Below are 228,998 nucleotides of genomic sequence, written 5' to 3'. Positions count from 1 at the left end.
CGCTGACCCGCATATCGGCATGCAGCGGTGGCAAGCCATTGGCGTCGCCATTGAGCATGTCGAGTTTATGCGCGAGTTCGTGGATCACCAGGTTGTAGCCTTCCCAGCCACCGCTGGCCATCACGCCGGGCCAGGCGAGGATGATCGGGCCTTGCTGCCAGGCTTCGCCGCTGTGTTCGCCATCCCATTCGTGTTCGACGCCGCTGGCATCGCGATGGCGCTGGGGGCTGAGGAAATCGTCGGGGTAGAGGATGATTTCGTGAAAACCCTGATACCAGTTCAGATCGCCCAGGTGCAGCAGCGGCAATTGGGCCTGGGCGGCGAGCAGCAAGCGTTGCTCCTGGTGAAGCTCGACGCCGGGAAGGGCGGTCAGGTGTTTGTCTTGCAGGAACAGCACGCAGGCTTCCCGCAACCACTGGTCTTCGGCTGCGCTGAGGCCATCGAGAAACCTCAAGTGATGGCGCACCCGTTGCCACATGTCGTCGGCAATCGGATGCCTGGCCAGAGTGCGCTGGCGTCGCCAGGCGCTAAGAGACCACATCGTGAGTCAGCGTGGTTCGGCTTTGGACGTGGTATGACCGAGGCGGCTGCGGATCACGCTGATGATCATCGGTAGCAGCGACAGCAAGATGATGCCCACCACCAGCAGCGACAGGTTTTTCTTGATGAACGGTACGTTACCGAAGAAGTACCCGAGGGTGACCAGGCCCCCCACCCAGAGGATGGTGCCAAGGATGCTGAAGGCAAAGAAACGAGGGTAAGGCATTTTGCCTACACCGGCGACGAACGGCGCAAACGTACGGATGATCGGCAGGAAACGCGCCAGGGTCACGGTTTTGCCGCCGTGCTTTTCGTAGAAGTCGTGGGTTTGTTGCAGGTAGTCGCGACGGAATATTTTCGAGTTCGGGTTTCTGAACAGTTTTTCGCCGACGGTGCGACCGATCACGTAGTTGGTGCTGTCACCGAGAATCGCCGCCAGCATCAGCAGGCCGCCCAGCAGCACCGGGTCCATGCTGCCACCGGCCGCCACTGCGCCGGCGATGAATAGCAGGGAGTCGCCCGGCAGGAATGGCATCACCACCAGACCGGTTTCGCAGAAGATCACCAGAAACAGAATGGCGTAAATCCATGCCCCGTAGTTAGTCACCAGCAGGTCGAGGTAAACATCGAGATGCAGGATAAGGTCGATCGGGTTGAAATCCATGGAAAGCACCTGTGGTGATGGCCCGACTCTGCAGGCCTGTGCGGATGGCTTCGCGTAAGACTACAGCTAAGTGTGAATTTTCTTACGAGCCGGAAGAGCGGGCATTATACGGGGAGAGAAGCGAAAAACGCCTTGAGTTTGTAGCGAGGGATGTCGACGGGACGATCATAGGCCTGTTGGCTTTGCACAATCCTTGTGGCGAGGGGGCTTGCTCCCGTTGGGTTGCAAAGCGCCCCCTGAACCAGGCAGTCACGGTTTTTCAGATACACCGCATGCTGAGGTTTTACGACGGCTGCGCCGCCGAACGGGGGCAAGCCCCCTCGCCACGACAAGCCCTCTGGCTACAGCAAGCCCCCCGCGCGCCACAGCTCCTCGCCACAAAGGCCTCAGTGCATTACAGCTCCTCACTGATCGGCAATACGTAGTTCTTGAACTCGGTGTCTTCCCTGAACCCGATGGATTCATAGGTTTTCTGCGCGACTTCGTTGTTGCTGCTGGTGGAAACGCGCATACGCACGGCGTTGGTTTCCTTGGCCATTTTTTTTGCGGTACGGATCAGGTTGTCGGCCACCAACTGGCGGCGGGCGTCTTCGGCGACGTAGATATCGTTGAGGATCCACACGCGTTTAAGCGAAAGGGACGAAAAGCTGGGGTATAGCTGACAGAAACCCATCAGCTTGTTGTTGTCGTCATCGGCCAGGGCCAGGTAGATCACCGATTCCTTGCGCCGCAGGCGTTTCTCAAGGAACGCCCGGGATGAGTCCGGATACGGCAGGGAACCGTAAAACTCACGATATTTGACGAACAACGGGGTCAGCAGGTCGAGGTGTTCGAGGGTCGCTTGAATAATCCGCATGGTAGGTCTCGTCTTCAAGTGGCTGTCTTACGTGGTGACGGCGATGGGAAATCCCTGGCGGCCGTGCATCGATCCTGCCTGAATCCTGAATGGAAACGCAATGCGGAAACGGTTCAGGCATCCGACGGGCTCAGTAGGAAATTACCCTTCATGCCCGCACCATTGTCCGATTCCAGCGTCTGAACCTGGGCTTCGTCCTTCAGACTGACCCCTGATATCTGCCGCCGACAGGCTTCGCGCATCAAATACAGTAGCCGGTGTGCTGCCATGCCGTAACTCAAGCCTTCGAGGCGGACATTCGAGATGCAATTGCGATAGGCATCCGTCAGTCCGACCTTGGGATTATAGGTGAAATACAGTCCCAGGCTGTCTGGCGAGCTCAAGCCGGGGCGCTCGCCGATCAAAATGACCACCATCTTCGCGCCTAACAGCTCGCCAATCTCATCGGCCACTGCAACTCGGCCCTGTTCCACCAGGATCACTGGCGACAGGGACCAGCCCTCATTGGCTGTCTGTTCTTCCATGCGCGCCAGAAACGGTAAGGTGTGGCGATGAACGGCCAATGCCGAGAGCCCATCGGCCACCACGACCGCCAAGTCCACCCCGTCAGGATGATTCCGAGCATGGTCGCGCAGAGTCTGCGCCGACTCATCACTCAACTTGCGCCCCAGATCGGGGCGCTGCAGATAGCTGTTGCGATCCGAGGCGGCGCTGTGCAGCAGCAGATGCTCACGTCCACGCTCGGCCAGTTGCGAACTGAGCCCCTTGTGATCGAACGGCAGGTGCACCGCATCCCGGGCCTGTGCGTGGGCGTATTGAAAATCCAGCTGTGCACGGGTCGGCATGCTGGTGCCTGTACGACCGAGAGCAATACGTGCCGGGGTCAGGCGACGCAGTTCCAGCAACGGGTTTTGCGGATCGACAGGTGGTTTATCCATCTCAATACTCATCCCAGTTGCCCCATGGCCTGACGGAAGGCTGGCGGCAGGTTGTCGCCGAAGTGAATTTTGCCGTCTGCCTGGGTGAAGATGCCCATGTTCGCCAGCCACTGTTCAAACTCCGGCGCCGGTTTCAGGCCCAGGGTTTTCCGGGCGTAGAGGGCGTCGTGGAACGAGGTGGTCTGGTAATTGAGCATGATGTCGTCGGAGCCGGGGATGCCCATGATGAAGTTGATCCCGGCCACGCCCAATAAAGTCAGCAGGGTATCCATGTCGTCTTGATCGGCTTCGGCGTGATTGGTGTAGCAAATGTCGCAACCCATGGGCACGCCCAGCAGCTTGCCGCAGAAGTGGTCCTCGAGGCCGGCACGGATGATCTGTTTGCCGTTGTACAGGTATTCGGGGCCGATGAAGCCTACGACGGTGTTGACCAGAAACGGTTTGAAATGGCGTGCCACGGCGTAGGCGCGGGTTTCGCAGGTCTGTTGATCAATGCCGTGGTGAGCATTGGCCGACAAGGCGCTGCCTTGGCCGGTTTCGAAATACATCAGGTTCTGGCCCAACGTACCGCGATTCAGGCTCAAGCCCGCGTCATAGCCTTCCTGCAAGACGTTTAGGTTGATACCGAAACTGGCGTTGGCCGCTTCAGTGCCGGCGATCGACTGGAACACCAGGTCCAGCGGAACGCCACGGTTCACCGCCTCGATGGAGGTAGTAACGTGGGTCAGTACGCAGGCCTGTGTAGGAATTTCGTAGCGCTGGATGATTGCATCGAGCATTTCCAGCATGGCGCAGATCGAGGCGATGCTGTCGGTAGCCGGGTTGATGCCGATCATTGCATCACCATTGCCGTACAGCAGGCCATCGAGAATGCTCGCGGCGATACCGGCCGGTTCGTCGGTGGGGTGATTGGGTTGCAGGCGAGTCGAGAGCCGGCCACGCAGGCCCAGGGTGCCGCGAAATGTCGTGACCACGCGGATTTTTTGCGCCACCAGCACCAGGTCTTGCACGCGCATGATCTTCGACACGGCGGCAGCCATTTCCGGGATCAGGCCCGGTGCGAGGGCGCGCAGGCTCTGTTCGTCGGCGGCATCGCTGAGCAGCCAATCGCGAAAGCCGCCGACAGTGAGGTGGCTGACCGCTTTAAAAGCCTGTTTGTCGTGGGTGTCGATGATCAGCCGAGTGACTTCATCGGTCTCGTAAGGAATCAGTACTTCTTGCAGGAAATGAGTCAGCGGGATGTCAGCCAGGGCCATCTGCGCGGCTACGCGCTCGCCATCATTGAGGGCGGCGACGCCGGCCAGAAAATCTCCGGAGCGCGCCGGGCTGGCCTTGGCCATGACATCCTTGAGGCTCTCGAAGCGGTAGGTCTGGGCGCCGATGGTATGGGCAAATACGGCCATGGTGTCCTCCTGGTTAATTGATGACCTGTAGGCGCGAGGCTTGCCCGCGAAAAACGATAACGCGGTGTATCAGTCAGACCGCATCATGCCCTTCGCGGGCAAGCCTCGCTCCTACAAGAATGGGGCGCTCCCAAATAGGGCGTGCGCCCGACTCCGGTGCAATTAGATACCTTCGAGCATCGCATCCGCCGGCGCGTCGGAACGCTGCTTGGCCGTCAATTGGAAATACAGGTAACCGGCCGCCATGAACCCGAGGAACACACACCCGATCAAGGGGTTGAACCACGCCATCGCCACCAGGCACACCACCGCCAGAAACAGTGCGATCCCCGGCACGATAGGGTAGCCCGGTGCGCGGAAGGTGCGTTCCAGGTTCGGCTCGGTTTTACGCAGTTTGAACAGGCTCAGCATACTGATGATGTACATCACGATGGCGCCAAATACCGACATGGTGATCATCGCAGCCGTCAGTGTCATGCCCTGCAGATTGACCAGCCCGTCGCTGTAGATTGCCGCGATGCCGATCACGCCGCCCGCCAGAATCGCCCGGTGCGGTGTCTGGAAACGCGAGAGTTTGGCCAGCCCTTTAGGCAGGTAACCGGCGCGAGCCAGGGCGAAGAATTGGCGCGAATAGCCAAGAATGATCCCGTGGAAACTCGCCACCAGGCCGAACAGGCCGATCCAGACCAGCATGTGCATCCAGGTCGAATCATTGCCAACCACCGCTTTCATCGCCTGAGGCAACGGATCGTTGATGTTCGACAGTTGGCGCCAGTCGCCGACACCGCCCGCCATCACCATGACGCCGATAGCCAGGAACACCAACGTCAGAATGCCACTGACGTAAGCCCGGGGAATCGTGCGTTTCGGGTCCTTGGCTTCTTCGGCGGCCATGGCTGCGCCTTCAATGGCGAGAAAGAACCAGATTGCAAAGGGAATTGCCGCAAAAATACCGGGGATTGAGGCCAGGGTGAATTCGTTGGTGCCCGACCAGCCATTGAGCACGAAATTGCTGAAGCTGAAGCCCGGTGCAACCACACCCATGAACACCAGCAGTTCGGCAACCGCCAGCACGGTAACCACCAACTCGAACGTGGCGGCGATGCTTACGCCGAGGATATTCAAGCCCATGAACACTAAATAGGCGCCCACAGCGGCAAGCTTCGGATCCAGTTCCGGGTATTGCACATTGAGGTAGGCGCCGATGGCCATGGCAATCGCCGGTGGCGCAAAAACGAACTCGATCAGGGTCGCAATGCCGGCGATCAGTCCGCCTTTTTCGCCGAAGGCCCGTCGGCTGTAGGCAAACGGCCCGCCAGCGTGGGGAATGGCGGTGGTCAATTCGGTGAAACTGAAGATGAAGCAGGTGTACATCGTCGCCACCATCAGGGCAGTGACGAGAAAGCCCAGGGTTCCTGCGGTGCCCCAGCCGTAACTCCAGCCGAAGTACTCGCCGGAAATCACCAGGCCGACGGCAATGCCCCATAGATGCAGGGTGCCGAGTGTGGGTTTGAGCTGTGTAGTAGAAGTCATAAGTCCTCTCTGTCTTTTTTATTGTTTGATCTGTTGGACTTTCGGGTATGGCGTTTATGTGTGCTACAGGCACGCAAAGCCCGTGCCAGAGCAGCAGGGCGATGTGGGTTGTGTCAGTGGAGGCGCCTTCGCTGGCAAGCCATGCTCCTACAGATCACTGATACCTGTAGGAGCGAGCGGTGCGGTGATCCGACTTGCCCGCGAAAGCCGTTACGCGCTATCGCGACGAGTTAGAAGAAGCCCAACGGATTGATGTCGTAGCTCACCAGCAGGTTTTTGGTCTGCTGATAGTGGTCGAGCATCATCTTGTGGGTTTCACGGCCGACGCCGGACTTTTTGTAGCCCCCGAACGCGGCATGAGCCGGGTACAGGTGATAGCAGTTGGTCCACACACGACCGGCCTTGATGGCGCGGCCCATGCGATAAGCGCGGTTGATGTCGCGGGTCCAGAGGCCGGCACCCAGGCCGAACTCGGTGTCGTTGGCGATGGCCAAGGCTTCGGCTTCGTCCTTGAAGGTGGTGATGCTCACTACCGGGCCAAAGATTTCTTCCTGGAACACGCGCATTTTGTTGGTGCCCTTGAGCAGGGTCGGCTGGATGTAGTATCCGGTCGCCAGGCTGCCCTCGAGTTTTTCCACTTTGCCGCCGGTCAACAACTCGGCGCCTTCGCCCTTGGCGATGTCCAGGTACGAAAGGATTTTGTCGAATTGCTGCTCGGACGCCTGGGCGCCGACCATGGTGTCGGTGTCCAGCGGGTCGCCACGTTTGATTTGCAGGACCTTCTTCATCACCACTTGCATGAATTCGTCGTAGATCGACTCTTGCACCAAGGCGCGGGACGGGCAGGTGCAGACTTCGCCCTGGTTGAAGAACGCCAGCACCAGGCCTTCAGCGGCTTTCTCGATGAAAGTCGGTTCGGCCTGCATGATGTCTTCGAAGAAGATGTTCGGCGACTTGCCACCCAGCTCCACGGTGGACGGAATGATGTTTTCGGCGGCGCATTTCATGATGTGCGAGCCGACCGGGGTCGAGCCGGTGAATGCGATCTTGGCGATGCGCTTGCTGGTGGCCAGGGCTTCCCCGGCTTCTTTGCCGAAGCCTTGCACCACGTTGAGCACGCCAGGTGGCAGCAGGTCGCCGATCAGTTCCATCAGCACGGTGATGCCCAGCGGGGTTTGCTCGGCCGGCTTGAGGACCACGCAGTTGCCGGCGGCGAGGGCAGGGGCGAGTTTCCAGGCGGCCATCAGGATCGGGAAGTTCCACGGAATGATCTGCCCGACCACGCCCAGCGGTTCATGGATGTGATAGGCCACGGTGTTGCCGTCGATCTCGGCGGCGCTACCTTCCTGGGCGCGGATGCAACCGGCGAAGTAGCGGAAATGGTCGGCGGCCAGCGGGATGTCGGCGTTGAGGGTTTCGCGAACGGCCTTGCCGTTGTCCCAGGATTCGGTGATCGCCAGCACTTCCAGGTTCTGTTCGATGCGATCGGCGATTTTCAGCAGCACCAGCGAGCGTGCCTGGGCGGACGTGGCGCCCCAGGCATCGGCGGCGGCATGGGCAGCGTCCAGGGCCTTTTCGATGTCTTCGGCAGTGGAGCGCGGAAATTCGGCAATAGGTTGGCCGTTGACCGGCGATGTATTGGTGAAGTACTGACCTTTGACAGGCGCGACGAACTCGCCGCCGATGTAGTTACCGTATTTGCTCTTGAACGAAACGATAGCGCCTTCAGTACCGGGGTGAGCGTAACGCATGATGGGTTTCTCCTTGGCTTTTGTGCTTATAAGGGAGGACGCGCTAAAGCGCTGCATTAAGCGTAGAGCAAAGCTCGGGCCAGCGCCTTGCAGGTCAGGTAAATCAAGGCTTTGCGTGTTTTTTGTCGGACGGATGGGCAGTGTTTGTGACGTTTACGGTACAGCCTGTGTGACACTTTGTACCGTTTGTGGCGCGGCCTGTGACTTGGCGGTCTTGCAAGCATTGCAATGCTGGCCAGGCTGGAGGATGCTCGAACCTCCCTCCTTGTAGGAGCGAGGCTTGCCCGCGAAAGCCATGATTCGGTTTGCCTGATGCACCGCGTTATCGTTCTTCGCGGGCAAGCCACGCTCCTACACGGGGATGTAAACCGCTCGGGGAGAATAATAAGAAATGCACGACAACCATTTGAGTCGCCATGCCCAGCAAGTGCTGACCGTGACCCAAGGCAAATCCCACTTGCACGGTCCCGGCAGTGATCCGTCCATTGCCCGTTCCTGGTTGCGTTGTCTTGAGGATTATCACCTCGACCCGGCCCTGACCATGGCGCCGACGGTACTCGAGCATGGCCGCGTGCTGGAAAGTCGCGAACGTTTGCAGCAAGTGCTGCAAATCGCCGGCACCGAAATGACCAGCCTCCACCAGCAGCTTTCCGGCGCCGGCCATGCGGTGCTGCTGACCGATGCTCGCGGGGTGATCCTCAATTGCGTCACTGCGCCCACCGAACGGAAGATTTTCGAGCGCGCCGGCCTTTGGCTGGGCGCCGACTGGAGCGAAGCCTGCGAAGGCACCAATGGCATCGGCACCTGTCTGGTGGAGCGCCAATCCCTGACCATCCATCAAGACGAACATTTCCGGGGGCGTCACACCGGCCTGACCTGCTCGGCAAGTCCGGTGTTCGATCCGCACGGTGAGCTGCTGGCGGTGCTCGATGTATCTTCGGCGCGTCACGAAGTTTCGCGTCAGAGCCAGTTCCACACCATGGCCCTGGTCAATCTGTCGGCGAAGATGATCGAGAGCTGCTATTTCCTGCGTTACTTCGACAACCAATGGTTGCTGCGTTTTCACTTGCAGGCCGAGTCTGTCGGGCTGTTCAGCGAAGGGTTGCTGGCGTTCGATGGGGAAGGGCGGATCAGTGCGGTCAACCAGAGTGCGCTGAATTTACTGGGGCATATTCGTGGCGGGCTGTTAGGCAAACCGGTGGAGGCGTTTTTCGACTGTTCGCTGGATGAATTGCTCGGCCGCGCGAGCGCCAACGCCAGTGCCAGTTGGCCATTGCGCACCCGTGACGGACGGCGGTTGTTTGCCGTATTGCGCGGGCAGCCGCGCAGTATTCCGGTACCGGTGGTGCAAAGCCCCAGGGTTGCCGAGCGTCCGCGCTTGTCAGGCATTTGCCTGGACGATGCCGCGTTGCAGGAGGATTTCCGCAAGGCCTTGCGCGTGTTTGAACGAGATGTGCCGTTGCTGATCAACGGCGAAACCGGTTCCGGCAAGGAAGCTTTCGCCAAAGCCGTGCATCAGGCCAGTCAACGGGCCGAAAAATCGTTCGTTGCCCTCAATTGCGCGGCGATTCCCGAAAGCCTGATCGAAAGCGAACTGTTCGGCTATCGCGGCGGCAGTTTCACCGGCGCCCGCAAGGAAGGCATGCGCGGCAAGTTGCAGCAGGCCGATGGCGGGACGTTGTTCCTCGATGAAATCGGAGACATGCCGCTGAGCATGCAGACCCGGCTATTAAGGGTGCTGGAAGACCGTCAAGTGGTGCCGATTGGCGGTGAGCCGGAGCCGGTCAATGTGCGGATCATCAGCGCCACTCACCGTAATCTGCTTGAACGGGTGCAGGCGGGCAGTTTCCGCGAGGATCTGTATTACCGGCTCAATGGGCTGGAAGTCGCATTGCCGGCGTTGCGCGAGCGTTCTGACAAATCGCAGTTGCTCGACTTTTTGCTGGCCGAAGAGGCGGGCGCGGAGACAGTGCTGATTGATGCGCCGGCGCGGCAGGCCTTGCTGGATTTTGCCTGGCCGGGGAACGTGCGGCAGTTGCGCAATGTGCTGCGGACCCTGGCGGCATTGTGTGATGGCGGGCGGATCGGCCTGGAGGATTTGCCGGCGATGATTCGACAGGCTCGGGCGGTAACGGTGTCAGCGGTTGAAGAACCGTCCGAGTATCCGCTGGACGATGCCGAGCGGCTGGCGTTGCTGACGGTGCTGGAGCAGCAGCGCTGGCACATGACGCATACCGCTGAACAGCTGGGCGTCAGCCGCAATACCCTCTACAGAAAGCTGCGCAAACACGGTATCGCCCGCTAGATGCACCGGATCCTGACTTTGTAGGAGCGAGGCTTGCCCGCGAAGCTTTTGGCGTACTCGAGGATGCCTTCGCGGGCGAGCCTCGCTCCAACCGGTTCTGCGCTGATTTCAAACTCTGAGTGCGAATTTCCCCACCCTACGCTAACCTGCGGCCATGTTTTACGAGGTCGACTTATGCACATTCATATTCTTGGTATTTGCGGCACTTTCATGGGTTCGATGGCGGTTCTGGCCAAAGAGCTGGGCCATCACGTGACGGGCTCCGATGCCAACGTCTATCCACCAATGAGTACTCAGCTGCAAGCCCAGGGCATTGAGTTGACCCAAGGTTACGATCCGGCGCAGCTCGATCCGGCCCCGGACCTGGTGGTGATCGGCAATGCCATGTCCCGCGGCAATCCGGCCGTCGAATACGTGCTGAACAAAGGCCTGCCGTACGTCTCCGGCCCGCAATGGCTGGCCGATCACGTGTTGCAAGGCCGCTGGGTGCTGGCGGTTGCCGGCACTCACGGCAAAACCACCACCAGCAGCATGCTCGCCTGGGTTCTGGAGCACGCGGGCATGAGTCCGGGTTTCCTGATCGGCGGTGTGCCGCAGAATTTCTCGGTCTCGGCGCGTTTGGGCGATACGCCGTTCTTCGTGATCGAAGCCGACGAATACGACAGCGCGTTCTTCGACAAGCGCTCGAAATTCGTCCACTACCGCCCGCGTACAGCGATTTTGAACAATCTTGAGTTCGATCACGCGGACATCTTCCCGGATCTGCCGGCCATCGAACGGCAATTTCACCATTTGGTGCGAACCATCCCCAGCGAAGGCCTGGTGATTCACCCGACCACCGAGCCGGCATTACTGCGCGTGATCGAAATGGGCTGCTGGACCCCGGTGCAAACCACCGGTGCCGGTGGCCAATGGCAAGTCAAACTGCTCAGTGAAGACGGCTCGAAATTCGAAGTGATGTTCGAGGACGCCGTTCAAGGCGTGGTCGAGTGGGACATGACCGGTCAGCACAACGTTGCCAACGCCTTGGCCACCTTGGCCGCCGCACGCCATGTTGGCGTCGTGCCGTCGATGGGTATCGCTGCACTGAGCGCGTTCAAAAGCGTCAAACGGCGGATGGAAAAAGTCGCGCAAGTCCGTGGCATCACCATTTACGATGATTTCGCTCATCACCCGACCGCGATCGCCACCACCCTTGACGGCCTGCGCAAACGTATTGGTGATGCGCCGCTGATCGCGATCATCGAGCCGCGCTCCAACTCCATGAAGCTTGGCGCGCACCGTGATGGCTTGCCGGAAAGTGTGGTCGATGCCGATCAGGTGATCTGGTATTCGCCCGCCAACCTCGGTTGGGACCTGGGCGCCACCGCGGCGTTGTGCACCGTGCCGTCAATCGTCAGCGATTCGCTGGAAGGCATCATCGAGCGCGTGAAGAGCCAGGCTCAGCCCGGCACTCACGTGGTGATCATGAGCAACGGCGGCTTCGGCGGCCTGCACGGCAAACTGGCCGAGGCGCTGCAATGAACAACGGTCCGGAACGCATCACTCTGGCGATGACCGGCGCTTCGGGCGCCCAGTACGGCTTGCGCCTGCTCGACTGCCTGGTGCGTGAAGACCGCGAGGTGCACTTCCTGATTTCCAAGGCGGCGCAACTGGTGATGGCCACCGAAACCGATGTCTCGCTGCCGCCCAAGCCGCAGATGATGCAAGCTTTCCTCACTGAATACACCGGCGCCGCCGCCGGGCAGATTCGGGTGTATGGCAAGGAAGACTGGATGTCGCCGGTGGCTTCGGGTTCCGGCTCGCCAGCGGCGATGGTGGTGGTGCCGTGTTCCACCGGAACCTTGTCGGCTATCGCGACCGGCGCCTGCAACAACTTGATCGAACGGGCGGCCGACGTGACCTTGAAGGAGCGCCGCCAGTTGATTCTGGTACCACGCGAGGCGCCGTATTCGAGCATTCATCTGGAGAACATGCTCAAGCTGTCCAACATGGGCGTGACGATTTTGCCGGCGTCGCCGGGCTTCTATCACCAGCCGCAGACTATCGATGACCTGATCGACTTCGTCGTGGCGCGAATTCTCAATTGTTTGAATATTCCGCAAGACATGCTGCCGCGTTGGGGCGAACACCATTTGAGCAGCGATGAATAAGCTGCTGGTCATGCTGCTGGCTTTGCAATTGGCGGGTTGCGCCACCGTGCGCACCCTTGATGCAGCCAAGCCTGGAGCGCCGGTGGTGTATTCGGGGACACGACTGGATTTGTATGCGCTGAACGGCGGCTGCTGTGCCATGGACCGGTTTGGCGCCGAAGCGCCGAGTTATCCGGCTGTTGACCTGCCGGCCAGTGCGTTGCTCGACACGCTGCTGTTGCCGCTGTCGCTATTGACGGTGATTGGCGTGAGTTTTCAAGCGACTGGCGGATTGTAAAAAGCCCTGTGGCGAGGGGCTTGCCCCCGTTGGGTCGCGCAGCGGCCCTCCGTTTCTTCAGCTGCATTGAATCGCCTGGATTTGCGGCTGCTTCGCAGCCGAACGGGGGCAAGCCCCCTCGCCACAGGTCCGCGGTCGGCCTGAAATTACTTGCCTAATTTACGCAACTCATCCGACTCGACAATCCGCACGCCATCCTGCTCTTCCAGCGCTAGGCGCCACATGGCGCGGGCCAGTTGGCAGGCTTCGATGCCGTGGTATTTGCCCGGAATCAATTTCGACAGTGGACCGGCAACCCGTTCGGCCAGTCGCGGCTCGACGCGATCACCCAACAACAGCGAAGGCCGGCAAATGGTCAGCTGCGGCCAATTCTGCGCGCGCAATGCGTGTTCCATTTCGCCTTTGACCCGGTTGTAGAAAATCGGGGATCTGCGATCGGCTCCCAAGGCGCTGATCACGATCAAGTGCCGTGCACCCATTTCCCGCGCACGTTTGGCGAAGGCCACCACCATGTCCAGGTCCACCGCGCGAAACGCTTCCTCGGAGCCGGCCTTTTTGATCGTGGTGCCGAGGCAGCAGTAGGCAATGTCGACGCGCCCGTTCAGTTGCGGCAAAAACACCGCCGGATCGCCAACCGGGTTTTCCAGGTGAGGATGTTCGGCCAGTGGCCGGCGAGAGGGGGCTAATACCCGTGTAATCGTTGGCTCATTGAGTAGACGGTCAAGCAAATGTTCACCGGTTAACCCGGTAGCTCCGGCAAGCAATACATGCTGAGGCGTCAAGTACATAGTCATTCCCCCTTGATACTATTCAGCTTAGTTGCTCTTTTCATCCTTGCTGACTGAGACACTTTGCAGGGCTTTTCGTGCTTGCTGTTTGCGTAACGATTGCCAGTGGGCGAGCACGGTTTTCGGCGCCCAGATTTGCGGCTCCGAGGCTTCGAAATTGTCGGCCAGTTCGCGTTCGGCCACGGTGGCACTGGCCAGTTTGAAGGCATGCTCCAGATCGTCGGTCTGGTTCAGCGCCTGGGCGAACAGCGCGTCGCCAAAGTAGGTGAAGTTGGCTTCTTCCGAACACCCGAAGGACACTCGATCGGCGCGCGAGGCGGTCATGATCAGGGTGCGTTCGTCCTTGAGGGCGGGAATGAAACCGCCGGAATAACAGGATGAAATCACGATGATTTTGTCGCGCTTTTTCAAGGGCGCGAGGACGGCGGCGAGTTCATCGCCCGGCAGGTCGGCCAGTTCCATGCGTGGCTGGTCGAGTACCAGTTCGTGTTCGCTGGTGCCGTGGCTGGTCAGGTAAATGAACAGCAGGTCTTCCGGGCCGCTACGTTCGGCCAGGGTCTGGGCGGCGCGGCGCAGGGTTTCCCGGGTGGCCATCGGTCGGTCGCCCAGGTGGTCGCGATGGTTGACCAGGCGAATCTGGCCGAAGGCGCCGAAACGGCTGGCGAGCATGTTGGCGACATAGTCGGACTCGCGCAGGAACACACTCTGCTTGCCGTCGCCGCCGAGGGTCAAGGTGTACAGTTCGACCGCGGAGGTTGAGGCCGGGACATTGGCCAGTGCATCGTCGAGCAAGCGACCCTGAGCCAGCAAACCGAGCTCCAGAGGGTCGGGTAGCAGCTTGTCGTCGGCATCGCGCACGCGCTGACTATTGACCCAGGCGCCGCTCTGCACCGTGCCATCGGTCAGCACCAAAGTACCTTGGCCCTGATAGTTGTCGCCGTCGAACTGGCCGACATAGAAGCTGCCGTCAGCCAGGTTCAAGCGACCCTGACCGGTGAAACGCCAGTCGCTGAAGTGACCGATGTAGTGACTGCCATCGGCGCCGATCAACTCGCCCTTGCCGCCGAGCACGCCTTCCTTGAACTGACCGAGCCAGACATCGCCATCGGCGTTTTCGTAGCGGCCCTTGCCGTGCAGTTGATTGTTCTTGAAACCGCCGACATAGATATCGCCATCGGCGCTGTTGAAGGTGCCGTTGCCTTCCAGCTGGCCGTTAACGAAATGCCCGGTGAACTGATTCCCGCTGGCATCGCTGCGCTGGCCTTCGCCGTTGGGTTTGCCGTGGGCGAATTGACCCTGGTACTGGCTGCCGTCTGCGAGTTCCAGACGACCGAGCCCTGAATATTGATCGGCCTTGAATTCGCCGCGGTAAGTCATGGCGTTTTCTTTGAGGGTGCCTTCGCCGTCGCGTCTGCCCGCCTTGAAACCGCCGGTGTAGCTGCTGCCAGGAGTGGTCAGCGTGCCTTGGCCGTCGAATAGCCCTTGCTGGAATTGCCCGCGATAGACCTCGCCATTGCTGCCATGCCATTCGCCCTGGCCATGCCATTGGCCTTTATCGAACTGACCGGCGTACCAGCTGCCGTTCGGATAATCGATACGGCCTTCGCCTTGCAGCAAGCCATTGACCAGATCACCGCGATAACGTCCGCCGTCCGGCAGGCGCGCATCGGGGGGCAACAGCGATTCGCCATCGCCGCAAGCGGTAAGCAACAAGGTCAAAGCAAGAAGTGCAAATGAGCGCATAGCGGGATCCGGGCAATTAGGAGACCGAGTATGCCGCAGCTATGTGTCGCATTTATAGAGACGCAGCACAGACACAGCGCGAAGCAGCGTGAGCTGCTTCGCATCCGGGAGGCTTTACACGAAGCAGAGGGACAGCGACTCGGCGATATACGCCGGTTTGTCCGACCCTTCGATTTCAAGCGTGGCGATGACCTTGAGTAACCATTGGCCGGGTTTCTTTTCGGTGACCTCGTTCATGTCAACCTTGAGTCGAACCCTGGAATCGACCTTCACAGGCTGGATGAAACGCACGCTGTCCAGACCATAGTTGACGACCATCTTTGCACCTTCGGGCACGATGAAGATGTCTTCCATCAGTTTGGGGATCAGCGACAACGACAAAAAACCGTGGGCGATGGTGCTGCCAAAAGGTGTTTGCGCGGCTTTGACCGGGTCGACATGGATGAACTGAAAATCGCCTGTGGCTTCTGCGAAGAGGTCGATACGTTTCTGGTCGATGGTGAGCCATTCGGAACGTCCGAGTTCCTTGCCGACATAATCTTTGAGCTCTGCAACTGGAACCTGGGGCATTGAGACTCTCCTTGGGTTTATCGGTTTTATAGTTTTCGAGTGGGGGATGTGACCTCCCTGCGAACCACTTTAGATCAACATGGCAAATTGCTCCGGTCAACTGTCCATGCTTTTGGCGAATGCCGGTTCATAGCGTTGGCGTGCTTATAATGTCGGGCCCCTTCTTTGTGGGAGCGTGCGCGGGAGATGATGGATGTTGTTACGTGGCCTGACCTGGCTGGTGCTTTTTCAATTGCTCGGCACCGCCCTTAACCATTTGTTTTTGCCGGTGCTGCCAGGGCCGATCATTGGTCTGCTGTTGCTGCTGGGATACCTGATTATTCGCGGTCAGGTCGGCGAACCGCTGAACCTGGCGGCCAGCAGCCTGCTGCGTTATCTGCCGTTGCTGCTGGTGCCGCCAGCGGTGGGCGTGATGGTTTACGCTGCCGATATTGCCGCGGATTTCTGGGCGATCACCGGTGCGCTGGTGTTGTCGCTGCTGCTGTCGATGGCCTTCGCCGGCGTATTGATGCAGCGCATGGTCAAGCGTCACGCGCATCATGAGGACGGCCAATGACTTTCGATTGGCAGGGCGCCTGGGCGTCGGTGATCCATCATCCATTGTTCGGTATTGGCATTACCTTGGGCGCGTATCAATTGGTGCTGGCGTGCTACGAGAAAACCCGCTGGATTTTTCTGCAGCCGGTACTGGTCTCCATGTTGCTGGTCATCGCTGTCCTGATCGGTTGCGGCTTAAGCTACGCCGAATATCGCAAGAGCACCGAGATCCTCAGCATCTTGCTCGGGCCGGCCACTGTTGCGCTGGCGGTGCCGCTGTACCTCAATCTGCGGCGGATCCGGCAGTTGTTCTGGCCGATATTTACTACGCTGGTGATAGGTGGCGTGGTCGCCACGGGCATGGGTGTGTTGCTGGGCTGGGGCTTCGGCGCCGAACACATGATCCTGATGACCATGGCACCCAAGTCGGTCACCTCGCCGATTGCCATGCTGGTGGCGGAGCAGATAGGTGGCGTCGCGGCATTGGCCGCGGTGTTCGTATTGATTACCGGAGTGATCGGGGCGATCTTCGGGCCGAGTCTTCTGACTCGCCTCGGTGTCCACAGTCCAGAGGCCCGCGGCATGGCCTTGGGCATGACCGCCCACGCGGTCGGCACTTCGGTGGCCTTGCAGGAAAGTGAAGAGTGCGGTGCCTTTGCGGCGCTGGCGATGAGTCTGATGGGCGTAGCCACGGCGGTATTCCTGCCGTTGGCGGTGTCGATGGTGGTATAAGGAAATGTCTATGAGTCTGCCGCTTTTTCCGCTGAACACGGTGCTGTTTCCGGACTGCATCCTCGACTTGCAGATCTTCGAGGCGCGCTATCTGGACATGATTGGTCTCTGCATGAAACAGGGCGTCGGCTTCGGCGTGGTGTGCATCCTCGACGGCAAGGAAGTGGGCATCGCCCCCGAAGGCTACGCACGGGTAGGGTGCGAGGCACTGATCACCGATTTCCATCAGCAAGACAATGGCCTGCTGGGTATTCGGGTGAAAGGCGGGCGGCGTTTCCGCGTTGTGCGTACCGAGGTGCAGCGCGACCAATTGATCATCGCTGAAGTCGAGTGGCTCAAAGATGAACCCGAACAACCGCTACAGGATGAAGACGCCGACCTGGTCGCGTTGCTCAAGGCCTTGGCGGAACATCCGATGGTCGAAGCGCTGGACATGGGCACCGAGGCGGCGGGGCAACAGTCGCTGGCCAATCAATTGGCATACCTGTTGCCGTTTGCCGACACGGACAAGATCAACCTGCTGCAACTCGATGATCCGCAGCAACGTCTGGATGCGATTCAGGCGTTGCTGGATAAGTTGCAGGGTGACTTGTTTGCCTGACGCGCGCTTTTGATCTTTCAGTACGCGTATCTCAACATCGCATGCGGCATGTGCTTCAACACAAAGAAACCGAACAACGCCACCAATGAAGGCAATACCAGCCACCAGATTTTCGACGGCATGGCGTTGAGTGATATCTGCCGTTGAGTCAGCCAGAGGCTGGCTGCACATACGCATGCCGCCAGCATCGCGCCGGCCAGCACATCGGTCGGCCAGTGTGCCCCCAGGTACACCCGTGAAAAGGAAATCGTCAGCGCTGGCAAGCAGCCCACCAACAACCAGGTCAGGCGCATGCGCGGCGGTTGTCCGCGACCTGCCAGCACCGCGAGGGTCAAGAACAGCGCGAAAGAGCCCGATGCGTGGCCGCTGGGCATGCTGTAGCTGGTCAATGGATCACTCAGCACTTCCGGGCGAATGCGGGCGAAAAAGTGCTTGGTTGCGGTATTGCCCAGTGCGGTGAACAGCAACGTACTACCGGCAAAGATTGCGTGCCGCCATTGCTTCGTCAGCAACAGCAAAATTGTCAGCAGCGCGCTCAACATCAACATGTTGCGGAATTCACCGATCAGTGTGAACACTACGGCTATTTCATCGAGCATCGGGCTGCGATGCTCCTGCACCAGCGTCATCACGCCTTGGTCAAGCGCGCTCAGGTGCGGGTAGCCAATAAACAGCCCCGCCAGAATCAGCAGGCTCATGCCGGTGATGAACATCGTGGCTTTGCGATGTCGGCGCAGGCTGCTGGTGGCACTCAGCCCCACCATCAGTGCAATGCTGCCCGCGACAATCCCGGCCTCGGGCCAGAAACCTTCCGGCAACGGCAAGCGAATCGCTGCTCCCGTGGCCCAGCCGGGCAGCAGATACGCAACGCTCCAGCCTGCGGCGGCCAGCAGGCTGACGACAGCGAAGCGCGGGAATGGCATGTCAAACATTCCGGCGACCATCGGCAACATCGGTCGTAGCGGGCCGATAAAACGTCCGACCAATAGGCTGGCAATGCCATAACGCTGGAAATACGCCTCGGCCCCGGCGATCCATTCCGGATGATGGCGCAACCCCGGCAGACGCCGGATGTTCTGGTGGAAATGGCGCCCCAGAAAGTACGAAACAATGTCACCCAGCACACCACCGAGCAAACCCAGCAGCAGCGTTTCTCCCAAGGACAACGCGCCGCTGCCGGCCAGGACCGCCACGGCAAACAGCAACACGGTGCCGGGCACGATCAACCCGGCAATCGCCAGGCATTCAACGCAAGCCACGATGAACACTGCCGCGGCCAGCCACTGCGGGTTGACTGTCAGCCAACCGGTCACGCTATCGAGCCATGGGCCCATAAAAACAACTCCATCTGATTCAATTGGCCCCTTGGTGGGCGAACGCAATTTAAACAACACCCTAAAACCCTGTGGGAGCGGGCTTGCCCGCGATGGTGTCGGGACAGTCAGCATCGATGTCGGCCGGTATGGCCCTATCGCGGGCAAGCCCGCTCCCATAAGGGTTTCCTTTGCATCAAGATTCAGCGGGTATCAGGACAGCAAAAAATAATCACGCCCTTCGACCTGTCCCCGGCGCAGCGGGTTGCGCGTGCAATAAAGTGCGTAAGCCGCATCAACAAAACGGTACATCAAATGTTCGTCGCGCCCTTGGGGGATGCCCAGGCGTGTGGTCTGGATGATGTGACCGGGCGCCGGCCCGACATCTTCCACCAGCAGTACTTCATGGTCGAAGCGCTTGGCATCCCAGACCGGCACCTTCAACCCCAGTGCCTTGCAAAGCAGCGTCTGCCCGGCACACAGCTTTTGCGAGGGGCGAGGGCGGCCCTGGGCATCGGGGTTGTTCAATAGCATCTGCGCCAGGCTAGCCGGCCCGCTCAGTTCATCGACCCAGGGATAGGCTGACTTGATCAATACCGCATTACCCGGACCGTGAGCGCTGAAGTTCAACGAATCGCCGCCGCGGGCGTAATACATATAGATGTGGCCGCCATCCAGAAACAAAGCCTTACGCTTTTCTGTGTAGCCAAGGGAGGCATGGCTGCCTTTCTCTTCGCAGTAATAGGCTTCGGTTTCGATGATCCGGGCACTGAGCCACAGGTCGCCGACCTTATGGCGGATGATTTTGCCCAGTAAATCCCGGGCCAGCGTTTGGGCATCGCGGTCGAAAAATGCATCCGGCAACCCCTTGGGCTGGCGCGTAGCGGACGCTGAAACAGGCAGGTTAGTCATGATGAACAGCGTTTATCAGGGCTGATTGAGTCGTGATGATAACAATATGCAGCTTAATCCCGGCTGAACGTCGGCAAATTGCCCTCCATTTCGACCATCCGCCTGTCACCGCTGTTAGTCCCGGGACGCGACAGCTATAATCTGCCGCTTTACTCTTTACCAAGACCTTAGCAAAGACCATTGCAGACCATGACTGAGTCCGTTCTTGACTACATGACCCGTTTGGGTCGCGCCGCCCGCGAAGCTTCCCGCGTGATCGGCCGTGCCAGCACCGCGCAGAAAAACCGCGCCTTGCAGGCGGCTGCCAATGCGCTGGACGCTGCACGCGCCGAGCTGACCGCAGCCAATGAACAGGATTTGGCGGCCGGCCGCGCCAATGGTCTGGAGCCTGCTTTGCTGGAACGTCTGGCGCTGACCCCGGAGCGCATCGACGGCATGATCGTCGGTTTGCGTCAGGTCGCGGCACTGCCAGACCCGGTGGGGGCGATCCGCGACCTGAGTTATCGCCCGTCCGGCATTCAGGTCGGCAAGATGCGCGTGCCATTGGGCGTGATCGGGATCATCTACGAATCACGGCCGAACGTGACCATCGATGCCGCCAGCCTGTGCCTGAAGTCTGGCAACGCGACCATCCTGCGTGGCGGCTCCGAGGCGATTCATTCCAACCGTGCCATTGCCGCCTGCATTCAGCGCGGCCTGGCCGAGGCCGATCTGCCGGCCGCCGTGGTGCAAGTGGTCGAAACCACCGACCGTGCCGCCGTTGGCGCGCTGATCACCATGCCCGAATACGTCGACGTCATCGTGCCCCGTGGTGGCCGTGGCCTGATCGAACGGGTCAGTCGCGATGCCCGCGTACCTGTCATCAAGCACCTGGACGGCATTTGTCACGTCTACGTCAGCGCCCACGCCGATCTGCCGAAAGCCCAGCGCATTGCCTTCAACGCCAAGACTTACCGTTATGGCATCTGTGGCGCCATGGAAACCCTGCTGGTGGATCAAGCGGTTGCCAAGGAATTCCTGCCGTCGATGGCGGCACAGTTCCGCGAAAAAGGCGTCGAACTGCGCGGTTGCGAGCGTACACGGGCGATCATCGAGGCCGTCGCGGCCACCACCGAGGACTGGCACACCGAATACCTGGCGCCAATCCTCTCGATCCGCGTGGTCGACGGGCTGGATCAGGCCATCGAACACATTAACCAGTACGGCTCCCATCACACCGATTCGATCGTCAGCGAAAACCTGGCCGACACCCGGCGTTTCGTGGCCGAAGTCGATTCGTCTTCGGTGATGATCAATACGCCGACGTGCTTCGCCGATGGCTTCGAATACGGATTGGGTGCCGAGATTGGCATTTCTACTGATAAGCTGCACGCCCGCGGCCCGGTGGGCCTCGAAGGGCTGACTTGCGAGAAGTACGTCGTGGTCGGTGATGGTCAGTTGCGCGGCCAGGAGTCGGTCTGACTTGGGCGACTTCAACCCGTCGGTCAGCGAGCCCCGGCCTCGACGCATTGGCGTACTGGGCGGGACTTTCGACCCGGTGCACATCGGCCATTTGCGCGGTGCACTGGAAGTTGCCGAGTCGCTGGCGCTCGACGAGTTGCGTCTGACACCCAGTGCCAGGCCGCCTCATCGCGGTACGCCGCAGGTGTCGGCGAAGGACCGTCTGGCGATGGTCAAGTGCGCGGTGGCCGGTGTGCCACCGTTGGTGGTGGATGCCCGCGAATTGCAGCGGGACAAACCGTCCTACACCATCGACACCCTGGAGCTGATGCGCGCCGAACTGGCCGCTGCGGACCAGGTTTTTCTACTTTTGGGCTGGGACGCATTTTGCGGCCTGCCCACTTGGCACCGCTGGGAAGAGTTGCTCCAGCATTGCCACATCCTGGTGCTGCAACGCCCGGATGCCGACAGCGAACCGCCGGATGCCTTGCGCAACCTGCTGGCAGCGCGCTCGGTGAGCGACCCGCTGGCCCTCAAAGGGCCGAGCGGACAGATTGCATTCGTCTGGCAGACGCCGCTCGCGGTATCCGCCACCCAGATCCGTCAACTGCTGGCCAGCGGTAAGTCGGTACGTTTCCTGGTGCCCGACGCGGTCCTGGCCTACATCGATGCGCACGGACTCTACCGTGCGTCGAACTGAAAAAGGGCGCGCTTCAAGGCACGTGAACCCGTGTACCGAAGCGCCCGAACACACGAGCAAAACGAGTTTTATATGACTGACAAAGACGTAAACAAAGTAAAGCGCAAGGGCACGTTCAAGAGCGCTCCACTGCCAGTAGTGGCTGATACCGGCCCGGAACTGCGCGGTGAAGAGCTGGTCAAGGTTGCCGTAGCGGCCCTGGAAGACGTCAAGGCCCAGGATGTTCTGGTGATCGACGTTCGTGAAAAACAGAGCATCACTGATTTCATGATCATCGCTACCGGTACTTCCAACCGTCAGATCGGCGCGATGCTGGATAAGGTCCGCGAGTCGGTCAAGGCCAAGGGCGTCAAGCCATTGGGCGAAGAAGGCAAGGGCGACAGCGACTGGGTGCTGTTGGACATGGACGACGTCATCGTGCACATGATGACTGCCAGCGCTCGCCAGTTCTATGACCTGGAGCGTTTGTGGCAGGGTGCCGAGCAGAGCCGTGCCGGCAGCGCCGCGCACCACAGCCCGGAAAACACCCATGAGCATTTCATCAAGCTCAACAAAGACCAGCAATAAGGGACCGCTGTGCGACTGCGACTGATCGCCGTCGGTTCACGCATGCCCAAATGGGTGGAAGAAGGCTGGCATGAATATGCCAAGCGTCTTCCGTCCGAGCTGGCGCTGGAACTGGTGGAAATTCCGCTCAATACCCGCGGCAAGAACGCCGACGTGGCGCGTTTTATCCGTCAGGAAGGCGAGGCCATGCTGGCCAAGGTCGGGGCGAACGAGCGCATTGTCACCCTCGAAGTCCACGGCAAGCCCTGGAGTACCGAGCAACTGGCGGTCGAACTCGATCGCTGGCGGCTGGACTCGCGCACGGTGAATTTCATGGTCGGCGGCCCCGAAGGGCTGGCGCCGGAAGTCTGTGCCCGGGCAGATCAACGCTGGTCGTTGTCGCCGTTGACGCTGCCGCACCCCTTGGTGCGGATTCTGATCGGCGAACAGCTGTATCGTGCCTGGACAGTCCTGTCCGGCCACCCTTACCACAAGTAGTTCTGCCCTCATGCCCCAGCCGATCCGCATCAAGGACCACGAAAAAGACGCCCGTCTGGTGCGCGGCCGCGTCGTGTTCGGGGCCATTGCGGTGGTGGCGCTGATCGGCGTGCTGATCGCGCGGCTGTATTTCCTCCAGGTGATCCAGTACGAGTACCACTCGACCCTGTCGGAAAACAACCGCGTCCATGTGCAACCGATTCCGCCGACCCGCGGTTTGATCTTCGACCGCAATGGCGTGGTGGTGGCCGATAACCGGCCCAGTTTCAGCCTGAGCATGACCCGCGAACGCTCCGGCAACTGGCAGCAAGTGCTCGATGTGATCGTCGAGGTGCTCGAGCTGACGCCCGAAGACCGGGTGATTTTCGAGAAGCGCATGCGTCAGGGGCGCCGGCCGTTCGAACCGGTGCCCATCCTGTTCGAACTGACCGAAGAGCAGATCGCCCGCATCGCAGTGAACCAGTTCCGCCTGCCCGGGGTGGAAGTGGTCGCGCAACTGGTGCGTCATTACCCGCAGGGCCCGCACTTTGCGCACTCGGTGGGCTACATGGGGCGGATCAACGAGAAGGAGCTGAAGTCGCTCGATCCGGTCAATTACAGCGGCACCCACCACATCGGCAAGACCGGCATCGAGCGCTTCTATGAGGCCGAATTGCATGGCCAGGTGGGTTACGAGGAAGTCGAAACCAACGCACGAGGTCGCGTATTACGCGTACTCAAGCGTACCGATCCGATTCCTGGCAAGGACATTGTCCTGAGCCTGGACATCAAATTGCAGGAAGCCGCCGAAGCCGCGCTGGGTGGTCGCCGCGGCGCGGTCGTGGCGCTGGACCCGAACACCGGCGAAGTGCTGGCAATGGTCAGTCAGCCGAGTTTCGACCCGAACCTGTTCGTTACCGGCATCAGTTTCAAAGCCTATGCCGAGCTGCGCGATTCCATCGATCGGCCATTGTTCAACCGCGTGTTGCGCGGTCTGTACCCGCCGGGCTCGACGATTAAACCGGCGGTGGCGATTGCCGGCCTGGATGCGGGCGTGGTCACGGCGGCGACCCGGGTCTACGACCCCGGTTACTACCAACTGCCCAATTACGATCACAAATACCGTAACTGGAACCGTACCGGCGACGGTTTTGTGGACCTGGACACGGCGATCATGCGGTCCAACGACACCTATTTCTATGACTTGGCGCACAAGCTGGGGATTGATCGATTGTCGGCTTACATGAGCAAATTCGGGATTGGCCAGAAGGTCTCCCTCGACATGTTCGAAGAGTCGCCAGGATTGATGCCGACCCGGGAATGGAAGCGCGCGACCCGTCGGCAGGCCTGGTACCCGGGCGAAACGCTGATTCTGGGGATCGGTCAGGGCTACATGCAGTCCACTCCGTTGCAGTTGGCGCAGGCCACGGCGCTGGTGGCCAACAAGGGTGTGTGGAATCGTCCGCATCTGGCCAAGACTCTCGAAGGTGCGAAGCCGGTGGACGAAAATCCGATGCCGGACATCATCCTGCGCGACCCGTCGGACTGGACCCGGGTCAACCACGGCATGCAGCAGGTGATGCACGGTGCCCGCGGTACCGCGCGCAAGGCCGCGATCGGTTCGCAATACCGGATCGCCGGCAAAAGTGGTACGGCCCAGGTGGTCGCGATCAAGCAGGGCGAGAAGTACGACCGCTCCAAGGTCCAGGAACGCCACCGCGACCACGCTCTGTTCGTTGGCTTCGCACCGGCCGAAAACCCGAAAATCGTCGTGTCGGTGATGGTCGAGAACGGCGAGTCCGGCTCCGGCGTCGCCGCGCCTGTGGTGCGTCAAGTGATGGACGCCTGGCTCCTGGACCAGGATGGCCGACTGAAAGCCGAATACGCCAGCCCTATCAGTGCGGAGGCTACGGCCCGTGAAGAGTAATTTCGATCGCATACTCTCCAGCGAGGATGTGATGCGTCGCCGTGCGACGCTGTTGCAACGCATGCACATCGACGGCCCGTTGCTGATCCTGCTGTTGACTCTCGCGGCCGGCAGCCTGTTCGTGCTGTATTCGGCCAGCGGCAAAAGCTGGGATCTGCTGGCCAAGCAAGCCACTTCCTTCGGCATCGGCCTGGTATCGATGATCGTCATCGCCCAGTTCGAGCCGCGCTTCATGGCCCGCTGGGTGCCGGTCGGTTATGTGATCGGCGTGCTGTTGCTGGTAGTGGTGGATGTCATGGGCCACAACGCCATGGGGGCCACGCGCTGGATCAACATTCCCGGAGTGATCCGTTTCCAGCCTTCGGAATTCATGAAGATCCTGATGCCGGCAACCATCGCCTGGTACCTGGCCAAGCGCTCTTTGCCACCACAACTCAAGCATGTGGGCGTCAGTTTGTTTCTGATCGGGTTGCCATTCATCCTGATCGTGCGTCAACCCGACCTCGGCACTTCGCTGCTGATTCTCGCCGGTGGCGCGTTCGTGCTGTTCATGGGCGGCCTGCGCTGGCGCTGGATTCTCAGCGTGATTGCCGCGGCCGTGCCGGTGGCAATCGGCATGTGGTACTTCGTCATGCACGACTACCAGAAGCAGCGAGTCCTGACCTTTCTCGATCCCGAGAGCGATCCGCTGGGCACAGGCTGGAACATCATCCAGTCGAAAGCGGCCATCGGTTCCGGTGGTGTGTTCGGCAAAGGTTGGTTGCTTGGCACCCAGTCGCACCTGGACTTCCTGCCGGAAAGCCACACCGACTTCATTATTGCGGTGCTGGGCGAAGAATTCGGCCTGGTAGGCATCTGCGCACTGTTGCTGATTTACCTGCTGTTGATCGGTCGCGGGCTGGTGATTACTGCCCAGGCACAGACATTGTTCGGCAAATTGCTCGCGGGCAGCCTGACCATGACGTTTTTTGTTTATGTTTTCGTCAACATCGGTATGGTCAGTGGCCTGTTGCCGGTTGTGGGGGTGCCGTTGCCGTTCATTAGCTACGGAGGAACTTCGCTGGTGACGCTACTGTCAGCGTTTGGGGTTTTGATGTCGATCCATACCCATCGCAAGTGGATCGCGCAGGTTTGAATAAGGTGAAGATTTCAATGCAAGTAATGCGTGGCTGGGCGACTCGATACGCGCCGTGGGTCGGCCTGGTGAGCATCCTTGGTACCGCGCAGCCAGCGTGGGCCGGCGATTACGAAGGCTCGCCGCAGGTGGCCGAGTTCGTCGGTGAAATGACCCGCGACTATGGTTTTGCCGGTGAACAGCTGATGGGCGTGTTCCGCGAAGCCGAGCGCAAACAGTCGATTCTGGACGCGATCTCCAAACCCGCCGAACGGGTTAAACAGTGGAAAGAATATCGCCCGATGTTCATCACCGATGCGCGCATCGCCCGTGGCGTGGACTTCTGGCGTCAGCACGAAGCGATCCTGGCCCGCGCCGAGCAGGAATACGGTGTGCCGGCGCAGGTGATCGTCTCGATCATCGGGGTTGAGACCTTCTTTGGTCGAAATACCGGTAATTTCCGGGTGATCGATGCCTTGTCTACCCTGGGTTTCGACTATCCTCCCCGTGCTGAATTCTTCCGCAAGGAATTGCGTGAATTCCTGCTGCTGGCCCGTGAAGAGCAGGTCGATCCGTTGACCCTCAAAGGCTCCTACGCCGGGGCCATGGGCTTGCCGCAATTCATGCCAAGCAGTTTTCGCGCCTATGCGGTGGATTTCGACGGTGACGGCCACATTAATATCTGGACCAACCCGGATGATGCCATCGGCAGCGTCGCCAGTTATTTCAGGCGTCACGGTTGGGTTGCCGGCGAACCGGTGGTCAGTCGCGCCGATGTGCGTGGCGATCAGGTCGACGAGGGTTTGACCGCAGGCATCGAGCCGACGAAAACTGTCGGGGAGTTGCGGGCGCTGGGCTGGTCGAGTCATGATGCGCTGCGCGATGATATGCCGGTCACGGCGTTCCGCCTGGAAGGTGACAATGGCCCGGAACACTGGATGGGCCTGACGAATTTTTACGCAATCACGCGTTATAACCGCAGCGTGATGTACGCCATGGCCGTACATCAACTGTCTGAACAGCTGGTCCAAGCACGGGGCGTCAAGTAATGCGGGCATTGCCTATGGATAAACCCCTGAAGCTCATGGCATTTGCCGCGTTGACGATTGTGCTCGCCAGTTGTTCGACCAGTCGCGCGCCGGCGCAAAAGTCCTCGACCGCCGTTCGTTCGGCACCTGGCCTGGATATCAACCGGGCCCACAAGGACGGCGCACCCTGGTGGGACGTCGACGTAACGCGCATTCCGGATGCCACGCCGACCCTGCACAGCGGTCCTTATAAAGCCAACCCGTACACGGTGCTGGGCAAGACTTATTTCCCGATACAAGAATCCAAAACCTACGTGGCCTCGGGCACTGCGTCCTGGTACGGCACCAAATTCCATGGCCAGAACACCGCCAACGGCGAAGTGTATGACCTGTACGGCATGAGCGCAGCGCACAAGACCCTGCCGCTGCCCAGTTACGTGCGGGTGACTAACCTGGACAACAACAAAACGGTCATCCTGCGGGTCAACGACCGCGGGCCGTTCTATTCGGACCGGATCATTGACTTGTCCTACGCGGCCGCCAAGAAACTCGGCTATGCCGAAACCGGTACGGCGCGGGTCAAGGTCGAAGGCATCGACCCGCAGCAATGGTGGGCAGCCAAAGGTCGCCCGGCGCCTTTAATGCTTAACGAGCCGAAAATCGCACAAAATAGCGCCCCGGTGATAACGGCATCGGCCGGTACCGTCGAGCAATGGACGCCGCCGCCGCAACAACACGCCGCGGCCGTCGTACCTGTGCAGATCGATGCAAAAAAAAACGCTTCTGTACCAGCCTCTGGCCAGTATCTGCAGGTGGGCGCGTTCGCCAACCCGGACGCTGCAGAACTCCTGAGATCGAAGCTCAGCGCGATGGTGAGCGCTCCGGTGTTCATCAGCTCGATCGTGCGTAACCAACAGACACTGCATCGGGTGCGCCTGGGGCCGATCGGCTCGCCAGGTGAAATCCAGCAAGTGCAAAACAGCGTGCGGCTGGCCAATCTAGGTTCGCCGAGCCTGGTCAGCGCCGAGTAATACCTGGTTCTTGTTTGACGGTTCGCTTGCGGTTTGGGGGGCGAACCGGGTTGTTGGCTCGTTGAAGAACAAAAGCCCGGCAAGGGTTGCAGAGTGAGCAACTGAACACGCGACAACTTTTTCAAGGGTTGTCTGATTAGTTTTGCCCTAGGGCAGTTTCCATTAGCGATTTCGAGAGACGGATGAACATCACCACCTTTGCCAAACGCCTGTGCCTGCTAGTCCCGCTGCTTCTCTCTCCCGCGGCTTTCGCGGCCGAGATGATGCCGTCGCCACCGCAACTGGCCGCCAAAGCCTATGTACTCATGGACGCCAGCAGCGGCAACGTGCTGGTAGAGAACAATGGTGATCAGCGCCTGCCACCGGCCAGCCTGACCAAGCTGATGACCGCTTACATCGCCACCCTGGAAATCCGTCGTGGCCAGATCGGTGAAAACGATCCGGTGACCGTCAGCGAGAACGCCTGGCGTACCGGCGGTTCGCGGATGTTCATCAAGGTGGGTTCGCAAGTCACCGTCAGTGATCTGCTGCACGGCATCATCATTCAGTCGGGTAACGACGCCAGTGTTGCGCTCGCCGAGCACATCGCCGGCAGCGAAGACGCGTTCGCCGACATGATGAACAAAACTGTGGCCGATCTGGGCATGACCAACAGCCACTTCATGAACCCGACCGGTCTGCCGAACCCGGAGCACTACTCGTCGGCTCACGACATGGCTGTGCTGGCCCGCGCGATCATCCACGAAGACCCGGCTCACTACGCGATCTACTCGCAGAAAGAGTTCTTCTGGAACGGCATCAAGCAGCCTAACCGCAACCTGCTGCTGTGGCGCGACAAGACCGTCGATGGTCTGAAAACCGGCCACACCGACGAAGCCGGCTACTGCATGGTGTCTTCGGCCGTACGTGATGGCATGCGCCTGATCGCCGTGGTGTTCGGCACCAACAGCGAAGTGGCCCGTGCTGCTGAAACCCAGAAGCTGCTGACTTACGGTTTCCGCTTCTTCGAAACCCAGACCTTCTATCAGAAAGGCGCCGAGCTGGCTCAGGCTCCTGTCTGGAAAGGCACCACCAATCAAGTCAAGGCCGGCCTGGCACAAGACCTGACCATGACCCTGCCAAAAGGCCAGCTGAAAAAGCTCGCCGCCAGCATGACCATGACCCCGCAATTGATGGCGCCAATCGCCAAGGGCGATGTGATCGGTAAAGTCGAAGTTAAACTGGACGACAAAGTGGTGCACAGCGCCGACCTGATCGCTCTGGACGCGGTCGACGAGGGTGGTATCTTCCGCCGCATGTGGGATAGCATCCGTCTATTCTTCTACGGCTTGTTCAACTGAATTAGTGTGGACCTGCATGGCCCCCTTCCAATCCGGAGCGGGGCCATGTCCGTTGCCACGGCTTACGAGGCCGTTACGCCATGACAGACACCGAAGTAAAGGCGCCAAAAATCGAATTCCCCTGCGCGGATTATCCGATCAAGGTAATCGGCGACACCGGCGTGGGTTTCAGGGACAAAATCATCGCGATTCTTGAGAAACACGCGACCGTTGACCACGACACCTTTGCCGAACGGCTGAGTACCAACGGCAAGTACACGACCATCCAGTTGCACATTATCGCCACCGGCCAGGAACAGCTGTACGACATCAACAGCGAGTTGCGGGCTACCGGTTTCGTGCACATGGTGTTGTGATGTCTGGCACGCTGGGCTTTCGCGAGCTCGGTCAGATGGCTTATGAGCCGGTCTGGCATGCCATGCAGCGCTTCACCAACGAACGCGGCAGCGATGCCGCCGACGAAATCTGGCTGGTGGAGCATCCGCCGGTGTTCACTCAGGGCCAGGCTGGCAAGGCCGAGCATCTGCTGCTGCCGGGGGATATTCCGGTGGTGAAGGTCGACCGCGGTGGCCAGGTGACTTATCACGGTCCCGGCCAACTGGTGGCCTACCTGTTGCTGGACGTGCGCAAGCTGGGGTTTGGTGTGCGTGATCTGGTCAGCCGCATGGAGCAATGCCTGATCGAGCTGCTGGCCAGCTACGGCGTGACCGCGGTGGCCAAGCCGGATGCGCCGGGTGTCTATGTCGACGGCGCGAAAATCGCTTCTCTGGGTCTGCGGATCCGCCACGGTTGCTCCTTTCATGGCCTGGCCTTGAACGTGGATATGAACCTGGAACCGTTTCGACGGATTAATCCCTGCGGCTACGCCGGGCTGGCAATGACCCAGCTGCGCGATCACGCAGGATCGATTGAATTTGCCGAGGTAAGTGCCCGGCTGCGCGCGCAGCTCGTCAAACACCTCGACTATGCTGAGCAGACGACCCTAACGGGCGGAATCGACTGATATGACTACTGATGCAGTGCAAACCATGATCCCGACGCTCGATGTCACCGAGCGTCCGGCCCCGCGTGCCAAGGTTGAAGCCGGCGTCAAGCTGCGCGGCGCCGAGAAGGTTGCACGCATCCCGGTGAAGATCATCCCGACCACTGAGCTGCCGAAGAAACCTGACTGGATTCGTGTGCGTATCCCGGTTTCCCCGGAAGTCGACCGCATCAAGGCCCTGCTGCGCAAACACAAGCTGCACAGCGTATGCGAAGAGGCGTCCTGCCCGAACCTGGGCGAATGCTTCTCCGGCGGCACCGCGACCTTCATGATCATGGGTGACATTTGCACCCGTCGCTGCCCGTTCTGCGACGTCGGCCATGGTCGTCCGAAACCACTGGACGTCAATGAGCCGGAAAGCCTGGCCATTGCCATCGCCGACCTGCGCCTCAAATACGTGGTGATCACCTCGGTAGACCGCGACGACCTGCGTGACGGCGGTGCCCAGCATTTTGCCGACTGCATCCGCGAAATCCGCAAACTGTCGCCTAACGTGCAGCTCGAGACCCTGGTCCCGGACTACCGTGGCCGCATGGACATCGCGCTGGAAATCACCGCCGCCGAGCCGCCGGATGTGTTCAACCACAACCTGGAAACCGTACCGCGCCTGTACAAGGCCGCGCGTCCGGGTTCGGATTACCAGTGGTCGCTGACCCTGCTGCAACGCTTCAAGCAGATGATGCCGCATATTCCGACCAAGTCCGGTTTGATGCTGGGCCTGGGCGAAACCGACGAAGAAGTCATCGAAGTCATGAAGCGCATGCGCGAACACGACATCGACATGCTGACCTTGGGCCAGTATCTGCAACCCTCCCGCAGCCACTTGCCGGTCCAGCGCTTCGTACACCCGGATACCTTCGCCTGGTTCGCCGAGGAAGGTTACAAGATGGGCTTCAAGAACGTAGCCTCCGGGCCGCTGGTGCGTTCCTCGTACCACGCTGACGAGCAAGCGAAACTGGTCAAGGCCGAGCTGATGTCGTCCTGATCCTGCTGTGAGAACAAAAAAGCCCGCAAGGCTCTCAGGCCTTGCGGGCCTTTTTTTGGCAGTACCCGCGGCGATTGCGGTCTTTTCCTGCACGCTGTGGTGCGATTGACCCTCTTCTGTTTATTCCCGTTCCTGACTACTGTGTGCTGAAGCATTCACAGGGAGAATCATGGATGACTGCTCGACCGACCCATACCCTTTGTCCCCATGCCCCCGTGCCGGCCTTGCCGCCTTCCGGGCTGATTGGCGTGATCGCGCCCGCCGGCCCCGCAATGCTGGACACCGATAAAGCCATTACCTGGATGCGCGCTCGTGGCTATTCGCTGCGCGTGTTTCCCGGCGTTTATGAGCAAGAGGGGTATCTGGCTGGCAGCGATGATGTGCGGCTCAATGACTTGCACGGCGCATTCGCCGACAGCGAGGTCGATGCCATCATCTGCTTGCGTGGCGGTTACGGTACGCCGCGTTTGCTCGATCGCATCGATTTCGAATTACTGCGCAACAACGCCAAGCCATTCATCGGCTACAGCGATGTCACTGCGCTGCACATGGCCATCAGTCGTTATGCCGGGTTTGTGACCTTCCATGGCCCGATGCTCAACGCGGACCTGCTGGGTGACAAACAGCAACCCACCGAGTTCTCGTTTTTCAACATGCTGCGCGGGCAGGTGAAGGCGGGCACTGTGCTTTCTCATCCGGTGGCCTGGCCGTTGACCACTATCGAGCCCGGTATCGCTCACGGGCGTTTGCTGGGGGGCAACCTGTCGATGATCGCCGCCACCATGGGCACGCCTTATGAAATCGATGCCGAGGGCGCCATCCTGTTCATCGAGGACATTAACGAGCCGCTGTATCGCATCGACCGGTTGCTGACTCATTTGCGTCTGGCGGGCACGCTGCACAAGCTGCGCGGGGTTCTGGTGGGGGATGTGGCAGGCGTCGATGCGATCGCGCTGAAGAAGTTGCTCAAGCAGACCTTTGCGCCATTGCGCATCCCCGTGCTGGGCGGATGGCGTAGCGGGCATTGTGATCCGAATCTGACGCTGCCGATGGGCGCGCTGGTCAGGCTGGATGCGGGGGACAAGACGTTGGTGCTGGAGCAGGATGTGGTAATCAGGCGGTAGTTCGTTAGCGCCTGATAGTCAGTCTTCGCGGGCAAGCCTCGCTCCTACGGGATTGTGGGGCGCCAACAATCCTGTAGGAGCGAGGCTTGCCCGCGAAGCTTTTAGCGGCTACGCAACCCTTCCAGCAGCTTGTGCGTCGGATAACCATCCGCCGGCCAGCCAAACGACTGCTGCGCACTGCGGATCGCTTTGCGGGTGTTGGCACCGATAATCCCGTCGGCGGTCCCGGCATCGTAGTTCTGGGCGCTCAGCAGGTTTTGCAGTTCGATGCGCTCGGTACGGCTCAGGGGCAAGTCATCTTTTGGCCATAGGCCGCTGATCAAACCGCCGCCATTGAAGCGCTCGGACAGCAGGCTCACGGCCAGGGCGTAGGACGAAGAGTTGTTGTACTTGAGGATCGCGCGGAAGTTATCGAGGACCAGGAACGCCGGGCCGCGATAGCCTGCCGGCAACAACAGGGCGGCCGACAGGTGTTCGGAGCCGGCTGGAACCTGGCCGCCATTGGGCAGGCTCACGCCCAGTTGTCGCCACTCGGCCACGCTCTTGCGAATCGCGCCATCGGCCAGAACGTAATTGAAGCCGCTCGCCAGTTGAACTTCGAAGCCCCAGGGCTGACCTTTCTGCCAGCCTGAGCTTTGCAGGTAATGCGCGGTCGAGGCCAATGCATCAGCGGAGCTGTTCCAGATGTCGCGGCGGCCATCACCATCGAAGTCTACGGCGTGGGTGTTATAGGTGGTCGGAATGAACTGGGTCTGGCCCATGGCGCCGGCCCAGGAGCCGAGCATCTTCTCGGGGGCGATATCGCCCTGTTGCAGGATTTGCAAGGCAGCGATCAGTTGCGCATGGGCAAAGCCCGGACGTCGCCCTTCATAAGCCAGGGTCGCCAGGGAATTGATCACCGACTTGCTGCCCTGGAACTGACCGAAGTTACTTTCCATTCCCCACACCGCGACCAGAGCCTGACGGTCGACTCCGTAGCGCTGCTCGATGCTTTGCAGGATGTCGGCGTGCTCGCTGACAAGCGCCTGACCTTTGCGCACGCGCAGCGGCGACAGCGCGCCATCGAGGTACTCCCACACCGGGCGAGTAAATTCCGGTTGACTGCGATCGGCACGGATCACGCTGTCGTCCACGCTGACATTGGCGAAAGCACGATCGAACAAGTCGGCGCGAATGCCAGCGGCGAGCGCGTCTTTACGGAAACCCGCCTGCCATTCGGCAAAGCTCTGGGTTGGCTGGATGTCGAGGTTTTCACCGGTTGGAACCACCGGCGGAATGATCGCAGGGGCTGTCGCAACGGTGCGGGTCTGAAGCGGTTGGGCGTCGGCGGCAGTGGGTTTTTCCGCGCAGGCGACAAGCAGAACGAGGCTGGAGGCAGCGATCAGTTGGCGAAAGTGCCAACGACGGGAAATACAAAGGGGCATGCACAGGTCCAGAGGATACGAATCAGATGCAGACCTTAACATGTTGAGCGATGGCTTGCCTTTCAGGCCGCCAGAAAGTAAGAAGCCTCCCAGCTATTAGACTGGAAGGCTTCGCGGCGGTAGCTGCCTTTGCCCTTGCCGGCTCGTTCCTGACGGCTGCGGAACAGTGGCTGGGCGATGATGGATTTGGCCTTGTTGGGGCCATGTTTAGATGGCTTTTTGCTCATGATGATCTCTCGCAAGTGAGTGGATTTTGCGGGGAGAATAATCTGCCGAAGTGGGGATTCTGTCTAGTCCCTACATTGTGTAGGACCTTTCGGACGCCTTCGCGGGCAAGCCTCCCTCCTACAGGAATCACACACGATCTCTGTAGGAGCGAGGCTTGCCCGCGAATGGCGGTTATGGGTCAAAAACATTACTCGGCAGGCAAAGACAATCTCTGCCCGGCCATCAACAGCGTCAACCGACTCAGGCTCATCCACGGCGAACCCGCCGCCTGGCCTTTGATCTGTGCGTCGATGCGCTGGGCTTCCAGCAGCAACTGCGCCCAGCGTTGTGCCGAATAACGTTGCAGCGCCTTGCTCATCAACGGTTTGCGTTTGTCCCAGATGGGCGGTCGGGCCTGGCTGAAGGCTTTGTCCAGCGGCACGCCCTGGCTGTATTGCAGCGACAGATTGGCCAGCAGACGCAGCTCTCGGGCCAGCGCCCAGAGAATCACCGGCGGTTCGACACCTTCGCCGCGCAACCCTTCGAGCATGCGCAGGGCGTGAGCAGCCTCGCCATTGAGAATCGCATCGGTCAGGCCGAAAACATCGAAACGCGCACTGTCGGCCACCGCGGCTTGCACCGTTTCGACGGTGATCTGGCCACCTTCGGCCATCAGCTTGAGCTTTTCGATTTCCTGGGCGGCAGCCAGCAGGTTGCCCTCGACCCTGGCGGCGATCAGTTCAACGGCGTCCTGGCTGGCGGAAAGCCCGGCCTGGGAGAGGCGTTGACGGATCCAGCCTGGCAACTGGTGGGTGTCCACGGGCCAGATCTGCACGAACTGGGTCTGCGGGCCTTCGATCAGTGCCTTGCCCCACTTGGTCTTCTGCGCACTCCCATCCAGCTTGGGCAGGCTGATCAGCAACACCGTGTCTTCGGCCGGGCGCGAGCAATACTCAATTAATGCCGCAGCGCCTTTGTCTCCGGGTTTACCGGAGGGCAGGCGCAGTTCCAGAAGACGTTTTTCAGCGAACAGCGACATGCTGGCACCGGCCTGCAGCAGCGTACCCCAGTCGAAACTGGCGTCGGCGGCAAAGACCTGGCGTTCATCGAAACCTTGCTGGCGGGCAGCCGCGCGAACGGCGTCGGCGGCTTCCTGACACAGCAGCGGGTCATCGCCACTGATGACATAGATCGGCGCGAGGGCACCTTGCAGGTGTTTAGCGAGTTGGGCGGGGGCGAGTTTCATAAGAAGAGGCAAACGGGGCGCCTGAGCGCCCCGTAAGGCTTATTGCTGCGGCAGTTCGATAGGCGACTGACGCGGCATCTGCGCTTCAGCTTTCTGCGCAGCTTCCAGTGCGTCGGCTTCAGCCTTGGCCCTGGCGTCAGCGGTCTGTTGCAGCTGTTCCAACTGCGTTGGGGAGAGCTGTTGCAGGCGCAGCATCATGCGTTGAACCAGTTCACGACGCATCTCCTTGCGAGCATCGTTGGCTTCCTGGTCGGAACCCACCAGGTTGTTGCCGTCATGGATGAAGACCTTCTGCACTTCGAGCTTGTCGCTCAGCAATGGCAGGTTGCTCTGACTCCGGATGTCGTAGTTCAGCACCATGCTCATCTGGTACTCGCCAGTACGACCGGCGCCTGCGTAACTGAGGATGCGCTGGCTTTCCTGCTCATCGGTCAGCACCAGTTTGTGCGGTGCGCCGCTGTAGACCTTGACGCCACTGCTTTCCAGCACCTGACGCAATTGCGTCACGGTTTCGCCGTAGGCATTGCGGGCGCTCAGATCGAGTTCCTTGATTGCCAGTTCAGTGGTGCCGGTGCCGCGCAGCTGGAAGCCGCAGGCGCTCAGCAGGACTGCAAGGCCCATCACCAGCAAATTGCGTTTGATCATCTTGTTGCTCCCCTTGAAACCATGTGGGCCGGTCAAGCGGCCCGAAAGGTTTTACCGGCGCCAGGCATGACCTGGCGCCCGATCCAATTTAGCTGGCGACGATATTGACCAGTTTCCCAGGCACTACGATCACTTTGCGAATAGTCAGGCCATCGACGAAGCGCAGGACGTTTTCGTTGGCTCGTGCGGCCGCTTCGACTTCTTCGCGGCTGGCGCTGGCCGGCATTTCGATGTGGCCACGCAGCTTGCCGTTGACTTGAATGACAAGCTGCAGGCTGTCCTGTACCAGGGCGCTTTCATCCAGCACCGGCCAGCCGGCATCGATGACCGGATCGGCGTGACCGAGGCGATGCCACAGTTCGTGACTGATGTGCGGGGTGATCGGAGCCAGCAGCAGGACCACGGTTTCCAGGCCTTCGTGAATCAGTGCGCGATCCTGTTCGGTGCCTTGCGCGGCTTTTTCCAGCACGTTCATCAACGTCATCACTTGGGCGATGGCGGTGTTGAATTTGTGGTTCTGGCCGACGTCGTGGCTGGCCTGCTTGATCGCCTGGTGGATCGAGCGGCGAATGGCTTTCTGTTCGTCGCTCAGGCTGGCGATGTCCAGTTTGCCCGGCAGGCCCTGGATGACGTGTGCTTGAGCCAGACGCCAGACGCGTTTGAGGAAGCGGTGCGAACCCTCTACGCCGGAGTCGGACCATTCCGCGCTCATGTCGGGTGGCGAGGCGAACATCATGAACAGGCGGCAGGTGTCTGCGCCGAACTGGTCAATCATCGACTGGGGGTCAACGCCGTTGTTTTTCGACTTGGCCATCTTCTCGGTGCCACCGATTTCCACCGGCAGGCCATCCGCGATCAGCTTGGCGCTGATGACCTTGGCTTTGCTGTCGCGTTCGAGCTCGACATCCGCCGGGTTGAACCACGTGTAGGCACCGTTGGCTTCGCGACGGTAGTAAGTCTCGGCGATCACCATGCCCTGGGTCAGCAGGTTCTTGAACGGCTCGTTGGAGCTCACCAGGCCTTCATCACGCATCAGCTTGTGGAAGAAGCGCGCATAAAGCAGGTGAAGAATGGCGTGTTCGATGCCACCGATGTACTGATCCACCGGCAACCAATGGTCGGCCGCCGATTTTTCCACCAGACCACCTTCATAGTGGGGCGAGGCATAGCGGGCGTAGTACCACGAGGACTCGACGAAGGTGTCCATGGTGTCGGTTTCACGCTTGGCCGCGGCGCCGCATTTCGGGCAGGTGCATTCGTAGAACTCGGGCATGCGCGCCAGCGGCGAACCGGCACCGTCCGGCACGACATCTTCCGGCAGCACCACGGGCAGTTGATCTTCCGGGACCGGCACATCACCGCAGGTGTCGCAGTGGATGATCGGGATCGGGCAGCCCCAGTAGCGCTGACGGCTGATGCCCCAGTCGCGCAGGCGGAACTGGGTACGCGAGGCACCGAGGTTTTTCTTGATCAGCGCCACTTCAATGGCGTCGAAGGCGCCTGCGAAGTCGAGGCCGTCGAATTCGCCGGAGTTGATCAGCGTGCCGTGCTCGCCGTACGCATCCTGCCAAGGCGCCGGGTTGGTGTCACCGGAGCTTGTGCGCACCACGGATTTGATCGGCAGGTTGTACTTGGTGGCGAACTCGAAATCACGTTCGTCGTGAGCCGGAACAGCCATCACCGCGCCATCGCCGTAATGCATCAGCACGTAGTTGGCGACCCACACCGGGAGTTTCTCACCGGTCAGCGGGTGTTCGACGAACAGCGAGGTTGGCAGGCCTTTTTTCTCTTGGGTGGCGACGTCGGCTTCGGCAACGCTGCCGCCCTTGCATTCAGCGATGAACGCTTGCAGCTCAGGATTGTTCTGCGCGGCCAGGGTGGCCAAATGGTGTTCGGCGGCCACGGCAACGTAGGTTGCGCCCATCAGGGTATCCGGACGGGTAGTGAAAACTTTCAACGCGCCGGTTTCACCGATGGAAGCGACGTCGTACGGGAATTGCACTTCCATGCCGCGGGATTTGCCGATCCAGTTGCGCTGCATGGTCTTGACCTGTTCAGGCCAGCCCGTCAGTTCGTCGAGGCTCTCCAGCAGCTCATCGGCGTAGGCGGTGATCTTGAAGTAGTACATCGGGATTTCGCGCTTTTCGATCAGCGCGCCGGAACGCCAGCCGCGACCGTCGATCACCTGCTCGTTGGCCAGAACGGTCTGGTCGACCGGGTCCCAGTTCACCGTGCCGCTTTTTTTGTAAATCACGCCTTTTTCGAACAGGCGAGTGAACAGCCATTGTTCCCAGCGGTAGTAATCAGGCTTGCAGGTGGTCACTTCGCGCGACCAGTCCACCGCCAGGCCCAGGCTGCGCAGCTGGCTTTTCATGTAGGCGATGTTTTCGTAGGTCCACTTGGCGGGCGCTACGTTGTTCTTCATCGCGGCGTTTTCCGCCGGCATGCCGAAGGCGTCCCAACCCATGGGTTGCAGGACGTTCTTGCCTTGCATGCGCTGGTAGCGGGAGATCACGTCGCCGATGGTGTAGTTGCGCACGTGCCCCATGTGTAGCTTGCCGCTGGGGTAAGGGAACATCGACAGGCAGTAGAACGTCTCCTTGCCTGGCTGTTCACTGACTTCAAAGGACTTTTGCTCATCCCAGAATGACTGGGCGGCGGCTTCGATTTCACGGGGCTGATATTGTTCGTGCATGGCTACTTTTGAACTGAATAGGGGTGGCCTAATCCTCTTCAATGCAACGCTGGACGGTGAGAACGCCAAATCGACGTTTCGGTGCCCAGGCGAGCTGGAAGTGGAGTTACAGGAAGCGCCGTAGCATACATGACCGCACTCTACCGAGGGAAACCCTGATTACACGCAAGGATGCGGCCAATACCCGCCCCGAGGGCCGTTGGTCGCGGCACTCAGCCGGTTTTTTCAGCGAGGCTAAGCTCTAAAAGGGGAGTGAGTCTTATCTTCAATGAGGTGATGGATGGTTGAGTCACAGCAAAAAGCTACAAAACCGGAGCTATACGAAAAACTGATAGACCGTCTCGCAATGGCCCTGGACACGGCCAAAACAGCCGGACGGCTGCGTGATGAGCGTCCCCTGGAGCTGGAGCTGCGTGGTTTGAGCCCCGCAGAGTTTGAACTGGTCAAGGCCTATCTGGATCGTAGTGAACGTGAAACGCACGGATGCTTGTCAGCAGCAGTGAAGCAACTCGAGGCACCGCGTTCGGCCAAGGTCATCTGGCTCAAGGATAAGGCACCCGGCAAAGGCGCGGTAAAGGTCCGGTCTTTGCAATTCAAGTAAGGGCACTTGAAGCCATGGAAAATGGTTTTTTGAAACAAAGTCCTTCAACGCTTATTGTCGCATTGCATCAACCCACCTAGGCTTCGGGCATCTATGGAGATGCTCGATGCCTTTTCGTTATTTCGTTAAACAAATTCTATTGCCACCCGGCATTTTATTGCTATTGCTGATACTTGCCTGGTGGTGGCGCCGCTCCAGGCCCAGGCTGGCGGGGTTGTGTTTCGTCCTGGGCGTGGGCGGCTTCTGGTTGATGAGCCTGCCGGTGGTGGTGGAATGGAGTGCCAAGGCTCTGGAACGAGAGCCGCCGCTGGCGCGCGAAGAATGGGCAACCCTGAGTCGGCGCGCCGATGCAATCGTGGTGCTGGGTTCAGGGCGTGAGCGTGGCGATCCGGCTTGGGGTGTTGACCAGCCGACGGGCGTGGGCCTGGGGCGCGAGCGCTATGCCGCGCGCCTGGCCAAGGCGTCTGGCTTGCCGATTCTGACCAGTGGTGGTCTGCATTACGGCACACCACCGACCGAAGCGAAGCTGATGGCGGACTCGTTGCTCGATGATTTCGGCGTGACCGTGCGTTGGCAGGAAGGGCGCAGCCGCACGACGTGGGAAAACGCGCAATTCAGCGCCCAGGTGTTGTTGCCGGAAGGAATCAAGCGGGTGGTGGTCGTGACTCAGGCCTGGCATATGCCGCGAGCGGTCTGGAGTTTCCGGCAGGCCGGATTTGAAGTGGTGCCAGCGCCCGTAGGGTTTTTAGGCGTGGACAATGCCCGACCGCTGGGCGGCTGGTTGCCGGAATTCAAATCGATCTGGCAGAGCGGGCAATTGATGAATGAGGCGGTGGGGCAGATCGGGTATTCGTTGTTTTATCGTTGAAGATCAAAAGATCGCAGCCTTCGGCAGCTCCTACGCGCCCGTTGGGCGCTGCCGAAGGCTGCGATCTTTTTGCAGGCGGCACGATACTTAAACGGTCTTCGCCATCCGGTTCGCCACCAATGCCCAACCAAACAACAACATGCAACTGATGATCAATGGCCACGAGCGCCATTCCAGATACGGCGTGAGGTTGTGCATCGGCACCACTTCGCCATACAGGATGCCTTGTTCGAACTGCGGAATCTGCGCCGTGATCTGACCGAACGGGTTGATCAGCCCCGTCACGCCGTTGTTGGTGGCACGGATCATCCAGCGGCCGGCTTCAAGTGCACGCATCTGCGCCATCTGCAAGTGTTGCAGCGGGCCGATCGAGGTGCCGAACCAGGTGTCGTTGCTGATGGTCAGCAGCAAATCGCTACGGGCAGCGAGGCTGGCAGCGAATTCCGGGTAGACCACTTCGTAGCAGATGAACGGTGCAATCTGATAACCCTTGGCTTGCAGCAGCGCTTGATCGGCCGGCCCACGGGCAAAGTCGGACATCGGCAGGTCGAAGAAAGCGATCAGGCCACGCAAAACTTCCTGCAGTGGCACGTATTCGCCGAACGGCACCAGTTTTTGCTTCAGGTATGTGCCATCGCCTTCACCGACGACGGTAATGCCGTTGAAATAACGCTTTTGGTGATGGAGTTCCTGGCGAATCGGCACACCGGTGATCAGCGCGGATTTACGCTCGGCGGCGAAACTTCCCATCATGTTCAGGTAGCCCTCGGCGGACTCCTTGAGTACCGGGACCGCCGTTTCCGGCCAGATCAGCAGGTCGACGCGTTTGGAGCTCAAACTCATGTCGCGGTACAGCGCCAATTGCGCATTGAGCTGTGAGGGGTCCCACTTCATGCTTTGTTCGATGTTGCCCTGAATCGCCGCGACGCTCAGGGGGTCGCCTGCCGGGCTGGTCCAGGCATGTTCTTTGAGCGCCATGCCGGCCACCCATGGACCTGCCAGCAGGAGCACGCCGACAGCGATGAAGCCTGCACGACCGGTGCGTACCAGGCGCGCAGCGTTGTAGATCAGCGCAGCCGTCAGGGCCAGCGCGAAGGAAATCAGCCACATCCCGCCGACCGGCGCGAGCCCGGCCAATGGGCCGTCGAGCTGGCTGTAACCGGAATAGAGCCAGGGGAAACCGGTAAGGAACCAGCCGCGAAAGGCTTCCTGGGCCACCCACAACGCCGCAAATGCCAAGGCATCGGCCAGCGGCGCTTCGTTACGGCGCAGCCAGCGTGCCCAAATCCAGGCGGGCAGGGCGAAGAACCAGGCAATCGCCATGGTGAAGGCGAGCATCAACAACCCGGCCAGCAGCACCGATGCGCCACCGAAGTTGTGAATGCTGTAGTAGATCCAGCTGGTGCCCGCGGCAAACAGGCCGAAACCGAAGCACCAGCCACGACCTAGGGCCTGGCGGGGGCTCAGTTCACGCAAACCGGCGTAAAAGAAACCGACCGCCAGCAAGGCCAGCGGCCAGATATCGAACGGCGCCAGGGCCAGGGTAGTGAGTGCACCGGCCGCCATGGCCAGCAGGTTACCGGGCCAGCCGGGGCGGGTCATCCAGTGCATTTCTTTCCTTAATGTTTACCGGGCAATAGGGGTCAGACGCAGCAAGTGAATCCGACGGCTGTCGGCGTTCAGGATGCGGAAGCGATAGGCGCCGATTTCTGTGATTTCGTTGCGTTTTGGCAGGTGCCCGAACGCACTCATCACCAAGCCGCCAACGGTGTCGAATTCATCGTCGGAGAATTCGCTGTCGAAGAACTCGTTGAAGTTATCGATCGGCGTCAGGGCCTTGATCAGGAAATCACCACTGGGCAGCGGCTTGATGTAGCTGTCTTCTTCGACGTCGTGCTCGTCTTCGATGTCGCCGACGATCTGTTCCAGCACGTCTTCGATGGTCACCAGGCCAGCCACGCCGCCGTATTCGTCGATGACGATGGCCATGTGATTATGGTTGGCGCGAAATTCACGCAGCAGCACATTCAGGCGCTTGGACTCGGGCACGAAGGTAGCCGGGCGCAGCAGGTCCTTGATGTTGAAGCTGTCGCCGTTCTCCTTGAGGATCAGCGGCAGCAAGTCCTTGGCCAGCAACACACCCATCACGTCATCGTGGCTTTCGCCGATCACCGGATAGCGGGAGTGGGCCGAGTCGACCACGGCCGGCAGGAACTCGCGAGGTGTCTGGGTCGCCTTGATGCTGATCATCTGCGAGCGCGGGACCATGATGTCCCGTACTTGCAGGTCCGCAACCTGGATGGCGCCTTCGACGATGGCCAGCGCTTCGCTGTCCAGCAACTTGTTTTGATGTGCGTCGCGCAGCAGCTCCAGCAGCTCCTGGCGGTTTTTCGGCTCATGGGCAAAAGCCTGGGTGAGCTTACCCAGCCAGGACTTCTGCCCGTTGCTCGATCGATCTTCGCTCATAGCGATTACTCTGAATCCTTTGTTGTCACGATGGGGGATGTGTCTGTTTCGTCGTCCGCATAAGGGTCCGGATAACCCAGCTCTGCAAGCAACGTTCGTTCCAGTGCTTCCATTTCTTCGGCTTCGTCGTCATCTATGTGGTCGTAACCAAGCAGATGCAAGCAGCCGTGAATGACCAGATGCGCCCAGTGGGCCTTTACTTCCTTGCCTTGTTCCGCCGCTTCGCGTTCGACTACCGCTACGCAGATCACCAGATCACCGAGCAAGGGAATATCGAGAAACTCATCGGGGACATCGGCCGGGAACGACAAAACGTTGGTGGCGTAGTCTTTCTGCCGCCAGGTGAAGTTCAGTTCGCGTGCTTCTTCCTCATCGACCAGACGGATGGTCATTTCGGAGCCGGCGGTGCGCTGGCGCAGGGCCAGTTCGCACCATTGGCGGAATTCGGCTTCGCTTGGGGCAGACGCTTCGCTAGCCAGTTGCAGGTCAAGCTCAAGCATCGGGGCGAGTGTCCTTGGGAGAAGGCTTCGCCGTTTCGTCGGCTGTGCGATTTTCGAAGCGCTCATAGGCTTCGACGATGCGTTGCACCAATGGATGGCGCACCACGTCCTTGGGCATGAAGTGGGTAAAGCTGATACCCGGAACGTCCTTGAGCACCTCGATCACATGATGCAGCCCGGATTTGGTGCCTTTCGGCAGGTCGACCTGGGTAATGTCGCCGGTGATGACCGCCGTGGAGCCGAAGCCGATGCGAGTCAGGAACATTTTCATCTGCTCGACGGTGGTGTTCTGGCTTTCGTCGAGGATGATGAAGCTGTTGTTCAGCGTACGACCGCGCATGTAGGCCAACGGCGCGACTTCGATCACTTGGCGCTCGATCAGCTTGGCTACGTATTCGAAGCCGAGCATTTCGTAGAGAGCGTCATAAAGCGGGCGCAGGTAGGGGTCGATTTTCTGCGACAGGTCGCCGGGCAGGAAGCCGAGCTTTTCGCCCGCTTCAACCGCCGGACGAACCAGCAGAATGCGGCGAATCTGCTCGCGTTCCAGCGCATCGACCGCGCAGGCAACGGCCAGATAGGTCTTGCCGGTACCGGCCGGGCCGATGCCGAAGTTGATGTCGTTACCGAGGATTTCCTTCACATAGCGCACTTGATTCAAGCCGCGAGGGCGAATCATGCCTTTCTTGGTGCGCAAGGCGACGGACGGTTCGGCGGGAGAATGATTGTCCAGTTCCTCGACGGCCGATTCCTGCAGGAACAGGTGAACCATGTCGGGCGACAGCTCGGTACCTTTGGTTTCCCGGTACAAGCGGCGCAGCAGGTTTTCCGCTGAGGTGGTGTGCTTGCGCTCGCCGATCAGTTCGAACTGATTTCCGCGGTTGCGGATCTCGATCGCGAGGCGCTGTTCGATCAAGCGCAGATGCTCGTCGAATTGCCCGCACAGATTGGCGAAGCGGCGAGCTTCAAAAGGCTCGAGGATGAAACGATGTGGTTCTATGGGTGCGTTCAAGGTCGTATTTAGCCGCCCAAGGGCAATTATGATGAATCAAGGATAGCGCCAGTCGCCTGGGTGCGAAAGCTCTTAAACAGACCAATGTTGAGCACCGTCCTTGTAGGAGCGAGGCTTGCCCGCGAAGAACGATAACGCGGTCCGGCAGACAGACTGCGGCGCGGCCTTCGCGGGCAAGCCTCGCTCCTACAGGTTTTGCTGGGTTATGGGAGCAGCGAGCCCCGTAGCGAGTGCGGTTGCGCGGCATCGATGTGCACATCGGCGAACTGCCCGATCAGGGTCGGATTGTCGCAGCGGAAGTTGACGATACGATTATTCTCGGTCCGGCCTTGCAGTTCACCGGGGTCTTTTTTCGAATAATCGGTTACCAGAATCCGCTGAATGGAGCCCACCATTTGTCGGCTGATCTCGAAACCTTGTTGATTCAGGCGATGTTGCAGGGCGTTCAAGCGTTCTTTTTTCAGTTCTTCCGGCGTTTCGTCGGCCAGATCGGCAGCTGGCGTGCCCGGGCGCTGGCTATAAACGAACGAGTAGGAAAAGTCGAAGCCGACGTCTTCGATCAGCTTCATGGTCTGTTCGAAGTCTTTTTCGGTCTCGCCCGGGAAGCCGACGATGAAGTCAGAACTGATGCAGATCCCCGGTACGGCCGCCCGCAATTTACGCAGCTTGGATTTGTACTCCAGCGCAGTGTGATTGCGTTTCATCGCCGCGAGGATCCGGTCGGAACCCGATTGCACTGGCAAATGCAGGTGTTTGACCAGCTCCGGCACCTCGGCGTGGGCCTGGATCAGGCTGTCGGAGAATTCCAGCGGGTGCGAAGTGGTGTAGCGAATCCGTTCGATACCCTCGACAGCGGCCACTACCCGAATCAATTCTGCCAGATCAGCCAGGCGCCCATCGTGGGTGGTGCCGCGATAACCGTTGACGTTCTGCCCCAGCAAGGTCACTTCCCGTACGCCGTTTTCGGCCAGGTGAATGATCTCGGCAATCACGTCGTCGAACGGTCGGCTGACTTCTTCACCACGCGTATAAGGCACCACACAGAACGTGCAGTACTTGCTGCAGCCTTCCATGACCGACACGTAAGCGCTCGGCCCGTCAATGCGCGGCTCGGGCAAATGGTCGAATTTTTCGATTTCCGGGAACGAGACGTCGACTTGCGGCAGTTTGGTGTCGCGTGCGGCGTCAATCATTTCCGGGAGGCGGTGCAGGGTCTGCGGGCCGAATACCACGTCGACATACGGAGCGCGATCACGGATCGCCGCACCTTCCTGACTGGCCACGCAACCGCCAACGGCGATGACCATGTCCGGATTAGCCAGTTTCAGTTCGCGCCAACGCCCCAGCTGGGAATACACCCGGTCCTGGGCACGTTCGCGGATCGAGCAGGTATTAAGCAGGATCACGTCGGCATCTTCAGCGCGAGCGGTGACTTCCAGGGCCTGATGTTCACCCAGCAGATCGACCATGCGCGAGCTGTCGTACTCGTTCATCTGGCAGCCGTGGGTTTCGATGTAAAGCTTCTTGGCCATGGATAGAGTCATCACGTGATTCAAAGAACCGCGCATTATAGGGAACATGCTCCCAGGTTCCTACCGTTGCGCGTCCGGTGGCTATGCTATAGTTCGCGCCCTCATTTTGACCCCCGATGTTATCCGCCCACCATGACCAAACGTGAAGCTCCAATCTACAAGGTGATTTTCCTCAATCAGGGCCAGGTGTACGAGATGTATGCCAAGCAGATCTATCAAAGTGATCTGTGGGGCTTCCTGGAAGTGGAAGAGTTCGTCTTTGGCGAGCGCACGCAAGTGGTCGTCGATCCGAGCGAAGAGAAGCTCAAGGCTCAATTCGAAGGCGTTGTACGCAGTTTCGTGCCAATGCATTCGATTGTGCGCATCGACGAAGTCGAGCGCCTCGGCACCCCAAAAATCAGCGAAGCCCGCGGCGCGGTCGGCAATGTCATGCCGTTTCCGATGCCGATGCCTGAGAAGTAGTCTTCGAGACCGGGTCGCTCCCTTCGCGGGCAAGCCTCGCTTCTACAAGGGCAGCGCTGCCCTTGTAGAAGCGAGGCTTGCCCGCGAAGAGGCCAGAAAGACCAACGCAGAATTCAAGGTAGCGGTGAGAAAGGCGTACGCCCATCGGCGCTCTGCAATTCCATGAGGTATTTACGGAAAATTTGCCCCAGCACCTGGGTAGCGACTTCCAGGTCTTCGCGGGGCATTTTTTCGGCGACTTCATCGGCGGTGTCCAGCGCCTCTTCGGCACCGTTGACCGCGGCCATTTTCAGCACGATATACGCCTGAACGTTATTGGCAGGTACGCCTTCGCCACGGAAGAACATGGTGCCGAGTTTGAATTGCGCCTGGGCGTGGCCTTGCAGCGAGGCCTTTTCGAAGTAGCTCAGGGCTTGATTGAGGTCGCGCGGCGCGTTTTTGCCGTCGTAATAGAATTCACCCAACTCGTATTGCGCTTGCGCATCCCCTTCATCCGACGCTTTCTGACAGGCGGCGAGCGCTTGCGTCAGGTCTTGCGGCTGAGTATTGAGGGTGCAGCGACCCATCGCCGGGATCAACAACGAGTTGCCGCCTGCTTGTGCGAGCGCGAGCAGGGGCTGAAGGAGCAACAGGCAGCCCAATGCAAGGGTGCGGCCGGTGCGGTTCATGGGAATCGACTTACCTCTGAAGGGCGCGTGGACCCATCGAGGGGATCCAATAAGCGCGCATTATGAAATAAGCAGGGCCAACCTTACAAAGTCTTTACTCGTTTTTCTGCTGCGCGGGGAATATATCGCCCATTTTGCGGAGGATTATTGGCAGAAGAGCAGGAAAAGGGCGCGGATGCGGGTGGAAGCTGACGCTGGCAATGGCCAACGTCAGCGTTACAGCTTTATTTCAATGCGGCGAACGCACGCTCGGCGGCGTCCAGCGTCAGTTTCAACTCGGTTTCGCCGTGGGCGATCGAGGTGAAACCGGCTTCGAAGGCGCTTGGCGCCAAGTACACGCCGCCTTCAAGCATCAGGTGGAAGAAACGCCCGAACAGGCCGGCATCACTGGCCATTACATCCTCAAAGGTCACAATGTCGTCAGCGCCGCTGAAGTACAGGCCGAACATGCCGCCGGCCTGAGTGGTCACGAACGGAATGCCAGCGGCGTCGGCGCGCTGTTGCAGGCCATCGAGCAAACGGCTGGTGTAATCGCTCAGCTCGGCGTGGAAACCAGGACGACTGATCAGGCGTAGCGTGGTCAGGCCCGCCGCCATCGCCAGTGGGTTACCCGACAACGTGCCGGCCTGGTAGACCGGCCCCAGCGGTGCGATTCGCTCCATGATCTTGCGTTTGCCGCCGAAGCAACCCACCGGCATACCGCCACCGATGATCTTGCCGAAGGTGCTCAGGTCCGGCGTGACGCCGTAGTGGGCTTGGGCGCCGCCGAGGGCGACACGGAAACCGGTCATCACTTCGTCGAAAATCAGCACCACGCCGTGCTTGTCGCACAGGGTCCGCAGGCCTTCAAGGAAGCCCGGTGCCGGCGGTACGCAGTTCATGTTGCCGGCCACGGGCTCGACGATGATGCAGGCCACGTCCTGGCCGACTTCGGCGAGCAGGGTTGCTACCGCATCGATGTCGTTGAACGGCAGGGTCAGGGTGTGTTTGGCGAACGCCGCCGGTACACCGGCCGAGCTAGGTACACCTTGGGTCAGGGCGCCGGAGCCGGCCTTGACCAGCAGGCTGTCGGAGTGGCCGTGGTAGCAGCCTTCGAATTTGATGATGCTGTCACGGCCGGTAAAGCCACGGGCCAGACGAATGGCGCTCATGGTCGCTTCGGTGCCGGAGCTGACCATGCGCACCATTTCCATCGACGGCACGATCGAGCAGACCAGATCGGCCATTTCGGTTTCCATCGCGGTCGGGGCGCCGTAGGACAGGCCGTGTTCCAGCTGTTTGCGCACCGCGTCCAGCACGTCCGGATGGCTGTGGCCGAGAATCATCGGCCCCCAGGATCCCACGTAATCGACATAACGCTTGTCGTCTTCGTCGGTGACGTAGGCACCTTCAGCGTGTTTGAAGAACAGCGGCGTGCCGCCAACACTCTTGAACGCACGAACAGGCGAGTTCACGCCTCCTGGAATGTGTTTCTGGGCATTGGCAAACAGGGTTTCGGAACGAGACATGATCGGGCTCTCAAAAAATCAGGATTTGAACAATTCGTTAAAGGCGCGGGCGCGGCGTGTCACTTCAGCCGTACTCTCGGCGCCAAACAGGCCGTGCACCACCGCCAGCAAGTCGACCCCGTGGGCCACCAGCGGCGCAGCGTTGTCCAGCGTGATGCCGCCGATCGCGCAGATTGGCAGGTGCAGTTTGCTGCGCGCCTGATCAAGCAGGTCGAGGCTGCAGGCCGGTGCGCCGGGTTTGGTATTGGAATTGAAGAAGCGACCGAAGGCGACGTAACTGGCGCCTTCTTTGGCGGCTTGTTCGGCGAGTTCGAGTTGCGCGTGGCAGGTCGAACCGATGATCGCCTGACGACCGAGCAGTGCGCGAACCGGCATCAGCGGGCCATCGGTCTGGCCCAGGTGCACGCCGACGTTCAGGCGCGCCGCCAGTTCGGCGTCATCGTTGATGATCAGCTGGGTCTTGTAGCGTTCGCACAGATCGCGCAGGGCTTCGGCTTCGCGCAGGCGGCGGGCCTCGTCGCTGCTCTTGTCGCGGTATTGCAGCAGGGTGACGCCGCCTTCGAGCGCCGCCTCCACGTACGAAAGAAATTTACCGGCCAGTAACTGGCTGTCGGTAATGGCGTACAGGCCACGTAGTTTCATCGGACAAGCCTCTGCGCTTTACGCATAGAAAGTTACGAACAGAAATCCAGCGGCAAGCGGCGCGGCACGAACTGGCCTTTGCCCAGCTGCTCCGCATCACGCAAGGTGCGCCAAGTGTAGTCAAGCGCGCTCTTTACGGCACTGGCGAGGTGTTCGCCCTGGGCCAGTCGACCGGCGAGGGCGCTGGCCAGCGTGCAACCGGAACCATGGTAGCTGCCGGGCAGGCGCTGGCAGGTAAAGGTTTCGCGGTGACCGTCGCGGCTGTACAGGCGATTGTGTATTTCGTGTTCATCGCCATGACCGCCGGTGATCAGCAGGTGTTTGACGAACGGCAGAAGTTTGTCGGCGCACTCGTCCGCGGTGCCTTCGGGCAGTTCGGCGAGGATGCGAGCTTCGGGAAGGTTTGGGGTGGCAATGATTGATAGCGGCAACAGGCGTTCGCGCATGGCGTAGCCGACTTCATCCTTGCCCAGTCGCCCGCCACCGCCGGCGCGCAGCACCGGGTCGCAGACCACCGGCAAATGCGGGTGCGCCGAGAGCAGTTCGACCACGGTGTCGACCATTTCCAGGGAACCGAGCATGCCCAGTTTGACGGCGGCGACTTCGGAGTCGTTGAGCACGGCGTTGGCTTGGGCCAACACCCACTCGCGATCGAGCACGCGGAAGTCAGTGACATTGACGGTGTCTTGCACCGTCAGGGCAGTGACGGCCGGAGCCGCATGACAACCTTGAGCGAGCAGGGCTTCGATATCTGCCTGCAAGCCGGCGCCACCACTTGGGTCGTGGCCGGAGAGGCAGAGGACAACGGGGCGAGAGCTGTAGATATTCATGGTGCGCGAGCTTACCACCAAACATGTTTTTTCGGGTGTCGGCCCGTGAATCGTGACGCGGTCCCTGTAGCAGCTGCCGAAGGCTGCGTTCGGCCGCGTAGCGGTCGTCAAGCCTGTGATCACGGTTAGCCTGATGCACTGCGGTGATTGATTTCGCAACGGCTTCGCCGTTGAACGCAGCCTTCGGCAACGGCTACAGAGGGATGTGTGCAGGGGTACCCTTGTCACAACCTGACCAAGCCTACAGCTCTAACTCAATGTATAGAGCTGGAACGCTTGTTCTAGAGCCTTCGCAGGAAAAATTTCAATGGTGTTCAATGGCCATCAACGGCTATGCTAGAGTGGATCCAAACCAATCACAGGTAATACCGGTTTTACGTCTGCTCAAAAGGAATGGGGGGCTTCCTGACACAACCGGACAGGCCACGCTGGGGCTTAAATGCGCTATTTGCTGATGTTGCTGTTGTGCTTGCCTCTCCTGGCGAGCGCCGTCGAGTTCGACGAGTTTACCCAGAGCCTTCCCCTGGGCCGAGCGATGCAGGTTTATGAAGACGCGGGCGGTCAGGCGACCATCGCCGAAGTCCGTGCGCAGGCGGCGGCCGGGCAATTCAAGCTTCATGATAAAAACACCCTCAACGCCGGTTATTCGCGTTCTGCGTTCTGGCTGAAAATTGACCTGCAATACCGCCCGACCAACCCGTCGGCGCAACGGTCCTGGTTGCTGGAAGTGGCTTATCCGCCTCTCGATCACCTGGATCTGTACGTGCCCGACACGGGCGGTGAGTATCAATTGGTCCGGCAGACCGGCGATGCGTTGCCGTTCGCCACTCGCGAGATCCGCCAGAACAACTATCTGTTTGGTCTGAATTTTGCGCCCGAGCAGGCGCAAACCGTGTATTTGCGTCTGCAAAGCCAAGGCTCGGTTCAGGCGCCCGTCACGTTGTGGTCGAGCACCGCTTACCTCGAAGAGCAGCCGGTGCGGCTCTATGTACTGGGCCTGATTTACGGTGTGTTGCTGGGGATGCTGGTCTACAACCTGTTCATCTTCCTCAGCGTGCGCGACACCAGCTACCTCTATTACATCGTTTATATCGCCTCGTTCGGCTTGTATCAGCTGTCGGTGAACGGCGCAGCCGTTGAGTATTTCTGGCCCGACAATCCCTGGTGGGCCAACGCCGCGACGCCGTTCTTCATCGGCTGTTCAGGATTATTCGGCAGCCAGTTCGCCCGCAGCTTTTTGCAGACGGCCACCCACAGTCGCTGGCTCGACCGTTTGCTGCTGGCATTGATTGCGTTCAGTGCGCTGGTGGTCGGGTTGTCCTTGATGACCCATTACGCCCTGGCCCTGCGTCTGGCGACGTTGCTGGCGTTGGTGTTCACCGTGGTGATTTTCGCCGCCGGGATTTTCGCCTGGTGGCGTGGCCTGCGGGTCGCGCGGTATTTCATCATTGCCTGGTCGGCGTTCCTGCTCGGAGGCGTGGTCAATACCCTGATGGTGCTGGGTTATTTGCCTAACGTATTCCTGACCATGTACGCCAGCCAGATCGGCTCGGCGATCGAAGTGGCGCTGCTGTCCCTGGCCCTGGCCGATCGCATCAACGCCATGCGTGAGCAACAGGCGCAAACCCTGTTTGATGCTGGCCAGAAGCTCGAAGTGTTGAACCAGCAACTGGCCCACAGTAACAAGCTCAAGGACGAATTCCTCGCCACTCTGACCCATGAACTGCGCACGCCCATGAACGGTGTGATTGGCTCGCTGGAACTGATGCAGACCGTCGAGATGAATCCCGAGCTGGAGCAATACCAGCAAACGGCCGCCGGTTCGGCGCGGGACATGATGCGCATGGTCAACGGCATCCTGACCCTGACCGAGTTGCAGGCCGGCAAGCTCAAGGTCTATCCGGACACCTTCAGTTTGCGCAGTGTGGTCGAGGCCTTGCGCCTGCAGTTCGATGGCAATGCATCGGGCAAGTCGCTGGACTTCAAGGTGGAGGTTACGCCTGGGTTGCCGGATCGTTTGCACGGCGACAGCGGCAAGCTGACGCAATGCCTGGAATGCCTGCTGGATAACGCGATCAAATTCACCCGGGTCGGCGGATTGGCGCTGCGGGTGACGGGCAAACCGGTGGCGCCCGATCGGCTGGCGCTGTCCTTTGCGGTGATCGATACCGGCATTGGCTTTACCGATCTGGGGGAGGCAACGCTGTATCAGCGCTTCTTCCAGCTCGATGGTTCAATGACCCGTGAATACGGTGGCCTGGGCGTTGGCCTGGCCATTTGTCGGCAACTGGTCGAGTTGCTCGGCGGGCGTCTGAGTCATCGCTCGGAACCGGGACGCGGCAGTCGCTTTCAACTGGACGTGGAGTTCGAGCTGCCGCTGCCGGTGGTGGAACCTGCGCCTGCAATCACCGCGCAAGCCACCGATCTGCGTGTGCCTCAGGATTGCACGGTGTTGCTGGTCGATGACAACAGCATCAATCAGCTGGTGATGCGTGGCATGTTGCTCAAACTTGGGTTCCGCGTGTGCACCGCTGACAGCGGCGCCGCGGCGCTCGATCATTTGCAGCATGAAGCCGTTGACGCGGTGCTGCTCGATGGTCAGCTGCCGCCACTGGACGGCGCCTCGATCTGCTGCCGGATCCGCGCCTTGCCAGGTTGTGCCGAATTACCCGTGTTCATGCTTGGCCTGAGCGCAGACCGGGCCTATCGTCCGAGCGATACCTTCGTCGACTACCTGAACAAACCAGTGAAATTCGAAGATTTGCAGACGGCGCTCTCTCGACGGGTACTCTGCCCGGGGCAAGGCGAAAGCGCCGACAGTTAGGCAGATATGCCACTTTGTTCAGCTTCGGGGCGGTGCTTAACTGAAAGTCCCTTGGCTGACCAAAGGAGCCCTGTCATGAACCTGCATCAGTTCGCCGAAACCCACGAAGTCACCAATCAGCCGCCGTCGCTGGACGGCGCCAACCTCTATCGCATCGACCGGCCGTTGCAGGAATGGTCGCGGCGGTTCGATGCCGGTTGGGCCGAGTCGCGGATCGATGCTTACGGCGCCTTGGCCGGCGGGCCGCTGATGGAGGCGGGGTTTGCCGCCAATCAGAACAAACCGGTGTTCGTCAGTCATGACCGTTACGGTCATCGCATCGACCTGGTGGAATTTCATCCGGCTTATCATGAATTGATGCGCACGGCGGTAGAGCATGGCCTGACGGGCTTGCCCTGGACCGACCCGCAACCGGGCGCCCACGTTGCCCGCGCGTCCATGACCTATTTGCACAGTCAGGCTGAAGCCGGCAGCGGTTGCCCGCTGACCATGACCTTTGCCAGCGTCCCGGCGATGCGCTTGCAACCGGATCTGGCCAAACACTGGCTGCCGAAAATCCTCGCCACCGAGTACGACCCGCGCAACGTCGGCATGGCGCACAAGGCCGGGGTCACCATCGGTATGGCCATGACCGAGAAGCAGGGCGGTACCGACGTGCGCGCCAACACCACCAAGGCGTATCCGGTCGGCGCCAGTGGGCCCGGTCAAGCGTATGAACTGGTGGGTCACAAGTGGTTCTGCTCGGCGCCGATGTGCGACGCTTTCCTGACCCTAGCCCAGACCGACAAAGGCTTGACCTGTTTCCTGCTGCCGCGCCATCGTCCGGACGACACACGCAATCAGTTCTACATCCAGCGGCTGAAGAACAAACTCGGCAACTGGTCCAATGCCTCCAGCGAGGTGGAATTCCGTGGCGCCCTGGCCTGGATGGTTGGCGAAGAGGGCCGGGGTGTTCCAACCATCATCGAAATGGTCGCCATGACCCGTTTCGATTGCATGGTCGGCTCCAGTGCGTTGATGCGCCAGGCCCTGACCCAGGCCAGCCACCACTGCGCCCACCGCAAGGTCGGTGGCAAATTGCTCAGCGAGCAACCCTTGATGCAAAACGTGCTGGCCGACCTGGCTCTGGAAAGCGAAGCGGCGTTGGCCTTGAGCTTGCGCATGGGCCGGGCGCTGGATCATCTGGATGAGGGGCAGGAAGCGAAATTCGCCCGACTGGTGACGGCGGTGGGCAAGTACTGGATCTGCAAGCGCGCGCCCGCGATGATCAATGAAGCGGCCGAATGCATGGGCGGCGCCGGTTATGTCGAAGAAAGCATCCTGCCGCGGCTGTACCGTGAGGCGCCGGTCAATTCGACGTGGGAGGGTTCCGGCAACGTGCAATGCCTCGACGTGCTGAGAGCGCTGTCGAAAGAGCCGGGTGTGCTCGATGTGTTGTTCAGCGAGTTGGGCGACGGTCATGGCGACAAACGCCTGGCGGCGCACATCAGCCAGTTGCAGGCGGCGTTCAAGGACACCGCCGACATTCAATACCGCGCCCGCCAGCTCACTGAAGACATCGCCTTGGGGCTTCAGGCCAAGCTGTTGCTGGAAGCGGGTAATGCGGCGGTCAGTGATGCCTTCATCGTCAGCCGCCTCGGTTCGACGGGTCGGGTGTATGGAACGTTGCCGCGCGGGCTGGAGGTGGAAGCAATCGTCGCCCGATCGACCCCGCAAGGGTTTTGACCACAAACACCACACGACCTGTGGGAGCGGGCAAGCCCGCTCCCACAGGATTTATCTGTACCTCTGAATTGATGTGCAGCCAACACGCCACTGTTCCCGTGAAGCGATGATGCAGGCAAGATGAAGGCCTGCAAGTCAGAACACAGGAAGCTGATCGTGACCGAAGCGTTTATTGTCGTTCAAACCGCCGAGCAAGCCGTGGATCGGCTTGCTGCCTTGCACGAACGTGCAACCACCGCGCTGAATCAGGCGCTCAAGCGTTATCTCAAGGATCGCGTCGAGCCGGACGCTGAACAGCGGGCTCTGTTTCGTTATCCCGAGTTGCGTCTGACTTACCTTTGCCAGGGCGAAGTCCCACAGACCACTCGCGCCTATGCCAAGGTTCAATTGCCGGGAACCTACAGCGTCACCGTCACCCATCCCCGGGCTTTTCGCAAATACCTGCTGGAACAACTCGTCCCGTTGATGCACGACTTCACCGTGACCGTGGAAGTCGGCGTCAGCCAGCAGAACATTCCTTATCCGTACGTGGTCGAGCAGGGCGATGAACTGGCCGGTTCTGGCGTTACGGCGGCGGTGCTGGCGCGAGTGTTCCCGAGTACGGATTTGTCGGCCGCCACTGATGGCATCGCCGATGGCTTGTACGACTGGGAAAATACCGACCCGCTGCCACTGGCCCTGTTCGATGCCGCACGGGTGGATTTCTCCCTGCGTCGACTGGTGCATTACACCGGCAGCGACTGGCGGCATGTGCAGCCGTGGATTCTGCTGACCAACTATCATCGCTACGTCGACCAGTTCATCGTTCATGGTCTGGCGCAACTGCGCAACGACCCGCGTTTTGTGCGCATGGTGTTGCCGGGCAATGTGATCATCGAAAAGGACATGGATCACGGCGAAGCGTCGGCGATCGCCGCCGGCGTGGTCTGGCATCGTTACCAGATGCCGGCCTATCACCTGATCGCCAGCGACGGCCATGGCGTGACCCTGGTGAACATCGGTGTCGGCCCGTCCAACGCCAAGAACATCACCGACCACCTGGCGGTGCTGCGTCCGCATTGCTGGCTGATGATTGGTCACTGCGGCGGCTTGCGTCAGTCGCAGACCATTGGCGACTACGTGCTGGCCCACGCGTACATGCGCCGCGACGGGATTCTCGACCGGGTCGTGCCGCCGAATATTCCGATTCCGGCCCTGGCTGAAGTGCAGATGGCATTGCAGCAAGCGGCGGCCAACATCACCGGTGAGAAGGGCGACGAATTGAAGAAGCGCCTGCGTACCGGCACCGTATTGACCTACGACGACCGTAACTGGGAACTGCGCTGGGCGCAGGAACGTCCGCTGATCAATCTGTCCCGCGCCGTGGCGGTGGACATGGAAAGTGGCACCATCGCCGCCCAGGGTTACCGCTTGCGGGTGCCCTACGGCACGTTGCTCTGCGTGTCGGATAAGCCGTTGCACAGCGAAATCAAACTGCCGGGTTCGGCCAACGCCTTCTATGAACGCGCGGTCAGCCAGCACTTGAAGATCGGCATCGAAGCGGTGGACCTGTTGCGCACCGAGCTCAACTCGCTGCACTCGCGCAAACTGCGCAGCTTCGACGAACCACCGTTCCGCTGATTTGCGATGGTCATTTAACGGTCAGGCTACTAGCATTAGCAGCCCTGACCGTTAGATGTTCCTTTGCTCATGTCTCGTCCTCCACGTCCCGTTTCCCGCCGCCCTGGCGTGAAGCCTGCGCCATCCTCTTCAGCCCCGCGCCGTGTCGCCAAAGCGCCGCCGGCCGAGCCGAAGCTGATTCTGTTCAACAAGCCTTTCGATGTGCTGACGCAATTCAGCGACGGCGAAGGGCGGGCAACGCTCAAGGATTTCATCGAGATTCCGGGGATTTACCCGGCAGGGCGGCTGGACCGCGACAGCGAAGGCTTGCTGTTGCTGACCAACGACGGCCAGCTTCAGGCACGAATTGCCGACCCGAAACACAAACTGGCCAAGACCTATTGGGTTCAAGTCGAAGGCGAACCAAGCGCTGAGCAATTGCAACGATTGCGCGACGGTGTCGAGCTAAACGATGGCATGACGTTACCGGCCGAAGCGCGACAACTGGATGAGCCGCAACTGTGGCCGCGCAACCCGCCAGTGCGCTTTCGTAAAAGCGTGCCCACCCGTTGGCTGGAACTGGTGATTCGCGAAGGCCGCAACCGTCAGGTACGACGCATGACTGCGGCGGTTGGCTTGCCGACGTTGCGTCTGGTGCGGGTCAGAATCGGTGACTGGTCGATCGAAGGGCTCGATCAGGGGCAGTGGAAGGAAGTGCCGGCGCGCTTATAGCGTGCCGGATTCGATCATGCCGATGACCACGCTTTTGATCACGAACGCGGCCACGCCCAGCCCCAGTACGAAGAACAGAATGAACGAGCCGAAGCGCCCGGCCTTGGATTTTTTCGCCAGATCCCAGACGATGAAACCCATGAAAATGATCAGGATGCTGACCAGTCCAGTCATCATCCACTCTTCGAATACTGCAGGATCCATTGAACATCTCCGGCGCAGGTGGGGCTAAAAGGCGCTGGAGTATACGCCATGGGGAATTGGCGGGGCATTGACCTGCGGCAGTGTGCCGCAGCTATTCGTCGCCTGTGCAGGCCTCTTCGCGGGCAAGCCTCGCTCCTACGGGTTTTGTGTCGACTGTAATAACGTGACCGACACAAATCCTGTAGGAGCGAGGCTTGCCCGCGAAGGCATTCTCAGCTGCGCAGATGCGTCAGCGGCAACTCGGTACTGTTGAGCACCTGGTTCAACACAAAGCTCGACCGTACGCTGGTCACCCCTTCAATCCGGGTCAGATGCCCCAGCAGCAGTTTCTGATAGTGATCCATGTCTGGCACTACCACTTTGAGCTGATAGTCCGCATCCATCCCCGTCACCAAACTGCATTCCAGTACTTGCGGCAAGGTGCGAATGGCGGCTTCGAAATTCTCGAAACGCTCGGGTGTATGGCGGTCCATGCCAATCAGCACATACGCTGTCAGGCTCAGGCCGAGCATCTTGCGGTCCAGCAAGGCGACCTGGCGGGTGATGTAACCGTCGTCTTCCAGCTGCTTGACCCGCCGCGAGCAAGGCGAAGGCGACAGGCCGATGCGTTCGGCCAGCTCTTGATTGGAGATGCGTGCATCACGCTGTAATTCCGCCAAAATGCTCAGGTCGTATCGGTCGAGTTTGCTCATCAATCAGGCCTTTGTCATAACTATTGCGGCGGATTATCTATCCTGAGTTAAAAATTGCGCAAGTGATGTTTATTTGAGCAATCTTCGCAATCCTCTGCCGGTGCGCCCGGCCTATTCTTATCACCAGAATCACTGCTCGGACAAACAGTCCAGTGCGGCTCGCCCAATCAGGCCAGCTGCGGTCGCCACCCCCACCGGGGTTGTGTCGGCCCCCGAGCTACACACTGTCCAGAAGACGGCGTGAGGTGAGCCGACGTCATAAGCGTCGAGCACGGACGAAGTTCTCAAAGGGAGGCCGACGGGTCTCCCTTTTTCTTGCCCGGAATTTATGGGCGCCCCCTAAATAAATAAGTTGCGCGACTGATAACCTGTTTCAGAGCCGGCCTGCGTTTTCCCCATCTTGCGTACAGGCCCTGACCCCCAGTGAGGAAAAGCATGAAGTCGCGCATCTGGCGTTTGGCCGGTGTTGGTTTGCTGTGTGTGAGTGTCACTGCGCAATCGCTGGCCGATGAGCCGCAATATCGCGGTCCCGATGGCGGCGAGCGTGGAGCGGATCAGCAGGGTCACAATCTGCCGATCCAGGGCAGGCCCGATACGGTGTACCAGACCCAGGAGCCCCGCCGTGGCTACTATCAGGACGAGCAGCCGCGCAATGATGACAACCCGCACTGGCAGACTGGCGGACAGGGCCCACGTCATGATGATCGTCCCTGGCCAGGTCGCCCGGATGGGCGCGGCAATGGCTGGGGCCCCGGCCCGCAGTATCGTCCGGGGTATGTGATCGACCGCTTCCCGGAGCGCAGCTACCGCGTGCCGTATCGCGGCCAGGAGTATTTCTATTCCGGTGGTTATTGGTATCGCCCCCACGGCCCACGTTACGTGGTTGTGCAGCCGCCGCGCGGGATTCGAGTCAGCTACTTGCCCGATTACGCGCGTGAAGTGTGGATCGGCGGTGCGCTGTTTTTCCTGGCGGCCGGCGCGTATTACGCCTATCAGGACAGCACTCGGGATTACGTCGTGGTCGAGCCACCCATGCAGCCGCAACCGGTGAGCAGTGGTTATGACGTGGTGGCGTATCCGGCCAACGGCCAGTCGCCGGAGGAGGTCAGTCGGGACGGTTACGAATGCTATCGCTGGGCCGTGGAGCAGAGCGGCTTCGATCCGCGCGCCGTCACCTATCAACCGGCCCCGTCGGTGGTGCAAGCCTACCGACAGGCCCAGGGCAACTGCCTGAGCAGTCGCGGTTATCAGGTTCAGTAGCAGCTGCAAGCTATAAGCCTCAAGCCTCAAGCCTGGGGCTTAAAGCTTGTCGCTTGAAGCTGCTTTCATAGGATCGGCATGCACCAGCACTTCGGCTCGCGGATAAGCCGCATGAATCGCATCGGCGGCTTGATCGCTGATGCCGTGGGCGACTGACAGGGTCAGCTCTCCCGGCAACTCCAGATGCAATTGCACAAACCACTGGTTGCCGGAAATGCGTGTGCGCAGATCGTGGGCGCCCAAAACCCCCGGTACGCTGCACGCCAGTTCAAGCATGTGCTGGCTGACACCCGGCGGCAGCTCTTCATCCATCAGCACCGCGAAACTTTCTCGGGCGATATGAATGGCGCTCCAGAGGATGTAGGCGGCGATCCCTAACCCAAACCAGGGGTCGACTTGATGCCAGCCAAAACCGGCTAACACCAGCGCCAACAAAATGCTGCCGTTGAGCAGCAAGTCTGAGCGGTAATGCAAGGAGTCGGCACTCACGACGTTGGAGCCGGTTGCCTTGATCACCCGATGTTGCAACATCAGCAGGGCCACGGTCAGGGCGAGGGAGAACACAATCACCCCAATGCTGAGCCACGCAGCGCCTATCGGCTCCGGATGTTTCAACCGTTCGATCGCCTGCAACGCAATCAGCACCGCACTGCCGCCAATGAACAGTGCCTGAGCCATGCCCGCCAATGATTCAGCCTTGCCATGCCCATAACGGTGATCGTCGTCGGCCGGGCGCAAGGCGTATTGCACGGCCAGCAGATTGAGCAGCGAGCTGACGCCGTCGAGTGCCGAGTCAGTCAGCCCGGCGAGCATGCTCACCGAACCGCTCAACCACCAGGCGATGGCTTTGGCGACGATCAATATGCACGCCACCGCCACCGAGGCGCGCGTCGCCAACCGCAGCAGGCGGGCGTGTTCGGTACTGCTGGTCATAAGTGCGGCTTTTCCTTTTTGGTGCACCGATTACGCGGCCGGTTGCAGGCCGAACATGGCCAGTTGCTGGGCGCTGCCTTTGTGCTGGATCAGACGTGGGTCGTCCAGCGGGAAGCTGCGGCCCAACTCGGTTTCCAGAATAGTCTGCAGCTTGTGGTTATCGACTTTACCGTCGGCACCAATGGCTTCCTTGAGTTTTTCCGGCGCCACTTGGGCGGTTCGGCCGGGCTCGTAGTAAATGGCGCCAGTGGCAAAGTCCACCGCAAAGGCAATCAGCCCCGGAATGATATAAAACAGCAGGCCCACGGCATCCAGCGCGACGATCACCGGGTCGATCTTGCCTTCGATCTGGCCGCGACGATCGGGGTAGAAAATCGTGCCGCAGGCGGTCATTTGGGTCAGCAAGCTCGCGACCAGTACACCGCCGATCAAGCGAAAGGGAGCACGCATGTGAAATCTCCTGGGTTATCTGGAAACGAAGGGGCGTCAATATGAATTAGGACCGCGACGAAGGCCGTTATACTCGCGGCGGCAGGGCGTGCCCACAGTAAATTGCGGTCGCGTCTCACCCCCACTGGAATGGCTGAGGATTGAAGTTGTTTTTTCCAGATCGACAACGCGTAACGACTGATGGATGTTATCGGGGTTCGGCCCTCCGGGCTGAAGCTGTGGGCGCGCCATGCTGCGTTGCGGGACTTGGCAAGGAAACGACCCTTACCGGCGTCCCGCGCCTTGCCTGGCACGCCCACAGCTTCAACGCGACTCGCAATTTACTGTGGGCACGCCCTGTGGAGCCAGCATGATTTCTTTGCCGATCGATGAAGTTTTACCCGCCCTGCGTGAAGCCCTCGCTACACGCCACGAAGCCGTGCTCGAAGCACCGCCCGGGGCCGGTAAAACCACCCGCGTACCCTTGGCCTTGCTCGATGAGCCGTGGTTGGCCGGGCAGACCATTCTGATGCTCGAACCGCGCCGCCTGGCCGCGCGGGCGGCGGCGGAGCGGTTGGCCAGTGAACTGGGTGAGAAGGTCGGCGAAACCGTTGGCTACCGGATTCGTCTCGACAGCAAAGTCGGCCCCAATACCCGCATCGAAGTGGTCACCGAAGGTATCCTCACCCGGCGCTTGCAGGATGACCCGGCGCTGGAAGGTGTGGGCTTGCTGATTTTCGATGAGTTCCACGAACGCAGCCTCGACGCTGACCTGGCGTTGGCCCTGAGCCTGAATGGCCGGGAGCTGTTTCGCGACGATCAACCGCTGAAAATCCTGTTGATGTCGGCAACCCTGGAAGGTGAACGCCTGGCCGGGTTGCTCGATGATGCGCCGATCCTGCGCAGCGAAGGTCGCATGTACCCGGTGGCGATGCGCTGGGGGCGACCTTTTCAGCCCGGTGAGTTTATCGAGCCACGGGTGGTGCAGACCATTCTCGACGCGCTGAACGATGAGACCGGCAGCCTGCTGGTGTTCCTGCCGGGGCAGGCGGAAATCCGTCGGGTGCATCAGCAACTCGCCGATGCGCTGGGCAATAGCACACAGGTTCTGCTCTGCCCGTTGCACGGTGAACTGGATCTGACGGCGCAGCGTGCGGCCATCGATCCGGCGCCCGCCGGCAAACGCAAAGTGGTGCTGGCGACCAACATCGCCGAGACCAGTCTGACCATCAACGGAGTGCGTGTGGTGATTGATGCCGGGCTGGCGCGAGTGCCGCGTTTCGACCCCGGCAGCGGCATGACCCGGCTGGACACTCAGCGCATTTCCAAAGCCAGCGCCACGCAGCGCGCGGGCCGGGCAGGGCGTCTGGAGCCCGGCGTGTGTTATCGCCTATGGTCGCAGGATCAGCACGAGCAACTGGCAGCTTACGCCAGTGCGGAAATTCTCTCGGCGGACCTTGCCGGGCTGGCCTTGCAACTGGGTCGTTGGGGCGTGACGCCGGGGCAATTGGTTTGGCTGGATATCCCGCCCGCAGCAGCTTATGCACAGGCTCAGGATTTGCTTGAACGTTTGGGCGCGCTGGAGGGCGAGGCGCTGACCCGTCACGGTCAGGCCATGGCTGAACTGCCGGCTCATCCACGGATCGCTCATTTGCTGTTACGTGGTCAGGCGCTCGGCTTGGCCCACATGGCCTGCGATGTCGCGGCATTGCTCGGCGAGCGGGATATTTTGCGTGGCGCCGGGGCGGATCTGCATAGCCGACTGGTGCTGTTGTCCGGCGAAGAACGGGCCGCTCGTGGTGCGCAGGGCGGTGTTCAACGGGCTCGGCAACTGGCGCGGCAGTATCGCGGTTATCTGCGAGGAAAAGCGTCGGAGCCGGTTAGCGATCCCGAACATCCGCGCTGGCTTGGCGCATTGCTGGCGTTGGCGTATCCCGACCGAGTTGCGCAACAACGGCGGGCCGGTGGCGCTGAATATCGATTGGCGAATGGTCGCGCAGCGTTGTTCGCCGAAGCGGACAGCCTGATGAAGCAACCGTGGCTGGTGATCGCCGATTTGGGCAGTCGCCAGGGCCAGCGTGAAGAACGGATTTATCTGGCGACGGATTTCGATCCGGCGTTGTTCGACTCAGTGTTGGCCGAACAGGTGCGCTGCGTCGATCAACTGGATTGGGATGAGCGCGAAGGCGTGCTGCGGGCCGAGCGTCAGCGCAAGGTCGGCGAATTGATCCTCAGCCGCGAACCGCTGACCGGGCTCGATGAAACGGCCCGCAGTCAGGCGTTGGTGAACCTGGTTCGGCGCAAAGGCCTGGAGCTGTTGCCCTGGACGCCAGAGCTGCGTCAGTGGCAGGCGCGGGTGGCGTTGTTACGTCAGTTGGACCTTGGCAGCAAGGGTGAGAGTGAATGGCCGGATGTCAGCGACGCAACACTGCTCAAAAATCTCGAACACTGGTTGATGCCGTATCTGGGCAAAGTCTCGCGACTCAGTCACTTCGCCAATCTGGACTTGTCGAGCATCGTTCATAACTTGTTGCCATGGCCGCTGCCGCAACGGCTGGATGAGCTGGCACCGCATCATTTGAGCGTGCCGTCGGGTTCATCGATTCGTCTGGATTACAGCGAACAGCCGCCAATTCTGGCGGTGCGCCTGCAGGAGCTGTTCGGCCTGGCCGAGACCCCGCGCATTGCCGGTGGCCGGCAGGTGGTCAAACTGCATTTGCTGTCCCCGGCGCGGCGGCCGGTACAGGTGACGCAGGACCTGGCGAACTTCTGGCGCAGTACGTATGCCGAGGTGAAGAAGGATTTGAAGGGGCGTTATCCGAAACACTACTGGCCGGATGATCCTCTGGTGGCCGAGGCGACGGCGCGGATCAAACCTCGTAAAAGCTGAAGATCAAAAGATCGCAGCCTTCGGCAGCTCCTACAAGGGATCGCATTCCAATGTAGGAGCTGCCGAAGGCTGCGATCTTTTTCACTAACGCCACAAATCTAAGGGGAAGCTGGCAACAGAAACCGCGCAATCACCGGCAAGTGATCGGAAATGCGCAACGTATCGTCCTGCTTCACCTTTGCCTCGACCCGTTTGATGCGTGGGCTGTAAAACAGGTAGTCGACGGTCCGGTCCGGGCCGTTCAAGCCGGGGTCATTGGGGTAATGGGTCAGCCATTGCGCCCGGTCGATACCGCTGGCTTCGTTGTTGGTGGGAATCATCGGGTATTTGTCCCACAGCACATGCAGCGCGCTGTCTGCGGAGTAGGGCGTGCTTTGCTCGGGTAGCAGGCGTCGATGCTGGCCCAACGGCAACAGGTTGAAATCGCCGCCGATCAACCACGGCGTGCCGCGGCTTTCATACTTGTCGAGGACCTTGGCTATAGCCGTCACCTGGCGCTGCAAGGTTTCGTCGAGCGGGGTGGTGGCATGGTCCAGGTGGGTGTTGAGCACGGCCATTTGGCCGCCGTTGCCCAATGGCAGGTGAGTGACCAGCATGGCGTTTTTCGGCTTGAACTGACGGCTGATGAAATTGGCCGCAGCGACCGGTAATTGCAGGCGTTCGGCCTGTTCGATCCGGTAGCGGCTCAGGGTTGCCAGTTGCCGGCCAACGCTGCCGAAGATGTGCGGTTCAGGCACGAAGTCGGCTTTCCAGTCGAAGGCCTGAGCGCTGCAGGGATACAGGTCAGTGACTCGATCCTGAAGCAATTTGAACTGGTGTTGGTAGTCACTGGCTTTGGCGCCGTCATCGAGTTCCTGCAACAGCACCACATCAGGTTGCTCGTCGCGAATCACCCGCGCCACTTCGTCGAGGCTGAAGGCCATGTCTTCCGATGTGGGTTTTTCATCGGTGCCGTTGGCCAGGTCATTCCAGAACACATAGCGCTTGCCTGCCAGGTACTGGACGTTCCAGGTCATCACCTTCAGCGCCTGGCCGGGCACCAGCGTCGGCGCCTGGGCGTTGCAACTGACGGGCAGCACTTCCTTGGGTTGGGGGCGCCAGGTGAGGCTGTAGATCAGCGATGCAATCAGGCCAATGGCAATCAGCAGGCCCAGCAGGGTGTAGCGCAGTAGACGGGTCATGGCTCGGCTTATAGCGTTACAAAATTGATACCGAGCATAACCGAGCGCAAACGGCATGCCCATCAATTAGCCGCGACACATCCCCGCAGCGTTCTTCAAAGCGCCCCGTCAGCTTTCTCGGGCGCATCGCTAATCAGCATGAACAAACGGAACACCACCACGCTGGTGAACAGTTGCAGGAAGCTGTGGGCGCTGTCGATCAGCAGCGAGATCACCGGGTTCTGCGGCTCAGGGTAAGCCGCCAGCGTCGCCCCCTTGAGTACCCACAGCGGGCCCATCACGCACAGAATGCACACCAGAATGCGCAGGAAATTCCCGCGGGTCAGGCGCAGGCTTTCCTTCATCGCCGCCAGCGGTGCCAGGCCGCGCAGCACCAGCAGGTATTCGCCGAACGCCAGCGTCACCATCAGCCAGATCCCCGGCAGGAAATACAGCGACAGACCGATAAGGATCAGCAGGGTATTGAGAGCGGTCAGCAGGGCGAAACGCGGCCACAGGGTCGCGGAAGTCGCCAGCAAGTCGCGGGTGCGTGGCGTTTCGCCACGGCTGCGGGCATCGAGAAACAGGATCAGCGCGGCGGTGTACAGCGGATACACCAGCAAGCCGACCAATACACTGATGCCGGGGAAACTGTCCGGCTTGGTGGAGTGGTCGACCACCTGTTGCAGCAGCGCCTCGAAAATCACCAGCGGCAGGCACAGCTGCACGATCTGGCGCAGATTGCGCTTGAAGAAATACAGAGAGTCACGCAGTACATCGAACGGATTCATCAGTCGGTATCGCAGGTCGAAAGCAGGTGCCTCACTTTAACCGATGAACCCCTTTGGGGCGCAAACGTAAACGTTCGGTAAAGGTCATTGAAACATCCTGTATCAGCCCCATTACGGGTAAGCACCTTGTCCAACGTGGATGAGGGCGACGATATTCCAGGCAATCTATGAGGTCGCCATGAACAGCGAAGAACAAACCCTGATCGATGGACTGTTTTCCCGGCTGCAACAAGCCGAAACGGATTCAGCCCCCCGCGACGCCCAGGCCGAAGCGCGGATCAAGGAACACCTGACTCGCCAGCCCGCGGCGGGCTATTTCATGACCCAGGCGATTCTGGTGCAAGAGGCTGCCATCAAGAGCCTCGACGAACAGAACAAGCAACTCAGTCAACAAATCCAGCAATTGCAGGCTGAACTGCAATCGGCCAAGGCTCAGGCGACGGCACCGGCGCCGAGCAGCGGTGGCTTTTTGTCGAGCATCTTCGGTGGTGGATCTCGTGATCCACAGCCTGCGCCGACTCAAAGCGCAGCCCCCTCCAATGGCGGCTGGCGTGAACCGGGGCGGCCGTCATTCAACTCGCAGCCGCCACAGCAAAGCTTCGGTGCCGCACAGCAGCAAAATTACGCACCGCCACAGGCCGCCGGCAGCAGTTTCCTCGGTGGTGCATTGAAAACCGCAGCGGGCGTGGCCGGTGGCGTGATGCTGGCGCAGGGCATCAGCAGTCTGTTCCAGCACCCTCAGCAGCCGGAAGTGGTTGAAGTCATCAAGGAAGAACCGGCTCAGGTCAACGATCAGAGCGACAGCGGCAATGGCTGGGGCGACGATCAGCGGGTGGCTGACAATTCCAGCGATCAAGGCGGATACGCTGACGCCGACTATAGCGATGACAATTCATCGTTCTTCGGTGGCGACGACGATTCCTTCGTCTGACTCATCAGTGGTGAGGGAGTCTTGCTCCCTCACCACATGGCCGATTATTCGCGGAACAATCCTTCGGGCTGGCATACTGGGCAACTTTTCGGGCCCGGTGCCTGATCCTGCCCGCGCTTCGGCACGCCAATGAGGATGTACGGTGAAAAAAATCGCAGTGTTCGCCGATGTCCAGAACCTCTATTACACCGTGCGTCAGGCCTATGGTTGCCACTTCAACTACGCCGCGCTGTGGGCTGACGTCAGCAAAGAAGGGCAGATCGTCGAGGCCTATGCCTATGCGATCGATCGTGGCGACAGCAAACAGCAGCAGTTTCAGCAGATCCTGCGCAACCTCGGCTTCATCGTGAAGCTCAAACCCTACATCCAGCGCAGCGACGGTTCGGCCAAAGGCGACTGGGACGTGGGCATCACCCTCGACATCATGGACGCCGCCGACCACGTTGACGAAATCGTGCTGGCCTCCGGTGACGGTGATTTCGACATGCTGCTGGAGCGCATCATCAGCAAGCACGGCGTGCAAGCGGTGGCCTATGGCGTGCCCGGTCTCACCGCCAATTCGCTGATTCGCGCTGCCAGCCGTTACGTGCCGATCGAAGGCGCGTTGCTGCTCAAGAATTGATTTTTACGGAGTTGAAACAGGTTTGGAACGCATAGCAGTCATCGACTTTGAAACCACTGGGCTTTCCCCGAACAGCAACTGCCGGGCCACGGAAATCGCCGTGGTGATTCTCGAGCAGGGGCGCATTGTCGAGCGTTACCAAAGCCTGATGAACGCTGGCGTGCGGGTGCCGGCTTTTATCGAGCAACTCACCGGCATCAGCAACGCCATGCTGCGCACCGCGCCCTCGGCCGAGCAGGTGATGAATGAAGTCAACGAATTCGTTGGCATCACGCCGCTGCTGGCGCACAACGCTGCGTTCGACCAGAAGTTCTGGGACTACGAACTCGGGCGAATCAAACGCACACGCTTGCAGAACTTTGCCTGCTCGCTGTTACTCGCCCGCCGCCTGATGCCCGCCGCGCCGGACCACAAACTCGGCACCCTCACCACGTTCGCCAGCCTGCCCAATACCGGCAAGGCGCACCGGGCCATGGCCGATGCGGAAATGGCGGCCAACCTGACGGCGCATCTTGCTGAAGAATTGCGGCGCAAGCATGGGTTGCGGGAGTTGTCCCATGATCTGCTCGTCAGTTTGCAGAAAGTGCCGGCGGCGAAGATCAACGAGCATCTGAAGCGGTATCGCGGGTTCTGAAGCGTACCTAAACTCTGTGGGAGCGGGCTTGCCCGCGATGAGGCCGTCACATTCAGCATCGTTGTTGACTGACAGTCCGCTATCGCGGGCAAGCCCGCTCCCACAGGGACCGTGCAACATCACGATTTACCATTCCCCTCCAACTGCCCCAACGGCACGCGCTTCTCGATGGCGCTCGATAGCACGATCGAGGTCTTGCTGAACCCGAACGTGGCGATCCGGTTGATCAACTCTTCCAGCTCCGGCATCGAGCCCACCGCCGCTTGCATGATCACGCACGGGTCGCCGGTGACGCGGTGGCATTCGGTGAGCTGTGGGATTTTGATCAGTTCGTCGTAGGTTTTCTGGTTGCCGTGCTGGTTCAGGCGCAGTTCGATGACGCACTGGATCGGCAGGCCGAGTTTGGCCATGTCGACTTTCGCCTGGTAGCCGGTGATCACTCCGCAGGCCTCAAGTTTGGCCACGCGCTCGGCCACCGCCGGAGCGGACAGGTTCACCTTGCGCGCCAGTTCGGCGTAGGACGCACGACCGTTTTCCAACAGGGCGCTGAGGAGCATGCGGTCGTATTTGTCCATCGTGGCATTCCTGAAAAAAGGCTGACTTTCGAAAGCACGGTTTATAGCGCTGAACTCCGTGTTTTGAAAAGTGTACCGGCGCTATAAACAGGTTTTGTAACTTATTTTCTGCCGTTGGCCTTTCTAGAATAGCGGCTCTCTTTGTCTTGTTCTCGAGCTGCCCATGCCTGGCCTACGCCGTTTTTCCTTACCGTTGATCGCTGCTTTTTTCGCGCTGTACGTGATTTGGGGATCGACCTACCTGGTGATTCGCATTGGCGTGCAGTACTGGCCGCCCTTGTTGCTGGCGGGTATCCGCTTCGTGATCGCCGGAACATTGATGTACGCGTTCCTGCGCTGGCGGGGTGCCCCGGCACCGACGTGGGCGCAATGGAAAGCGGCGGGGATCATCGGGATTTTGTTGCTGACCTTCGGTAACGGTGCGGTGAGCGTGGCTGAACACACCGGTGTCGCCTCCGGCGTTGCCGCGTTGGCGGTGGCGACGGTGCCGCTATTCACTTTGTTGTGTGGATATTTCTGGGGCGCGCGTAATACCCGTCTCGAATGGGCCGGGATCATGCTCGGGCTGATCGGTATCGCCATGCTCAACCTGGGTTCCAATCTGCAATCGAGCCCGTTGGGCGCGGCGTTGCTGGTGTTCGCGGCAGCGTCCTGGGCGTTCGGTTCGGTGTGGAGCAAACACTTGCCGTTGCCACAGGGCGCGATGGCCAGTGCGGTGGAAATGCTGGTGGGTGGCGTGGTGTTGTTGATCGGCAGCGCGGTAAGCGGTGAGCATCTGGAGGCTATGCCGCCGATCGAAGGTTGGGCCGCCTTGGCCTATCTGACGCTCTTCGGTTCGATCATTGCCTTCAACGCCTATATGTACCTGCTGAAACACGTGCGTCCGGCGGCGGCCACCAGTTATGCCTACGTCAACCCGGCGGTGGCGGTGTTGCTGGGGATTGTGTTCGTTGGCGAGACCATTGGTATCGAGGAAGCGCTGGCCATGGCAGTGATCATCAGTGCCGTGGTGTTGATCGGGTTGCCGCAGTGGCGCCGTGGTGCCGATCGGCCTGGCGTAGTGGTGCCGACAGAATCCCGCGCGAATTAGGGTAAACTGCGCGCCATTGCATCTTGTTTTGCACACTTGTTTTGAAAAACCCGCGCTGAATTTTCCTACGGTACTCCCATGACTTTCGCCACCCTTGGCCTGATCGAACCCTTGCTGCGCGCTCTCGAGACGCTCGGCTACCAGACCCCTACGCCGGTGCAGACACAAGCGATTCCGGCGGTGCTGGCCGGTCGTGACCTGATGGCCGCCGCCCAGACCGGCACCGGCAAGACCGCCGGTTTCGCTCTGCCGTTGCTGCAATTGCTGGCCATGGAAGGGCCGAAAGTCAGCGCCAACTCCGTGCGCGCACTGATCCTGGTGCCAACCCGCGAACTGGCTGAGCAGGTTCACGAAGCCGTGCGCCAGTATGCCGAGAATCTGCCGTTGAGCACGTACGCGGTGTACGGCGGCGTCAGCATCAACCCGCAAATGATGAAGCTGCGCAAGGGCGTCGACTTGTTGGTGGCGACTCCGGGCCGCTTGCTCGACCTGTTCCGTCAGAACGCGCTCAAGTTCAATCAGTTGCAAACCCTGGTGCTGGACGAAGCCGATCGCATGCTCGATCTGGGCTTTTCCGAGGAGCTGGGGAACATTTACCGCGTATTGCCGAAGAAGCGTCAGACGTTGTTGTTCTCTGCCACGTTCTCCGATGCGATCCGCCTGCTGGCCGGGCAAATGCTCAACGACCCGCTGAGCATCGAAGTCAGCCCGCGCAACGTCGCTGCCAACACCGTCAAGCAATGGGTGGTGACGGTGGACAAGAAGCGCAAGCCGGAGCTGTTCATTCACTTGATGCGCAAGGGCAAGTGGAAGCAGGTGCTGGTGTTCGCCAAGACCCGCAACGGCGTAGACGCGCTGGTGGAAAAACTCCAGGGCCTGGGCATCAATGCCGACGGCATCCACGGCGACAAACCTCAGGCGACCCGTCAGCGGGCACTGGATCGTTTCAAGGCCAGTGAAGTGCAGATCCTTGTCGCCACCGACGTGGCAGCGCGTGGTCTGGATATCGAAGATTTGCCATTGGTGGTCAATTTCGACCTGCCGATCGTGGCCGAGGACTACATCCATCGTATCGGTCGTACCGGCCGTGCGGGCGCAACCGGGCAGGCGATTTCGCTGGTGTGTGCCGATGAGGTGAATCAGCTGTCTGCCATCGAGATGTTGACCCGTCAGACGCTGACTCGTCAGATGGAGCAGGACTTCGAGCCTGAGCACCGCGTGCCGGATACCGACGCCAGCGGCCAGGTGATCAAGAAGCCGAAAAAACCGAAGAAGCCAAAAACCTCCAGTGGCGGTAAACGCAACCTGGGTAAATGGGTCGAGAGCGGTGACGCTTCGGCGCCGGAGCCTTCGATCAAGCCTGTGCGTAAAGTGCCGGTGTTTAACACCGGGCCGCGTAAGCGTAAGCCGTAAAGAAGCAGTTATAAGCTATCAGCTGCAAGCGGCAAGCAGAAATGCGCCCGTCTTGCAGCTTGCAGCTTATAGCTTGCCGCCGGCCTTGAGCCATTCCACCATCCCCAACCCCGCTGCTCGCCCACTGGCGAAACACGCGGTCAGCAGATAGCCGCCGGTCGGCGCTTCCCAATCGAGCATTTCCCCCGCGCAGAACACGCCGGGCAGTTGCTTGAGCATCAAACGTTCATCCATCGACTCGAACATCACGCCCCCCGCGCTGCTGATGGCTTCGTCCAATGGCCGGGTTTTCACCAGCGTCAGCGGCAATGCCTTGATCGCTTTGGCCAGCAGCGCCGGATCGCTGAAACAGTCGGCCGGTGTCAGCTCTCGTAACAGCGCCGCTTTCACGCCATCAAGCCCAAGCTGACTGTGCAGGTGTTTGGCCATGGAACGGGAGCCGCGCGGTTTGCTCAGCGCAGACTGAATTTTATCCACAGGCTTGCCCGGCAACAGGTCGAGGTGAATGGTCGCCGAGCCGTGTTGATTGATCGCTTCACGGATCGGCGCCGACAGGGCATAGATCAGACTGCCTTCAATTCCCGTGGCGGTGATCACACATTCTCCAAGTCGCGGTACATCGTCATTGAGGCCAATGGCGATGTTTTTCAGCGGGGCGCCTGCGAATTTGCTGACCATCAATTCGCTCCAGGCCTGCACCTCGAAGCCGCAATTGCTCGGTTGCAGCGGCGCCAGTCCGACACCGCGCTGTTCCAGTGCCAACATCCAGGCACCGTCCGAACCGAGGCGCGACCAACTGCCGCCGCCGAGGGCCAGCAGGGTGGCATCGGCTTGAACGGTTTTTTCGCCTTCAGGGCTGTGGATGCGCAAGTCACCGTTGTCATCCCAACCGAGCCAGCGATGGCGGGTATGGATAACGACGCCGGCATCGCGCAGGCGTTTGAGCCAGGCGCGCAACAGGGGCGCGGCTTTCATGTCGGTCGGAAACACCCGCCCGGAACTGCCGACAAAGGTTTCGATGCCCAGGTCATGAATCCATTGGCACAGCGCGTCGGCGCCAAAGGATCGCAGCAGCGGCGCAATTTGTGGCGCGCGTTCGGCGTAGCGCGAGAGAAACGCCGGGTAGGCTTCGGAATGGGTGATGTTCATGCCGCCGACTCCGGCGAGGAGGAATTTCCGCCCCACTGAAGGCATGCCGTCGTACAGGTCGACCTTGATTCCGGCCTGGCTCAGCACTTCAGCCGCCATCAAACCGGCGGGGCCGCCGCCGATGACAGCGACGTGAGGGAGGAGGGAAGTGGAGGGCTGGGTCATGGAATGCGCTGCGGTTTGGCGGAATGAAGGCGGGCATTCTAGCAGCGCACGATCACTGTGGGAGCGGGCTTGCCCGCGATAGCGGACTGTCAGGCAACAATGATGTTGAACATACCGGCCACATCGCGGGCAAGCCCGCTCCCACAGGGATCATTGGTGTGTTCAAGAGCTGATCAAAAAACAACCACTCCGTTGCACGCTATAGGCAGCATGGCTTGCAAGCCCTTTCACTCAGGTTATCCACAGGCGGTTCCACAGGCATTGTGGGTAAAGACCCACACATCAATGACAACCTGATGACTGCCACACCCGTTGGGCGCTGTGGTGGAGGATGCCATGACGGCGTGCCAGGGCCTTGCGGTCTTTGCTGTAGCCGCCGCCAATCAGGCCGACCACCGGAATATCCCGGCCCAGGCAATGACGCATCACGCTTTCATCGCGAGCGGCGACGCCTTCGTCTGTCAGCTTCAGATAACCCAGGGCGTCGTCCTTATGCACATCGACGCCGGCGTCGTACAGCACCAGGTCCGGTTGGTAGAGCGGCAGCAAATAATTGAGGGCATCGTCCACCACTTTCAGGTAATCGGCATCGCCCATGCCCATCGGCAATGGAATGTCCCAATCACTTTCGGCTTTGCGTGCAGGAAAATTCTTTTCGCAGTGCAGGGAAACGGTGATCGCCTCAGGGGTGTTGTGCAGGATTCGTGCAGTCCCGTCACCCTGATGCACATCACAGTCGAAGATCAGCACCCGATTCACTCGGCCACTTTCCAGCAGGTAATGGCTGATCACCGCCAGGTCATTGAAGATGCAGAACCCGGCGGGATGGTCGTAATGTGCGTGGTGGGTGCCGCCGGCCAGATGACAGGCCAAACCATGCTCCAGTGCCTGTTCGGCCGCCAGCAGCGAACCGCCGACCGCCCGCACGGTGCGCCGGGCCAGCGCTTCACTCCAGGGCAGGCCGAGGCGTCGTTGATCTTCGCGGGACAATTCGCCGCCCATGTAGCGTTCGATATACGCAGGGTCATGGGCGAGGGCGAGAATCTCTGGCGGGCAGAGGTCCGGGCGCAGCAGGTCGGCGTCGTGGGCCAGGCCACTGTCCACCAAGTGATCGCGCAGCAGGCGAAACTTGTCCATGGGGAAGCGGTGATCCGCCGGGAACTCGGGGCTGTAGTCTTCGTGGTAGATCAGTGGCAGAGGCATGGCAGATTTATACAGGAAGGCAGGTAGGAATGAGTGAACGATCCTACCAGCGATGTAGACTTGCGGCATGGAAACGGGGGAGGAGGCACGATGGAGCCGATACTGGAACTCGAAAGCGCACGACTGTTGTTACGGCAGTGGCGTGATGAGGATTTGCCGGCGTTTGCGGCGATGTGCGCCGATCCACAAGTGATGCGTTATTTTCCGGCACCCTTGAGTCGAGTGGAAAGTGCCTCGTTGATCGGGCGTATTCGCGGGCATTTTGCCGAGCATGGTTTCGGCCTCTGGGCACTGGAGCGCAAGGACACCGGGGCGTTCATCGGGTTTACCGGGTTGGGTGTGGTCGGCTTCGATGCGCCATTCACGCCGGCCACTGAGATCGGCTGGCGCCTGGCGCGCGAGCACTGGGGCCTGGGCTATGCCGGTGAGGCGGCGTGGACCGCTCTGCGCTGCGGGTTTGATCGGTTGGCACTGCAAGAGGTCGTCGCATTCACCACAAAGACCAATTTGCCATCCGTGAAAGTCATGCAAGCGATAGGCATGCACCATGCCCCCGCCGATGACTTCGAGCACCCGCGGCTTGCAGCCGATCATCCGCTGCGTCCCCACGTGCTGTACCGCATCACCCGTGAGCAATGGCTGCAAACCTTGCATGGATAAGCAGGCGCGGACGTTTACAATGGCCCTCATGTTGAAGCGGGCCATAAACTGAATCGACCGCCGCAGCCAAGACTGCGCGGCATTGCGTTGTGTGAGGAGAGTCTGAATGAGCCAAGTGTTGGAAGATCTGGTAGACCTGCTGACCCTGGAACCGATTGAAGAAAACCTGTTCCGTGGCCGCAGCCAGGACCTGGGTTTTCGCCAGTTGTTCGGCGGCCAGGTACTCGGCCAGTCCCTGTCGGCGGCCAGTCAGACCGTCGAGGCGGCGCGCCATGTGCATTCGATGCACGGTTATTTCCTGCGCCCGGGCGATGCCAAATTGCCGGTGGTGTATCAGGTCGATCGGGTGCGCGATGGCGGCAGTTTCAGCACGCGCCGGGTGACGGCGATCCAGAAGGGCCATCCGATTTTCACCTGCAGCGCCTCGTTCCAGTACGATGAAGAAGGCTTCCAGCACCAGACTGAGATGCCGCAAGTAGTCGGCCCGGAAAACCTGCCATCGGAGCTGGAACTCACCCAGCTCCAAGCGCACCTGATCCCCGAGCACATGCGTGAAAAACTGCTGTGCCCGAAACCGATCGAAGTCCGGCCGGTGACCGAGAAAGACCCCTACAACCCTCAACCTTCCGACCCGGTCAAATACGTCTGGTTTCGCGCCGATGGCGCCTTGGCGGACACGCCGGCGCTGCACAAATACCTGCTGGCCTACGCGTCGGACTTCGGTCTGCTGACCACCTCGATGCTGCCCCATGGCAAATCGGTCTGGCAGAAAGACATGCAGGTCGCCAGCCTCGACCACGCCTTGTGGTTCCACGCAGACCTGCGCGCCGATGACTGGTTGCTGTACGCCATGGACAGCCCGTGGGCCGGCAACTCGCGCGGATTCTCCCGCGGCAGCGTGTTCAACCGTGCCGGGCAACTGGTGGCTTCGGTCACTCAGGAAGGCCTGATTCGCCATCGCAAGGATTGGGCATGAGCCTGGCCCAGGTGCGGCACTGGGTGTTCGACATGGACGGCACCCTGACAGTGGCCGTGCACGACTTCGCGGCGATTCGCGTGGCGTTGGCGATTCCAGCCGAACACGACATTCTCACCCACCTCGCTGCGCTGCCGGCCGATGAAGCTGCGGCCAAACACGCGTGGCTGCTGGAGCACGAGCGGGATCTGGCGTTGGGTTCGAAACCGGCGCCGGGCGCGGTGGAACTGGTGCGTGAGTTGGCCGGGCGCGGGTATCGCCTGGGCATCCTCACGCGCAATGCTCGTGAGCTGGCGCATGTCACGCTGGAGGCCATCGGCCTGGCTGATTGCTTTGCGGCAGAGGATGTCCTGGGCCGCGATGAAGCGCCGCCCAAGCCGCATCCTGGTGGATTGCTGAAACTGGCCGAAGCCTGGAAAGTGCCGGCGAGTGAAATGGTGATGGTCGGCGATTACCGCTTTGATCTGGATTGCGGGCGTGCGGCGGGGACACGGACGGTGCTGGTGAATCTGCCGGATAATCCGTGGCCTGAATTGACGGATTGGCATGCAGCCGATTGCGTGGCGTTGCGGCAGATGCTTTCGGCTTGAGGGCCTCTTCGCGGGCAAGCCTCGCTCCTACAGGTGATGTGACGTTCCTTGCTCACACCGCCACCTGTAGGAGCGAGGCTCGCCCGCGAAAGCGTCAGATCAGACACCACAAAAACTCACTGACCAAACAACACCTTCTGCCCCTCAGGCGAGGTCAACATTCCATCCCCATCATGCCCGACCCCGGGCACTTCGATCAGTTGCTGACTCAGCCCTTGTGGATGGCGCCGTTTCAGATAATTGAAATAGTGGCGGCCACGAATCAATCGAGAAGCACCTTGGGCTTTGGCCTCGCAACTTTTATCCAGCTGCGGATGATTCGGGTCGACGTCCTGCTGCCCGAGTAAATAAACGATGTCGCGTTTGACGTAGCTTTCTTCGAGTTGCGCAGGTGTTTGTCCCTCGGTATAGGCGGGCAGATCCGCCAGCCCGTACGTCCAGCGATTGAAATCCGGACATCTCGCGTGACTGAACGCCACCGGCCGTTGCTCATTGAAGTACGCGTACGACGAAGCATTGGCGATCACGTAGCGCACCTTCACGCCCTCCGCCTCGAGGGCTGGCTGAGGGTGGCTCAGCAAGGCATAACGTTGAACCACCTGAGCGCCGTCGGAATGGCCGGCGATGACGATTTGCTTCACGTCCGGAAACTGTCGCCGATCACCCAGGCGCGCGATGATTTCGTCGAGCGCCGCATAGGCGCTCAGCGTAAACGGCGCGGTGGATAAACCGCCGGCCATCCAGTCATTGCCTTGCCAGCGTAAAACGCTGTCCGGTACCGGATGGCTCGCGACGTCGGCTTCGTTGAGAAACTGCGGGGCGAGGACCAGGGTGTTGGCGCTTTGCCCGGCTTGCTCGGCAGCGCGTTCGGCGCTTTGGCGATAGGTTTCAGCATCGCGTAATTGACCATGGACGATGATCAGCACGCGTTCGATTTTTTCCGGTGTCGGGCCCAGGCTGACTGCGATTTCCCCGGCGCTCAACAGCAAACGCCCGGAACTGATCGCCTTGACCCCTTGCTCGGCAGCCTGGGTGCTTGCGCAGGTAATCAGCAGAGCCAGCAGCCACTTGCGCATCACAGATTCTTCGCCGCAAAGGTGTCGCACTGGCCGACCTGGCCCTGTGCGAACCCGGCCTTGAACCAGCGCACTCGCTGGGCCGACGTGCCGTGGGTGAAGGAGTCCGGCACCACGCGGCCCTGACCTTGCTGTTGCAAGCGGTCGTCGCCGATGGCGTTGGCGGCGTTCAAGGCTTCTTCGATGTCTCCGGGTTCCAGCCAGTTCAGACGTTTTTGTGCATTGTGGGCCCAGACGCCGGCCAGGCAATCGGCCTGCAATTCCTGACGCACCAGCAAACCATTGTCGCCTTCCATCTGCCGGCCCTGTTGGCGAGCGGCCTGAATCTTCGCGGAAACGCCGAGCAGGGTCTGCACGTGGTGCCCGACTTCGTGAGCAATCACGTAGGCCTGAGCGAAGTCGCCGGCGGCGGAAAAGCGTTGGGACATCTCTTGAAAGAAACTCATATCGAGGTAGACCTTCTGGTCAGCCGGGCAATAGAAAGGACCGGTCGCCGAAGTCGCCAGGCCGCAGGCTGAGTTGACGCGGTTGCTGAACAGAATCAGGGTCGGGTCTTTATATTGCCGATCGGCTTGCTGGAAAATCTGGCGCCAGGTGTCTTCGGTATCGCCGAGGATCGAGCGCACGAATTCGGCCCCTTCATCATTGGCCGGTGGCGCCTTGCGGGTTTGGGTGGGGGCCGGGGCTGACTGCTCGCTCATTTGCCCGGTCAGTTGACCGAGGATTTGCAGCGGGTCCTGGCCGGTGATCCAGCCGATCCCGACGATCAACAGGATCGCCGTCAGGCTCAGGCCCTTGCCTCCACCAAAACGCATACCACCGCCCCCACCACCGACATCATCGCCACGGGCATCGACCACGTTGTCGCTGCGTCGGCCTTTTTTCCAAAGCATGGGGGATCCTCTTTTTTGCCTGATGAAGGCGCATGGTGATGAGTGTTGCCGGTGAGTAGGTATGGCGCCAGTCCGGTCGTCTGACAGCCCTTGGCGCCAGGGGTTCTCGTCAGTGGCGACATTAGCGATTTCAGGGACGGACGGGTACTGCAGGTTCGGTCAAGCTTGCTGCGGTACAAGTTCCAGATTTTGCTTGCTCTGAGTTGTCTTTTAGAATCAGCCAAATTTCATTTGGAATCTCCCCATGGCAGGCAGTCAGATCGAACGTGTTTTCAGCGTGCTGGAAAGCCTTGCCGGTGAACCTCAAGGTCTACCGATGCAAACTCTCGCCGAGCAATTGGACATTCCCAAGAGCGCGACCCACCGTCTGCTCGCCGAACTGATTCGTCTGGGGTATGTGCGGCAGAATCCGCAAAACCTGCGCTATCACCTATCGACCAAACTGGTCGCGATGGGCTTTCGTTACTTGTCCGGCAGTGGTGCCGACATCGTCCAGCCAGTGCTGGATCGGCTGGCCCGGGAGACCGGCGAACTGGTGCGTCTGGGGGTAATCGAAGGCGAGCGCCAGACCTGGATCGCCAAATCCCAGGGCGCCCGTTCCGGCCTGCGCTACGACCCGGATATGGGGCGCGATGCGCCACTGTTCTATACCGCTTCCGGGCATGCGTGGCTGGCCAGCATGAGCGATGCCGAAGCGTTGTCGCTGGTTGAACGCCAGGCTATCGAGACGCCCGAGGGCCTGGGCCCCAATGCGCCTCGCTCCAACATCGAACTGCTGGAGCGGCTGCGCCTGGCGCGGGAGCAAGGTTATGCCTGGGTCGAGGAAAGTTCGGCGGTAGGCACGTCGGCGATTGCTGCGGTTATCCGTCATCCCTTGCAGGGGCGAGTGATCGGCGTGCTCAGCATTGCCGGACCGAGCGCGCGGCTGCCAGGAGCGCGACTGCATGAACTGGCGCCGACGTTGCTGGCTTTCACCCAAGAGCTGTCGGCAGCGAGTCAGGCGTCGGAACTCTTTAGCTGATGGCGCTTGCCCCCATCGATCTGAAGTCGATTAAAAACCGTGCGCTGTTCGCACACTTTCAATCGGTGCAACTATAAGAATCTGGAACCGGGTTCTAAATTACTGGAACTATCCCGCCAGAAGAGAACCTCGCCTTGACGTCGTCTATCAGCACCCCGCTCTGCGGCGTCAATCATCCTTTCAAAGGCATCCTGCTGGTGGTGGTCGCCACCTTTCTGTTTTCCAGCCATGACGCCTTGTCGAAATACCTCTGCGGGTTTTATCCGGTCGTCATGGTGGTCTGGGCTCGGTACGTGATTCATACCTTGTTGATGGCCGGGATTTTTCTCCCGCAATCCGGGTTGCGCGTCCTGCGCACCAAGCGGCCATTGCTGCAGTTGATGCGGGCGTTGTGCTTGTTGGCAACCAGTCTGCTGTTTACCGCTGCGCTGTTGTTCATCCCGTTGGCCGAAGCCACGGCGGTGAATTTTCTTGCACCGGTATTGGTGACGGCGTTGTCAGTGCCACTGCTCGGTGAGCAGGTGACGCGCGGCCAATGGCTGGCAGTGATTTGCGGGTTCATCGGGGTGTTGATCATCGTCCATCCCGGCGGCGAACTGTTCACGCCTGCGGTGTTGCTGCCGTTCTGCTCAGCGCTGTTTTTCTGTTTCTATCAGCTGCTCACCCGCAAGCTCAGCGAAATCGATAGCCCAACCACCAGCAATTTTTTCGCCGGGCTCTGCAATACGTTGGTGATGAGTGCGCTGGTGCCGTTCTTCTGGCAAGTCCCAAGCGTGGGGCATGGAGTTTTGATGGTGGCGCTGGGGGCGTGCGGAATGACGGCGCATCTGTTGCTGACCCAGGCCTTCCGTCATGCAGCGCCCGCGTTGTTGGCGCCGTTCGGCTATTGCCAGATTGTCTTTGCCGGTTTGCTGGGCTGGTGGCTATTTTCACACACGCCGACCCTGACGACGGTGATCGGGATCGTGGTGATTTGCTGCAGCGGGTTGGCAGCGGCGTGGCAACAACGGCGTCGCCAAGAGGAGGGCGGCAGGCCTGGAATCAGGCCTGCCGGGGGAAGGGCGTTTACGCGGTGACGGTAGGAATCTTGCGCGGTGCCATGAAGTACATCCAGATCAGTGCGATGAAGTACATCGCCGGAATCATGGTGAACAGCACGGTGTAGTTGTTGTGGGTGACCGTCAGAATGTGGCCGACCAATTGGGTCATGAACATCCCGCCGATTGCCGCGCACATCCCGCCGAAGCCGAACACCGTACTCATCATGTGCTTGGGCGTGTAGTCCATTACCAGGCTCCAGATGTTCGCGGTCCAGGCCTGGTGCGCACCGATGGCCAGGGAGATGGCAAACACTGCGAGCCACAGGTTGCTCGAGCCGGCGGCCATGACCACGCCGATGATGCAGCAGGCGAACAGGAACATGGACATCAATCGCGCCTTGATCGGGTTGATCCCGCGGCCGATCAGGAACGAGGACAGAATCCCGCCGCCAACACTGCCGAAGTCAGCCGTGAGGTAGATGATGATCAGCGGAATACCCATCTGGGTCACGTTGATGCCCAGGTTGTATTGCTGATTGAGAAACGGCGGCAACCAGTACAGGTAGAACCAGAACACCGGCGCGGTGATCGAGTAGGCGAGGGCGAAGGCCCAGGTGCCACGCATGCGCAGGATTCGCGAGAACGGTACGCGGGATTGTTCCGGCTCGACTTCTTTCTGGATGTAGTCCAGTTCCGACTGTTTGACGCTCGGGTGATCTTCCGGGTTGAAGTACTTCAAACCCCAGAACAACAACCAGATACCGCCCAGTGCTGCCATGCACAGGAACGCGGCTTGCCAGCCCCAGGCGTGGAGGATCAGCGGCAGCAGCATGGGCGTGAACATCGCGCCGACGTTGGTCCCGGCGTTAAAGATGCCGGTGGCCACGGCGCGCTCGCCAGCAGGGAACCACAACCGGGTGGTTTTCACGCAGGCCGGGTAATTCGCCGCTTCAGTCAAACCGAGAATGAACCGGCAGACCATGAAGCCCACCGCCGAAGTGGCCAGGCCGTGAGCGCCAGTGGCCAGGCTCCAGAGCAGCACCGCGCAGAAGAACACGCGTTTGACGCCGACCCGGTCGATCAACCGGCCCTGCAGCACGAAGCCGATGGCGTAGCCGACCTGAAACCAGAAGTTGATGTTGGCGTAGTCCATCGCCGTCCAGCTCATTTCCTTGGCCAGGATCGGCTGCATCACGCCCAGGGCGGCGCGGTCGATGTAGTTCAGGGTGGTGGCGAAAAACACCAGCGCCAGCATCCCCCAGCGGGTTTTACCGACGGCCATGGCGCCGCGGATTTTGTCACCGATGCCGCCAGTGGCGACGCCGATGGCCGGAGCCACGCGAGAGCTTTGAGAAGGAATCATATGTATGTGCCATCCGTTCAATGACTGACAAGCATGGCTTGTCGGGACTTCAAGGGCGCGTGATCAATCGATGGCGCCAGGCGCGGGTGTGATTGATCGGCTGAGGTGTTTTCGTCGGGCTGACGACAACGGGTTATTCAGCGAGCGGCACGCTTCGGCCCAGAGGGCGCAAGGTTCGGATGGACGCCAGGCACGGCGTGAGGGCGGTGGAGCAAGCAAACAAGGCGTTGAATGAGTGCATGAGCGTGTACCCGTTTTTGAAATTTTTATGTGGTGTTCAGGGTCTTTGGTAACCGAGTCCATGGGTTCGTGGCCGGACTCAATGTGGTGTCGATGTTGCGCAGTGGACGAAAAATCGTCAATTCGCCAACCGCCATTGTGTTCGATAATCGCCCGCAAAACTAACCGGGTAGTACACTTTGAATTGCTGTGTGGATTCGTCAAGCCAATAATTTGCCTAACAAGAATGTCCCCACCACCGGGAGTCGACACATGCAGCGTTCCATAGCCACCGTTTCCTTGAGCGGCACCTTGCCGGAAAAACTCGAAGCCATTGCCGCCGCCGGTTTTGACGGCGTGGAGATTTTCGAGAACGACCTTCTCTACTACGACGGCAGTCCGCGGGAAATCAGGCAGATGTGCGCCGATCTCGGAATCGCCATCACGCTGTTTCAACCCTTTCGGGATTTCGAAGGTTGCCGCCGCGATCGCCTGCCACGCAATCTGGAGCGGGCCGAGCGCAAGTTCGATCTGATGCAGGAACTGGGCACTGACCTGGTGCTGGTGTGCAGCAACGCCTCGGCCGATTCGATCGGTGATGAGCGGATTCTGATTGATGATTTGCACCAGCTCGCCGAACGGGCCGCTAGTCGAGGCCTGCGAATCGGCTATGAAGCGCTGGCCTGGGGCCGGCATGTGAACACCTGGCAACAGGTGTGGAACATCGTTCGCCAGGCGGATCACCCAAGCCTCGGCGTGTTGCTGGACAGTTTTCATACGCTATCGCTCAAGGGCGACCCGAGTGCCATCGCCCAGATCCCCGGCGACAAGATCTTCTTCGTGCAAATGGCCGATGCGCCGATATTGGCCATGGACGTGCTGGAGTGGAGCCGGCATTTCCGCTGCTTCCCGGGCCAGGGCGAATTCGATCTGCCGGGCTTCCTCGCGCCCATCATCAAGAGCGGCTACACCGGGCCGCTGTCGCTGGAGATCTTCAACGACGGCTTCCGCGCCGCACCGCCACGGGCCAACGCCGCCGACGGTTTGCGTTCGCTGTTGTATCTGGAAGAGAAAACCCGCCAACGTCTGGAGCAGGAAGCCACGCCCGCAGCCAATCGCGACATTCTGTTCCAAACCCCAAGTGCCAGCGAATACAACGGCATCGAATTTCTTGAATTCGCTGTGGATGAAAACCTCGGCGCCAAGCTGTCCCATTGGTTGGAGCGGCTGGGTTTCGTCAAGGCCGGGCAGCACCGTTCCAAGAGCGTCAGCCTGTTGCGTCAGGGCGATATCAACCTGATCCTCAACTCCGAGCCTTATTCTTTCGCCCACAGTTTTTTCGAGGCCCACGGCCCATCGCTGTGCGCCACCGCCGTGCGGGTCAAGGACAGCGCCAGCGCGCTGGCCCGTGCCGTGGCTTACAAAGGCCAGCCTTATCGCGGCCTCGTTGGCCCCAACGAGCTGGAACTGGCTGCGGTGCGAGCGCCGGACGGCAGTCTGATTTATCTGGTGGACAAGGACGCTGACGTCTACGGCACCGACTTCAACCTGCAACCGACGGCCGTGGCCAGCGGTGGCCTCAAACGCATCGACCACATGGCGATGGCACTGCCCGCCGACAGCCTCGACAGTTGGGTGCTGTTCTATAAAAGCCTGCTGGATTTCGAAGCCGACGATGAAGTGGTGCTGCCCGACCCGTATGGTTTGGTGAAGAGTCGCGCATTGCGCAGCCGATGCAGTTCGATCCGTCTGCCGCTGAACATTTCCGAGAACCGCAACACAGCTATCTCACACGCGCTGTCGAGTTATCGCGGTTCCGGCGTGCATCACATCGCTTTCGATTGCGACGACATCTTTGCCGAAGTCAGCCGCGCCAAGGAGGCGGGCGTGCCGCTGCTGGATATCCCGCTCAACTACTACGATGATCTCGCCGCGCGCTTCGATTTCGACGATGAATTCCTTAGCGAGCTGGCCTATTTCAACGTGCTCTATGACCGCGATGCTCAGGGTGGCGAGCTGTTTCATGTGTACACCGAGCCGTTCGAAGGGCGGTTCTTCTTTGAAATCATTCAGCGCAAAAACGGCTACGCAGGTTACGGCGCGGCTAATGTGGCCGTGCGACTGGCGGCCATGGCCAAATCGCGAAGTGGTGGCGTACGTCAGGCAAAGTTGTAGGAAAATCGTAAACACGGAGACAAAACTGCTGCCTCGCGCCTTCCTTCACCGGGCGCGGCAGCCCATAATCGCCAGCTTGTGCAGTGATGGCCGTGAGCCCGCAATGACAATAATTACAGAACTCTCCGCAGCGCCCGAAAAGCCGATTGCCGAACCTCGCAAGAGTCGCAAGAACAACCCGGAAAAGACCCGTGAGAACATTCTTCAAGAGGCTATTGTCGAGTTCGTTCAGCAGGGACTTTCCGGTGCGCGCGTCGATGCAATTGCCGAACGCATCCACACTTCAAAACGCATGATCTATTACTACTTCGGCAGTAAGGAACAGCTCTATGTCGAGGTGCTGGAGAAACTCTACGGGGATATCCGCAGCACCGAGAACCGTTTGCACCTGGCCGAACTGGCGCCGGTGGAAGCGATTCGCCGTCTGGTGGAATTCACCTTCGATCACCATGATCGCAACGTCGATTTCGTGCGTATCGTCAGCATCGAGAACATTCACAATGCCGAGTATGTGAAGCGCTCCGATGCGATCAAGGCGATGAATAACACCATCCTCGATTCACTGGGCGAGATTTTGCGTCGCGGCTGCGAAGAAGGTGTATTCCGCACCGACCTCGATCCATTGGATGTGCATCTGCTGATCAGCTCGTTTTGCTTCTATCGTGTGTCGAACCGTCATACCTTCGGTGAGATCTTTCAAATCGACTTGCCGGACGAAAGCATCAAGCAGCGTCATCGGGAGATGATTTGCGAGTCGGTTTTGCGATATCTGCAGGCCTGATTTGTAGGTCCCTTAAAAGATCGCAGCCTCGTTTCACTCGACAGCTCCTACAAGTACCCATATCCCTGTAGGAGCTGTCGAGTGAAACGAGGCTGCGATCTTTTGATCTTCAACCATTCATGCTCTGAAAATGCGCCAGCATCCGCTGGGCATCCGGCACCACGCCGCTGAACAATTCAAACGCTTTCACCGCCTGAAATACCGCCATGTTGCCGCCATCCAGTGTTCGGCAACCCAGCGCGCGAGCGTTGCGCAGCAGTTCGGTTTCCAGTGGGAAGTAGACGATCTCCGCAACCCACAGCTGCGCCCGAAGCAGCTCTACCGGTACGGGCATGCCCGGCAGCTTTTTCATGCCCACTGGCGTGGTATTCACCAGCCCGTCTGCCTGGCCCAACGTGCCTGGCAAATCATGCCCGGCCACGGCGCGACCGAAACCAAAATGCTGGTTGAGGTTGTTCGCCAGCGACTGAGCGCGACTTTGATCCACATCGAAAATGCTCAGCAACTGTACGCCTTCGCTCAATAGCGCGTGGGCCACTGCCGCGCCTGCGCCACCAGCGCCCATTTGTACGACGCGCTCAAGAGCAACATCCTGCAAGCCACGGCGAAAGCCTTCGGCAAAACCCAGGCAATCGGTGTTGTGGCCGATGCGTTTGCCGTCCTTGAGCACCACCGTGTTCACCGCACCAATACCGCGGGCTTCCGGCGACAATTCGTCCAGCAGCGGGATGATCGTCTGCTTGCACGGGAAGGTAATGTTCAGCCCGGTGAAATTCATCCGTTCGGCGGCCATCAACAGGTCGGGCAGGGCACTGCTGTCGAGTTTCAACTGATCCAGATCGATCAACCGATAGAGGTAACGCAAGCCCTGCGCATCACCTTCATGTTCGTGCAGCGCGGGAGTGCGGGAAGCTTGAATGCCGGCACCGATCAGCCCGGCCAATACCACGGTGTTCTGTGTCATGACATTTAACCTTCCAAACGATGGCTGAAATGCTCCAGCGCCAAACGATAGCCGTGGCTGCCGAAACCGCACATGACCGCCGTGGCGATGGACGAAACAAAGGAGTGATGCCGGAAGGGTTCACGGGCATGGACGTTGGACAGGTGTACTTCGATCACCGGCAGCTCGCTGGCGACCAGGGCGTCACGAATGGCGACCGAGGTGTGAGTCCACGCGGCCGGGTTGATGACGATCCCGGCGCAGCGGCCACGGGCGGCGTGAATCCAGTCGAGCAATTCGCCTTCATGGTTGGTCTGGCGAAACTCCACTGTCAGGCCGAATTCTTCGGCCGCGCGACCGCACAGTGCAGAAATATCCGCCAGGGTTTCATGGCCATAAGTCGCCGGTTCACGGGTGCCCAGCAGGTTCAGGTTCGGGCCGTTGAGCACCAGAACGATAGGGGACATCGGGTCTCTCCACATATTATTGTTGGCATTGGCCGAGGGTTTCAGCCTGTGGAGAGAAATTGTACTAACCGGTTAATAAGGTCAATTGAAGAGGGTGCCGGGACTGGATTATTTGTGCGGTGATCGGACATGCGTAAAAAGATCGCAGCCTGCGGCAGCTCCTACAGGTGCGATCGTTTCAGCGTGGCAGATGCTCAACCAGAAAATCGATAAACGCCCTTAGCCGCAACGGCACATGGCGGCTTTGCGGGTACAGCAATGTGAAGGGACGGGAACGTCCGCCATAGGGCTTGAGCACTTCCACCAGCGAACCGTCCGCCAGTTCCTTTTCGACGATGAAACGATAGGTCTGAAAGATCCCGGCGCCGCTTTTTGCCAGCGTCACGCCCCCCAATACATCATCGGAACAGCAGTAATTGCCCTCGGCCAAAATCTCCCGAGGCACGCCGTTATCGTTGAACAGCCAGGCGATCCGCCGCCCACTGCTGGGCAGTTCGTACTGAATACATTCGTGCTGAGCCAAGTCATCCAGGGTCTGCGGGGTGCCAGCGCGCTTCAGGTAATCAGGGCTGGCAATCATCACCAGCGCGGCGTCCTCCAACGGCCGTGCAATCAGCCCGGAGTCGGGAATGGCCCGCACACGAATTGCCATGTCATAGCCTTCGCCGACGAAATCGATGTTGCGATTGCTGATGTGTGCCTCGACTTTCACGGCGGGAAAGCGCGCCCTAAACGCAGGCAGCAAGGGCAGGATTCGATGATGGGCATAGGTCGTGGGAATACTGATGCGCAAAGTGCCAGAGGGTTCTTGCTGTTGCCCCATCACTTCGCGCTGGGCCTCGACCAATTGTGCGAGAGCTTCGTGACACTCCTCGAAATAACGCCGGCCACTGTCGGTCAGCTTGACGCTGCGGGTGGTTCGCGCAAACAGCCGCACACCCAAGCGTTCTTCCATGCGTGACACCGAGCGGCTGACGGCGGCCGGGGTCACACCTGCCACCAGAGCTGCTGCGGTAAAGCTGCCGGCTTCGGCGGCCAGGCAAAACAGTTCGATGCTGCCCAGCTGAAGATCGTCGAAATGTCGCTGCATGATTGATTACACCGGAAATCAAATGAAGTGTCTGAGTCTGTATCTATCAAATAAGAGCGCACAAATACAGGGCCTGGTTACCGGCCAGGTATTGGCGATGAAAGGATTGCTTACTCTTTTTTGCCTTGATTGGCGGAGCCCGATCGACCTGGAACGCTAGGCTCAAACGTGGCCAGTTGATCCTAGCGATCAGCGCCACTTATCGGATTCTTCAAGGAATGGCGAATCTTCGAACTCTATAACCTAACGGATGGGTTAGCATGAATGTATGCCGCTACAAAGGGTTTTCACTGGTGGTCATGTTGCGTGATGAGCATTGCCCGCCACACGTTCACGTCGACGCAGGCATATGGAGCGCGCGCTTCAGGTTCAGCTTCTGGCACAACGGCGTCGAGCTTTGGGATGTCGTCCCTCATTCGCATCGACCTCCTCTGGCTGTGCTGGAGGGATTGCGTCAGGCGCTCAGGCAACCTGCCCATTTACGGCGAGCCCGTGGCATCTGGTGGAGCAAATTGCAGACGGCTTGCCTCGACAATCAGTTATGGGATTGGCAGGGCAATGAAGTGGTCGTGATGAAGTGGATTGGCAGCACGACTTACATAATTGGTTCGGCTCGCTATGAGCCTGAAGGCAACAAGACCCTACTGACCCTGATGGGAGCACCTGAGGGTGTGGAGATCGAATTATGAAAACGATAAGCGCAAAAATGCAGGTCGATCACCCCGTGACCGAAGGCGCTCTGGACGAAGCGATCGAGCGTGGTGGGGCACGCCGTCGTGCCGGATTGAATGCAACGACGGTGATCTTTCTTGATCCATGTCTCGCCGTCGGCTTTGAGGATGGCAGCGGTGTGTTGTTACCAGTGAAAAACTATCCGGAATTCGATGGTTTTGAGACCGAGGATTTCGCCGGGCTGAAAGTCGGTTTCGCCGGAGCCGCACTTTGTCACGAAGACAAGGATCTGCAGGTGTCCATCGCCGGTCTGATTTCGGCGAGCAAACCGCTGATGGATATGGCCGCCTCGGTGATCGCCTCGCGCAATGGTCGTCAGAGCAGCGCCGCCAAGGCTGAGGCCGCACGGGCCAATGGCAAGAAGGGTGGTCGCCCGCGCAAGACCGATGCGGCACTTTGATCACCCACAAAAAAGCCGTCCAGTGGACGGCTGATTTGTATAGGGAGGCTGCGATCAACGACGGGTCAACAACACCCCGGATTCCATGTGATGGGTCCAGGGAAACTGGTCGAACATCGCGCATTGAGTAATGCGGTGAGTGTCGTGCAGTTGGGCGATGTTTTCCGCCAGGGTTTGCGGGTTGCAGGAAATGTAGAGGATGTTGTCGAAGCGTCGGGTCAGTTCGCACGTGTCCGGGTCCATGCCAGCACGGGGCGGGTCGACGAACACGCTACCGAACTCGTAGCTCTTGAGGTCGATGCCGTGCAGGCGGCGGAACGGACGAACTTCGTTCAGTGCTTCGGTCAGTTCTTCGGCAGACAAACGCACCAGCGTGACGTTATTCACTGCGTTTTCGCTCAGGTTGCTGAGCGCTGCGTTGACCGAGGTCTTGCTGATTTCGGTGGCCAGCACTTTGCGCACACGGGTCGCAAGCGGCAGGGTGAAGTTGCCGTTGCCGCAATACAACTCCAGCAAATCGTCGGGGCGATCGCCGAGGGCCTCATACGCCCAGTTGAGCATCTTCTGGTTCACCGTACCGTTGGGTTGGGTGAACGCGCCTTCCGGCTGGCGATAGCTGAAGGTGCGGCCGCCTACTTCGAGTTTCTCGACCACGTAATCGTGACCGATCACTTCGCGTTTGCCCTTCGAGCGACCGATGATGCTGACATTCAGGTCGGCTGCCAGTTTCGACGCCGCTACGTGCCAGTGCTCGTCCAGCGGGCGGTGATAGCACAGCGTGATCATCGCATCGCCAGCCAGCGTGGTGAGGAACTCCACCTGAAACAGCTTGTGGCTCAGCGCTGCACTCGCTTGCCACGCGGCCTTGAGTTGCGGCATCAACTGGTTGATGCGCAGACTGGCGATCGGAAACTCGTCGATCAGGATCGGCGTACGTTTGTCTTCCTGGGAAAACATCGCGTAATGGCGCTCACCGGCTTCGCGCCACAGGCGGAATTCGGCACGCAGGCGGAAGTTTTTCAGTGGCGAATCGAACACTGCAGGTTCAGGGGCATCGAACGGGGCCAGCAGGTCGCGCAGGCGCGTGACCTTTTCTTCGAGTTGAACGGTGTAGGCCTGGGAGTCAAAAGTCATGCGTTGAACCAACCCAATTTGATCACGAACAGAATCGACAGAATCACCAGCGCCGAATTCAATTCACGGCCGCGACCGGACAACAACTTGATGGCCGTCCAGGAGATGAAACCGAAGGCGATGCCGTTGGCGATGGAATAAGTGAAAGGCATGGCCAGGGCAGTGATCACGACTGGTGCGGCGACGGTGATGTCGTCCCAGTCTATTTCCGCCAGGCCGGACGTCATCAGTACGGCGACGAACAGCAAGGCAGGCGCAGTGGCAAAGGCTGGAACACTGGCCGCCAATGGCGAGAAGAACAGCGCGAGCAGGAACAGAATCGCGACCACGATGGCGGTCAGGCCGGTGCGGCCACCGGCACTCACGCCGGCTGCGGATTCGATGTAGCTGGTGGTGGTCGAGGTGCCCAACAAAGAACCGGCCATGGCCGCGGTGCTGTCGGCGATCAGGGCGCGGCCCATTTTCGGCATGTGGCCGTCCTTGCCCATCAGGCCGGCGCGCTTGGCGACGCCGATCAGGGTGCCGGAGTTGTCGAACAGGTCGACGAACAGGAAGGCGAAGATCACGCTGACCAGACCGATGTCCAGTGCGCCCATGATGTCCAGTTGCAGGAAGGTCGGTGCCAGCGACGGCGGCATCGACATCACGCCGCCAAACGGAGTGAAGCCCAACAAGATGGAAACGATGGTCACGGCGAGAATACCGATCAGCACCGCACCGCGCACTTTCAGGGCTTCGAGGGCAACGATCAGGGCAAAACCAAGGGTGGCGAGTATCGGTGCCGGTTGCTTCAAGTCACCGAGACCGACCATGGTCGCCGGGTTGCTGACCACGATGCCGGCGTTGTGCAGGGCGATCAGGGCCAGGAACAGGCCGATACCGGCGGCAATCGCCGAGCGTAGCGCCAGCGGAATGCTGTTGATGATCCATTCGCGGATGCGGAAGATCGACAACAGAAAAAACATCACCGCCGAGAGGAACACCGCGCCCAACGCCACTTGCCAGGTGTGGCCCATGTGCAGGACCACGGTGTAGGTAAAGAAGGCATTCAGGCCCATGCCCGGCGCCAGTGCGATCGGGTAGTTGGCGATCAGGCCCATGGTCGCCGAGCCGATGGCCGCTGCCAGGCAGGTGGCGACAAACACCGCACCTTTGTCCATGCCGGTCTCGCCGAGGATGCTCGGGTTGACGAACAGAATGTAGGCCATGGCCAAAAAGGTCGTGAGGCCCGCCAGAATCTCGGTCCGCACGTTGGTGTTGTGTGCCTTGAGTTGAAACAGCCTTTCCAGCATGTCTGCTCCCCGTGGCGCGCCCGGCGCCGTGAATGTATCGACCTCAACAGCAAAGCACAGGCCGCTGCAGGCGCCTGGGTTATTTTCTGCGGGTCGGAAAAAGCCGCGCATCATACCAGCAGCGTGGGGCTATGGCTGCTTATGGCTGCGATCGTCGTCGATGTTTTGCGCATAAGGGAACTGCGCCATACTGCGCGCTGTTTTTTGGGGGGAGGGAGGGGGTAGATATGTATTGCATTAATAAGCGTGTGATTGCGGCATTTGGATTGCTGCTCAGCTGTCTCATCGGCGCGCCAACAGCCTCGGCGGCAATGGCTCAACCGTTGAGCCAGGTGAAGGTGCTCAAGGTCGAATCACCTGGCTGTGGCTTTGAAAACATCGCGGACGGCCAGGCGCAAACCCGTTGCGATCACAAGGGGCCAGACATCAAGGTGTACGTGCTGGAAATCGGCTACGGCCGTGCAGCCCATGTCGCACTGGACGGTTTCGAGGTGAATGGCACTCGAACCCCTGTCTGTGCTTTTGATACCGGCAACCTGACCGAGTGCTCCGCCGGGAAAAAAACCGTCGGTTATCTGTACATCTTCAACCTGAAAGGCAAGCAGGACGGCACTTTCACGTTCAGCAACACCTCGATCAACGCCCCCGGCAATACGATGTCGACGCAGCTTTACATCAAGTAACGGCTGGGCTGGAACAAGGGCAGGAAAGCTGACTACGCTTTAAAGATTATCCTGTGGACCGCGCCCATGACTTTTAGAGCCCTGATTACCCTCGCCGAGGGCATCGACGATCTGCAAACCGTGACCCTGATCGATGTGCTGCGCCGCGCCAAGGTTGAAGTGGTGGTGGCCAGCATCGAGGCACGACGGATGCTTACCTGTGCTCGCGGCACCCGCTTGACCGCCGATGCGATGTTGGTGGATTTACTGGCCCAACCCTTCGACCTGATCGTACTGCCGGGCGGTGCCGTAGGGTCGCAGCATTTGGCGGCCCACCAACCCCTGCAACAATTGATCAAGGACCAGGCCGCCGCCGGGCGCCTGTTCGCCGGTATTGCCGAATCTCCGGCATTGGCGCTGCAAACCTTTGGTGTTTTGCGCCAACGGCGCATGACTTGCCTGCCCACGGTCAGCAATCAACTGTCGGGCTGCAACTTCGTTGATCAACCGGTGGTGGTCGATGGCAACTGCATCACCGCTCAAGGCTCAGGCGCCGCGTTGGTGTTTGCGCTGACGCTGGTGGAGCAACTTTGCGGCAAAGCTACGCGGTCAACGGTGGCGGGGGAGTTGGTGGTTTAACAAGTGCCCTGAACAGCAACGTCAGGCCCTGACTGCTTCCACTGGCTCATGCATACGATCGCGGTTGGCCAGGGTCGGGAACAGTTTGATCCAGGCGCCGGTTACCATCAGCGTGCCGATACCGCCCATGACCACTGCCGGCACGGTACCGAACCAGTGGGCCGTCACGCCGGATTCGAACTCGCCGAGCTGATTCGAAGCACCGATGAACAAGCCATTCACAGCGCTGACCCGGCCGCGCATTTCGTCGGGGGTTTCCAGTTGCACGAACGAGGCACGGATCACCATGCTGATCATGTCCGCCGCGCCCAACACCACCAGCACCGCGAGAGAGAACCAGAACGAAGTCGACAGGCCGAAAGCGATCGTCGCCACGCCGAATACGCCCACGGCCGTGAACATCACCCGCCCGACGTTGCGCTCCACGGCAAATCGCGCCAGAAACAACGACATCAGCAATGCACCGACTGCCGGGGCCGATCGCAACAGGCCCAAGCCCCAAGGGCCAGTCAGCAGAATGTCTTTGGCAAACACCGGCAGCAGCGCGGTTGCGCCACCCAGCAGGACGGCAAACAGGTCCAGGGAAATCGCCCCGAGAATGTCCGGGCGACTGCGAATGAAGCGAATACCCGCCAGCAGCGAATCCAGGGTGGCCTTGCCCTTGTTCAGCGGTGTTTGCCGGGCCGGGAGGGTGAGCATCAATGCACAGGCGATGAAGTAAAGGATCACCGTCGGGCCATACACCCAGACGCTGCCGAAGGCATAGAGCAAACCGCCCAGCGCCGGGGCGACGATGGTGGCCGATTGTTGTGCAGATTGCGCGGCGGCAACGGCACGGGGAAACAAGGCGCTGGGCACGATGCCCGGCAGCAAGGCCTGGGTCGTCGGCATTTCGAAGGAGCGGGCAGCGCCGAGCAGGAACGCGAGGATGAAGATCATCTCTCGGGTGACCTGGTCGGTCGCGCTGCCGATGACCAGCGACAGGGCGATCAGCGCTTGCAGGGACTGACAGATCGCCGCGACCTTGCGCCGGTCATAGCGGTCCGCGACATGCCCGGTGTGCAGCATGAACAACACGCGGGGGGCAAATTCCGCCAGCCCCACCAGGCCCAGATCGAGCACATTGCCCGTCAGTTGATACAAATTCCAGCCGATGGCCACGGTCAACATCTGAAAACCGCTGGCGGTAAAGACGCGAGCCAGCCAGAACGCGATAAATGGGCGGTGATGACGTAACAGCAGGGGCGCTTGGCTGGGCATCTGAAGGCAGGTCTGGGCGGGAGGAAGGGCGAGATTATCACCAAGCTGTAACCAGAAGTTGCAAGGCCAGGAAATTCAGTTAGCTAGACACCGATCGTATGGAGCATACGAAATCCCTGTGGCAAGGGGGGCTGCCCCCGTGGGGCTGCGAAGCGGCCCCCAGACCTGGGTAACTCACTGCACCACAGTAACCGACTGCTGCGCAGCCGAACGGGGGCAAGCCCCCTCGCCACAGTTAGTCCACCCATCCAAAAATGTATTGCCGCTCATGCCAAAACCCATGAGGCAACCTGTCACGCGGCAAAAGACCACACCGTCCATCGGCAAAAATGCGACTACTCTTTCAACGTTGCTTGACCCAGATCAAGACCCTTCGTGGAATTGATCCGGCGGCCAGATGGCCAGACTCCCTACGTTTGTGATGATGGTCCAAAAAGAACGAATTCGAAATCCGTGGGGGCAGTGGGTGTAGGCCGCAAGCCTTCAGCCGGTATTACCTGACAGAGGAAGACGTATGTTCGGTTTGGAGGCTCTTGATCTCGCCCGGATTCAGTTCGCATTCACCATTTCGTTTCACATCCTGTTCCCGGCCATCACCATTGGCCTGGCGAGTTACCTGGCGGTGCTCGAAGGCCTGTGGCTGAAGACGCACAACGATACTTACCGCGATCTGTATCATTTCTGGTCGAAGATCTTTGCCGTCAACTTCGGCATGGGCGTGGTGTCCGGCTTGGTCATGGCCTATCAGTTCGGTACCAACTGGAGCCGTTTCTCGGACTTCGCCGGTTCAGTGACCGGGCCATTGCTGACCTATGAAGTGCTGACAGCCTTCTTTCTCGAGGCCGGCTTCTTGGGCGTCATGCTGTTCGGCTGGAACAAGGTCGGGCGCAAGCTGCACTTTTTCTCAACGGTCATGGTCGCCATCGGCACCCTTATTTCGACTTTCTGGATTCTGGCTTCCAACAGCTGGATGCAAACCCCGCAAGGCTACGAAATCGTCAATGGCCAGGTCATTCCGGTGGACTGGCTGGCGATTATCTTCAACCCGTCGTTCCCCTACCGCCTGATGCACATGGCCACGGCAGCGTTTGTTGCGACCGCGTTTTTCGTCGGCTCCTCGGCGGCCTGGCACTTGCTGCGCGGCAAGGACAACCCGGCCATCCGCACCATGCTCTCGATGGCGATGTGGATGGCCCTGATCGTGGCGCCTATTCAAGCGGTGATCGGCGACTTCCATGGCGTCAATACGCTCAAGCATCAACCGGCGAAAATCGCTGCAATCGAAGGCCACTGGGAAAACGTCGGCGACGAACCGACCCCGCTGATACTGTTCGGCTGGCCGGACATGGAAGCCGAAAAAACCAGATTTGCCGTGGAAATTCCCTACCTGGGCAGCCTGATCCTGACCCATACCCTGGACAAGCAAATACCGGCACTCAAGGAGTTCGCGCCTGAAGACCGGCCGAATTCGACCATCGTCTTCTGGTCGTTCCGGATCATGGTCGGCCTGGGCGTGCTGATGATCTTCACTGGTTTGTGGAGCCTGTGGTTGCGCAAACGCGACAGGCTTTATACCTCACGTCCCTTCTTGTACCTGGCGCTGTGGATGGGCCCATCCGGCCTGATCGCGATTCTCGCCGGCTGGTTCACCACTGAAATCGGCCGTCAGCCGTGGGTAGTGTACGGTTTGATGCGCACGGCGGATGCCTCCTCCGGGCACAGCTTCATGCAGATGAGCATCACCTTGGTCATGTTCGTCGTGGTGTATTTCGCGCTGTTCGGTGCCGGTCTTGGCTACATGATGCGCCTGGTGCGCAAAGGGCCGAAGATCGACGAGGGCAAGGAAACCAACGAAGGCGGTCCTGGCCAGAAACGCACACCAGCCCGTCCGCTGTCCGCAGCCGATGACAATGGTGACGCTGATCACAACCACAGCCTGAACAAGGAGATTTGAATCATGGGTATTGATCTTCCGCTGATCTGGGCCGTGATAATCATCTTCGGCATCATGATGTACGTGGTCATGGACGGCTTTGATCTGGGGATCGGAATTCTCTTCCCGTTCATCCAGGGCAAGAGCGATCGGGACGTGATGATGAACACCGTCGCCCCGGTCTGGGACGGCAACGAGACCTGGCTGGTATTGGGCGGCGCAGCGCTGTTCGGCGCCTTCCCGCTGGCCTATTCGGTGGTGCTCTCGGCGTTGTACCTGCCGCTGATTTTCATGCTGATCGGGCTGATTTTTCGCGGTGTGGCCTTCGAGTTTCGCTTCAAGGCCAAGGACGACAAGCGCCACCTCTGGGACAAGGCATTCATTGGTGGCTCGATCGCCGCAACCTTCTTCCAGGGCGTGGCATTGGGTGCGTTCATCGATGGGCTACCGGTAGTCAATCGTCAGTTTGCCGGCGGTTCACTCGACTGGCTGACGCCGTTCACGATGTTCTGCGGGGCGGCGCTGGTGGTGGCTTACGCACTGCTTGGCTGCACCTGGCTGATCATGAAAACCGAAGGCAAATTGCAGGAGCAGATGCATGACCTGGCGCGACCATTGGCCTTCGTGTTACTGGCGGTGATCGGCGTCGTCAGCATCTGGACGCCGTTGGCCCACGCTGAGATCGCTGCACGCTGGTTCACCCTGCCGAATCTGTTCTGGTTCTTGCCGGTGCCGATTCTGGTGCTGGTGACGTTGTACGGTCTGCTTCGGGCGGTAGCCCGCAATGCGCATTACACGCCATTCCTGCTGACCCTGGTGCTGATCTTCCTTGGCTACAGCGGTCTGGGTATCAGCCTGTGGCCGAATATCGTGCCGCCGTCGATCTCGATCTGGGACGCCGCCGCACCGCCGCAAAGCCAGGGCTTCATGCTGGTGGGCACGCTGTTTATCATTCCGTTCATCCTGGGCTACACCTTCTGGAGCTACTACGTGTTCCGCGGCAAGGTCACCCACGAAGATGGTTACCACTAGTCACTAGGGCGCGGCATTGAATCCTGCACCGCTGCAGAGGAGAAAACGATGATGGCTGGCAAACCCACTTTGCGGGAAATCGAAGCCGCCGAGAAAAAGCCGCTGTGGCAGCGACTCGGCTGGCTGGCGATGATCTGGGCCGGTAGCGTCGTGGCACTGTTTATTGTGGCCACGCTCATGCGGATGTTCATGAATGCCGCGGGCCTGAGCACCCACTGAAATTCCCATCCCGTTGCCTTGAGGCACGGATTTATAACCCTCCTGGTCATGGAGGGTTTTTTTTGGGCTTTTATTTGCGTGCTTTGAGAATGACGAACTTGGGGGTGGCGGCTACTTGCTCGACGCCACGGAACAACCGCGCCAGCTTGCTGTGATAACCCAGATGACGGTTGCCGACGATGTACAGCGCGCCACCCGTCACCAACGCTTCACGCGCCTGCTGGAACATCCGCCAGGCCAGGAAGTCGCCGACCACTTGCTGCTGGTGGAACGGCGGATTGCACAGCACCACGTCCAGGGATTGAGGTTCCTGATCTGCCAAGCCATCGCCGGCCCGCACAATCACATTGCGATCGCCCAGCGCCATGCGCCAGTTTTCAGCCGCCGATTGCACGGCCATGAACGATTCGTCCACCAGCGTGTAGTGCGCCTCAGGGTTTTGCAGGGCACTGGCAATCGCCAGCACGCCGTTGCCACATCCAAGGTCGGCAACCCGTGCTTTGCCGAGGTTCTTCGGCAAGTGCGGCAAAAAGGCCCGCGTACCGATATCCAGCCCTTCGCGGCAGAACACATTGGCGTGATTGAGCAGTTCGATCGCAGGCTCGTCGAGTCGATAGCGGGTCGGGTAGGGAGAGACAGCCGGGGTTCTGGCTTCGGCTGTGGCGATCAGCAATCGAGCCTTCTTCACCGCCAGCGAGGCTTGCACCGGGCCGATGTAACGCTCCAGCAGATCGCCCGCAGCGCGTGGCAAATGCTTCACCATCGCGGCTGCAATCACTTGAGCGCCGGGAGCCAGTTGCCCTTGTAGCCGGATCAGTTGCTCTTCCAGCAGGGCCAGGGTTTTCGGTACCCGGATCAATACCCGGTCAAACGGCCCGACGAACATTTCACTGGCAGGCACCTTCGGCACTGCATCAAACGTATGGCCGTTGCGTATCAGGTTTTTTTCCAGCCCCTGAAAAGCCAGAAACGAATCGCCGCTGCTGGTCACCCGAACCTTGCCCACCAGGCTGGCGGCCAAAGCCCCGAAGCTGTCATTGAGCACCAGCACGCGGGTATCGGCTGCCGGTTGTTGCCCGGCCAGATGATTGAGCAGGTATTCATCTGCGGCATCAAATGCTTGCAATGGTTCGTTCTGCTGTTCTGGCTGGCGGATCAGATCGAGTTGAGCAAAGGGGGTTTCGAGCAGAGGCATGAGGCGGGGGCTCTGGGTAATCAACGGAGGATAATCAACGAATGGCCCGCCGCTCAGGGGCTTGTCGCGGGCGAACCATCCGAGTGGACTGCGTCATGGAATTTCACACGGCATCACTCGGGATGGATCGCAAATGGTACGTTTTTTTCGCCTGGATTACTCGCAGGGATTACCGGATTCAAACAGATTCAGATGACGCCCACTTTCGCGGCTCTGATCACCGCCGCAATCTTGTTGTTTACGCCGAATTTCCGGATGGCGCCGCGTATATGGAACTGTACCGTGCTAGGACTCAGGTTGAGGATCATCGCGACCTCGTCTGCCGTCTTGCCATCGGCTGAATATTTAAGCACCTCGATTTCCCGGGATGATAAATGCACTGTGCCCGGTTTTGGGGGCGCAGGCAGTTCTTTTGCCACAAGGCCATGCAGATGACGGCTAATGAACAACGCGTAGCCCAGATTCTTGTACAGATCATGCATCGTAATCGGACAGTGGCTTCTGGCCAGGCTCAGTATGCTGCAAAGCCCATTCTCATCATGAACGGATTGGGACCAGCCATAGCGCAATCCTTGCTGTTTTTGTGCTTGCCACAATGTGGGAGTCTTGCAGAAGATTTCTTCCTGCCAAAGAATCGGTAACTCCGAATGATTGCAATGGGCTACTACTGGATCGATTTCACTAAAATGCTCCTGTTCATACTTGCTGTTCCATTCAGTAGGATAATTATTCAGATTGATCGTGGGGTGGCGTATCTCCCTTATTGGGGATGCTATTGAAAAGGCACAGAAATTAAAGCCAAGGTTTTTAACGAGATTGAGAGAAATCTCGTACGCGGTCTCTATTTTCTGAGCGTAAGAAAGCTGCGTTAACTGTGATTCCTTCCACACTTTCATTTGGTAACTCCGTTGTGGACTTACTTGCGTTTGGTGCTTTTGGATCCAATATCCGGCACGCCCACGAGTGTAGGAGAATTCTTACATGCGTGCTGTATTTTTTTGCTCTTAAAAAAAAGTTGCAACTGCATAAACCGATTCTTAGCTTGCTAGCAAAGTAACAGGAGTCAATGGCCTATCATTTTTGTATTTCTACTGTCAGGTGAGGTGAAGCAAAAGCCATTACAAATCACCGGTGTTTATACCTTCTGCTTTGCGGGACACTGGTGTTATCTGTTGAATGGAGCGACCCATGACTGCCAGTGCAGAGAAATTCACACGCCAGACACTGCTCGACGTCCAGCCGTTGACTCCAAACCTGTTCACCCTGCGCACTACCCGGGATTCGGGCTTTCGTTTTCGCGCTGGGCAATTCGCTCGGTTGGGCGTGACCAAGGCCGACGGCAGTGCTGTGTGGCGGGCTTATTCCATGGTCTCGTCCCCCTATGATGAGTTCCTGGAGTTCTTCTCCATTGTCGTGCCGGGAGGGGAGTTCACCAGCGAACTGAGCCGGCTGGAAGTCGGCGATACGCTGCTCGTCGACCGGCAAGCCTTTGGTTATCTGACGCTGGATCGTTTCGTCGATGGCCGTGACCTCTGGTTGTTATCCACAGGTACGGGGCTGGCGCCGTTTCTGTCGATTTTGCAGGATTTCGAGGTTTGGGAAAAATTCGAACGAATTATCCTGGTCTATAGCGTGCGCGAAGCGCGGGAGCTGGCGTATCAGGAGCTGATTGCAGGGCTGGCCCAGCGCGATTATCTGGCGGAGTACGCGCACAAGCTGCAATTCATCGCCACGGTCACCCGCGAGCAGCATCCGGGGGCCCTGAATGGGCGGATCACGACGCTCATCGAAAGTGGCGAACTGGAGCGCACGGCCGGTGTTGCGCTGACTGCCGAGCATTCGCGGGTGATGCTCTGCGGTAACCCGCAGATGATCGATGACACGCGCAAATTGCTCAAACAACGGGGCATGCACTTGAGCCTCAGTCGACGACCCGGACAGGTGGCAGTGGAAAACTACTGGTAAACAAAAACGGCGCCCTGAGGGCGCCGTTACTGTGGGCAATCCATTATCAAGGATGATTGTTTTGGGCTTTCAGCAGATCGCGAATCTCGCCCAACAGCTCTTCTTCCTTGGTCGGAACCGGCGGAAGCGTTGGCGCAACGGCCTCTTCACGTTTCAGGCGGTTGATGGCCTTGACGCCCATGAAGATCGCGAAGGCGACGATGATGAAGTCGATCAGGCTCTGGATGAACTTGCCGTAGGCCAGCACTACCGCTGGCACATCACCATTGGCAGCCTTGAGCGTAATAGCCAGGTCACTGAAGTCCACCCCACCGATCAGCAGGCCAATTGGCGGCATCACCACGTCACCGACAAACGACGAAACGATTTTTCCGAAGGCGGCGCCGATGATGATACCCACGGCCATGTCGACCACATTACCTTTGACCGCGAAGGCCTTGAACTCACTTATCACGCCCATAGGTTATTTCCTTGTTACAGATGAGGTTGGTGAGCGCAGTGTAAATCAGCAAAACGGCTCGCGCTCGAAACACCGCCTTACAATGCCCGCTCTTATCGACACATCTTTCGACAATTAGTTTACAAAGTGCCACCAGTCGCGCGCGACTACCCGCTCTAGACCGGGCATTCCAGAACCTTTTCGCTATCGGCTCGGTGGGGGATTTCTATTTATATTTTGGCCTTTGGGTCACTAGCCTCTGTGGGGCGCACCTGGATGCGCCTTATAAAATCAGAGGAAACTTCCATGACAACTCCCCTTGGCCTCGGGGCTTTTCCCCTTCGTCGTACCCTTGGCGTTCTGACCGCCAGCCTGTTGTCCTTCAGCGTCAATGCCGCGACCTTGACCCGCGATAACGGTGCTGCCGTCGGCGACAACCAGAACTCGCAAACCGCTGGCGCGACCGGGCCGGTGCTGTTGCAAGACATACAATTGATTCAGAAACTCCAGCGTTTTGACCGTGAACGCATTCCCGAACGCGTGGTGCATGCCCGTGGCACTGGCGCCCATGGCACGTTCACCGTCACCGACGACCTCAGCGACCTGACCAAGGCCAAGGTGTTCGCCGGTGGTCAGAGCACACCGGTTTTTGTGCGTTTTTCCGCGGTGGTTCACGGCAACCATTCCCCGGAAACCTTGCGTGATCCGCGGGGGTTCGCCACCAAGTTCTACACCGCAGACGGCAACTGGGACCTGGTCGGCAACAATTTTCCAACCTTCTTCATCCGTGACGCGATCAAGTTTCCAGACATGGTTCATGCCTTCAAGCCGGATCCGCGTACCAACCTTGACGACGATTCCCGTCGTTTCGACTTTTTCTCCCATGTTCCGGAAGCCACTCGTACCCTGACCGAGTTGTATTCCAACTCCGGTACGCCGGCCAGTTATCGGGAGATGGACGGTAACGGTGTACATGCCTACAAGTTAGTGAACGCCAAAGGCGATGTGCACTATGTAAAATTCCACTGGAAAAGTTTGCAGGGGTTAAAGAACCTCGACCCTAAAGAAGTGACAAGTGTTCAAGGTCAAGACTACAGTCATATGACTAACGACTTGGTCGCCAATATCAATAAGGGCAACTTTCCTAAATGGGACTTGTACATCCAGGTTCTCAGCCCGCAAGACTTGTCCAAGTTTGATTTCGATCCATTGGATGCGACCAAGATCTGGCCAGGTGTGCCGGAACGAAAAGTTGGACAAATGGTGTTGAACCGTAACCCGGCGAATGTGTTCCAGGAAACTGAACAAGTGGCCATGGCCCCGGCCAATTTAGTTCCGGGTATCGAACCTTCGGAAGATCGCTTATTGCAAGGGCGAGTTTTCTCGTATGCCGATACTCAACTGTATCGTCTGGGGGCCAACGCTCTGCAGTTGCCGATCAACGCCCCCAAAGTTGCCGTGAATAACGGTAATCAGGATGGCGCAATGAACATCGGCGCCAGCAGCACTGGCGTGAATTACCAGCCAAGTCGCCTGCTGTCCCGTGATGAGCCGCCAACCGCGCGTTACAGCCAGTCGGCCCTGTCGGGCAGCACGCAGCAGACGAAGATTCAGCGCGAGCAGAACTTCAAGCAGGCGGGTGATCTGTATCGCTCGTTCAATCAGAAGGAGCGTCAGGACCTGATCGGCAGCTTCGGTGGCTCACTGGCCACCACTGACGATGAGAGCAAACACATCATCCTGTCGTTCCTGTACAAGGCCGACCCGGAGTACGGCACCGGGGTCGCCAAAGTGGCCAAGGGTGATCTGGCTCGGGTCAAGGCGCTGGCGGCCAAACTGGTCGATTGATCCATCTGCCTGAAGCGGGGCCTCATGCAGGTCCCGTCTGATCAAGGAGCTGTGCCATGCGTTTTTATCTGTCTGTTTTTCTGGCGTGCTGGTCACTCAGTGGGTTCGCCGGGCCTGACGCGCAAACCTCGAACAACCCTCAGGCGCTGCAATCCCAATTACAGGATTACTACTTTGATGCCGCCCGGCGCGGTGATGTGCCCATGCTCGAGACCTTCATCGAGGCCGGCTATTCCCTCGATACCCGCGACAGCAAGGGTTACACCGCATTGATTCTGTCCGCCTATCACGGTCACAGCGCCGCGGTGGCGCGTTTACTCGCTGCCGGGGCAGACGCGTGCGCTCAGGATCAACGCGGCAATACGGCGTTGATGGGCGCGATTTTCAAAGGCGAAGTGCAGATCGCCAGGACTTTGTTGGCCGCTCCTTGCAACCCCGACCAACGCAATGGCGCGGGGCAGACTGCCGCGATGTACGCCGGTTTGTTCAGGCGTGTCGAGTTGCTGGACGTCCTCAAGGCCAAAGGGGCGGACATGCACGCCGAAGATCCGCTGGGCAACAGTGCCGCGCGTCTGGCCAGCGGTGAAATCCGTACGGCGCCGCCGCGCTGATCCGCGTGAGCTGAGCTATCATCGCGGTTTTTGCCGGGAGTTCAGATGGCCAAGGCCAAGCGCATGTACGGCTGCACCGAGTGCGGCTCAACCTTCCCCAAGTGGGCCGGCCAGTGCGGTGAATGCGGGGCCTGGAACACTTTGACCGAAACCATGGTCGAGAGCGGCGGTGCCGCAGCCCCCAGTGGACGTACCGGTTGGACCGGTCAGCAGGCGCAGATCAAGACCCTGGCCGAAGTCAGCGTCGAAGAAATCCCGCGTTTCTCCACGGCGTCCAGCGAGCTGGATCGCGTTCTGGGTGGTGGCCTGGTGGATGGCTCGGTGGTGTTGATCGGTGGGGATCCGGGCATCGGCAAGTCGACCATTTTGTTGCAAACCCTGTGCAACCTCGCCAAGAGCATGCCGGCACTGTATGTCACCGGCGAAGAGTCCCAGCAACAAGTGGCCATGCGCGCCCGGCGCTTGGGCTTGCCTCAGGATCAGCTGAGGGTGATGACCGAAACCTGCATCGAAACCATCATCGCCACGGCCCGGCAGGAAAAGCCCAAGGTGATGGTGATCGATTCGATCCAGACGATTTTCACCGAGCAACTGCAATCGGCACCGGGTGGCGTCTCTCAGGTTCGCGAAAGTGCGGCGTTACTGGTGCGTTACGCCAAACAAAGCGGTACGGCGATTTTCCTCGTCGGCCATGTCACCAAAGAAGGCGCACTGGCCGGCCCGCGAGTGCTGGAACATATGGTCGACACCGTTCTGTATTTCGAAGGCGAATCCGATGGACGCCTGCGTTTGTTGCGGGCGGTAAAAAACCGTTTCGGCGCAGTCAATGAATTGGGCGTGTTCGGCATGACCGACAAGGGCCTGAAAGAAGTCTCTAACCCCTCGGCGATTTTTCTGACCCGTGCCCAGGAGGAAGTCCCGGGTAGCGTGGTCATGGCAACGTGGGAAGGCACCCGGCCAATGCTGGTGGAAGTGCAGGCGTTGGTGGACGACAGCCACATGGCCAATCCACGCAGGGTAACGCTCGGTCTGGATCAGAATCGCTTGGCCATGTTGTTGGCGGTTTTGCATCGACATGGCGGCATCCCGACTCACGATCAGGACGTGTTCCTCAACGTGGTCGGCGGGGTAAAGGTGCTGGAAACCGCTTCGGACCTTGCCTTGATGGCGGCGGTCATGTCCAGTTTGCGTAACCGGCCGCTGCCCCATGATCTGCTGGTGTTTGGCGAAGTCGGCTTGTCGGGTGAAGTGCGCCCGGTGCCGAGCGGCCAGGAGCGTTTGAAGGAAGCGGCCAAGCACGGCTTCAAGCGCGCCATCGTGCCCAAGGGCAACGCGCCGAAAGAAGCGCCGCCGGGGTTGCAGATTATTGCCGTGACGCGGCTGGAGCAAGCGTTGGACGCCTTGTTCGAATAACTTCGGATCGATACAAAAACCTGTGGGAGCGGGCTTGCTCGCGATTGCATTCCTTCATTCAACCTATCTGTTGCGGTTGAATCAGCTATCGCGGGCAAGCCCGCTCCCACAGGTATTGCGTCGTGTCTTCAGGTTTCGATGAGTGCGCCCAATTCGCGCTCAAGTTCCTGGGGATCTCCCAGATTGAGCTCAACCAACCGTCGCAGACGCTCGATGGATTCCAGGCTGATGTGTTTGCAGACAAACCCGAGTTGACCACCTCCATCGTGGGTCAGCAGCACATCCATCTTGATGGCGACATCTTCGTTGAGATGAATATTAACCAGGAAATGCCAGTCTGGATTACCCAGCCAAGGCTCGGGTTTTTCGATCAACAATCCTTTGAGCGACAGGTCGATCAACTTCACCGGCCAGATGAACTCCCCCTGACTCAGCTCGGTGCGGGCATCGAACGCAAAACGTTTGAAGCGGCGACGATCAGCGCGGTGGTCACTCATGGCGTAATCCTCTGAATGTCCGCTGACTATAGACCCGCATTATTAAAACCTGCCAGCCAAGACAAGGCCCTGGATCAATGTCGGGGTATGGCCTTTGCTGTCAGTAGCGCTAAACTCCGGGTGGCTTTCTTTCTTGTCCACTCTGGCTGGAATCATAAAATGAAAAATAATAATAGCCTGCTACGCCACCTACCCTGGCTGCTGCTGGCAATCCTGGGAGCGTGCGCCCTGGGTGTCGTGGCATTGCGCCGAGGCGAGGCAATCAATGCCTTGTGGATTGTGGTTGCCGCCGTGGCCATTTATCTGGTCGCGTACCGCTACTACAGCCTGTTCATCGCCACCAAAGTGATGCAACTCGATCCGCGTCGGGCTACCCCCGCCGTGCTCAACAATGATGGTCTGGACTACGTGCCGACCAACAAACACATTCTGTTCGGACACCACTTCGCCGCCATCGCTGGCGCGGGGCCGCTGGTCGGCCCGGTCCTGGCGGCGCAGATGGGCTACCTGCCCGGTACGCTGTGGCTGATTGCCGGGGTGGTGCTGGCCGGTGCGGTTCAGGACTTCATGGTCCTGTTCATGTCCACCCGTCGCAACGGTCGTTCCCTGGGCGACATGGTCCGTGAAGAAATGGGCCGCATCCCCGGGACCATCGCGCTGTTCGGTTGCTTCCTGATCATGATCATCATCCTCGCGGTGCTGGCGCTGATCGTGGTCAAGGCCTTGGCCGAAAGCCCGTGGGGCATTTTCACGGTGATGGCGACCATCCCGATCGCGATGTTCATGGGCATTTACATGCGCTACATCCGTCCGGGCCGCATCGGCGAAATCTCGGTGATCGGCGTGGCGTTGCTGCTGGGTTCGATCTGGCTGGGCGGGCAGATTGCCGCTGACCCGGTGTGGGCCAAGGCGTTCACCTTCACGGGAATCCAGATCACCTGGATGCTGATCGGCTACGGTTTCGTCGCGGCGGTCCTGCCGGTGTGGCTGATTCTGGCGCCGCGTGACTACCTGTCGACCTTCCTCAAGATCGGCACCATCGTTGCGCTGGCGATCGGCATCCTGATCACCATGCCCGAGCTGAAAATGCCGGCATTGACCCAGTTCATCGACGGCACCGGGCCGGTGTGGAAGGGTGGGTTGTTCCCGTTCCTGTTCATCACCATTGCCTGTGGCGCGGTGTCCGGTTTTCACGCGCTGATCTCATCTGGCACCACGCCGAAATTACTGGATAACGAAGTTAACGCCCGTTACATCGGTTACGGCGGCATGCTGATGGAGTCCTTCGTGGCGATCATGGCCATGGTAGCCGCGTCGGTGATCGAGCCGGGCGTGTACTTCGCCATGAACAGCCCGGCGGCGGTCGTCGGCGGTGACGTGGTGGCTGTCGCACAAGTCGTCAGCGGCTGGGGTTTTACGATTACGCCGGAAGCCCTGCAGGCGGTGGCCAAGGACATCGGTGAAACCACCATTCTGGCCCGTGCCGGCGGCGCGCCGACCCTGGCGGTCGGTATCGCGCAGATCCTGCACAGTGTGCTGCCGGGTGAAAACACCATGGCGTTCTGGTACCACTTCGCGATCCTGTTCGAAGCGCTGTTCATCCTGACCGCGGTGGACGCCGGCACCCGGGCCGGCCGTTTCATGTTGCAGGACTTGCTCGGCTCCTTCGTGCCAGCGCTCAAGCGCACCGAATCCTGGACCGCCAACCTGATCGCCACCGCCGGTTGCGTGGCGATGTGGGGTTATTTGCTGTACCAAGGCGTGATCGACCCGTTGGGCGGGATCAACACCTTGTGGCCGCTGTTCGGCATCTCCAACCAGATGCTGGCGGGTATCGCACTGATGCTGGCAACTGTGGTGCTGATCAAAATGAAGCGCCAACGCTACATCTGGGTCACCATGTTGCCCGCCGTGTGGCTGCTGATCTGCACCACCACCGCCGGCTTCATCAAGCTGTTCGACGCCAACCCGGCCATCGGCTTCTTGTCGTTGGCCAAAAAATACAGCGATGCGTTGGCCAACGGGCAGATCCTGGCCCCGGCCAAGAGCATCGAGCAGATGCAGCATGTGATCTACAACGCTTACACCAACGCAACGCTGACCGCGCTGTTCCTGTTCGTGGTATTCAGCATCCTGTTCTACGCGCTCAAGGTCGGCATTGCCGCCTGGGGCAAAAAAGAACGTACGGATAAGGAATCGCCGTTCCAGGCTCAGCCGGACGCGTAATTGAGGATTGCACCATGTTCAATGACCTGAGTCGCCTCGGTAAATACCTCGGTCAGGCCGCGCGCCTGATGGTCGGCATGCCCGACTACGACAACTACGTCGAGCATATGCAAACCAGACACCCGGACAAACCGGTGATGAGCTACGAGATGTTCTTTCGCGAACGTCAGGAAGCCCGTTACGGTGGCAAGGATGGACCGAAGTGCTGTTGACCCGGTTGTCGGGTTAACAGCAATCCCTGTGGGAGCTAACCTGCCAGCGATGGCGCCTGAACATTCAACATCACTGTTGATTGACAGTCCGCCATCGCTAGCAGGCTAGCTCCCACATGTTTTTGTGTTGATTTCTAATTTTGTGAAACAGGAGATTCCAGTTGTCCTCTCCCATTCCAGTAACAATCCTCAGTGGCTTTCTCGGCGCGGGAAAAACCACGCTCTTGCGCCACCTGCTTAAAGCCGAGCACGGGCTGAAAATCGCCGTGATCGAAAACGAATTCAGTGACGCCGGCATCGACACCCAGCTGTTGGGTGACGAGCCGGTGCAAGTGATGACGCTGTCCAACGGCTGCGTTTGCTGCACCATCCACACCGATTTGACCAAAGCGCTGTACCTGCTGCTGGAACGCCTGGACAGCGGCGAAATCGCCTTCGACCGCCTGGTGATCGAATGCACCGGCCTGGCCGACCCGGCGCCGGTGGCGCAAACCTTTTTCATCGACGAAGAACTGCGTGAGCGTTATATCCTCGACGGCATCATCACCTTGGTGGACGCGGCCCACGCCGACCTGCACCTGACCCAGACCATTGCCCAGGCACAGATTGGCTTTGCCGACCGTTTGCTGGTGAGCAAACGGGATCTGGTGGATGAACCAACCTTCACTGCCCTCAGCGAGCGTCTGACCCGCATCAACCGTCGCGCACCGATTCGTGTGGTCGACCATGGCAGGATTGATCTGGCCGAACTGCTCGACGTACGCGGCTTCAACCTCAATGCCGACCTTGGCGGTGGTGTCAGTTTGCGCCCGGTGAGCAAAGCGCCCTCCATCGACCGTATCTCCAGCCTGGTGTTGCGAACCGACCAGCCGCTGGATATCGACAAACTCAGTGAGTTCATGAACGAGCTGCTCGAGGAACACGGCAAGCAATTGCTGCGCTACAAAGGGGTGCTGAACATTGCGGGTGAAGATCGGCGGCTGGTGTTTCAGGGCGTGTTGAAACTGTATGGTTTTGACTGGGACACCGAATGGGCCGAAGGGGAGGGGAGGGAAAGTGTGATTGTATTCATTGCCGATGATCTGCCGGAAGAGAAGATACGCCAGGGATTCGCCCGCCTCGCAGCCCATTGACAACAGAGCGCCCCCACTCCGGAAAAGTGGAGAGAGGGCGCAGGTGTTCAGGGCAATCAACCGTTATCCGGAAGGCTCGCGTCTGATAACCGACAGCCCTCAGTAAGGGGCGTTGCGCTGCAAAATATTCAGTTTGAAATCCAGAACCGTTTGGCTTTTCGGTGTTTGCAGCCGAACAGGTGTTCCGATCTTGGGATTGTATTTGGCACGCGAATAGCCCTGGCGCAAAAGCTTGCCGCCGCGTGTTTGTATTCTGATGGTCGGGGAGTCATTTGCAAAATCGTCAAGGGTGACAATCTCGCCATTTTTATTCAGCAAATTGAAAGTGGTCTGGTCACCATCCTGGGTGGCGTAGGCATTGAGGAAGTCATCTTCTTCATTGCTGAGGGTCATGTAGTAGTAGATGCCTTTGGTGAATATGTAGATCGTGTAATAGTCGTCTTGACACCTGAAGTAAAAGGTCAGGGAGTCGGCGGGCAAGTCGGGTTTGAGAAAAAGATAGTTTGAAACATCCATGTGCGAGTTAAAGCTTAATAGCTCGTAGTCAAGTTTCAAGGTTGTGTATTTTCTTCCATAGGTAAGTGCAGGAAAGTGCGGATAGCCAAAGGGTGTGCTACAGGTGGCGATAAAAGATTTTTCTTGATCGGTGCTCATTGTATATACCTTGTATGTTTAATTGCGATATTGCTCGCGAGATTAAGCAAGCCAGTGGCGGCGAATGTCAGATATCGTCTGGGTCGTTTGCGTATGGCACGTTTCGTTCGGTAATGCGCAGGTTGAAGATCAGGCCGCGACGCTTTATGTCCGCCAGATACACGTACGGCGCCCCTTGCCGGCGGATGCTGCTGATCTGCCCGGCGTTGCGGGCCTTGAGCCGGATCTGGTGAGTGTCTGCACTCAGGTCATCCAGGGTGACAATGCGATCTTGCAGATTCAGCAGATTGAACGATGTTGTATCGCTGCCGGCAGGTGGAAAGGCTCCCAGTACTCCGGAGTTATCCTTGCTTATATATTTGTTGGTATACGTTCCCGGCGACAGGATCTGGAGGGTGTAATAGTCTTCCGCGCAGCGGAAATAGATATTAAGCGGGGCGAGCTTCAAGGATGGATCGCGTGGCTTTATTCCCAGTAGATGGGAGTCGTCGATCTTCGAAGAAGCCCCAGTATAGAAACCACCAGAGAACAGGGTGTAGAGCCTGGTGATCGGCTCTTCATAGAGATTGCCCAGGAACTCCAGATGTTCGTCATGTAATTCAAGGCTGGCGATAAAGGATTTCTGTCGATTGCTGTTCATCATCTCGTCCGTGAGTTGAAAAGTTTGTTTGTCGTGCGGGAAAGATATTTATCAGATATTTGAGGTGGGTGAAAAAGTGATGTGTTTCGGTATGTTGGTGCAGGTAGTAGTTGTAGAAGTTGCTTGAGTGCAATGTTATTGGTTGCGGAAGTTTTCCAACTTTATTAACGGTGGAAAGGCACTCGCTTGCGGGTCAGGTTCCATCTGAACAGCGGCGCTGGTGTTTATAGCGGGCGAAAAAAAACCGGCCATTATTGGCCGGTTTTTTTATTGCTGCGGTTTAACGGTGCAATTAAGCGCCGTACACCGGGAGCTTTTTGCAGATAGCCTTGACCTTCTCACGAACGGCGTCGATCACCGCTTCGTTGGAAAGATCTGCCAGGATGTCGCAGATCCAGCCGGCCAGCTCTTTGCACTCTGCTTCCTTGAAGCCGCGAGTGGTCACAGCCGGGGTACCGAAACGCAGACCGGAGGTGACGAACGGGGAGCGTGGATCGTTCGGTACCGAGTTCTTGTTCACGGTGATGAACGCTTTGCCCAGAGCGGCGTCGGCGTCTTTACCGGAGATTTCCTGCTTAATCAGCGACAGCAGGAACAGGTGGTTCTGAGTACCGCCCGACACCACGTCGAAACCGCGCTCGATGAACACACCGGCCATGGCCTGGGCATTTTTCACCACTTGTTGCTGGTAGGCCTTGAACTCAGGCTGCAGCGCTTCCTTGAAGCAGATCGCCTTGGCAGCGATCACGTGTTCCAGCGGGCCACCCTGGGCGCCCGGGAATACCGCGGAGTTCAGTTTCTTCTCGATGTCGGCGTTGGCGCGAGCCAGGATCAGGCCGCCACGTGGACCGCGCAGGGTCTTGTGGGTGGTGGTGGTCACGACGTCAGCGAATGGAACCGGGTTCGGGTAGACGCCTGCGGCGGTTTCTTAACTTTGTGAAACAGGAGAACCCGTTTGTCCTCTCCCATTCCAGTAACAATCCTCAGCGGCTTCCTCGGCGCTGGTAAAACCACCTTGCTGCGCCACCTGCTCAAAGCCGAGCACGGCCTGAAAATCGCCGTGATCGAAAATGAATTCAGTGACGCCGGCATCGACACCCAGCTGTTGGGTGACGAGCCGGTGCAAGTGATGACGCTGTCCAACGGCTGCGTCTGCTGCACCATCCACACCGATTTGACCAAAGCGCTGTACCTGCTGCTGGAACGCCTGGACAGCGGCGAAATCACCTTCGACCGCCTGGTGATCGAATGCACCGGCCTGGCCGACCCGGCGCCGGTGGCGCAAACCTTTTTCATCGACGAAGAACTGCGTGAGCGTTATATCCTCGACGGCATCATCACCTTGGTCGACGCCAAGCATGCCGAACATCATCTGACCCAGACCATCGCCCAGGCACAGATCGGCTTTGTCGACAGCTTGCTGGTAAGCAAACGGGATCTGGTGGACGAACCGACCTTCACTGCCCTCAGCGAGCGTCTGACCCGCATCAACCGTCGCGCACCAATCCGTGTGGTCGACCACGGCAAAATTGATCTGGCTGAACTGCTCGACGTGCGCGGTTTCAACCTCAATGCCGACCTCGGTGGTGGCGTGGTTTGCGCCCGGTGAGCAAGGCGCCCTCCATCGATCGCATTTCCAGCCTGGTGTTGCGCACCGACAAGCCGCTGGATATCGACAAACTCAGTGAGTTCATGAACGAACTGCTGGAAGAGCATGGCAAGCAACTGCTGCGCTACAAAGGTGTTTTGAACATCCTTGGCGAGCCGCGGCGCATGGTGTTTCAAGGCGTGTTGAAGTTGTATGGTTTCGACTGGGATACGGAATGGGCCGATGATGAACCACGCGAAAGCGTGATCGTGTTCATTGCCGATGATTTGCCGGAAGAGAAAATTCGTGAGGGATTTGCGCGGGTGGCTGCGGAGTAAACCCCGATATTTTCAGCGAGCCTGATGCCGCCATCGCGAGCAGGCTCGCTCCCACAGGGGGATGCATTTCAAATGTGGGAGCGAGCCTGCTCGCGAATGCGATCTAACCGGCAACACGATTCTGGCTGACTACCGATCCAGAGTGCAGCAACGCCTCCTCAAGGCGATCCAGATGCCGGGTCATCAACCTCGCGGCCGCCGTAGCATCCTCACGCTCCACTGCATCGACAATATCCGCGTGCTTCCGCCATCCGCAATAATCACCCGCCAGCGCGTCATACCGCGCAATGGCCAATGAGGTCAGCGGCACCAGACTGCCAAGAAAATACGCCAACGGTGCGTTCCCCGCCATTTCGGCCAGTTGCAGATGAAATTCCCCTGACAATCGAATGGCCGGACCACGCGCCGTGCATTGGCGTTCGCTGTCGATCAAGGCGCGCAGGCGTTTCAGGTCCTGTGGGCGAGGTTGCTGGCAGGCCAGTCGAACCAGCGTAATTTCGGTCAGTCGTCGGGCATACAGCGTCTGCCGGGTCTGCTCGGCATCGGGCGCGGCGACTCGGGGACGATGATTGGTTCGAAGGACAATGATCTGCTGATGGGACAGCTGTGTCAGCACGCTACGAATGTCACTGCGTCGAGCGCTGAACATCTGCGCCAGGCTGTCTTCAGTAAAACGACTGGCTGCGTGGATGCGCTGTTCGAGAATGGCATCGAAGATCCGTGTATAGAGATCATCCGCTGGCGGTTTCCCGGTGTCGGTTCGGGAGAAGGGCAGGGCAGTGAATATCTGTGGTGAGGCGAAGCTGTTCATGGCCTGTCTCCAGTTCGAAGAGGGGGGTCAACTGCCGAGGTGGTCGTCCGGGATGTTCAATTCGATGCCCATTCGCTGGCCTTCGCGAAGGATGTGCCGGCGCATCTCGGCGCTGGCCTGGGCGCTGTTTTTGCTGCGGATCGCTCGCACCACGGCTTCGTTTTCTTCCAGGCGTTCAGCCAGATGCTCCGGCGAATTGCGCAGCACGTCGGCGCTTTGCTTCAGGGCGTTGCTGGTCTGCTGCACCACGCTCTGGAAAATCGGGTTCGAGGTCAGGGCGAACAGCTCCTCGTGGAACGCGATGTAGGCGTTCACGCCAGCCTCGCTGTCGTTGGCCTCAAGGGCTTCGCGCATGTCCATCAGGGTCAGCCGCAGTTGCCCGACTTCCTTGCTGCTGATGGACTGCGCCACCAGGCCGACGATGAACGGTTCGAGTGTGTAGCGCAGTTGCAGCACGTCTTCCAGGCTGGCTCCGGCTACCGCGCTGTCGTGGCTTTGGCTGTCGCTGACACTGGCCTCCAGCACCACCACGCCTTTGCCCGGCATGGAACGCACCAGCCCGAGGGTTTCCAGCACGATGACCGCTTCGCGCAGGCTCGGGCGGCTGATGCCCAGTTGTTCGGCCAGTTCACGCTGGCCCGGCAGCATTTCGCCGGAACGCCACTGACCGCGGGCCAGTGCGGCCCGAAGTTTTTCTACGACTGAATTTACAACGGTTGACGAGGTAATCACGGTTCGCTCCATGAGCATCCATAACGATTGATGACCGTGCCTGCCCTCGGGCAGGCACGGCGATTATTCAAAATTCCTGCTGATGCGCCGGGGCAACCGGTTTTCTCGGCTGGAAGGTATAACCCTGCTGACCGGACAGCACCTTGTTTGCCCGTTGGATATCGATATCTTTTTCCCAGCGGGCGATGGCTACGGTGGCGACGCAGTTGCCGATCAGGTTGGTCAACGCCCGGCCGATGCCCATGAACCAGTCCACCGCCAATACAAGCACCAGGCCGACCACCGGAATCGCCGGGATCGCCGTCAGTGTCGCCGCGAGAATCACCAGCGCCGAGCCGGGAATCCCGTGGGCACCTTTGGAGGTGATCAGCGACACCAGCAGAATCGTCAGCAGGTCAGTCATGGCCAGCGGCGTGCCGGTGGCATTGGCGATGAACACAATCGCCAGGGTCAGATAGATCGAAAAACCATCAAGGTTGAACGAGTACCCGGTCGGAATCACTAGCCCGACCGTGGAGCTGCCGATGCCCAGATGCTCAAGCTTGCGCATGATTTGTGGCAGCACGGCGTCGGAAGAAGCGGTGCCCATGACGATCATCAGTTCTTCGCGCAGGTACTTGAGCAACGGCCACATCTTCAGGCCCGAAAGGCGCATCACCAGGCCGAGAATCAAAGTCACAAACGCCACACAGGTCAGATAAAACAGGCCGACCAAACTGCCCAAGTGTTGCAACGAATCCAGGCCATATTTGCTGGTGGTGAAGGCGATGGCGCCGAATACGCCGATCGGCGCCAGGCGCACGATCATGCCCATGATGCGGAAGATCACGTGGCTCAGCTCATTGATCAGCCGGGAAATACCCGACGCCGCTTCGCCCACCAGGTTCAGCGCACTGCCGAACAGCACCGAAAACAGCAGGACTTGCAGAATGTTGTTTTCCGCGAAGGCGCCGATCACCGAAGTCGGGATCAGGTTCATCAGGAACTGGGTGGTGGTGTGCATGTGCTGGCCGCGCTGGGCGATGTCGCCGATGTCGCCGATGTCGGCGGCGGCGAGCTGGTCCAGATGAATGTTCGCGCCGCTGCCGATGCCGGTCGTGAAGGCGAACACCAGGCCGATCACCAAGGCGATGGTGGTCAGTATTTCGAAGTAGATCACCGATTTCAGGCCAATGCGTCCGACCTTCTTCAAGTCGCCGGCACCGCTGATGCCGCTGACCACTACGCAGAACACGATCAAGCCAATGAGCATCTTGATCAGTTTGATGAAACCGTCGCCGAGGGGTTTGAGTTGGGCGGAGTATTCAGGAAGGGCCAGCCCGCAGATGATGCCGAGCACCAGTCCGAGAACCACTTGAAGGAAGATTGAGCGCGAGCACCATCTGAGCATGGGAGGAATCCTGGTCGGTGTCCTGGCTACCGTGCGCGGGGCGCATCAGATTCAGGACTTAATTATTGTGGTCTTACCGGTATGTCCAGTGCAGGCGCAGTCTAGGCGCTGTTTTTGGGTGATCGCAAGCGGAAATTGCCAGATTGGCATGACCGGTCTTACCAGTTGGGCGGAAGGCCCCGACCTTGAGCCTTTTCGCCGTTTGAAATTTTTTTGTGGGCGAAAAAAACCGGCCATCATGGCCGGTTTTCAGAGCCCTGCTCTCGAAGGTACTCAAGCGATTGATTTACATAGAGACATTACGCTTGATGATTTTTAGTTCGAAGAACACAAGTTTTCCGCCGCGATTTGGGTAATCGGTCAGAACCGGGAAGTATGGCGGCCCGGCATAGGTATGAACCTCTCGGCGTTGTGGTCCTGTGTGCAGACGAATTTTATTGAGTTCGTCTGGCAGGTCATCCAGCTTAGAACTTTCACCCGAACGGTTTATGATATGGAAATAAGTAGGGTCATCACCTTCGAAGACTGATAAGTTGCGAAGCTCACCTTCCATACTTGCGGTATGTTTGAAGACTCCGTCGCTGCCTTCAATCTTAATGGTGTAGACATCGTCGTGATAAGCGAAGAGGAACGTTTCAGGTGTTACGTCCTCTCCATAACTGAGAAGAAGGTTTCCGGAGTGTTCGAGCTTTTTCTCAAGGACACGCTTCAGTTCTTCTGTGATATCAGGGTCTTCCAGCAGTTTTTGAATGACCTTGCCGGCTAGTGCCACAGGCTTGTTATCGACAAAAAGTTGAGCGGTGAATGATTGTGTTTTATCTATATCTTGCATATTTAATATCCCTCGTGCGGTGTGCGAATAACCGTTATTAATGGTGGCTGAGTGAATCAGGTTATTCGTTGTTTTGTAAGTTGGAGGGAGATTAACATGAAGTTTTCAGTTGGGTAGTTTTCGATGTGTTGCAAAATAATAGATTTTTTGATGTGGTTTGTGTTGAGTGCTTTAGTTGAGAAAATAGGCGTAAATAGTTGGTGGGATTATTAAAGTAGTTGGTGATGCTGTTATACAAGGGTATTGTTATTGGTGTCTCCGGACGCAGGCGAAAAAAAACCGGCACAAGTGCCGGTTTCTTTTAACTGCGGTTTAACGGTGCAATTAAGCGCCGTACACCGGCAGCTTCTTGCAGATGGCCTTGACCTTCTCACGAACGGCGTCGATCACCGCTTCGTTGGAAAGATCTGCCAGGATGTCGCAGATCCAGCCGGCCAGCTCTTTGCACTCTGTTTCCTTGAAACCGCGAGTGGTGACAGCCGGGGTACCGAAACGCAGACCGGAGGTGACGAACGGGGAGCGTGGATCGTTCGGTACCGAGTTCTTGTTCACGGTGATGAACGCTTTGCCCAGAGCGGCGTCGGCGTCTTTACCGGAGATTTCCTGCTTGATCAGCGACAGCAGGAACAGGTGGTTCTGAGTACCGCCCGACACCACGTCGAAACCGCGCTCGATGAACACGCCGGCCATGGCCTGGGCGTTTTTCACCACTTGTTGCTGGTAGGCCTTGAACTCAGGCTGCAGCGCTTCCTTGAAGCAGATCGCCTTGGCAGCGATCACGTGTTCCAGCGGGCCACCCTGGGCGCCCGGGAATACCGCGGAGTTCAGTTTCTTCTCGATGTCGGCGTTGGCGCGAGCCAGGATCAGGCCGCCACGTGGACCGCGCAGGGTCTTGTGGGTGGTGGTGGTCACGACGTCAGCGAATGGAACCGGGTTCGGGTAGACGCCAGCGGCGACCAGACCGGCCACGTGAGCCATGTCGACGAACAGGTAGGCACCGACTTTGTCAGCGATTTCGCGGAAACGCGGGAAATCCAGAATCTGCGAGTAGGCAGAGAAACCGGCCACGATCATTTTCGGCTTGTGCTCAAGCGCCAGACGCTCGACTTCGTCGTAGTCGATCAGGCCGTTGGCGTCGATGCCGTATTGAACAGCGTTGTACAGCTTGCCGGAGGACGAAACGCTGGCACCGTGGGTCAGGTGACCGCCATGGGCCAGGCTCATGCCCAGGATGGTGTCGCCCGCTTGCAGCAGGGCCAGGTAAACGGCGCTGTTGGCTTGGGAGCCGGCGTGTGGCTGAACGTTGGCGTAATCGGCGCCGAACAGTTCTTTGGCGCGGTCGATGGCCAGTTGCTCAACCACGTCGACGAACTCGCAACCACCGTAGTAGCGCTTGCCCGGGTAGCCTTCGGCGTATTTGTTGGTCAGTACCGAGCCTTGAGCTTCCATCACCGCTGGGCTGGTGTAGTTTTCCGAAGCGATCAGCTCGATGTGTTCTTCCTGGCGCTGAGCTTCTTGCTCCATGGCGGCAAAAAGGTCGGCGTCGTACTTGGCAATAGTCAAATCACGGCTGAACATGGCGGTCCTCAAGGATCGGGGCAGAAAAGGGGGGCATTCTAACCCAACCGCTTTTAGATGGCATATGAAAGGACATCATGTCGCAGACAAGTGGTGTTCATGGCGCAGGATTTTCGGTGTTTGTGGCGAGGGGGCTTGCCCCCGTTCGGCTGCGAAGCAGCCGTAATTTGCGCGTATGCGGTTTGTCTGAAGAAATGTCATCGCAGGTTTTGGGGCCGCTTCGCGACCCAACGGGGGCAAGCCCCCTCGCCACAGAAGTTCCTCTTCAATCAAACATGAACAGCGCATCATTGCTGAACTGCGCCTCAAACCGGTTCGCCGGCATCGGCCGCCCAAACAGATACCCCTGAACCTCATCGCAACCATGCTCACGCAGGAAGTCGAGTTGCTCATGGGTTTCCACGCCCTCGGCGATCACCGCCAGATTGAGGCTGTGGGCCATGGCGATGATCGCCCGGGCAATTTGCGCGTCCTGTTCACCCGAGGGCAGGCCATCGACGAAGGTACGGTCGATTTTCAGCACGTCGATCGGGAATTGCTTGAGGTAGTTGAGCGATGAATAACCGGTGCCGAAGTCGTCGACCGCAATGCTCAGGCCGAGGTTTTTCAACCCGGCGAGGATCTGCATCGCCTCGCTGACTTCGCGCATCAGAATACTTTCAGTCAACTCCAGCTCCAGGCACGCCGGCGGCAGGCCGGTTTCCTTGAGGATGGTGGCGATCCGCGTGCCGAGCTGACCGTCGGAGAACTGCCGGGCCGAAATGTTCACCGAAACCTTCGGCACCCGCACTTTGGTTTGATGCCAGGTCTTGAGCTGACGGCAGGCCTCGCTGATCACCCAGTCGCCGACGTCCACCACCAGCCCGAGCTCTTCGAGCACCGGAATGAAATCCCCCGGCGGCACCAGACCGCGGCGTGGGTGACGCCAGCGCAGCAGGGCTTCGGCACCGGTCAGGCGTTTGCCATCGCCGCTGAATTGCGGCTGGTAGTACAGGACGAATTCATTTTGCTCCAGGGCATGGCGCAAGTCGCTTTCCAGTTCCAGGCGCTCCAGGGCACTGGCGTTCATGTCGGCCTGATAGAACTGGAAGTTGTTTTTGCCACGCTCCTTGGCGTGGTACATCGCGGTGTCGGCGTTTTTCATCAACTGACTGAGTTCGCTGCCGTCTTGAGGGCTCAGCGCGATGCCGATGCTGGCGGTGACAAAGAACTCGCGGCCTTCCAGCACGAACGGTTTCACCAGGCTGGCGAGGATCTGTTCGGCCACATGAATCGCCCGGTTTAGTGCGATCTCCCGGTTGACCCGGGGCTGCAGCAGCAATGTGAACTCATCGCCACCCATGCGCGCCACGGTGTCGTCATCATCGACACAACCGAGCAGGCGCGTGGCCATTTCCTTGAGCATGCGATCACCGGCGGCATGGCCCAGGGAGTCATTGATCGGCTTGAACCGGTCAAGGTCGAGGAACATCAGCACCACCCAGGCCTTCTGCCGTTCAGCCGATTGCAGCGCGGTGTGCAGGCGATCCTGGAACAGTGTGCGGTTGGGCAGGTGGGTCAAGGCGTCGTAATAGGCCAGGCGATGAATCCGTTGCTCACTGGCCTTGCGCTCGCTGATGTCACTGAAGAAACACACGTAGCTGGCCAGATCGCCTTCATCGTCGAGCACCGCGGTAATCCCGACCCAGGCCGGGTAATGCTCGCCGTTGCGCCGCTTGAGCCAGACTTCGCCTTCCCAGGTGCTGTGCTGATGCAATTGCTTGAGCACATAGCGCAGATGGGCTTCCTGCTGCTCATCGACGGTGAGCATGTTCGGCAACTGGTCGAGGACCTGGGCCACCGCATAGCCGCTGACGCGACTGAACGCTTCGTTGGCCTGGACGATGTAGCCCGCCGGGTCAGTGATCAGAATCGCCGAGGTTGAGTGCTCGAATACCGTGGCCGCCATCCGTAGGTCTTTTTCGGCCCGGCGTTGCTGGCTGATGTCGCGGCCGACCCCCAGCACACCTTCAAAGGCGCCGTGTTCGTCCCAGACCAGCACCAGACGCAACTCGATGGGAATCTTGCGCCCGTCGGCCCGCAGGCAGTCGAACAGAAACAGCTGGGTCTGCACCTGACTGCGCAGCAGCGCCAGTTGTTCGGGTTTATTCAGCGCTTTGCTGACCCGGTCCATCAGGCTGTAGATGCCGGTCAGTTGTTGCGGATTGGCGATGGTCGTTTGCCAGCCGTTCTGGAATATCCAGTCGGCGTCGAAACCCAGCACGGCTTGCACCGAGGGGCTGACGTAGTTGAGCGACATTTTGCTGTCGGTGGAGAAAATCACATCGCTGATGCTTTCGGCGAGCATCCGGTAACGCTGCTCGCTGTCGCGCAGGGACTCGCTGGCTTCAATCTGGTCGGTGATGTCTTTGGCCACGCCGATGATGCGCGTGACCTGATTGTGTTTGTCCCGCGCCAGGGCCTGTTCGCGAATGTCGAAACGCCGCCATTTGCCATCGCGATGGCGGAAGCGCAGCTGGCATTGCATCAGTTGGGTGTAACCCGCGTGCCGTTGGGACTGGCGTGATCGGTGGTAGTAATCGGCATCTTCGGGGTGCAGGAGGATTTCCCAGAAGTATTCGCCCATCTGGTGCAGTTCTGTGCGGTTGTAACCCAGCGTTTGCCCCAGGTGATGGTTGCTGAAGATCATCCGCTGGCTGATTACATCCTGCACATACAGATGATCCGGCACGGTGCGCACCACATCGGACCAGAACCCTTCACGCTCCAGCAGCGACAATTCGATGAGCTTGCGACTGGTGATGTCGCTGATGCTCAGGATCACCGCTTTATAGTCGGCCTGATCTTCCGGCAAGCGCAGCACCAGCCACAAATGCTGGTCGCGGCCATTGGCGTCCTGGAGTTTGATTTCCAGTTCAAGCTGTTTTTGCTGGTGCAGCACTGTTTCAAGTACTTGATTGCCGATGGCCGTACAGTCCGATGGGCAGCCGTCGATCAGCAGTTTCCAGGCCTGGTCGCAGGAATTGACGTTGAGCAATTGCAGGGCAACCTGGTTGACCTCGGTAATGCGTAATTCCTGCAGCAGTTGCTGACGTTGTTCCGGTGTCTGGAGCCAACTCTGCAACTGTTCACTGCTGTTGAGCTGAGCCTTGTCGAAGATACTGTTGAGCCCGGAGAGGTCCAGCACGCACAGGGCAACGCCGGTGCCTTCGAAAATGTCCTGATAACGTCGGCGGCCCTCATGCAACTGGCGTTGACGGCGACGAATGTTCAGCAGGGCGATGAACGGCAACAACGAAAAGGCCAGGCCCAGCAGGCATTTGCCGATGAACGCCGGCAGCAGTTGTTCGATCACCCGTTGCCGGTCGAACAGCCCACGCAATTGCCAATCGCTACTGCTCAGCGGAACGGTCAGCACACTGTTGGCCAGCTCGTCGGCTGTCAGCCTGGCCGGCTTGGCCGAGGGCTGGGTGTCATCGCGGCTGATGATCTGATGATTGATACGGTTTTCCACCAGCCACAGGGGGCGGATGCCGGCATCGCCCTGTTTGGTCAGTGAGGAGAAAAACGTCGGTGTCAGGCGCAGGGCCCAATAACCGCGACTGCTGCCGCTGGCCTGATGCAGGAGCAGGTGCACCACCGAGCCGTCATCGGCATTGCTGAAATAATGGGCCTGGGCGCGGCTACGCTGAACCAGTTCGCCAAGGTAACTGGCGTCCTGGCTGTCGGCAGCGCTGTCGCTGAGGATTTTTCCGGAGGGACTGAGCAACGCCAGGCTGCGCAGATCGGGCAGCGATTGTTGCAGTTTGCGCAATAACGCCTGTTGTTCGTCGGCGCTTTGCGGTTGTTCGATGATCGGTAGCAGATTAAGGGCGATCTGCGCATTGAGCGCCATGTTAAGGCTGACTTGCGCAGCCAGGTCGGCGGAGTAGTCGATGGTGTACTGGCGCTGGTTTTTCTGGGTTTCGCGAAACTGATCCAGAAGCTGCCAGAACAGCAGTGCGAGCAGCAACAGCACGAGGGTTGCCAGCGCGCCTTTCAAGGTTCCGCGCAGGGGCGAGCCGGTCGCAGGATTGAGCGCGCTCACGGACGATGGCGGAGAGACATTAGACAAACTGTAATCCTGCGGTTTGGCTGGACTGACGCGACGTGCACTATAAGCCGGACGCCCGAAGGGCGGCTAGCATGCCTTGAGTTGTGGCGAAGTGCCAGTCCCCGCTCGGCTGGACTGCTTTCTATCAATAAGGTAGCTTTGCCGGTTACGCGGGAGCGTTCCAGCTCCCAGACAGCGCGCACGCCTTGATACCATCAAACGAACGACGCGCATGGCCTGGCCGGGCATTGCCTGCGCTCCAATCATTCATCAGTCACTGACCCAAGGTTCTCCATGGCTCAATACGTCTTCACCATGCATCGGCTGGGCAAAGTTGTTCCGCCGAAGCGGGAAATCCTGAAAAACATTTCGCTGTCGTTCTTTCCTGGCGCCAAGATCGGCGTACTCGGCCTCAACGGTTCGGGTAAATCCACGCTCCTGAAAATCATGGCGGGCGTCGATAAAGAGTTCGACGGTGAAGCCCGTCCGATGCCGGACCTGAACATTGGCTACCTGCCGCAAGAACCGATCCTGGATCCGACCAAGACCGTGCGTGAAGTGGTCGAGGAAGCGGTCAGCGTGATCAAGGACGCTCAGGCGCGCCTGGACGAGGTTTACGCGGCTTACGCTGAACCGGATGCAGACTTCGACAAACTGGCGGCAGAGCAGGCCAAGCTTGAAGCCATCCTGCAAGCCAGCGACGGTCACAACCTGGATCGCCAACTGGAAGTCGCCGCCGATGCGCTGCGCCTGCCTGCATGGGATGCCAAGGTCGAATTCCTGTCCGGTGGTGAAAAACGTCGCGTGGCCCTGTGCCGTTTGCTGCTGTCTGCGCCTGACATGCTGCTGCTCGACGAACCGACCAACCACCTGGACGCCGATTCCGTCGCCTGGCTGGAGCACTTCCTGCACGATTTCCCGGGTACCGTGGTTGCGATCACGCACGACCGTTACTTCCTGGACAACGTCGCCGGCTGGATCCTCGAGCTCGACCGTGGCGCCGGTATCCCGTACGAGGGCAACTATTCAGGCTGGCTCGAAGCCAAATCCGATCGTCTGGCGGCCGAATCCAAGCAGCAATCGGCTCACGAAAAGGCCATGAAGGAAGAGCTGGAGTGGGTGCGCAAAGGCGCCAAGGCCCGTCAGTCCAAATCCAAGGCGCGTCTGCAACGCTTCGAAGAAATGCAATCGCAGGAATTCCAGAAGCGCAGCGAAACCAACGAGATCTACATCCCGGCCGGTCCGCGCTTGGGCGACAAGGTCATCGAGTTCAAGAACGTTTCCAAGGGTTACGGCGATCGCGTGTTGATCGACAACCTGTCGTTCTCCATGCCTAAAGGCGCCATCGTTGGCGTGATCGGCGGTAACGGGGCCGGTAAATCGACCCTGTTCCGTATGCTGATGGGCAAGGAAACGCCGGATTCGGGCAGTATCGAAGTCGGCGAAACCGTGCAACTGGCGTGTGTTGACCAGAGCCGTGAAGACCTGGATGGCAGCAAGACTGTGTTCCAGCAGATCTCCGACGGTTCCGATCAGATTCGCATCGGCAACTACGAGATCCCGTCGCGCACCTACGTCGGTCGCTTCAACTTCAAGGGTGGCGATCAGCAGAAGTTCGTCAAAGACCTGTCCGGTGGTGAGCGTGGTCGTTTGCACCTGGCCCTGACCCTGAAAGAGGGCGGCAACGTCCTGCTGCTCGACGAACCGTCCAACGACCTCGACGTTGAAACCCTGCGTTCCCTGGAAGAAGCCTTGCTCGACTTCCCGGGCGCCGCCATTGTGATCTCTCACGATCGGTGGTTCCTTGACCGCGTCGCGACTCACATCCTGGCGTACGAAGACGACTCGCAAGCGGTGTTCTTCGAAGGCAACTACACCGAGTACGAAGCCGATCGCAAGAAGCGCCTCGGCGAAGCGGCTTCCCAGCCGCACCGTGTACGGCACAAGAAACTGGCCTGATACAGACTGTGTGAAAACGCACTGATGGTGGTTCCAGCAAACGCCCCGACTTGTCCGGGGCGTTTGCTTTTGTGCTCACAGCAGACGAAAAAAGGCTTTTCAGCCCATCAACGCCATCAACTGACGTGCGACAAGCACGTTAATCGCTCTTTTCAGGTTATAGGCGTTCACCGCCAGGGCCATTTCAGCCCTCGTGCCCTCAAGCTGTCGCAGCAAGAAGCGAGCGTTACCAAATAACCACTGTTTAAGATTGCCGAAGGGATGCTCGACGATGGATCTTCGGCTGACCATCATTTCGGGATGCGCCTGCATTCGCTGTTCCATTCGCTCAAATGCCTTTTCGTGCAGGTGGCGTGAGATATATCGGCGTTGGGCGTCGGTGCATTGCGCTTTTAACGGGCAGCTTGAGCAGTCGCTGACCGCCGCTTGGTAGATCCGGCCTTTCTTGCTGATCTGTTTAAAGATCAGCCATTTTCCGGCAGGGCATTTATATCGATCTTGCGACGTATCGTAGGCAAATGCTGTTCGATCGAAAAATGCCTGTTCCTTACCGCAGGAGTTGAGTGATCGCGCCACAGGTACATAAGCCGTGATGTTCTCATCCTCACATGCCTGGAACTGCTTGCCATTGGAGTAGCCCGCATCCGCGGTGACCGTTAGTTCATCCTGCGAAAGTTGTTCCTTGGCGGCTTTGGCCATCGGTTCAAGTTGCTTGGGATCATCGCTGTCCTGAGTCACTTCATGATGCACGATCATGCAGTTCTCAGCGTCCACGCTGTCTGCACGTTGTACCCGACCCGAGGTCCTTTGTGCGTTCGCAACATTCGCGCATCGCTTTCGTGGGTATTGAATTGCTCAAGCTCCATGGATTCCATCAGCGCCTGGCACGTCAGGTTATTGGAATGCCTGACCTCAAGTTGCGCCAAAGTCGTCTTGATCGCACTGCGGTCAATCTTCTCGCCGGCTTCGGTTTTATCTGCCTCGTCCAGCTCGGCCAAATAGTGGGCGATGCGCTTCTCCAGCTTCTTTTCTTGATGTTGGAGCCGCTTCAAATTCATATGACGCCGTGAAGAGGCGACCTCCTGAAATTTGCTGCCATCAATGGCCACCAACTCGCCGGTTATCAGCCCCGCTGTGCGGCAAAACTGCACGAAGGCCCGGCACGTCGCGATGAAAGCGGCTTTGTTGTCTTTACGGAAATCAGCGATGGTCTTGAAATCAGGCTTGAGTCGATTGATCAGCCATATCACTTCGACGTTGCGCTGGCACTCGGCTTCGAGCCGACGTGATGAGCGAATCCGCTGGAAATAGCCGTAGAGGTAGAGTTTGAGCTGATCCGCTGGATCGTAAGAGGGACGGCCGGTGCTTTTGGGAAGTGCTTTATCAAAGCCCAGTCGGGCCAGATCCAGCTTGGCAACGTAAAGGTCGATAACGCGAATCAACTCTTCCAGCGAGACCGGAAACAGACTGGTCAGGCTGCGGGACTGTCCCTGGATGTAGGCCATAACGAAAAATGCTCCGTATCTTTCGATACGGAGCACTACGCAGATTGCTAGGTTTCCACACAGTCTGTGATAGGCCGGTTATATGAAAAACGGAGCCTTCGGGCTCCGTTTTTTTGTGCGCCTAATATGGGCTCAATCTTGCGGGTAAAAGTCCAGTCGTCAGCTGACCACCGCTAACGAAATGAAGCACCACTGCACGAGGGCGTGTGGATAGGAGGCGATGGATACGGCGCTGACGCAGGACGATTCAACTCAATCAGTGGAAGCGGGGAACGACGGCTAATTACCCTCCCAACCACGACCATACTTTTTAATGTTTTCATCGCGCATTGCAATGCTCGATGATGGGGTAGTTGTTGCGTTCAGCGTTGCAAAGTCCATTATATAATGACGGGACCATAGTCTGGGCCCGACCTCAAGTCCCGGTCTGAAAGATCCCATTTGGAAGTGGCTGCGTTAAAAATAAATGAATAAACGTGGTGGTCAGAAAGCCATCTTTCGCCCCCAGGTACGCCCCCGAGCTTGGCCTGAGGTGAAATGTTAATATTTTTATCCACAAAGGACCCACTTTCAGCGTGTTGCGTGACAATTCTGACGGTTGCGCCATCTGGGGCAGTAGCAGGAAAGTTGAATGGGCCACATCTCATTGTGTACACCAACATGATGTATTGTTCGGGGGCGCTGCCTGAGATATTAAATCCGCTATCTACTTGGTTTCCAAATGTTGAGGCCATGATGAGTCATCCTTATTGAAAATTATAATATTTCGGTGTTTTTTAAGAGTGTCGTTTTCAGGTTGGTGCATTTAGAAATTAGCTTTCATTGTTTGCTTTAGAAACTGGTAGATTTAACAGTTCGCTATACTCGTTAGCTATATTAAATGTGCTTTTAGCAACGAGTGCCTGTGTTGCGTCGGTGGGCGCGTACTGGTTGGTCTCGCCAGGCTTGGTAGGGTGAATGCTTTTGATCGATATGCTCCTTTTAGGAGCAGAAAATCTCCTTTTGTCTGCTTTTTTATATCTAGCGCGCCATTTAAATACAAAAAAGGCGACATTTTGCCCTGTCGCGGTGTGACATGAATTGCTAAGGTCCGGCTCAATTTCCTTTAAAAACAATCAATTTGCCGAGACTTTTTCAGGATCGAATCCGTTGAATCTTTCCTCGCCTGCCTCAGAAAACGCGACCCCGACCAGCCGGAATTCCACCAAACCGTAGAAGAAGTCCTACGCAGCCTGTGGCCGTTTCTTGAAGCCAACCCCCACTACTTGACCTCGGGCATTCTGGAGCGGATCTGCGAGCCGGAACGCGCGATTACCTTCCGGGTGTCGTGGGTGGATGATCAAGGCAAAGTGCAGGTCAATCGCGGTTTCCGTATCCAGATGAACAGCGCGATCGGTCCCTACAAGGGCGGGCTGCGTTTCCATCCTTCGGTGAACCTCGGGGTGTTGAAGTTCCTCGCCTCCGAACAGACGTTCAAAAACTCGCTAACGTCGCTGCCCATGGGCGGAGGCAAGGGTGGTTCGGACTTCGATCCCAAGGGCAAGAGCGACGCTGAATCATGCGCTTCTGCCAGGCCTTCATGAGCGAGTTGTACCGTCACATCGGCGCGGACGTTGACGTGCCAGCCGGTGATATCGGCGTCGGTGCCCGCGAAATCGGTTTCCTGTTCGGGCAATACAAGCGCCTGAGCAACCAGTTCACCAGCGTGCTGACCGGCAAGGGCCCCAGCTATGGCGGCAGCCTGATTCGTCCAGAAGCCACTGGTTTTGGCTGTGTGTACTTCGCCGAGGAAATGCTCAAGCGCAGCGGTGACACCGTCGAAGGCAAGCGCGTGGCGATCTCGGGCTCCGGTAACGTCGCGCAATATGCGGCGCGCAAGGTCATGGATTTGGGGGGCGTAGTGGTTTCGCTGTCCGACTCCGAAGGCACGCTCTACCGCGAAAGCGGTTTGACCGAAGAGCAATGGCTGGCAGTCTGGAGCTGAAAAATGTCCAGCGCGGACGCATCAGTGGACTGGCTGGCCGTTTTGGTCTGGAGTTCCTGCCGGGCCATCACCCGTGGGCGCTGAGCTGCGATATCGCGCTGCCATGCGCGACACAAAACGAACTGGACGCCGAGGCGGCGCGTACGTTGCTACGCAACGGCTGTATCTGTGTGGCGGAAGGGGCAAACATGCCGACCACCCTGGAGGCCGTGGACCTGTTTATCGAAGCGGGGATTTTGTTCGCGCCGGGCAAGGCTTCCAACGCGGGTGGTGTGGCGGTGAGCGGGCTGGAGATGTCGCAGAATGCCATGCGCCTGCTGTGGACCGGTGGTGAAGTTGACAACAAGCTCCACGCGATCATGCAGTCGATTCACCATGCTTGCGTGCATTACGGTGAAGAGAACGGCCGGATCCACTATGTCAAAGGCGCGAACATCGCCGGCTTCGTCAAAGTCGCCGACGCCATGCTCGCCCAAGGCGTGGTTTAAGCCGGTTCGATGCGGATGATTTTGATCAACTGATCACCGGCCGGTCGCTGCCAGAGCACTTCGTCGTTCAGCTGTGCGCCGAGCAGCGCCCGCCCCAGTGGTGAGCTCCAGTTGATCAGGCCTTTGGCGGCATTGGCCTGATCTTCGCCAACCAGTTGCACGCGTTGCTGATGATCGTGTTCGTCGGCAAAGGTCACCCAGTTGCCGATCTGCACTTTGTCGGTCGAGGAGGCCTGGGTGACCAGCTGCGCACTTTGCAGGCGATGCTTGAAATAGCGCCAGTCGCGATCGAGGTCGGCCTGGCGCTGCTTGTCGGCCAGGTCACCTTTGGCGCTTTCCTGATCCAGCAGCTTTTGCAGCTCGGCCACTTTTGCCTGAAGCTGGGCCAGGCCCGCTGGCGTGACGTAATTGGGCTGCGCACTGACCTGCCGTTCAACTGGCAGGTCGGCTTGCGCGGCGGCGTTATCTTCATTGACGAAGGCGCGACTCATGCTTTTCTCCCATTAATAGGGTTTGGGCCATGGTCGCAGGCTTTAAGTTTCAACGAATGTCTGTAAACGACTTATGGCGAGCGATAGGCTTGCGCGGCGTCCCGGTTTTTCTCTTGTTGCCCGGCCCGTTTCGCGCTCGACCGTTCAACGGCCTATAAGGAAAGTCTAGAAGCGGATTTGTCGGCTGGGAGTGAAAGAGGTCAAAAGATCAATAGTGATACCACTTCACTTCAAGCATCACTTCGTTTTCGGGTGAGGCGATGTGGCTGAATTCGCGTTGGGCGCTCAGGCGCACGCCCAGATTGCGCGACAGTTCCCATTGCTGATTCAGGCTCATGCTGCGGCGCACTTCGCCATTGGTGAAGTAATCACCCTTGGCTTCCAGGCTGAAATTGCCCAGCGGGTTTTTCCACAGCAGGCCGCTGTTGAAACCCGCCGCCGGAGCGATGAAACCCGCGAAGTCGTTGTTATGCTCCACACGCACCGTGCCCAAGGCGAAACCGAGCATGTCGTCATCCAGTTGCCAGGTTCCGCCGCCACCGCCGTTGACATGGCTGACCAGGGTTTCGTCATCATGCTTGCCCGGTACGCGCTCCAGGCCGCCGGTGACTTGCCACGACAGCGGCTGCAACAACTCATTGCGCGGCGTCAGCGAGCGGATGGTCGCCAGGTCCAGTTGCTGCAACTGCCAGTTATTGCCTTCGTATTGACGCAGCTTCATCTGCAGAATTTCGATCTGCGCACCATGGGGGAAGCTTTCCATGTTGTCATTGAGGTCGTGATAGGCCATGCGCAGGCCATATTCGCCGAAGGCCTTGTCGCCTCGAGTGCCGATGCCGGCCTGCCAGGTGCGGGATTGGTGACCGTCCTCGGGCAAGCCGGGTTGCGGGATTTGCAGTTCCGGAGGCGGGTTTCGATTGATTGCGCGCAGCAATTCGAAACTGCGTTGAGCCCGTTGCGGGTCACGCTCCTGACCGTTGGCGCGATAACGCTCCAGACGATAAGCCGCATCGATGATCAACGCCTGACGGTCGCGAGGTAGGGCCTTGAACGCCGGAGTCTGCAATTGCGTCTGATCGGCGCTGACGTTCAGCACCCATTCCTGTTCTTCAAAGGTTAATGGCTCGGCACGGCTTAGCAGTTCGCGCTCACGGGACGGGCGATACTCGATCGATTCCACCAGTCCGGCTTCTTTCACCGCTTTGACCGTGTCGGTGGGGATAGCGGTCAACGGGAATTGCTCGGTCAGATTCAGGTTCGGTCGTGCCACTTGCAGCAGCTCAAGCAGGCGGTAAGAGCAGTTTTCGTCGAAGAAAAAGTAGTCGAACTGGATCTGCTTGAGTTCCCAGACGTGTTCGACCATGCGCTCGGTTTCCTGCTGCGTCAGGTTCAGGCGGTATTCCCACAGGTCGCGGTTCTCGAGGCTACGGTATTCCGAAAGCTTTTCCTGGTATGGCACCAGCGCAAACAGCCCGGGATAACCGCCCATCAGGCCTTTCCAGGCATACAGAATGCTGTTGTCCGAACCTTCGATGTAGGCGCCGAAGTTGATCGCATAACTGAGTAGCGAGGTCTTGTCGCTCTGCACATTGGCCTGATCGATGCGCAGCAAGGTGTGGCCAAACATCGACGATGGACTGTTCAGGTAGGCGGCCGGGAAAATCATCACCGCGCTGTGGGGCGCAACATCCTTGAACCATTGCTTGAACTCGGCGCAGTCCGGCGATGGCAGATCCACCAGCTCAAGTTGCGCCTTGAGCCAGCGGGTGCGGGCCGGGTAAACGCATTGGGCATGCTGCTCACCGGCGCTGGCCGGGGCATACAGTGCCTGCACGGTCGCCGTCAGTTCATGGTCGGGGTGTTCGTTGCCATCGGGGGCGAGAAAGAACTTCTTGTCGCTGATATAGCTGCGCCAGCCAGCACCGAGCTTGGCGGTTTCGTAATGACCCAGGGAAATCCAGAAGGGGTCATTGGCCAGTTGCTGCAAACGTTGATTGTCGATAAGTGGCGCGGCGGACAGCGGGGCGCAGACACAGAGCGCCAGCCAGGCAAGGCGTTTGAGCATAGTGGGCAACTTAAGCCGAAAGAAACAAAGACCCGGAGGGGCAGGCCAAAAGGGCCAGGTTCAAAAAATAAAACCCGCTCCCCAACGAGAGCGGGCCGGTCGAGCTTAAGCTTGAGTGGCGTACTTGGCCAGACGTGGGTCGCTTTTCAGCACGGCCAAGGTGTTGGTATGCACATCATCAGCGGTCACGTCAGCATTGCTGAAGATCTGCTGGAAGTGCTGATGAGTCACGGCGGCGAAGTGCGCACGATCTTCCGGCGCCACGCCCAGTACCACGGCGTAAGTGGTCAGCGCTTCGCCCTGACCTTTAGCCATGTCTTCGGACAGCTCGTTCATCATGCCATTCATGGCAATCCAGGATTTGCCGCCATAGGTCAGCGCCGAATTGGTCGAGCAACCATTGGTGCCGGAGGTCATGCCGAAGGTTGCGTTACCGGAAGTGCCGTTGGTGGTGGATGCCAGGAAGTGTGCCGGGGTGCCACGCTGACCTTCGAACAGCATGTTGCCCCAACCACAGTCCGGACCGCCTGGCGCCTGAGCCATGGCGTTGATGGATACAGCGGTGAAGAGAGTACCGAGAAGAATCCGTTTCATAGCTATGTTCTCTTTGTGTGCATACCAATGGACAAGGTGCTGGCCCCCTAATGGTGCCAGTGGGCCGGTTATCATCCAGCCGCGCAGTTTGGAGTTTAGGCAGGTTCGGCGGGTTCCGTTACTTTTTGCGAAACATTAGTTGAAAACACCGATTTTGAGCCTCCAGGGCGAAGGCGCAGGGATTGTCAGAGCTTTGGCTCGAGGCGCGCCTTGCCAGTGAGGTGCGGGCAGCGCCAGAATGCCGCTATCTGCCCCGCCTGATGTAAGGAAGCCCGATGCCTGATCCTGTTGCTGCCAGCTTGCGTTTAGCGCCTGAAGCGCTGACCCGTCCGTTTTCCGCTGAACAGTTCAGCTTCTCTACCACCAATGATCTGGAGCCCTTCCGCGGTGTGCTTGGCCAGGAACGTGCGGTCGAAGCCTTGCAGTTCGGTGTGGCCATGCCACGCCCCGGTTACAACGTATTCGTCATGGGCGAGCCCGGCACTGGCCGGTTTTCGTTCGTCAAACGCTACCTCAAGGCTGAAGGCAAACGCCTGCAGACCCCGGCGGATTGGGTTTACGTCAATAATTTCGATGAACCGCGCGAGCCGCGTGCATTGGAATTGCCGTCTGGCACCGCCGGTGCCTTCATCGGCGACATCAACGGTTTGATCGACAACCTGTTGGCGACCTTTCCGGCTGTATTCGAACACCCGTCCTATCAGCAGAAGAAAAGCGCCATCGACCGCGCTTTCAATCAGCGTTATGACCGTGCCCTGGATGTGATCGAGCGTCTGGCGCTGGAGAAAGAGGTCGCGCTCTACCGCGACAGCAGCAACATCGCCTTCACCCCGATGAGCGAAGGCAAGGCACTGGATGAGGCGGAATTCGCCCAGTTGCCGGAAGCCGAGCGCGAACGTTTCCATGATGACATTGCCGGGCTGGAAGAGCGGTTGAACGAAGAACTCGCCAGCTTGCCGCAATGGAAGCGCGAGTCGAGCAATCAACTGCGTCAGCTCAACGAAGAAACCATCACCCTGGCCTTGCAGCCATTGCTGGCGCCACTGTCGGAAAAGTATGCGGAAAACGCAGGCGTTTGCGGTTACCTGCAAGCGATGCAGGTGTACCTGCTCAAGACGGTAGTCGAGCAACTGGTCGACGACAGCAAGACCGACGCCATCGCTCGCAAATTGCTCGAAGAGCAATACGCCCCAAGCCTGGTGGTCGGTCATCCGTTCAGCGGCGGCGCGCCGGTGGTGTTCGAACCGCACCCGACCTATGACAACCTGTTTGGCCGCATCGAATACAGCACCGATCAGGGCGCGCTCTACACCACCTATCGGCAGCTGCGACCGGGTGCGCTGCACCGGGCCAACGGCGGTTTCCTGATCCTCGAAGCGGAAAAAATGCTCAGTGAGCCGTTCGTCTGGGATGCGCTCAAGCGTGCCCTGCAATCGCGCAAGCTGAAAATGGAATCGCCGCTGGGTGAATTGGGCCGGCTGGCCACTGTGACGCTGACACCACAACACATTCCGTTGCAGGTCAAAGTCGTGATCATCGGCGCCCGGCAGTTGTATTACACGTTGCAAGACCTCGATCCGGACTTCCAGGAGATGTTCCGTGTCCTGGTGGATTTCGACGAAGACATCCCGATGGTCGACGAGAGCCTGGAGCAGTTCGCCCAGTTGCTCAAAACCCGTACATCCGAGGAAGGCATGGCGCCGCTGACCGCCGATGCGGTGGCGCGACTGGCGACTTACAGCGCGCGTCTGGCCGAACACCAGGGGCGATTGTCGGCGCGGATCGGCGATTTGTTCCAACTGGTCAGCGAAGCGGATTTCATCCGCGACCTGGCGGGTGACAACATGACCGACGCCGGGCACATCGAGCGTGCGCTCAAGGCCAAGGCCACTCGCACCGGGCGCGTTTCAGCTCGGATTCTCGATGACATGCTGGCCGGGATCATCCTGATCGACACTGACGGCGCGGCTGTCGGCAAGTGCAACGGGCTGACGGTACTGGAAGTCGGCGATTCGGCTTTCGGGATACCGGCGCGGATTTCCGCCACGGTTTATCCAGGAGGCAGCGGCATCGTCGACATCGAGCGCGAGGTCAACCTTGGCCAGCCGATCCACTCCAAAGGCGTGATGATCCTGACCGGGTATCTGGGCAGCCGTTATGCCCAGGAATTCCCGCTGGCGATTTCCGCGAGCATCGCCCTGGAGCAATCTTACGGTTACGTCGACGGTGATAGCGCGTCTCTTGGCGAAGCGTGCACGCTGATCTCGGCCTTGTCGAAAACCCCGCTCAAGCAGTGTTTCGCAATTACCGGTTCGATCAATCAGTTCGGTGAAGTGCAGGCGGTGGGTGGGGTCAACGAGAAAATCGAAGGTTTCTTCCGACTCTGCGAAGCCCGTGGTTTGACCGGTGAGCAAGGGGCGATCATTCCTCAGGCCAACGTCGCTACGCTGATGCTCGACGAGAAGGTGCTGGCGGCGGTGCGCGCTGGGCAGTTCCATGTCTATGCGGTGCGCCAGGCCGACGAGGCGCTGAGCCTGTTGGTCGGCGAGCCAGCCGGCGCGCCGGATGAGAATGGCGCATTCCCTGAAGGCAGCATCAACGCGCGGGTAGTGGAGCGCTTGCGGGTGATTGCGGAAATGATCAGTGAGGAAGACCTCAAGGAAGCCGAAAAGGAATTGGCGCAGGAAGCGATGCTGGAAATCAAACCGGCCTGAGTTGTCCGCCAAAAGTGGCAAGCTCCCTGTGGCGAGGGGGCTTGCCCCCGTTCGGCTGCGAAGCAGTCGTAAAATCGATTGATACGGTCTTTCTGATAAACCGCTTCACGCTTTCCGGGCCGCTTGCCGGCCCAACGGGGGCAAGCCCCCTCGCCACAATTCTGGCGTCAATATTCGCGCAGTGACCACTCGGCACCTTCTGATGCCGGTTCGCGTGCGAGCCAGACTTTTCTTCTATTATCTGCTCAAGGATATCGACAGTAATCACTGGATCGAGACAGCCTTCCCGTGGAGGCTGAATACCGGATCTACCGAGGGTCGCCGCCATGTCGCGCAACCTCTGTCTCACCCGTCAATGCCTGGGCCTTGTGACCCGTATCGAATGCGCTATCCGCCCGCTGGCGGGAGATACGGGGATGTGGACCTTGCTCTTCGCCGCCGGCATGGCCGGCGAGCAGCCTTCTGCCATCAAGGCCCAAGGCCCGTTTCGTGGGCCGGTCGTGGCGGAATCGATCCTCGACACCATCGTTGAAAGCCTGACTCTGCATGGTTACGAGCTCGCCGATGATCCGCAAATCTGGTGCCTGCATTTGCAAGCCCAGTTGCGAGAGATCAATGGAGGCCGTTACCGCAACCTTAGCGGACCCGAGTTTCGGCCTGATCACTGAACAGGCTATTGCCCAGGGTTGCCTGGCTCAGCCTTGTCGAGTTTGACCTCAAACCCATATTGCACGGTGGTGAGGTTGGTTCGCTGATAAGTTTCCAGACGTGTGGGCTGGCCATAGAAGTAATGCACTGAAAATAACGCCGGGCCTTGCGCGCTCGCGTCGTGGCTGACTGACAGAATTTCTTTCAGATAATTGCCGCTGTCGTCTTTGGCAAAAAAACGCCAGTCCTGAGCGGGAAACAGTTTCAAATCCACCACCAACGCATTTCCGTTGAGCACCAGGCCTTTGGGTAACCGGCGGGCGTCGTATGTTTGCGGGTCGATGGTCGCCAGAAAGTGCGGCATGGAACCCACGGCATAGGCCGGTGTTTGTGCAAAAAGGGTCAGATCATAGGTGATGACGCCGCGTATCGGATCGACCTGATACGCCTGCGGCGGCAGCTCGATCGGCCCATCGCGCTGGCCATTGCGGTCTTGGGTAAAGAACGTCACCGGGCTTTCGCCGGGATTGAAAGAGGTGCCGAGCAGTTCGTCATTGAAGCTTCTGGGGTGATTGAATTCGATGCGCGCGGCACTTGGGTCATCGACCGACTGACTGATACTGATGCTTTTTTTCAGTTGCTCCTCGCTCAACATTGCGCCCTTGAGCCACGTCGCAGCCTGGTCGTCATACACCACCACCGGCAAAGTCAGCGGCTGAATGGTTTTTTTCGTGGTGTGCGGGTCGAAGCGGCGTATTGGCAGGTCCAGTTCCTTGCGGGTTACCGCGACCGCCGAGAAGTCCAGCAAGGTGGCTTCGACGGTGTCGATCGGGCCGTTGAAGTAGACCTTGGTGTAATGCCGGGTTTGTTGTTGTTCAAACGCACGCTGCTCGTCATCGAGCTGTTTTTCGAACGCTTCGCTCCAGGCCTTCTGCTGTTGCATCTGCGCCAGTTGTTGTTGATAAAACGCAATTTGCGCGGCGGTTTCGTTGATCGCACCTGAGCGAGAGAGGTATTGCCCGGTGACATCCCTGGCCTGAACGATCAGTGGGTTGAGTGAGATGTCGCGTAACTCGGGAGCCAACGGCGCGCTGTTGCTGAATTCGATCTCAGCGTAGTTCTGGGTCAGTTTCAGCAGGGTGACACTCAGATTGTCGTGAGTGCGAGACTGGCCAATGTCCTTCTTCGTCAGGTAGAAGCTGTAGAGCCGGCGCGGGGCGATGACTTCCACCTTGCCTTGCAGGCTCACCGGTTGTGGCTGGCTCTTCTTGTCCGCCGCCAGGTCTTCAATGAAGGGGTAGGTCACCGTCAAATCATCGGGCTGGTTCAGATTGGAGCTCGACGGGCTCAGCTGAATGCCGGGATCGGTTTCCGACCATTCCGGCTGGAACGGGATAACGCGCTTGTTGCTCAGGGTTACCGATTGCCATTCCAGGCCGTGAGGAAAAAAGAACATGCCCGGAATGTTGAAGTTGAAGGGGAATACCGGTTGCAAGTCGATCAGGTAATCCGAGCTGGTCTCCTTGTGCAGCACGAACAGGCCGTTGATGTAGGTGTCGACCAGCGCCTGGGGCACGGGATAGTGCTTGAGCACGGCGAGGGCGTCTTCGCCGTATTCGGTGAGCGCTGGTTTGGTATCGAGCTTGAGTTGCGCGCGCTCGAGTAACAATAGGGAGCCGCCTAACTCGGCCACGGCATTCTTGAGTTTGGGGTCCTCGATCATCTCCAGGGATTGTTCGAACTGTACGATCTTTTCTTCGAGGCTGACCTGGCGTTTCTCATCGCTGGGAGAGCAGCCGCCGAGCAACAATGCGAAGCAAAGTCCGGCACTCGTTAACGGCAATCGCCCATCCATTTCCAGTCTTCCTGTCCGATGTCGCTGACCTGTCAATCATCTGGACACTAGCAGAAAAAATTTGTCACACACACGCAGGTTACGGATTTTTCGGCGGTTTCTGGGTGTAACAGGTGGCTGTTATACTCGCCGCCATTTCCAGCCGCTTGTGTGAGATTCAATGGAACGCTTTATCGAAAATGCAATGTACGCCTCCCGCTGGTTACTGGCGCCGATCTATTTCGGTTTGTCCCTGGGCTTGCTGGCATTGGCACTGAAATTCTTCCAGGAAGTCTTCCACGTCATCCCTAACGTATTCTCGATGGCCGAATCGGATCTGATTCTGGTACTGCTGTCGCTGATCGACATGGCGCTGGTGGGCGGCTTGCTGGTGATGGTGATGATTTCCGGTTACGAGAATTTCGTGTCTCAGCTGGATATCGACGACAGCAAGGAAAAGCTCAACTGGCTAGGCACCATGGATTCGTCCTCGTTAAAGATGAAGGTTGCGGCGTCCATCGTGGCGATTTCGTCGATTCACCTGCTACGGATCTTCATGGACGCCAAGAACGTCGATCCCGAGCATTTGAAGTGGTACGTGGTCATTCACATGACGTTCGTGGTGTCGGCGTTCGCCATGGGCTATCTGGACAAGCTGACCAAGCACTGATCTGCACATCCTTTGCAGGAGCGAGGCTTGCCCGCGAAGAGGCCGTGTCAGTCGACAGAAGTGTTGCCTGTTACGCCGCCTACGCGGGCAAACCTCGCTCCTGCAAAGGGGGGGGAAACAGACGGGCGGTGTTGTTTGTAGCTTGTGCTTTGGCGCGTCGAGGCATATCCATGTAGAAATACTGGCTCGTCACTGCGTGAGGTGCGCTTATGACTTTGCAAGAATTGAATGCATATGCCGTCGCCGGAAAGGTTGATGAGCTGAACCTGATCTCGATGGAAGGCGTGTTCTACGTGCTGGAGGCCCGGGTGCATGGCGCGTCGCATCGATTGCTCGATGCCCACGGGCAAACATTGCAGCTGCGCTCGGTCGAGCATGCACGTGATGTACTTCACGCCTTTCCCAAGTTGTCGTTCAACGTTGTGCATACCTCGGTCCATGACGAAATGTGCGGTGCCAGCACCGAGGAAAGCCTGAAAGTACCGATCACCTTCCGTTCCGTGTGACAGCGCTGATGCCGTTCATCAATGTGACGGCATCTGTGCTAGTCTGCTCGCCCTTTTTTATGAAGGGCTCTTCTGAAAGTGCTGTAAGAATATTTACCTTTCAGGCGTGCCCCACAGCGGAGCAGTGTCATGTCCGAAGTAAATCTGTCCACCGACGAAACCCGCGTCAGCTACGGCATCGGCCGTCAGTTGGGCGACCAGCTGCGTGACAATCCGCCGCCGGGCGTCAGCCTGGACGCGATCCTGGCTGGCCTGACCGACGCGTTCGGCGGCAAGCCAAGCCGTGTGGGTCAGGAAGAAATGTCCGCCAGCTTCAAGGTGATCCGCGAAATCATGCAAGCCGAAGCTGCAGCCAAGGCTGAAGCCGCTGCTGGCGAAGGCCTGGCTTTCCTGGCAGAAAACGCCAAGCGCGAAGGCATCACCACGCTGGCTTCCGGCCTGCAATTCGAAGTGCTGACCCAAGGTGAAGGCGCCAAGCCAACCCGTGAAGATCAAGTGCGCACTCATTACCATGGCACGCTGATCGACGGCACCGTGTTCGACAGCTCTTACGATCGTGGCCAGCCTGCAGAATTCCCGGTGGGCGGCGTCATCGCTGGCTGGACCGAAGCCCTGCAACTGATGAACGCCGGCAGCAAATGGCGCCTGTACGTGCCGAGCGAACTGGCTTACGGCGCTCAAGGCGTTGGCAGCATTCCGCCGCATAGCGTATTGGTATTCGACGTCGAACTGCTCGACGTTCTGTAACGCCCGGCCTGTCGTTATGACGGGCTAATGTGGGAGCGAGCCTGCTCGCGATGCAGTCAACTCGGTTTTTCTGTGAAACCGAGGTGATGCCATCGCGAGCAGGCTCGCTCCCACAGTTTTTTGCGTTGTCTCATAGTTCGATCTTATGGTTCAGATCGCTGGTCGGGCGCAACGCCCGGGCATAGCAGAACAGAAACAGGTTACGCACCAGTTCCTTGAGCACCACCGGCTCGCTGGAACTCAGGCCGTTGACGTCCAGATCCCCCTGATCCTGCAGCTCGTTCAACGCTTCTTCTTCAAGCACCGCACAGACTTCCCCGGTTTCCCGATGCAGGATTCTGAGATAGGGATGTGGGCGGTCCAGCCAGGCATCGATCAAATAAGTCATGAGTCTTATCTCCATTGACAGGGTTCAATGAGAATAATTCTTATTCGTCAAATAGCAAGGGCCTATTGGCGGTTTGTGTTTTTTTCTGCGGGGAAATGGCTGGGCTGTCAAAGCGACTGGCCTTTGGTGACCCGCGCGGGAAATGCTTGGTGATGGGGGAGGGGAAAGCACCATCCCACGCTAAGCGCGGGATGGAATACGGCAGATTCAGACTTTTCTGACAAACTCGGATTTGAGTTTCATCGGACCGATGCCATCGATCTTGCAGTCGATGTCGTGGTCGCCATCGCAAAGACGGATGTTCTTGACCTTGGTGCCGACCTTGACCACCAACGACGTGCCTTTGACCTTGAGATCCTTGATCACGGTGATGGTATCGCCGTCCTGCAGCACATTGCCGACCGAATCCTTTTTTACAGTGTCATCGGAAGCCACTTCAGCTTCGCCGCTGGCGGACCACTCGTGGGCGCACTCCGGGCAGATCAGCAGTGCGCCGTCTTCATAGGTGTATTCGGAATTGCATTTCGGGCAGGGTGGCAAAGTGCTCACTAAAGCTCCTTGGGTTCAGGATGGCTAAAAAGCGCACATTATATAGGGTTTATACGGGGAGGGGGCGACACATGATTTGTAGGAGCGAGGCTTGCCCGCGAAGGCGGCGTAACAGACAACACTTATGTCGACTGACACGGCCTCTTCGCGGGCAAGCCTCGCTCCTACAGGGCGCAGATTAATGCGTTCGGGCGACCGCAAACTCACTGAGCTCGACCAGCGCATCGCGGTATTCGCTGGCGGGCAGGGCGTCCAGGCATTTGATCGCCCGGGCCACGTAATCGCGGGCCAGTTGAGCGGTGTATTCCAGCGAGCCGGACGCTTCAACAGCTTCACGAATGCGTTCCAGATCTTCGATACCACCTTTCTGAATCGCCTGGCGAACCAGTGCAGCCTGCTCCGCAGTGCCTTCGCGCATGGTGTAGATCAGCGGCAGCGTCGGTTTCCCTTCGGCCAGATCGTCACCGACGTTCTTGCCCAGGGTTTCGGCATCGCCGCGGTAATCCAGCAGGTCGTCGACCAATTGGAACGCCACCCCAAGGTGATCGCCAAAGGTGCGCAATGCTTCGCTCTGTTCCGGCGTGGCGCCGGCCAGGGCGGCGGCGCTGTGGGTCGAGGCTTCGAAGAGCATCGCGGTTTTGCCGCGAATGACTTCCATGTAGGTTTCTTCGGTAGTGCTGGCGTCGCGGACCTTCGACAGCTGCAGCACTTCGCCCTCGGCGATAATTCGCGTGGCTTGGGAAAGGATCTTCATGACCGGCATGGAGCCCAGTTCGACCATCATTTCGAAAGAGCGCGAATACAGGAAGTCGCCCACCAGCACGCTTGGCGCATTGCCCCACATGGCGTTGGCGGTCGAGCGGCCACGGCGCATCCCGGACATATCGACAACGTCGTCATGCAGCAGGGTGGCGGTATGCAGGAACTCGATGGTCGCGGCCAACAGGCGCAGGTCATCACCTTCGCGGCCCAGTGCCTTGCCACACAGCAGTACCAGCAACGGGCGCAGGCGTTTCCCGCCAGCCGAGGTGATGTAATCGCCGATTTTCGATACCAGCGGCACTCGGGAAGTCAGCTGTTTCTTGATGATGCCGTCGACGGCGCTAAAATCGTCCGCCACCGCGCGGTAAAAAGCTTGGGGTTGCATCAGCGACAGTTGCTCCAGAAGGGTTGCGCGGCATGCTAGGACCCACGTCGGCGGGTGTCAAGGCACGATAGACAGCCACTTGCAACGCTCAAGCAGCTTGCGTACAATCGCGCACCCTGAACTTCCTGGGCAGCACCTGCCTTACGCAATTGCAAACAGGCCTTCCAGCCTTATGCAGCCATGCCAGCCAATACCTCTTCTTATAAAGAGCTGGGTGAGCAGGATTATCGGAGAAATACCATGTCTTATGCAGTAATCGTTACTGGTGGCAAGCAGTACAAAGTTGCTCCAGGTGAATACCTGAAGATCGAAAAACTGGAAATCGCTACCGGCGAATCCGTTACTTTTGATCGCGTTCTGTTGGTTGCCAATGGCGACGACGTGAATATCGGCGCTCCAGTTGTTCCTGGCGCTACCGTTGTGGCTGAAGTGATCTCCCAAGGTCGTCACGATAAAGTCCGCATCATCAAGTTCCGTCGTCGTAAGCACCACATGAAGCGTATGGGCCACCGCCAGTGGTACACCGAGATCAAAATCACCGGTATTCAGGCTTAATTTCAGCCTAATTCCTCACTAGGAGAATTGAACTCATGGCACACAAAAAAGCTGGTGGTAGTACCCGTAACGGTCGCGACTCAGAAGCCAAACGCCTTGGCGTGAAGATGTATGGCGGCCAGGTTATCATTCCGGGCAACATCATCGTGCGTCAGCGCGGCACCCAATTCCACGCTGGCTACGGCGTTGGCATGGGCAAGGATCACACTCTGTTCGCTAAAATCGACGGCGTGATCAAGTTCGAAGTAAAGGGCGCCTTCGGTCGTCGTTACGTAAGCATTGTTCCGAAGACTGACGTCGTCGCGGCATAATTACGTAGTTGCTGGAAAAGCCCTGTCTTGCGACGGGGCTTTTTCGTTTGTGGGGTGAGTCTCTTGCAAAGCTGTTTGTGATGGGCTCCAGCGCTGGATTTGCGGTCGTTGTTGAGGTCGCTGCGCTCATTTTTGCAAGAGTCTTATGTCTGGTTTTTTTCGGCTCGTCCGTATGGCGAGAGGCGTTTTGTTATGAAGTTTGTTGATGAAGTATCGATTCGAGTAAAGGCCGGGGACGGCGGCAACGGTTGCATGAGTTTCCGTCGCGAAAAATTCATTGAAAACGGCGGCCCGAACGGTGGTGACGGTGGTGATGGTGGCTCGGTCTACATGGTTGCCGACGAAAACCTCAACACCCTGGTGGATTACCGTTACACCCGACACTTCGACGCCGAGCGCGGTTCCAACGGCGGCAGCACTGACTGCACCGGCAAGAAAGGTGAAGACCTGGTGCTGCGCGTTCCGGTCGGCACTACGGTCATCGATTCCGCGACTCAGGAAGTCATTGGCGACCTGACCAAGGCCGGCCAGCGTCTGCTGGTGGCTCATGGTGGCTGGCACGGTCTGGGTAACACGCGTTTCAAATCCAGTACCAATCGGGCGCCGCGCCAGACCACGCCGGGCAAGCCGGGTGAGCAGCGCGACCTGAAGCTGGAAATGAAGGTGTTGGCGGACGTCGGTCTGCTCGGTTTGCCGAATGCGGGCAAAAGTACCTTTATTCGCTCGGTATCGGCCGCCAAGCCGAAAGTCGCCGACTACCCGTTCACCACGTTGGTGCCGAACCTGGGTGTGGTCAGCGTCGATCGCTGGAAGAGCTTTGTGGTGGCGGACATTCCTGGTCTGATCGAAGGTGCTTCCGAGGGCGCGGGCCTGGGGATTCGTTTCCTCAAGCACTTGTCCCGTACCCGTCTGCTGCTGCACCTCGTCGACATGGCGCCGCTGGATGACACCAGTGCTGCGGATGCTGCTGAAGTGATCGTCAGCGAGCTGACCAAGTTCAGTCCGTCCCTGGCTGAGCGTGATCGCTGGCTGGTGCTGAACAAGTGCGACCAGATCCTTGAAGAAGAGCACGACGCTCGCGTCAAGGAAATCGTTGATCGCCTGGAGTGGACCGGTCCGGTCTACGTGATCTCCGCAATTGCCAAGCAAGGCACCGAGCGTCTTTGCCATGACATCATGCGTTACCTGGAAGATCGTGCCGATCGCCTGGCTAACGACCCGGCCTACAAGGAAGAGCTGGCCGAGCTCGATCAGCGCATCGAAGACGAGGCGCGCGCCCAGTTGCAGGCGTTGGACGATCAGCGTGCCCTGCGTCGCAGTGGTGTGAAGTCGGTCCATGACATCGGTGACGACAATTGGGACGAAGAAGATGTGGAAGACGAAGACGGTCCGGAAATCATTTACGTGCGTGACTGATCCGTTGCGATAAACTTGAACGCCGCTCACTGGAGCGGCGTTTTAGTATCTGGAAATCAGTAGTCACGAATAACGTCATGGGCAGCGCTGGGTCGTGCTGTCCTCAAGCTAAGGTTGAAGATGATGCGGAGCAAGGTGACAGGTGCGCAGCGTTGGGTCGTGAAGATCGGCAGCGCTTTGCTGACGGCGGACGGCAAAGGCCTGGATCGCGCGGCAATGAGTGTCTGGGTCGAACAGATGGTTGCCCTGCATGAGGCGGGTGTCGAGCTGGTGCTGGTGTCCTCCGGGGCGGTAGCGGCGGGTATGAGCCGTCTGGGCTGGACGGTGCGACCCAGTGCAATGCATGAGTTGCAGGCTGCTGCCGCCATCGGTCAGATGGGGTTGGTGCAGGCTTGGGAGTCCAGCTTCGCCGAGCATGGCCGGCATACCGCGCAGATTCTCCTGACGCACGACGATTTGTCTGATCGCAAACGCTACCTGAATGCTCGCAGTACGTTGCGCGCGCTGGTCGAGCTCAAGGTGATCCCGGTGATCAACGAGAACGATACCGTGGTCACGGACGAAATCCGTTTCGGCGACAACGATACTCTCGCGGCGCTGGTGGCGAACCTGGTCGAAGCCGATTTGCTGGTGATCCTCACCGATCGCGACGGCATGTTCGATGCCGATCCGCGCAACAATCCCGATGCCAAGCTGATTTACGAGGCGCGTGCCGATGATCCGGCGCTGGATGCGGTGGCTGGCAGCACGGGCGGTGCGCTGGGCCGTGGCGGTATGCAGACCAAGTTGCGTGCTGCGCGTCTGGCGGCGCGTTCCGGTGCGCACACCATCATCGTCGGCGGGCGCATTGATCGCGTGCTGGATCGTCTCAAAGCAGGTGAGCGCATCGGCACCTTGCTGTCGCCAGAGCGCGGCATGCTGGCGGCGCGCAAGCAATGGCTGGCCGGGCATCTGCAAACCCGCGGCACGCTGGTGCTGGATGCGGGTGCGGTGACGGCGTTGTCCCAAGGCAACAAAAGTTTGCTGCCGGTGGGCGTCAAACTGGTCCAGGGCAGTTTCCGTCGTGGCGAAATGGTGGTCTGTGTGGCGCCGGACGGTCGTGAAATCGCCCGTGGCCTGGCTAACTACAGTGCTCTGGAGGCACAAAAAATCATCGGTCAGTCGTCTGAGGCGATTGTCGGTTTGTTGGGTTACATGGCGGAGCCCGAGCTGGTTCATCGCGATAACCTGATTCTGGTCTGAAGGAATACCTGAATGCGTGTGGCAAAAGGATTGTTGGGCTTGTTATTGGCGATGCCGCTGCTGGCCTCGGCCGATGAAATTGGCCAAGTGTCGACGGTGTTCAAATTTGTTGGCCCGAACGACCGTATCGTTGTCGAGGCATTCGATGATCCGAAAGTGGAGGGCGTGACCTGCTACCTGTCCCGCGCCAAGACTGGTGGCGTAAAGGGTGGCCTGGGTCTGGCTGAGGATCGCGCAGAAGCATCCATTGCGTGCCGTCAGGTCGGGCCGATCAACTTCAAGGGGGAGCTCAAGGACGGCGAGGAAGTGTTCAAGGAGCGCACGTCTCTGGTGTTCAAGACCATGCAGGTGGTGCGGTTCCTGGATGAGAAGCGCAATACGCTGGTGTATCTGGTTTATAGCGATCGTTTGATCGAGGGCAGTCCGCAGAATGCGGTGACGGCGATTCCGATTTTGCCGTGGGCTCATCAGTGATCTGAGAATCGCTTTCGCGGGCAAGCCTCGCTCCTGCGGAATAGAGTCTTTCGCACAATAAGCGATCAATCCGAGCCTGTAGGAGCGAGGCTTGCCCGCGAAGACGCCAGATTGGGCGCAGCAAATCTCTCTGAATAAATGAAATCGCAGGCAATAAAAAACCGACCCTGAGGTCGGTTTTTTAATGAGCGTGTCGCTTAGGCAGCAGCGGCAACGTTCAGGGCCTTTACGTGGCCATTCAGGCGGCTCTTATGGCGAGCAGCTTTGTTCTTGTGGATGATGCCTTTATCGGCCATACGGTCGATAACTGGCACAGCCAGAACATAAGCAGCTTGAGCTTTGGCAGCGTCTTTTGCGTCGATGGCCTTAACTACATTCTTGATGTAGGTACGAACCATGGAACGCAGGCTGGCGTTGTGGCTGCGACGCTTCTCAGCCTGTTTTGCACGTTTTTTGGCGGAAGGTGAGTTGGCCACCGTCGAGCTCCTCGAAAGACTTTTTAGGAAATAGCAAACAAAATAGGCCGCGAATCATGCCGATGAGTTGATGGCTTGTCAAGGGCGGGAGAGACGTTCCGCTAAGTGGCCGGTTCCGACCCCATGAAAACTACTGCGCTCGGCAATACAGCGTTGAAAGCACGCTCGAAATGCTCATTGACTGAAGTCAACTCGCTTTCTCGCTTGCTTTCGCCTTGTCTTGCCTTCACTCGCTACGTTTTCAAGTGGGCGGTGCGCTGGATATTTCTTTCCGGCGTGCGACCTGTAAACTCGCGAGCTTTGGCTCTGTGCTGTTGCGGCGCGGAGTATCGCATAAGTGGGCGCGTTGTTCGCCTGCTGTTTATCGACAGGCAAAAACTCTTTCAATGAATCTGCTCAAATCGTTAGCCGCTGTCAGCTCTATCACGATGCTTTCCCGGGTATTGGGGTTTGTTCGCGACACCCTTATCGCTCGTGCATTTGGTGCCGGAATGGCGACCGATGCCTTCTTTATCGCCTTCAAACTGCCCAATCTGCTGCGGCGGATTTTCGCCGAGGGAGCATTTTCCCAGGCCTTCGTGCCGATTCTGGCCGAATATAAAAGCCAGAAGGGCGAGGAGGCGACACGTACCTTCATTGCCTACGTCTCGGGCCTGCTGACGCTGGTATTGGCGTTGGTCACCGCGCTGGGCATACTCGCCGCGCCCTGGGTCATCTGGGCCACGGCACCGGGTTTCGTCACAACCCCGGAAAAATTCGAGCTGACCACTGATCTGCTGCGGGTCACCTTCCCTTATATATTGCTGATTTCCCTGTCTTCATTGGCAGGCGCGATTCTCAATACCTGGAACCGCTTTTCCGTCCCGGCCTTCGTGCCGACCCTGCTCAATGTCAGCATGATCATCTTTGCGGTGTTCCTGACGCCGTATTTCGATCCGCCAGTCATGGCGCTGGGCTGGGCCGTTCTGGTGGGCGGCCTGGCGCAATTGCTGTTTCAACTGCCGCACCTGAAAAAAATCGGCATGTTGGTGCTGCCGCGCCTGAGCCTGCGCGATAGCGGTGTCTGGCGGGTCATGAAGCAGATGCTGCCAGCAATTATCGGCGTTTCGGTGAGCCAGATTTCGCTGATCATCAACACCATATTTGCTTCGTTTCTGGTGGCCGGTTCCGTGTCCTGGATGTATTACGCCGATCGCCTGATGGAATTGCCATCCGGTGTGCTGGGTGTGGCGCTGGGCACGATTCTGCTGCCAACGCTGGCCAGGACCTATGCCAGTCAGGACCGCCATGAATATTCGCGGATCCTCGATTGGGGGTTGCGCTTGTGCTTCATGCTGGTATTGCCGTGCGCCCTGGCGCTGGGGATTCTGGCTGAGCCGCTGACGGTTTCGTTGTTCCAGTACGGCCAATTCAGCGCATTGGATGCGGCCATGACCCAGCGCGCGTTGATTGCCTATTCTGTCGGCTTGCTGGGGATTATCCTGATCAAAGTGCTGGCGCCGGGCTTTTATGCGCAACAAAACATCCGCACCCCGGTAAAAATCGCGATTTTCACCTTGATCGTCACTCAGCTGTTCAACCTGTTGTTGATCGGTCCCCTGGCTCATGCCGGTCTGGCCCTGGCCATCAGCGCGGGCGCATGCATCAACGCCGGGCTGTTGTTTTATCAACTGCGCAAGCAGCAGATGTATCAGCCGCAACCGGGCTGGGCGAAGTTCGGTCTCAAACTGCTGGTGGCGGTGGCGGTGATGTCCGCGGTATTGCTGGGCGCAATGCACTTTATGCCGGCTTGGGCGCAAGGGCATATGCCCGAGCGATTACTGCGACTGGGCGCATTGGTGATCGCCGGCGTGGTGGTCTATTTCGGCATGTTGCTGTTGATGGGCTTCCGTTTGCGCGACTTCAATCGCAAGGCTTTGAACTGAAGCTTTTGCCTCGATAAAACACGGGCGGGCCGATGGTTTTGTCGGCTCGATCATTTTGGGTTACGGTGTTGCCTGTCGTCGGCCGCCGGGTGTGGTTATAATCGGCCACTTTATGAGCAAGAAGCGCGTTATGCAGCTGGTTCGAGGCCTCCACAACCTGCGCCCCCAGCATCGGGGCTGTGTCGCCACTATTGGCAACTTTGACGGTGTTCACCGTGGTCACCAGGCTATCCTGGCACGGCTGCGTGAGCGTGCGCTCGAGTTGGGCGTGCCCAGCTGCGTAGTGATTTTTGAGCCGCAGCCGCGAGAGTTCTTCGCCCCGGACACCGCTCCGGCGCGTCTGGCCCGCTTGCGAGACAAACTGCAGCTGCTGGCCGAAGAGGGCGTCGACCGGGTGCTGTGCCTGGCGTTCAATCAGCGCCTGAGCAAACTCAGCGCCCGCGAATTCGTCGATACTATTCTGGTGGACGGCCTCGGCGTGCAGCATCTGGAGGTCGGCGACGATTTCCGTTTCGGCTGCGACCGGCTAGGGGATTTCGATTTCCTGCAACAGGCCGGCGTCCTTCAGGGGTTTACCGTCGAAGCGGCGCAGACCGTTGTGCTGGACGGCATACGTGTCAGCAGCACTCAGGTGCGTAACGCCCTGGCCGCTGCCGATTTTGCCTTGGCCGAGCGGCTGCTCGGTCGTCCGTACCGGATTGCCGGGCGGGTGCTGCATGGCCAGAAGCTGGCGCGCCAATTGGGTACGCCCACAGCCAACGTGCAGCTCAAGCGTCGTCGTGTGCCGCTGAGCGGGGTTTACCTGGTCAGCGTCGACATCGACGGCAAGACCTGGCCGGGCGTTGCCAATATTGGCGTGCGGCCAACGGTCGAAGGGGATGGCAAAGCCCACCTCGAAGTACACCTTTTAGATTTTGCCGGCGATCTGTACGACCGGCGTTTGACGGTGGTTTTCCACCACAAGCTGCGTGAAGAGCAGCGTTTCGCCTCTCTGGAGGCGCTTAAGACGGCGATCAATGCGGATATCGCCGCCGCCCGTGCCCTGTCGCACCTAGCGCCAATCGCTAATGAAGAGCCTTAAATGACCGACTATAAAGCCACGCTAAACCTTCCGGACACCGCCTTCCCAATGAAGGCCGGCCTGCCTCAGCGCGAACCGCAGATTCTGCAGCGCTGGGACAGCATTGGCCTGTACGGTAAGTTGCGCGAAATTGGCAAGGATCGTCCGAAGTTCGTACTTCACGACGGTCCTCCGTACGCCAACGGCACGATTCACATCGGTCATGCGCTGAACAAGATTCTCAAGGACATGATCATCCGCTCGAAAACCCTGTCGGGTTTCGACGCGCCTTATGTGCCGGGCTGGGATTGCCACGGTCTGCCGATCGAGCACAAAGTCGAAGTGACCCACGGCAAGAACCTGGGCGCGGACAAGACTCGCGAACTGTGCCGTGCCTACGCCACCGAGCAGATCGAAGGCCAGAAGTCCGAATTCATTCGTCTGGGCGTGTTGGGGGACTTCGCCAACCCGTACAAGACCATGGACTTCAAAAACGAAGCCGGTGAAATCCGCGCCCTGGCGGAAATCGTCAAGGGTGGCTTCGTGTTCAAGGGCCTGAAGCCTGTGAACTGGTGCTTTGACTGCGGTTCGGCCCTGGCTGAAGCGGAAGTCGAGTACGAGAACAAAAAATCCGCGACCATCGACGTGGCCTTCCCGATCGCTGATGAAGCCAAACTGGCTGCCGCGTTTGGTCTGCCATCGTTGGGCAAACCCGCCTCGATCGTGATCTGGACCACCACCCCGTGGACTATTCCGGCCAACCAGGCGCTGAACGTTCACCCAGAGTTCAACTATGCCCTGGTCGACGTGGGCGACAAACTGCTGGTACTGGCTGAAGAGCTGGTCGAATCGTGCCTGGCCCGCTACAGCCTGGAAGGCTCGGTCATTGCGACCACCACCGGTAAGGCACTGGAGCTGATCAATTTCCGCCACCCGTTCTACGATCGTCTGTCGCCGGTTTACCTGGCTGATTACGTTGAACTGGGCGCAGGCACTGGCGTGGTTCACTCCGCGCCAGCCTACGGCGTCGACGACTTCGTGACCTGCAAAGCTTATGGCATGGTCAACGATGACATCCTCAATCCCGTGCAAAGTAACGGCGTGTACGCGACGTCGCTGGAGTTCTTCGGCGGCCAGTTCATCTGGAAGGCCAACCCGGCCATCGTCGACAAACTGACCGAAGTCGGCGCGTTGCTGCATACCACCACCATCGAACACAGCTACATGCACTGCTGGCGTCACAAGACCCCGCTGATCTACCGCGCCACCGCGCAGTGGTTCATCGGCATGGACAAAGCGCCTGCAACCGGCGAAACCCTGCGCAAGCGGGCAATCAAGGCCATCGAAGAGACCAAATTCGTTCCGGCCTGGGGCCAGGCGCGTCTGCACTCGATGATCGCCAACCGTCCGGACTGGTGCATCTCCCGTCAGCGCAACTGGGGCGTACCGATCCCGTTCTTCCTGAACAAGGAAAGCGGCGAGCTGCATCCACGCACGGTCGAATTGATGGAACTTGTCGCCCAACGGGTCGAAGTCGAAGGCATCGAAGCCTGGTTCAAGATGGACGCCGCCGAGTTGCTTGGGGAAGAAGCGCCGCTGTACGACAAGATCAGCGACACCCTGGACGTCTGGTTCGACTCGGGCACCACGCACTGGCACGTCCTGCGCGGTTCGCACTCGATCGGCCACGAGACCGGTCCGCGTGCCGACCTGTACCTGGAAGGTTCGGACCAGCACCGTGGCTGGTTCCACTCCTCGTTGCTGACCGGTTGTGCCATCGATGACCACGCGCCGTACCGCGAGCTGCTGACCCACGGTTTCACCGTCGACGAATCCGGCCGCAAAATGTCCAAATCCTTGGGCAACGTGATCGCGCCGCAGAAGGTCAACGACACCCTGGGCGCCGATATCATGCGTCTGTGGGTCGCTTCCACTGACTACTCGGGTGAAATGGCGGTTTCCGAGCAGATCCTGCAACGCAGCGCGGATGCCTACCGGCGCATCCGTAACACCGCGCGTTTCCTGCTTTCCAACCTGACCGGTTTCAACCCGGCTACCGACATCCTGCCGGCCGAAGAAATGCTGGCGCTGGACCGTTGGGCCGTGGATCGCACCCTGCTGCTGCAACGCGAGTTGCAAGAGCACTACGGCGAATACCGCTTCTGGAATGTTTACTCCAAGATTCACAACTTCTGCGTGCAGGAGCTGGGTGGTTTCTACCTCGACATCATCAAGGACCGTCAGTACACCACTGGCGCCAACAGCAAAGCCCGTCGTTCGGCGCAAACTGCGCTGTATCACATCAGCGAAGCGCTGGTGCGCTGGATCGCGCCGATCCTGGCGTTCACCGCCGACGAGCTGTGGCAGTACCTGCCGGGCGAGCGTAATGAATCCGTCATGCTCAACACCTGGTACGAAGGCCTGACCGAACTGCCGGAAGGCTTCGAACTGGGGCGCGCCTACTGGGATCGCATCATGGACGTGAAGGTGGCGGTCAACAAGGAAATGGAAATCCAGCGCGCGGCCAAGGCCGTCGGTGGCAATCTGCAAGCCGAAGTGACGCTGTTCGCCGAAGAGTCCCTGAGCGCCGACCTGGCCAAGCTGAGCAACGAGTTGCGCTTTGTGCTGATCACCTCGACGGCCGCCGTTGCACCGTTCGTGCAGGCTCCGGCCGACGCAGTGGTCACCGAAGTTGGCGGCCTGAAGCTTAAAGTGGTCAAATCGAGCCATGCCAAGTGCGCCCGTTGCTGGCATTGCCGTGAAGACGTTGGGGTAAACCCGGAACATCCGGAAATCTGCGGTCGTTGCGTCGACAACATCAGCGGTGCTGGCGAGGTCCGTCACTATGCCTAACGCCGTTGGCCGTTTCGGACGGCTGAGCTGGCTCTGGTTGAGTTTGCTGGTCCTGGTCATCGACCAGGCCAGCAAGTTCTACTTCGAAGGCTCGCTGAGCATGTACCAGCAAATCGTGGTGATCCCCGATTACTTCAGCTGGACCCTGGCCTACAATACCGGCGCGGCGTTCAGTTTCCTGGCGGACAGCTCGGGCTGGCAGCGCTGGCTGTTCGCCCTGATCGCGGTGGTGGTCAGTGCCGTGCTGGTGGTCTGGCTCAAGCGCCTGGGACGTAACGAAACTTGGCTGGCGGTCGCCTTGGCGCTGGTGCTGGGTGGCGCGCTGGGCAACCTGTACGACCGCATTGCCCTGGGCCATGTGATCGATTTCATTCTGGTGCATTGGCAGAACCGCTGGTATTTCCCGGCGTTCAACTTTGCCGACAGTGCAATCACTGTCGGTGCCGTAATGCTTGCACTGGATATGTTCAAAAGTAAAAAGACCGGAGAAGCCGTTCATGACTGAACAGTTATTGGCTGAGCAACGCATCGGCCAGAACACGGAAGTCACCTTGCACTTTGCATTGCGCCTGGAGAACGGCGACACCGTCGACAGTACCTTCGACAAAGCCCCGGCGACCTTCAAAGTTGGCGACGGCAGCCTGTTGCCAGGTTTCGAAGCGGCGCTGTTCGGCTTCAAGGCCGGCGACAAACGTACCTTGACCATTGCGCCGGAAAACGCCTTTGGTCAGCCGAACCCGCAAAACGTACAGAGCATCCCGCGCTCGCAGTTCAAGGATATGAAACTGTCGTCTGGCTTGCTGGTGATCTTCAACGATGCGGCCAATACTGAGCTGCCCGGTGTGGTGAAAGAATTCTGTAACGCCCAGGTGACCGTCGACTTCAATCACCCGCTGGCTGGCAAGACGCTGACCTTTGACGTGGAAATCATTTCCGTCAAAGCACTGTAAGAAACAAAGCAGACCTGTGGGAGCGGGTTTGCCCGCGATAGCGGTACATCAGCCGACATCCGAGTTGGCGATCAGGCCCTCATCGCGGGCAAGCCCGCTTCCACAGGGATTGCAATGATCCAATTTTTCGCGCGCAAGACACGAGGCACAGCATGCAAATCAAACTCGCCAATCCCCGTGGCTTCTGCGCCGGTGTGGACCGGGCGATCGAAATCGTCAACCGCGCCCTGGAAGTCTTCGGGCCGCCGATTTACGTGCGCCACGAAGTGGTCCACAACAAATTCGTCGTCGAAGACTTGCGCGCCCGTGGGGCGATCTTCGTCGAAGAACTGGATCAGGTACCGGATGACGTAATCGTGATCTTCAGCGCCCATGGCGTTTCCCAAGCCGTGCGTACCGAAGCCGCTGGCCGTGGTCTGAAGGTATTCGATGCGACCTGCCCGCTAGTGACCAAGGTGCACATCGAAGTCGCGCGTTACAGCCGCGACGGCCGTGAATGCATCCTTATCGGCCATGCCGGTCACCCGGAAGTCGAAGGCACCATGGGCCAGTACGATGGCAGCAATGGTGGTGCGATCTATCTGGTCGAGGACGAGAAAGACGTCGCCGCGTTGCAGGTGAACAACCCTGAGAAACTGGCCTTCGTTACCCAGACCACCCTGTCCATGGACGATACCAGTCGCGTGATCGACGCCCTGCGTACACGTTTCCCGGCGATCGGCGGTCCGCGCAAGGACGACATCTGCTACGCCACGCAAAACCGCCAGGACGCCGTGAAGCAACTGGCGGACGAATGCGACGTGGTGCTGGTGGTCGGCAGCCCGAACAGTTCCAACTCCAATCGCCTGCGTGAACTGGCGGAGCGCATGGCCACTCCGGCCTATCTGATCGATGGCGCCGAAGACCTGCAAAAGAGCTGGTTCGATGGTGTCGAGCGTATTGGCATCACCGCTGGTGCCTCCGCGCCGGAAGTTCTGGTGCGTGGCGTGATCCGACAGTTGCAGGCTTGGGGGGCCACCGGGGCTGACGAGCTGGCCGGTCGCGAGGAGAACATCACGTTCTCCATGCCTAAAGAGTTGCGCGTGCGCTCTTTGCCTTAACGCTTTTTTGCTTAGCGCACAGCGCCTGTTCAGTTTTATCGCTGCGCAGGCTGACGCGACCGGTCCGGGCCAGTACCACCTGGAGCTGACTCACCGGTTCGTGGCGTGCGCATAAGTGCAATGTCCCCGCTTGAAAGGCCCGTCCGGGCATCAACGGTTCGCCCAGACTGCTGAAGCGCACGAAACGTCTGACCCCCCAATTGCCGACAATCGGCAACCGGGTGCTACTCGCGTGCTCTATCAGTAGCGGATTGCTGCTGTCCTCCGGGCCTTTACCGCTGACATCCAGAATGATCCGCCAACCCTGGCCCCAGTCGCCGTTGATGCCGTGTATCACCACGCTCTGATTGCGGGTGATAGCCGCGGTTCTGGCAGTACGCATACCGCTGACAATCGACTGCGCGGCCTGCTCTCGATGGTTTGATTCTGTCAGTGCAGCGAATGCCGGGCTGACCAACAGCAGAACAATCCCGACAATTGTCAGTCCCATGAGCAGTTCGATCAGGCTGAAACCTTGCTGATGCATGTTATCTCCCTCCCTGGAGTACTGCGGCCCGCGCGATCCGCGCGCGGTAATGGCAAAACAACCGTACATCTGCCGGTCGAATGTTCTAGCGTGTAGAAGCAGGTATAGCCGACGGCAACGGAGGGCACCGATGGATCATCGTACAAAAGGTTTCACGCTGATCGAGCTGCTGATCACGCTCGCCGTGTTTCTGATTCTGATTACCCTGGCCGTTCCGGCTTTTAACCGCTCGGTGCAAAACACCAAGGCCGATACCGAAATCGGCGACCTGCAACGCGCGCTCAATTTTGCCCGGCTTGAGGCGATTGACCGGGGTCTGACCACCCGGGTTCGCCCGACAGCCGGCGGCAGCGTCTGGACCGGCGAGCTGGCCGTTTATGACGGTACAGGCAATCCGGCTAATGTATTGCGGGTTGTTCCAGCGATGAGCAGTGGTGCAACTCTGACGCTAACCTCAGGAGTGACCGCTATTGATTTCAACAATCTGGGCGGTTTGTCGGCACCGTCCACGGCCGTCGTGATCAGTTATGTACTGGGGGCACAGAGCAGGACGCTGAATGTGTGTTTGAACGGACGAATTCTATTGGGTGGAAGCTGCGGATGAGGGGTTGGAGCAAGCGCGCACAGGAGGGCATGACGCTGATCGAGGTGCTGGTCGCGTTGTTGGTTCTGGCGGTGGGGTTATTGGGTACGGCGGCGATTCAGCTCAATGCGCTGAAGTACACCGACAGCTCGCGGATGACCAGCCAGGCGAGTTTTATCGCTTACGACATGATGGACCGCATTCGTGCCAACTCCGGCGCCGATTACACCATCACGCCACCGACCTCCGGCAACCTGAGCGTGGCCCGGGATCAGGACCTTTACGACTTCACCTCCAACATCGTCAATTTCGGCGGCGCCACGGCGACCGGCAGCATTACCCGCAACCAGCGGGTATACACCATCACCATTACCTGGGACGACTCACGGGCCGCCAATAGCGCCGACTCGCGCCGCAGCTTCGTCCTCACCAGTCGCGCCACCGTCGATCCGGCGACGACACCATGATCAAGGCCAGCAAAGGCTTCGGCCTGATCGAGTTACTGATCGCCCTGGCGTTGAGTCTGGTCGTGGTTCTTGGCGTGGCGCAGATCTTCATCGCAGCTAAAAATACCTACGTCAGCCAGAGCACTGCCGCCGGCATGCAGGAAGATGCACGGTTCGTCCTGAGCAAGATGATTCAGGAAATCCGCATGGTCGGCATGTTCGGTTGCCTGGGCACGATTATCGATGCCAGCTCGGCAGGGAGCTTCAATGCCAGTCAGATCACGCCGATCAGTTGGGACAATGCCAACCTCAAATTAACGCTTGTCACCGCCGATGTCGGCGGCAGTGGCGGAACGCCGACCTGGACGGTCATTTCGGACTGTCGTAACACTGCAACGGCCTACTCCGGTCCACGAACGACCACATCCGGGCAGTTGGCGTTTCCGATCCGGCGGTTGGTCTACAGCTTCAGCAACAACCAACTGCTGATGGGCTCTGGTGCCGGCACGCCGACGCAGCAGGTGCTGGTGAACAATGTCCGCGAGTTCAAGGTGAGCTTCGGCCTTGCCAGCTCCGCCACAGATACGGCCGCTTCCAGCTACAGCAGCAACCCGTCCGATCCGGCACGGATCCGAAGTGTGCGACTGACCCTGACACTGAGCGACCCGAACCACCGGGTCAGCGATCAAACCTTCAACGTGGTTGCCGCCTTGCGCAACCGGTTGCCATGAGGGGAGGGCCGATGAATATTTCTCCCACGCCCCCTCACGCCCAGCGCGGCATGGCGCTGTTGGTCAGCCTGGTGTTTCTTCTGGTGCTGACCTTGATCGGTCTTTCATCGATGCAGAGCGCTACGTTGCAGGAAAAAATGGCCGGCAGCGTGATCCTGCGCAACCAGTCGTTCCAGGGCGCGGAAGCGGCATTGCGTATCGGCGAAAGCGCGGTGCAACTGAACACCTATTCATTACCGGTTTGCAGCGGTACCAGCCAATGCGCGCCGCCGGCCGAGGCGTCGATTATTACCGCCGCCGGCTTCAACTCCACCTCGGGAGTGACCTGGATCGCCGCCGGCAACGGCTTTTACGGGGTGCAGAACATTGGGACGACCCTGACGGCCGTGAACGTACCGAGCAACACGTCGGCAACGCTGTACCGGGTGACCGCCGTGGGCATCGCGGGCAATTCGCGCAGTGTGGTGGAGAGTATCTATGCGAAGTACTGAGACCCGCCCAGGCTGGCGCCGCTGGTTATTGCAGCTTTTTTGCGGCGCGGCATCGAGCCTTTATCTGGCAGCGCCGGCTTACGCCTTCACGCCCTCGGATTCGCCGCTGTTGAACGCCGCCGCCGTAGCACCCAATGTAATGCTGTTACTTGATGATTCGGCGAGCATGAACAGCATTATCTGGGCGGCAGGTTTCGATCCGAGCCTCTCACGCCCCCCGGTGGCTATTTGCCTTTCGAATGGTTCGTGCTTGAAAGGTCGCGAACTCGACATGACCGATAACAATATTGCCCTGTCGAGTTTGACTCATGGGACATGTACGAAGGATGGATGGTACGGGTTTTATAAAAACAGCCTTCTCGGTCTGGAATCACTTTGCCTGAAGCTTCCCGATCCGGTGGGGCGCGAAGACACGCTCTATTCGGCTAAATACTTGTCGTACCTGATCAGCCTGGCCAACAACGCCGACCGGGATTTCACCGATGGTTCGATTCCCAATGATTACCGGATGAACGTGGCGCGCAACGTTTCCAAGACGTTGGTGGCCAGCAACCGCTCGCTACGCATCGGTCTGGCAACGTTCAACCTGGCGGTCGGCAACCATAAGAATGACGGCGGTTACATCGTCCGTTCGATCAGTGATTTGTCGGCCGCCAGCGGCACCGTGACCCAGGCTGAGGCCGATGCCAACTACAATGAATTGATTGCCGGAATCGATGAACTGAGCGCCCAGGCCAATACACCCCTGGCTGAAGCCTATTACGAGATCACCCGTTATTTTCGTGGCATGACGCCGTACAACAACGCGACGCCCACCACCTACACCAGCCCGATTCAGTATCGCTGCCAGAGAAATTACGGCGTGGTAATCACAGGTGGTTTGCCAACCTTCGACCATACCTTTCCGACTGACGATCCGCTGGGTGGCAACCAGTTACCGAACTGGGATGGTATCAGCAGTAATGACGGGGCCGATCGTTTCGGCGACAAGGAGGGCGATACCCTGTTCCTGGATGACATCGCCAAGTTCGCCTTCGACATCGACATGCGCTCCACTGGAACCGATGCCACGGGCAAGAGCTGGAATGCCCCGGATTTTTCAAAACAAAACATGAATACCTATACCCTGGGTTTCACTGCGGCAAACCAGATGCTGGCGGACGCCGCGACCTATGGGCAGGGCAAGTATTACCAGGCGATCGACGGCGCCGAGCTCAACAGCGCATTGTCTTCAGCCTTGAGCGATATCACCTCCAGAGCGGGCTCTGGCGGCAGCGGTGTGACCAATGGCACGACCCTGACCAGCAATTCGAACTACTTCCAGACCAGCTACGACCCCAAGGACTGGCGCGGCACCGTGAAATCTTTTGGCTTCACCTCGGCGGGTGCGGTGAACACAGCCGCGGTGCTGTGGACGACCGATACCACCATCGTGCCCGGTGCTACCGCCCCGACTTACCAGTCCTGGAATACCCTGACCAACTCCGTTGTTAGCTTGGCCTACAGCAATTTCTCCCCGGCGCAGCAAGCTTCTCTAAGCCAGAGCCTGCCCGTCGGTATTACCGGCAGCGATCTGGTGGAGTGGAGCAAGGGTATCCACAAAAGCGGGTTGAGAGCGCGCAGTGTATTGCTTGGCGATATCATCAATTCGCCTCTCGTACTGGCTGCACCCACGGACCAGACCGCGTCCGATCTGGTGGGCGACACCACCTACAGCGCTTACCTCGCCACCAAAGCCGCCAATATGAACGCCAGCCTGGTGGTGAACGCCAACGATGGCTTTGTAAACGTCATCAACTCCACCAATGGTGCAAGGCGTTACGGCTATATGCCCTCCAGCGTGCTGCCGTCATTGCGCTACATCGCTGATCCCACTTATATCAACGGTGTGAGCCACAAATATCTGGTCGACGGTCAGGTCGGCGTGTTCGATGCCCAACTCGACAGCACCTGGAAAACCCTGGCGATGGGTGGAACAGGGGCGGGCGGAAAAACCTTCTATGCGTTGCAATTGTTCGACGCCTCGGCCGGTAATGCGACTAAGGCGTTGTGGGAAATCAGCGCGCCGGCCACGCCCAGTACGGCAAACGTTTTCAATGATCTGGGTTATGCCTATGCGCGCCCAGAAGTGGCACGCTTGGCCGATGGTCGCTGGGCCGCGTTTATCTCCAATGGTTATGGCAGCAACTCCGGGGTGGCTGCACTGTATGTAGTGGATATCCGCGATGGCTCGCTGATCAGGAAAATCGTGGTCGACAGCACAGAAACCACTAACGGTCTATCGTCGGTGAAGCTCAGGGTCAATTCGCAGAATGTGGTGCAGGCTGCCTATGGTGGCGACCTGAAAGGGCGGTTGTGGAAGTTCGATTTGAGTGGCACCACCACCGAAACCTGGGGGGTGGCGTTTTCCGGCAAGCCGTTGTTCACCACGGCGGGCGGCGCAACCCAGCCGATCACCGTACAACCGCTGCTCGCCGATCACGCATTGGGCGGCAAGCAAGTGTTTTTCGGCACCGGCAAACTCAATGAAGCCGCCGACAAGACCAGCAAGGATCTACAGGCGTTTTATGCAGTATGGGATGCCGAAGGAGGCGCGGGGCAATTCACTACTTCCAGCCTGCAGGCGCAGGCGGTGACCGGCGTGTTCTCTGGCAGCAGCGGGCAATTCATCACCACCAGCCAGAACGAAGTGATCTACCCGGCAAAAAAAGGCTGGTACTTGCCGCTGGTCTACAACAACGTACTGACCGGGGAGCGAGTGATCAATCAGGCCAGCCTGGTGTCGGGGCGAATCGTATTTACCACGGCCAGTATGGATACCGTTGACCCTTGCGCCAGCTTCGGCTCTGGCAAACTGGTCGAACTCGATGCGTTCAGCGGTAAAATGCTCAATTACGCTGTGCTCGATACCAATGCCGACGGGGTGGTCGACAGCGCCGACACGATTTCCAGCGGGGTGATTTTCACCGGTGGTATCCCGACCCTGAACGCGGTCGTCAACGACGCAACCCGCAAGGTTGTAAACGACTCCAGTGGTGGCGTGACCACACTGGTGGAAAAATCCGGTGGCGGCAGCGGCCGTCGCATCATGTGGCGACAAATACAGTAAGCGAGAGTTGAGGCATGCGCAGATCCAACCGAGGCTTTACCCTGATCGAAATCATGATCGTGATTGCGATCATCGGGATCGTCATCACCATTGGCTATCCAAGTCTCACCGAGTACGTGAAAAAGGGGCGCCGAGCGGAAGTGGCCGGGCTGCTTTCCGAGCAGGCACACATCCTTGAGCGCTTTTATTCGAAGAATAATGTCTACACCAATGCCACCGGTCTGAGCGCCGGCAATGATTTCTACACCATCACTCCGACCCTGACCGATCAGACCTTCCTGCTGACGGCAACACGCAAGGCCGGTTCGACCATGGCGAGTGACAAGTGCGGTGATTTCACTCTCACCAATACCGGCGTCAGAAGCATGGTCAATGCCACGTCCGGTCTGACCACCAAGGATTGCTGGGGTCGTTGAGGTTATCTTTCCGGGCGCCCTTTACGCCCTCTGTCTATTGAACGGTTGGATCAGAACATGAGCAGGCAACAGCAAGTGGTGATTGTCGGCGGCGGGGTGATTGGCCTGCTGACGGCGTTCAATCTCGCGTCCGAAGTACAGAGCGTCGTGCTGCTGGACCGCTCGAATGTCGGTCAGGAGTCGTCCTGGGCCGGGGGCGGGATTGTTTCGCCACTCTATCCGTGGCGCTACAGCCCGGCAGTCACTGCACTGGCTCATTGGTCCCAGGATTTTTATCCACAGCTGGCGGAACGCCTGTTCACCGCCACGGGTGTCGATCCTGAAGTGCATACCACCGGATTGTACTGGCTGGACCTGGATGACGAAGCCGAAGCGCTTGCCTGGGCCAAACGGGAAAACCGCCCGTTGCGGGCTGTGGATATCTCCGCGGCACACGATGCGGTGCCGGTATTGGGCGCCGGTTTTTCCCGGGCGATCTACATGGCCGATGTGGCCAATGTGCGTAATCCACGGCTGGTGAAGTCCCTCAAGGCAGCGTTGCTGGCGCTGCCGAACGTGACGATTCATGAGCAGTGCGAGGTCAGCGGATTTATCCGTGAAGGTGCTACGGTGGTCGGGGTACAGACCTCGATGGGCGCCATTACGGGGGATCAGGTGGTCCTGACGGCTGGGGCCTGGAGCGGTGACTTGCTGAAAAAACTGGGCCTGGAATTGCCGGTCGAGCCGGTCAAAGGCCAGATGATTCTCTACAAGTGCGCGGCCGACTTCCTTCCGAGCATGGTCCTGGCCAAGGGGCGTTATGCCATTCCTCGGCGTGACGGGCACATCCTGATCGGCAGTACGCTGGAGCATGAAGGCTTCGATAAAACGCCGACTGACACAGCGCTTCAAAGCCTGAAGGCGTCAGCGGTGGAATTGATTCCGGCGCTGGCGGATGCCGAGGTGGTGGGGCATTGGGCCGGGCTACGGCCGGGGTCGCCGGAGGGGATTCCCTATATCGGTCGAGTGCCGGGGTTTGAGGGGCTTTGGCTCAACTGCGGGCACTACCGAAACGGCTTGGTGCTGGCGCCGGCGTCGTGTCAGTTGTTTGCCGATGTGATGCTGGGGCGGGCACCGATTATCGATCCTGCGCCGTATGCACCGGCTGGGCGTATTTGACCGCATGATTTTTTGTTGTCGGGCAGAACGCCTTCGCGGGCAAGCCTCGCTCCTACAGGTTTGAGTCGATCAATAAGTTTGTGAACGACATCAACCTGTAGGAGCGAGGCTTGCCCGCGAAGAGGCCCTCAATCCAGCCCCAATTTCTTGAGCCTGTAACGCATCGACCGAAACGACAGATTCAACCGCTGAGCCGCCGCTGTGCGGTTCCAGCGGGTTTCTTCCAAAGCCTGGAGGATGAGTTTGCGTTCGACGTTTTCCAGATAAGCTTCCAGGTTGTCGATCTGCGTCAGGTCTGGCACCTCGCCGTCCGGGTTGCAGTTGCCCTCGGCCAGCCGCAAGTCGCTGGCATCAATTTGTTTGTTCTCGCATAAGGTGTGCGCCCGCTCAAGCATGTTCTCCAATTCCCGCACGTTTCCTGGGAAACGATAGTTTTTCAGTGCTTCGAGGGCTTGCGGGTGGAGTTTTGTCGCGGGTTGGCCAGTGCCAGTTACCAACCGCTTGAGCATATTGTTGGCCAGAAGCTCAATGTCGTCGCGGCGTTCGCGCAAGGGCGGCACCCGCAATTCGATCACATTAAGGCGATAGTACAAGTCTTGGCGAAAGCGTTCGGCGGCGACTTCTGTATCGAGGTCTTTGTGGGTGGCGCAAAGAATGCGTACATCCACCACGGTTTCCTGCTGTCCACCGATGCTGCGCACGGCTTTCTCTTGAATGGCGCGCAAAAGTTTGACTTGCATTGCCAATGGCAGGTCTGCCACCTCATCGAGAAACAAAGTACCGCCATGGGCGGCCTGAAATAACCCGGGTTTGTCTTCGATAGCGCCGCTGAAACTGCCTTTTCGATGGCCGAAAAATTCGCTTTCCATCAATTCTGACGGGATCGCCCCGCAGTTCACTGGCACGAACGGTCGGCTGGCGCGCGGGCCTTGGTCGTGGATCAGTCGGGCAACCAGTTCCTTGCCGCTACCGGATTCGCCGCTGATGTACACCGGAGCCTGGCTGCGGGCGAGTTTGTCGATTTGTTTACGCAGGCTGCGCATCGGCAGTGAGTCACCCAGCAGCCGCCGGTCAATGGCGCTGCTGGCACCGCTGGGTGCCGGCAAACTCAAAGCGCTGGTGACCAGTTCGCGCAGGCGGGTGAGGTCAACGGGTTTGGTCAGAAAGTCGAAGGCGCCAGCCTTGAGGGCGTTGATTGCCGTTTCCAGGCTGCCATAGGCGGTAATCATCGCCACTGGCACTTGCGCGTAGCGCTGCTGGATGTGCTGTACCAGCGCCAGACCGGTGCCATCGGGCAGGCGCATGTCGGTCAGGCACAGATCGAACGCCTCCCGCGCCAGCAGTGCTTGTGCTTCTGCGAGGTTGCGCGCACTAAAGGTGTCAAGTTTCATCCGTCCCAGGGTTATTTCCAGGAGTTCGCGGATATCCGGCTCATCGTCGACGATCAGGATTTTTTGCCGTGGGCTCATGTTCTACTTTGTTTCCGTCCGTGAGCAAAGGTGATGCGAAAGCAGCCGCCGCCTTGGCGTGGGTTGAAGTCTAGGCGGGCTTGATTGCTTTCGCACAGCTCACGGGACAGATAAAGCCCCAGGCCAGTACCCTGGCTGCTGGTGGTGAAGAACGGTTCGAACAGATGCGAACGCTGGTCCGGCGCCACGCCGGGGCCATCGTCCAGGACTTCAAGGATCGGCAACTGGCTGTCCGAGTCAATAAACAACTCGAGCCAGACCTGCGCCTGATAATGGTGCAGGGCACTATGGTGCCAGGCGTTGCGCAACAGATTGTCGAGAATCTGTGTCAGCTGATTCGGATCCATCAAGGTTCTGAAGTCTCCGCCACCGATTCGCAGGTGAATGTGCTGACGCTCGGTTGCCCCCTCGCGGACTTCGGCCACGAAGTGCTCCAGCCATGGTCGCAAATTCAGCCGTTGCGCCACGGTTCGCTGGCGACGGGACAGCTGCAGGACGTTTTCGATTACCCGATTCATTCGCTGAGAGTGGTCTTGAATAATCTGCGTCAGACGCCGATCCGTGCTGTTCAGTTCCTCGGATTCCTGCAGTAACTGCGCGGCATGACTAATGGCGCCTAGTGGATTGCGGATCTCATGGGCAATACCGGCAGTCAGGCGGCCGAGGGCGACGAGTTTAAGTTGTTGGGCCTGCTGGGCGATTTGGGCAATGTCTTCGAGAAAAACCAGCGTCTGGTGGTGTGGGCTTTGGTCCAGGGCAATGAAGCTCGGTTGCAGCTCCAGGCCGTTGCTGGCGATTTTCAGGCTTTGCGGGCGCAAAGTCGGATTGTTGAACCACAGTTGGAGTCGTTCGACCAACGGCATCGAATGGTCGTCGATCAGTTGTCCATCGAGTTTTTCCCGACCCAGCAAGGTCAAGGCGCTGTGATTGGCCAATTGCACACGCCGTTGCTCGTCGAGCACCAGAATGCCCGTGCGCATACGTTGCAAAATCAACGCGTTGAGGGCTTCAAGGCCGAGCACTTCACTGGCTCGCTGCTCGGCCAGGGTTTCGCTGACTTCAATTCTTCGGATCAAGCCTTGCACCAGCAAGGCCGCGATAAAACACAGGGCACCGAGCGTGCCGATTTGCAGGTAGTCGTTGGGGCTGGTGGGGTGGCTGAAGCTCAGAAGGAAGCTCAAACCCACGATGCCGAGGGCGCCAACAGCCGCAATCAGCAGGCCGATGCGCCCGCGCAGCAGGGTATTGCTGATGACCACCGACACGATCAACAGGTTGCCAATGGCGCTGGGCATGCCGCCAGCGGCATAAAACAGACCGCATAGCAGCAGGACATCGACCAGCGCCAGACCGAACAACTGCGCCGGGCGCCGGGTGTTCTCCAGAAAGACCACCAGCAGGATATTCAGCACCAGATACAACCAACTGCCGTTGCGCAGCAAGTCGTCATTGGCAAACGTCAGCAACTGGTTGTCCATGTTGCTGGAGATCAACAGCACCAAAGTGATACCGATGCTTAATCGGTAGAGGTGATAGAGGCGCAGCAGTCGCTGGGCCTGTTTGTTGCCTGGACTGGGCGTCTCAGCGATCACTGGAGCCCGGGCCTTGCTCAAGGTGAGCCTGGCTGCAATACCACTGTTGTTGAAGGCTCAGCGCGCGGTCGCGGGGAAGATGTACGCCGCAATGAGCGCAGCGGACCATGGGTGGCGCGTCTTGCTCTCGCGGCGTGTTGGCGCCCGAAACCGGCGCCTTGAATTTGCGCCAGAGCCATACCGCAGCGGCAATCAGGGCGATCCAGAATAATAAACGAAGCATGGTGAGCTGCTTTTTGACGAGTGAATTGGCAGTTTAGCCAAGGACATGGCAGGCGCACAGTGCAATTGAAGAGCGGAAATAAAAAAGGGAGACCCGAAAGTCTCCCTTTTATGCACAACCTGGTATGTCAGTCGAACACGCCGAAAGTCATGTAGCTGAACCACGAGCGGTCGGTGTTGTTGGCTTCGGACTCGTGCTGCTCTTCTTCGATCACCTCGCCGTCTTCATCTTTAGGCTTGAGCTCGTTCGGAATCGCGTCCTTGGCGTCCTGGAACTGTCGCTGCACGTCCTGGTTGGCGCGGGTTTCACCTGGCGGCAGCGGTGGGCGGGATTCGATCAGGCCCAGCGTGGCCTTGCTCAGCCATGAACGGTTGTCGGCTTCGTCCTTCGAAGGCACGAACTGACCGTCCACCAGGCTTGGGTGGTTCGGGTAGTTGAGCTTCAGGGTTTCGAGGGTGGTCGCGGCCAGTTCGTCCAGGTGCAGACGCTGGTAGGCTTCAGTCATCACTGCCAGGCCGTCACCGACCGAAGGGGTTTCCTGGAAGTTTTCCACCACGTAACGACCACGGTTCGCGGCGGCGACATAGGCCTGACGGGTCAGGTAATAGTCGGCAACGTGAATCTCGTAGGAGGCCAGCAAATTGCGCAGGTAGATCATGCGCTGCTTGGCATCTGGCGAGTAGCGGCTGTTCGGGAAGCGGCTGGTCAGCTGGGCAAACTCGTTGTAGGAGTCGCGAGCGGCGCCCGGGTCACGCTTGGTCATGTCCAGCGGCAGGAAGCGCGCCAGCAGGCCGACGTCCTGGTCGAAAGAAGTCAGACCTTTGAGGTAGTAGGCGTAATCGACGTTCGGGTGCTGCGGGTGCAGGCGAATGAAACGCTCGGCGGCGGATTTTGCAGCCTCAGGCTCGGTATTCTTGTAGTTGGCGTAGATGAGCTCGAGTTGAGCCTGATCGGCGTAGCGACCGAACGGATAACGCGACTCCAGGGCCTTCAGCTTGGCTGTGGCGGCGGTGTAGCTATTGTTGTCCAGATCGTGCTGAGCCTGCTGGTACAGCTCGACTTCGCTCAGGTTTTCGTCTACGACTTCCTTCGATGAGCAAGCAGCGGTCAATGCGAGGATGGCGATCAGCAGCAGGTGTTTCACTTGCATGGCGGCTTGCGTCCCTATGACGGCCGCTGTCTTGGGCGGGGCCGTCCTGTTATGATGAGTGCCCCGTTGAAAAGCCTCGGGGCAAAAGACGCCGTATTTAACCACAAGCGCGCAGCCGAAACCAAAGGCTGTGCCGACGCCTAGTCTGAGCATGTCCGATAAAATTGAACTTCGCGCAGAGGTGCCGTCCGAATTGGGCGGCCAACGCCTCGATCAAGTCGCCGCACAACTATTCGCTGAGCACTCGCGCTCGCGCCTTTCCGCCTGGATCAAAGACGGCCGCCTGACTGTGGATGGGGCGGTAATCCGCCCGCGAGACATCGTTCACGGTGGCGCCATCCTTGAACTCACTGCCGAGCAGGAAGCTCAAGGCGAATGGATCGCTCAAGACATCGAGCTGGACATCGTCTATGAAGACGACGACATCCTGGTGATCAACAAGCCTGCAGGCCTGGTGGTGCATCCTGCCGCCGGTCACGCCGATGGCACCTTGCTCAACGCCTTGCTGCACCACGTGCCGGACATTATCAATGTGCCCCGCGCCGGTATCGTGCATCGCCTGGACAAGGACACCACCGGGCTGATGGTGGTGGCCAAGACCATTCAGGCACAAACACAACTTGTCACGCAATTGCAGAGCCGCAGCGTAAGCCGGATCTATGAATGCATCGTGATCGGTGTGGTGACCGCCGGCGGCAAGATCAACGCGCCGATCGGTCGTCATGGCCAGCAACGCCAGCGCATGGCCGTAATGGAAGGTGGCAAGCAAGCCGTCAGCCACTACCGCGTGCTCGAGCGTTTCCGTTCCCACACCCACGTGCGGGTCAAGCTGGAAACCGGTCGTACGCACCAGATTCGCGTGCACATGGCGCACATCAACTACCCGTTGGTCGGGGATCCTGCCTACGGCGGTCGTTTCCGAATTCCACCGGCTGCCAGTGTGACCATGGTCGAATCCCTGAAGAATTTCCCGCGTCAGGCGCTGCACGCGCGGTTCCTGGAGCTGGATCATCCGACCACCGGTAAACGCATGAGCTGGGAATCGCCATTGCCGGATGACTTCGTCTGGTTGCTGTCGCTGCTCAAGCAAGACCGTGAGGCGTTCATCGGATGAGTGACTGGCTGATTCCCGACTGGCCTGCGCCTGCCGGGGTAAAAGCCTGCGTTACCACCCGTGCGGGCGGCGTCAGCCTGGCGCCGTTCGACAGCCTCAACCTGGGCGATCACGTTGACGACAGCCCTGAAGCCGTCGCCGAGAACCGCCGTCGCCTCACCGATCACTTCTCTATTCAACCGGCCTGGTTAAAGCAGGTTCACGGCATTGTCGTGGTCCAGGCTGACCCAGGCCTGGTAGCCACTGCCGATGCGAGCTGGACGTCAACACCCGGTATCGCCTGCACCGCGATGACCGCTGATTGCCTGCCAGCGCTGTTCTGCGACCGTGCCGGCACTCGCGTAGCAGCGGCCCACGCCGGTTGGCGCGGGTTGGCGGCGGGTGTACTGGAGGCGACGCTCGACAGTCTGGCCGTGCCGCCTCAAGACGTGCTGGTCTGGCTTGGCCCGGCCATTGGCCCACAAGCCTTTGAGGTCGGCCCGGAAGTGCGCGAAACCTTCGTCGAGCAATTGCCCGAAACCGCCAAAGCCTTTGTACCAAGCCACAACGCCGGCAAGTTCATGGCCGACATTTATGAGCTGGCGCGTTTGCGCCTGGCCGCTCGCGGTGTTACTGCTGTTTATGGTGGCGGTTTTTGCACCGTGACCGATCCTCGTTTCTTTTCTTACCGCCGCAGTCCACGCACCGGTCGGTTTGCCTCTCTGGTCTGGCTCGAACGCTAAGCTTCTCTGATCTGCATCAATATCTCGACGCTTGAATCTTCCAGAATCGACCGCATCTATAGCGGTATCTGGCAGGTTTCTTCATTCAGGATGTTTATAGGTCCGGCCTGCTCAAAAGGAAGGTGACCCATGCGTATAGACCGTTTAACCAGCAAGTTGCAGTTAGCCTTGTCCGACGCCCAATCCCTGGCCGTCGGCCTCGACCATCCGGCCATTGAGCCGGCGCATTTGATGCAGGCCATGCTTGAGCAGCAAGGCGGTTCGATCAAACCCCTGCTGATGCAAGTGGGTTTCGACGTCAACAGCTTGCGCAAGGAGCTGACCAAAGCTCTCGATCAGCTACCAAAAATCCAGAACCCGACCGGCGACGTGAACATGTCCCAGGATCTGGCGCGCCTGCTCAACCAGGCTGACCGCCTGGCCCAGCAGAAGGGTGACCAATTCATCTCCAGCGAACTGGTGCTGCTCGCCGCGATGGACGAGAACAGCAAACTCGGCAAATTGTTGCTGAGCCAAGGCGTAAGTAAAAAAGCCCTGGAAAATGCGATCAACAACCTGCGCGGCGGTGAGGCCGTCAATGACGCCAACCACGAAGAGTCACGCCAGGCGCTCGACAAATACACCATTGACCTGACCAAGCGCGCCGAAGAAGGCAAGCTCGATCCAGTGATCGGCCGTGACGACGAAATTCGTCGCACGATTCAGGTTCTGCAACGCCGCACCAAGAACAACCCGGTCCTGATCGGTGAGCCTGGTGTGGGTAAAACCGCCATCGCCGAAGGCCTGGCCCAGCGCATCATCAATGGCGAAGTCCCGGATGGCCTGAGAGGCAAGCGTCTGTTGTCCCTGGACATGGGGGCTTTGATTGCTGGTGCCAAATACCGCGGCGAGTTTGAAGAACGCCTCAAGTCCCTGCTCAACGAACTGTCGAAGCAGGAAGGGCAGATCATTCTGTTCATCGACGAACTGCACACCATGGTCGGCGCCGGCAAGGGCGAAGGTTCGATGGATGCGGGCAACATGCTCAAGCCTGCGTTGGCCCGTGGTGAGCTGCATTGCGTCGGCGCGACCACGCTCAACGAATACCGCCAATATATAGAGAAGGACGCGGCCCTCGAACGGCGCTTCCAGAAAGTCCTGGTGGATGAGCCGAGCGAAGAAGACACCATCGCCATTCTGCGTGGCCTGAAAGAGCGTTACGAGGTTCACCACAAGGTGGCGATCACCGACGGCGCGATTATCGCCGCGGCCAAGCTCAGTCATCGCTACATCACTGACCGCCAGCTGCCGGACAAGGCCATCGACCTGATCGACGAAGCCGCCAGCCGCATCCGCATGGAGATCGACTCCAAGCCCGAAGTGCTGGACCGTCTGGAGCGTCGTTTGATTCAGCTGAAGGTGGAATCCCAGGCGCTGAAGAAAGAAAGCGACGACGCGGCGAAGAAACGTCTGGAAAAACTGCAGGAAGAAATCGCCCGTCACGAGCGTGAGTATTCGGACCTCGAAGAAATCTGGAACTCGGAAAAAGCCGAAGTCCATGGTTCGGCGCAGATCCAGCAGAAAATCGAGCAATCCCGACAGGAGCTGGAAGCCGCACGCCGTAAAGGCGACCTGAACCGCATGGCCGAGCTGCAATACGGCGTGATCCCGGACCTGGAGCGCAGCCTGCAAATGGTCGACCAGCACGGCAAAAGCGAAAACCAGTTGTTGCGCAGCAAGGTGACTGAAGAAGAGATCGCTGAAGTCGTGTCGAAGTGGACCGGCATCCCCGTGGCGAAAATGCTCGAGGGCGAGCGCGAAAAACTGATGAAGATGGAAAGTCTGCTGCATCAGCGTGTGATTGGTCAGGACGAGGCGGTGATCGCTGTCTCCAACGCGGTGCGACGTTCCCGCGCCGGGTTGTCCGACCCGAATCGCCCGAGCGGCTCGTTCATGTTTCTCGGCCCGACCGGTGTCGGTAAAACCGAGCTGTGCAAGGCGCTGGCCGAGTTCCTGTTCGATACCGAAGAAGCGATGGTGCGGATCGACATGTCCGAGTTCATGGAGAAACATTCCGTGGCTCGACTGATCGGTGCACCACCGGGCTACGTCGGCTATGAAGAGGGCGGTTACCTGACCGAGGCCGTGCGTCGCAAGCCTTATTCGGTGATCCTCCTGGACGAGGTCGAGAAGGCCCATCCGGATGTGTTCAACATTTTGCTGCAAGTGCTCGAGGATGGCCGTTTGACCGACAGCCATGGCCGCACGGTGGATTTCAAGAATACCGTGATCGTCATGACCTCCAACCTCGGCTCGGTGCAGATCCAGGAACTGATCGGGGATCGCGAAGCGCAACGCGCCGCGGTGATGGATGCGATTTCCACGCACTTCCGGCCGGAGTTCATCAACCGGGTCGACGAAGTGGTGATTTTCGAGCCGCTGGCTCGTGATCAGATCGCCGGCATTACCGAGATCCAGTTGGGTCGCCTGCGTAGCCGCCTGACTGAGCGCGAGCTGAAGCTTGAGCTGAGCCCGGAAGCGATGGACAAGCTGATTGCCGTCGGTTACGACCCAGTGTATGGCGCACGGCCGCTGAAACGGGCGATCCAGCGCTGGATCGAGAACCCGTTGGCCCAGCTGATTCTGTCCGGTCGATACATGCCAGGCGAGACGGCCAAGGGCACGGTGGAAAACGACGAAATCGTTTTCGTCTGATTCCCGCTGGCAGCAAATTGAAAGAGGCCTCGCGTTGTGAGGCCTTTTTTTCGCCAGGCTGTTGAACTCAAAGGAAAAGGCTTGTAAAGTGCGCCCCGCAGTAAGTCGCCCTGAAGGGTTTCTGCTCCCCAAGCAGGAATCTGAAATAAGTTGCAAATCATTAACTTGAAAGCAATTTAGGGGGTTGACAGAGGTGCTTAAGATTGTAGAATAGCGCGCCTCAGACACACGAACGCAGCGATGCGAACGGGTCGAAGAGGTGAAGCAAGCTTCACAGTTGTAAATTGAAATACCAGTTGTAAATTGAAATATGTAGTTCCGTGATAGCTCAGTCGGTAGAGCAAATGACTGTTAATCATTGGGTCCCAGGTTCGAGTCCTGGTCACGGAGCCAATTTCAAACCGGGGTATAGCGCAGTCCGGTAGCGCGCCTGCTTTGGGAGCAGGATGTCAGGAGTTCGAATCCCCTTACCCCGACCATTTTTGGGTCGTTAGCTCAGTTGGTAGAGCAGTTGGCTTTTAACCAATTGGTCGTAGGTTCGAATCCCACACGACCCACCATTTTTGAAACCAGTTAACGCTGGAATCAAATCTTAAGATCAGACGCCAAAAGCTCTGTTCGCAGAAGGCGCCTTTCAAAGGTGCCTTTTTTTTACCGGGGTATAGCGCAGTCCGGTAGCGCGCCTGCTTTGGGAGCAGGATGTCAGGAGTTCGAATCCCCTTACCCCGACCATATTAAAAATCCTCGTATCGAAAGATACGGGGATTTTTTTTGCCTGCTGTAAATGCAAAAAAAGCCCTGCTTCTCGACTCAGAGGCAGGGCTTGGGTTTCAGAGGCTTAGCTGTTGTCTTTAAGGTGTTCAAACAAGCCCTTCGGCATTTTTTTGCCATTGGCTTCGTAGTTGGCTTTCACGTTATCAAAAGCCTCTTGTTCCGAGATTTGACCATCGTGGTTGGTGTCGATCTTGTCGAAGTCAGCCTTGGGCGCCACCTTCAAAAATTCCGCGCGCGATACCTGGCCATCATCATCGGTATCGGTCCGGGCCATGGAGGCGTCGCCGCATTTGCCTTCGCCGCATTTACCTTCTCCACATTTGCCTTCCGGCGTCTTCACGGCCTGTTCCGCCGAGGCCAGCAAGTAGCCTTGAGTCAATGGCTGCGAAGCGAATACGGAGCCGGACATCATCATGCCGCCGGCCAGGACAGCGCCGAGCAGGCCAACGGTGTTTTTGCTGAGAGTAGTGGTACGGGACATTACAAATCTCCTGGGTTGCACAACACAACCGCTCGATAAAGGACGCCACGTGAATGCGGCAATGACCGGAGCAGGCAGTGCCTTGCTCGGGTGTGGCCATTTAGCGGGTGTGGTGTATCGCTACTGTGTCGCGCAAGGGGGGCTTTGTAAGCGAAGGGATGGAATCAGTGGGGGAGATACAGTGAGAAACACAGGAGCCTGGAAGTTGGACCGAGGCGCCTGCTTCGCGGGCAAGCCTCGCTCCTACAAGATCGTTATTGGTTGCACATTTTGTGTACGACACAGATCCACTGTAGGAGCGAGGCTTGCCCGCGAAGAGGCCCTAAGTAACGCCGAAAATCTTAATGCAGCTTCAATCGCGGTTCAGTCCCGCGACCAATCCTGCTGCCCAGCATCAACATCGCCGTGCGGAACGCGCCATATAGCGCCATCTGGTGCATGCGATACAGCGACACGTAAAACATTCGCGCCAGCCAGCCCTCGAGCATGACGCTGCCGGTCAGGTTGCCCATCAAGTTACCCACAGCCGAAAAACGCGACAGTGAAATCAGCGAGCCGTAATCGGTGTACTTGTATTCCGGCAGGGCTTTGCCTTCGATCCGCAGTTTCAGCGATTTGGCCAGCAACGAAGCTTGCTGGTGCGCGGCCTGGGCACGCGGTGGCACGTTGCGGTCGCTGCCCGGTTGTGGGCACGCCGCGCAATCACCGAAAGCGAAGATATCTTCGTCACGCGTGGTCTGCAGAGTCGGCAATACCTGCAGCTGGTTGATGCGGTTGGTTTCCAGGCCATCGATGTCCTTGAGGAAGCCCGGCGCACGAATCCCGGCGGCCCAGACTTTGAGGCTGGCGTTGATCACTTTGCCATCGGCGGTAATCAGGCTGTCTGTCGTCACTTCGCTGACAGCGGCGTTGGTCATCACATTGACCCCGAGTTTCTCCAGGGTTTTATGCACAGGCCCGCCGATTCGTTCCGGCAGGGCCGGCAACACCCGTGGCCCGGCTTCGATCAGGGTGATGTGCATGTTTTCCGGCTTGATTCGATCCAGGCCGTAAGCCGCGAGTTCATGGGCTGCGTTGTGCAGTTCCGCTGCCAGTTCGACCCCGGTGGCGCCGGCGCCGACGATCGCTACGCTAATCTGTTCGACCTTGTCGGTCTGCCCGGCGTGGGCGCGCAGGTAATGATTGAGCAGTTGTTGATGGAAGCGCTCGGCCTGTTTGCGGGTGTCGAGGAACAGGCAATGCTGCTCCGCGCCCTGTGTGCCGAAGTCGTTGGTGGTACTGCCGACGGCAATCACCAGTGAGTCATAAGGCACTTCGCGCGCCGGCACCAGTTCCAGGCCAGCCTCGTCGTAGGTGGCGGCCAGCTGGATTTTCTTCTGTGCCCGATCGAGCCCGCTCATGCGCCCTAGCTGGAACTCGAAGTGGTTCCATTTTGCCTGGGCAACATAGTTGAGTTCGTCTTCGGAAGAGTTCAGGGAACCTGCCGCCACTTCGTGCAACAGCGGTTTCCAGATGTGGGTCAGGTTCGCGTCGACCAGCATTACACTGGCCGTGCCGCGCTTGCCCAGAGTCTTACCCAGACGGGTAGCCAACTCCAGACCGCCGGCGCCGCCGCCAACGATGACAATACGATGAGTCATGGGGATATCTCGCAAGGCTAAAAGAAATCGGTGCAGTCAACCGAGCGAGCATGAGGGGCTGTTGATGTTTGACGACGCGGTTCGTCATCAAACGTCAACAGACCCTCGGCTGCTCATAGCGTCAGGTAACTGATAAGTCGGCTCAACAGGCCTAAACCAATGGTCACTGCCAACACCAGCACCAGGAGCATCCACGGCCGGAAAGGCCGGCGCTCGACTTGGTGCTGGGACAGGCGCAGGTACTCTTCGACATGCTTTTGGTCGTCGGGGTTCAGGCGGCTGGTCATATTGGCCTCGTCAGGTAGACGTTGCTGAATGTGGAGAAGCTACAGGGCTTTTATCCTGGATTGAACGGAGCATAGCCGCTGTCCGGAATCGGCTCGACGTTCACCCTGTCGTCCAGGCGAATGATGCCACTTTGTAACACTCGGGCAGTGATTCCACCATGTCCGCGCACGGCCTGAAAAGTCCCGGGGCCGAGGTTGTTTTCCAGGCGTGCGCAGGGCTGGCACCAGCCCGTGGTTTCGAAAATCGCCTGGCCAATCCTGAAACGCCGGCCCTTGAGGCTGAACAGGTTGATACCGCTGACAACGATATTGCGTCGCAGATCTTGAGGTCGTACGGGTTGATCGTCCGGGCGGCCCATCAGCGAATGGATGACAGCCAGGTGCTCCCACTGAATCAAGGTCACCTGCCGCGCATTGCGCACACCGGGACGGGCATGATCACCGGTCAACCCGGCCTCGAGCCGCGCTTCCACGGCCTCGAGTTCGATCATTGGCGAGCGGGATTGCGGCCGCACCCCGATCCAGCGGACACGGCCTTGTTGCGGTACTTCGCCGATCAGTGCCTGCAAGGGGCTCACAGGCTGATCCCGACGTCGAAAACAATGCTGCGTCCCAGGTTGCCGCGCAGGAAGTCCGGGGCTTCCGGATGGGCGAACAACACTCGGGCGAAAGTCGGGCCGACCAGCGACAACGAGCGCCAACCCTGACGCAGGTATTCGGTGGGCGGTGGAAAGTGACTGTTGAGGTCCAGCACTTCGCGCTTGAGGCTGGCGAACGCAATAATGTCCAGCTCCCCCAGGTCCATGCCGCGTTCTTGGTAGTTGTGGGCTTTTTTGCGCAAGGTCGGCGCCAGTCTTAGCAGAAACTCATTGGCCGGGATGCGCCGGGGCTTGGCCTCGCGGCGCACCAATTGGCTCAGGGAAAACGCGCTGCGTCGGCGTTGCAGCTCGTCGCGCCATTCGTCGTTGAGGCGTCGACCCTCGTCGAGCACAAAGAACACTTCGAAGTTCGCGTCGCGGAACAACACGTCCGGTGGCTCTCCGGCGGGGGCAAATTCGTCGGCGCGATAGGGAATGTTCAGGCCTTGCAGCAGGCGCTGGCAAACCCAACGCTCACGCTCCCATTTGCGGGCATTGGAGAGGAACGTGTTGGCTTGCTCGGCCGCAATGGTCAGCAGGCGTAAATAATCTGAATCATCCATAGGCCCAAGCTTAGCGTTCAAATGTGATCTGAATAACACGTCTGTTGCAAAACAGAAAAGTCTGTCGGGATTTCTTCAGCCGTTTTGCTGGCATGCCTATGGGTGTTCATCAGCGAATATTTTCTGCCGCCGTATCAGGTACCTGATTATCTGGCCCGGGCTCTTGCGCTTGATCCACCCATTCCCAGAACAGCTGATAGCCGACCGCGAGTATTACAGGGCCGATAAACAGGCCAAGGATACCGCCCGTGACCATGCCGCCCAAGGCGCCGATCAGCACCACGGGCATCGGCACATCGACACCTCGCCCCAACAGCAGCGGTTTGAGGACGTTATCGACCAATCCTGCGATGAAGACATAAATGGCAAACACAATGGTCGCCGTACTCGCACCTTCGCTCATGAAAACAAAGACGATGACCGGCAGGGTAATCAGGCTTGCCGGTAATTGCATGATGCCAAGCAGCAGCACCGCCAAGGCGAGAAGGCCGGCGCCGGGGACGCCCATGAATACAAAACCGATACCCACCAACAGCATCTGGATGAAAGCGATGCCGACCACCCCCAATGCCACTGCCCGGATGGTGGCGGTGCACAGATCGGCGATTTTCGGCCCGTTGATTGGACCGCTGAAACGCGTAACGATTTGCACCGCGCTACGATGGCCGCTTTCTCCATACGCTAAAAAAATACCGGCAATAATCAGGGCGACGATGAATAAAAGGAGCCCCATGCCGACACCCGCAAGCTTGCTCAGCAGGGAAAGGCTGACACCTTTGATCTGCGGCATGAACTTGTGTGCCAGATCGGGCAGGTCAGTGGCGGCTTGCGCCCACACGTTATAAAGAGGTTCGCCCACCAATGGCCAGCTGGCTATCGCATCGGAGGGGGGCGGAATATGGAAACTGTCGGTCTTGACCATGGTCATGACCTTTTCCACGGAATCCGCAATCGAGGCGCCCAACAAATAAATAGGCACCATAAGAATACTGATGACGATCAATACGATCAGCGTCGCGGTGGCCCCGTCTTTATTCCCCAGCTTGCTTTTGAACCTGACTTGCAGGGGATAGAGGGTGATTGCCAGGATCACCGACCACAGCATCAGATCGAGGAACGGGCTAAATATCTGAAAGCAGAACATCACCAGAACGGCAATCACTCCGGCACGAATCAGTACATCGAGCAGGTCTCGGGAAAAAACCTTTTCGAGCGTGGGTATGGGAACCATGAATGACCTCCTGTAGAGACTGAACATGTCGCTCAGCGTCCCTTGTTCTCCCGACCCATCCAGTCCACCGGATGCATGGCGAGATAGCTGTCGACCGCTGAGCCTATTGTTGGAAAGAACGCTGTTTCACCCAGCCGCGCAAAAAGCCCGAATCGCTTCAGCTTGTCTTTGACCGGGTCTTTCATTTCGGCCACGCACAACTTGATACCCGCCGCATGTAACGTTTCGTCCAGTTCCGCCAACATGTCGGCGGAGGTCACGTCCACGCTGGTGACGGGTTCCGCCGCAACCACCAGCCAGCACACTGGCGTAGGCGATGCAGCCACGGCGTCCAGCACTCGGTCATGGAACAACTCGGCATTGGCGAAAAACAACGGCGCATCCCAGCGAAACAGGACCAGGCCGGGTACAAGGCGCGCGTCGGGATAGCGCTTGATGTCGTGATAACCCTTCACGCCATCCGCGCGCCCCAGGACGGCAGAGTAAGGACGCCAGCCATCCCACAGGAATTCGATGACGGCAATTACGATGGCCAGGCCGATTCCCTCGATCGCGCCCAGCACGGCCACGCCGACGGTGCAGACGATCGACAGCCAGAACTCCCAACGCTGGATTCGATAAATGCGTCGCAAGTCGGTGACCTCGATCAGGCCGATGGCGGATGCGATCACCACCGCAGCCAGGGCGCTGGTGGGTAAATCCTCCAGGAGGTCCGGTGCCACCATCAGCAATAAGGCAACCGCAAGCGCGCCGATGACTCCGGTCAACTGGGTTTTGGCGCCTGCGGCCTCGGCCACGGGCGTACGTGACGAACTGCTACTGATCGCAAAACCCTGAAAAAATCCGGCGGCCAGGTTGGCGACGCCGAGGCCCACCATTTCCTGGTTCGGGTCGACATAGGTGCGGGTCCGCGCCGCATAGACACGTGAGAGCACGCTGGTATCGGCAAACGAAACCAAGGCAACGGCGCAACCACCGATGAGGACGGGAACGATGTCGTCCCTGGTGATCCAGGGGATGGCGAACGCAGGCAAGCCTTGCGGAAGAGAGCCAAGAACTGACACTCCCGCACGCGCTGCAAGGTCCAGCACACCCACGGCGACGGTCGCCCCTGCCACGGCGATCAGAATGCCCGGCACGCGTTTGTTGCCCTTGAGCAGCAGAATCACGGCCAAGGTGCCTGCGCCGACCATGAAGGCGGTCCAGTTGGATTTTCCCTCCATGACCGCGGTAATGATCGCCCACAGGTTTCTCAGGGGGCCGTCGGACTCAATCGAAAAACCGAATAACTTGGGCAGTTGGCTGATCAATACCGTGAGCGCGATCCCGTTCATGTACCCATAGCGGATCGGTTTGGAAAGAAGCTCCGTGACAAAGCCCAAGCGCGCTATGCCGGCCAGGATGCACACCACCCCCGATACGATCGCCATCATGCTCGCAAGGGCGATGGCACGATGCGGATCACCGCCGGACAGTGGCAGGACGACGGCGAGAATGACGGCAGCCAGCGAGGAATCCGGCCCCAGCACCAGAATCCGGCTGGGTCCGAACAGCGCATAAGCGAGCAGCGGAACGATGGTCGCGTAAAGGCCATAAATGCCGGGTACGCCCGATGCCACCGCGTAGGCGATGCCGACAGGCACCAGCATCGTGGTCAGCACCAGTCCGGCCACGAAGTCGTGCCGCAACCAGGTTATTTTGTATTCGCGTAGCGTGCGCAGTCCGGGCAGCCAGCGACTCCAACCGGTGTCGCCGCTATTGCGATGGGCAATGCGGCCCGGTTCCGGGACGGGAGGCAAAGCATCCGAATGGCTCATAGGATGTGGCCCTTTGGTGTACAGCGCAGATTCGCTTGAACGTGCCGGTCAGAATTTTTCCGGAACGCGCCGCAATGGATAATTCGGTTCGCGATAGCTGCCTGATTTCTGCCGCTTGGGCAAAATCACCTTCTCGCGCGGTACATCCTTGTACGGAATACGGCTGAGCAGATCAGAGATGATATTGAGGCGGGCCCGTTTCTTGTCATTCGAGTTGGCCACAAGCCATGGAGCATGTTCGGTGTCGGTCGCCTTGAACATGTCGTCCCGCGCGCGGGAGTAGTCATACCAGCGGCTGTATGACTTGAGATCCATTGGCGTCAGTTTCCAGATTTTGCGGCCATCCTTGATCCGCGCTTCGAGCCGGCGGGTCTGCTCCTCTTCGCTGACTTCCAGCCAATATTTGAACAGCATGACCCCCGAGTCGACCATCATGCGTTCCATCAACGGGGCCAGGGCCAGGAAACGGGTCACCTGTTCATCGGTACAAAATCCCATCACACGCTCGACCCCGGCGCGGTTGTACCAACTGCGATCGAAAATCACCACTTCGCCGGCCGCTGGCATGTGGGCCAGGTAGCGTTGAATGTACATCTGGCTCTTCTCGCGATCGGTCGGGGCCGGTAGCGCCACCACCCGAAAGACACGCGGGCTTACCCTCTCGGTGAGCGCCTTGATCGTCCCCCCTTTGCCGGCACCGTCGCGCCCCTCGAACACGACACAAACCTTGATGCCCTTATGCTTCACCCATTCCTGCAACTTGACCATTTCGACATGCAGCTGGCGTAGCTGCTCAAGATACTCTTTGTTCGTCAGTTTCGAGGGGGCAGCAGAGTTACGTTTAGCAGGGGTTTTCTTTTTTTGTTTTGCCATAACCAAATCCTCACCTATGCCAGTTTCGGATTACCGATAGATTTGCGATGCACGATCAGTGTGCGGATCGCGCATTGCTTCAAGCAAACCTGGCGTCCGTCGTGGACGGCCTGCTGCTCTTGACGTTCAACTTCATCACTAATCGCGTGAGTCTAGTCGATGATTCAACCCTCTACAGGGTTGCCGCAGGTTCCTGGAACACGCCTGCTTCGATCAGGTTGGACACGCGTATAACCCGCCTCCGCGGCCGGGTGGCATGCCCACGGCACGCCTCAGCCCACACTCGATTCAGGGCCTTGCACAAAACGGATAGCGATCTGCGCAAAGCGGCTATTGCCCCGTGCCCGGCGTCTCTACCCTCGGCTGTACGGACGTTAGCCGCGTTACCGACTCTTAAAAAAACAACAACAAGAGATAGATGCCATGCGCAAGATCGACGTACATGAGCTGATCGACAACGCTCGATTCAACCGCTTTCACTGGATGGTGCTGTTCTGGTGCGCCCTGATCATCATCTTCGACGGATACGATCTGGTGATCTACGGCGTGGTGTTGCCGATGCTGATGAAAGAGTGGGGGCTCAGTCCTCTGCAAGCCGGGGCATTGGGAAGTTACGCGCTGTTCGGGATGATGTTCGGCGCGCTGTTTTTCGGCCCGCTGTCGGACAAGATTGGCCGCAAGAAAGCCATCACCCTGTGCGTGATGCTCTTAAGCGGTTTTACCGTGCTCAATGGATTTGCCCGTAACCCCACCGAGTTTGGTCTGTGCCGGTTCATTGCCGGCCTGGGTATTGGCGGAGTGATGCCCAACGTCGTGGCGCTGATGAACGAGTACGCGCCGAAGAAAATCCGCAGCACGCTGGTGGCAATCATGTTCAGCGGCTATTCGGTGGGCGGCATGCTCTCGGCGGGGCTCGGCATCGTGCTGATCCCCAGCTTCGGCTGGCAGTCAGTGTTTTACGTGGCGGTGCTGCCGTTGCTGTTATTGCCGTTGATCATGTACTTCCTGCCCGAGTCGGTGGGTTTCATGCTGCGTCAGGGGCGCAATGAAGAGGCGCGCAACGTTCTGCAACGGGTTGACCCGGCTTACGTTGCACTCGCCAGCGATCAGTTGCACATGAGCGAAGTGAAGGGCGTCGGGACCCCGGTGTTGCAACTGTTCCGTGAGGGCCGCGCGCTGCGCACGCTGATGCTGTGGCTGGCATTTTTCTGTTGCTTGCTGATGGTCTACGCCTTGAGTTCCTGGCTGCCGAAACTGATGGCCAACGCCGGTTACAGCCTGGGCTCGAGTCTGTCGTTCCTGCTGGTGCTTAACTTCGGGGCCATTTTTGGCGCGGTTGGCGGCGGTGTGCTGGGCGACAAGCTCAATCTGCCGCGTGTGCTGGCGGTGTTTTTCGTTGTGGCTGCGGTATCGATCACCTTGCTGGGCTTCAACAGTCCGATGCCGGTGCTGTACCTGCTGATCGCCCTGGCCGGCGCCACCACCATTGGCTCGCAAATTCTGCTGTACGCCTGCGCCGCGCAATTTTATTCCATGACCATTCGCTCCACCGGCCTGGGCTGGGCTTCAGGCATCGGCCGCAACGGCGCGATTGTCGGCCCGCTGCTGGGCGGTGCCTTGCTGGGGGTCAACCTGCCGCTGCAACTGAATTTCATGGCGTTTGCCTTGCCGGGTGCGGTGGCGGCCCTCGCCATGACCGTGTTTGCCATCAGCAGTCAGCGTAGCGCTGCTGCCCGGACGTTGACGCCCACCAGCGCTTGAACCAGGCGGCGGGCGGCACGGTGGCATGCCACACCACCGCTTCAGGCATGTCGCTGTCGGGTGTGTCCGCCGTTTTTTTGGAGGCTGATTTTCGGCGTCGTCGCACACGGGCTGTTGAGTGCCCGACGCCTCAGGTCACTTCAACCTGTCGATCAATAACAATAAGAGAACAGTGATGAAACAGATTCTTCCAGCAACCGGTTCAGTGTTGTCCATGGCGGTCGTCTCGAGTTTCTCCGCTGGTGCGATGGCGGCCGAGAGTGGCTTCATCGAAGACACCACCGCCACCTTGCAAGCACGCAATTACTACTTCAGCCGAGACTTTTCCGACATCGTCGGGGCCAACCAGCAATCGAAGGCTGAAGAGTGGGCGCAGGGCTTCATCCTTAACGTCAAATCCGGTTATACCCAAGGCCCGGTCGGTTTTGGTGTGGATGTCATCGGCCTGCTCGGCCTCAAGCTCGACAGCAGCCCGGACCGGGTCAACACCGGTTTGCTGCCGGTGCGCGATGAAGGGCGCGCGGCGAATGAGTACAGCCGTCTGGAAGGCGCGCTGAAGATGCGCTACTCCAGGACCGAGCTGAAAGTGGGGGAGTTGCAACCCAACGTGCCGGTGCTGGCCTTCAGCGATATCCGCTTGCTGCCGCCCAGTTATCAGGGCGCAAGCATCAGCTCCAATGAAATCGATGGCCTGACCTTGCAAGGCGGCCACTTGAACTCGACCAGCCTGCGCAACGAGGCCGGCGATGAAAAGATGCAAGCCATGCTCGGTCATGTTCCCCAGCGTCAGGTCAGCGGTGATGGTTTCAACTTTGCTGGCGCCGATTACGCCTTCAATGACAAACGCAGCTCGGTCAGCGCCTGGTTCGGGCAACTGGAAGACATCTACCAACAGCGCTTTCTCGGTCTCAAACACAGCCAGCCGATGGGCGATTGGACCTTGGGTGCCAACCTTGGCTACTACGATTCGCGCGAAGACGGCAAAAAATTACTGGGCAATATCGACAACCAGGCGTTCTTCTCATTGCTGTCGGCCAAGCGCGGCGGCCACACGTTTTATGTCGGCTATCAAGGTATGTTCGGCGACAGCGCCTTCCCGCGGGTGTTTGCCAACATCTCACCACTGGGCAACGAGGTGCCGACCTACGAGTTCGCCTACACCGATGAGCGCTCCTGGCAGGCGCGTTACGACTATGACTTCGCTGCCCTCGGCGTGCCCGGCCTGACCAGCACCGTGCGTTACATCACCGGCCATAACGTCGACACCGGCAAGGGCTTTGAAGGCAAGGACCGCGAACGTGATCTGGACATCGGTTATGTGCTGCAGAGCGGCAGTCTCAAAGGCCTCGGGATCCGCGTGCGCAATGTGATGGCGCGTTCCAATTACCGCAGTGATATCGACGAAAACCGCCTGATCCTCAGCTACACGTGGAAGCTGTTATGAGTCTGGGCGCAGTTACCCATGGCTTCGTACTCTACGTGCTGGGTCTGGCCCGGATGATCGATATGCTCCATGGAGCATGCCGTCCTCCCGGCCAAGACTTTCAGCGCAATGTTTGGGCCTGCTCACTCCTTTACATCATCCCGAGCGAGTTCGGCAGAACCAGAGAAATCCACGGAACATAAGTAATCAATATCAGGAACAGCAGCAGGATGATCAGCCAAGGCATCGCTGCACGGATGGTGGCGGTCAGTGACATGCCGGTCACCGCCGATGTGACAAACAGGTTCAGACCCACGGGCGGCGTAATCAGACCGATCTCCAGGTTCACCACCATGATGATCCCCAAGTGAATCGGGTCGATTCCCAACTTCATGGCAATCGGAAACATGATCGGCGCCAGGATCAGGATGATTGCCGAGGGCTCCATGAAGGCGCCAGCTATTAACAACACGATGTTCACCACGAGCAGGAATGTCACCGGTGTCAGACCCGCGCCGATGACCCAGGCGGTGATTTGTTGAGGTAATTGCTCGGTGGTCAGTACGTGGGCGAAGAGCATGGCGTTGGCGATGATGAACATCAGCATGATGCTCAGCTTGGCGGATTCGAGCAGTACCTTTGGTATCTCGCGAAACGACATGTCCTTGTAGACGAATAGCGCAATGAACGCCGCATAGACCGCTGCCACGGCCGCCGCCTCGGTCGGGGTGAACATTCCGCTGTAGATGCCGCCCAGGATGATGAACATCAGCAGCAGGCCCCAAATGGCCTTGCGTGCTGCACTCAACCATTCACGAACAGTCGCCCGTGGCATGGCGGGCAAGTTCTTCCTCACGGCGACGACGTAGATGGCCACCATCAGCGCTGTACCCAGCAGCAGGCCGGGCACCACGCCGGCCATGAACAGCTTGCCGACCGAAGTTTCCGTCGCCGCGGCATACACCACCATCACAATAGACGGAGGAATAAGAATCCCCAGGGTGCCGGCGTTGCACACAATCCCGGCACCGAACGCCTGTGGATAACCGGAGCGGACCATCCCCGCAATGGCAATGGAACCTACGGCGGCGACTGTTGCGGGGCTTGAGCCGGACAACGCGGCGAACAGCATGCACGCCAGTACGGCCGCGATGGCCAGACCGCCGCGAATATGCCCAACGCACGCGTTGGCAAAATCGATCAAGCGCCGCGCCACCCCGCCCGTGGTCATGAAGGCGCCGGCCAGCAAAAAGAACGGAATGGCCAGCAATGTGTAGTGCTCGGAGGTCTCGAACAGCTTGATGGCCAATGAGCGCACGGAGTCAGGGCTGAAAAAAATGATCGTCAGCGAACCGGCCAGGCCCAGGGAAATGGCGATGGGTACACCGATAAACATCAGTGCGAACAGAGCAGCGAAGAGGAAAAGAATAGTCATTTCTTGTCATCCTCATGCTCGGTCAGTTTCATCACCTCCGCAGCCTCGTCCGCCAGGCCCAGGCCCGTTTGACGGTTTTGCACAATGCGCACCAGGATCTCGGCAAAGCGGATGAATACCAAGGCAAAACCCACGGGCACAATCAGCCCGATGTGCCATTGCATGATGCCGTAATGACCGAGGTCCTCGGCACCGATGTCGGCGATGAACAAGGTTTGAATCCATTCGAAACTGGCGACGCTGAGCAGGCCCGCATAAGCCAGACTGCAGAGGCAGGCAATGATGCCAATGATTCGCTGAACCGGTTTGCTGGCCAGTTTCACCAAGGCATCGACACCGATATGCCCCGCGGTGCGCACGCCATAGGACAAGCCAAAAAAGATCAGCCAGGCAAACAAGGCCTTGGTCAGCGATATGCTCCAGGTCATGGCCTGGGCCATCCCCATGACGCTGTCGCCAATCGCGAATAAGGGTTCGCTGGCGCTCTGCCACTGCTCGGCGAGGCTGTAGAAAACGCTATAGAGGTTGTTAAGGATGACGTAGACGAACGTGACCAGCGTCATTGCCGCCAGCAGGAAGACGATAAAACCTTCTTCGAAGTGATCCCAGATTCGCCGTAAGGCATTCATGAGTGGCATCTCCCGATCGAGTGATGACGATGAAACAGGGGCCGCCCTTTTGGGCGGCGCCCGCCGGCAGATTACTGAGCCTGGTTGGCGGCTTCGGCGGCCTTGATCAGGTCGGCACCGATATCGCCTTCAAACTTTTTCCAGACCGGTTTCATTGCTTCGCGCCACTTGCCACGTTGTTCCGGGGTCAGGGTGATGATTTCAGTGGTTTTGGCGTTGATGATGCTCTGTTTGGCATCCTGGTTCAGTTTCTCCGCGTCTTTGTTCACCTGAGTGGTGACCTCGACGATGACCTTTTCCAGCTCGGTTTTTATATCCGGCGGCAGGCCAGTCCAGAACCGGGTGTTGGTGATCAACATGTAATCGAGCAAGCCATGGTCGGATTCAGTGATGAACTTCTGCACTTCGTGCATTTTCTGGCTGTAGATATTCGAGTAAGGGTTTTCCGCGCCATTGACGACGCCGGTCTGCAGGCCCTGATACACCTCGGCGAAGCTCATCTTGCGAGGGTTGGCGCGTACTGCCTTGAATTGCTCCTCGAGCACCGCCGAAGCCTGCACGCGAAATTTCAAACCGCGGGCATCGCCCGGTTCACGCAACGCCTTGTTGGCCGACAACTGCTTCATGCCGTTATGCCAATAGGCCAGACCGGTGATGTTCTTGCTTTCCATGGACTTGAGAAGCCCTTGGCCGTCAGGGCTTTGCTGGAAGCGGTCGACTGCGGAGATGTCATTGAACAGAAAGGGCAGATCGAACAATTGCAGCTTGGGTGTGTATTGCTCGAATTTGGCCAGCGACGGCGCAATCATCTGCACATCGCCCGACAACAGTGCCTCCATTTCCTTGCCATCACCAAACAGCGAAGAGTTTGGATAAACCTCTACCTTGACCTTGCCGGGCAGACGTTCTTCGACGAGTTTCTTGAACAGCAGGGCGCCTTGGCCTTTAGGCGTTTGTTCGGCAACCACGTGAGAAAACTTGATAACGACGGGATCAGCCGCCAGCGTCAGGCTCGACGCGCCCAGCGCGAGTGTGCAGGCGACCGCGCTCCACAATGATTTGAGCATTAGATGTTCCTCTTGTTTTAGTTCTCGTGCCGTTCATGTCTGAAACGCATTTGCACGGTGGACAAGAGGAGTCTAGGCAATAAATCACCATTGGTCGTTGGGGCAGGATACGTTCTCAATGGGTTTGCGGCGCGGCGGGGAAACGCATTGAGAACCCTCGCTAGTATTTCCAGAAAACCGGGATGAACAGCACCAGAACGGTGAGGATCTCCAGTCTTCCCAGCAGCATGCCGATGGTTAGCAGCCATTTGGCCGAATCGGGCAGTGTCGAGAAGTTACCTGCCGGGCCAATGATCGAACCAAGGCCTGGCCCCACATTGCAAACGGCGGTGGCGGCGCCACTCAATGCAGTGGTCCAGTCCAGGCCGATGAGCGCCAGGCCCATGGCGATCACTGCGATGGTGATGGTGAAAAAGAATGAAAACGTCAGGAGTGAGCGGGCGATGTCTTCATCGATGGGGCGATTGTTGTATTTCTTCTGGATGACGGCGCGAGGATGAATCAATTGTTTCAGGCTGCCCATGAGCAAGGCGCCAGCCACTTGAAAACGAAAGATTTTAAGGCCGCCGGCAGTGGAGCCGGAGCAGCCGCCGACAAAGGTCAGATAAAAAAACAGCAACACGGAGAAGCTGCCCCATAAGGTGTAATCCCCTAGCGCCACGCCGGTCGTCGTGACCACCGACGTCACGTTGACCGCCACGATCCGGAACGCTTCCCACCAGCCGTACTCGCTGTGCACGTACAACCAGGTGCCGAACAGCAGCCAGGTAATGAGCAAGAAGCCAATGAAGCCGCGTACCTGATGATCGTTGAACAAGGCCTGTTTATTCCCGCGCAACAGGCTCACATACAGCGTAAAGGGCAGGCTGCCCAGAATCATGATAACCACCGACACCCAATGAATGGCCGGTTGCGTCCAGTGCGCCAGAGACGCATCGGAGGTGGAAAATCCTCCCGTGGAAATCAACGCCATTGCATGGTTGATGGCTTCGAACGGCGTCATTCCGGTTAACCACAGCGCCAACGTGGAAATCGCGGTCAGCCCCACATACAGCCCAAGAATATACTTGGCGGCGACATGGGAGCGCGGTGTGACCTTCTCCGACCAGTCGGATGATTCGGTCTGAAACAGCCGCATCCCCCCGACCCGTAATAGCGGCAGGATGGCCACGGCCATGCCGATGAAGCCGATCCCGCCCAGCCAATGCAGCATTGAACGCCAGATCAGCAACCCGGGGGAGGCGGTGTCCAGGCCAGTCAGAATGGTCGATCCGGTGGTGGTGATGCCGGACATCGTTTCAAAAAACGCGTCGGTGTAACTGATGTGCTGGATAAAAACCATGGGCAATGCGGCAAACATGCAGACAACCACCCAACTGGCGGTCGTCAGCATGTACATATCGCGGGGACGCAACTGAGCGTTTTCGGGACGTCCCTTGTTAATCAGCAGCAGCCCGGACACCACCGTGATCAGGATTGACCATAGAAAGGCTGACATCTCATCGTTGCGTTCATAGATCACCAGCGTGAGCAGCGGTATCGCCATGCTCACCGCGAGCGTGATCAGAAAAATACCCAGGATGAAACCGATAAACCGCAAAACCGCAATGGACATAGATAACGCCTGTCTTGTTAGCGCCGCGCAGTATCGACTGGCTTGTGGTTTTGTCTCGTAAAGTTTGCGTAATGTTTTTGATCCTTCGAGGTCTCTACTCGCCGGGGTAAACGCGCGACACGGCCAGTCAGAACGCCGGTATAGACTGAGAGCTATCACGATGGGAGAGACGCGTGAAATATAGAACAGTGTTGCTGCACAGTCTTGCGCTTATGCGGACCTCGCCGCCCAGGAAGGCACGCCCATGATCGGCGCCGAACTGCTGTCACAGCAAAGTCTCACAGTCGGCTGGCTGATTTACGTGCCGGTGGTGATCTGGGCTGCGTGTCGAGTGCCATGGGTCGAACTGTTCAGCGATAGTCGCCGTCAGCACCTGTTGTTCGGCACGGTGTTCGCGCTGTTCATGCTCTGGCTGGTGCGACGGGATTTCGATACCGGAGTGTCCTATCACTTCATCGGCATGACGGCCGTGACGTTATTGCTCGATTGGCCGTTGGCGATTGTCGGTGGATTGGTCGCGCAAACAGGATTGGTGTTGCTCGGGCGGCAGGACATGGTGGCCATGGGGGTCAACGGCGCGCTGCTGATTCTGCTGCCGGTGCTGATTACCGAATGCTGCGCCATCCTGGTCGAGCGCGCGCAGCCGCGTAATCCGTTTGTGTACATCTTCTGTTCGGGTTTTTTTGCCGCTGCATTGTCGGCCCTGTTGTGCCTGACGCTGGCGCTCACGCTGCTGTGGTACGACGAACGTTTCGCCATGCCGTATTGGCTGGCAGATTTTGTCGGCTACCTGTGGCTGCTGATTTTCCCGGAAGCCTTTATCAACGGCATGGTGGTCAGCGCATTGGTAGTGTTCTGCCCTGAGTGGCTGGAGACGTTCAATCGCACACGCTACCTTTCGGCCCCCTGGAAAGACGACGATCCCAAATCTTGATCCACATCAAATCCAAAAAACATTGCCGAATCCATGCTCTGGAAAACCTTCAGGAGCAATGGCATGAGTGTGTATGAGTGGGCCCGGCAGGAGTTGCGTCAGAGTCTGGATGTGGCGCAAGAGGTGGGCTTCGATCCAGGATTGAGCCTGCGCGCCTTGCTCAGTGCGGTGGTGCAGCAGAGCAAGGCGGTACGCAATCCAGAAGACCTGGCCGATGAGTTGCGGTTTCTCGCCGAGAACCTCGACGAGGGCCAGGACTATGGCTTTATGCGGCCCTGAGGGGCGGGATCAGTGGCGCGGGGCGAAGTCTTCGCTGAACATTTCGTCTTCGGCATCCGGGCTCACCGGGATCTTGTGTTCTTCTGACGCCCAGGCGCCCAGGTCGATCAGTTTGCAACGGTCTGAACAGAATGGCCGGAACTTGTTTTCCGGGCTCCATTCGACAGGGGCGCCACAGGTTGGGCAATCGACGGTCGGGATTTGGCTCATGACTGGCCTCCAGGCAAAGTAAGGTAAAAATGATGCAGGCGTTCGACCTCGCTGTGCAGCCAGGCGAGGTCGCGGTCGTTGACCACCACATCGTCGGCATGGCTCACGCGGTCCTGTCGGCTGGCCTGGGCCTTGAGGATCGCCTGGACCTGCTGTTCGCTGGTCTGGTCACGCTGCAGGGTGCGTTCGATTTGTAACTGTTCCGGAGCATCGATTACCAAAACCCGTTGGGTCATGGCGTACTGCCCGGACTCGATCAGCAGTGGCGAAACCAGAATCGCGTAAGGCGATTGTGCCTTGGCCAGATGCTGAGTGATTTCTTCGGCGATCAGCGGATGCAACAGCGCTTCGAGCCAGCGGCGTTCCTCTGGCACTTCGAAGATCAGCTTGCGCAGCGCGGCGCGATCCAGTTGGCCGTCGGCTTGCAGCACGCCGGGGCCAAAGTGCTCGGCGATCTTCGCCAGTGCCGGGCGCCCCGGCTCCACCACCCAGCGAGCCGCATGATCGGCGTCCACCACGTGCACGCCCAGATCGATGAAGTGCTGGGCGGCGGCGCTTTTGCCGCTGCCTATACCGCCGGTCAGGCCGAGAATCCAGGGTTTTTTCACAGGGGTATTCATTTCAAACCGATGAACTGCCAATAGAAGCCGGTTATTTGACCACCCCAGAGCAAGGCAATCCAGCCGGCAATGGCCAGATAGGGGCCAAAGGGCAGCGGCGTCGAGGTTTTCGCGTCTCGCAGGCGCAGCACAACCACCCCGATGATGGCGCCCAGCAGCGATGACAGCAGGATGGTCAGCGGCAGGATCTGCCAGCCGCCCCAGGCCCCAAGCATCGCCAACAGCTTGAAGTCACCGTAGCCGATGCCATCCTTGCCGGTGATCAGCTTGAACAGCCAGAACACCGTCCACAGCGCCATGTAGCCGGCCACCGCGCCCCAAAACGCGTCATGCAGTGAAACGAAGAGCCCGAAACTATTGACGATCAGCCCCAGCCATATCAACGGCAGCACCAGCACGTCCGGCAACAGCTGATGCTCGGCGTCGATCAGGCTCATCGCCAACAGGCCCCAGCTCAGGATCAGCACCATGCAGGCCTGCCAGCCGAAACCGAAATGCCAGGCGACGAACGCCGACAGCACGCCGCAGGCCAGTTCGGTGAGCGGGTAACGTTTGCTGATCGGCGTGGCGCAGTTCGAGCATCGCCCGCGTAAAAACAGATAGCTGAGTAGCGGAATGTTTTCCCACGCTCGAATCCGATGGCCACAGTCGGGGCATTCGGAATGAGGCAGTATCAGGTTATAAGTCGGGGCAGGGGCTTCGGGGGGCAAGTCCAGGACGTCATGGGCCTGCAAGCGCCATTCACGCTCAAGCATTTTCGGCAGGCGCCAGACCACCACGTTGAGGAAACTGCCGACCAGCAAACCGATCACCGATGCGGTGATCGTGAAAGCCAGCGGGTCGAGACTCAGAAATTCGTTCAAGGACATATCAGATCGCTGAGCCGAGTTGGAAAATGGGCAGGTACATCGCAACCACCAGGCCGCCGACGATAACCCCCAGCACCACCATGATGAAAGGCTCCATCAGGCTGGTCAGGTTATCGACCATGTTATCCACCTCGTCCTCGTAGAAGCTTGCGACCTTGTCGAGCATGTCGTCCAGTGCGCCAGACTCTTCGCCGATGGCCGTCATCTGGATCGCCATGGTCGGAAAGATGCCGGAGGTGCGCATGGCAAAATTCAGCTGCATGCCGGTTGAAACGTCCTGTCGGATGCGTAACACCGCTCGCTTGAACACAATGTTGCCGGTTGCGCCCGCCACTGAATCCAGAGCCTCGACCAGTGGCACGCCGGCGGCGAACGTCGTCGACAAGGTGCGGGCGTAACGGGCCACGGCGGACTTGTACATGAGCGCGCCAACCAACGGCAGTTTCAGCAGCCAGGTGTCCATTCGGTCCCGAAAGCCCGGGGACTTTTTGAAAGCATGGCGGATGCCGAAAATCAGCGCACCCAACATACCCAGCACCATCCACCACCAGGCCTGCAGGAACTCCGACAAGCCGATGACCATCACGGTGAACGCTGGCAGTTCGGCGCCAAACCCCGAGAACACCGACTCGAACTGCGGCACAACCTTGACCAGCAGAATCCCGGTCACAATGATCGCGACGAACACCACCGCCAGCGGATAGGTCATGGCTTTCTTGATCTTGGCCTTGAGGCTTTCGCTCTTTTCCTTGTAGGTCGCAACCCGTTCCAGCAGGGTATCCAGAGCGCCGGCCTGTTCGCCGGCATCCACCAGGTTGCAATACAGTTCATCGAAGTACTGGGGCTTTTTGCGCAGGGCCGCGGCGAAGCTGTTGCCGGCCGCGACTTCCTGTTTCACCTCGTCCACCAGCTTGCGCATGTTCGGGTTATCGAAGCCTTCGCTGATAATGTCGAACGATTGCAGCAACGGTACGCCGGCTTTCATCATGGTCGCCATCTGCCGGGTAAACAGGGCAATGTCCAGAGCCTTGATGCGTTTGCCGGCGTTGAAAATGGACGCGGTTTTTTTCCGCACCTTGCCCGGGTTGATCCCTTGCTTGCGTAACTGAGCCTTGATCAGCGCGGGATTCTGGCCGGTCAATTCGCCGGTCATTCTTGCGCCTTTTTTGTCGGTGCCTTCCCAGGCATATACGCTGATTTTCGCTGCTTTGACCGCCATGTTCAGTCCTTCGTGACCCGGTTGATTTCTTCAAGGCTGGTGATGCCTTGCATGGCCTTGAGCAGGCCCGAAGTACGCAGGTCGTTGAATCCGTCCTTACGCATCTGGGTGTCGATTTCCAGTGAATTGCCTTCGGCCATGATCAGCCGTTGCAGGTCAGGGGTGTTCTTTACCACTTCATAAATCCCTACTCGCCCTTTGTAGCCGTTGTTGCACTGATCGCAACCGACCGGTTCATAGATCGTGAACGAGCCGATGCGTTCCTCGGGAAAGCCTTCCTTGAGCAATGCCTCACGGGGAATCTCGATGGGCTTTTTGCAATGACTGCACAGTTTGCGCGCCAGCCGCTGGGCGATGATCAGGCTGACCGACGTCGCGATGTTGAACCCCTGAATCCCCATGTTGTGCAAGCGGGTCAGGGTTTGCGCGGCGCTGTTGGTGTGCAGGGTCGAAAGCACCATGTGCCCGGTCTGGGCAGCCTTGATGGCGATTTCGGCGGTTTCGAGATCACGGATTTCACCGACCATGATCACGTCCGGGTCCTGACGCAGAAACGAGCGCAGCGCCTGGGCGAAATCCAGTCCTTGTCTGGGATTGACGTTGACCTGGTTGATGCCTTCGATGTTGATTTCAACCGGGTCTTCGGCAGTGGAAATATTGATGTCGACGGTGTTGAGGATGTTCAGCCCGGTATACAGCGATACGGTCTTGCCCGAGCCGGTGGGGCCGGTCACCAGAATCATTCCCTGTGGCTGCTTGAGCGCGGCGATATACAGGTCTTTCTGGTCGGGTTCGTAACCGAGGGCATCGATGCCCATTTGGGCACTGGACGGGTCGAGGATCCGGATCACTACCTTCTCGCCCCACAGGGTCGGCAGGGTGTTGACCCGAAAGTCGATGGACTTGCTTTTGGACAGGCGCATCTTGATTCGCCCGTCCTGGGGTTTGCGCCGCTCGGAGATGTCGAGACTGGCCATGACCTTCAACCGCGAAGCAATGCGGTTGGCCAGTTGTGTCGGCGGCCTGGCGACCTCCCGCAGCATGCCGTCGGTGCGCATCCGCACGCGGTAGATTTTTTCATAGGGTTCGAAATGCAAATCGGAAGAACCGCTCTTGATCGCGTCGAGCAGCATCTTGTGAACGAAGCGCACCACCGGCGCGTCATCGGCGTCTTGCCCCACAAGGACGTCTTGTTTCTGCTCATCGACCGATTCGATGTCCAGCCCGTCGAGGTCGACATCGGCCATGTCTTCCAAGCCGGTGGAGTGGTTGTCGAAGAATTTTTCGATGGCGTCGCTGAGCTTGTCTTCTTCCACCAGGATGGCTTCGGTGCTCAGCCCGGTGCTGAACTGAATGTCGTTGATGGCCTGGTGATTGCTCGGGTCGGAGATTCCCACGAACAGCTTGTTACCACGCCGCCAGAGGGGCAGGGCATGGTGCTGACGGATCAGCTTCTCACTGACCAGGCCTCGGGGTTGGGTGTCCTTGTCCAGGCAGTTGAGGTCCAGCAGGGCCATGCCGAAATGCTCGGAGGCCACCTCGGCGACCTGCCAGCTTTTCAGCAGTTTGTTTTGCACCAGATAACTGACCAGCGAAATTCGATTGCGTTGGGCTTGCTGATACGCCTGTTGCGCACTTTGGTCAGTGATCAGCTCGGCCAATACCAATTGCTTGGCCAGACCGCTAAGGGCGATGTCATTCATTGGGGTTCCGGACGCAGACAGTGAATGACTTATAGCCTAGTCAAGCAATGGAGCCAAACCAGCTGGGGGGTGGTGACAAAAAGTGTCAGATAGTGCGGATCCGTGGACCAGGAAAGGTCTTTACCGCAATCTTTCGCCCAGCAGGCAGGGCCACGCGCGGCTTGGCATGACCTGTGCTGTACCTTGTTCAGATCATGAGATTCCGACTCATGCATGGAGCCTGTCTATGAAAAATCAAAATGGTTTTACCCTGATCGAACTGTTGATCGTGGTGGCGATCATCGGGATTCTGGCGACGTTTGCGTTGCCGCAGTATTCGAAGTACCAGGCGCGGGCGAAGGTCACCGCTGCGGTTGCAGAAATCTCGGCACTGAAGGTGCCTTTTGAAGACATCATCAATCAAGGCACCGATATTGCCACCCCCGCCGGGATCGGCGCGGCGAGCGCCACGGGTAATTGCACGATTTCGGCAACGGGTACCGCCTCTTCCGGTGCGGGCACTATTGGCTGCACGATTCTCAACGCACCGGGGCCGGTGCTCGGCAAAACTGTCACGCTTTCACGCACACTTGCCGGTGGCTGGACGTGCGCCACAACAGTCGATGCAGAATATGCTCCTAAAGGTTGCCCTCCCACTCCCGCCAGCTGATCCATTCATCTTGTCAATGCCTCGCGTTTAACAACGCGGGGCATTTTTTTGTTCGCTGTTTTTGGGGCGATTCAGATAATCGAGAAACCCCCAACAATTCATGGCCTTAAGCCTGCGTTAAAACCCGCATGTTGCATGTAGATAATTTCGCAGTCATGCAATTTGCATGATTCCGAAAATTACCGTTGTTACTAACTAATTGATTTATAAGCATTTATTTTTTATTGAACAGTTGGCACAGCGTTCGCACTCTCTCCAGTAACCCTGCTGACAAGACACGCAGCAGACTTTCCAGAAATACAGGAGTTACTTGTATGAAGAAGTTCGCTATCGCTGCCGCTACTGCTACCGCGTTGACCCTGACCATGGCCAACGCCGCATTTGCACAGACCACCCAAGCGACTCAGGCACCCTTGATGCTGGCCGCCGGTGAAGTCACTGAAGCGAAAGAGGATGTTTCCGATACCTGGATCACGACCAAAGTCAAAGCCGATCTGCTGACCGAAAAAGGCATTCCTGGCACTGACATCAAGGTCGAAACTAACAAAGGCGTTGTTTCCCTGTCTTCCATGACTGTTCTGACTGATGCTCAGAAAACAACCGCCGTGGCTATTGCCAAGAAAATCAAAGGTGTCAAAGCGGTTTCCGCTGATGGCCTGAAATCCGAGTAAGGCAAGGCTTCTCGCCTGGACCGGGAGAAGGTGCGGTGGACGGGCCGAGTCATACGTCTGCCGCCACTTGACGGTTCATGCGCAAGGCCACAAGGATGTGGCCATTACAGGCCCCGGCATTCGTGTCGGGACCTGTCCTATTTGCAGCAACGCATCACTTGTAGGAGCGAGGCTTGCCCGCGAAGAACGATTACGCGGTATCCCTGATGGACCGAGGTGGCTGGTTCGCCGGCAAGCCTGGCTCCTACATTAGGGAAGTGGGGCAAGCTCGATTGTTTAATTCCCACGCTTGCTGGTGATTCGAACCAACCGGTTGCCTTCAAAGCGCAGGTACTGGTACATCCCGCTATTGGGCCCGTAGGTCCATTCCTCGACCTGAAACTCTTCCCGCCGATTGGCGCTGCGCTTGTAGCCCAGCAAGTCGCGGGCAATGGGCTCTCCGCATTTTTGCAGCACCTCGCTGGTCCTGTCTCCGACGCTGATCAATTGGCTACCGCAGCGCAAGGTGTCAGCCGCCACTGCCTGGCCGGCAGCCAGCGCCAAGGCCAGGCTCAGAAGCCAGCGCGCGCTCATCATTCGGCATCCAGATGCATGGACGTGATAACCCGGCCATCGCTCTGTGCCTCGCCAAGGCTGGCGTCGATGAAGTACACACGGTCATCGGCCAACTGACCCTTTTCCACCAGATAATCCTTGATGCTGCTGGCCCGTTCTTGCCCCAGTTGACGCAATAGCACCTCGCTGGAACTCCAGAACGCGATCACGTTTTCACGCATTTTGTTGCTACGTTCTTCCTTGCCCAGATCCTTCCATTCGGCTGGCGGCTGGGTCTTGAGGCGCGTGCGGTAAATCCCTTCCAGCAGCGGGCCTTTCTCGTTGTCCGGTACGTCCAGCAACGAGGCCTGGGCCGGTACTTTGTCACCGCGGCGCTGGAGCATTTTGTAGTAGTTGTACTGGTATTCCCGCTCCAGGCGTTGCTCGGCAATCAGCGGGCCATCGCTGCTCTTGGCGGCGGTGCCTTCGATTTCCAGGCGCAGGGCCGGACGTTCCTTGAGTGCTTGGGACAGTTTGACCAGCGCGGCTTCGGCGTCTTTGCTCAGGTCACTCGAACCCGGTGCGAATGCCACGCTGCCCAAATCTTCCGAGCCACCGCCGCTGACCAGGCCGCCAATCATTTTGAACGGCGCTGCGGCGGCTTTCACGATCAGGTTGCGCAGGGTCTGCCAGACGATAGGCATGACACTGAACTGTGGGTTGTTCAGGTCGCCGCTCACCGGCAGTTCGATGGAGATCTTGCCGTCGACATCCTTGAGCAAGGCAATCGCCAGTTTCAGTGGCAGGCTAACGGCGTCCGGGCTGTCGACCTTTTCACCCAGTTGCAGCTGCTCGACCACCACTTTGTTTTCGGCCAGGAGCTGGCCATTGGTGATCTTGTAATGCAGGTCGAGGTTGAGCCGGCCCTTGCGGATACGGTAACCGGCGAACTTGCCGGAGTAGGGCGTCAGCGTGGTCAGTTCCACCCGTTTGAAACTGGTGGCGATGTCCAGGCTGGCCATCGGGTCGAACGGGTTGACCGAACCCTTGATGGTCACCGGTGCATAGCGGTCGACCTTGCCTTCGATGTCGACGCTGGCCGGTTTGGCCTGACGGCTGTCGATGGTGCCGATCTTCCCGTTGAGCTGTTGAACGGCGGTGGCGAAGTTCGGGGTCAGGCTGAAGTCGGCGAAGTTTGCCGAACCGTCATTGATGGCAACGCCGCCAATGTGGATGCCCAGCGGTTTTTCTTTTCCGGCTGCCGGTTTGGCCGAGGTTGCCGGGGGGGCGGTATCGGCGGGTTGCGGGATCAGCAGATCATCAACGTTGGTGGTGCGATCATCGTTGATCATGAAGCGCGCATAGGGCTGGAACAGGCTGACCTTGTCGATCGACAGGCTGTCGCCATGCTGATAGTTCAGGCCTTCGAGCACCAACTGTTGCCACTTGAGGAAGTCGCGGGTTTTCAGGGTGTCGAGGGTATGCAGCTGATCGACCTGGGCTTTGCCTGTGATGTTGAAGGCCAGCGGTTCGGTGCTTTTCAGATCGACCGCCAGATCACTGCCCAGCATGCCGCTGCGCAGTTCAAGACGAATGAACGGGTTGATGTAGGACTGGGCGACACGCAGGTCGATGTCTTTGGTCTGCACGTTCAGTTTGGCGCTGATCGGGGCCAGATTGACCATGCCATCTGCGCTGATCTTGCCTTGCTTGCCCACGCCGGTGTCGAGCTTGAGGTTGAAAGGAGAACCGTTGAGGCTGTCGAAATTTTGCAGGTCCAGGTTCAGCGGCCCCAGCTCCAGGGCTACCGCCGGTTGTGCCTTGCGGTCGGCCAGATGCACCTGGTAGTCACGTAGCTGCACGTCTTTGAGCAGCACCTGCCAAGGTTTGCCCGGCGCGGTCGGTTCAGGTTTCGGTGAATCGGCAGCCGCTGGAGCGCTGCTCGGTTCGGCATTGGCCTTGGCTGCCGCTTTGGACGGCTGGCTGGCGAACAGCTTTTGCCAGTCGAGTTGCCCGTCGGCTTCGAGGGCGGCCCAGGTTTCCAGTTTTTTGCTGCGAATCTTGCCGACCACTACTTGCTGTTTGGCCAGGTCCACAGTGGTTTCACTGATGTCCAGCCGCTCGAGCTTGGCCAGTGGTCGACCGTCCGGGGTCTTGATGGAGAAAGGCGCGACACTGACGGCAACGTTGCTCAGCAGCAGTTCGGTTTCTTTGGCAAGGTTGAGTTTGTAATCGGTGCTGAGGCTGACGACGCCCTCTTCAAGTGCGAGTGGCACGGCATCACGCACATAGGGCCAGAAGGATTTCATCTTCCCGTCAGTGATTTTCAGCTTACCTTCGGAGGCGATCGGGATCAGGCTGAAATTACCGGTCCAGTCGATCTGTCCACCTGCCGGGCCGACGGCGACCAATGTCATGTCGGCGCTGTCTTCGGGCAGGGTGCTGAGGTTTTTCAATTCGAAATCGAGTTTGTCGTAGAGGAACTCGATGGGTTCGCTGGGCCGTGCATCCTCGAAATGCAAGGAGCCGCCGGCCAGTTTGATCCGCTCCACGCGCAGCGGGAATGGTTGGGCGTCCGGATCGGCCGGGGTCGGTTCGCTGGCGGGGATTTTGAACAGACCGAGCAGGTTGAGTTTGCCGTCCTTGTCGAAGAGGATTTCGGTCTTGGGTTTATCCAGTTCGATATCGGACAGATGCAGCGCTTTGGTCCAGAGGCTGTCGATCTGCAGGTTGGCGTAGAGCCGTTCGAAGCCTATTTGCTCCTTGCCCGGCTCGCCAATGACCAGGCCCCAAAGGGTGACTTCAAGGCTGAACGGGTTGAGTTCGATCCGCTGAATCGTCGCCGGTGTCGTGGCGTAGTTGGCCAATTGCTGGTTGGCGATTCGCAACGCGATGCCCGGCAAAATCAGAAACCCCAGCAGGCTGTAAAGAGCCAGGGCAGTCAACAAGGCGCCGATAGCGCGAATCAATCCTTTGGGCATGTGCGGCTTCATCTGTCGGAATCGGAGTGCCTTGGAGTATGGCATGCGTTTGCGGTTCCGAAGCAACCACGCTTTATAGGATTTATCTGATTATCGGCGCGGATTTTCAGAGCTGCAGAATCAGGGTTTTCAATGGCGGCTGTTGATCCTTCGACGGGAAATCGCTGCCTGGCGTCAGCACGCTCCACTCCCGCACCGGGCGCCCGGCCTTCTCGGCGCAGCGCAGAACCTGTTCGCGCCAATCGTCCATGCTGACCTTCGCCAGGTTGTTGCAGCAGATCAGCACCCCATCCTTGGCGGTGGTCAGCAGCGCCGGTTTGAGCAGGCTTTGATAATCACGCAACAGGTCGACCGTACCGAAAGCACTCTTGGCCCAGGCCGGTGGATCGAGCAATACCAGATCGTACTGACGCGGCTCCAGGCGTTGATAACCCGGCAGTTTCTGCCCGCGGCGCTGGCTGATCGGCAGACCGGCCAATTGGCGAATGGCTGGAAAGTAATCGGACTGAATGAACTCCATTGTCGGCAATTGCGGGTTAAGCAAGCCGTTCTCACGACCGACCGCCAGATTGCCTTCGGCAAAGTCCAGGTTACACACTTCGCTCGCACCACCCGCCGCGGCGCTGAGGCCGACGCCACAGGTGTAGGCAAACAGGTTCAGCACACTTTTGTTTTGGCTGTGCGCCTTGACCCAGCCGCGAGCATTGCGCAGGTCGAGAAACAGCAACGGGTCTTGGCCGGCGTGGCGCCCGCGAACCCGGTAGTTCAGGCCCCATTCGTGGCCGACCAGATCTTGCAGGGCCGCTTCGTCGGCGCGGTAGATGGGGTCTTCGCGGTCGATGCGCGAGTTGCCACGGGAACGGTCGTTGTAGACCAGCAGCGTGTCGAAACCCAGCTGTTGATTGACGGTTTCGTGCAGTTGCAGCAGGGCGTCACGCTCCAGCGTCTGGTGAAAACTCTGTACTAATAATTGCGGACCGTAGCGGTCGATGGTCAGGCCGCCGGCGCCTTCCTGGCTGCCGTGGAACAGGCGATAGCAATCGGTGCCTTGCTGATGCAACTCGGCAAGCAGGTCCTGACGATGATCGAGGGCGGCGCGCAGCGCCTGATTCAAGGAAGACATGCTGAGCGCCTTGCAGGAGGAAATTGGGGGCGCGGAAGTTTAACAGCTTGGACGATGAAGAACCTGTACCTGTACCTGTCCCTGTAACTGTACCTGTAACTGTAACTGTAGGAGCGAGGCTTGCCCGCGAAGACGGCGGCACAGTCAACATTAATGTCGCCTGACACACCGCTTTCGCGGGCAAGCCTCGCTCCTACAGGGACAGGTTCATTGGTTCAGCCGTTGATCGATCAGCCCTTGCACCACGCTCGGGTCGGCGAGGGTCGAGGTGTCGCCCAGGCTGTCCAGTTCGTTGCAGGCGATCTTGCGCAGAATTCGTCGCATGATCTTTCCCGAACGGGTTTTGGGCAGTGCCGGAGCCCACTGGATCAAGTCCGGTTTGGCGAAGTTGCCGATTTCCTTGCTGACATGCGCCAGCAACTGTTTCTTCAGTTCGTCGTTGGGTTCGGTGCCATTCATGGGCGTGACAAAGGCATAGATGCCTTGGCCTTTGACGTCGTGGGGATAACCGACCACGGCGGCCTCGGCGATGCTGTCGTGCAGCACCAGCGCGCTTTCCACTTCGGCCGTGCCGATGCGGTGTCCGGAGACGTTGATCACGTCGTCGATGCGGCCGGTGATCCAGTAGTCGCCGTCCTCGTCGCGGCGGGCGCCATCGCCGGTGAAGTAATAGCCGGGGTAGGGCTTGAAGTAGGTTTCGATCATCCGTTTCGGGTCGCCGTAGACGCTGCGGATCTGCGCCGGCCAGCTGGATTTAATGGCCAGTATGCCGCTGCCGGCGCCTTTGATTTCCTTGCCGTGTTCATCGAGCAATACCGGTTGTACACCGAACATCGGTTGCATGGCGCAACCGGGTTTGACCCGTTGGGTGCTGACCAGCGGGCTGAGCATGATGCCGCCGGTTTCGGTTTGCCACCAGGTATCGACAATCGGGCAGCGCTGCTCGCCGACCGTGTTGAAATACCACTCCCAGGCTTCCGGATTGATCGGTTCACCGACGGTGCCGAGCAATCGCAGGCTCTCGCGGGACGTTTCCTTCAACGGTTCGGGGCCTTCACGCATCAATGCGCGCAACGCGGTTGGAGCGGTGTAGAAGATATTCACGTGGTGTTTATCGATCACCTGCCAAAAGCGTGAAGTGCTGGGGTAGCTCGGTACGCCTTCGAAAATCAGCGTGGTCGCTCCGTTGGCCAGCGGCCCGTAGACGATGTAGCTATGGCCGGTGACCCAGCCGACATCGGCGGTGCACCAGAAAACCTCACCGTCGCGATAGTCGAACACGTACTTGAAGGTCATGGCGGCTTGCAGCAAATAGCCGCCGGTGGTGTGCAGCACGCCTTTGGGTTTGCCGGTGCTGCCAGAGGTGTAGAGGATAAACAGCGGGTCTTCGGCGTCCATCGGCTCTGGCGGGCAGTCGTCGCCAACATCGCGCACCGCCTGGTGATACCAGATATCTCGATCATCGACCCAGTTGACCTGGCCTTGGGTGCGCTCGACCACGATCACGGTGTTCACGTCGGGGCAGCTTTGCAGCGCCGTGTCGACATTCTGTTTAAGCGGCACAAATTTGCTACCGCGTACGCCTTCGTCAGCCGTGATCACGGTGCGGCAATCGGCGTCGAGAATCCGGTCACGCAACGAATCCGGGGAGAAGCCGCCGAACACCACCGAATGAATCGCGCCGATCCGCGCACAGGCGAGCATGGCGTAGGCAGCTTCGGGAATCATCGGCATGTAGATGCACACGCGGTCGCCTTTCTTCACGCCACGGCTTTTGAGCACGTTGGCCAGTCGACAGACGTTGTGATGGAGTCTTTTGTAGGTGATCTGGGCGGATTCGGCGGGGTCATCGCCTTCCCAGATGATCGCGATTTGATCGCCGCGTTTTTCCAGGTGACGATCGATGCAGTTGTAACTGACGTTTAACCTTGCGCCAGCGAACCAGCTTGCCTCACCGGTTTTCAGGTCATAACGCTGGACGGTTTGCCACGGCGCGCTCCAGTCGAGAAAGCGTGTGGCCTGTTCGGCCCAGAAGGTGCTGGGATGCTCGATGGATTGGCGGTACAGGCGATGGTAGTCGTCTTGACTTAACTGTGCAGCCCGGCGGACGGCATCGGCTTGGGGAAACGTGCTGATATCGAACATGACGGTTCCTTATTCTTGTTGCGACAAGAATAAAGATGCGCCGAGTGGGGGAAGGGTTCAAGTCAGATGCCGATCGGTGTGGAAGGTGCCGGCCGTAAAATTTGTGATCGCCATAAACCAATGTGGGAGCGAGCCTGCTCGCGATGGGACATGACATTCAATGTTGATGTTGAATGTCAGACCGAAATCGCGAGCAGGCTCGCTCCCACAGGGGTAGTCGTGTGGCGTCAAATCACCCGCGGTGACGACCGCGGAAGTAGTTGATCAAGCCTTGGGTGGAAGCATCGTCGGCCGGGGTTTCTTCGCTGCCGACCAGGCGGTTGTAGACGCCTTTGCCCAGTTCCTTGCCCAGTTCCACGCCCCATTGGTCGAAGGCGTTGATGCCCCAGACCACGCTTTGCACGAAGACTTTGTGTTCGTACAGCGCCACCAGTGCGCCAAGGCGACGCGGGCTGATGCGTTCGACCACCAGGGTGTTGCTCGGACGGTTGCCCGGGATCACCTTGTGCGCGGCCAGTTTCTGCACTTCATCTTCGCTCATGCCCTTGTCACGCAACTCGGCTTCAGCCTCGGCGCGGGTCTTGCCGAGCATCAGTGCCTGGCTTTGCGACAGGCAGTTGGCGTACAGCCACTGGTGGTGGTCGGACACCGGGTTGAAGCTGACGATCGGCACGATAAAGTCGGCCGGAATCAGTTGGGTGCCTTGGTGCAGCAACTGGTGATAAGCGTGCTGGCCGTTGCAGCCGACGCCGCCCCAGATCACCGGGCCGGTATCGGTGGACACTGGCGTGCCGTCCTGGCGTACGCTCTTGCCGTTGGATTCCATGTCCAGCTGTTGCAAGTGTTTGGTGATGTTGCGCAGGTAGTGGTCGTACGGCAGGATCGCGTGGCTTTGCGCGCCCCAGAAGTTGCCGTACCAGACGCCGAGCAACGCCAGCAGTACCGGCATGTTCTGTTCGAATGGCGCGCTCTGGAAGTGCTGGTCCATGGTGTAGGCACCGGACAGCAGTTCCTTGAAATTCGACATGCCGATGGCCAATGCGATCGGCAAACCGATAGCCGACCACAGCGAGTAACGCCCGCCAACCCAATCCCACATCGGGAAGATGTTTTCTTCGCGAATACCAAACGCTACCGCCGCTGCGTTGTTGCTGGAAACGGCGATGAAGTGACGATACAGCTCGGCTTCCGAACCGCCCTGAGCCAGATACCAGGCGCGTGCTGCCTGGGCGTTTTTCAGGGTTTCGAGGGTATTGAAGGATTTCGACGAGACGATGAACAGCGTGGTCTCGGCGCGCAGCTTCATGGTCAGTTCGTGGAATTCACTGCCGTCGATGTTCGCCAGGTAATGGCAGCGCACGCCTTTCTGGGCGTAGGACAACAGCGCTTCGGACACCAGTTCAGGGCCAAGGAACGAGCCACCGATGCCGATGTTGACCACGTCGGTGATCGGCTTCTCGGTGTAACCGCGCCACAAACCATCGTGGATGCGGCCCACGAGGTCGGTGATCTGGTTCAGCACTTTATGCACGTCGGGCATCACGTTGACGCCGTTGACCGACAGCTTGTCGCCCACCGGGCGGCGCAGTGCGGTGTGCAGGGCTGGACGTCCTTCGGAAGCGTTGACGATCTCGCCTGCGAACAGCGCTTTGATCGCGCCCTGCAGATCGACTTCGTTGGCCAGGCCCACCAGCAGGTTGCGGGTCTCGGCGTTGATCAGGTTTTTCGAGTAGTCGAGAAACAGGCCGCAGCTGCTGAGGGTGAATTGAGTAAAACGCTGCGGATCGGCATTAAAGGCTTCGCGCATGCTGAAATCCTGCATGGCTTGGCGGTGGTCATTCAGCGCTTGCCAGGCGGGCAGAGCGGTAACGTCGTGAGGGGTGCGGTAATACGCCATCGCTGCGGTTTTCCTTTTTACTTGAACGGCCTTTTGAACACGATAAATACCGGAGCGCCGTGGGCGGGCGTCCGGTCAACTGCGTCGACACGATTTCATGGCGCAGGGCGAACACAGTAAACCTCGCGCCACAATCTGTCTTGACTTTGTCTGACCTGCTCCCGGTACTTTTTTAACATTTAAACAGGGAGCGGTCCGACAAACGGAAGACAGACAGAGGAACGGTTCGATCAGGCGACCTGAACCGGAATGGCATTACTGGTGTGGCTCAACTCGTTACCCGGCGCCATGTAGAGCATGCGCGGCTTGAAGTTGAGCAGCTCGGCTTCGCTGTAATGGGCGTAAGCGCAGATGATCACGCGGTCGCCGACCTTGGCCTTGTGCGCCGCGGCTCCGTTGACCGAAATCATGCGCGAACCTTCTTCGCCACGAATCGCATAAGTGGTGAAGCGTTCGCCGTTGTCGATGTTATAGATCTGGATCTGTTCGTACTCACGGATGCCGGACAGGTCCAGCCATTCACCGTCGATGGCGCAAGAGCCTTCGTAATCGAGTACAGCGTGGGTAACTTCGGCGCGATGCAGCTTGGCCTTGAGCATGATGGCGTGCATGAGTGTTTCCCCAGGTCGGAATCGAACGGCGGGCAGTTTGCCCGAAGGCATGAAGGGCGGCAATACGATGTGGAAATTGACCCAGGACCCATGTGGGAGCGGGCCTGTGGCGAGGGGGCTTGCCCCCGTGAGTGCATGGCACTCACAAGGTCGTGGGTACAACAGAGATTTTGGGGCTGCTTCGCTGCCCAACGGGGGCAAGCCCCCTCGCCACAGGCCTGCCCCACATTTTTTGCGGTGTCTAGAGGAGGGCGTCGAGGTTCAGATGCAGGTTGTCGATCAACCGCGTCGTGCCCAGGAACGCTGCCACCAGAATCACCAGGTCCCGATCTTGCGCCGTCGCCGGTCGCAAGGTCAGCGCATGGCGAATTTCCAGATAGTCCACTCGCAGACCGGCGGCTTCGAGCTGCTTGATCTGCTCGTTGATCAGTGTCGGGTAATCGCGCTCGCCCTGTTTGATTGCATCGGCAATATGGGTCAGGGTGCGATAGACCACCGGCGCGATGGCCCGCTGTTCTTCGCTGAGGAAACCATTGCGCGACGACAGCGCCAGACCGTCGGCGGCCCGGACGGTAGGCTCGCCGATAATCTGGATCGGCATGTTCAAGTCATGCACCAGGGCGCGAATCACCGCCAGTTGCTGGAAGTCTTTCTGGCCGAAGATCGCCAGGTCCGGCTGGACCATATTGAACAGCTTGCTGACGACGGTCGCCACGCCTTCGAAATGCCCCGGACGGCTGGCGCCGCACAGGCCCTCGGACAGTTGTGGGACGCTGACGCGGGTCTGGCCGGCCATGCCATCGGGGTATATTTCTTCGACGGTGGGTGCGAACAGCAAATGGCAACCGGCCTGAAGCAGTTTCTCCTGATCGGCGGCCAGGGTTCGCGGGTATTTGTCGAGGTCTTCACCGGCGCCGAACTGCAGCGGGTTGACGAAAATGCTTGCGACCACGAAATCCACCCGCTGGGTGGCTTTGGTAATCAGCGCGATATGCCCGCTGTGCAGGTTGCCCATGGTCGGCACAAAGCCGATACGTTTGCCTTCACTACGGGCGCGGGCCACGGCGGCCCGCAGTTCACGTACGGTTTTTACGGTGTTCATGCAGAGAATCCGTGTTCGATGCCAGGGAAAGTCGCCGCTTTGACTTCAGTGACGTAGGCGCTCAAGGCTGCCTGGACGCTGGTTTGGCCGGTCATGAAATTCTTCACGAATTTCGGCACGCGGCCGGTAATGGACAAGCCCAGCATGTCGTGCAAGACCAGCACCTGGCCGTCGGTGCCACTGCCGGCGCCGATACCGATTACCGGGATCTTCACCGCCTGGGAAATTTCTTCGGCCAGTTCGCTGGGCACACATTCGAGCAGCAGCATGGCCGCGCCAGCCTGTTCCAGGGAAATCGCGTCGGCACGCATCTGCCGCGCCTGATTTTCGTTGCGGCCCTGGACTTTATAGCCGCCGAGAATGTTGACCGATTGCGGCGTCAGCCCCATGTGCGCACACACCGGGATGCCACGTTCGGCCAGCAGACGGATCGAATCCGCGAGCCACAATGCGCCTTCAACCTTGACCATATGCGCACCGGCCTGCATCAACAGGGCGCTGTTGGTCATGGTTTGTTCGATAGTGGCGTAGGCCATGAACGGCAGATCAGCGAGGATCAAGGCATCGGTGTTGCCACGTTTGACGGCTGCCACGTGGTAGGCCATTTCGGCAGTGGTCACCGGCAGGGTACTGTCGTGACCCTGCAAAACCATGCCGAGGGAGTCGCCCACCAGCAGCACTTCAACCCCGGCCTCATTACAGGCATGGGCGAAGGTCGCGTCATAGCAGGTCAGCATGGTGATCTTTTCACCTTTCTGCTTGAGGCTCTGGAGCGTGGTCAGGGTGATGGCTGGCATGAAAAAATCCTCATTACAGGCGCTATGGAAACTACTGCGAGTAACGCGCGTGATTCGTCATTTATACAGGCGCACCTTCTTTCGTGGTGCTTGTAAGGCCTGGATTGCGCCCTTTGGCGCCGCGTTGGCGGCAGCGGGACGCCTATAGTCGTGAGGAGAACCCGGGAAGTCAATTGCGTGTGTTACCGCATTGTTACGCATGGGGTGTTACCGGCGTAACTGATGCGATTCAGCAGATTTTTGCTGCTGCACATCTTTGATACGACAGAAACCATTGTGGGAGCGGGCTTGCCCGCGATGGCGGACTGTCAGTCAACATTGATGTTGAATGTAAAGTCGCTATCGCGGGCAAGCCCGCTCCCACAAGGTTTTTGTCAATTTTGAGAGAGGCGTTCCAACCCGACGAACGGACAGTCGGCGAGTAATGCTGCGAGGCTACGGCCATCGGCCAGGCGCAGATCAGCCGGTGCCAGCTCGGCCAGCGGATAGAGCACAAAGGCTCGTTCCTGCAGATGATAGTGGGGGATTTTCAGGCGAGGTTCGTCGATCAGGCGATCGCCGAACAGCACGATGTCCAGGTCCAGCGTGCGTGGCCCCCAGCGTTCAAGGCGCTCGCGGCCCTGGTCGTTCTCGATGGCTTGCAGCGCATCAAGCAGGTCGAGCGGCGTGAGGCGGCTGTCGAGCGCGGCGACGGCGTTGGTATAGCGCGGTTGGCCGGGCAGCAGCGAGTCGCTTTGATAAAACCCGGAAACCCCGACCAGTTCGGTTTGCGGCAATCGCGCAAGCGCTTCGACAGCGCTACGCAACTGTTCGGCGGGATCAGCCAGATTGCTGCCCATGCCGATATAGACGCGTTCCATGGCTTATTCGCCTGTAACGCTCGGTGCGCCGGCAGCGCGCTTGCGCTTGGCACCGCCGCTGCGGCGACGTTTGCGGGGAGCGCCGGTACCGTCTTCCTTGCCACTCAAGTCGCGGATCATGTCCCGGCGTTCGCTGTCATTGGCATCCTGATAGTCGGTCCACCATTCGCCCAGGCCATCGGTCTGCTCACCGGCGCTTTCACGCAGCAGCAGGAAGTCGTAACCGGCACGGAACCGCGGATTGTCCAGTAACAGATCGGCGCGTTTGCCGCTGCGCCGTGGCAAGCGCTCCTGCATGTCCCAGATCTCGCGGATCGGCATAGTGAAGCGTTTCGGAATGGCGATGCGCTGGCACTGCTCGGCGATCAATTCGTGAGCGGCTTCCTGCATCGCCGGAATCGGCGGCATGCCGCGTTCCTGCAGACGCAACACACGGGCCGGCAGGGCAGGCCAGAGCAGGGCGGCAAACAGGAACGCCGGGGTGACCGGTTTGTTCTGTTTGATTCGCAGGTCTGTGTTGATCAGCGCTTCACTGATCAGCGTGTGGGTGTAGGTCGGGCTGTATTCCAACGCCGCCGCACTCGCCGGGAACAGCGGATCGAACAGCTGCAGGTCGACCAGCATTTCGAAGGTGTCCGCGGCATAGCCGGACAGGAACAGCTTGAGCACTTCTTCGAACAGACGAGCCGAGGGGATTTCACGCAACAACGGCGCCAGTTCGCGAATGGGCGTGGCGCTGTGTTTTTCGATGCCGAAATTAAGCTTGGCGGCGAACCGCACGGCCCGCAGCATCCGCACCGGGTCTTCCTGGTAACGTTGCTTCGGATCGCCGATCAGGCGGATCAGGTGATTGCGGATGTCGTGTACGCCGTTGGCGTAATCGAGAATGCGCTCGCTGACTGGATCGTAATATAAGGCGTTGATGGTGAAGTCGCGGCGTTGCGCGTCTTCTTCCAGGGTGCCGTAGACGTTGTCGCGCAAAATGCGCCCGCTTTCATTGCGAGACGATTGGTTGCTGTCTTCGTCTTCGTCGTTTTGCGGGTGATTGGCGCGAAAGGTCGCGACTTCAATGATTTCGCGGCCAAAGTGGATATGCACCAGTTTGAAACGCCGACCGATGATCCGCGCGTTGCGGAATTCAGCGCGTACCTGTTCAGGCGTGGCGCTGGTGGCGACGTCGAAATCTTTCGGCGTGATGCCGAGCAGCATGTCACGCACACAGCCGCCGACCAGGTAAGCCTGGTAACCGGCGTTCTGCAGGCGTTCGACGATATTCACCGCGTAACGGCTGAATTGTGCCTTTTGCAACGAATGTTGGCCGCTGTTGAGCACTTCAGGCGTACTGCGAATGTGTTGCGTGTGACGCTTGGGAGAACGGAATGACTGGAACAACTTCTTCAGCATGGGATGCACTGTTTGAAGGAATGTTCGGCCATAACGAAGAATGACCGCATGATGGGCGGGGATTCTAGCATTTAGTCAGGGGATGGTGTAGGACACAGCAGATTTGAGCTGCAAGTCGCAAGCCGCAAGCTACAGGAGGGGAGGTTTTTCAAATCGCAGAAACCACAAGGGGAGCCGAAGCTCCCCAAGAAGTAGTTGCATGCTCTATTTTTATTATTGGTTTCGGGCTTCTTGTTTTTGTTGAGCGCCCTCGCCATGAAGTTTTCCTTCATGACCCTCCCAATCGGGAGCCAAGAGCAAACGGATTGCTTTGGTCGCTGTGTTGCTGTGATCGTTCGATCCAACCAGTTCAGGCACTGTCTCGGGACAGTTTTTATTGTTCTCGGCCTGGTCGTGGGGCAAGCCCCAAATGCAACGCCTCTCCAAAAGAATCAGTTAGCTACGCCTCTCGCCGTCTTGTTTTTATTGTGCGTGAGTCGATACGTCTTATTTTTATTGTCTTGTTCATTGCTTGTTATTGTTCTTGTACTGAACATATAGCAGGGTGCGTGCCAACTTTTGTGAAACCCAGTAAAACAAGGGGTTAGGCGGGCTGATGAGATGATTGGGGGCCAAAAAAAGCCGGGGCTTCGTTACCGTAAGCCCCGGCTTCTGTTACGTGAAAAAGCTGAGGTAACAGTTTTTTCACAATGTCATGTGTTACCCGCACATGCGACAGGTGCGGTTCAGCTCTCGCTGGCCACGCCGGTCTTGCGCCGCGGAATGCCCAGGCGCTGACGGCGTTCCCACAGGCATTTGCGACTGACCCCGAGTTTGCGGGCCAGTTCGGTTTCGGTCATGTGGTCCTGATGCTCGAGGACGAAATGCTGGAAGTAGTCTTCCAGGGACAAATCTTCAGTCGGTTCATGGCTGGTGTTACCGGCGCCATTGCCCTGCTGGGGCGCCAGACCGATGAAATCATCGTCTTCCAGATCGCTCAATTCGATATCGATGCCCAACAGCTCTGCGGAAATCTCCGGGCTTTCGCACAGAATCACTGCACGTTCGACCGCGTTTTCCAGCTCACGAACATTGCCCGGCCATGAGTAATGTCGAATGGCCTGTTCGGCATCAGCAGCAAATCTCAAATCGGTACGGCCAATCCGAGCGCTCTGTCGCGCGAGGAATGCAGTGGCGATTTCATTGACGTCCGCGCCGCGCTCACGCAAGGCCGGCAGTTTCAGGGCGATTACGTGAAGGCGGTAATACAGGTCTTCACGGAACTGGCCAATCTTCGCCAGGCTCTTGAGGTCCCGGTGTGTCGCAGCAATCAGGCGTACGTCGACCTTCTGCGACTGCACCGAACCGACCCGGCGGATTTCCCCTTCCTGCAACACGCGCAGCAGACGTGCCTGGGCTTCCAGCGGCAATTCGCCGATTTCATCGAGGAACAAGGTGCCGCCGTCCGCTGCTTCCACCAACCCGGCACGCCCGGCACTGGCGCCGGTAAACGCGCCTTTTTCGTGGCCGAACAGTTCGGACTCGATCAGGCTTTCCGGAATGGCCGCGCAGTTCACCGAAATCATCGGCGCCTTGGCACGTTTGGACAGGTTGTGCAGGGCACGTGCTACCAGTTCTTTACCGGTACCGGATTCGCCCTGGATCAGGACATTGGAATCGGTTGGCGCGACTTTGCGGATCTTGCTGTACAGGTCCTGCATCGGCGGACACGAGCCGATAATGCCGATTTCGCCGTTGCTGTTGTCGACACCGTTTTTTGCGGCGCCATTGCTCGTTTTGCCGACGACCGGTTCACCGCTGGCTTGTTGCGCCGATTGCCGGTCTCGCAGGATTCGCGCGACCGCCTGGAGCATTTCGTCGTGATCGAAAGGCTTGGCGATGTAATCCACCGCGCCCATTTTCATGGAATCGACGGCCGAACGCAGGCTGGCGTAACTGGTCATGATCAGCACCGGGGTGCCTTGGCCAAGTTTGATCAACTCGGTACCGGGTGCGCCCGGCAGACGCAGGTCGCTGACGATCAAGTCAAACGTGGGGATGCTGAAACGCTCTTGTGCTTCCTGCACGGATCCGGCTTCGCTGACCTGGTACTGGTTACGTTCCAGCAGACGGCGCAAGGCGGAGCGGATAATTGTTTCGTCTTCGACGATCAAAATGTGCGGCATTGATTCGATACTCTCGACGGTCTCAGTTCACAGCGGACGTCGCTTCGACATGACGCGGCAAAGTTACCCGGATACGGGTGCCGCGTTGGCTTTGAACATCAGCCGGGCTGTCGATGGTGATTTGTCCATAATGCTCTTCAACGATGGAATAGACCAGTGCAAGGCCCAGACCGGTGCCTTCGCCAGGGTCCTTGGTGGTGAAGAAAGGTTCGAATAGTCGGTCCATGATGTTCGAGGGGATACCACTGCCTTCGTCTTCGACGATCAGATCGACCGTGTGTTCGCCGGCTTCGCTTTTAACGCGCACTGCGCTGCCCGGAGGCGAGGCGTCGCGGGCGTTTGAGAGCAGATTGATCAATACCTGGGCAAGCCGCTGCGGGTCACCTTCTACCCAGTGGTCGGGGTCGCACAGGTTGTAGAACTGTACTTCGAAATTGCGCCGGTTCAAGGCCAGCAGGCCGATGGCATCCTGGGCCACTTCCGCCAGACAGACGGGCTCGTCACTGTGCTGGTAACTGCCGGCGTGGGCGAAGCTCATCAGCGACTGAACAATGCGGGACACGCGTTTGGTCTGCTCGAGGATCTGCCCGCTGATTTCCGTGAGTTCGGTGTCGTCCTCGCGTTCTTCACGCAAATTCTGCGCAAGACAGGCAATGCCGGTGATCGGGTTGCCGATTTCATGGGCCACGCCGGCCGCCAGTCGACCGATGCTGGCCAGGCGCTCGGAGTGCACCAGTTTGTCTTCGAGCATCTGGGTTTCGGTCAAGTCTTCTACCAGCAGCACCAGGCCGCTGTTACCCGGCGCCAGCGGCTCATCAATCGCCGCTTTGTGCAGGTTCAGCCAGCGCGTCTGACCGTCGAGGGCCAAGTGCTGTTTATGCAAATGCTCGTCCGGCAGGTTGATGAAACCTTGCAGCAGCTCTTTCCAAGGATCGGCAATGGTGCTCAAGCGCGAACCGACCACACGCTGCGCGGCAATCCCGGTCAGTTCCTCCATGGCTTTGTTCCACATGAGGATTTCCTGATCCTTGGCCAGCGAGCAGACGCCCATCGGCAATTCCTGCAAGGTCTGGCGGTGGTAGCGGCGCAAGGCATCGAGTTCGGCGGCAAGACCGGTGAGGCGCGAGTGGTAGTCCTCGAGGCGGCTTTCGATGAAGTGGATGTCTTCAGTGACGTAGTTTTCGCCGCCAGCCTTGTAGGGCAGGAAGGTTTCGACCATATCCTGCGCCACGCTCGGTCCCATCAGGCCGGAAAGGTTGGCTTCGATACGGTCCCGCAGACGGCGCAAGGCGTATGGCCGGCGTTCGTCGAACGGTAGATAGAGATCACGCAGCGCCTGTTCGACTTCTTTCTGCGCAGCCTTGGCGCCCAATGGTTTTGCAAGCTGCGTGGCAAATTCCTGAGGCGAGGCGGCATGCAGTTCGCGGCGTTGCGGGCGGCGAACGTTATCCACGGCGCAGGCTTCGGCGGCGCTGGCCTCTTCGGGGCTGGCGTTGGTGAACAACGAAATCAGGGTGAACATCAGCACGTTGGCGGCCAGCGAGGCAATTGCTGCCATGTGCCAGCTGGTGTCGTCCAGTACGTAGATCATGTTCAGCAGTGGAATGTAGAAGCCCTGCAGATTGCCGACCAGCGGCAGCAGCATGGTGACCAGCCACACCAGAATGCCCGCCAGCAGGCCGGCGATGAAGCCGCGACGGTTGGCGGTCGGCCAGTACAGCACCGACAACACGCCCGGCAGGAACTGCAACGTGGCAACGAAAGCGACGATGCCGAGGTTGGCCAGGTCCTGCTCGGCGCCCAGCATCAGGTAAAAACCGTAACCGGCCATGATGATGGCGACGATCAGCGCCCGGCGGGTCCATTTCAGCCAACGGTAGATATTGCCCTCGGCGGGCGGCTGATAGAGCGGCAGCACCAGATGGTTCAGCGCCATCCCGGACAACGCCAACGTAGTGACGATGATCAGGCCGCTGGCCGCCGACAATCCGCCGACATACGCCAACAGCGCCAGAGCTTTGCTGTTGGCGGCGATGCCAATGCCCAGGGTGAAATATTCCGGATTGGTCGTGGCGCCCAGTTTCAGCCCGGCCCAGAGGATCAGCGGCACCGCGAGGCTCATCAACAGCAGAAACAGCGGCAGACCCCAACTCGCACTGACCAGCGAGCGTGGGTTGAGGTTTTCGGTAAAGGTCATGTGATACATGTGCGGCATCACGATCGCCGAGGCGAAGAACACCAGCAGCAGCGTGCGCCATGGGCCTTCCTGCAATGGTGTGTGCAGGGCGGCGAGGGCGGTCTGGTTTTGCAGCAGCCACAGTTCCAGCTGTTGCGGGCCGTCGAACACGCCATACAGCGCATACAGACCGACGCCGCCAAGCGCAATCAGCTTGATCACCGACTCGAAGGCAATCGCGAACACCAGGCCTTCATGTTTCTCGCGGGTAGCGATGTGGCGTGAGCCGAAGAAAATCGTGAACAGTGTAATCAGTGCGCAGAAGCTCAAGGCCACGCGATGCTGCACCGGCTCGCGGGTGAGGATGCTGATGGAGTCGGCCACTGCCTGAATCTGCAACGCCAGCAACGGCAGCACGCCGATCAGCATGAAAATTGTGGTCAGTGCACCGGCCCAGGTGCTGCGGAAACGAAACGCAAACAAGTCAGCCAGGGATGAGAGCTGATAAGTGCGGGTGATTTTCAGGATCGGGTACAAAAGCACCGGCGCCAGCAGGAAGGCCCCGGAAACCCCGAGGTAGCTGGACAGAAAGCCATAGCCGTACTGATAAGCCAGGCCCACCGTGCCGTAAAACGCCCAGGCACTGGCGTAGACGCCCAGCGACAGGGTGTACGTCAGCGGGTGGCGAATGATCGCCCGGGGGATCATGCCCCGTTCGCTGATCCAGGCCACGCCGAACAGCACCGCCAGGTACGCGGCGCTGATCAGGATCATCTGGGTCAGGCTAAAGCTCATCAGCATCTTTTTGGCTCTGCAGGATGAAGGTCACGACAATCAGAATCAGCCAGAGCAAATAAGGGCGATACCAGGCGCCCGTGGCGTCGATCCACCAATCCATGATGGCCGGGGAGAACAGATAAATCCCCACTACCAGGAGCAGGACCAAGCGATAGATGTACATCCCGGCCTCTCTTTTTTATGCGCGTGCCCGAAAACGTGCGGCGATGGTAACGGATGGGCGCGCCACTGCAAGCGGCATCACTGCAATTGCGCTTCGGGCAACGTCAGTGTGCGCGGGATCAGCGCTGCATCCCAGTGGGCAATTCCCCAGTTCAGCACTTGCCGTGGCGTGGCGTCATTCAGTTCGGTCGCAGGCTTGTGCCCCAGCGCGCGCAATGCGCGCAGCAACAGTGGCGTGGCCTGATCTTCGGTCAGCGGCGGCGATCGATAGGATTTGCCGAGTTTGTGGCCGTCAGGCTGGGTAATCAGCGGGATGTGCAGGTAGCGCGGTTGCGGCAGGCCCAGCAGTTCTTGCAGATAGAGTTGGCGCGGCGTGGAATCCAGCAGATCGGCGCCGCGCACGATATCGGTGATGCCTTGCCTGGCGTCGTCCAGCACCACTGCCAATTGATAGGCGTAAAGCCCATCGCGGCGGCGGATCACGAAATCACCCACCTCCCGCCCCAGATGTTGACGGAACTCGCCCTGCACCCGGTCGATGAAGTGGTATTCCAGTTCCGGCACGCGCAGGCGGATCGCGGCGTTTTCGGTGCCGTGCCCCGCGTTGCGGCAGAATCCGGGATAGATGCCGTGATACGGTTCCAATTGCTTGCGTGAACAGGTACAGGCGTAGGCCAGGCCCTGATTGAACAGGCGATTGATGACTTCGTCATAGGCCGCGTGCCGGTCACTCTGTCGGACCATGTCGCCATCCCACTCGAACCCGTAGCTTTCCAGCGCCTTGAGAATCGCCGCTTGAGCGCCGGGTTCTTCGCGGGGCGGATCGAGATCTTCCATGCGCACCAACCAGCGGCCGCCGACCGAACGGGCATCAAGGTAGGAGGCCAGTGCTGCGACCAGCGAACCGAAATGCAAATGCCCGCTGGGGGTGGGGGCGAAGCGGCCGATGTAGGCAGGGGAGGCGATGGCGGTCATAAGGGCGATGTCAGGCTGTTTAATCGTTTTGAGCATGGCTTGAAGCCGCCTTCGCGAGCAAGCTCAGCTCCTACAGGAAATTGCGCTGCCTTTGTAGGAGCGAAGCTTGCTCGCGAAGGCAATTTCAAGACGCAACAAATCAGCAAATGTCAGAAACAAAAAACGGAGCGTTCGCACGCTCCGTTCTTCGTTCAAGTGGCCAGGATTACTTGCCGACTTGTTTTTCCTTGATTTCCGCCAGGGTCTTGCAATCAACGCACATGTCGGCGGTAGGGCGGGCTTCCAGTCGCTTGACGCCGATTTCGACGCCACAGGATTCGCACCAACCGTATTCTTCGTCTTCGATCAATTGCAGGGTTTTGTCGATTTTCTTGATCAACTTGCGCTCGCGATCGCGGGCGCGCAATTCGAGGCTGAATTCCTCTTCCTGGCTGGCACGATCTGCCGGGTCAGGGAAGTTGGCCGCTTCGTCTTTCATGTGATCAACAGTACGGTCGACTTCCTGCATCAAGTCCTGTTTCCACTTGTTCAGGATCTTGGTGAAGTGAGCGCGCATGGGCTTGCCCATATACTCTTCGCCCTTCACTTCTTTGTAGGGTTCGAAGCCGCTGATCGACTGGTTTTGCTGTTGCTTTGCTTGGGTGGGCATGAAATGGACCGCCTCTACTCTTGTAATCCATTGCGCAGGATTGCTCCATCACCGACACCTGCCGGCCCTGCGGCTGCAAGCGGGCGAACTTACCAGATCAAATCGGACCGCGCTACTCCCGGATGTCGAGCCCGTAGCCCGTGGCGCTTGCAAAATATTGCAAAGCCTTGCCTGGTGGCTCTGGAGACCTGATCAATTATTGATTTTAGTCAAACCTGGAGCATACGCTTGAATCGTTTGAGACCCACGTTATATGGGCTCTGACCGCTTTAGGTTCTCGCTCGTTCCCGGGCTTGGGTAGAATCGATTCTTTTCCCGTTGTAAGGAAGGCTAATGGCTCTGTCCTACAGTGCGCGCAGTCGCGCTATCGAACCGTTTCACGTCATGGCCCTGCTGGCACGGGCCAACGAGTTGCAAGCAGCCGGCCACGACGTGATTCACCTGGAAATCGGCGAGCCGGACTTCACTACCGCCGAGCCGATCATCCAGGCTGGCCAGGCCGCGCTGGCGGCGGGGAAAACCCGTTATACCGCCGCACGCGGCATTCCCGAGCTGCGTGAAGCCCTTTCGGGCTTTTATCAGCAACGCTACGGGCTGAACATCGATCCGCAACGAATTCTCATCACGCCCGGCGGTTCAGGCGCGTTGCTGTTGGCCAGCGCCTTGCTGGTGGACCCGGGCAAGCACTGGCTGCTGGCAGACCCGGGCTACCCGTGCAACCGGCATTTCCTGCGATTGGTGGAGGGCGCGGCGCAACTGGTGCCGGTCGGCCCAGACGTGCGTTATCAACTGACTCCGGACCTGATCGCGCGTCACTGGGATCACGACAGTGTCGGCGCCTTGGTGGCATCGCCGGCCAACCCGACCGGGACCATCCTGACCCGCAACGAGTTGGCCGGGCTCTCTGCAGCGATCAAGGCCCGCCACGGCCATTTGGTGGTCGACGAGATTTACCATGGCCTGACTTACGGCACGGAGGCGGCCAGCGTGCTGGAAGTCGATGACAGCGCCTTCGTCCTTAATAGTTTTTCCAAGTATTTCGGCATGACCGGCTGGCGTCTCGGTTGGCTGGTTGCGCCGGAAGCGGCGGTCGGAGAGCTGGAGAAACTCGCCCAAAACCTCTACATCAGTGCCCCGAGCATGGCCCAGCACGCTGCATTGGCTTGCTTCGAACCGGCCACTATCCAGATTTTCGAGGAGCGCCGCGCCGAGTTCGGCCGACGCCGTGATTTCCTGCTGCCCGCCCTGCGTGAATTGGGTTTCGGTATCGCCGTAGAGCCGGAAGGCGCATTCTATTTGTACGCCGATATCAGCAAATTCGGCGGCGATGCCTTCGCGTTCTGCCGGCATTTCCTCGAAACCGAGCACGTAGCGATCACGCCGGGCCTGGATTTCGGGCGTTATCAGGCGGGGCATCATGTGCGGTTTGCCTATACCCAAAGCCTTCCACGCCTGCAGGAAGCAGTCGAACGGATCGCTCGCGGCTTGCGCAGTTGGCAAGGCTGATGCGATTTCATCCTCCTCTCGAAGAAGGTCGCTTGATTCGTCGTTACAAGCGTTTTCTCGCTGATATCGAAACCGTTGGCGGCGAGTTGCTGACCATTCACTGTCCAAACACCGGTTCTATGCTTAATTGCCAGGTCGAAGGCGGGCAGGTCTGGTTCAGCCGTTCCAACGATCCCAAACGTAAATTGCCCGGCACCTGGGAAGTCGGAGAAACCCCACAAGGGCGATTGTTTTGCGTAAACACCGGGCGCGCCAACGGTTTGATCGAGGAGGCGTTGCGGGCCAATGTCATCACCGAACTGAACGGCTTTACCGAACTGAAGCGCGAAGTGGCCTACGGTCAGGAAAGCAGCCGCATCGATTTCTGTCTCGATTACCCGAGCGGGCCCGCCTATGTAGAGGTCAAAAGTGTCACCCTGGGCTTCGATGGCTCGTTGGTGGCGGCATTTCCCGATGCCGTGACCCAGCGCGGGGCCAAGCATTTGCGCGAGCTGGCGCATTTGGCCCGGGACGGAATTCGTGCGGTGCAGCTGTATTGCGTGAACCTGACCGGCATCGACTCCGTACGTCCTGCTGAAGAAATCGATTCGGCCTACGCGGCGGCGTTACGCGAAGCGGTGGCGTGTGGGGTTGAAGTGCTGGCCTATGGCGTGCACTTGACCCACGAAGAGATGGTGGTCGATCGGCGCCTGGAGGTGCTGTTAAACGGTTAGCCAGATCCCTTGCGCGTCTTCGAGGCAGGGGACGGTGGTCAGGGATTGCCCGGCGCACGGGCCAGCAACGCATTCGCCGTCTTCGATCAGAAACAGCGCGCCATGGGTGGCGCACTGGATCAGGCTGTTGCTGGGGTCGAGAAACTGGTCGGGCTTCCATTCCAGTTCGACGCCCCGGTGCGGGCAGCGATTTTCATACACATACACCCGGCCGCCCCGGCGCACGGCCAGGAGTTTCTGACCGTCGACGTCGAAACCGCGACTGCTGGCATCAGCCAATTCGGCGCCAGCGCAAAGAAACTTCATGTCTATCCTCAAGTCTCGCCGCTCGTGACCGGAGAGGTCCGAACTTGACGTTCAAATGCAAGCAACTATCAAATGGCCGCTCACCCACAGGGCGATTGCCGGATGCCGAGGATACTTGGCCTGTTCTCTCGATGCCCGGCAAAACTTTCAAGGAAGCTGTTTATGCGTCTGAGTACGACCGGCCAATGACCCTTCTGGTTAAACCTCGCGCGTTGTTCATTGGCCTGAGCCTGCTGTGTTTGCTGGCGATCTGGTTGTCGCTGGCGTTGGGGCCGGTGAGTTTGCCGTTATCCGACACGTTATGCGCGGCGTTGCGGCTGCTGGGTTTACCCATCGCGCCCGACGGGTTGGAGCAGGCCGAGCTGATCCTAGGACAGATTCGCTTGCCACGAACCTTGCTGGGCCTGGCGGTGGGCGGCGTTTTGGCGTTGTCTGGGGTGGCAATGCAGGGCCTGTTTCGTAACCCTCTGGCCGATCCGGGATTGGTGGGTGTCTCCAGCGGCGCGGCTTTGGGGGCAGCCATCGCGATTGTCAGCGGCTCGGTGTTCGGCGGTCTGCCTGAATCCTTCGGGCCTTACCTGTTATCGGTGTGCGCGTTTCTCGGTGGGCTGGGTGTAACGGCGCTGGTCTATCGACTGGGGCGGCGCAATGGCCAGACCAACGTCGCCACCATGCTGCTGGCCGGTATTGCATTGACTGCACTGGCCGGTTCGGCGGTCGGGTTGTTCACCTACCTGGCGGATGACGCGACCCTGCGCACGTTGACGTTCTGGAACCTGGGCAGCCTTAACGGCGCCAGTTATTCACGACTTTGGCCATTGCTGCTGGTGAGCATCGGTGTGGCGCTGTGGCTGCCGCGACGGGCCAAGGCCTTGAATGCATTGTTACTGGGGGAGTCAGAGGCCGGTCACTTGGGTATTGATGTCGAAAGGCTTAAGCGTGAACTGGTGTTCTGCACGGCACTGGGCGTCGGTGCGGCGGTCGCGGCAGCGGGGATGATCGGCTTCGTCGGTCTGGTGGTACCGCATCTGGTGCGACTGCTGGCTGGCCCTGATCATCGGGTGCTGTTGCCGGCGTCTCTATTGGCGGGGGGCAGTTTATTGTTGTTCGCAGATCTCGTGGCGCGGCTGGCCCTGGCGCCGGCCGAGTTGCCGATCGGGATTGTCACGGCCCTCATAGGGGCTCCGTTCTTTCTGTATTTACTGCTCAGAGGGCGTGCCTGATGTTGCGCACGCAAAATCTGCAAATCCGGCGCGGTCGAAAGATTGTCCTTACGGGCATCACCCTTGAACTCAAACCGGGCACAGTCCTCGGCGTGCTCGGGCCCAACGGTGCCGGCAAAAGCACGTTGCTCGGCGCCCTGTGCGGTGAATTGCAGGCGGACCACGGCAGTGTCTGGCTCGATGAACGCGAACTGAGTCATTGGACCGGGGCGCAGCGAGCCCGGCGTTTGGCGGTGTTGCCGCAAGTGTCGACCCTGGACTTTGCCTTTCGCGTCGAAGAAGTGGTCGGCATGGGGCGCCTGCCTTATCAAAGCGGCCGGCTGCGGGATGACGAAATTGTCGCCGCCGCGCTGCACGCGGCCGATGCGCGGCACCTGAGTGGACGCAGTTATCTGGCGCTGTCTGGCGGTGAGCGTCAGCGGGTGCACCTGGCACGCGTCCTGGCGCAGCTCTGGCCGGGGGAGGCGGGGCAAACGTTGTTGCTCGATGAACCGACATCGATGCTCGACCCGTTGCATCAACACACTACTCTGCAAGCGGTACGCGAATTCGCCGACCGTGGCGCCGCGGTGCTGGTGATCCTGCATGATCTGAATCTGGCGGCACGTTATTGTGATCGTCTGTTGTTGCTCGAGGGTGGGCGCCCCGTGGCGCTGGATACGCCGGAGCAGGTGCTGCGCCCAGAGCCGCTCAAGGCCGTGTTCGGGCTGGAAGTACTGGTACAACCGCACCCGGAGCGTGGGCATCCGCTGATCATCGCCCGCTGAACATTTCATTGAGGTGAGAACATGCGTGTGATGGTGATTCTGGCTGTGCTGATATTGAGTGCCTGCCAACATGGGCCGGTGCCGCCGCCACCCGTCAGCGGCGAAATCCTGGAGTTGCGCAGCGGTAAAAGCCTGACGGCGCATGAGCTGCTTGCACGGTTAGCCAAGCCTTCGCGGTTGATTGTCGGCGAGCAGCATGACAATCGTGATCACCATCAAGTGCAACTGTGGTTGTTACAGACGCTGAGTGAGCAGCGACCGCAAGGCAGTTTGCTGCTGGAAATGCTCACGCCGGATCAACAAGGGCGCGTCGATCACATCAAGCATTCTTCACCGCTACCCGCTGACTTGCCCAATGCGCTGGCCTGGCAACCGGGGTGGGACTGGAATCTCTATGGGCCGATCGTCGGCTTTGCCCTGACTCAACCGTATCCGTTGCTGGCGGCCAATCTGGATACGCTTGAAGTCCGTAATGTCTATGCCAAACCCCCGGTATTGAGTGGTTCGTTTTCCAACGCGCCGATGGTCAAGGATAAGTTGCTGGCACAGATCAACGATTCCCATTGCGGCCTGCTGCCAGCATCGCAAATGCCCGCGATGCTGGCGGTCCAGCAGCAACGTGACCGGCGGATGGCCGGGCGACTACTGGTTGCACCAGCGCCTGCATTGCTATTGGCCGGCGCCTATCACGCGCGTAAGGATGTCGGGGTGCCAATCCATGTGCAGGATTTGGGTGAGCCTGAAGCGCCGATGGTGTTGATGCTGGCGGAGCAGGGCGCCGAGGTCACGCCGGCCATGGCCGATTACGTCTGGTATACGCCTGCCATGCCACCTCAGGATTACTGCGCGCAAATGCGCAAACAGTTTGGCAAGCAGGCAGGGCAGTAAACCGGCGAGTTTTCCACAGGCAAAAAAAGACCCGGCAAGAGCCGGGTCAAATAACCGTGATTAGCCTGATGAGGAGATAATCTGAGAGTCCGAACCAAGGGCTTTTCAGAATATCGACCAGTCTCGCGACCAGTTGTGGTAATCATAGCGATTCTCATTACCATGTCAATCGCTGATTTTTGGTTTTCTTTGACCTCACCCGTTCCCTTGGGTGAAAGGCTTGCAATCATTGGTTTTCAGGCTGCGTGCAAACGTAATGATCCATTCAAATCTTGTGGCGTGACGAAATGGCGTCCAGCTGTTTGTTCAAAGCTTCCTTGCGTTCGGCGGGAATGTCGTTCCAGTGAACATCCATCAGTGCGCCTTCGATCGCATACAACAACACCTTGGAAGCCCGAAAACCGCGCGTGCGCACGGCTCGATAAGCATCTACAGCTCCCAGCCGACGCAAGTCCGATGCACTGTGGATGCCCACGGCATGCAGCCATTGCGCCGACGTCTTGCCAAGATTTTTCAGGTGTTGCAGTTCATCATTCATCAAGCCTCCTTGCGACAGCCGAACGGTGCGTGGGCGAGCCTCTCAGCAGTGTAGCCATCAGTAGGAAAAGCGTGATTGTTTGGTCGGTTTCGGCGCAAATGCTTCTAAGACGCGGGCTCTGGAAGTGGCGGGTAAAGGCTGCGAGTGCGCTCGGAAAGACGTGAATTTCGGGGGGTAAAAAAATACAAGTCCAACGCAAGGCAGGGGCGCCGGACTTGTCAGGGCGTCGCTTTTAGCGAGTGCGATAACGCAGGCGCGTACCGAAATTCATCGACATCAGAATCTCATCGGCACTCAACTCCGGCGGAAAGTAGGCGCCGGAGATCTGCGCGTGGGCCAGGCTCGCCCCTTCAAGGGAAGCGTTGCGAAAATCGATGCCGCGCAAGTCGGCGGAACGGAAATAGGCATCGCTGAAATCGATGCCGTCGGCGTTCAGTTCACGCAGATCGAGACCACGGAAGTCGCCACCGACCATGTCGATAGGTCCGCCCGAGGGCCGTTCGTTGTTAAAGCCTGTGATGTCGTCTTTGTGCAGCAAGGCATAAAGCGGGGTGTCGAGAAGTTTCGGCTGGCTCATGTCGCATCACCTGATGGTTTTATGACGCCAGTATAGTGCCACTATTTGACAGCCGTGAAGCCGGTGAGGGCTTCACGGTTGAATTAGTTTCTTACAGGCCTGGAAGGCGCTGACGAATCTGCGCAACGACGGTATCGAGCGTGCCACTTTCATTGGTCTGGACGCGTTTGCTGCACAGGATTTCTGCTGGCGTCAGGGCCTCGCGGCTGGCTTGCTGGGCGGCGATAACGGCCAGGTTGGCATCGGAGGGATCGTTATTGTCTGCCTGACGTTGCTTCAGCCAGCTCTCGATCACCGCTTGCGGTGCGTCACAGTCGAGAATCAGGAATGGCGCCCCCGTGGCTTCGGCGATTTTTGCCGCACCGTCGCGTTGGTCACGCTTGAGGTAGGTGGCATCGACCACCACCGGGAAACCGGCATGTAAAATTACCCCGGCGATTTCATGCAGGCGGCTGTAAGTGGCGGCGCTGGCGTCGGCACTATAAATGCCGGCCTGCAGGTCGTTCGGTACGGCTTGCTCGCCGAACATACGCTTGCGCTCGACATCGGAACGCAGGCGAATGGCGCCCAGCGCTTCCACCAGGCGCATGGCCACGTGGCTTTTACCGACAGCGGAAACGCCGTGGGTAATCGCCAGAAAGCGCGAAGGAATGGTGCTGTAGCTTTCCGCCAGGTTGGCGTAGTTGCGGTACTGACGCAGCGTGGTGGCGCGCTGCACCGGATCGGCTTCGGCCGGCATGCTGAACAGGCTGACCTTGGCGCGAACCAGTGCGCGGTAGGCTTTATAGAAGTTCAGCAGCTCCAGGCCCTGATAGTCGCCAGTCAACTCCAGGTATTGGCTGATGAAACGGCGTGCCAGGCTTTTCAGGCCGCGATCTTCCAGGTCCATGGCCAGGAAACCGGTGTCGGCGTAAACGTCGGTGAAGCGGAACGGTTCGTTGAATTCGATGCAGTCGAAGATCACGACCTTGCCGTCGATCACGGTGGCGTTGCCCAAATGAATGTCACCGTGGCATTCACGAATGAAACCATCGGCCTTGCGCTGGGCGAACAGCGGCTTGAGGCGCTCGAAGCTGCTTTCGGCCCAGGCTTGCAGCGCCTCGAGTTGCAGCAGATCGGCCTTGTCGCTGAGGAACGGACGGATCTGTTCGAAGTTCTGCCGTACCGGCGCCATGACACTGTCTGGCGTGCCGGCTTCATGTTCGGCAGGTACTTTCGGTGCGCTGAGATGGAACTGAGCGATCTGCGCCGCCATCTCGTCGATGTGCGTGGTGGTCAATTCGCCGTTGGCTTGCAAGGTGCTGAGCAATTGGCTTTGTGGGAACTGGCGCATTTTCAGGGCGTAATCGACGACCGGACCTTCGCCGCCCAGTTGGGGGGCTTCGGCGCTGCCAGTGATCGGCAACACTTCCAGATACAAATCATGGGTCAGACGCTGGTTCAGGCGCAGCTCTTCAGCACAGAAATGCTCGCGAGCCTGGAGGCTGGTGAAGTCGAGGAAGCCGAAATTCACTGGCTTCTTCACTTTATAAGCGTAGGGGCCGGTGAGCAGCACCCACGAAATATGGGTTTCGATGACCTGAAACCCTTCTACGGGATGCGGGTAGAGGGCCGGGTTTTGCAGGGCAGCGATCAGGGACTGGCTCACAGGCGATCCTTCAGAGTCTGGGAAAAATTCAAGGCCGCCATTATGGCCGCAAGTCTGCCCGACGCAAACCTCAGCAGGCGTCTGTCGAGGACGAATAAAGTGCGTATAATCCGCCGCCATGACTCGTACTCGATCCCCCCGCACCCCAAAAAAACCACCTTCCAAGGGCATGCGTCCCTGGCTGGGCTGGGCCCTTAAACTCAGCCTGGTAGGCCTCGTGGTGCTTGCCGGGTTCGCGGTTTATCTCGACGCTGTCGTCCAGGAGAAGTTCTCCGGCAAACGCTGGACCATCCCGGCCAAGGTGTACGCGCGCCCGCTTGAACTGTTCACTGGCCAAAAGCTGAGCAAGGAAGACTTCCTCACCGAGCTCGATGCCTTGGGCTACCGACGCGAAGCCATCAGCAACGGCCCCGGCGCGGCGGCGGTCAATGGCAATACCATCGACTTGAACACCCGAGGCTTCCAGTTCTATGAAGGCATGGAAACGGCTCAGCCTGTGCGCGTACGCTTCTCCGGCGATTACGTGGCCGAGCTTTCGGCGACCAACGGTTCGAAGCTTTCTGTGGTGCGACTGGAGCCCCTGCTGATTGGCGGGATTTATCCGAAAAACCTTGAAGACCGCATCCTGATCAAGATCGATCAGGTTCCGCCGTATCTGCTCGAAACACTGATTGCCGTGGAAGACCGGGATTTCTACAGTCACTGGGGCGTGTCGCCGAAGTCGATTGTCCGAGCCGTCTACGTCAACACCTCGGGCGGCAAAATGACCCAGGGCGGCAGTACGCTGACGCAACAGTTGGTCAAGAATTTCTACCTCACCAGCGAACGCAGCCTGACCCGTAAGCTCACCGAAGCCATGATGGCGATGTTGCTTGAGCTGCATTACGACAAGCGCGAAATTCTTGAGGCTTACCTTAATGAAGTGTTCGTGGGCCAGGATGGTCAGCGCGCGGTGCACGGTTTCGGTCTGGCCAGCCAGTTCTTCTTCGGGCAGCCATTGTCCGAGCTGAAGCTGCATCAAGTCGCTTTGTTGGTGGGCATGGTCAAGGGGCCGTCCTATTACAACCCGCGTCGCAACCCTGAGCGGGCGCTGGAGCGTCGCAACCTGGTGCTCGATGTTCTGGGGGAACAAGGTGTTGCCACCGCCGCACAGGTTGAGGCGGCGAAGAAAATGCCACTGGGTGTGACCACGCGCGGCAAGTTGGCCGACAGCTCGTTCCCGGGCTTTCTGGACCTGGTTAAACGTCAGTTGCGCGAAGATTACCGCGACGAAGACTTGACCGAAGAAGGGTTGCGGATTTTCACCAGTTTCGACCCGATCCTGCAGATGAAAGCCGAAGCTTCGGTCAATGACACGTTCAAGCGTCTGGCTGGGCGCAAAGGGTCCGATGAGGTTGAGGCGGCCATGGTCGTGACCAATCCGGAAACCGGAGAAGTCCAGGCCATGATCGGCAGCCGTCAGGCAGGTTTCGCCGGTTTCAACCGGGCGCTGGACGCCGTACGACCGATCGGCTCGTTGATCAAGCCGGCGGTTTATCTGACAGCCCTCGAGAAGCCGAGCCAGTACACGCTGACCAGTTGGCTGTCGGACGAATCCTTCTCGGTCAAAGGCGCGGACGGTCAGGTCTGGAAACCACAGAACTATGATCGCCGTTCCCACGGTACGGTGTTCCTTTATCAAGGGCTGGCGCATTCCTACAACCTGTCGACCGCGCGTCTGGGCTTGGCAGTGGGCGTACCGAATGTCTTGAAGACCCTGGCGCGTCTGGGGGTGAGTCGCGAGTTTCCCGCGTTCCCGTCAATGCTGCTGGGCGCTGGTGGCTTGACCCCGATCGAAGTGGCGACCATGTACCAGACACTGGCCAACGGTGGGTTCAATACGCCAATGCGCGGAATTCGCAGCGTGTTGACCGCCGAGGGCGAGCCCCTCAAGCGTTATCCGTTCCAGATTCAGCAGCAGTTCGATCCGGCGTCCATTTACCTGGTTCAGAGCGCCATGCAACGGGTCATGCGTGAAGGCACCGGTAGCTCGGTATATAACGTGTTGCCGAAAACCCTGACGCTGGCCGGCAAGACCGGTACCAGTAACGATTCGCGGGACAGCTGGTTCGCCGGTTTCAGTCAGGATCTGTTGGCGGTGGTCTGGCTGGGGCGCGATGATAACGGCAAGACGCCGTTCACCGGCGCCACCGGTGCGTTGCAGGTCTGGACCAGTTTCATGCGCAAAGCCGATCCGCTGCCGCTGGATATGCCGCAGCCAGATAACATTGTTCAGGCCTGGGTCGATTCGCGCACTGGGCAAGGTTCTGAAGGCAGCTGCCCAGGCGCAGTGCAGATGCCGTATATTCGCGGCAGCGAACCGTCCCCGGGTCCCGCTTGCGGTGGTGAAAACCCCGCTGAATCGGTGATGGATTGGGTCAAGGGCTGGATGAATTAAGCAAAGAGGGTTTCAAGTGAACAAGTGGTTGATTCCGGCGGTAACTGCCGTGGCTTTGCTCAGCGGTTGCTCTACTGTACAGCGCGGCTCGATTCCGGTTGTGGATTCCGGCACTGCCGTCTCCAACAGCGAACGGATTTCGGCGAATGGCGGTTTCCGGCAGTCGACGGTAAAACGTCCTGCACAAGCCCAGACTCAGGCAATCCCGCAAGGTGACACTGGCGTCGTCGTGATGGTGCCAGGTGGTGGCGCGGTTTCCTCGGCCCCGATCAGCACTTCGCCTATTACCCCGGGCCCGATCACTCCGGGGCCGATTGATACCTCGCCGGTCCAGTCGGCACCGATCAACCAGGGCAGCTACAGCATGCCGTCGACGCCGAGCGGGATTCCTTCCGCAAGCTCCGGCGGCCTGTCCGCCGATGAGCAACTGGACGGTCCGGTCCTGGCGTTGTTGACCACTGCCCAGCAGCAACAGGCCAGTGGCGACCTTAATGGCGCGTCTTCCAGCCTCGAGCGGGCCCAGCGTGTCGCACCGCGTGAGCCGCAAGTGCTTTATCGTCTGGCTCAGGTACGTATGGCTCAAGGCGATGCGGCTCAGGCCGAACAATTCGCTCGCCGTGGTTTGACGTTCGCCAATGGTCGTCCGGCTCTTCAGGCCAGCTTGTGGGAATTGATCGCCCAGGCGCGTGAGAAACAGGGTGACTCCGCCGGCGCAGCGTTGGCGCGTCAGAAGGCCAAGGTCTCGCTGTGATGGATGCACGCTTCCCGAAGATTGCCACACAGTTGCTGTTGATCGAGCGCGAACTGCGCGTTCAGGGCTGGTGGGACGAAGTTTCGCCATCCGCTGAGGCGCTATCCAGCGTCGAACCGTTCTCGGTGGATACGCTGGATTTCGAGCAATGGCTGCAATGGATCTTCCTGCCAAGAATGAAGTCGATCCTGGAACAAGACCTGCCATTACCCAACGCGTCGGGGATTCAGGAAATGGCCGATATGGTCTTCGCCGCCCGCAACGTCCAGGGTAAGGATCGGCAGCTTCAGATCTTGCTCAAAGAGTTCGACCTGTTGATCACCACCTCTCGCTAACTCCAATCCGTTGCAGGGTCCTACATGCAGTTTTTTGCGATCTGTTTCTGTGCTTCGGTGATGCGTTCCTGACGTTGTTGGTCGGTCAGGCGGCGCATCTCACCTTCGACATCCTCCCGTAGTCGCGGATTATTCTGCAGTTGAGCCAGGTTGGTTCGAGCCTGCTCGCAGAACACTTTTAACTGGGCTTGCTGCTCGGTAACCTGCTTTTTCACTTTGTTGTCGATAGCCCGTTGATCGCCTATGACATCGCTGCGCGTTGGCGTACTCGGTTTGCCGATGGGCGGGGCGGGCGTCACGACGAGGGTGGGCTCCTGGCCTGGGGGCGGTTGCCCATCGAAATGGGTGACGCCCTGGGCATCGACCCATTTATAGATCTGACCCGCCATGCACAGAGGGCTCAGGCTGATCAGCAGGCCGGCGGTGAGGAAGAACGTTCGCATGCCATTTCCTTGTCATAAGTGCGCAATCGAAGCTAACACAGTTGCGGTTTAAAGGTTTTTTCTTGCGTTCTCATGTGCTTAGTTCGAATAAAGCACATTGACGGCTTGACTTGCGATGGGCGAAACAGAAGAATCCAAAGTCCGCTGTAGAGGGACTGCCAGAAGCAGACCCACTCGGTAGATCATGAGGCGCACATCCGCGCCGACCTGTTACACCCGCAACGCGTTACCTCGCGCTGGGTGGGAAAGGCCCGCAACACTTGGGACGATCCCAATACTTGCTCAGTCAGTGCTGACGTAGTCGGCGACCACCGTCGCTCATGCTCTGCCGAGAAGTAAACCTATTAAGACCCGTCCTCTTGTATGTGGGCGGTATTCTGGCGTTTTAGAGGTGAACAACGTGGAGCTTTTATCTGGCGGTGAGATGCTCGTCCGCTTTTTGCGTGACGAAGGCGTCAAATATATCTACGGGTACCCGGGTGGTGCTCTTCTTCATGTCTATGATGCCCTGTTCAAAGAACCGGAAGTGACCCACATCCTGGTTCGCCACGAGCAGGCTGCGACCCATATGGCTGACGGCTATGCCCGCGCCACCGGTAAAGCCGGTGTGGTGCTGGTAACCTCCGGCCCGGGCGCAACCAACGCCATCACCGGTATTGCCACGGCCTACATGGACTCCATTCCGATGGTGATCATTTCCGGCCAGGTGCCTAGCACCATGGTAGGTACCGATGCATTCCAGGAAACCGACATGATCGGTATCTCCCGGCCAATCGTGAAGCACAGCTTCATGATCAAGCATGCCTCGGAAATCCCGGAAGTCATGAAGAAAGCGTTCTATCTGGCGCAATCCGGTCGTCCTGGTCCGGTCGTTGTCGATGTCCCGAAAGACATGACCAACCCGGCCGAGAAGTTCGAATACATTTTCCCGAAAAAAGCCAAGCTGCGTTCCTACAGCCCGGCCGTTCGCGGTCACTCCGGGCAAATCCGCAAGGCAGCCGAAATGCTCCTGGCGGCCAAGCGTCCTGTGCTTTATTCAGGTGGCGGCGTGATTCTTGGTGGTGGCTCCGCGCCGCTGACCGAGCTGGCCAAAATGCTCAACCTGCCAGTGACCAATACCCTGATGGGCCTGGGTGCCTACCCTGGCACCGACCGTCAGTTCATTGGCATGCTCGGTATGCACGGCAGCTACACCGCCAACCTGGCGATGCACCATGCCGATGTGATCCTTGCAGTCGGCGCGCGTTTCGATGATCGCGTGATCAACGGTCCGGCCAAGTTCTGTCCGAATGCCAAGATCATTCACATCGACATCGACCCGGCTTCGATCTCCAAGACCATCAAGGCAGACGTGCCTATTGTCGGTCCGGTCGAAAGTGTCCTGACCGAAATGGTCGCGATCCTCAAGGAAATCGGCGAGACCCCGAACAAGGAGTCCGTCGCCAGCTGGTGGAAGCAAGTCGATGAGTGGCGCGGCGATCGCGGCCTGTTCCCTTACGACAAGGGCGACGGCAGCATGATCAAGCCGCAGACCGTGATCGAAACCCTGTGCGAAGTGACCAAGGGCGACGCCTTTGTGACCTCCGACGTGGGTCAGCACCAGATGTTCGCCGCGCAGTACTACACGTTCAACAAGCCAAACCGCTGGATCAACTCCGGTGGCCTGGGCACCATGGGCTTCGGTTTGCCGGCGGCCATGGGCATCAAGTTGAGCTTCCCGGATGACGACGTCGCCTGCGTTACGGGCGAGGGCAGCATCCAGATGAACATTCAGGAACTGTCGACCTGCCTGCAATACGGTTTGCCGGTGAAGATCGTCATTCTGAATAACGGTGTGCTGGGTATGGTCCGCCAGTGGCAGGACATGAGTTATGGCAGCCGTCACTCGCATTCCTACATGGAATCGTTGCCTGACTTCGTCAAGCTGGCCGAGGCTTATGGCCACGTTGGCGTGCGCATCACGGAATCGAAAGATTTGAAGTCGAAGATGGAAGAGGCGTTCGCCATGAAAGATCGCCTGGTGGTAATCGACATTTCGGTCGACACCAGCGAGCACGTCTACCCGATGCAGATCAAAGACGGCTCCATGCGCGATATGTGGCTGAGCAAGACGGAGCGTACTTAATCATGCGGCACATTATTTCCTTGCTTCTGGAAAACGAACCCGGCGCTTTGTCTCGTGTAGTCGGCCTGTTCTCGCAGCGCAACTACAACATCGAAAGCCTGACCGTGGCACCAACCGAAGACCCGACCCTGTCGCGTCTGACGCTGACCACTGTCGGCCATGATGAAGTCATCGAGCAGATCACCAAGAACCTGAACAAGCTGATCGAAGTGGTAAAACTGGTCGACCTGTCGGAGAGTGCTCACATCGAGCGTGAACTGATGCTGGTCAAGGTCAAGGCCACCGGCGCCCAGCGCGCCGAGATCAAGCGCACCACCGATATTTATCGCGGGCAGATCGTTGATGTCAGCGCTAGCGTGTATACCGTTCAATTGACCGGTACCAGCGACAAGCTCGACAGTTTCATTCAATCGATCGGGACTGCCTCGATTCTGGAAACCGTACGCAGTGGCGTCACCGGGATTGCCCGCGGCGACAAAGTACTTAGCATCTAAACCAAATTAGCGAATGGCCTGAAGGGCCAGATATAAAGGGGAAATTCATGAAAGTTTTCTACGATAAAGACTGCGACCTGTCGATCATCCAGGGCAAGAAAGTTGCCATCATCGGTTACGGTTCCCAGGGTCACGCTCAAGCGTGCAACCTGAAAGACTCCGGCGTTGACGTTACTGTCGGTCTGCGTAAAGGTTCGGCTACTGTTGCCAAAGCCGAAGCTCACGGCCTGAAAGTGACTGACGTTGCTTCCGCCGTAGCGGCTGCCGACCTGGTCATGATCCTGACCCCGGACGAGTTCCAGTCTGCCCTGTACAAGAACGAAGTCGAGCCGAACATCAAGAAAGGCGCCACCCTGGCCTTCTCCCACGGCTTCGCGATTCACTACAACCAGGTTGTGCCACGTGCTGACCTCGACGTGATCATGATCGCGCCGAAAGCTCCGGGCCACACCGTGCGTTCCGAGTTCGTCAAAGGCGGCGGTATCCCTGACCTGATCGCTATCTACCAGGATGCTTCGGGCAACGCCAAAAACGTTGCACTGTCCTACGCTGCTGGCGTTGGTGGCGGTCGTACCGGCATCATCGAAACCACCTTCAAGGACGAGACCGAAACCGACCTGTTCGGCGAACAAGCCGTTCTGTGCGGCGGTACCGTTGAGCTGGTGAAAGCCGGTTTCGAAACCCTGGTTGAAGCTGGCTATGCGCCGGAAATGGCCTACTTCGAATGCCTGCACGAACTGAAGCTGATCGTTGACCTCATGTACGAAGGCGGTATCGCCAACATGAACTACTCGATCTCCAACAACGCTGAGTACGGCGAGTACGTGACCGGTCCGGAAGTGATCAACGCCGAATCCCGTCAGGCGATGCGCAACGCTCTGAAACGTATTCAGGACGGCGAATACGCCAAGATGTTCATCAGCGAAGGCGCCACCGGCTATCCTTCGATGACCGCCAAGCGTCGTAACAACGCCGCTCACGGTATCGAGATCATCGGTGAGCAACTGCGCTCCATGATGCCGTGGATCGGTGCCAACAAGATCGTCGACAAAGCCAAGAACTAAGTCGCGAGCTTGTACGGAAAACGCGGCCTAGGCCGCGTTTTTTCGTTTGGATCCGCCGGTTCTGGTATAAAGCTGCATTGTTTGTGGCCGAACCGTCGTCCCAGGCACCTGTCGAAACTTTCCACCCCGTTGCAAGGTAATGTCCATGAGCGAACGTCCCGAAGAGCCAAAGCAGGCTTCTGACGCCGAAAGCCTTCTGCCCGTCGATGAGCACATCGAAGAAGGGCATGACGCTGAAGGTCGTAAAGTCCGGCATCGTGGTATCTATCTGCTGCCGAATCTGTTCACCACTGCGAACCTCTTCGCCGGGTTCTATTCCATCATTAACTCGATGAGCGCCCAGAGTGCCTTGAGTGCTGGCGATGCGATCGGCGCGAGTAAATATTTTGCATTTGCCGCGATCGCGATTTTCGTCGCCATGGTGCTCGACGGCCTCGACGGTCGCGTTGCCCGTATGACCAATACCCAAAGCGCTTTCGGTGCCGAGTACGACTCGCTGTCGGACATGGTTGCCTTTGGTGTGGCCCCGGCATTGCTGGCGTTCGGCTGGGCGCTGGGTGACATGGGCAAGGTCGGCTGGATGGTTGCCTTCATCTATGTAGCGGGGGCGGCGTTACGTCTGGCGCGTTTCAACACTCAAGTCGGCACCGCAGACAAACGTTACTTCATCGGCTTGGCCAGCCCCGCCGCCGCGGGTGTGGTCGCGGGCATTGTCTGGGCCTTCAGCGACTACGGCATTCAGGGTTCCAAGATGTCATTCCTGGTTGCCCTGATGGTTGCCGCCGCTGGCATGCTGATGGTCAGTAACATCAAGTACAACAGCTTCAAGGAGCTGGACTTGAAAGGGCGGGTTCCCTTTGTCGCGATCCTGGCGGTGGTATTGGTATTCGCCGTTGTGTTCAGTGATCCGCCGCGTATCCTGCTGCTGGTGTTCCTTGCCTATGCGGCTTCCGGGCCGATTCAGTACCTGCTGCGCCTTCGTCGGCACAAAAAAGCCGAGTGATGTAATTTCCCTCATACTCCGCAGTCTATGGTGCATCTGTCCTCCAAAGCTGCGGAGTTGCCATGCTGATCAAAGTCCCTAAAGCGTCTGACTGTCATGAGTCGGACGTCACGCCTGAATCCCTCTATCTTTCTCGTCGCAGTGTATTGGGTGCTGCCGTCGCCGGTTTGGCGGTGAGCAGCCTGCCGCGTTGGGCAAGTGCTGGTGATGTTGCGCGTTATGGCGACGTCGAGCCTGGCAAGGCGCCGGCCTGGTTTGCCGAAAAGCTCCCTTCTACCAAATGGGGAGCAGTCAACGTCAAGGATGAGGCAATTACGCCTTTCAAGGACGCGACCCACTACAACAACTTCTATGAGTTCGGTACCGATAAAGGTGATCCCGCGGCCAACGCCGGGGCACTGAAAACCGAACCCTGGAGCGTGGTGGTGGACGGAGAAGTGGGGAAGCCGGGGCGGTATGCGCTGGAAGACTTCATGAAGCCCTATCAACTGGAAGAGCGCATCTATCGTCTTCGCTGTGTGGAAGCCTGGTCGATGGTCATTCCATGGATCGGTTTTCCTGTTTCGGCTTTGCTCAAGGAAGTCGAGCCGACCTCCAAAGCCAGGTTCATTCGCTTCGAAACGCTGCAGGATCCCAAGAGTATGCCCGGGCAGCGTTCCGGTTTTGCCCTGATCGACTGGCCTTATGTAGAAGGATTGCGTCTGGATGAGGCGATGAATCCGTTGGCGATTCTTGCTGTGGGCATGTATGGGCGTGAGCTGCCGAATCAGAACGGTGCGCCGCTGCGTCTGGTAGTGCCTTGGAAGTATGGTTTCAAGAGCATCAAATCCATCGTGCGAATCAGCTTGGTCAGCGAGCAGCCGAAAACCACTTGGCAGAGTATCGCCTCCGACGAGTACGGTTTTTATGCGAACGTGAACCCGACGGTCGATCACCCGCGCTGGACCCAGGCGCGGGAAAGGCGTTTGCCGAGCGGTCTGTTCAAGCCCAATGTGCGGGACACGCAAATGTTCAACGGCTACTCGGATGAAGTTGCTTCCCTCTATACAGGGCTCGATCTGCGGAAGCATTACTGATGCGATATTTGTACTGGCGTATTGGTGTCTTCATCGCTGCCGCGATTTGGCCGCTGCTTTGGTTGTATCAGGCCTGGGCGGATGTGCTGGGGCCGGATCCCGGCAAAGTACTGGTTGATCGATTGGGGCAGGGGACGCTTGTGCTGCTGCTTATTACATTGAGCATGACGCCATTGCAGAAGCTCACCGGTTGGTCGGGATGGATAGCGGTTCGGCGGCAGTTGGGTTTGTGGTGCTTCGCTTATGTTGTCCTGCATTTGAGCGGTTACACCGCGTTCATCCTCGGCTTTGATTGGTCGCAGTTGGGCATCGAGTTGCGCAAGCGTCCCTACATTATTGTCGGAGTCCTGGGGTTTCTCTGTTTGCTGGCATTGGCAATAACCTCCAATCGCTACAGCCAGCGGCGCTTGGGCGCTCGCTGGAAAAAACTGCATCGGTTGGTTTATGTGGTTCTCGGGCTCGGCCTGCTGCATATGTTATGGATCGTTCGTGCCGATCTGAAGGAATGGGCGATCTATGCTTCTATAGGTGCTTTGTTGTTGGTGCTGAGATTGCCGCCTGTAATCCGTCGAATTCCGCGTTTAACAGCTAAAAAGCCTCCTTCTGCAAGAAAAGCTTAATCAAGGGTTGACGGCAGATTTTGAAGGCCTATAATTCGCCCCACTTCCGGCGCAGTCGAAGCGGAAAACTCCTTGGTAAACAATGAGTTACGCGGTTTTCGGCAGCGGTTACGCTTCAGTTCATCGAAGCCAGAAGGAGTTGAAAGAGCGGTGATG

General features: G+C 58.9%; 209 protein-coding genes, 4 tRNA genes and 5 pseudogenes (1 of these 218 running past the window's edge). 110 read left to right on the top strand and 108 right to left on the bottom strand.

Features of this window, described 5'->3' with window-relative positions:
* From FHW68_RS21245 to FHW68_RS21215, 7 genes are all read right to left on the bottom strand, one after another.
* On the bottom strand, positions 1–541 hold the 5' portion of the coding sequence (locus FHW68_RS21245; protein ID WP_183682918.1) for a zinc-dependent peptidase. It extends 272 nt beyond the left edge of the window; the window shows 541 of its 813 coding nt (coding positions 1–541); it begins with the start codon at positions 539–541; its stop codon lies off the left edge, out of view.
* A 6-nt stretch (positions 542–547) separates the two neighbouring features.
* A complete protein-coding gene (locus FHW68_RS21240; protein ID WP_095633938.1) occupies positions 548–1,204 on the bottom strand; it encodes a DedA family protein in 657 nt (218 codons plus the stop codon).
* Positions 1,205–1,598: 394 nt separating this feature from the next.
* The gene (locus FHW68_RS21235) at positions 1,599–2,060 is read right to left on the bottom strand and encodes an N-acetyltransferase (RefSeq protein WP_095633937.1); all 462 of its coding nucleotides are present in this window, start codon (positions 2,058–2,060) and stop codon (positions 1,599–1,601) included.
* Positions 2,061–2,173: 113 nt separating this feature from the next.
* Positions 2,174–2,998: an ethanolamine ammonia-lyase subunit EutC gene (eutC, locus tag FHW68_RS21230; RefSeq protein WP_168185120.1), complete on the bottom strand. Its 825-nt coding sequence runs from the start codon at positions 2,996–2,998 to the stop codon at positions 2,174–2,176.
* 8 nt (positions 2,999–3,006) lie between these two features.
* Entirely contained in the window at positions 3,007–4,401 is a 1,395-nt protein-coding gene (locus FHW68_RS21225; RefSeq protein ID WP_183682915.1) for an ethanolamine ammonia-lyase subunit EutB, read from the bottom strand.
* A gap of 162 nt (positions 4,402–4,563) precedes the next feature.
* On the bottom strand, positions 4,564–5,934 hold the full coding sequence (gene eat / locus FHW68_RS21220; RefSeq protein WP_095633934.1) for an ethanolamine permease: 1,371 nt from the start codon (positions 5,932–5,934) through the stop codon (positions 4,564–4,566).
* Between the two features lie 230 nt (positions 5,935–6,164).
* Positions 6,165–7,685, bottom strand: coding sequence for an aldehyde dehydrogenase family protein (locus tag FHW68_RS21215; protein WP_183682912.1), 1,521 nt, complete (start codon positions 7,683–7,685; stop codon positions 6,165–6,167).
* Between the two features lie 391 nt (positions 7,686–8,076).
* Here FHW68_RS21215 and FHW68_RS21210 point away from each other — a divergent pair, with 391 nt between their 5' ends.
* From FHW68_RS21210 to FHW68_RS21195, 4 genes are all read left to right on the top strand, one after another.
* Positions 8,077–9,990 (top strand): sigma-54-dependent Fis family transcriptional regulator, encoded by a 1,914-nt coding sequence (locus tag FHW68_RS21210; protein ID WP_183682909.1) that lies wholly within the window; start codon positions 8,077–8,079, stop codon positions 9,988–9,990.
* A 174-nt stretch (positions 9,991–10,164) separates the two neighbouring features.
* Positions 10,165–11,514, top strand: a complete 1,350-nt coding sequence (gene mpl, locus FHW68_RS21205) for a UDP-N-acetylmuramate:L-alanyl-gamma-D-glutamyl-meso-diaminopimelate ligase (RefSeq protein ID WP_183682906.1) — start codon at positions 10,165–10,167, stop codon at positions 11,512–11,514.
* A complete protein-coding gene (ubiX, locus tag FHW68_RS21200) occupies positions 11,511–12,143 on the top strand; it encodes a flavin prenyltransferase UbiX (protein ID WP_095633930.1) in 633 nt (210 codons plus the stop codon). The genes mpl and ubiX overlap by 4 nt, the downstream gene beginning before the upstream one ends.
* A complete protein-coding gene (locus FHW68_RS21195; RefSeq protein ID WP_095633929.1) occupies positions 12,136–12,420 on the top strand; it encodes a YceK/YidQ family lipoprotein in 285 nt (94 codons plus the stop codon). The genes ubiX and FHW68_RS21195 overlap by 8 nt, the downstream gene beginning before the upstream one ends.
* Positions 12,421–12,566: 146 nt before the next feature.
* Here the strand turns inward: FHW68_RS21195 and FHW68_RS21190 are convergent, their stop codons facing one another.
* From FHW68_RS21190 to FHW68_RS21180, 3 genes are all read right to left on the bottom strand, one after another.
* Positions 12,567–13,208: an oxidoreductase gene (locus FHW68_RS21190; RefSeq protein ID WP_095633928.1), complete on the bottom strand. Its 642-nt coding sequence runs from the start codon at positions 13,206–13,208 to the stop codon at positions 12,567–12,569.
* A gap of 27 nt (positions 13,209–13,235) precedes the next feature.
* The gene (locus FHW68_RS21185; protein WP_095633927.1) at positions 13,236–14,951 is read right to left on the bottom strand and encodes a C13 family peptidase; all 1,716 of its coding nucleotides are present in this window, start codon (positions 14,949–14,951) and stop codon (positions 13,236–13,238) included.
* A 114-nt stretch (positions 14,952–15,065) separates the two neighbouring features.
* A complete protein-coding gene (locus tag FHW68_RS21180) occupies positions 15,066–15,521 on the bottom strand; it encodes a MaoC family dehydratase (protein WP_095633926.1) in 456 nt (151 codons plus the stop codon).
* 193 nt (positions 15,522–15,714) lie between these two features.
* On the opposite strand from FHW68_RS21180, the gene FHW68_RS21175 reads away from it, so the two are divergent.
* Genes FHW68_RS21175 through FHW68_RS21165 form a run of 3 tightly spaced genes read left to right on the top strand, consistent with a single transcriptional unit; the run spans position 15,715 to position 17,391 of the window.
* Positions 15,715–16,077, top strand: a complete 363-nt coding sequence (locus FHW68_RS21175; RefSeq protein ID WP_183682903.1) for a CidA/LrgA family protein — start codon at positions 15,715–15,717, stop codon at positions 16,075–16,077.
* Positions 16,074–16,790: an LrgB family protein gene (locus tag FHW68_RS21170; protein ID WP_095633924.1), complete on the top strand. Its 717-nt coding sequence runs from the start codon at positions 16,074–16,076 to the stop codon at positions 16,788–16,790. The genes FHW68_RS21175 and FHW68_RS21170 overlap by 4 nt, the downstream gene beginning before the upstream one ends.
* Positions 16,791–16,800: 10 nt before the next feature.
* A complete protein-coding gene (locus FHW68_RS21165; protein WP_095633923.1) occupies positions 16,801–17,391 on the top strand; it encodes an LON peptidase substrate-binding domain-containing protein in 591 nt (196 codons plus the stop codon).
* A gap of 17 nt (positions 17,392–17,408) precedes the next feature.
* Here FHW68_RS21165 and FHW68_RS21160 read toward each other — a convergent pair whose 3' ends face one another.
* Together FHW68_RS21160 and FHW68_RS21155 are read right to left on the bottom strand one after the other, a co-directional pair.
* Positions 17,409–18,725, bottom strand: coding sequence for a bifunctional DedA family/phosphatase PAP2 family protein (locus tag FHW68_RS21160; RefSeq protein ID WP_095633922.1), 1,317 nt, complete (start codon positions 18,723–18,725; stop codon positions 17,409–17,411).
* 192 nt (positions 18,726–18,917) lie between these two features.
* Positions 18,918–19,616 carry a DNA-3-methyladenine glycosylase gene (locus FHW68_RS21155; RefSeq protein ID WP_183682900.1) on the bottom strand — a complete coding sequence of 233 codons (699 nt, stop codon included), beginning with the start codon at positions 19,614–19,616 and terminating at the stop codon, positions 18,918–18,920.
* A gap of 189 nt (positions 19,617–19,805) precedes the next feature.
* Between FHW68_RS21155 and FHW68_RS21150 the strand changes: the two genes are divergently transcribed.
* The 13 genes from FHW68_RS21150 to FHW68_RS21090 all read left to right on the top strand — a co-directional run bounded on the left by FHW68_RS21150 (position 19,806) and on the right by FHW68_RS21090 (position 32,370).
* The gene (locus FHW68_RS21150; protein WP_183682897.1) at positions 19,806–21,077 is read left to right on the top strand and encodes a glutamate-5-semialdehyde dehydrogenase; all 1,272 of its coding nucleotides are present in this window, start codon (positions 19,806–19,808) and stop codon (positions 21,075–21,077) included.
* Positions 21,046–21,756 carry a nicotinate-nucleotide adenylyltransferase gene (nadD, locus tag FHW68_RS21145; RefSeq protein ID WP_260296743.1) on the top strand — a complete coding sequence of 237 codons (711 nt, stop codon included), beginning with the start codon at positions 21,046–21,048 and terminating at the stop codon, positions 21,754–21,756. The genes FHW68_RS21150 and nadD overlap by 32 nt, the downstream gene beginning before the upstream one ends.
* Before the next feature lie 72 nt (positions 21,757–21,828).
* Positions 21,829–22,323 (top strand): ribosome silencing factor, encoded by a 495-nt coding sequence (rsfS, locus tag FHW68_RS21140; RefSeq protein WP_095633918.1) that lies wholly within the window; start codon positions 21,829–21,831, stop codon positions 22,321–22,323.
* A 9-nt stretch (positions 22,324–22,332) separates the two neighbouring features.
* Entirely contained in the window at positions 22,333–22,800 is a 468-nt protein-coding gene (gene rlmH / locus FHW68_RS21135) for a 23S rRNA (pseudouridine(1915)-N(3))-methyltransferase RlmH (RefSeq protein WP_029292262.1), read from the top strand.
* A gap of 10 nt (positions 22,801–22,810) precedes the next feature.
* A complete protein-coding gene (gene mrdA, locus FHW68_RS21130; protein ID WP_183682891.1) occupies positions 22,811–24,706 on the top strand; it encodes a penicillin-binding protein 2 in 1,896 nt (631 codons plus the stop codon).
* 31 nt (positions 24,707–24,737) lie between these two features.
* Complete coding sequence (gene rodA, locus FHW68_RS21125) at positions 24,738–25,841, top strand: rod shape-determining protein RodA (RefSeq protein WP_168185123.1); 1,104 nt, start codon at positions 24,738–24,740, stop codon at positions 25,839–25,841.
* Positions 25,842–25,858: 17 nt separating this feature from the next.
* Complete coding sequence (gene mltB / locus FHW68_RS21120) at positions 25,859–26,869, top strand: lytic murein transglycosylase B (RefSeq protein ID WP_183682888.1); 1,011 nt, start codon at positions 25,859–25,861, stop codon at positions 26,867–26,869.
* Positions 26,869–27,879, top strand: coding sequence for a septal ring lytic transglycosylase RlpA family protein (locus FHW68_RS21115; protein ID WP_095633914.1), 1,011 nt, complete (start codon positions 26,869–26,871; stop codon positions 27,877–27,879). Before mltB ends, FHW68_RS21115 begins: the two co-directional genes overlap by 1 nt.
* Positions 27,880–28,061: 182 nt before the next feature.
* Positions 28,062–29,219, top strand: a complete 1,158-nt coding sequence (locus tag FHW68_RS21110) for a D-alanyl-D-alanine carboxypeptidase family protein (RefSeq protein WP_095633913.1) — start codon at positions 28,062–28,064, stop codon at positions 29,217–29,219.
* A gap of 80 nt (positions 29,220–29,299) precedes the next feature.
* Complete coding sequence (locus FHW68_RS21105) at positions 29,300–29,575, top strand: DUF493 domain-containing protein (protein ID WP_095633912.1); 276 nt, start codon at positions 29,300–29,302, stop codon at positions 29,573–29,575.
* Positions 29,575–30,222, top strand: coding sequence for a lipoyl(octanoyl) transferase LipB (lipB, locus tag FHW68_RS21100; RefSeq protein ID WP_183682885.1), 648 nt, complete (start codon positions 29,575–29,577; stop codon positions 30,220–30,222). Before FHW68_RS21105 ends, lipB begins: the two co-directional genes overlap by 1 nt.
* A 1-nt stretch (position 30,223) precedes the next feature.
* Positions 30,224–31,246: a lipoyl synthase gene (lipA, locus tag FHW68_RS21095; RefSeq protein WP_095145403.1), complete on the top strand. Its 1,023-nt coding sequence runs from the start codon at positions 30,224–30,226 to the stop codon at positions 31,244–31,246.
* Positions 31,247–31,419: 173 nt separating this feature from the next.
* Positions 31,420–32,370 (top strand): LD-carboxypeptidase, encoded by a 951-nt coding sequence (locus FHW68_RS21090; RefSeq protein ID WP_183682882.1) that lies wholly within the window; start codon positions 31,420–31,422, stop codon positions 32,368–32,370.
* Positions 32,371–32,471: 101 nt separating this feature from the next.
* Here FHW68_RS21090 and FHW68_RS21085 read toward each other — a convergent pair whose 3' ends face one another.
* The 5 genes from FHW68_RS21085 to leuS form a co-directional block, all read right to left on the bottom strand.
* On the bottom strand, positions 32,472–33,794 hold the full coding sequence (locus FHW68_RS21085; protein WP_183682878.1) for a lytic murein transglycosylase: 1,323 nt from the start codon (positions 33,792–33,794) through the stop codon (positions 32,472–32,474).
* Positions 33,795–33,856: 62 nt separating this feature from the next.
* Complete coding sequence (gene arfA, locus FHW68_RS21080; RefSeq protein ID WP_003176285.1) at positions 33,857–34,021, bottom strand: alternative ribosome rescue factor ArfA; 165 nt, start codon at positions 34,019–34,021, stop codon at positions 33,857–33,859.
* Positions 34,022–34,209: 188 nt separating this feature from the next.
* Entirely contained in the window at positions 34,210–35,247 is a 1,038-nt protein-coding gene (holA, locus tag FHW68_RS21075) for a DNA polymerase III subunit delta (protein ID WP_095633908.1), read from the bottom strand.
* Positions 35,248–35,286: 39 nt separating this feature from the next.
* Positions 35,287–35,892, bottom strand: a complete 606-nt coding sequence (gene lptE / locus FHW68_RS21070) for an LPS assembly lipoprotein LptE (RefSeq protein WP_095633907.1) — start codon at positions 35,890–35,892, stop codon at positions 35,287–35,289.
* An 88-nt stretch (positions 35,893–35,980) separates the two neighbouring features.
* The gene (leuS, locus tag FHW68_RS21065) at positions 35,981–38,587 is read right to left on the bottom strand and encodes a leucine--tRNA ligase (RefSeq protein WP_183682875.1); all 2,607 of its coding nucleotides are present in this window, start codon (positions 38,585–38,587) and stop codon (positions 35,981–35,983) included.
* Between the two features lie 280 nt (positions 38,588–38,867).
* On the opposite strand from leuS, the gene FHW68_RS21060 reads away from it, so the two are divergent.
* Together FHW68_RS21060 and FHW68_RS21055 are read left to right on the top strand one after the other, a co-directional pair.
* A complete protein-coding gene (locus FHW68_RS21060; protein WP_095633905.1) occupies positions 38,868–39,188 on the top strand; it encodes a hypothetical protein in 321 nt (106 codons plus the stop codon).
* Between the two features lie 106 nt (positions 39,189–39,294).
* A complete protein-coding gene (locus FHW68_RS21055; RefSeq protein ID WP_095633904.1) occupies positions 39,295–40,056 on the top strand; it encodes a YdcF family protein in 762 nt (253 codons plus the stop codon).
* 87 nt (positions 40,057–40,143) lie between these two features.
* Here FHW68_RS21055 and lnt read toward each other — a convergent pair whose 3' ends face one another.
* The 5 genes from lnt to miaB all read right to left on the bottom strand — a co-directional run bounded on the left by lnt (position 40,144) and on the right by miaB (position 45,563).
* A complete protein-coding gene (gene lnt, locus FHW68_RS21050; RefSeq protein ID WP_183682871.1) occupies positions 40,144–41,667 on the bottom strand; it encodes an apolipoprotein N-acyltransferase in 1,524 nt (507 codons plus the stop codon).
* A 15-nt stretch (positions 41,668–41,682) separates the two neighbouring features.
* Positions 41,683–42,522: an HlyC/CorC family transporter gene (locus FHW68_RS21045; protein ID WP_007894419.1), complete on the bottom strand. Its 840-nt coding sequence runs from the start codon at positions 42,520–42,522 to the stop codon at positions 41,683–41,685.
* 5 nt (positions 42,523–42,527) lie between these two features.
* Positions 42,528–43,022 carry an rRNA maturation RNase YbeY gene (gene ybeY / locus FHW68_RS21040; protein ID WP_183682868.1) on the bottom strand — a complete coding sequence of 165 codons (495 nt, stop codon included), beginning with the start codon at positions 43,020–43,022 and terminating at the stop codon, positions 42,528–42,530.
* Positions 43,015–44,031 (bottom strand): PhoH family protein, encoded by a 1,017-nt coding sequence (locus FHW68_RS21035; RefSeq protein WP_095633901.1) that lies wholly within the window; start codon positions 44,029–44,031, stop codon positions 43,015–43,017. Before FHW68_RS21035 ends, ybeY begins: the two co-directional genes overlap by 8 nt.
* A 203-nt stretch (positions 44,032–44,234) precedes the next feature.
* Entirely contained in the window at positions 44,235–45,563 is a 1,329-nt protein-coding gene (gene miaB / locus FHW68_RS21030) for a tRNA (N6-isopentenyl adenosine(37)-C2)-methylthiotransferase MiaB (RefSeq protein WP_183682864.1), read from the bottom strand.
* Between the two features lie 132 nt (positions 45,564–45,695).
* Here miaB and FHW68_RS21025 point away from each other — a divergent pair, with 132 nt between their 5' ends.
* The gene (locus FHW68_RS21025) at positions 45,696–46,025 is read left to right on the top strand and encodes a DUF1820 family protein (RefSeq protein WP_007894425.1); all 330 of its coding nucleotides are present in this window, start codon (positions 45,696–45,698) and stop codon (positions 46,023–46,025) included.
* Positions 46,026–46,138: 113 nt separating this feature from the next.
* Here FHW68_RS21025 and FHW68_RS21020 read toward each other — a convergent pair whose 3' ends face one another.
* The 4 genes from FHW68_RS21020 to FHW68_RS21005 form a co-directional block, all read right to left on the bottom strand.
* A complete protein-coding gene (locus FHW68_RS21020) occupies positions 46,139–46,693 on the bottom strand; it encodes a tetratricopeptide repeat protein (protein WP_095633899.1) in 555 nt (184 codons plus the stop codon).
* A 224-nt stretch (positions 46,694–46,917) separates the two neighbouring features.
* Positions 46,918–48,201 (bottom strand): glutamate-1-semialdehyde 2,1-aminomutase, encoded by a 1,284-nt coding sequence (hemL, locus tag FHW68_RS21015; protein ID WP_183682861.1) that lies wholly within the window; start codon positions 48,199–48,201, stop codon positions 46,918–46,920.
* Between the two features lie 18 nt (positions 48,202–48,219).
* Entirely contained in the window at positions 48,220–48,843 is a 624-nt protein-coding gene (gene thiE / locus FHW68_RS21010) for a thiamine phosphate synthase (RefSeq protein WP_183682858.1), read from the bottom strand.
* Positions 48,844–48,875: 32 nt separating this feature from the next.
* On the bottom strand, positions 48,876–49,673 hold the full coding sequence (locus FHW68_RS21005; protein ID WP_095633896.1) for a hydroxymethylpyrimidine/phosphomethylpyrimidine kinase: 798 nt from the start codon (positions 49,671–49,673) through the stop codon (positions 48,876–48,878).
* 439 nt (positions 49,674–50,112) lie between these two features.
* Between FHW68_RS21005 and FHW68_RS21000 the strand changes: the two genes are divergently transcribed.
* From FHW68_RS21000 to FHW68_RS20985, 4 genes are all read left to right on the top strand, one after another.
* Positions 50,113–52,497 carry a hybrid sensor histidine kinase/response regulator gene (locus tag FHW68_RS21000; protein ID WP_095633895.1) on the top strand — a complete coding sequence of 795 codons (2,385 nt, stop codon included), beginning with the start codon at positions 50,113–50,115 and terminating at the stop codon, positions 52,495–52,497.
* A gap of 75 nt (positions 52,498–52,572) precedes the next feature.
* A complete protein-coding gene (locus FHW68_RS20995; RefSeq protein WP_183682855.1) occupies positions 52,573–54,222 on the top strand; it encodes an acyl-CoA dehydrogenase family protein in 1,650 nt (549 codons plus the stop codon).
* Between the two features lie 120 nt (positions 54,223–54,342).
* Complete coding sequence (amn, locus tag FHW68_RS20990) at positions 54,343–55,842, top strand: AMP nucleosidase (protein ID WP_168185117.1); 1,500 nt, start codon at positions 54,343–54,345, stop codon at positions 55,840–55,842.
* Between the two features lie 69 nt (positions 55,843–55,911).
* On the top strand, positions 55,912–56,553 hold the full coding sequence (locus FHW68_RS20985; protein WP_095633893.1) for a pseudouridine synthase: 642 nt from the start codon (positions 55,912–55,914) through the stop codon (positions 56,551–56,553).
* On the opposite strand, the gene FHW68_RS20980 is transcribed toward FHW68_RS20985, so the two are convergent.
* Together FHW68_RS20980 and FHW68_RS20975 are read right to left on the bottom strand one after the other, a co-directional pair.
* The gene (locus tag FHW68_RS20980) at positions 56,548–56,757 is read right to left on the bottom strand and encodes a DUF2788 domain-containing protein (RefSeq protein WP_056855782.1); all 210 of its coding nucleotides are present in this window, start codon (positions 56,755–56,757) and stop codon (positions 56,548–56,550) included. The two genes, FHW68_RS20985 and FHW68_RS20980, sit on opposite strands and share 6 nt — an antisense overlap.
* 212 nt (positions 56,758–56,969) lie before the next feature.
* Complete coding sequence (locus FHW68_RS20975) at positions 56,970–57,449, bottom strand: Lrp/AsnC family transcriptional regulator (protein ID WP_007894448.1); 480 nt, start codon at positions 57,447–57,449, stop codon at positions 56,970–56,972.
* Between the two features lie 435 nt (positions 57,450–57,884).
* Here FHW68_RS20975 and FHW68_RS20970 point away from each other — a divergent pair, with 435 nt between their 5' ends.
* Positions 57,885–58,709 carry a DUF6515 family protein gene (locus FHW68_RS20970; RefSeq protein ID WP_183682852.1) on the top strand — a complete coding sequence of 275 codons (825 nt, stop codon included), beginning with the start codon at positions 57,885–57,887 and terminating at the stop codon, positions 58,707–58,709.
* A gap of 39 nt (positions 58,710–58,748) precedes the next feature.
* Here FHW68_RS20970 and FHW68_RS20965 read toward each other — a convergent pair whose 3' ends face one another.
* Both FHW68_RS20965 and FHW68_RS20960 read right to left on the bottom strand, forming a co-directional pair.
* Positions 58,749–59,642, bottom strand: a complete 894-nt coding sequence (locus FHW68_RS20965; protein WP_183682849.1) for a cation diffusion facilitator family transporter — start codon at positions 59,640–59,642, stop codon at positions 58,749–58,751.
* Positions 59,643–59,672: 30 nt separating this feature from the next.
* On the bottom strand, positions 59,673–60,092 hold the full coding sequence (locus FHW68_RS20960; protein WP_183682846.1) for a polyribonucleotide nucleotidyltransferase: 420 nt from the start codon (positions 60,090–60,092) through the stop codon (positions 59,673–59,675).
* A gap of 349 nt (positions 60,093–60,441) precedes the next feature.
* On the opposite strand from FHW68_RS20960, the gene hrpB reads away from it, so the two are divergent.
* Positions 60,442–62,961: an ATP-dependent helicase HrpB gene (gene hrpB / locus FHW68_RS20955; RefSeq protein WP_183682843.1), complete on the top strand. Its 2,520-nt coding sequence runs from the start codon at positions 60,442–60,444 to the stop codon at positions 62,959–62,961.
* 98 nt (positions 62,962–63,059) lie between these two features.
* On the opposite strand, the gene FHW68_RS20950 is transcribed toward hrpB, so the two are convergent.
* Together FHW68_RS20950 and FHW68_RS20945 are read right to left on the bottom strand one after the other, a co-directional pair.
* On the bottom strand, positions 63,060–64,142 hold the full coding sequence (locus FHW68_RS20950) for an endonuclease/exonuclease/phosphatase family protein (RefSeq protein ID WP_183682840.1): 1,083 nt from the start codon (positions 64,140–64,142) through the stop codon (positions 63,060–63,062).
* 95 nt (positions 64,143–64,237) lie between these two features.
* A complete protein-coding gene (locus FHW68_RS20945) occupies positions 64,238–64,912 on the bottom strand; it encodes a YciC family protein (RefSeq protein ID WP_183682837.1) in 675 nt (224 codons plus the stop codon).
* 178 nt (positions 64,913–65,090) lie between these two features.
* Here FHW68_RS20945 and FHW68_RS20940 point away from each other — a divergent pair, with 178 nt between their 5' ends.
* The 3 genes from FHW68_RS20940 to FHW68_RS20930 all read left to right on the top strand — a co-directional run bounded on the left by FHW68_RS20940 (position 65,091) and on the right by FHW68_RS20930 (position 67,099).
* Positions 65,091–65,843: a DUF2076 domain-containing protein gene (locus FHW68_RS20940; protein ID WP_183682834.1), complete on the top strand. Its 753-nt coding sequence runs from the start codon at positions 65,091–65,093 to the stop codon at positions 65,841–65,843.
* A 142-nt stretch (positions 65,844–65,985) separates the two neighbouring features.
* Entirely contained in the window at positions 65,986–66,465 is a 480-nt protein-coding gene (locus FHW68_RS20935; protein ID WP_095633876.1) for an NYN domain-containing protein, read from the top strand.
* Between the two features lie 22 nt (positions 66,466–66,487).
* Positions 66,488–67,099 (top strand): PolC-type DNA polymerase III, encoded by a 612-nt coding sequence (locus FHW68_RS20930; RefSeq protein ID WP_095633875.1) that lies wholly within the window; start codon positions 66,488–66,490, stop codon positions 67,097–67,099.
* A gap of 119 nt (positions 67,100–67,218) precedes the next feature.
* Here FHW68_RS20930 and FHW68_RS20925 read toward each other — a convergent pair whose 3' ends face one another.
* Positions 67,219–67,674 (bottom strand): Lrp/AsnC family transcriptional regulator, encoded by a 456-nt coding sequence (locus FHW68_RS20925; RefSeq protein WP_052967442.1) that lies wholly within the window; start codon positions 67,672–67,674, stop codon positions 67,219–67,221.
* 163 nt (positions 67,675–67,837) lie between these two features.
* Here FHW68_RS20925 and yedA point away from each other — a divergent pair, with 163 nt between their 5' ends.
* Positions 67,838–68,764: a drug/metabolite exporter YedA gene (gene yedA / locus FHW68_RS20920; RefSeq protein WP_095633873.1), complete on the top strand. Its 927-nt coding sequence runs from the start codon at positions 67,838–67,840 to the stop codon at positions 68,762–68,764.
* A gap of 78 nt (positions 68,765–68,842) precedes the next feature.
* Positions 68,843–70,177: a DEAD/DEAH box helicase gene (locus tag FHW68_RS20915; RefSeq protein ID WP_183682831.1), complete on the top strand. Its 1,335-nt coding sequence runs from the start codon at positions 68,843–68,845 to the stop codon at positions 70,175–70,177.
* A gap of 66 nt (positions 70,178–70,243) precedes the next feature.
* Here FHW68_RS20915 and FHW68_RS20910 read toward each other — a convergent pair whose 3' ends face one another.
* Together FHW68_RS20910 and FHW68_RS20905 are read right to left on the bottom strand one after the other, a co-directional pair.
* Entirely contained in the window at positions 70,244–71,491 is a 1,248-nt protein-coding gene (locus tag FHW68_RS20910; RefSeq protein ID WP_183682827.1) for a TIGR03862 family flavoprotein, read from the bottom strand.
* A 282-nt stretch (positions 71,492–71,773) separates the two neighbouring features.
* Positions 71,774–72,694 carry a histone deacetylase gene (locus FHW68_RS20905; protein WP_183682824.1) on the bottom strand — a complete coding sequence of 307 codons (921 nt, stop codon included), beginning with the start codon at positions 72,692–72,694 and terminating at the stop codon, positions 71,774–71,776.
* Positions 72,695–72,784: 90 nt separating this feature from the next.
* Here FHW68_RS20905 and FHW68_RS20900 point away from each other — a divergent pair, with 90 nt between their 5' ends.
* From FHW68_RS20900 to FHW68_RS20890, 3 genes are all read left to right on the top strand, one after another.
* The gene (locus tag FHW68_RS20900) at positions 72,785–73,354 is read left to right on the top strand and encodes a GNAT family N-acetyltransferase (protein WP_183682821.1); all 570 of its coding nucleotides are present in this window, start codon (positions 72,785–72,787) and stop codon (positions 73,352–73,354) included.
* Between the two features lie 106 nt (positions 73,355–73,460).
* On the top strand, positions 73,461–74,330 hold the full coding sequence (gene tesB / locus FHW68_RS20895) for an acyl-CoA thioesterase II (RefSeq protein ID WP_095633869.1): 870 nt from the start codon (positions 73,461–73,463) through the stop codon (positions 74,328–74,330).
* Positions 74,327–74,920: an HAD family hydrolase gene (locus FHW68_RS20890; RefSeq protein ID WP_183682818.1), complete on the top strand. Its 594-nt coding sequence runs from the start codon at positions 74,327–74,329 to the stop codon at positions 74,918–74,920. Before tesB ends, FHW68_RS20890 begins: the two co-directional genes overlap by 4 nt.
* Before the next feature lie 116 nt (positions 74,921–75,036).
* Here FHW68_RS20890 and FHW68_RS20885 read toward each other — a convergent pair whose 3' ends face one another.
* Positions 75,037–75,996, bottom strand: coding sequence for an N-acetylmuramoyl-L-alanine amidase (locus FHW68_RS20885; protein WP_183682815.1), 960 nt, complete (start codon positions 75,994–75,996; stop codon positions 75,037–75,039).
* A complete protein-coding gene (locus FHW68_RS20880) occupies positions 75,996–76,889 on the bottom strand; it encodes a neutral zinc metallopeptidase (RefSeq protein ID WP_095633866.1) in 894 nt (297 codons plus the stop codon). The genes FHW68_RS20885 and FHW68_RS20880 overlap by 1 nt, the downstream gene beginning before the upstream one ends.
* 244 nt (positions 76,890–77,133) lie before the next feature.
* Here FHW68_RS20880 and FHW68_RS20875 point away from each other — a divergent pair, with 244 nt between their 5' ends.
* Positions 77,134–77,910 (top strand): IclR family transcriptional regulator, encoded by a 777-nt coding sequence (locus FHW68_RS20875; RefSeq protein ID WP_183682812.1) that lies wholly within the window; start codon positions 77,134–77,136, stop codon positions 77,908–77,910.
* 134 nt (positions 77,911–78,044) lie between these two features.
* A pseudogene (locus FHW68_RS20870) lies at positions 78,045–78,926 on the top strand (DMT family transporter); the annotation flags it as partial.
* A gap of 49 nt (positions 78,927–78,975) precedes the next feature.
* On the opposite strand, the gene FHW68_RS20865 reads toward FHW68_RS20870, so the two are convergent.
* Positions 78,976–80,313 (bottom strand): MFS transporter, encoded by a 1,338-nt coding sequence (locus FHW68_RS20865; RefSeq protein ID WP_095633863.1) that lies wholly within the window; start codon positions 80,311–80,313, stop codon positions 78,976–78,978.
* A 492-nt stretch (positions 80,314–80,805) separates the two neighbouring features.
* Between FHW68_RS20865 and quiC the strand changes: the two genes are divergently transcribed.
* Complete coding sequence (gene quiC / locus FHW68_RS20860) at positions 80,806–82,707, top strand: 3-dehydroshikimate dehydratase QuiC (RefSeq protein ID WP_183682805.1); 1,902 nt, start codon at positions 80,806–80,808, stop codon at positions 82,705–82,707.
* Between the two features lie 103 nt (positions 82,708–82,810).
* A complete protein-coding gene (locus tag FHW68_RS20855) occupies positions 82,811–83,488 on the top strand; it encodes a TetR family transcriptional regulator (RefSeq protein ID WP_095633861.1) in 678 nt (225 codons plus the stop codon).
* Positions 83,489–83,597: 109 nt separating this feature from the next.
* Here FHW68_RS20855 and FHW68_RS20850 read toward each other — a convergent pair whose 3' ends face one another.
* The 3 genes from FHW68_RS20850 to FHW68_RS20840 form a co-directional block, all read right to left on the bottom strand.
* Entirely contained in the window at positions 83,598–84,452 is an 855-nt protein-coding gene (locus tag FHW68_RS20850; protein ID WP_095633860.1) for a shikimate dehydrogenase, read from the bottom strand.
* Between the two features lie 5 nt (positions 84,453–84,457).
* Positions 84,458–84,898: a type II 3-dehydroquinate dehydratase gene (aroQ, locus tag FHW68_RS20845; RefSeq protein ID WP_008070016.1), complete on the bottom strand. Its 441-nt coding sequence runs from the start codon at positions 84,896–84,898 to the stop codon at positions 84,458–84,460.
* A gap of 178 nt (positions 84,899–85,076) precedes the next feature.
* Entirely contained in the window at positions 85,077–85,988 is a 912-nt protein-coding gene (locus FHW68_RS20840) for a LysR family transcriptional regulator (RefSeq protein WP_183682802.1), read from the bottom strand.
* Positions 85,989–86,248: 260 nt separating this feature from the next.
* Between FHW68_RS20840 and FHW68_RS20835 the strand changes: the two genes are divergently transcribed.
* A complete protein-coding gene (locus FHW68_RS20835) occupies positions 86,249–86,677 on the top strand; it encodes a DUF4160 domain-containing protein (protein ID WP_183682799.1) in 429 nt (142 codons plus the stop codon).
* On the top strand, positions 86,674–87,120 hold the full coding sequence (locus FHW68_RS20830; protein ID WP_095633857.1) for a DUF2442 domain-containing protein: 447 nt from the start codon (positions 86,674–86,676) through the stop codon (positions 87,118–87,120). The genes FHW68_RS20835 and FHW68_RS20830 overlap by 4 nt, the downstream gene beginning before the upstream one ends.
* Before the next feature lie 54 nt (positions 87,121–87,174).
* Here FHW68_RS20830 and trmA read toward each other — a convergent pair whose 3' ends face one another.
* Positions 87,175–88,254, bottom strand: coding sequence for a tRNA (uridine(54)-C5)-methyltransferase TrmA (gene trmA, locus FHW68_RS20825; protein WP_183682796.1), 1,080 nt, complete (start codon positions 88,252–88,254; stop codon positions 87,175–87,177).
* On the bottom strand, positions 88,251–89,546 hold the full coding sequence (locus FHW68_RS20820; protein WP_183682792.1) for an NCS2 family permease: 1,296 nt from the start codon (positions 89,544–89,546) through the stop codon (positions 88,251–88,253). Before FHW68_RS20820 ends, trmA begins: the two co-directional genes overlap by 4 nt.
* A gap of 227 nt (positions 89,547–89,773) precedes the next feature.
* Here FHW68_RS20820 and FHW68_RS20815 point away from each other — a divergent pair, with 227 nt between their 5' ends.
* Together FHW68_RS20815 and FHW68_RS20810 are read left to right on the top strand one after the other, a co-directional pair.
* Positions 89,774–90,229: a DUF4879 domain-containing protein gene (locus FHW68_RS20815; protein ID WP_183682789.1), complete on the top strand. Its 456-nt coding sequence runs from the start codon at positions 89,774–89,776 to the stop codon at positions 90,227–90,229.
* A gap of 66 nt (positions 90,230–90,295) precedes the next feature.
* Positions 90,296–90,847, top strand: a complete 552-nt coding sequence (locus FHW68_RS20810; protein ID WP_183682786.1) for a DJ-1 family glyoxalase III — start codon at positions 90,296–90,298, stop codon at positions 90,845–90,847.
* Between the two features lie 21 nt (positions 90,848–90,868).
* Here FHW68_RS20810 and FHW68_RS20805 read toward each other — a convergent pair whose 3' ends face one another.
* Positions 90,869–92,107 carry an MFS transporter gene (locus tag FHW68_RS20805; protein ID WP_183682783.1) on the bottom strand — a complete coding sequence of 413 codons (1,239 nt, stop codon included), beginning with the start codon at positions 92,105–92,107 and terminating at the stop codon, positions 90,869–90,871.
* A 514-nt stretch (positions 92,108–92,621) separates the two neighbouring features.
* On the opposite strand from FHW68_RS20805, the gene FHW68_RS20800 reads away from it, so the two are divergent.
* From FHW68_RS20800 to FHW68_RS20790, 3 genes are read left to right on the top strand one after another with little or no spacing between them, the layout of a single operon-like run.
* Positions 92,622–94,061: a cytochrome ubiquinol oxidase subunit I gene (locus tag FHW68_RS20800; protein ID WP_183682780.1), complete on the top strand. Its 1,440-nt coding sequence runs from the start codon at positions 92,622–92,624 to the stop codon at positions 94,059–94,061.
* A gap of 3 nt (positions 94,062–94,064) precedes the next feature.
* Entirely contained in the window at positions 94,065–95,072 is a 1,008-nt protein-coding gene (gene cydB, locus FHW68_RS20795) for a cytochrome d ubiquinol oxidase subunit II (protein WP_183682778.1), read from the top strand.
* Positions 95,073–95,123: 51 nt separating this feature from the next.
* Positions 95,124–95,291, top strand: coding sequence for a DUF2474 domain-containing protein (locus FHW68_RS20790; protein WP_168185121.1), 168 nt, complete (start codon positions 95,124–95,126; stop codon positions 95,289–95,291).
* Between the two features lie 70 nt (positions 95,292–95,361).
* Here FHW68_RS20790 and FHW68_RS20785 read toward each other — a convergent pair whose 3' ends face one another.
* Positions 95,362–96,486: a class I SAM-dependent methyltransferase gene (locus FHW68_RS20785; protein ID WP_183682775.1), complete on the bottom strand. Its 1,125-nt coding sequence runs from the start codon at positions 96,484–96,486 to the stop codon at positions 95,362–95,364.
* Positions 96,487–96,674: 188 nt separating this feature from the next.
* Positions 96,675–97,382, bottom strand: coding sequence for an autoinducer binding domain-containing protein (locus FHW68_RS20780; RefSeq protein ID WP_095633847.1), 708 nt, complete (start codon positions 97,380–97,382; stop codon positions 96,675–96,677).
* Between the two features lie 292 nt (positions 97,383–97,674).
* Between FHW68_RS20780 and FHW68_RS20775 the strand changes: the two genes are divergently transcribed.
* Positions 97,675–98,451: a ferredoxin--NADP reductase gene (locus FHW68_RS20775; protein WP_095633846.1), complete on the top strand. Its 777-nt coding sequence runs from the start codon at positions 97,675–97,677 to the stop codon at positions 98,449–98,451.
* A gap of 46 nt (positions 98,452–98,497) precedes the next feature.
* Here FHW68_RS20775 and mscL read toward each other — a convergent pair whose 3' ends face one another.
* Positions 98,498–98,911, bottom strand: a complete 414-nt coding sequence (gene mscL / locus FHW68_RS20770; RefSeq protein WP_095633845.1) for a large-conductance mechanosensitive channel protein MscL — start codon at positions 98,909–98,911, stop codon at positions 98,498–98,500.
* A gap of 285 nt (positions 98,912–99,196) precedes the next feature.
* On the opposite strand from mscL, the gene katB reads away from it, so the two are divergent.
* Genes katB through radA form a run of 3 tightly spaced genes read left to right on the top strand, consistent with a single transcriptional unit; the run spans position 99,197 to position 102,762 of the window.
* Positions 99,197–100,738: a catalase KatB gene (katB, locus tag FHW68_RS20765; protein ID WP_095633844.1), complete on the top strand. Its 1,542-nt coding sequence runs from the start codon at positions 99,197–99,199 to the stop codon at positions 100,736–100,738.
* Positions 100,739–100,794: 56 nt separating this feature from the next.
* Entirely contained in the window at positions 100,795–101,349 is a 555-nt protein-coding gene (locus FHW68_RS20760; protein ID WP_095633843.1) for an ankyrin repeat domain-containing protein, read from the top strand.
* Positions 101,350–101,394: 45 nt separating this feature from the next.
* Positions 101,395–102,762, top strand: a complete 1,368-nt coding sequence (gene radA, locus FHW68_RS20755; RefSeq protein ID WP_007895270.1) for a DNA repair protein RadA — start codon at positions 101,395–101,397, stop codon at positions 102,760–102,762.
* A 128-nt stretch (positions 102,763–102,890) separates the two neighbouring features.
* On the opposite strand, the gene FHW68_RS20750 is transcribed toward radA, so the two are convergent.
* On the bottom strand, positions 102,891–103,259 hold the full coding sequence (locus FHW68_RS20750) for a PilZ domain-containing protein (protein ID WP_183682772.1): 369 nt from the start codon (positions 103,257–103,259) through the stop codon (positions 102,891–102,893).
* A gap of 159 nt (positions 103,260–103,418) precedes the next feature.
* Here FHW68_RS20750 and FHW68_RS20745 point away from each other — a divergent pair, with 159 nt between their 5' ends.
* From FHW68_RS20745 to yjiA (FHW68_RS20735), 3 genes are all read left to right on the top strand, one after another.
* Positions 103,419–105,485 carry a carbon starvation CstA family protein gene (locus FHW68_RS20745; RefSeq protein WP_183682768.1) on the top strand — a complete coding sequence of 689 codons (2,067 nt, stop codon included), beginning with the start codon at positions 103,419–103,421 and terminating at the stop codon, positions 105,483–105,485.
* A gap of 14 nt (positions 105,486–105,499) precedes the next feature.
* Entirely contained in the window at positions 105,500–105,697 is a 198-nt protein-coding gene (locus tag FHW68_RS20740) for a YbdD/YjiX family protein (protein ID WP_183682765.1), read from the top strand.
* Positions 105,698–105,858: 161 nt separating this feature from the next.
* Positions 105,859–106,830 carry a GTPase gene (gene yjiA / locus FHW68_RS20735; RefSeq protein ID WP_183682762.1) on the top strand — a complete coding sequence of 324 codons (972 nt, stop codon included), beginning with the start codon at positions 105,859–105,861 and terminating at the stop codon, positions 106,828–106,830.
* A gap of 99 nt (positions 106,831–106,929) precedes the next feature.
* Here yjiA (FHW68_RS20735) and FHW68_RS20730 read toward each other — a convergent pair whose 3' ends face one another.
* From FHW68_RS20730 to glyA (FHW68_RS20720), 3 genes and pseudogenes are all read right to left on the bottom strand, one after another.
* Entirely contained in the window at positions 106,930–107,484 is a 555-nt protein-coding gene (locus tag FHW68_RS20730; protein WP_143517872.1) for a hypothetical protein, read from the bottom strand.
* A 67-nt stretch (positions 107,485–107,551) separates the two neighbouring features.
* Positions 107,552–108,124 carry a hypothetical protein gene (locus FHW68_RS20725; RefSeq protein WP_095633529.1) on the bottom strand — a complete coding sequence of 191 codons (573 nt, stop codon included), beginning with the start codon at positions 108,122–108,124 and terminating at the stop codon, positions 107,552–107,554.
* 292 nt (positions 108,125–108,416) lie between these two features.
* A pseudogene (glyA, locus tag FHW68_RS20720) lies at positions 108,417–109,046 on the bottom strand (serine hydroxymethyltransferase); the annotation flags it as partial.
* A gap of 33 nt (positions 109,047–109,079) precedes the next feature.
* Between glyA (FHW68_RS20720) and yjiA (FHW68_RS20715) the strand changes: the two are divergent.
* Positions 109,080–110,050 (top strand): annotated as a pseudogene (gene yjiA / locus FHW68_RS20715) (GTPase).
* Positions 110,051–110,153: 103 nt separating this feature from the next.
* On the opposite strand, the gene FHW68_RS20710 reads toward yjiA (FHW68_RS20715), so the two are convergent.
* The 3 genes from FHW68_RS20710 to FHW68_RS20700 all read right to left on the bottom strand — a co-directional run bounded on the left by FHW68_RS20710 (position 110,154) and on the right by FHW68_RS20700 (position 112,983).
* Positions 110,154–110,861 (bottom strand): GntR family transcriptional regulator, encoded by a 708-nt coding sequence (locus FHW68_RS20710; protein ID WP_095633276.1) that lies wholly within the window; start codon positions 110,859–110,861, stop codon positions 110,154–110,156.
* A gap of 27 nt (positions 110,862–110,888) precedes the next feature.
* A complete protein-coding gene (locus FHW68_RS20705) occupies positions 110,889–111,593 on the bottom strand; it encodes a FadR/GntR family transcriptional regulator (protein ID WP_095633280.1) in 705 nt (234 codons plus the stop codon).
* A 67-nt stretch (positions 111,594–111,660) separates the two neighbouring features.
* Entirely contained in the window at positions 111,661–112,983 is a 1,323-nt protein-coding gene (locus FHW68_RS20700) for a C4-dicarboxylate transporter DctA (RefSeq protein ID WP_095633277.1), read from the bottom strand.
* Between FHW68_RS20700 and FHW68_RS20695 the strand changes: the two genes are divergently transcribed.
* On the top strand, positions 112,982–113,302 hold the full coding sequence (locus FHW68_RS20695; RefSeq protein WP_095633278.1) for a hypothetical protein: 321 nt from the start codon (positions 112,982–112,984) through the stop codon (positions 113,300–113,302). The two genes, FHW68_RS20700 and FHW68_RS20695, sit on opposite strands and share 2 nt — an antisense overlap.
* Here the strand turns inward: FHW68_RS20695 and FHW68_RS20690 are convergent.
* The 3 genes from FHW68_RS20690 to FHW68_RS20680 form a co-directional block, all read right to left on the bottom strand.
* Positions 113,270–113,815 (bottom strand): hypothetical protein, encoded by a 546-nt coding sequence (locus FHW68_RS20690; RefSeq protein ID WP_095633279.1) that lies wholly within the window; start codon positions 113,813–113,815, stop codon positions 113,270–113,272. The two genes, FHW68_RS20695 and FHW68_RS20690, sit on opposite strands and share 33 nt — an antisense overlap.
* Positions 113,816–114,139: 324 nt before the next feature.
* Positions 114,140–115,393, bottom strand: coding sequence for a serine hydroxymethyltransferase (glyA, locus tag FHW68_RS20685; RefSeq protein ID WP_183682759.1), 1,254 nt, complete (start codon positions 115,391–115,393; stop codon positions 114,140–114,142).
* A 265-nt stretch (positions 115,394–115,658) separates the two neighbouring features.
* Entirely contained in the window at positions 115,659–119,507 is a 3,849-nt protein-coding gene (locus FHW68_RS20680; protein ID WP_183682756.1) for a bifunctional diguanylate cyclase/phosphodiesterase, read from the bottom strand.
* Between the two features lie 273 nt (positions 119,508–119,780).
* On the opposite strand from FHW68_RS20680, the gene ettA reads away from it, so the two are divergent.
* Positions 119,781–121,445: an energy-dependent translational throttle protein EttA gene (gene ettA / locus FHW68_RS20675; protein WP_007897178.1), complete on the top strand. Its 1,665-nt coding sequence runs from the start codon at positions 119,781–119,783 to the stop codon at positions 121,443–121,445.
* Positions 121,446–121,544: 99 nt separating this feature from the next.
* Here the strand turns inward: ettA and FHW68_RS20670 are convergent.
* Positions 121,545–122,950, bottom strand: a pseudogene (locus tag FHW68_RS20670) (IS1182 family transposase).
* Between the two features lie 1,139 nt (positions 122,951–124,089).
* On the opposite strand from FHW68_RS20670, the pseudogene gdhA reads away from it, so the two are divergent.
* A pseudogene (gdhA, locus tag FHW68_RS20665) lies at positions 124,090–125,422 on the top strand (NADP-specific glutamate dehydrogenase).
* Here the strand turns inward: gdhA and FHW68_RS20660 are convergent.
* The 3 genes from FHW68_RS20660 to FHW68_RS20650 all read right to left on the bottom strand — a co-directional run bounded on the left by FHW68_RS20660 (position 125,419) and on the right by FHW68_RS20650 (position 128,572).
* Positions 125,419–125,913: a GreA/GreB family elongation factor gene (locus FHW68_RS20660; RefSeq protein ID WP_095632322.1), complete on the bottom strand. Its 495-nt coding sequence runs from the start codon at positions 125,911–125,913 to the stop codon at positions 125,419–125,421. The pseudogene gdhA and the gene FHW68_RS20660 overlap by 4 nt on opposite strands.
* Before the next feature lie 208 nt (positions 125,914–126,121).
* On the bottom strand, positions 126,122–127,978 hold the full coding sequence (locus FHW68_RS20655) for a DUF4105 domain-containing protein (RefSeq protein WP_183682753.1): 1,857 nt from the start codon (positions 127,976–127,978) through the stop codon (positions 126,122–126,124).
* A 105-nt stretch (positions 127,979–128,083) separates the two neighbouring features.
* Positions 128,084–128,572, bottom strand: coding sequence for a DUF3015 domain-containing protein (locus FHW68_RS20650; RefSeq protein ID WP_095632320.1), 489 nt, complete (start codon positions 128,570–128,572; stop codon positions 128,084–128,086).
* Between the two features lie 275 nt (positions 128,573–128,847).
* On the opposite strand from FHW68_RS20650, the gene FHW68_RS20645 reads away from it, so the two are divergent.
* The gene (locus FHW68_RS20645) at positions 128,848–131,286 is read left to right on the top strand and encodes a Lon protease family protein (protein ID WP_095632319.1); all 2,439 of its coding nucleotides are present in this window, start codon (positions 128,848–128,850) and stop codon (positions 131,284–131,286) included.
* Between the two features lie 326 nt (positions 131,287–131,612).
* A complete protein-coding gene (locus tag FHW68_RS20640) occupies positions 131,613–131,954 on the top strand; it encodes a hypothetical protein (RefSeq protein WP_095632317.1) in 342 nt (113 codons plus the stop codon).
* A gap of 5 nt (positions 131,955–131,959) precedes the next feature.
* Here the strand turns inward: FHW68_RS20640 and FHW68_RS20635 are convergent, their stop codons facing one another.
* Positions 131,960–133,789, bottom strand: coding sequence for a hypothetical protein (locus FHW68_RS20635; RefSeq protein WP_183682750.1), 1,830 nt, complete (start codon positions 133,787–133,789; stop codon positions 131,960–131,962).
* Positions 133,790–133,949: 160 nt separating this feature from the next.
* Here FHW68_RS20635 and FHW68_RS20630 point away from each other — a divergent pair, with 160 nt between their 5' ends.
* The 3 genes from FHW68_RS20630 (at position 133,950) to FHW68_RS20620 (ending at position 135,691) form a co-directional block, all read left to right on the top strand.
* A complete protein-coding gene (locus FHW68_RS20630) occupies positions 133,950–134,438 on the top strand; it encodes a TIGR00645 family protein (protein ID WP_007901849.1) in 489 nt (162 codons plus the stop codon).
* A gap of 209 nt (positions 134,439–134,647) precedes the next feature.
* Entirely contained in the window at positions 134,648–134,944 is a 297-nt protein-coding gene (locus FHW68_RS20625) for a DUF6482 family protein (protein ID WP_095632315.1), read from the top strand.
* Positions 134,945–135,073: 129 nt separating this feature from the next.
* Entirely contained in the window at positions 135,074–135,691 is a 618-nt protein-coding gene (locus tag FHW68_RS20620; RefSeq protein WP_095632314.1) for an FKBP-type peptidyl-prolyl cis-trans isomerase, read from the top strand.
* 130 nt (positions 135,692–135,821) lie between these two features.
* On the opposite strand, the gene FHW68_RS20615 is transcribed toward FHW68_RS20620, so the two are convergent.
* From FHW68_RS20615 to FHW68_RS20605, 3 genes are all read right to left on the bottom strand, one after another.
* Positions 135,822–136,079 (bottom strand): hypothetical protein, encoded by a 258-nt coding sequence (locus FHW68_RS20615; RefSeq protein ID WP_095632313.1) that lies wholly within the window; start codon positions 136,077–136,079, stop codon positions 135,822–135,824.
* Positions 136,080–136,286: 207 nt separating this feature from the next.
* On the bottom strand, positions 136,287–136,628 hold the full coding sequence (locus tag FHW68_RS20610; protein WP_095632312.1) for a zinc ribbon domain-containing protein YjdM: 342 nt from the start codon (positions 136,626–136,628) through the stop codon (positions 136,287–136,289).
* A gap of 178 nt (positions 136,629–136,806) precedes the next feature.
* On the bottom strand, positions 136,807–137,775 hold the full coding sequence (locus FHW68_RS20605) for a polyprenyl synthetase family protein (protein WP_183682748.1): 969 nt from the start codon (positions 137,773–137,775) through the stop codon (positions 136,807–136,809).
* A gap of 240 nt (positions 137,776–138,015) precedes the next feature.
* Here FHW68_RS20605 and rplU point away from each other — a divergent pair, with 240 nt between their 5' ends.
* The 5 genes from rplU (at position 138,016) to FHW68_RS20580 (ending at position 141,773) form a co-directional block, all read left to right on the top strand.
* On the top strand, positions 138,016–138,330 hold the full coding sequence (gene rplU, locus FHW68_RS20600) for a 50S ribosomal protein L21 (protein WP_007901869.1): 315 nt from the start codon (positions 138,016–138,018) through the stop codon (positions 138,328–138,330).
* 35 nt (positions 138,331–138,365) lie between these two features.
* Complete coding sequence (rpmA, locus tag FHW68_RS20595) at positions 138,366–138,641, top strand: 50S ribosomal protein L27 (protein WP_007901871.1); 276 nt, start codon at positions 138,366–138,368, stop codon at positions 138,639–138,641.
* A gap of 192 nt (positions 138,642–138,833) precedes the next feature.
* Positions 138,834–140,057: an Obg family GTPase CgtA gene (cgtA, locus tag FHW68_RS20590; protein ID WP_183682745.1), complete on the top strand. Its 1,224-nt coding sequence runs from the start codon at positions 138,834–138,836 to the stop codon at positions 140,055–140,057.
* Between the two features lie 123 nt (positions 140,058–140,180).
* Positions 140,181–141,299 (top strand): glutamate 5-kinase, encoded by a 1,119-nt coding sequence (proB, locus tag FHW68_RS20585; RefSeq protein ID WP_095632309.1) that lies wholly within the window; start codon positions 140,181–140,183, stop codon positions 141,297–141,299.
* A gap of 12 nt (positions 141,300–141,311) precedes the next feature.
* On the top strand, positions 141,312–141,773 hold the full coding sequence (locus FHW68_RS20580; protein WP_183682742.1) for a CreA family protein: 462 nt from the start codon (positions 141,312–141,314) through the stop codon (positions 141,771–141,773).
* 197 nt (positions 141,774–141,970) lie between these two features.
* Here the strand turns inward: FHW68_RS20580 and rpsT are convergent, their stop codons facing one another.
* A complete protein-coding gene (gene rpsT, locus FHW68_RS20575; RefSeq protein ID WP_007970922.1) occupies positions 141,971–142,249 on the bottom strand; it encodes a 30S ribosomal protein S20 in 279 nt (92 codons plus the stop codon).
* Positions 142,250–142,372: 123 nt separating this feature from the next.
* On the opposite strand from rpsT, the gene FHW68_RS20570 reads away from it, so the two are divergent.
* The 7 genes from FHW68_RS20570 to ispH all read left to right on the top strand — a co-directional run bounded on the left by FHW68_RS20570 (position 142,373) and on the right by ispH (position 150,137).
* The gene (locus FHW68_RS20570) at positions 142,373–142,639 is read left to right on the top strand and encodes a hypothetical protein (protein WP_183682739.1); all 267 of its coding nucleotides are present in this window, start codon (positions 142,373–142,375) and stop codon (positions 142,637–142,639) included.
* Positions 142,636–144,174 (top strand): murein biosynthesis integral membrane protein MurJ, encoded by a 1,539-nt coding sequence (gene murJ, locus FHW68_RS20565; RefSeq protein WP_183682736.1) that lies wholly within the window; start codon positions 142,636–142,638, stop codon positions 144,172–144,174. The genes FHW68_RS20570 and murJ overlap by 4 nt, the downstream gene beginning before the upstream one ends.
* Positions 144,175–144,304: 130 nt before the next feature.
* Positions 144,305–145,255, top strand: a complete 951-nt coding sequence (ribF, locus tag FHW68_RS20560) for a bifunctional riboflavin kinase/FAD synthetase (protein WP_168185084.1) — start codon at positions 144,305–144,307, stop codon at positions 145,253–145,255.
* Complete coding sequence (ileS, locus tag FHW68_RS20555; RefSeq protein WP_183682733.1) at positions 145,256–148,087, top strand: isoleucine--tRNA ligase; 2,832 nt, start codon at positions 145,256–145,258, stop codon at positions 148,085–148,087.
* Positions 148,080–148,592, top strand: coding sequence for a signal peptidase II (lspA, locus tag FHW68_RS20550; RefSeq protein ID WP_095632304.1), 513 nt, complete (start codon positions 148,080–148,082; stop codon positions 148,590–148,592). Before ileS ends, lspA begins: the two co-directional genes overlap by 8 nt.
* Before the next feature lie 7 nt (positions 148,593–148,599).
* Positions 148,600–149,037, top strand: coding sequence for an FKBP-type peptidyl-prolyl cis-trans isomerase (gene fkpB, locus FHW68_RS20545; RefSeq protein WP_183682974.1), 438 nt, complete (start codon positions 148,600–148,602; stop codon positions 149,035–149,037).
* Between the two features lie 152 nt (positions 149,038–149,189).
* The gene (gene ispH / locus FHW68_RS20540) at positions 149,190–150,137 is read left to right on the top strand and encodes a 4-hydroxy-3-methylbut-2-enyl diphosphate reductase (RefSeq protein WP_095632302.1); all 948 of its coding nucleotides are present in this window, start codon (positions 149,190–149,192) and stop codon (positions 150,135–150,137) included.
* Here the strand turns inward: ispH and FHW68_RS20535 are convergent.
* Complete coding sequence (locus FHW68_RS20535) at positions 150,106–150,663, bottom strand: GspH/FimT family pseudopilin (protein WP_183682730.1); 558 nt, start codon at positions 150,661–150,663, stop codon at positions 150,106–150,108. The two genes, ispH and FHW68_RS20535, sit on opposite strands and share 32 nt — an antisense overlap.
* 130 nt (positions 150,664–150,793) lie before the next feature.
* Between FHW68_RS20535 and FHW68_RS20530 the strand changes: the two genes are divergently transcribed.
* The 7 genes from FHW68_RS20530 to thiO are packed head-to-tail and all read left to right on the top strand — an operon-like array spanning position 150,794 to position 157,597.
* Entirely contained in the window at positions 150,794–151,267 is a 474-nt protein-coding gene (locus FHW68_RS20530) for a GspH/FimT family pseudopilin (RefSeq protein ID WP_183682727.1), read from the top strand.
* The gene (gene pilV, locus FHW68_RS20525) at positions 151,264–151,713 is read left to right on the top strand and encodes a type IV pilus modification protein PilV (RefSeq protein ID WP_183682724.1); all 450 of its coding nucleotides are present in this window, start codon (positions 151,264–151,266) and stop codon (positions 151,711–151,713) included. The genes FHW68_RS20530 and pilV overlap by 4 nt, the downstream gene beginning before the upstream one ends.
* Positions 151,710–152,423, top strand: a complete 714-nt coding sequence (locus tag FHW68_RS20520) for a PilW family protein (protein WP_183682720.1) — start codon at positions 151,710–151,712, stop codon at positions 152,421–152,423. The genes pilV and FHW68_RS20520 overlap by 4 nt, the downstream gene beginning before the upstream one ends.
* 11 nt (positions 152,424–152,434) lie before the next feature.
* Positions 152,435–152,914, top strand: coding sequence for a PilX N-terminal domain-containing pilus assembly protein (locus FHW68_RS20515; RefSeq protein WP_095632297.1), 480 nt, complete (start codon positions 152,435–152,437; stop codon positions 152,912–152,914).
* A complete protein-coding gene (locus FHW68_RS20510; RefSeq protein WP_183682716.1) occupies positions 152,901–156,023 on the top strand; it encodes a pilus assembly protein in 3,123 nt (1,040 codons plus the stop codon). The genes FHW68_RS20515 and FHW68_RS20510 overlap by 14 nt, the downstream gene beginning before the upstream one ends.
* 14 nt (positions 156,024–156,037) lie before the next feature.
* Entirely contained in the window at positions 156,038–156,439 is a 402-nt protein-coding gene (locus tag FHW68_RS20505) for a type IV pilin protein (protein ID WP_095632295.1), read from the top strand.
* Positions 156,440–156,496: 57 nt separating this feature from the next.
* A complete protein-coding gene (thiO, locus tag FHW68_RS20500; RefSeq protein ID WP_095632294.1) occupies positions 156,497–157,597 on the top strand; it encodes a glycine oxidase ThiO in 1,101 nt (366 codons plus the stop codon).
* Positions 157,598–157,725: 128 nt separating this feature from the next.
* Here the strand turns inward: thiO and FHW68_RS20495 are convergent, their stop codons facing one another.
* From FHW68_RS20495 to FHW68_RS20480, 4 genes are all read right to left on the bottom strand, one after another.
* Positions 157,726–159,066, bottom strand: a complete 1,341-nt coding sequence (locus tag FHW68_RS20495) for a sigma-54 dependent transcriptional regulator (protein ID WP_183682713.1) — start codon at positions 159,064–159,066, stop codon at positions 157,726–157,728.
* Positions 159,063–160,658 carry a HAMP domain-containing sensor histidine kinase gene (locus FHW68_RS20490; RefSeq protein WP_183682710.1) on the bottom strand — a complete coding sequence of 532 codons (1,596 nt, stop codon included), beginning with the start codon at positions 160,656–160,658 and terminating at the stop codon, positions 159,063–159,065. The genes FHW68_RS20495 and FHW68_RS20490 overlap by 4 nt, the downstream gene beginning before the upstream one ends.
* The gene (locus FHW68_RS20485; RefSeq protein ID WP_007901926.1) at positions 160,648–160,881 is read right to left on the bottom strand and encodes a PP0621 family protein; all 234 of its coding nucleotides are present in this window, start codon (positions 160,879–160,881) and stop codon (positions 160,648–160,650) included. Before FHW68_RS20485 ends, FHW68_RS20490 begins: the two co-directional genes overlap by 11 nt.
* Before the next feature lie 127 nt (positions 160,882–161,008).
* Positions 161,009–162,031 (bottom strand): outer membrane protein assembly factor BamD, encoded by a 1,023-nt coding sequence (locus tag FHW68_RS20480; RefSeq protein WP_095632291.1) that lies wholly within the window; start codon positions 162,029–162,031, stop codon positions 161,009–161,011.
* Between the two features lie 151 nt (positions 162,032–162,182).
* Here FHW68_RS20480 and rluD point away from each other — a divergent pair, with 151 nt between their 5' ends.
* The 7 genes from rluD to FHW68_RS20445 all read left to right on the top strand — a co-directional run bounded on the left by rluD (position 162,183) and on the right by FHW68_RS20445 (position 167,293).
* Complete coding sequence (rluD, locus tag FHW68_RS20475; RefSeq protein WP_007901932.1) at positions 162,183–163,145, top strand: 23S rRNA pseudouridine(1911/1915/1917) synthase RluD; 963 nt, start codon at positions 162,183–162,185, stop codon at positions 163,143–163,145.
* Positions 163,142–163,867 (top strand): peptidoglycan editing factor PgeF, encoded by a 726-nt coding sequence (gene pgeF, locus FHW68_RS20470; protein ID WP_095632290.1) that lies wholly within the window; start codon positions 163,142–163,144, stop codon positions 163,865–163,867. Before rluD ends, pgeF begins: the two co-directional genes overlap by 4 nt.
* A 129-nt stretch (positions 163,868–163,996) precedes the next feature.
* Positions 163,997–166,561: an ATP-dependent chaperone ClpB gene (gene clpB, locus FHW68_RS20465; RefSeq protein WP_095632289.1), complete on the top strand. Its 2,565-nt coding sequence runs from the start codon at positions 163,997–163,999 to the stop codon at positions 166,559–166,561.
* Between the two features lie 317 nt (positions 166,562–166,878).
* Positions 166,879–166,954 (top strand) — tRNA-Asn (locus FHW68_RS20460).
* 9 nt (positions 166,955–166,963) lie between these two features.
* A tRNA-Pro gene (locus FHW68_RS20455) sits at positions 166,964–167,040 on the top strand.
* 5 nt (positions 167,041–167,045) lie between these two features.
* Positions 167,046–167,121: transfer RNA gene (locus FHW68_RS20450), tRNA-Lys, on the top strand.
* Between the two features lie 95 nt (positions 167,122–167,216).
* A tRNA-Pro gene (locus tag FHW68_RS20445) sits at positions 167,217–167,293 on the top strand.
* Positions 167,294–167,399: 106 nt separating this feature from the next.
* Here FHW68_RS20445 and FHW68_RS20440 read toward each other — a convergent pair.
* From FHW68_RS20440 to ppk2, 8 genes are all read right to left on the bottom strand, one after another.
* Entirely contained in the window at positions 167,400–167,816 is a 417-nt protein-coding gene (locus FHW68_RS20440; protein WP_095630605.1) for a hypothetical protein, read from the bottom strand.
* 341 nt (positions 167,817–168,157) lie between these two features.
* Positions 168,158–169,456, bottom strand: a complete 1,299-nt coding sequence (locus FHW68_RS20435; RefSeq protein WP_183682707.1) for an NAD(P)/FAD-dependent oxidoreductase — start codon at positions 169,454–169,456, stop codon at positions 168,158–168,160.
* A 113-nt stretch (positions 169,457–169,569) separates the two neighbouring features.
* Positions 169,570–169,743, bottom strand: a complete 174-nt coding sequence (locus FHW68_RS20430; RefSeq protein ID WP_050681443.1) for a DUF3094 domain-containing protein — start codon at positions 169,741–169,743, stop codon at positions 169,570–169,572.
* 50 nt (positions 169,744–169,793) lie between these two features.
* The gene (locus tag FHW68_RS20425) at positions 169,794–170,321 is read right to left on the bottom strand and encodes an MOSC domain-containing protein (RefSeq protein WP_183682704.1); all 528 of its coding nucleotides are present in this window, start codon (positions 170,319–170,321) and stop codon (positions 169,794–169,796) included.
* The gene (locus FHW68_RS20420) at positions 170,318–170,944 is read right to left on the bottom strand and encodes a DUF1780 domain-containing protein (protein ID WP_095630608.1); all 627 of its coding nucleotides are present in this window, start codon (positions 170,942–170,944) and stop codon (positions 170,318–170,320) included. Before FHW68_RS20420 ends, FHW68_RS20425 begins: the two co-directional genes overlap by 4 nt.
* A 109-nt stretch (positions 170,945–171,053) precedes the next feature.
* Positions 171,054–172,175, bottom strand: a complete 1,122-nt coding sequence (locus FHW68_RS20415; protein ID WP_095630609.1) for an AI-2E family transporter — start codon at positions 172,173–172,175, stop codon at positions 171,054–171,056.
* Between the two features lie 32 nt (positions 172,176–172,207).
* Positions 172,208–173,992, bottom strand: coding sequence for a SulP family inorganic anion transporter (locus FHW68_RS20410; protein WP_183682701.1), 1,785 nt, complete (start codon positions 173,990–173,992; stop codon positions 172,208–172,210).
* A 48-nt stretch (positions 173,993–174,040) separates the two neighbouring features.
* Positions 174,041–174,865: a polyphosphate kinase 2 gene (ppk2, locus tag FHW68_RS20405; protein ID WP_183682699.1), complete on the bottom strand. Its 825-nt coding sequence runs from the start codon at positions 174,863–174,865 to the stop codon at positions 174,041–174,043.
* A 423-nt stretch (positions 174,866–175,288) separates the two neighbouring features.
* Here ppk2 and FHW68_RS20400 point away from each other — a divergent pair, with 423 nt between their 5' ends.
* Together FHW68_RS20400 and FHW68_RS20395 are read left to right on the top strand one after the other, a co-directional pair.
* A complete protein-coding gene (locus tag FHW68_RS20400; protein ID WP_183682696.1) occupies positions 175,289–176,626 on the top strand; it encodes an MFS transporter in 1,338 nt (445 codons plus the stop codon).
* Positions 176,627–176,801: 175 nt separating this feature from the next.
* Positions 176,802–178,070 carry an OprD family porin gene (locus FHW68_RS20395; protein WP_183682694.1) on the top strand — a complete coding sequence of 423 codons (1,269 nt, stop codon included), beginning with the start codon at positions 176,802–176,804 and terminating at the stop codon, positions 178,068–178,070.
* Positions 178,071–178,200: 130 nt separating this feature from the next.
* Here FHW68_RS20395 and dctM read toward each other — a convergent pair whose 3' ends face one another.
* The 4 genes from dctM to FHW68_RS20375 form a co-directional block, all read right to left on the bottom strand.
* Positions 178,201–179,484 carry a C4-dicarboxylate TRAP transporter large permease protein DctM gene (gene dctM / locus FHW68_RS20390; RefSeq protein ID WP_183682691.1) on the bottom strand — a complete coding sequence of 428 codons (1,284 nt, stop codon included), beginning with the start codon at positions 179,482–179,484 and terminating at the stop codon, positions 178,201–178,203.
* Positions 179,481–180,113, bottom strand: a complete 633-nt coding sequence (locus tag FHW68_RS20385) for a TRAP transporter small permease (RefSeq protein ID WP_052967642.1) — start codon at positions 180,111–180,113, stop codon at positions 179,481–179,483. Before FHW68_RS20385 ends, dctM begins: the two co-directional genes overlap by 4 nt.
* A 71-nt stretch (positions 180,114–180,184) precedes the next feature.
* A complete protein-coding gene (locus FHW68_RS20380) occupies positions 180,185–181,180 on the bottom strand; it encodes a TRAP transporter substrate-binding protein (RefSeq protein WP_183682688.1) in 996 nt (331 codons plus the stop codon).
* A 160-nt stretch (positions 181,181–181,340) separates the two neighbouring features.
* Entirely contained in the window at positions 181,341–182,795 is a 1,455-nt protein-coding gene (locus tag FHW68_RS20375) for a TrkH family potassium uptake protein (protein ID WP_183682685.1), read from the bottom strand.
* A 244-nt stretch (positions 182,796–183,039) separates the two neighbouring features.
* Between FHW68_RS20375 and FHW68_RS20370 the strand changes: the two genes are divergently transcribed.
* Together FHW68_RS20370 and FHW68_RS20365 are read left to right on the top strand one after the other, a co-directional pair.
* Entirely contained in the window at positions 183,040–183,729 is a 690-nt protein-coding gene (locus FHW68_RS20370; protein WP_095630617.1) for an energy-coupling factor ABC transporter permease, read from the top strand.
* A gap of 63 nt (positions 183,730–183,792) precedes the next feature.
* Positions 183,793–184,008, top strand: coding sequence for a hypothetical protein (locus FHW68_RS20365; protein ID WP_095630618.1), 216 nt, complete (start codon positions 183,793–183,795; stop codon positions 184,006–184,008).
* Between the two features lie 9 nt (positions 184,009–184,017).
* On the opposite strand, the gene yacG is transcribed toward FHW68_RS20365, so the two are convergent.
* The 5 genes from yacG to pilB are packed head-to-tail and all read right to left on the bottom strand — an operon-like array spanning position 184,018 to position 188,629.
* On the bottom strand, positions 184,018–184,218 hold the full coding sequence (gene yacG / locus FHW68_RS20360; protein ID WP_183682682.1) for a DNA gyrase inhibitor YacG: 201 nt from the start codon (positions 184,216–184,218) through the stop codon (positions 184,018–184,020).
* On the bottom strand, positions 184,215–184,838 hold the full coding sequence (gene coaE / locus FHW68_RS20355; protein WP_095630620.1) for a dephospho-CoA kinase: 624 nt from the start codon (positions 184,836–184,838) through the stop codon (positions 184,215–184,217). Before coaE ends, yacG begins: the two co-directional genes overlap by 4 nt.
* Positions 184,835–185,707 carry an A24 family peptidase gene (locus FHW68_RS20350; RefSeq protein WP_095630621.1) on the bottom strand — a complete coding sequence of 291 codons (873 nt, stop codon included), beginning with the start codon at positions 185,705–185,707 and terminating at the stop codon, positions 184,835–184,837. Before FHW68_RS20350 ends, coaE begins: the two co-directional genes overlap by 4 nt.
* A gap of 1 nt (position 185,708) precedes the next feature.
* Positions 185,709–186,926 carry a type II secretion system F family protein gene (locus FHW68_RS20345; RefSeq protein ID WP_095630622.1) on the bottom strand — a complete coding sequence of 406 codons (1,218 nt, stop codon included), beginning with the start codon at positions 186,924–186,926 and terminating at the stop codon, positions 185,709–185,711.
* A gap of 2 nt (positions 186,927–186,928) precedes the next feature.
* Positions 186,929–188,629, bottom strand: a complete 1,701-nt coding sequence (gene pilB / locus FHW68_RS20340; RefSeq protein WP_183682679.1) for a type IV-A pilus assembly ATPase PilB — start codon at positions 188,627–188,629, stop codon at positions 186,929–186,931.
* Positions 188,630–188,855: 226 nt separating this feature from the next.
* On the opposite strand from pilB, the gene FHW68_RS20335 reads away from it, so the two are divergent.
* The gene (locus tag FHW68_RS20335; RefSeq protein WP_183682676.1) at positions 188,856–189,278 is read left to right on the top strand and encodes a pilin; all 423 of its coding nucleotides are present in this window, start codon (positions 188,856–188,858) and stop codon (positions 189,276–189,278) included.
* Positions 189,279–189,592: 314 nt separating this feature from the next.
* A complete protein-coding gene (locus FHW68_RS20330) occupies positions 189,593–189,949 on the top strand; it encodes a BON domain-containing protein (protein ID WP_183682673.1) in 357 nt (118 codons plus the stop codon).
* A 276-nt stretch (positions 189,950–190,225) separates the two neighbouring features.
* Here FHW68_RS20330 and FHW68_RS20325 read toward each other — a convergent pair whose 3' ends face one another.
* The 15 genes from FHW68_RS20325 to dksA form a co-directional block, all read right to left on the bottom strand.
* Positions 190,226–190,522 (bottom strand): DUF2845 domain-containing protein, encoded by a 297-nt coding sequence (locus tag FHW68_RS20325; RefSeq protein WP_183682670.1) that lies wholly within the window; start codon positions 190,520–190,522, stop codon positions 190,226–190,228.
* On the bottom strand, positions 190,522–193,509 hold the full coding sequence (locus tag FHW68_RS20320; RefSeq protein ID WP_183682667.1) for a DUF748 domain-containing protein: 2,988 nt from the start codon (positions 193,507–193,509) through the stop codon (positions 190,522–190,524). Before FHW68_RS20320 ends, FHW68_RS20325 begins: the two co-directional genes overlap by 1 nt.
* 61 nt (positions 193,510–193,570) lie before the next feature.
* A complete protein-coding gene (locus tag FHW68_RS20315) occupies positions 193,571–194,587 on the bottom strand; it encodes a class I SAM-dependent rRNA methyltransferase (RefSeq protein WP_095630628.1) in 1,017 nt (338 codons plus the stop codon).
* Between the two features lie 207 nt (positions 194,588–194,794).
* Positions 194,795–196,732, bottom strand: coding sequence for an acetate--CoA ligase (gene acs / locus FHW68_RS20310; RefSeq protein WP_183682664.1), 1,938 nt, complete (start codon positions 196,730–196,732; stop codon positions 194,795–194,797).
* 232 nt (positions 196,733–196,964) lie between these two features.
* On the bottom strand, positions 196,965–198,629 hold the full coding sequence (pgi, locus tag FHW68_RS20305) for a glucose-6-phosphate isomerase (protein ID WP_095630630.1): 1,665 nt from the start codon (positions 198,627–198,629) through the stop codon (positions 196,965–196,967).
* Between the two features lie 230 nt (positions 198,630–198,859).
* A complete protein-coding gene (gene panD, locus FHW68_RS20300) occupies positions 198,860–199,240 on the bottom strand; it encodes an aspartate 1-decarboxylase (protein ID WP_008153310.1) in 381 nt (126 codons plus the stop codon).
* A 241-nt stretch (positions 199,241–199,481) separates the two neighbouring features.
* On the bottom strand, positions 199,482–200,342 hold the full coding sequence (panC, locus tag FHW68_RS20295; RefSeq protein ID WP_183682661.1) for a pantoate--beta-alanine ligase: 861 nt from the start codon (positions 200,340–200,342) through the stop codon (positions 199,482–199,484).
* A complete protein-coding gene (gene panB, locus FHW68_RS20290) occupies positions 200,339–201,139 on the bottom strand; it encodes a 3-methyl-2-oxobutanoate hydroxymethyltransferase (RefSeq protein ID WP_095630632.1) in 801 nt (266 codons plus the stop codon). Before panB ends, panC begins: the two co-directional genes overlap by 4 nt.
* A 374-nt stretch (positions 201,140–201,513) precedes the next feature.
* Positions 201,514–201,999 carry a 2-amino-4-hydroxy-6-hydroxymethyldihydropteridine diphosphokinase gene (gene folK / locus FHW68_RS20285; protein ID WP_095630633.1) on the bottom strand — a complete coding sequence of 162 codons (486 nt, stop codon included), beginning with the start codon at positions 201,997–201,999 and terminating at the stop codon, positions 201,514–201,516.
* Positions 202,000–202,002: 3 nt separating this feature from the next.
* On the bottom strand, positions 202,003–203,403 hold the full coding sequence (locus tag FHW68_RS20280; RefSeq protein WP_095630634.1) for a polynucleotide adenylyltransferase PcnB: 1,401 nt from the start codon (positions 203,401–203,403) through the stop codon (positions 202,003–202,005).
* A gap of 725 nt (positions 203,404–204,128) precedes the next feature.
* Positions 204,129–205,568: a sigma-54 dependent transcriptional regulator gene (locus tag FHW68_RS20275; protein WP_095630636.1), complete on the bottom strand. Its 1,440-nt coding sequence runs from the start codon at positions 205,566–205,568 to the stop codon at positions 204,129–204,131.
* Between the two features lie 22 nt (positions 205,569–205,590).
* A complete protein-coding gene (locus FHW68_RS20270) occupies positions 205,591–208,545 on the bottom strand; it encodes a sensor histidine kinase (protein ID WP_168185049.1) in 2,955 nt (984 codons plus the stop codon).
* Positions 208,529–208,705 (bottom strand): hypothetical protein, encoded by a 177-nt coding sequence (locus tag FHW68_RS20265; protein WP_003176118.1) that lies wholly within the window; start codon positions 208,703–208,705, stop codon positions 208,529–208,531. Before FHW68_RS20265 ends, FHW68_RS20270 begins: the two co-directional genes overlap by 17 nt.
* A gap of 77 nt (positions 208,706–208,782) precedes the next feature.
* Entirely contained in the window at positions 208,783–209,679 is an 897-nt protein-coding gene (gene gluQRS / locus FHW68_RS20260) for a tRNA glutamyl-Q(34) synthetase GluQRS (RefSeq protein WP_183682971.1), read from the bottom strand.
* A gap of 205 nt (positions 209,680–209,884) precedes the next feature.
* A complete protein-coding gene (gene dksA / locus FHW68_RS20255) occupies positions 209,885–210,328 on the bottom strand; it encodes an RNA polymerase-binding protein DksA (protein ID WP_030130357.1) in 444 nt (147 codons plus the stop codon).
* Between the two features lie 333 nt (positions 210,329–210,661).
* Between dksA and FHW68_RS20250 the strand changes: the two genes are divergently transcribed.
* Together FHW68_RS20250 and sfsA are read left to right on the top strand one after the other, a co-directional pair.
* Positions 210,662–211,834 carry a pyridoxal phosphate-dependent aminotransferase gene (locus FHW68_RS20250; RefSeq protein ID WP_095630637.1) on the top strand — a complete coding sequence of 391 codons (1,173 nt, stop codon included), beginning with the start codon at positions 210,662–210,664 and terminating at the stop codon, positions 211,832–211,834.
* On the top strand, positions 211,834–212,547 hold the full coding sequence (gene sfsA, locus FHW68_RS20245) for a DNA/RNA nuclease SfsA (protein ID WP_183682658.1): 714 nt from the start codon (positions 211,834–211,836) through the stop codon (positions 212,545–212,547). The genes FHW68_RS20250 and sfsA overlap by 1 nt, the downstream gene beginning before the upstream one ends.
* On the opposite strand, the gene FHW68_RS20240 is transcribed toward sfsA, so the two are convergent.
* Positions 212,536–212,853 (bottom strand): Rieske (2Fe-2S) protein, encoded by a 318-nt coding sequence (locus FHW68_RS20240; RefSeq protein ID WP_183682655.1) that lies wholly within the window; start codon positions 212,851–212,853, stop codon positions 212,536–212,538. The genes sfsA and FHW68_RS20240 overlap by 12 nt on opposite strands.
* 239 nt (positions 212,854–213,092) lie before the next feature.
* Here FHW68_RS20240 and FHW68_RS20235 point away from each other — a divergent pair, with 239 nt between their 5' ends.
* Genes FHW68_RS20235 through FHW68_RS20225 form a run of 3 tightly spaced genes read left to right on the top strand, consistent with a single transcriptional unit; the run spans position 213,093 to position 215,731 of the window.
* Positions 213,093–214,076 (top strand): iron ABC transporter permease, encoded by a 984-nt coding sequence (locus tag FHW68_RS20235; RefSeq protein WP_183682968.1) that lies wholly within the window; start codon positions 213,093–213,095, stop codon positions 214,074–214,076.
* Complete coding sequence (locus FHW68_RS20230; RefSeq protein ID WP_095630641.1) at positions 214,076–214,843, top strand: heme ABC transporter ATP-binding protein; 768 nt, start codon at positions 214,076–214,078, stop codon at positions 214,841–214,843. The genes FHW68_RS20235 and FHW68_RS20230 overlap by 1 nt, the downstream gene beginning before the upstream one ends.
* Before the next feature lie 21 nt (positions 214,844–214,864).
* Positions 214,865–215,731, top strand: coding sequence for a ChaN family lipoprotein (locus FHW68_RS20225; protein ID WP_183682652.1), 867 nt, complete (start codon positions 214,865–214,867; stop codon positions 215,729–215,731).
* Positions 215,732–215,996: 265 nt separating this feature from the next.
* Here FHW68_RS20225 and FHW68_RS20220 read toward each other — a convergent pair whose 3' ends face one another.
* The 3 genes from FHW68_RS20220 to FHW68_RS20210 all read right to left on the bottom strand — a co-directional run bounded on the left by FHW68_RS20220 (position 215,997) and on the right by FHW68_RS20210 (position 218,494).
* Entirely contained in the window at positions 215,997–216,269 is a 273-nt protein-coding gene (locus FHW68_RS20220) for a TfoX/Sxy family protein (protein WP_007902045.1), read from the bottom strand.
* A gap of 232 nt (positions 216,270–216,501) precedes the next feature.
* The gene (locus tag FHW68_RS20215) at positions 216,502–216,846 is read right to left on the bottom strand and encodes a pentapeptide repeat-containing protein (protein WP_183682650.1); all 345 of its coding nucleotides are present in this window, start codon (positions 216,844–216,846) and stop codon (positions 216,502–216,504) included.
* 91 nt (positions 216,847–216,937) lie between these two features.
* On the bottom strand, positions 216,938–218,494 hold the full coding sequence (locus FHW68_RS20210; protein WP_183682645.1) for a bifunctional aminoglycoside phosphotransferase/ATP-binding protein: 1,557 nt from the start codon (positions 218,492–218,494) through the stop codon (positions 216,938–216,940).
* A gap of 118 nt (positions 218,495–218,612) precedes the next feature.
* On the opposite strand from FHW68_RS20210, the gene mrcB reads away from it, so the two are divergent.
* From mrcB to FHW68_RS20195, 3 genes are read left to right on the top strand one after another with little or no spacing between them, the layout of a single operon-like run.
* Positions 218,613–220,931 carry a penicillin-binding protein 1B gene (gene mrcB, locus FHW68_RS20205; protein WP_183682642.1) on the top strand — a complete coding sequence of 773 codons (2,319 nt, stop codon included), beginning with the start codon at positions 218,613–218,615 and terminating at the stop codon, positions 220,929–220,931.
* Between the two features lie 16 nt (positions 220,932–220,947).
* Entirely contained in the window at positions 220,948–221,682 is a 735-nt protein-coding gene (locus tag FHW68_RS20200; RefSeq protein ID WP_095630646.1) for a tetratricopeptide repeat protein, read from the top strand.
* Complete coding sequence (locus FHW68_RS20195; protein ID WP_183682639.1) at positions 221,682–222,017, top strand: YqcC family protein; 336 nt, start codon at positions 221,682–221,684, stop codon at positions 222,015–222,017. The genes FHW68_RS20200 and FHW68_RS20195 overlap by 1 nt, the downstream gene beginning before the upstream one ends.
* 20 nt (positions 222,018–222,037) lie before the next feature.
* Here the strand turns inward: FHW68_RS20195 and FHW68_RS20190 are convergent, their stop codons facing one another.
* Complete coding sequence (locus FHW68_RS20190) at positions 222,038–222,460, bottom strand: DUF4124 domain-containing protein (protein ID WP_183682636.1); 423 nt, start codon at positions 222,458–222,460, stop codon at positions 222,038–222,040.
* Between the two features lie 400 nt (positions 222,461–222,860).
* On the opposite strand from FHW68_RS20190, the gene FHW68_RS20185 reads away from it, so the two are divergent.
* The 6 genes from FHW68_RS20185 (at position 222,861) to msrQ (ending at position 228,842) form a co-directional block, all read left to right on the top strand.
* A complete protein-coding gene (locus FHW68_RS20185) occupies positions 222,861–224,585 on the top strand; it encodes an acetolactate synthase 3 large subunit (RefSeq protein ID WP_095630655.1) in 1,725 nt (574 codons plus the stop codon).
* 2 nt (positions 224,586–224,587) lie between these two features.
* A complete protein-coding gene (gene ilvN, locus FHW68_RS20180) occupies positions 224,588–225,079 on the top strand; it encodes an acetolactate synthase small subunit (protein WP_003176102.1) in 492 nt (163 codons plus the stop codon).
* A 47-nt stretch (positions 225,080–225,126) separates the two neighbouring features.
* A complete protein-coding gene (gene ilvC / locus FHW68_RS20175; RefSeq protein ID WP_095630649.1) occupies positions 225,127–226,143 on the top strand; it encodes a ketol-acid reductoisomerase in 1,017 nt (338 codons plus the stop codon).
* A 145-nt stretch (positions 226,144–226,288) separates the two neighbouring features.
* Positions 226,289–227,146, top strand: coding sequence for a CDP-diacylglycerol--serine O-phosphatidyltransferase (pssA, locus tag FHW68_RS20170; protein WP_095630650.1), 858 nt, complete (start codon positions 226,289–226,291; stop codon positions 227,144–227,146).
* A 62-nt stretch (positions 227,147–227,208) separates the two neighbouring features.
* Positions 227,209–228,222, top strand: coding sequence for a protein-methionine-sulfoxide reductase catalytic subunit MsrP (msrP, locus tag FHW68_RS20165; protein ID WP_095630651.1), 1,014 nt, complete (start codon positions 227,209–227,211; stop codon positions 228,220–228,222).
* Positions 228,222–228,842, top strand: coding sequence for a protein-methionine-sulfoxide reductase heme-binding subunit MsrQ (msrQ, locus tag FHW68_RS20160; RefSeq protein ID WP_095630652.1), 621 nt, complete (start codon positions 228,222–228,224; stop codon positions 228,840–228,842). The genes msrP and msrQ overlap by 1 nt, the downstream gene beginning before the upstream one ends.
* Positions 228,843–228,998: the final 156 nt, after the last annotated feature.

Source organism: Pseudomonas sp. Tn43 (assembly GCF_014192635.1).
Lineage (GTDB): Bacteria > Pseudomonadota > Gammaproteobacteria > Pseudomonadales > Pseudomonadaceae > Aquipseudomonas.
The sequence above is the reverse complement of the archived record's forward strand: the minus strand, read 5'-3'. Positions and strand labels throughout refer to the sequence as shown.

Coding starts and splice junctions, on each gene's coding strand:
- FHW68_RS21240 (WP_095633938.1), bottom strand. CDS start 1,204: ATGGATTTCAACCCGATCGACCTTATCCTGCATCTCGATGTTTACCTC.
- FHW68_RS21235 (WP_095633937.1), bottom strand. CDS start 2,060: ATGCGGATTATTCAAGCGACCCTCGAACACCTCGACCTGCTGACCCCG.
- eutC (WP_168185120.1), bottom strand. CDS start 2,998: ATGGATAAACCACCTGTCGATCCGCAAAACCCGTTGCTGGAACTGCGT.
- FHW68_RS21225 (WP_183682915.1), bottom strand. CDS start 4,401: ATGGCCGTATTTGCCCATACCATCGGCGCCCAGACCTACCGCTTCGAG.
- eat (WP_095633934.1), bottom strand. CDS start 5,934: ATGACTTCTACTACACAGCTCAAACCCACACTCGGCACCCTGCATCTA.
- FHW68_RS21215 (WP_183682912.1), bottom strand. CDS start 7,685: ATGCGTTACGCTCACCCCGGTACTGAAGGCGCTATCGTTTCGTTCAAG.
- FHW68_RS21210 (WP_183682909.1), top strand. CDS start 8,077: ATGCACGACAACCATTTGAGTCGCCATGCCCAGCAAGTGCTGACCGTG.
- mpl (WP_183682906.1), top strand. CDS start 10,165: ATGCACATTCATATTCTTGGTATTTGCGGCACTTTCATGGGTTCGATG.
- ubiX (WP_095633930.1), top strand. CDS start 11,511: ATGAACAACGGTCCGGAACGCATCACTCTGGCGATGACCGGCGCTTCG.
- FHW68_RS21195 (WP_095633929.1), top strand. CDS start 12,136: ATGAATAAGCTGCTGGTCATGCTGCTGGCTTTGCAATTGGCGGGTTGC.
- FHW68_RS21190 (WP_095633928.1), bottom strand. CDS start 13,208: ATGTACTTGACGCCTCAGCATGTATTGCTTGCCGGAGCTACCGGGTTA.
- FHW68_RS21185 (WP_095633927.1), bottom strand. CDS start 14,951: ATGCGCTCATTTGCACTTCTTGCTTTGACCTTGTTGCTTACCGCTTGC.
- FHW68_RS21180 (WP_095633926.1), bottom strand. CDS start 15,521: ATGCCCCAGGTTCCAGTTGCAGAGCTCAAAGATTATGTCGGCAAGGAA.
- FHW68_RS21175 (WP_183682903.1), top strand. CDS start 15,715: ATGTTGTTACGTGGCCTGACCTGGCTGGTGCTTTTTCAATTGCTCGGC.
- FHW68_RS21170 (WP_095633924.1), top strand. CDS start 16,074: ATGACTTTCGATTGGCAGGGCGCCTGGGCGTCGGTGATCCATCATCCA.
- FHW68_RS21165 (WP_095633923.1), top strand. CDS start 16,801: ATGAGTCTGCCGCTTTTTCCGCTGAACACGGTGCTGTTTCCGGACTGC.
- FHW68_RS21160 (WP_095633922.1), bottom strand. CDS start 18,725: ATGGGCCCATGGCTCGATAGCGTGACCGGTTGGCTGACAGTCAACCCG.
- FHW68_RS21155 (WP_183682900.1), bottom strand. CDS start 19,616: ATGACTAACCTGCCTGTTTCAGCGTCCGCTACGCGCCAGCCCAAGGGG.
- FHW68_RS21150 (WP_183682897.1), top strand. CDS start 19,806: ATGACTGAGTCCGTTCTTGACTACATGACCCGTTTGGGTCGCGCCGCC.
- nadD (WP_260296743.1), top strand. CDS start 21,046: ATGGTCAGTTGCGCGGCCAGGAGTCGGTCTGACTTGGGCGACTTCAAC.
- rsfS (WP_095633918.1), top strand. CDS start 21,829: ATGACTGACAAAGACGTAAACAAAGTAAAGCGCAAGGGCACGTTCAAG.
- mrdA (WP_183682891.1), top strand. CDS start 22,811: ATGCCCCAGCCGATCCGCATCAAGGACCACGAAAAAGACGCCCGTCTG.
- rodA (WP_168185123.1), top strand. CDS start 24,738: ATGCGTCGCCGTGCGACGCTGTTGCAACGCATGCACATCGACGGCCCG.
- mltB (WP_183682888.1), top strand. CDS start 25,859: ATGCAAGTAATGCGTGGCTGGGCGACTCGATACGCGCCGTGGGTCGGC.
- FHW68_RS21115 (WP_095633914.1), top strand. CDS start 26,869: ATGCGGGCATTGCCTATGGATAAACCCCTGAAGCTCATGGCATTTGCC.
- FHW68_RS21110 (WP_095633913.1), top strand. CDS start 28,062: ATGAACATCACCACCTTTGCCAAACGCCTGTGCCTGCTAGTCCCGCTG.
- FHW68_RS21105 (WP_095633912.1), top strand. CDS start 29,300: ATGACAGACACCGAAGTAAAGGCGCCAAAAATCGAATTCCCCTGCGCG.
- lipB (WP_183682885.1), top strand. CDS start 29,575: ATGTCTGGCACGCTGGGCTTTCGCGAGCTCGGTCAGATGGCTTATGAG.
- lipA (WP_095145403.1), top strand. CDS start 30,224: ATGACTACTGATGCAGTGCAAACCATGATCCCGACGCTCGATGTCACC.
- FHW68_RS21090 (WP_183682882.1), top strand. CDS start 31,420: ATGACTGCTCGACCGACCCATACCCTTTGTCCCCATGCCCCCGTGCCG.
- FHW68_RS21085 (WP_183682878.1), bottom strand. CDS start 33,794: ATGCCCCTTTGTATTTCCCGTCGTTGGCACTTTCGCCAACTGATCGCT.
- arfA (WP_003176285.1), bottom strand. CDS start 34,021: ATGAGCAAAAAGCCATCTAAACATGGCCCCAACAAGGCCAAATCCATC.
- holA (WP_095633908.1), bottom strand. CDS start 35,247: ATGAAACTCGCCCCCGCCCAACTCGCTAAACACCTGCAAGGTGCCCTC.
- lptE (WP_095633907.1), bottom strand. CDS start 35,892: ATGATCAAACGCAATTTGCTGGTGATGGGCCTTGCAGTCCTGCTGAGC.
- leuS (WP_183682875.1), bottom strand. CDS start 38,587: ATGCACGAACAATATCAGCCCCGTGAAATCGAAGCCGCCGCCCAGTCA.
- FHW68_RS21060 (WP_095633905.1), top strand. CDS start 38,868: ATGGTTGAGTCACAGCAAAAAGCTACAAAACCGGAGCTATACGAAAAA.
- FHW68_RS21055 (WP_095633904.1), top strand. CDS start 39,295: ATGCCTTTTCGTTATTTCGTTAAACAAATTCTATTGCCACCCGGCATT.
- lnt (WP_183682871.1), bottom strand. CDS start 41,667: ATGCACTGGATGACCCGCCCCGGCTGGCCCGGTAACCTGCTGGCCATG.
- FHW68_RS21045 (WP_007894419.1), bottom strand. CDS start 42,522: ATGAGCGAAGATCGATCGAGCAACGGGCAGAAGTCCTGGCTGGGTAAG.
- ybeY (WP_183682868.1), bottom strand. CDS start 43,022: ATGCTTGAGCTTGACCTGCAACTGGCTAGCGAAGCGTCTGCCCCAAGC.
- miaB (WP_183682864.1), bottom strand. CDS start 45,563: ATGGCCAAGAAGCTTTACATCGAAACCCACGGCTGCCAGATGAACGAG.
- FHW68_RS21025 (WP_007894425.1), top strand. CDS start 45,696: ATGACCAAACGTGAAGCTCCAATCTACAAGGTGATTTTCCTCAATCAG.
- FHW68_RS21020 (WP_095633899.1), bottom strand. CDS start 46,693: ATGAACCGCACCGGCCGCACCCTTGCATTGGGCTGCCTGTTGCTCCTT.
- hemL (WP_183682861.1), bottom strand. CDS start 48,201: ATGTCTCGTTCCGAAACCCTGTTTGCCAATGCCCAGAAACACATTCCA.
- thiE (WP_183682858.1), bottom strand. CDS start 48,843: ATGAAACTACGTGGCCTGTACGCCATTACCGACAGCCAGTTACTGGCC.
- FHW68_RS21005 (WP_095633896.1), bottom strand. CDS start 49,673: ATGAATATCTACAGCTCTCGCCCCGTTGTCCTCTGCCTCTCCGGCCAC.
- FHW68_RS21000 (WP_095633895.1), top strand. CDS start 50,113: ATGCGCTATTTGCTGATGTTGCTGTTGTGCTTGCCTCTCCTGGCGAGC.
- FHW68_RS20995 (WP_183682855.1), top strand. CDS start 52,573: ATGAACCTGCATCAGTTCGCCGAAACCCACGAAGTCACCAATCAGCCG.
- amn (WP_168185117.1), top strand. CDS start 54,343: ATGAAGGCCTGCAAGTCAGAACACAGGAAGCTGATCGTGACCGAAGCG.
- FHW68_RS20985 (WP_095633893.1), top strand. CDS start 55,912: ATGTCTCGTCCTCCACGTCCCGTTTCCCGCCGCCCTGGCGTGAAGCCT.
- FHW68_RS20980 (WP_056855782.1), bottom strand. CDS start 56,757: ATGGATCCTGCAGTATTCGAAGAGTGGATGATGACTGGACTGGTCAGC.
- FHW68_RS20975 (WP_007894448.1), bottom strand. CDS start 57,449: ATGAGCAAACTCGACCGATACGACCTGAGCATTTTGGCGGAATTACAG.
- FHW68_RS20970 (WP_183682852.1), top strand. CDS start 57,885: ATGAAGTCGCGCATCTGGCGTTTGGCCGGTGTTGGTTTGCTGTGTGTG.
- FHW68_RS20965 (WP_183682849.1), bottom strand. CDS start 59,642: ATGACCAGCAGTACCGAACACGCCCGCCTGCTGCGGTTGGCGACGCGC.
- FHW68_RS20960 (WP_183682846.1), bottom strand. CDS start 60,092: ATGCGTGCTCCCTTTCGCTTGATCGGCGGTGTACTGGTCGCGAGCTTG.
- hrpB (WP_183682843.1), top strand. CDS start 60,442: ATGATTTCTTTGCCGATCGATGAAGTTTTACCCGCCCTGCGTGAAGCC.
- FHW68_RS20950 (WP_183682840.1), bottom strand. CDS start 64,142: ATGACCCGTCTACTGCGCTACACCCTGCTGGGCCTGCTGATTGCCATT.
- FHW68_RS20945 (WP_183682837.1), bottom strand. CDS start 64,912: ATGAATCCGTTCGATGTACTGCGTGACTCTCTGTATTTCTTCAAGCGC.
- FHW68_RS20940 (WP_183682834.1), top strand. CDS start 65,091: ATGAACAGCGAAGAACAAACCCTGATCGATGGACTGTTTTCCCGGCTG.
- FHW68_RS20925 (WP_052967442.1), bottom strand. CDS start 67,674: ATGGACAAATACGACCGCATGCTCCTCAGCGCCCTGTTGGAAAACGGT.
- yedA (WP_095633873.1), top strand. CDS start 67,838: ATGCCTGGCCTACGCCGTTTTTCCTTACCGTTGATCGCTGCTTTTTTC.
- FHW68_RS20915 (WP_183682831.1), top strand. CDS start 68,843: ATGACTTTCGCCACCCTTGGCCTGATCGAACCCTTGCTGCGCGCTCTC.
- FHW68_RS20910 (WP_183682827.1), bottom strand. CDS start 71,491: ATGACCCAGCCCTCCACTTCCCTCCTCCCTCACGTCGCTGTCATCGGC.
- FHW68_RS20905 (WP_183682824.1), bottom strand. CDS start 72,694: ATGCCTCTGCCACTGATCTACCACGAAGACTACAGCCCCGAGTTCCCG.
- FHW68_RS20900 (WP_183682821.1), top strand. CDS start 72,785: ATGGAGCCGATACTGGAACTCGAAAGCGCACGACTGTTGTTACGGCAG.
- tesB (WP_095633869.1), top strand. CDS start 73,461: ATGAGCCAAGTGTTGGAAGATCTGGTAGACCTGCTGACCCTGGAACCG.
- FHW68_RS20890 (WP_183682818.1), top strand. CDS start 74,327: ATGAGCCTGGCCCAGGTGCGGCACTGGGTGTTCGACATGGACGGCACC.
- FHW68_RS20885 (WP_183682815.1), bottom strand. CDS start 75,996: ATGCGCAAGTGGCTGCTGGCTCTGCTGATTACCTGCGCAAGCACCCAG.
- FHW68_RS20880 (WP_095633866.1), bottom strand. CDS start 76,889: ATGCTTTGGAAAAAAGGCCGACGCAGCGACAACGTGGTCGATGCCCGT.
- FHW68_RS20875 (WP_183682812.1), top strand. CDS start 77,134: ATGGCAGGCAGTCAGATCGAACGTGTTTTCAGCGTGCTGGAAAGCCTT.
- FHW68_RS20865 (WP_095633863.1), bottom strand. CDS start 80,313: ATGATTCCTTCTCAAAGCTCTCGCGTGGCTCCGGCCATCGGCGTCGCC.
- quiC (WP_183682805.1), top strand. CDS start 80,806: ATGCAGCGTTCCATAGCCACCGTTTCCTTGAGCGGCACCTTGCCGGAA.
- FHW68_RS20855 (WP_095633861.1), top strand. CDS start 82,811: ATGACAATAATTACAGAACTCTCCGCAGCGCCCGAAAAGCCGATTGCC.
- FHW68_RS20850 (WP_095633860.1), bottom strand. CDS start 84,452: ATGACACAGAACACCGTGGTATTGGCCGGGCTGATCGGTGCCGGCATT.
- aroQ (WP_008070016.1), bottom strand. CDS start 84,898: ATGTCCCCTATCGTTCTGGTGCTCAACGGCCCGAACCTGAACCTGCTG.
- FHW68_RS20840 (WP_183682802.1), bottom strand. CDS start 85,988: ATGCAGCGACATTTCGACGATCTTCAGCTGGGCAGCATCGAACTGTTT.
- FHW68_RS20835 (WP_183682799.1), top strand. CDS start 86,249: ATGAATGTATGCCGCTACAAAGGGTTTTCACTGGTGGTCATGTTGCGT.
- FHW68_RS20830 (WP_095633857.1), top strand. CDS start 86,674: ATGAAAACGATAAGCGCAAAAATGCAGGTCGATCACCCCGTGACCGAA.
- trmA (WP_183682796.1), bottom strand. CDS start 88,254: ATGACTTTTGACTCCCAGGCCTACACCGTTCAACTCGAAGAAAAGGTC.
- FHW68_RS20820 (WP_183682792.1), bottom strand. CDS start 89,546: ATGCTGGAAAGGCTGTTTCAACTCAAGGCACACAACACCAACGTGCGG.
- FHW68_RS20815 (WP_183682789.1), top strand. CDS start 89,774: ATGTATTGCATTAATAAGCGTGTGATTGCGGCATTTGGATTGCTGCTC.
- FHW68_RS20810 (WP_183682786.1), top strand. CDS start 90,296: ATGACTTTTAGAGCCCTGATTACCCTCGCCGAGGGCATCGACGATCTG.
- FHW68_RS20805 (WP_183682783.1), bottom strand. CDS start 92,107: ATGCCCAGCCAAGCGCCCCTGCTGTTACGTCATCACCGCCCATTTATC.
- FHW68_RS20800 (WP_183682780.1), top strand. CDS start 92,622: ATGTTCGGTTTGGAGGCTCTTGATCTCGCCCGGATTCAGTTCGCATTC.
- cydB (WP_183682778.1), top strand. CDS start 94,065: ATGGGTATTGATCTTCCGCTGATCTGGGCCGTGATAATCATCTTCGGC.
- FHW68_RS20790 (WP_168185121.1), top strand. CDS start 95,124: ATGGCTGGCAAACCCACTTTGCGGGAAATCGAAGCCGCCGAGAAAAAG.
- FHW68_RS20785 (WP_183682775.1), bottom strand. CDS start 96,486: ATGCCTCTGCTCGAAACCCCCTTTGCTCAACTCGATCTGATCCGCCAG.
- FHW68_RS20780 (WP_095633847.1), bottom strand. CDS start 97,382: ATGAAAGTGTGGAAGGAATCACAGTTAACGCAGCTTTCTTACGCTCAG.
- FHW68_RS20775 (WP_095633846.1), top strand. CDS start 97,675: ATGACTGCCAGTGCAGAGAAATTCACACGCCAGACACTGCTCGACGTC.
- mscL (WP_095633845.1), bottom strand. CDS start 98,911: ATGGGCGTGATAAGTGAGTTCAAGGCCTTCGCGGTCAAAGGTAATGTG.
- katB (WP_095633844.1), top strand. CDS start 99,197: ATGACAACTCCCCTTGGCCTCGGGGCTTTTCCCCTTCGTCGTACCCTT.
- FHW68_RS20760 (WP_095633843.1), top strand. CDS start 100,795: ATGCGTTTTTATCTGTCTGTTTTTCTGGCGTGCTGGTCACTCAGTGGG.
- radA (WP_007895270.1), top strand. CDS start 101,395: ATGGCCAAGGCCAAGCGCATGTACGGCTGCACCGAGTGCGGCTCAACC.
- FHW68_RS20750 (WP_183682772.1), bottom strand. CDS start 103,259: ATGAGTGACCACCGCGCTGATCGTCGCCGCTTCAAACGTTTTGCGTTC.
- FHW68_RS20745 (WP_183682768.1), top strand. CDS start 103,419: ATGAAAAATAATAATAGCCTGCTACGCCACCTACCCTGGCTGCTGCTG.
- FHW68_RS20740 (WP_183682765.1), top strand. CDS start 105,500: ATGTTCAATGACCTGAGTCGCCTCGGTAAATACCTCGGTCAGGCCGCG.
- FHW68_RS20730 (WP_143517872.1), bottom strand. CDS start 107,484: ATGAGCACCGATCAAGAAAAATCTTTTATCGCCACCTGTAGCACACCC.
- FHW68_RS20725 (WP_095633529.1), bottom strand. CDS start 108,124: ATGAACAGCAATCGACAGAAATCCTTTATCGCCAGCCTTGAATTACAT.
- FHW68_RS20710 (WP_095633276.1), bottom strand. CDS start 110,861: ATGAACAGCTTCGCCTCACCACAGATATTCACTGCCCTGCCCTTCTCC.
- FHW68_RS20695 (WP_095633278.1), top strand. CDS start 112,982: ATGGGAGGAATCCTGGTCGGTGTCCTGGCTACCGTGCGCGGGGCGCAT.
- FHW68_RS20700 (WP_095633277.1), bottom strand. CDS start 112,983: ATGCTCAGATGGTGCTCGCGCTCAATCTTCCTTCAAGTGGTTCTCGGA.
- FHW68_RS20690 (WP_095633279.1), bottom strand. CDS start 113,815: ATGCAAGATATAGATAAAACACAATCATTCACCGCTCAACTTTTTGTC.
- glyA (WP_183682759.1), bottom strand. CDS start 115,393: ATGTTCAGCCGTGATTTGACTATTGCCAAGTACGACGCCGACCTTTTT.
- ettA (WP_007897178.1), top strand. CDS start 119,781: ATGGCTCAATACGTCTTCACCATGCATCGGCTGGGCAAAGTTGTTCCG.
- FHW68_RS20660 (WP_095632322.1), bottom strand. CDS start 125,913: ATGAGTCGCGCCTTCGTCAATGAAGATAACGCCGCCGCGCAAGCCGAC.
- FHW68_RS20655 (WP_183682753.1), bottom strand. CDS start 127,978: ATGCTCAAACGCCTTGCCTGGCTGGCGCTCTGTGTCTGCGCCCCGCTG.
- FHW68_RS20650 (WP_095632320.1), bottom strand. CDS start 128,572: ATGAAACGGATTCTTCTCGGTACTCTCTTCACCGCTGTATCCATCAAC.
- FHW68_RS20645 (WP_095632319.1), top strand. CDS start 128,848: ATGCCTGATCCTGTTGCTGCCAGCTTGCGTTTAGCGCCTGAAGCGCTG.
- FHW68_RS20640 (WP_095632317.1), top strand. CDS start 131,613: ATGTCGCGCAACCTCTGTCTCACCCGTCAATGCCTGGGCCTTGTGACC.
- FHW68_RS20635 (WP_183682750.1), bottom strand. CDS start 133,789: ATGGATGGGCGATTGCCGTTAACGAGTGCCGGACTTTGCTTCGCATTG.
- FHW68_RS20630 (WP_007901849.1), top strand. CDS start 133,950: ATGGAACGCTTTATCGAAAATGCAATGTACGCCTCCCGCTGGTTACTG.
- FHW68_RS20625 (WP_095632315.1), top strand. CDS start 134,648: ATGACTTTGCAAGAATTGAATGCATATGCCGTCGCCGGAAAGGTTGAT.
- FHW68_RS20620 (WP_095632314.1), top strand. CDS start 135,074: ATGTCCGAAGTAAATCTGTCCACCGACGAAACCCGCGTCAGCTACGGC.
- FHW68_RS20615 (WP_095632313.1), bottom strand. CDS start 136,079: ATGACTTATTTGATCGATGCCTGGCTGGACCGCCCACATCCCTATCTC.
- FHW68_RS20605 (WP_183682748.1), bottom strand. CDS start 137,775: ATGCAACCCCAAGCTTTTTACCGCGCGGTGGCGGACGATTTTAGCGCC.
- rplU (WP_007901869.1), top strand. CDS start 138,016: ATGTCTTATGCAGTAATCGTTACTGGTGGCAAGCAGTACAAAGTTGCT.
- rpmA (WP_007901871.1), top strand. CDS start 138,366: ATGGCACACAAAAAAGCTGGTGGTAGTACCCGTAACGGTCGCGACTCA.
- cgtA (WP_183682745.1), top strand. CDS start 138,834: ATGAAGTTTGTTGATGAAGTATCGATTCGAGTAAAGGCCGGGGACGGC.
- proB (WP_095632309.1), top strand. CDS start 140,181: ATGCGGAGCAAGGTGACAGGTGCGCAGCGTTGGGTCGTGAAGATCGGC.
- FHW68_RS20580 (WP_183682742.1), top strand. CDS start 141,312: ATGCGTGTGGCAAAAGGATTGTTGGGCTTGTTATTGGCGATGCCGCTG.
- FHW68_RS20570 (WP_183682739.1), top strand. CDS start 142,373: ATGAAAACTACTGCGCTCGGCAATACAGCGTTGAAAGCACGCTCGAAA.
- murJ (WP_183682736.1), top strand. CDS start 142,636: ATGAATCTGCTCAAATCGTTAGCCGCTGTCAGCTCTATCACGATGCTT.
- ribF (WP_168185084.1), top strand. CDS start 144,305: ATGCAGCTGGTTCGAGGCCTCCACAACCTGCGCCCCCAGCATCGGGGC.
- ileS (WP_183682733.1), top strand. CDS start 145,256: ATGACCGACTATAAAGCCACGCTAAACCTTCCGGACACCGCCTTCCCA.
- lspA (WP_095632304.1), top strand. CDS start 148,080: ATGCCTAACGCCGTTGGCCGTTTCGGACGGCTGAGCTGGCTCTGGTTG.
- ispH (WP_095632302.1), top strand. CDS start 149,190: ATGCAAATCAAACTCGCCAATCCCCGTGGCTTCTGCGCCGGTGTGGAC.
- FHW68_RS20535 (WP_183682730.1), bottom strand. CDS start 150,663: ATGCATCAGCAAGGTTTCAGCCTGATCGAACTGCTCATGGGACTGACA.
- FHW68_RS20530 (WP_183682727.1), top strand. CDS start 150,794: ATGGATCATCGTACAAAAGGTTTCACGCTGATCGAGCTGCTGATCACG.
- pilV (WP_183682724.1), top strand. CDS start 151,264: ATGAGGGGTTGGAGCAAGCGCGCACAGGAGGGCATGACGCTGATCGAG.
- FHW68_RS20520 (WP_183682720.1), top strand. CDS start 151,710: ATGATCAAGGCCAGCAAAGGCTTCGGCCTGATCGAGTTACTGATCGCC.
- FHW68_RS20515 (WP_095632297.1), top strand. CDS start 152,435: ATGAATATTTCTCCCACGCCCCCTCACGCCCAGCGCGGCATGGCGCTG.
- FHW68_RS20510 (WP_183682716.1), top strand. CDS start 152,901: ATGCGAAGTACTGAGACCCGCCCAGGCTGGCGCCGCTGGTTATTGCAG.
- FHW68_RS20505 (WP_095632295.1), top strand. CDS start 156,038: ATGCGCAGATCCAACCGAGGCTTTACCCTGATCGAAATCATGATCGTG.
- thiO (WP_095632294.1), top strand. CDS start 156,497: ATGAGCAGGCAACAGCAAGTGGTGATTGTCGGCGGCGGGGTGATTGGC.
- FHW68_RS20495 (WP_183682713.1), bottom strand. CDS start 159,066: ATGAGCCCACGGCAAAAAATCCTGATCGTCGACGATGAGCCGGATATC.
- FHW68_RS20485 (WP_007901926.1), bottom strand. CDS start 160,881: ATGCTTCGTTTATTATTCTGGATCGCCCTGATTGCCGCTGCGGTATGG.
- FHW68_RS20480 (WP_095632291.1), bottom strand. CDS start 162,031: ATGCAAGTGAAACACCTGCTGCTGATCGCCATCCTCGCATTGACCGCT.
- rluD (WP_007901932.1), top strand. CDS start 162,183: ATGTCCGATAAAATTGAACTTCGCGCAGAGGTGCCGTCCGAATTGGGC.
- pgeF (WP_095632290.1), top strand. CDS start 163,142: ATGAGTGACTGGCTGATTCCCGACTGGCCTGCGCCTGCCGGGGTAAAA.
- clpB (WP_095632289.1), top strand. CDS start 163,997: ATGCGTATAGACCGTTTAACCAGCAAGTTGCAGTTAGCCTTGTCCGAC.
- FHW68_RS20440 (WP_095630605.1), bottom strand. CDS start 167,816: ATGTCCCGTACCACTACTCTCAGCAAAAACACCGTTGGCCTGCTCGGC.
- FHW68_RS20435 (WP_183682707.1), bottom strand. CDS start 169,456: ATGACTCATCGTATTGTCATCGTTGGCGGCGGCGCCGGCGGTCTGGAG.
- FHW68_RS20430 (WP_050681443.1), bottom strand. CDS start 169,743: ATGACCAGCCGCCTGAACCCCGACGACCAAAAGCATGTCGAAGAGTAC.
- FHW68_RS20420 (WP_095630608.1), bottom strand. CDS start 170,944: ATGGATGATTCAGATTATTTACGCCTGCTGACCATTGCGGCCGAGCAA.
- FHW68_RS20415 (WP_095630609.1), bottom strand. CDS start 172,175: ATGGTTCCCATACCCACGCTCGAAAAGGTTTTTTCCCGAGACCTGCTC.
- FHW68_RS20410 (WP_183682701.1), bottom strand. CDS start 173,992: ATGAGCCATTCGGATGCTTTGCCTCCCGTCCCGGAACCGGGCCGCATT.
- ppk2 (WP_183682699.1), bottom strand. CDS start 174,865: ATGGCAAAACAAAAAAAGAAAACCCCTGCTAAACGTAACTCTGCTGCC.
- FHW68_RS20400 (WP_183682696.1), top strand. CDS start 175,289: ATGCGCAAGATCGACGTACATGAGCTGATCGACAACGCTCGATTCAAC.
- FHW68_RS20395 (WP_183682694.1), top strand. CDS start 176,802: ATGAAACAGATTCTTCCAGCAACCGGTTCAGTGTTGTCCATGGCGGTC.
- dctM (WP_183682691.1), bottom strand. CDS start 179,484: ATGACTATTCTTTTCCTCTTCGCTGCTCTGTTCGCACTGATGTTTATC.
- FHW68_RS20385 (WP_052967642.1), bottom strand. CDS start 180,113: ATGAATGCCTTACGGCGAATCTGGGATCACTTCGAAGAAGGTTTTATC.
- FHW68_RS20380 (WP_183682688.1), bottom strand. CDS start 181,180: ATGCTCAAATCATTGTGGAGCGCGGTCGCCTGCACACTCGCGCTGGGC.
- FHW68_RS20375 (WP_183682685.1), bottom strand. CDS start 182,795: ATGTCCATTGCGGTTTTGCGGTTTATCGGTTTCATCCTGGGTATTTTT.
- FHW68_RS20370 (WP_095630617.1), top strand. CDS start 183,040: ATGATCGGCGCCGAACTGCTGTCACAGCAAAGTCTCACAGTCGGCTGG.
- FHW68_RS20365 (WP_095630618.1), top strand. CDS start 183,793: ATGAGTGTGTATGAGTGGGCCCGGCAGGAGTTGCGTCAGAGTCTGGAT.
- yacG (WP_183682682.1), bottom strand. CDS start 184,218: ATGAGCCAAATCCCGACCGTCGATTGCCCAACCTGTGGCGCCCCTGTC.
- coaE (WP_095630620.1), bottom strand. CDS start 184,838: ATGAATACCCCTGTGAAAAAACCCTGGATTCTCGGCCTGACCGGCGGT.
- FHW68_RS20350 (WP_095630621.1), bottom strand. CDS start 185,707: ATGTCCTTGAACGAATTTCTGAGTCTCGACCCGCTGGCTTTCACGATC.
- FHW68_RS20345 (WP_095630622.1), bottom strand. CDS start 186,926: ATGGCGGTCAAAGCAGCGAAAATCAGCGTATATGCCTGGGAAGGCACC.
- pilB (WP_183682679.1), bottom strand. CDS start 188,629: ATGAATGACATCGCCCTTAGCGGTCTGGCCAAGCAATTGGTATTGGCC.
- FHW68_RS20335 (WP_183682676.1), top strand. CDS start 188,856: ATGAAAAATCAAAATGGTTTTACCCTGATCGAACTGTTGATCGTGGTG.
- FHW68_RS20330 (WP_183682673.1), top strand. CDS start 189,593: ATGAAGAAGTTCGCTATCGCTGCCGCTACTGCTACCGCGTTGACCCTG.
- FHW68_RS20325 (WP_183682670.1), bottom strand. CDS start 190,522: ATGAGCGCGCGCTGGCTTCTGAGCCTGGCCTTGGCGCTGGCTGCCGGC.
- FHW68_RS20320 (WP_183682667.1), bottom strand. CDS start 193,509: ATGCCATACTCCAAGGCACTCCGATTCCGACAGATGAAGCCGCACATG.
- FHW68_RS20315 (WP_095630628.1), bottom strand. CDS start 194,587: ATGTCTTCCTTGAATCAGGCGCTGCGCGCCGCCCTCGATCATCGTCAG.
- acs (WP_183682664.1), bottom strand. CDS start 196,732: ATGTTCGATATCAGCACGTTTCCCCAAGCCGATGCCGTCCGCCGGGCT.
- pgi (WP_095630630.1), bottom strand. CDS start 198,629: ATGGCGTATTACCGCACCCCTCACGACGTTACCGCTCTGCCCGCCTGG.
- panD (WP_008153310.1), bottom strand. CDS start 199,240: ATGCACGCCATCATGCTCAAGGCCAAGCTGCATCGCGCCGAAGTTACC.
- panC (WP_183682661.1), bottom strand. CDS start 200,342: ATGAACACCGTAAAAACCGTACGTGAACTGCGGGCCGCCGTGGCCCGC.
- panB (WP_095630632.1), bottom strand. CDS start 201,139: ATGCCAGCCATCACCCTGACCACGCTCCAGAGCCTCAAGCAGAAAGGT.
- folK (WP_095630633.1), bottom strand. CDS start 201,999: ATGGAACGCGTCTATATCGGCATGGGCAGCAATCTGGCTGATCCCGCC.
- FHW68_RS20280 (WP_095630634.1), bottom strand. CDS start 203,403: ATGCTGAAGAAGTTGTTCCAGTCATTCCGTTCTCCCAAGCGTCACACG.
- FHW68_RS20275 (WP_095630636.1), bottom strand. CDS start 205,568: ATGCCGCACATTTTGATCGTCGAAGACGAAACAATTATCCGCTCCGCC.
- FHW68_RS20270 (WP_168185049.1), bottom strand. CDS start 208,545: ATGCTGATGAGCTTTAGCCTGACCCAGATGATCCTGATCAGCGCCGCG.
- FHW68_RS20265 (WP_003176118.1), bottom strand. CDS start 208,705: ATGTACATCTATCGCTTGGTCCTGCTCCTGGTAGTGGGGATTTATCTG.
- gluQRS (WP_183682971.1), bottom strand. CDS start 209,679: ATGACCGCCATCGCCTCCCCTGCCTACATCGGCCGCTTCGCCCCCACC.
- dksA (WP_030130357.1), bottom strand. CDS start 210,328: ATGCCCACCCAAGCAAAGCAACAGCAAAACCAGTCGATCAGCGGCTTC.
- FHW68_RS20250 (WP_095630637.1), top strand. CDS start 210,662: ATGGCTCTGTCCTACAGTGCGCGCAGTCGCGCTATCGAACCGTTTCAC.
- sfsA (WP_183682658.1), top strand. CDS start 211,834: ATGCGATTTCATCCTCCTCTCGAAGAAGGTCGCTTGATTCGTCGTTAC.
- FHW68_RS20240 (WP_183682655.1), bottom strand. CDS start 212,853: ATGAAGTTTCTTTGCGCTGGCGCCGAATTGGCTGATGCCAGCAGTCGC.
- FHW68_RS20230 (WP_095630641.1), top strand. CDS start 214,076: ATGTTGCGCACGCAAAATCTGCAAATCCGGCGCGGTCGAAAGATTGTC.
- FHW68_RS20225 (WP_183682652.1), top strand. CDS start 214,865: ATGCGTGTGATGGTGATTCTGGCTGTGCTGATATTGAGTGCCTGCCAA.
- FHW68_RS20220 (WP_007902045.1), bottom strand. CDS start 216,269: ATGAATGATGAACTGCAACACCTGAAAAATCTTGGCAAGACGTCGGCG.
- FHW68_RS20215 (WP_183682650.1), bottom strand. CDS start 216,846: ATGAGCCAGCCGAAACTTCTCGACACCCCGCTTTATGCCTTGCTGCAC.
- mrcB (WP_183682642.1), top strand. CDS start 218,613: ATGACTCGTACTCGATCCCCCCGCACCCCAAAAAAACCACCTTCCAAG.
- FHW68_RS20195 (WP_183682639.1), top strand. CDS start 221,682: ATGGATGCACGCTTCCCGAAGATTGCCACACAGTTGCTGTTGATCGAG.
- FHW68_RS20190 (WP_183682636.1), bottom strand. CDS start 222,460: ATGCGAACGTTCTTCCTCACCGCCGGCCTGCTGATCAGCCTGAGCCCT.
- ilvN (WP_003176102.1), top strand. CDS start 224,588: ATGCGGCACATTATTTCCTTGCTTCTGGAAAACGAACCCGGCGCTTTG.
- ilvC (WP_095630649.1), top strand. CDS start 225,127: ATGAAAGTTTTCTACGATAAAGACTGCGACCTGTCGATCATCCAGGGC.
- pssA (WP_095630650.1), top strand. CDS start 226,289: ATGAGCGAACGTCCCGAAGAGCCAAAGCAGGCTTCTGACGCCGAAAGC.
- msrP (WP_095630651.1), top strand. CDS start 227,209: ATGCTGATCAAAGTCCCTAAAGCGTCTGACTGTCATGAGTCGGACGTC.
- msrQ (WP_095630652.1), top strand. CDS start 228,222: ATGCGATATTTGTACTGGCGTATTGGTGTCTTCATCGCTGCCGCGATT.